197 protein-coding genes, 4 tRNA genes and 2 pseudogenes (2 of these 203 only partly in view) are annotated in these 230,686 nt (G+C 61.7%); 117 read left to right on the forward strand and 86 right to left on the reverse strand.

Annotation, left to right across the window (positions count from 1 at the left end; genetic code table 11):
• From nuoH to BT204_RS06645, 9 genes are all read left to right on the forward strand, one after another.
• On the forward strand, positions 1-299 hold the final stretch of the coding sequence (gene nuoH, locus BT204_RS06605; RefSeq protein WP_003174724.1) for an NADH-quinone oxidoreductase subunit NuoH. It extends 709 nt beyond the left edge of the window; only the last 299 of its 1,008 coding nucleotides appear in the window; its start codon lies off the left edge, out of view; it ends in the stop codon at positions 297-299.
• Between the two features lie 11 nt (positions 300-310).
• Entirely contained in the window at positions 311-859 is a 549-nt protein-coding gene (gene nuoI, locus BT204_RS06610; RefSeq protein WP_003174725.1) for an NADH-quinone oxidoreductase subunit NuoI, read from the forward strand.
• 9 nt (positions 860-868) lie between these two features.
• Positions 869-1,372, forward strand: a complete 504-nt coding sequence (nuoJ, locus tag BT204_RS06615) for an NADH-quinone oxidoreductase subunit J (RefSeq protein ID WP_003174726.1) — start codon at positions 869-871, stop codon at positions 1,370-1,372.
• A 2-nt stretch (positions 1,373-1,374) separates the two neighbouring features.
• Positions 1,375-1,683 (forward strand): NADH-quinone oxidoreductase subunit NuoK, encoded by a 309-nt coding sequence (gene nuoK, locus BT204_RS06620; protein ID WP_003174727.1) that lies wholly within the window; start codon positions 1,375-1,377, stop codon positions 1,681-1,683.
• Positions 1,680-3,533: an NADH-quinone oxidoreductase subunit L gene (gene nuoL / locus BT204_RS06625; protein WP_014718912.1), complete on the forward strand. Its 1,854-nt coding sequence runs from the start codon at positions 1,680-1,682 to the stop codon at positions 3,531-3,533. Before nuoK ends, nuoL begins: the two co-directional genes overlap by 4 nt.
• 55 nt (positions 3,534-3,588) lie before the next feature.
• Complete coding sequence (nuoM, locus tag BT204_RS06630) at positions 3,589-5,121, forward strand: NADH-quinone oxidoreductase subunit M (protein ID WP_014718913.1); 1,533 nt, start codon at positions 3,589-3,591, stop codon at positions 5,119-5,121.
• 7 nt (positions 5,122-5,128) lie between these two features.
• On the forward strand, positions 5,129-6,592 hold the full coding sequence (gene nuoN, locus BT204_RS06635) for an NADH-quinone oxidoreductase subunit NuoN (RefSeq protein WP_072446042.1): 1,464 nt from the start codon (positions 5,129-5,131) through the stop codon (positions 6,590-6,592).
• Between the two features lie 238 nt (positions 6,593-6,830).
• A complete protein-coding gene (locus BT204_RS06640) occupies positions 6,831-7,181 on the forward strand; it encodes a type II toxin-antitoxin system RelE/ParE family toxin (protein ID WP_003192123.1) in 351 nt (116 codons plus the stop codon).
• On the forward strand, positions 7,171-7,485 hold the full coding sequence (locus BT204_RS06645; RefSeq protein WP_003192124.1) for a helix-turn-helix domain-containing protein: 315 nt from the start codon (positions 7,171-7,173) through the stop codon (positions 7,483-7,485). Before BT204_RS06640 ends, BT204_RS06645 begins: the two co-directional genes overlap by 11 nt.
• Before the next feature lie 62 nt (positions 7,486-7,547).
• Here the strand turns inward: BT204_RS06645 and BT204_RS06650 are convergent, their stop codons facing one another.
• On the reverse strand, positions 7,548-8,300 hold the full coding sequence (locus BT204_RS06650) for an outer membrane beta-barrel protein (RefSeq protein WP_072446044.1): 753 nt from the start codon (positions 8,298-8,300) through the stop codon (positions 7,548-7,550).
• Between the two features lie 125 nt (positions 8,301-8,425).
• Positions 8,426-9,259 carry an arylamine N-acetyltransferase family protein gene (locus tag BT204_RS06655; protein WP_072446046.1) on the reverse strand — a complete coding sequence of 278 codons (834 nt, stop codon included), beginning with the start codon at positions 9,257-9,259 and terminating at the stop codon, positions 8,426-8,428.
• A gap of 120 nt (positions 9,260-9,379) precedes the next feature.
• On the opposite strand from BT204_RS06655, the gene BT204_RS06660 reads away from it, so the two are divergent.
• On the forward strand, positions 9,380-9,616 hold the full coding sequence (locus tag BT204_RS06660) for a DUF6555 family protein (RefSeq protein WP_003192128.1): 237 nt from the start codon (positions 9,380-9,382) through the stop codon (positions 9,614-9,616).
• 30 nt (positions 9,617-9,646) lie between these two features.
• Here the strand turns inward: BT204_RS06660 and BT204_RS06665 are convergent, their stop codons facing one another.
• Entirely contained in the window at positions 9,647-9,847 is a 201-nt protein-coding gene (locus tag BT204_RS06665; RefSeq protein WP_032902837.1) for a DUF6021 family protein, read from the reverse strand.
• Between the two features lie 12 nt (positions 9,848-9,859).
• Positions 9,860-10,039 carry a hypothetical protein gene (locus BT204_RS06670; protein WP_057974912.1) on the reverse strand — a complete coding sequence of 60 codons (180 nt, stop codon included), beginning with the start codon at positions 10,037-10,039 and terminating at the stop codon, positions 9,860-9,862.
• A gap of 113 nt (positions 10,040-10,152) precedes the next feature.
• Between BT204_RS06670 and BT204_RS06675 the strand changes: the two genes are divergently transcribed.
• A complete protein-coding gene (locus BT204_RS06675) occupies positions 10,153-10,674 on the forward strand; it encodes a DUF3087 family protein (protein ID WP_072446048.1) in 522 nt (173 codons plus the stop codon).
• 20 nt (positions 10,675-10,694) lie between these two features.
• Here BT204_RS06675 and BT204_RS06680 read toward each other — a convergent pair whose 3' ends face one another.
• Positions 10,695-11,555, reverse strand: coding sequence for a Dyp-type peroxidase (locus BT204_RS06680; RefSeq protein ID WP_054898718.1), 861 nt, complete (start codon positions 11,553-11,555; stop codon positions 10,695-10,697).
• Positions 11,556-11,693: 138 nt separating this feature from the next.
• On the opposite strand from BT204_RS06680, the gene BT204_RS06685 reads away from it, so the two are divergent.
• Both BT204_RS06685 and BT204_RS06690 read left to right on the forward strand, forming a co-directional pair.
• Complete coding sequence (locus BT204_RS06685) at positions 11,694-13,310, forward strand: NADP-dependent glyceraldehyde-3-phosphate dehydrogenase (RefSeq protein ID WP_034127893.1); 1,617 nt, start codon at positions 11,694-11,696, stop codon at positions 13,308-13,310.
• Positions 13,311-13,473: 163 nt separating this feature from the next.
• Positions 13,474-14,535: an FUSC family protein gene (locus tag BT204_RS06690; protein WP_034127894.1), complete on the forward strand. Its 1,062-nt coding sequence runs from the start codon at positions 13,474-13,476 to the stop codon at positions 14,533-14,535.
• 105 nt (positions 14,536-14,640) lie between these two features.
• Here BT204_RS06690 and BT204_RS28075 read toward each other — a convergent pair whose 3' ends face one another.
• Positions 14,641-14,808 carry a hypothetical protein gene (locus BT204_RS28075; protein ID WP_175550959.1) on the reverse strand — a complete coding sequence of 56 codons (168 nt, stop codon included), beginning with the start codon at positions 14,806-14,808 and terminating at the stop codon, positions 14,641-14,643.
• Between the two features lie 8 nt (positions 14,809-14,816).
• Positions 14,817-15,548, reverse strand: coding sequence for a TetR/AcrR family transcriptional regulator (locus tag BT204_RS06695; protein WP_034127895.1), 732 nt, complete (start codon positions 15,546-15,548; stop codon positions 14,817-14,819).
• A 355-nt stretch (positions 15,549-15,903) separates the two neighbouring features.
• Here BT204_RS06695 and BT204_RS06700 point away from each other — a divergent pair, with 355 nt between their 5' ends.
• The 4 genes from BT204_RS06700 to BT204_RS06715 are packed head-to-tail and all read left to right on the forward strand — an operon-like array spanning position 15,904 to position 20,530.
• Positions 15,904-16,611 (forward strand): ABC transporter ATP-binding protein, encoded by a 708-nt coding sequence (locus BT204_RS06700; protein ID WP_072446050.1) that lies wholly within the window; start codon positions 15,904-15,906, stop codon positions 16,609-16,611.
• On the forward strand, positions 16,608-17,807 hold the full coding sequence (locus tag BT204_RS06705) for an ABC transporter permease (RefSeq protein WP_072446052.1): 1,200 nt from the start codon (positions 16,608-16,610) through the stop codon (positions 17,805-17,807). The genes BT204_RS06700 and BT204_RS06705 overlap by 4 nt, the downstream gene beginning before the upstream one ends.
• Positions 17,800-19,278: a TolC family protein gene (locus BT204_RS06710; RefSeq protein ID WP_072446054.1), complete on the forward strand. Its 1,479-nt coding sequence runs from the start codon at positions 17,800-17,802 to the stop codon at positions 19,276-19,278. Before BT204_RS06705 ends, BT204_RS06710 begins: the two co-directional genes overlap by 8 nt.
• Positions 19,268-20,530 carry an efflux RND transporter periplasmic adaptor subunit gene (locus BT204_RS06715; protein WP_072446056.1) on the forward strand — a complete coding sequence of 421 codons (1,263 nt, stop codon included), beginning with the start codon at positions 19,268-19,270 and terminating at the stop codon, positions 20,528-20,530. The genes BT204_RS06710 and BT204_RS06715 overlap by 11 nt, the downstream gene beginning before the upstream one ends.
• Positions 20,531-20,700: 170 nt before the next feature.
• Here BT204_RS06715 and BT204_RS06720 read toward each other — a convergent pair whose 3' ends face one another.
• Complete coding sequence (locus BT204_RS06720) at positions 20,701-22,095, reverse strand: FAD/NAD(P)-binding protein (protein WP_072446058.1); 1,395 nt, start codon at positions 22,093-22,095, stop codon at positions 20,701-20,703.
• A 22-nt stretch (positions 22,096-22,117) separates the two neighbouring features.
• Entirely contained in the window at positions 22,118-22,681 is a 564-nt protein-coding gene (locus BT204_RS06725; protein WP_057974919.1) for a helix-turn-helix domain-containing protein, read from the reverse strand.
• A gap of 92 nt (positions 22,682-22,773) precedes the next feature.
• Here BT204_RS06725 and BT204_RS06730 point away from each other — a divergent pair, with 92 nt between their 5' ends.
• From BT204_RS06730 to BT204_RS06765, 7 genes are all read left to right on the forward strand, one after another.
• The gene (locus tag BT204_RS06730) at positions 22,774-23,703 is read left to right on the forward strand and encodes a DMT family transporter (RefSeq protein ID WP_072446060.1); all 930 of its coding nucleotides are present in this window, start codon (positions 22,774-22,776) and stop codon (positions 23,701-23,703) included.
• A gap of 719 nt (positions 23,704-24,422) precedes the next feature.
• On the forward strand, positions 24,423-27,344 hold the full coding sequence (locus BT204_RS06740) for a monovalent cation/H+ antiporter subunit A (protein ID WP_072446062.1): 2,922 nt from the start codon (positions 24,423-24,425) through the stop codon (positions 27,342-27,344).
• Positions 27,344-27,688, forward strand: coding sequence for a Na+/H+ antiporter subunit C (locus BT204_RS06745; protein ID WP_003192163.1), 345 nt, complete (start codon positions 27,344-27,346; stop codon positions 27,686-27,688). Before BT204_RS06740 ends, BT204_RS06745 begins: the two co-directional genes overlap by 1 nt.
• On the forward strand, positions 27,685-29,367 hold the full coding sequence (locus BT204_RS06750) for a monovalent cation/H+ antiporter subunit D (protein WP_072446064.1): 1,683 nt from the start codon (positions 27,685-27,687) through the stop codon (positions 29,365-29,367). Before BT204_RS06745 ends, BT204_RS06750 begins: the two co-directional genes overlap by 4 nt.
• Positions 29,364-29,852, forward strand: coding sequence for a Na+/H+ antiporter subunit E (locus tag BT204_RS06755; RefSeq protein ID WP_014718934.1), 489 nt, complete (start codon positions 29,364-29,366; stop codon positions 29,850-29,852). Before BT204_RS06750 ends, BT204_RS06755 begins: the two co-directional genes overlap by 4 nt.
• Positions 29,849-30,127 carry a K+/H+ antiporter subunit F gene (locus BT204_RS06760; protein WP_003192168.1) on the forward strand — a complete coding sequence of 93 codons (279 nt, stop codon included), beginning with the start codon at positions 29,849-29,851 and terminating at the stop codon, positions 30,125-30,127. Before BT204_RS06755 ends, BT204_RS06760 begins: the two co-directional genes overlap by 4 nt.
• Positions 30,124-30,462 (forward strand): Na+/H+ antiporter subunit G, encoded by a 339-nt coding sequence (locus BT204_RS06765; protein ID WP_034127905.1) that lies wholly within the window; start codon positions 30,124-30,126, stop codon positions 30,460-30,462. The genes BT204_RS06760 and BT204_RS06765 overlap by 4 nt, the downstream gene beginning before the upstream one ends.
• A 200-nt stretch (positions 30,463-30,662) precedes the next feature.
• On the opposite strand, the gene cysS is transcribed toward BT204_RS06765, so the two are convergent.
• A complete protein-coding gene (gene cysS, locus BT204_RS06770; RefSeq protein WP_034127906.1) occupies positions 30,663-32,045 on the reverse strand; it encodes a cysteine--tRNA ligase in 1,383 nt (460 codons plus the stop codon).
• A gap of 15 nt (positions 32,046-32,060) precedes the next feature.
• Entirely contained in the window at positions 32,061-33,761 is a 1,701-nt protein-coding gene (locus tag BT204_RS06775; protein WP_003192174.1) for a glutamine--tRNA ligase/YqeY domain fusion protein, read from the reverse strand.
• A 237-nt stretch (positions 33,762-33,998) separates the two neighbouring features.
• Between BT204_RS06775 and BT204_RS06780 the strand changes: the two genes are divergently transcribed.
• A complete protein-coding gene (locus BT204_RS06780) occupies positions 33,999-34,502 on the forward strand; it encodes a peptidylprolyl isomerase (RefSeq protein WP_003174772.1) in 504 nt (167 codons plus the stop codon).
• Positions 34,499-35,248, forward strand: coding sequence for a UDP-2,3-diacylglucosamine diphosphatase (lpxH, locus tag BT204_RS06785; protein ID WP_014718941.1), 750 nt, complete (start codon positions 34,499-34,501; stop codon positions 35,246-35,248). The genes BT204_RS06780 and lpxH overlap by 4 nt, the downstream gene beginning before the upstream one ends.
• 652 nt (positions 35,249-35,900) lie before the next feature.
• Here lpxH and BT204_RS06790 read toward each other — a convergent pair.
• The 7 genes from BT204_RS06790 to BT204_RS06820 all read right to left on the reverse strand — a co-directional run bounded on the left by BT204_RS06790 (position 35,901) and on the right by BT204_RS06820 (position 46,971).
• Complete coding sequence (locus BT204_RS06790) at positions 35,901-37,430, reverse strand: DHA2 family efflux MFS transporter permease subunit (protein WP_054917320.1); 1,530 nt, start codon at positions 37,428-37,430, stop codon at positions 35,901-35,903.
• Positions 37,430-38,629: an HlyD/EmrA/EmrK family protein gene (locus BT204_RS06795; protein WP_034127907.1), complete on the reverse strand. Its 1,200-nt coding sequence runs from the start codon at positions 38,627-38,629 to the stop codon at positions 37,430-37,432. Before BT204_RS06795 ends, BT204_RS06790 begins: the two co-directional genes overlap by 1 nt.
• 15 nt (positions 38,630-38,644) lie before the next feature.
• Positions 38,645-40,096 (reverse strand): efflux transporter outer membrane subunit, encoded by a 1,452-nt coding sequence (locus BT204_RS06800; RefSeq protein WP_072446066.1) that lies wholly within the window; start codon positions 40,094-40,096, stop codon positions 38,645-38,647.
• Entirely contained in the window at positions 40,093-40,566 is a 474-nt protein-coding gene (locus BT204_RS06805; RefSeq protein ID WP_014718945.1) for a MarR family winged helix-turn-helix transcriptional regulator, read from the reverse strand. The genes BT204_RS06800 and BT204_RS06805 overlap by 4 nt, the downstream gene beginning before the upstream one ends.
• Positions 40,567-40,842: 276 nt before the next feature.
• Positions 40,843-44,529 carry a translocation/assembly module TamB domain-containing protein gene (locus BT204_RS06810; protein WP_083544053.1) on the reverse strand — a complete coding sequence of 1,229 codons (3,687 nt, stop codon included), beginning with the start codon at positions 44,527-44,529 and terminating at the stop codon, positions 40,843-40,845.
• Complete coding sequence (locus tag BT204_RS06815; protein WP_072446070.1) at positions 44,529-46,256, reverse strand: autotransporter assembly complex protein TamA; 1,728 nt, start codon at positions 46,254-46,256, stop codon at positions 44,529-44,531. Before BT204_RS06815 ends, BT204_RS06810 begins: the two co-directional genes overlap by 1 nt.
• 64 nt (positions 46,257-46,320) lie before the next feature.
• Entirely contained in the window at positions 46,321-46,971 is a 651-nt protein-coding gene (locus BT204_RS06820) for a GNAT family N-acetyltransferase (RefSeq protein WP_034127911.1), read from the reverse strand.
• A gap of 168 nt (positions 46,972-47,139) precedes the next feature.
• On the opposite strand from BT204_RS06820, the gene xthA reads away from it, so the two are divergent.
• On the forward strand, positions 47,140-47,952 hold the full coding sequence (xthA, locus tag BT204_RS06825; RefSeq protein WP_057974927.1) for an exodeoxyribonuclease III: 813 nt from the start codon (positions 47,140-47,142) through the stop codon (positions 47,950-47,952).
• 194 nt (positions 47,953-48,146) lie between these two features.
• Complete coding sequence (locus BT204_RS06830) at positions 48,147-49,478, forward strand: substrate-binding domain-containing protein (RefSeq protein WP_057974928.1); 1,332 nt, start codon at positions 48,147-48,149, stop codon at positions 49,476-49,478.
• 134 nt (positions 49,479-49,612) lie between these two features.
• Here the strand turns inward: BT204_RS06830 and BT204_RS06835 are convergent, their stop codons facing one another.
• Positions 49,613-50,842 carry an acyl-CoA dehydrogenase gene (locus tag BT204_RS06835; RefSeq protein ID WP_034127914.1) on the reverse strand — a complete coding sequence of 410 codons (1,230 nt, stop codon included), beginning with the start codon at positions 50,840-50,842 and terminating at the stop codon, positions 49,613-49,615.
• Between the two features lie 151 nt (positions 50,843-50,993).
• Between BT204_RS06835 and BT204_RS06840 the strand changes: the two genes are divergently transcribed.
• From BT204_RS06840 to BT204_RS06850, 3 genes are read left to right on the forward strand one after another with little or no spacing between them, the layout of a single operon-like run.
• The gene (locus tag BT204_RS06840; RefSeq protein WP_034127915.1) at positions 50,994-51,923 is read left to right on the forward strand and encodes a LysR family transcriptional regulator; all 930 of its coding nucleotides are present in this window, start codon (positions 50,994-50,996) and stop codon (positions 51,921-51,923) included.
• Positions 51,924-51,976: 53 nt separating this feature from the next.
• Positions 51,977-52,369, forward strand: a complete 393-nt coding sequence (locus BT204_RS06845) for a MerR family transcriptional regulator (RefSeq protein WP_003192195.1) — start codon at positions 51,977-51,979, stop codon at positions 52,367-52,369.
• A gap of 16 nt (positions 52,370-52,385) precedes the next feature.
• Positions 52,386-53,288 carry a hydroxymethylglutaryl-CoA lyase gene (locus BT204_RS06850; RefSeq protein WP_034127916.1) on the forward strand — a complete coding sequence of 301 codons (903 nt, stop codon included), beginning with the start codon at positions 52,386-52,388 and terminating at the stop codon, positions 53,286-53,288.
• A gap of 641 nt (positions 53,289-53,929) precedes the next feature.
• On the opposite strand, the gene BT204_RS06855 is transcribed toward BT204_RS06850, so the two are convergent.
• Positions 53,930-55,561: an AMP-binding protein gene (locus BT204_RS06855; protein ID WP_072446072.1), complete on the reverse strand. Its 1,632-nt coding sequence runs from the start codon at positions 55,559-55,561 to the stop codon at positions 53,930-53,932.
• Between the two features lie 150 nt (positions 55,562-55,711).
• On the opposite strand from BT204_RS06855, the gene BT204_RS06860 reads away from it, so the two are divergent.
• The 4 genes from BT204_RS06860 to BT204_RS06875 all read left to right on the forward strand — a co-directional run bounded on the left by BT204_RS06860 (position 55,712) and on the right by BT204_RS06875 (position 61,385).
• Positions 55,712-56,875 carry an isovaleryl-CoA dehydrogenase gene (locus BT204_RS06860; RefSeq protein ID WP_032896578.1) on the forward strand — a complete coding sequence of 388 codons (1,164 nt, stop codon included), beginning with the start codon at positions 55,712-55,714 and terminating at the stop codon, positions 56,873-56,875.
• Positions 56,876-56,887: 12 nt separating this feature from the next.
• Entirely contained in the window at positions 56,888-58,495 is a 1,608-nt protein-coding gene (locus BT204_RS06865) for a carboxyl transferase domain-containing protein (RefSeq protein ID WP_072446074.1), read from the forward strand.
• Positions 58,496-58,656: 161 nt separating this feature from the next.
• Positions 58,657-59,463, forward strand: a complete 807-nt coding sequence (locus BT204_RS06870; protein WP_034127920.1) for a gamma-carboxygeranoyl-CoA hydratase — start codon at positions 58,657-58,659, stop codon at positions 59,461-59,463.
• Entirely contained in the window at positions 59,460-61,385 is a 1,926-nt protein-coding gene (locus BT204_RS06875; protein ID WP_057974932.1) for an acetyl/propionyl/methylcrotonyl-CoA carboxylase subunit alpha, read from the forward strand. The genes BT204_RS06870 and BT204_RS06875 overlap by 4 nt, the downstream gene beginning before the upstream one ends.
• Here the strand turns inward: BT204_RS06875 and BT204_RS06880 are convergent.
• A complete protein-coding gene (locus BT204_RS06880; protein WP_072446076.1) occupies positions 61,382-62,017 on the reverse strand; it encodes a LexA family protein in 636 nt (211 codons plus the stop codon). The two genes, BT204_RS06875 and BT204_RS06880, sit on opposite strands and share 4 nt — an antisense overlap.
• Positions 62,018-62,147: 130 nt before the next feature.
• Here BT204_RS06880 and BT204_RS06885 point away from each other — a divergent pair, with 130 nt between their 5' ends.
• A complete protein-coding gene (locus BT204_RS06885; protein ID WP_232458762.1) occupies positions 62,148-62,489 on the forward strand; it encodes a DUF6124 family protein in 342 nt (113 codons plus the stop codon).
• A 464-nt stretch (positions 62,490-62,953) separates the two neighbouring features.
• A complete protein-coding gene (locus tag BT204_RS06890; protein WP_034127923.1) occupies positions 62,954-64,105 on the forward strand; it encodes a M14 family metallopeptidase in 1,152 nt (383 codons plus the stop codon).
• Positions 64,106-64,262: 157 nt separating this feature from the next.
• Here BT204_RS06890 and BT204_RS06895 read toward each other — a convergent pair whose 3' ends face one another.
• Together BT204_RS06895 and BT204_RS06900 are read right to left on the reverse strand one after the other, a co-directional pair.
• Entirely contained in the window at positions 64,263-64,802 is a 540-nt protein-coding gene (locus BT204_RS06895; protein ID WP_032896571.1) for a cytochrome b, read from the reverse strand.
• Positions 64,799-65,881, reverse strand: coding sequence for a catalase family peroxidase (locus BT204_RS06900; RefSeq protein WP_054917334.1), 1,083 nt, complete (start codon positions 65,879-65,881; stop codon positions 64,799-64,801). Before BT204_RS06900 ends, BT204_RS06895 begins: the two co-directional genes overlap by 4 nt.
• A gap of 167 nt (positions 65,882-66,048) precedes the next feature.
• Here BT204_RS06900 and BT204_RS06905 point away from each other — a divergent pair, with 167 nt between their 5' ends.
• Positions 66,049-66,555 (forward strand): sigma-70 family RNA polymerase sigma factor, encoded by a 507-nt coding sequence (locus BT204_RS06905; protein WP_054897273.1) that lies wholly within the window; start codon positions 66,049-66,051, stop codon positions 66,553-66,555.
• Complete coding sequence (locus tag BT204_RS06910; protein WP_072446078.1) at positions 66,552-67,289, forward strand: anti-sigma factor family protein; 738 nt, start codon at positions 66,552-66,554, stop codon at positions 67,287-67,289. The genes BT204_RS06905 and BT204_RS06910 overlap by 4 nt, the downstream gene beginning before the upstream one ends.
• On the opposite strand, the gene BT204_RS06915 is transcribed toward BT204_RS06910, so the two are convergent.
• From BT204_RS06915 to BT204_RS06945, 7 genes are all read right to left on the reverse strand, one after another.
• Positions 67,286-68,287 carry a Csu type fimbrial protein gene (locus BT204_RS06915; RefSeq protein ID WP_175550960.1) on the reverse strand — a complete coding sequence of 334 codons (1,002 nt, stop codon included), beginning with the start codon at positions 68,285-68,287 and terminating at the stop codon, positions 67,286-67,288. The two genes, BT204_RS06910 and BT204_RS06915, sit on opposite strands and share 4 nt — an antisense overlap.
• Positions 68,284-70,632 carry a fimbria/pilus outer membrane usher protein gene (locus tag BT204_RS06920; protein WP_057975024.1) on the reverse strand — a complete coding sequence of 783 codons (2,349 nt, stop codon included), beginning with the start codon at positions 70,630-70,632 and terminating at the stop codon, positions 68,284-68,286. The genes BT204_RS06915 and BT204_RS06920 overlap by 4 nt, the downstream gene beginning before the upstream one ends.
• Positions 70,633-70,704: 72 nt before the next feature.
• The gene (locus BT204_RS06925) at positions 70,705-71,493 is read right to left on the reverse strand and encodes a fimbrial biogenesis chaperone (protein WP_054897270.1); all 789 of its coding nucleotides are present in this window, start codon (positions 71,491-71,493) and stop codon (positions 70,705-70,707) included.
• Between the two features lie 26 nt (positions 71,494-71,519).
• Positions 71,520-72,008: a Csu type fimbrial protein gene (locus tag BT204_RS06930; RefSeq protein ID WP_054897269.1), complete on the reverse strand. Its 489-nt coding sequence runs from the start codon at positions 72,006-72,008 to the stop codon at positions 71,520-71,522.
• Between the two features lie 2 nt (positions 72,009-72,010).
• Positions 72,011-72,553, reverse strand: a complete 543-nt coding sequence (locus BT204_RS06935) for a Csu type fimbrial protein (protein WP_003192220.1) — start codon at positions 72,551-72,553, stop codon at positions 72,011-72,013.
• 18 nt (positions 72,554-72,571) lie between these two features.
• Entirely contained in the window at positions 72,572-73,117 is a 546-nt protein-coding gene (locus tag BT204_RS06940; protein WP_072446082.1) for a spore coat protein U domain-containing protein, read from the reverse strand.
• Positions 73,111-73,602: a Csu type fimbrial protein gene (locus BT204_RS06945; RefSeq protein WP_087149522.1), complete on the reverse strand. Its 492-nt coding sequence runs from the start codon at positions 73,600-73,602 to the stop codon at positions 73,111-73,113. Before BT204_RS06945 ends, BT204_RS06940 begins: the two co-directional genes overlap by 7 nt.
• A gap of 190 nt (positions 73,603-73,792) precedes the next feature.
• Here BT204_RS06945 and zapE point away from each other — a divergent pair, with 190 nt between their 5' ends.
• Both zapE and BT204_RS06955 read left to right on the forward strand, forming a co-directional pair.
• The gene (zapE, locus tag BT204_RS06950; RefSeq protein WP_072446084.1) at positions 73,793-74,887 is read left to right on the forward strand and encodes a cell division protein ZapE; all 1,095 of its coding nucleotides are present in this window, start codon (positions 73,793-73,795) and stop codon (positions 74,885-74,887) included.
• 37 nt (positions 74,888-74,924) lie between these two features.
• On the forward strand, positions 74,925-76,223 hold the full coding sequence (locus BT204_RS06955; protein WP_072446086.1) for a protein kinase: 1,299 nt from the start codon (positions 74,925-74,927) through the stop codon (positions 76,221-76,223).
• A 120-nt stretch (positions 76,224-76,343) separates the two neighbouring features.
• On the opposite strand, the gene BT204_RS06960 is transcribed toward BT204_RS06955, so the two are convergent.
• Positions 76,344-77,048, reverse strand: a complete 705-nt coding sequence (locus tag BT204_RS06960; protein ID WP_003192227.1) for a YebC/PmpR family DNA-binding transcriptional regulator — start codon at positions 77,046-77,048, stop codon at positions 76,344-76,346.
• A 109-nt stretch (positions 77,049-77,157) separates the two neighbouring features.
• Positions 77,158-78,483 carry an MFS transporter gene (locus tag BT204_RS06965; protein ID WP_072446088.1) on the reverse strand — a complete coding sequence of 442 codons (1,326 nt, stop codon included), beginning with the start codon at positions 78,481-78,483 and terminating at the stop codon, positions 77,158-77,160.
• Positions 78,484-78,741: 258 nt separating this feature from the next.
• Between BT204_RS06965 and BT204_RS06970 the strand changes: the two genes are divergently transcribed.
• Positions 78,742-79,632, forward strand: coding sequence for a LysR substrate-binding domain-containing protein (locus BT204_RS06970; protein ID WP_034127935.1), 891 nt, complete (start codon positions 78,742-78,744; stop codon positions 79,630-79,632).
• Here the strand turns inward: BT204_RS06970 and BT204_RS06975 are convergent.
• The gene (locus BT204_RS06975) at positions 79,608-80,462 is read right to left on the reverse strand and encodes a LysR substrate-binding domain-containing protein (RefSeq protein ID WP_072446090.1); all 855 of its coding nucleotides are present in this window, start codon (positions 80,460-80,462) and stop codon (positions 79,608-79,610) included. The genes BT204_RS06970 and BT204_RS06975 overlap by 25 nt on opposite strands.
• 112 nt (positions 80,463-80,574) lie before the next feature.
• Between BT204_RS06975 and BT204_RS06980 the strand changes: the two genes are divergently transcribed.
• The 3 genes from BT204_RS06980 to BT204_RS06990 all read left to right on the forward strand — a co-directional run bounded on the left by BT204_RS06980 (position 80,575) and on the right by BT204_RS06990 (position 83,293).
• Positions 80,575-81,699 (forward strand): 2-aminoethylphosphonate--pyruvate transaminase, encoded by a 1,125-nt coding sequence (locus BT204_RS06980; protein WP_072446092.1) that lies wholly within the window; start codon positions 80,575-80,577, stop codon positions 81,697-81,699.
• A 97-nt stretch (positions 81,700-81,796) separates the two neighbouring features.
• Positions 81,797-82,624, forward strand: a complete 828-nt coding sequence (gene phnX, locus BT204_RS06985) for a phosphonoacetaldehyde hydrolase (protein ID WP_054917363.1) — start codon at positions 81,797-81,799, stop codon at positions 82,622-82,624.
• A gap of 114 nt (positions 82,625-82,738) precedes the next feature.
• Positions 82,739-83,293, forward strand: a complete 555-nt coding sequence (locus BT204_RS06990; protein WP_072446094.1) for a cytochrome b — start codon at positions 82,739-82,741, stop codon at positions 83,291-83,293.
• A 68-nt stretch (positions 83,294-83,361) separates the two neighbouring features.
• Here the strand turns inward: BT204_RS06990 and BT204_RS06995 are convergent, their stop codons facing one another.
• Both BT204_RS06995 and BT204_RS07000 read right to left on the reverse strand, forming a co-directional pair.
• Positions 83,362-84,303 carry a 1-aminocyclopropane-1-carboxylate deaminase/D-cysteine desulfhydrase gene (locus tag BT204_RS06995; protein WP_072446098.1) on the reverse strand — a complete coding sequence of 314 codons (942 nt, stop codon included), beginning with the start codon at positions 84,301-84,303 and terminating at the stop codon, positions 83,362-83,364.
• A 56-nt stretch (positions 84,304-84,359) separates the two neighbouring features.
• Positions 84,360-86,399 (reverse strand): NADPH-dependent 2,4-dienoyl-CoA reductase, encoded by a 2,040-nt coding sequence (locus tag BT204_RS07000; RefSeq protein ID WP_054917366.1) that lies wholly within the window; start codon positions 86,397-86,399, stop codon positions 84,360-84,362.
• A gap of 211 nt (positions 86,400-86,610) precedes the next feature.
• Between BT204_RS07000 and BT204_RS07005 the strand changes: the two genes are divergently transcribed.
• Both BT204_RS07005 and BT204_RS07010 read left to right on the forward strand, forming a co-directional pair.
• Positions 86,611-87,741 (forward strand): carbon-nitrogen hydrolase family protein, encoded by a 1,131-nt coding sequence (locus tag BT204_RS07005; RefSeq protein ID WP_034127941.1) that lies wholly within the window; start codon positions 86,611-86,613, stop codon positions 87,739-87,741.
• A gap of 4 nt (positions 87,742-87,745) precedes the next feature.
• On the forward strand, positions 87,746-88,780 hold the full coding sequence (locus BT204_RS07010; RefSeq protein WP_054897260.1) for an AraC family transcriptional regulator: 1,035 nt from the start codon (positions 87,746-87,748) through the stop codon (positions 88,778-88,780).
• A gap of 366 nt (positions 88,781-89,146) precedes the next feature.
• Here BT204_RS07010 and BT204_RS07015 read toward each other — a convergent pair whose 3' ends face one another.
• A complete protein-coding gene (locus BT204_RS07015; protein ID WP_034127943.1) occupies positions 89,147-89,938 on the reverse strand; it encodes a DUF2242 domain-containing protein in 792 nt (263 codons plus the stop codon).
• An 88-nt stretch (positions 89,939-90,026) separates the two neighbouring features.
• Positions 90,027-90,926 carry a LysR family transcriptional regulator gene (locus BT204_RS07020; protein WP_173647455.1) on the reverse strand — a complete coding sequence of 300 codons (900 nt, stop codon included), beginning with the start codon at positions 90,924-90,926 and terminating at the stop codon, positions 90,027-90,029.
• Between the two features lie 118 nt (positions 90,927-91,044).
• Between BT204_RS07020 and BT204_RS07025 the strand changes: the two genes are divergently transcribed.
• Positions 91,045-92,226 carry an MFS transporter gene (locus tag BT204_RS07025; RefSeq protein ID WP_054917370.1) on the forward strand — a complete coding sequence of 394 codons (1,182 nt, stop codon included), beginning with the start codon at positions 91,045-91,047 and terminating at the stop codon, positions 92,224-92,226.
• Positions 92,227-92,344: 118 nt separating this feature from the next.
• Positions 92,345-93,688 carry a Na+/H+ antiporter NhaA gene (gene nhaA, locus BT204_RS07030; RefSeq protein WP_034127946.1) on the forward strand — a complete coding sequence of 448 codons (1,344 nt, stop codon included), beginning with the start codon at positions 92,345-92,347 and terminating at the stop codon, positions 93,686-93,688.
• Positions 93,689-93,888: 200 nt separating this feature from the next.
• Here the strand turns inward: nhaA and BT204_RS07035 are convergent, their stop codons facing one another.
• From BT204_RS07035 to BT204_RS07080, 10 genes are all read right to left on the reverse strand, one after another.
• The gene (locus tag BT204_RS07035; RefSeq protein WP_034127947.1) at positions 93,889-95,763 is read right to left on the reverse strand and encodes a SurA N-terminal domain-containing protein; all 1,875 of its coding nucleotides are present in this window, start codon (positions 95,761-95,763) and stop codon (positions 93,889-93,891) included.
• A 228-nt stretch (positions 95,764-95,991) separates the two neighbouring features.
• Entirely contained in the window at positions 95,992-96,264 is a 273-nt protein-coding gene (locus tag BT204_RS07040; RefSeq protein WP_003174819.1) for an HU family DNA-binding protein, read from the reverse strand.
• A gap of 149 nt (positions 96,265-96,413) precedes the next feature.
• Positions 96,414-98,810, reverse strand: a complete 2,397-nt coding sequence (gene lon, locus BT204_RS07045) for an endopeptidase La (protein ID WP_034127948.1) — start codon at positions 98,808-98,810, stop codon at positions 96,414-96,416.
• Positions 98,811-98,998: 188 nt separating this feature from the next.
• Positions 98,999-100,282: an ATP-dependent Clp protease ATP-binding subunit ClpX gene (clpX, locus tag BT204_RS07050; protein ID WP_003192254.1), complete on the reverse strand. Its 1,284-nt coding sequence runs from the start codon at positions 100,280-100,282 to the stop codon at positions 98,999-99,001.
• A 112-nt stretch (positions 100,283-100,394) separates the two neighbouring features.
• Positions 100,395-101,030, reverse strand: a complete 636-nt coding sequence (clpP, locus tag BT204_RS07055; RefSeq protein ID WP_003192255.1) for an ATP-dependent Clp endopeptidase proteolytic subunit ClpP — start codon at positions 101,028-101,030, stop codon at positions 100,395-100,397.
• Positions 101,031-101,121: 91 nt separating this feature from the next.
• Complete coding sequence (gene tig / locus BT204_RS07060; RefSeq protein ID WP_054917375.1) at positions 101,122-102,432, reverse strand: trigger factor; 1,311 nt, start codon at positions 102,430-102,432, stop codon at positions 101,122-101,124.
• Between the two features lie 401 nt (positions 102,433-102,833).
• Positions 102,834-102,909: transfer RNA gene (locus BT204_RS07065), tRNA-His, on the reverse strand.
• Between the two features lie 77 nt (positions 102,910-102,986).
• Positions 102,987-103,071 (reverse strand) — tRNA-Leu (locus BT204_RS07070).
• Between the two features lie 57 nt (positions 103,072-103,128).
• Positions 103,129-103,204, reverse strand: a tRNA-His gene (locus BT204_RS07075).
• Positions 103,205-103,236: 32 nt separating this feature from the next.
• Positions 103,237-103,313, reverse strand: a tRNA-Arg gene (locus tag BT204_RS07080).
• 275 nt (positions 103,314-103,588) lie between these two features.
• Here BT204_RS07080 and folD point away from each other — a divergent pair.
• A complete protein-coding gene (gene folD, locus BT204_RS07085; protein WP_003192259.1) occupies positions 103,589-104,443 on the forward strand; it encodes a bifunctional methylenetetrahydrofolate dehydrogenase/methenyltetrahydrofolate cyclohydrolase FolD in 855 nt (284 codons plus the stop codon).
• A gap of 207 nt (positions 104,444-104,650) precedes the next feature.
• Positions 104,651-105,574 (forward strand): D-alanyl-D-alanine endopeptidase, encoded by a 924-nt coding sequence (gene pbpG, locus BT204_RS07090; protein WP_072446101.1) that lies wholly within the window; start codon positions 104,651-104,653, stop codon positions 105,572-105,574.
• A 52-nt stretch (positions 105,575-105,626) separates the two neighbouring features.
• Here pbpG and BT204_RS07095 read toward each other — a convergent pair whose 3' ends face one another.
• Positions 105,627-106,292: a peptidase C39 family protein gene (locus BT204_RS07095; RefSeq protein WP_072446285.1), complete on the reverse strand. Its 666-nt coding sequence runs from the start codon at positions 106,290-106,292 to the stop codon at positions 105,627-105,629.
• Positions 106,293-106,504: 212 nt separating this feature from the next.
• Here BT204_RS07095 and BT204_RS27840 point away from each other — a divergent pair, with 212 nt between their 5' ends.
• A complete protein-coding gene (locus tag BT204_RS27840) occupies positions 106,505-106,666 on the forward strand; it encodes a hypothetical protein (RefSeq protein ID WP_164919344.1) in 162 nt (53 codons plus the stop codon).
• On the opposite strand, the gene BT204_RS07100 is transcribed toward BT204_RS27840, so the two are convergent.
• Positions 106,663-107,073: a PA0061/PA0062 family lipoprotein gene (locus BT204_RS07100; protein ID WP_034127951.1), complete on the reverse strand. Its 411-nt coding sequence runs from the start codon at positions 107,071-107,073 to the stop codon at positions 106,663-106,665. The genes BT204_RS27840 and BT204_RS07100 overlap by 4 nt on opposite strands.
• 206 nt (positions 107,074-107,279) lie before the next feature.
• Between BT204_RS07100 and BT204_RS07105 the strand changes: the two genes are divergently transcribed.
• The 3 genes from BT204_RS07105 to BT204_RS07115 are packed head-to-tail and all read left to right on the forward strand — an operon-like array spanning position 107,280 to position 113,059.
• A complete protein-coding gene (locus BT204_RS07105; protein ID WP_072446103.1) occupies positions 107,280-110,501 on the forward strand; it encodes an efflux RND transporter permease subunit in 3,222 nt (1,073 codons plus the stop codon).
• A complete protein-coding gene (locus BT204_RS07110) occupies positions 110,491-111,660 on the forward strand; it encodes an efflux RND transporter periplasmic adaptor subunit (RefSeq protein WP_072446106.1) in 1,170 nt (389 codons plus the stop codon). The genes BT204_RS07105 and BT204_RS07110 overlap by 11 nt, the downstream gene beginning before the upstream one ends.
• Positions 111,644-113,059, forward strand: coding sequence for an efflux transporter outer membrane subunit (locus tag BT204_RS07115; RefSeq protein WP_072446110.1), 1,416 nt, complete (start codon positions 111,644-111,646; stop codon positions 113,057-113,059). Before BT204_RS07110 ends, BT204_RS07115 begins: the two co-directional genes overlap by 17 nt.
• Before the next feature lie 123 nt (positions 113,060-113,182).
• Here the strand turns inward: BT204_RS07115 and BT204_RS07120 are convergent, their stop codons facing one another.
• Both BT204_RS07120 and BT204_RS07125 read right to left on the reverse strand, forming a co-directional pair.
• Positions 113,183-114,466, reverse strand: coding sequence for a Zn-dependent hydrolase (locus tag BT204_RS07120; protein WP_072446112.1), 1,284 nt, complete (start codon positions 114,464-114,466; stop codon positions 113,183-113,185).
• A 146-nt stretch (positions 114,467-114,612) separates the two neighbouring features.
• Positions 114,613-116,100 carry an NCS1 family nucleobase:cation symporter-1 gene (locus BT204_RS07125; RefSeq protein ID WP_072446115.1) on the reverse strand — a complete coding sequence of 496 codons (1,488 nt, stop codon included), beginning with the start codon at positions 116,098-116,100 and terminating at the stop codon, positions 114,613-114,615.
• Between the two features lie 594 nt (positions 116,101-116,694).
• Here BT204_RS07125 and hydA point away from each other — a divergent pair.
• The 3 genes from hydA (at position 116,695) to preA (ending at position 120,881) form a co-directional block, all read left to right on the forward strand.
• Positions 116,695-118,134, forward strand: coding sequence for a dihydropyrimidinase (gene hydA, locus BT204_RS07130; protein WP_072446118.1), 1,440 nt, complete (start codon positions 116,695-116,697; stop codon positions 118,132-118,134).
• A 105-nt stretch (positions 118,135-118,239) separates the two neighbouring features.
• Entirely contained in the window at positions 118,240-119,607 is a 1,368-nt protein-coding gene (locus BT204_RS07135; protein ID WP_072446287.1) for an NAD(P)-dependent oxidoreductase, read from the forward strand.
• Positions 119,607-120,881 (forward strand): NAD-dependent dihydropyrimidine dehydrogenase subunit PreA, encoded by a 1,275-nt coding sequence (preA, locus tag BT204_RS07140; protein WP_034127958.1) that lies wholly within the window; start codon positions 119,607-119,609, stop codon positions 120,879-120,881. The genes BT204_RS07135 and preA overlap by 1 nt, the downstream gene beginning before the upstream one ends.
• Before the next feature lie 124 nt (positions 120,882-121,005).
• Here preA and BT204_RS07150 read toward each other — a convergent pair whose 3' ends face one another.
• Positions 121,006-121,626 carry a TetR/AcrR family transcriptional regulator gene (locus BT204_RS07150; protein WP_003192282.1) on the reverse strand — a complete coding sequence of 207 codons (621 nt, stop codon included), beginning with the start codon at positions 121,624-121,626 and terminating at the stop codon, positions 121,006-121,008.
• Between the two features lie 116 nt (positions 121,627-121,742).
• Between BT204_RS07150 and copC the strand changes: the two genes are divergently transcribed.
• The 9 genes from copC to BT204_RS07195 all read left to right on the forward strand — a co-directional run bounded on the left by copC (position 121,743) and on the right by BT204_RS07195 (position 130,347).
• Positions 121,743-122,108 carry a copper homeostasis periplasmic binding protein CopC gene (copC, locus tag BT204_RS07155; protein WP_034127959.1) on the forward strand — a complete coding sequence of 122 codons (366 nt, stop codon included), beginning with the start codon at positions 121,743-121,745 and terminating at the stop codon, positions 122,106-122,108.
• A gap of 3 nt (positions 122,109-122,111) precedes the next feature.
• Positions 122,112-122,969: a copper homeostasis membrane protein CopD gene (copD, locus tag BT204_RS07160; RefSeq protein ID WP_054917390.1), complete on the forward strand. Its 858-nt coding sequence runs from the start codon at positions 122,112-122,114 to the stop codon at positions 122,967-122,969.
• Between the two features lie 275 nt (positions 122,970-123,244).
• On the forward strand, positions 123,245-124,507 hold the full coding sequence (locus BT204_RS07165) for an OprD family porin (protein WP_034127961.1): 1,263 nt from the start codon (positions 123,245-123,247) through the stop codon (positions 124,505-124,507).
• 230 nt (positions 124,508-124,737) lie between these two features.
• Entirely contained in the window at positions 124,738-125,556 is an 819-nt protein-coding gene (locus tag BT204_RS07170) for an NAD-dependent epimerase/dehydratase family protein (protein WP_072446124.1), read from the forward strand.
• Positions 125,557-125,582: 26 nt separating this feature from the next.
• Positions 125,583-126,458: an SMP-30/gluconolactonase/LRE family protein gene (locus tag BT204_RS07175; protein ID WP_054917394.1), complete on the forward strand. Its 876-nt coding sequence runs from the start codon at positions 125,583-125,585 to the stop codon at positions 126,456-126,458.
• A gap of 45 nt (positions 126,459-126,503) precedes the next feature.
• The gene (locus BT204_RS07180) at positions 126,504-127,466 is read left to right on the forward strand and encodes a TRAP transporter substrate-binding protein (protein WP_003192291.1); all 963 of its coding nucleotides are present in this window, start codon (positions 126,504-126,506) and stop codon (positions 127,464-127,466) included.
• A gap of 65 nt (positions 127,467-127,531) precedes the next feature.
• On the forward strand, positions 127,532-128,059 hold the full coding sequence (locus tag BT204_RS07185; protein WP_054898249.1) for a TRAP transporter small permease: 528 nt from the start codon (positions 127,532-127,534) through the stop codon (positions 128,057-128,059).
• A gap of 1 nt (position 128,060) precedes the next feature.
• Positions 128,061-129,341 (forward strand): TRAP transporter large permease, encoded by a 1,281-nt coding sequence (locus BT204_RS07190; protein WP_032903436.1) that lies wholly within the window; start codon positions 128,061-128,063, stop codon positions 129,339-129,341.
• 145 nt (positions 129,342-129,486) lie between these two features.
• Entirely contained in the window at positions 129,487-130,347 is an 861-nt protein-coding gene (locus tag BT204_RS07195) for an aldose 1-epimerase (protein WP_072446126.1), read from the forward strand.
• A gap of 121 nt (positions 130,348-130,468) precedes the next feature.
• On the opposite strand, the gene BT204_RS07205 is transcribed toward BT204_RS07195, so the two are convergent.
• The 6 genes from BT204_RS07205 to BT204_RS07230 form a co-directional block, all read right to left on the reverse strand.
• Complete coding sequence (locus tag BT204_RS07205; RefSeq protein WP_072446131.1) at positions 130,469-131,614, reverse strand: HlyD family secretion protein; 1,146 nt, start codon at positions 131,612-131,614, stop codon at positions 130,469-130,471.
• Positions 131,611-133,254 (reverse strand): MFS transporter, encoded by a 1,644-nt coding sequence (locus tag BT204_RS07210; protein ID WP_072446134.1) that lies wholly within the window; start codon positions 133,252-133,254, stop codon positions 131,611-131,613. Before BT204_RS07210 ends, BT204_RS07205 begins: the two co-directional genes overlap by 4 nt.
• Before the next feature lie 177 nt (positions 133,255-133,431).
• Positions 133,432-138,705, reverse strand: a complete 5,274-nt coding sequence (locus tag BT204_RS07215; RefSeq protein ID WP_072446290.1) for an SET domain-containing protein-lysine N-methyltransferase — start codon at positions 138,703-138,705, stop codon at positions 133,432-133,434.
• A gap of 137 nt (positions 138,706-138,842) precedes the next feature.
• Complete coding sequence (locus BT204_RS07220) at positions 138,843-139,649, reverse strand: sulfite exporter TauE/SafE family protein (RefSeq protein WP_034127968.1); 807 nt, start codon at positions 139,647-139,649, stop codon at positions 138,843-138,845.
• A complete protein-coding gene (locus tag BT204_RS07225) occupies positions 139,650-140,894 on the reverse strand; it encodes an NAD(P)/FAD-dependent oxidoreductase (RefSeq protein WP_057974961.1) in 1,245 nt (414 codons plus the stop codon).
• 51 nt (positions 140,895-140,945) lie between these two features.
• A complete protein-coding gene (locus BT204_RS07230; RefSeq protein ID WP_057974962.1) occupies positions 140,946-141,281 on the reverse strand; it encodes an ArsR/SmtB family transcription factor in 336 nt (111 codons plus the stop codon).
• Between the two features lie 94 nt (positions 141,282-141,375).
• On the opposite strand from BT204_RS07230, the gene BT204_RS07235 reads away from it, so the two are divergent.
• A complete protein-coding gene (locus BT204_RS07235) occupies positions 141,376-142,239 on the forward strand; it encodes an MBL fold metallo-hydrolase (RefSeq protein ID WP_072446136.1) in 864 nt (287 codons plus the stop codon).
• Positions 142,240-142,815: 576 nt separating this feature from the next.
• Here BT204_RS07235 and bkdR read toward each other — a convergent pair.
• Complete coding sequence (gene bkdR / locus BT204_RS07245; RefSeq protein WP_072446142.1) at positions 142,816-143,304, reverse strand: Bkd operon transcriptional regulator BkdR; 489 nt, start codon at positions 143,302-143,304, stop codon at positions 142,816-142,818.
• A 195-nt stretch (positions 143,305-143,499) separates the two neighbouring features.
• On the opposite strand from bkdR, the gene BT204_RS07250 reads away from it, so the two are divergent.
• The 6 genes and pseudogenes from BT204_RS07250 to BT204_RS07270 all read left to right on the forward strand — a co-directional run bounded on the left by BT204_RS07250 (position 143,500) and on the right by BT204_RS07270 (position 149,658).
• Positions 143,500-144,735 (forward strand): 3-methyl-2-oxobutanoate dehydrogenase (2-methylpropanoyl-transferring) subunit alpha, encoded by a 1,236-nt coding sequence (locus BT204_RS07250; RefSeq protein ID WP_054898243.1) that lies wholly within the window; start codon positions 143,500-143,502, stop codon positions 144,733-144,735.
• A gap of 1 nt (position 144,736) precedes the next feature.
• Positions 144,737-145,795 (forward strand): alpha-ketoacid dehydrogenase subunit beta, encoded by a 1,059-nt coding sequence (locus tag BT204_RS07255; RefSeq protein ID WP_005789444.1) that lies wholly within the window; start codon positions 144,737-144,739, stop codon positions 145,793-145,795.
• The gene (locus tag BT204_RS07260) at positions 145,796-147,061 is read left to right on the forward strand and encodes a dihydrolipoamide acetyltransferase family protein (protein WP_072446145.1); all 1,266 of its coding nucleotides are present in this window, start codon (positions 145,796-145,798) and stop codon (positions 147,059-147,061) included.
• Between the two features lie 4 nt (positions 147,062-147,065).
• Complete coding sequence (lpdA, locus tag BT204_RS07265) at positions 147,066-148,445, forward strand: dihydrolipoyl dehydrogenase (protein WP_072446147.1); 1,380 nt, start codon at positions 147,066-147,068, stop codon at positions 148,443-148,445.
• A 25-nt stretch (positions 148,446-148,470) separates the two neighbouring features.
• Positions 148,471-148,557: pseudogene (locus BT204_RS28080) on the forward strand (outer membrane lipoprotein carrier protein LolA); the annotation flags it as partial.
• A gap of 81 nt (positions 148,558-148,638) precedes the next feature.
• Complete coding sequence (locus BT204_RS07270; RefSeq protein WP_003192309.1) at positions 148,639-149,658, forward strand: branched-chain amino acid aminotransferase; 1,020 nt, start codon at positions 148,639-148,641, stop codon at positions 149,656-149,658.
• 168 nt (positions 149,659-149,826) lie between these two features.
• Here BT204_RS07270 and BT204_RS07275 read toward each other — a convergent pair whose 3' ends face one another.
• Positions 149,827-150,720 carry a GNAT family acetyltransferase gene (locus BT204_RS07275; RefSeq protein ID WP_072446150.1) on the reverse strand — a complete coding sequence of 298 codons (894 nt, stop codon included), beginning with the start codon at positions 150,718-150,720 and terminating at the stop codon, positions 149,827-149,829.
• Positions 150,721-150,943: 223 nt separating this feature from the next.
• On the opposite strand from BT204_RS07275, the gene BT204_RS07280 reads away from it, so the two are divergent.
• The 7 genes from BT204_RS07280 to BT204_RS07310 all read left to right on the forward strand — a co-directional run bounded on the left by BT204_RS07280 (position 150,944) and on the right by BT204_RS07310 (position 156,859).
• On the forward strand, positions 150,944-151,870 hold the full coding sequence (locus BT204_RS07280) for a citrulline utilization hydrolase CtlX (RefSeq protein WP_057974965.1): 927 nt from the start codon (positions 150,944-150,946) through the stop codon (positions 151,868-151,870).
• 11 nt (positions 151,871-151,881) lie between these two features.
• Positions 151,882-152,928: an ornithine cyclodeaminase gene (locus tag BT204_RS07285; protein WP_072446153.1), complete on the forward strand. Its 1,047-nt coding sequence runs from the start codon at positions 151,882-151,884 to the stop codon at positions 152,926-152,928.
• A 227-nt stretch (positions 152,929-153,155) separates the two neighbouring features.
• Positions 153,156-153,935 (forward strand): ABC transporter substrate-binding protein, encoded by a 780-nt coding sequence (locus BT204_RS07290; RefSeq protein WP_032896457.1) that lies wholly within the window; start codon positions 153,156-153,158, stop codon positions 153,933-153,935.
• A 176-nt stretch (positions 153,936-154,111) separates the two neighbouring features.
• Positions 154,112-154,813 (forward strand): ABC transporter permease, encoded by a 702-nt coding sequence (locus BT204_RS07295; RefSeq protein ID WP_072446155.1) that lies wholly within the window; start codon positions 154,112-154,114, stop codon positions 154,811-154,813.
• Positions 154,810-155,523, forward strand: a complete 714-nt coding sequence (locus BT204_RS07300; RefSeq protein WP_054897441.1) for an ABC transporter permease — start codon at positions 154,810-154,812, stop codon at positions 155,521-155,523. Before BT204_RS07295 ends, BT204_RS07300 begins: the two co-directional genes overlap by 4 nt.
• Positions 155,524-155,526: 3 nt before the next feature.
• A complete protein-coding gene (locus BT204_RS07305; protein ID WP_003192318.1) occupies positions 155,527-156,357 on the forward strand; it encodes an ABC transporter ATP-binding protein in 831 nt (276 codons plus the stop codon).
• Between the two features lie 4 nt (positions 156,358-156,361).
• Positions 156,362-156,859: an Lrp/AsnC family transcriptional regulator gene (locus BT204_RS07310; protein WP_003192319.1), complete on the forward strand. Its 498-nt coding sequence runs from the start codon at positions 156,362-156,364 to the stop codon at positions 156,857-156,859.
• Positions 156,860-156,986: 127 nt separating this feature from the next.
• On the opposite strand, the gene BT204_RS07315 is transcribed toward BT204_RS07310, so the two are convergent.
• From BT204_RS07315 to BT204_RS07330, 4 genes are all read right to left on the reverse strand, one after another.
• Complete coding sequence (locus BT204_RS07315) at positions 156,987-157,868, reverse strand: TIGR03915 family putative DNA repair protein (protein WP_072446157.1); 882 nt, start codon at positions 157,866-157,868, stop codon at positions 156,987-156,989.
• Entirely contained in the window at positions 157,865-159,085 is a 1,221-nt protein-coding gene (locus tag BT204_RS07320; RefSeq protein ID WP_014719028.1) for a putative DNA modification/repair radical SAM protein, read from the reverse strand. Before BT204_RS07320 ends, BT204_RS07315 begins: the two co-directional genes overlap by 4 nt.
• Before the next feature lie 187 nt (positions 159,086-159,272).
• Complete coding sequence (locus tag BT204_RS07325) at positions 159,273-160,610, reverse strand: lysine N(6)-hydroxylase/L-ornithine N(5)-oxygenase family protein (RefSeq protein WP_072446159.1); 1,338 nt, start codon at positions 160,608-160,610, stop codon at positions 159,273-159,275.
• 119 nt (positions 160,611-160,729) lie between these two features.
• Entirely contained in the window at positions 160,730-161,212 is a 483-nt protein-coding gene (locus BT204_RS07330) for a sigma-70 family RNA polymerase sigma factor (protein WP_057974968.1), read from the reverse strand.
• Positions 161,213-161,538: 326 nt separating this feature from the next.
• Between BT204_RS07330 and BT204_RS07335 the strand changes: the two genes are divergently transcribed.
• From BT204_RS07335 to BT204_RS07405, 14 genes are all read left to right on the forward strand, one after another.
• Positions 161,539-162,708 (forward strand): efflux RND transporter periplasmic adaptor subunit, encoded by a 1,170-nt coding sequence (locus BT204_RS07335; protein ID WP_057974969.1) that lies wholly within the window; start codon positions 161,539-161,541, stop codon positions 162,706-162,708.
• Between the two features lies 1 nt (position 162,709).
• The gene (locus BT204_RS07340) at positions 162,710-164,680 is read left to right on the forward strand and encodes a MacB family efflux pump subunit (RefSeq protein WP_057974970.1); all 1,971 of its coding nucleotides are present in this window, start codon (positions 162,710-162,712) and stop codon (positions 164,678-164,680) included.
• Positions 164,673-166,085 (forward strand): efflux transporter outer membrane subunit, encoded by a 1,413-nt coding sequence (locus BT204_RS07345; RefSeq protein ID WP_072446161.1) that lies wholly within the window; start codon positions 164,673-164,675, stop codon positions 166,083-166,085. Before BT204_RS07340 ends, BT204_RS07345 begins: the two co-directional genes overlap by 8 nt.
• A 107-nt stretch (positions 166,086-166,192) precedes the next feature.
• Positions 166,193-166,948, forward strand: coding sequence for a hypothetical protein (locus BT204_RS07350; RefSeq protein WP_057975027.1), 756 nt, complete (start codon positions 166,193-166,195; stop codon positions 166,946-166,948).
• A gap of 112 nt (positions 166,949-167,060) precedes the next feature.
• Positions 167,061-167,828 carry a FadR/GntR family transcriptional regulator gene (locus BT204_RS07355; protein ID WP_034127984.1) on the forward strand — a complete coding sequence of 256 codons (768 nt, stop codon included), beginning with the start codon at positions 167,061-167,063 and terminating at the stop codon, positions 167,826-167,828.
• Positions 167,829-168,063: 235 nt separating this feature from the next.
• Positions 168,064-169,266: an ABC transporter substrate-binding protein gene (locus tag BT204_RS07360; protein WP_057974972.1), complete on the forward strand. Its 1,203-nt coding sequence runs from the start codon at positions 168,064-168,066 to the stop codon at positions 169,264-169,266.
• A gap of 57 nt (positions 169,267-169,323) precedes the next feature.
• Positions 169,324-170,184 (forward strand): branched-chain amino acid ABC transporter permease, encoded by an 861-nt coding sequence (locus tag BT204_RS07365; RefSeq protein WP_003192337.1) that lies wholly within the window; start codon positions 169,324-169,326, stop codon positions 170,182-170,184.
• A 1-nt stretch (position 170,185) separates the two neighbouring features.
• The gene (locus BT204_RS07370; RefSeq protein ID WP_072446163.1) at positions 170,186-171,196 is read left to right on the forward strand and encodes a branched-chain amino acid ABC transporter permease; all 1,011 of its coding nucleotides are present in this window, start codon (positions 170,186-170,188) and stop codon (positions 171,194-171,196) included.
• Positions 171,193-171,942, forward strand: coding sequence for an ABC transporter ATP-binding protein (locus BT204_RS07375; protein ID WP_014719039.1), 750 nt, complete (start codon positions 171,193-171,195; stop codon positions 171,940-171,942). Before BT204_RS07370 ends, BT204_RS07375 begins: the two co-directional genes overlap by 4 nt.
• Complete coding sequence (locus tag BT204_RS07380) at positions 171,942-172,637, forward strand: ABC transporter ATP-binding protein (protein ID WP_003192343.1); 696 nt, start codon at positions 171,942-171,944, stop codon at positions 172,635-172,637. The genes BT204_RS07375 and BT204_RS07380 overlap by 1 nt, the downstream gene beginning before the upstream one ends.
• Before the next feature lie 13 nt (positions 172,638-172,650).
• Positions 172,651-173,919, forward strand: coding sequence for a Zn-dependent hydrolase (locus BT204_RS07385; RefSeq protein WP_072446166.1), 1,269 nt, complete (start codon positions 172,651-172,653; stop codon positions 173,917-173,919).
• Positions 173,916-175,319, forward strand: coding sequence for an amidase (locus BT204_RS07390; RefSeq protein WP_072446168.1), 1,404 nt, complete (start codon positions 173,916-173,918; stop codon positions 175,317-175,319). Before BT204_RS07385 ends, BT204_RS07390 begins: the two co-directional genes overlap by 4 nt.
• A 734-nt stretch (positions 175,320-176,053) precedes the next feature.
• Entirely contained in the window at positions 176,054-176,917 is an 864-nt protein-coding gene (locus tag BT204_RS07400; protein ID WP_072446292.1) for a LysR family transcriptional regulator, read from the forward strand.
• Positions 176,918-176,975: 58 nt separating this feature from the next.
• Positions 176,976-177,980, forward strand: a complete 1,005-nt coding sequence (locus BT204_RS07405; RefSeq protein WP_034128167.1) for a LacI family DNA-binding transcriptional regulator — start codon at positions 176,976-176,978, stop codon at positions 177,978-177,980.
• On the opposite strand, the gene BT204_RS07410 is transcribed toward BT204_RS07405, so the two are convergent.
• The 6 genes from BT204_RS07410 to BT204_RS07435 form a co-directional block, all read right to left on the reverse strand.
• Complete coding sequence (locus tag BT204_RS07410) at positions 177,977-178,702, reverse strand: SDR family oxidoreductase (RefSeq protein WP_072446171.1); 726 nt, start codon at positions 178,700-178,702, stop codon at positions 177,977-177,979. The genes BT204_RS07405 and BT204_RS07410 overlap by 4 nt on opposite strands.
• Before the next feature lie 139 nt (positions 178,703-178,841).
• Positions 178,842-180,374: an FGGY-family carbohydrate kinase gene (locus BT204_RS07415; RefSeq protein ID WP_072446174.1), complete on the reverse strand. Its 1,533-nt coding sequence runs from the start codon at positions 180,372-180,374 to the stop codon at positions 178,842-178,844.
• Position 180,375: 1 nt separating this feature from the next.
• Positions 180,376-181,455 (reverse strand): alcohol dehydrogenase catalytic domain-containing protein, encoded by a 1,080-nt coding sequence (locus BT204_RS07420; RefSeq protein ID WP_034128169.1) that lies wholly within the window; start codon positions 181,453-181,455, stop codon positions 180,376-180,378.
• A 25-nt stretch (positions 181,456-181,480) separates the two neighbouring features.
• A complete protein-coding gene (locus BT204_RS07425; protein WP_072446176.1) occupies positions 181,481-182,473 on the reverse strand; it encodes an ABC transporter permease in 993 nt (330 codons plus the stop codon).
• On the reverse strand, positions 182,439-183,947 hold the full coding sequence (locus BT204_RS07430; protein ID WP_072446179.1) for a sugar ABC transporter ATP-binding protein: 1,509 nt from the start codon (positions 183,945-183,947) through the stop codon (positions 182,439-182,441). The genes BT204_RS07425 and BT204_RS07430 overlap by 35 nt, the downstream gene beginning before the upstream one ends.
• A 62-nt stretch (positions 183,948-184,009) precedes the next feature.
• Complete coding sequence (locus BT204_RS07435; RefSeq protein ID WP_014719049.1) at positions 184,010-184,933, reverse strand: substrate-binding domain-containing protein; 924 nt, start codon at positions 184,931-184,933, stop codon at positions 184,010-184,012.
• A gap of 330 nt (positions 184,934-185,263) precedes the next feature.
• Here BT204_RS07435 and BT204_RS07440 point away from each other — a divergent pair, with 330 nt between their 5' ends.
• Positions 185,264-185,935: a sterol desaturase family protein gene (locus tag BT204_RS07440; RefSeq protein ID WP_054897426.1), complete on the forward strand. Its 672-nt coding sequence runs from the start codon at positions 185,264-185,266 to the stop codon at positions 185,933-185,935.
• Between the two features lie 65 nt (positions 185,936-186,000).
• Here the strand turns inward: BT204_RS07440 and BT204_RS07445 are convergent, their stop codons facing one another.
• The 4 genes from BT204_RS07445 to BT204_RS07460 all read right to left on the reverse strand — a co-directional run bounded on the left by BT204_RS07445 (position 186,001) and on the right by BT204_RS07460 (position 191,791).
• Positions 186,001-187,437: a pre-peptidase C-terminal domain-containing protein gene (locus BT204_RS07445; protein WP_054897425.1), complete on the reverse strand. Its 1,437-nt coding sequence runs from the start codon at positions 187,435-187,437 to the stop codon at positions 186,001-186,003.
• A 167-nt stretch (positions 187,438-187,604) separates the two neighbouring features.
• Positions 187,605-188,669, reverse strand: a complete 1,065-nt coding sequence (locus BT204_RS07450; RefSeq protein ID WP_054897424.1) for a lipocalin-like domain-containing protein — start codon at positions 188,667-188,669, stop codon at positions 187,605-187,607.
• Positions 188,659-191,121 carry an ABC transporter permease gene (locus BT204_RS07455; RefSeq protein ID WP_072446182.1) on the reverse strand — a complete coding sequence of 821 codons (2,463 nt, stop codon included), beginning with the start codon at positions 191,119-191,121 and terminating at the stop codon, positions 188,659-188,661. Before BT204_RS07455 ends, BT204_RS07450 begins: the two co-directional genes overlap by 11 nt.
• 1 nt (position 191,122) lies before the next feature.
• Positions 191,123-191,791, reverse strand: coding sequence for an ABC transporter ATP-binding protein (locus BT204_RS07460; RefSeq protein WP_020301318.1), 669 nt, complete (start codon positions 191,789-191,791; stop codon positions 191,123-191,125).
• Between the two features lie 274 nt (positions 191,792-192,065).
• On the opposite strand from BT204_RS07460, the gene BT204_RS07465 reads away from it, so the two are divergent.
• The 4 genes from BT204_RS07465 to BT204_RS28265 all read left to right on the forward strand — a co-directional run bounded on the left by BT204_RS07465 (position 192,066) and on the right by BT204_RS28265 (position 196,285).
• Complete coding sequence (locus tag BT204_RS07465; RefSeq protein WP_034128177.1) at positions 192,066-192,746, forward strand: lipopolysaccharide core heptose(II)-phosphate phosphatase PmrG; 681 nt, start codon at positions 192,066-192,068, stop codon at positions 192,744-192,746.
• A 181-nt stretch (positions 192,747-192,927) separates the two neighbouring features.
• The gene (gene arnT / locus BT204_RS07470; protein WP_072446185.1) at positions 192,928-194,583 is read left to right on the forward strand and encodes a lipid IV(A) 4-amino-4-deoxy-L-arabinosyltransferase; all 1,656 of its coding nucleotides are present in this window, start codon (positions 192,928-192,930) and stop codon (positions 194,581-194,583) included.
• 28 nt (positions 194,584-194,611) lie between these two features.
• The gene (locus BT204_RS07475; RefSeq protein WP_057974984.1) at positions 194,612-196,129 is read left to right on the forward strand and encodes an ArnT family glycosyltransferase; all 1,518 of its coding nucleotides are present in this window, start codon (positions 194,612-194,614) and stop codon (positions 196,127-196,129) included.
• A 27-nt stretch (positions 196,130-196,156) separates the two neighbouring features.
• Positions 196,157-196,285, forward strand: coding sequence for a hypothetical protein (locus tag BT204_RS28265; protein WP_275655144.1), 129 nt, complete (start codon positions 196,157-196,159; stop codon positions 196,283-196,285).
• 562 nt (positions 196,286-196,847) lie between these two features.
• Here BT204_RS28265 and BT204_RS07480 read toward each other — a convergent pair.
• Positions 196,848-203,117: a non-ribosomal peptide synthetase gene (locus tag BT204_RS07480; protein WP_072446188.1), complete on the reverse strand. Its 6,270-nt coding sequence runs from the start codon at positions 203,115-203,117 to the stop codon at positions 196,848-196,850.
• A 490-nt stretch (positions 203,118-203,607) separates the two neighbouring features.
• Between BT204_RS07480 and BT204_RS07485 the strand changes: the two genes are divergently transcribed.
• Positions 203,608-204,402 carry a helix-turn-helix transcriptional regulator gene (locus BT204_RS07485; RefSeq protein ID WP_054897417.1) on the forward strand — a complete coding sequence of 265 codons (795 nt, stop codon included), beginning with the start codon at positions 203,608-203,610 and terminating at the stop codon, positions 204,400-204,402.
• Positions 204,402-205,871, forward strand: a complete 1,470-nt coding sequence (locus BT204_RS07490) for an efflux transporter outer membrane subunit (protein ID WP_139271478.1) — start codon at positions 204,402-204,404, stop codon at positions 205,869-205,871. The genes BT204_RS07485 and BT204_RS07490 overlap by 1 nt, the downstream gene beginning before the upstream one ends.
• Here the strand turns inward: BT204_RS07490 and hpaA are convergent.
• Positions 205,798-206,658 carry a 4-hydroxyphenylacetate catabolism regulatory protein HpaA gene (gene hpaA, locus BT204_RS07495; protein ID WP_054917478.1) on the reverse strand — a complete coding sequence of 287 codons (861 nt, stop codon included), beginning with the start codon at positions 206,656-206,658 and terminating at the stop codon, positions 205,798-205,800. The two genes, BT204_RS07490 and hpaA, sit on opposite strands and share 74 nt — an antisense overlap.
• A 128-nt stretch (positions 206,659-206,786) precedes the next feature.
• Here hpaA and BT204_RS07500 point away from each other — a divergent pair, with 128 nt between their 5' ends.
• The 8 genes from BT204_RS07500 to hpaI all read left to right on the forward strand — a co-directional run bounded on the left by BT204_RS07500 (position 206,787) and on the right by hpaI (position 214,162).
• Positions 206,787-207,452: a fumarylacetoacetate hydrolase family protein gene (locus BT204_RS07500; protein WP_054917480.1), complete on the forward strand. Its 666-nt coding sequence runs from the start codon at positions 206,787-206,789 to the stop codon at positions 207,450-207,452.
• The gene (locus tag BT204_RS07505) at positions 207,449-208,219 is read left to right on the forward strand and encodes a fumarylacetoacetate hydrolase family protein (protein WP_072446193.1); all 771 of its coding nucleotides are present in this window, start codon (positions 207,449-207,451) and stop codon (positions 208,217-208,219) included. Before BT204_RS07500 ends, BT204_RS07505 begins: the two co-directional genes overlap by 4 nt.
• Before the next feature lie 5 nt (positions 208,220-208,224).
• A complete protein-coding gene (gene hpaE / locus BT204_RS07510) occupies positions 208,225-209,685 on the forward strand; it encodes a 5-carboxymethyl-2-hydroxymuconate semialdehyde dehydrogenase (protein ID WP_072446196.1) in 1,461 nt (486 codons plus the stop codon).
• Positions 209,686-209,825: 140 nt separating this feature from the next.
• Positions 209,826-210,683, forward strand: a complete 858-nt coding sequence (gene hpaD, locus BT204_RS07515) for a 3,4-dihydroxyphenylacetate 2,3-dioxygenase (protein WP_072446199.1) — start codon at positions 209,826-209,828, stop codon at positions 210,681-210,683.
• Between the two features lie 15 nt (positions 210,684-210,698).
• A complete protein-coding gene (locus BT204_RS07520; RefSeq protein WP_034128187.1) occupies positions 210,699-211,091 on the forward strand; it encodes a tautomerase family protein in 393 nt (130 codons plus the stop codon).
• Positions 211,092-211,225: 134 nt separating this feature from the next.
• The gene (locus BT204_RS07525; protein WP_072446202.1) at positions 211,226-212,530 is read left to right on the forward strand and encodes an MFS transporter; all 1,305 of its coding nucleotides are present in this window, start codon (positions 211,226-211,228) and stop codon (positions 212,528-212,530) included.
• A gap of 11 nt (positions 212,531-212,541) precedes the next feature.
• The gene (gene hpaH, locus BT204_RS07530) at positions 212,542-213,345 is read left to right on the forward strand and encodes a 2-oxo-hept-4-ene-1,7-dioate hydratase (protein ID WP_057974991.1); all 804 of its coding nucleotides are present in this window, start codon (positions 212,542-212,544) and stop codon (positions 213,343-213,345) included.
• A 16-nt stretch (positions 213,346-213,361) separates the two neighbouring features.
• The gene (gene hpaI, locus BT204_RS07535; RefSeq protein WP_072446203.1) at positions 213,362-214,162 is read left to right on the forward strand and encodes a 4-hydroxy-2-oxoheptanedioate aldolase; all 801 of its coding nucleotides are present in this window, start codon (positions 213,362-213,364) and stop codon (positions 214,160-214,162) included.
• A gap of 123 nt (positions 214,163-214,285) precedes the next feature.
• Here the strand turns inward: hpaI and hpaR are convergent, their stop codons facing one another.
• On the reverse strand, positions 214,286-214,708 hold the full coding sequence (gene hpaR / locus BT204_RS07540) for a homoprotocatechuate degradation operon regulator HpaR (protein WP_032896376.1): 423 nt from the start codon (positions 214,706-214,708) through the stop codon (positions 214,286-214,288).
• 207 nt (positions 214,709-214,915) lie between these two features.
• On the opposite strand from hpaR, the gene BT204_RS07545 reads away from it, so the two are divergent.
• The 5 genes from BT204_RS07545 to BT204_RS07565 all read left to right on the forward strand — a co-directional run bounded on the left by BT204_RS07545 (position 214,916) and on the right by BT204_RS07565 (position 219,090).
• Complete coding sequence (locus BT204_RS07545; RefSeq protein ID WP_072446204.1) at positions 214,916-216,214, forward strand: NAD(P)/FAD-dependent oxidoreductase; 1,299 nt, start codon at positions 214,916-214,918, stop codon at positions 216,212-216,214.
• A 134-nt stretch (positions 216,215-216,348) separates the two neighbouring features.
• Positions 216,349-216,714, forward strand: coding sequence for a cupin domain-containing protein (locus BT204_RS07550; RefSeq protein WP_034128191.1), 366 nt, complete (start codon positions 216,349-216,351; stop codon positions 216,712-216,714).
• Between the two features lie 13 nt (positions 216,715-216,727).
• The gene (locus tag BT204_RS07555; RefSeq protein ID WP_054917502.1) at positions 216,728-217,549 is read left to right on the forward strand and encodes a molybdenum cofactor biosynthesis F family protein; all 822 of its coding nucleotides are present in this window, start codon (positions 216,728-216,730) and stop codon (positions 217,547-217,549) included.
• Positions 217,542-218,345, forward strand: a complete 804-nt coding sequence (locus BT204_RS07560) for an SDR family NAD(P)-dependent oxidoreductase (RefSeq protein WP_054917504.1) — start codon at positions 217,542-217,544, stop codon at positions 218,343-218,345. Before BT204_RS07555 ends, BT204_RS07560 begins: the two co-directional genes overlap by 8 nt.
• On the forward strand, positions 218,335-219,090 hold the full coding sequence (locus BT204_RS07565) for an SDR family oxidoreductase (protein WP_034128194.1): 756 nt from the start codon (positions 218,335-218,337) through the stop codon (positions 219,088-219,090). Before BT204_RS07560 ends, BT204_RS07565 begins: the two co-directional genes overlap by 11 nt.
• A gap of 539 nt (positions 219,091-219,629) precedes the next feature.
• On the opposite strand, the gene feaR is transcribed toward BT204_RS07565, so the two are convergent.
• From feaR to BT204_RS07585, 3 genes are all read right to left on the reverse strand, one after another.
• On the reverse strand, positions 219,630-220,571 hold the full coding sequence (gene feaR / locus BT204_RS07575) for a transcriptional regulator FeaR (protein ID WP_072446205.1): 942 nt from the start codon (positions 220,569-220,571) through the stop codon (positions 219,630-219,632).
• Positions 220,572-220,685: 114 nt separating this feature from the next.
• Complete coding sequence (locus BT204_RS07580; protein WP_057974996.1) at positions 220,686-221,252, reverse strand: DUF3156 family protein; 567 nt, start codon at positions 221,250-221,252, stop codon at positions 220,686-220,688.
• Positions 221,215-222,714, reverse strand: a complete 1,500-nt coding sequence (locus tag BT204_RS07585) for an APC family permease (protein WP_060763686.1) — start codon at positions 222,712-222,714, stop codon at positions 221,215-221,217. Before BT204_RS07585 ends, BT204_RS07580 begins: the two co-directional genes overlap by 38 nt.
• Positions 222,715-222,931: 217 nt before the next feature.
• On the opposite strand from BT204_RS07585, the gene BT204_RS07590 reads away from it, so the two are divergent.
• Positions 222,932-224,254, forward strand: a complete 1,323-nt coding sequence (locus BT204_RS07590) for an alginate export family protein (RefSeq protein ID WP_072446208.1) — start codon at positions 222,932-222,934, stop codon at positions 224,252-224,254.
• Between the two features lie 38 nt (positions 224,255-224,292).
• On the opposite strand, the pseudogene BT204_RS07595 reads toward BT204_RS07590, so the two are convergent.
• Positions 224,293-224,760 (reverse strand): annotated as a pseudogene (locus BT204_RS07595) (flavin reductase family protein); the annotation flags it as partial.
• Positions 224,761-224,816: 56 nt separating this feature from the next.
• Entirely contained in the window at positions 224,817-225,986 is a 1,170-nt protein-coding gene (locus tag BT204_RS07600; protein WP_034128200.1) for a p-hydroxyphenylacetate 3-hydroxylase oxygenase component, read from the reverse strand.
• Positions 225,987-226,222: 236 nt separating this feature from the next.
• Between BT204_RS07600 and BT204_RS07605 the strand changes: the two genes are divergently transcribed.
• Complete coding sequence (locus BT204_RS07605) at positions 226,223-227,710, forward strand: aldehyde dehydrogenase family protein (protein ID WP_072446210.1); 1,488 nt, start codon at positions 226,223-226,225, stop codon at positions 227,708-227,710.
• A 111-nt stretch (positions 227,711-227,821) separates the two neighbouring features.
• Here BT204_RS07605 and BT204_RS07610 read toward each other — a convergent pair whose 3' ends face one another.
• From BT204_RS07610 to BT204_RS07625, 4 genes are all read right to left on the reverse strand, one after another.
• Complete coding sequence (locus tag BT204_RS07610; protein WP_060763682.1) at positions 227,822-228,226, reverse strand: RidA family protein; 405 nt, start codon at positions 228,224-228,226, stop codon at positions 227,822-227,824.
• Positions 228,227-228,529: 303 nt separating this feature from the next.
• Complete coding sequence (locus BT204_RS07615) at positions 228,530-229,462, reverse strand: pyridoxamine 5'-phosphate oxidase family protein (RefSeq protein ID WP_054917510.1); 933 nt, start codon at positions 229,460-229,462, stop codon at positions 228,530-228,532.
• 80 nt (positions 229,463-229,542) lie between these two features.
• Positions 229,543-230,427 (reverse strand): LysR family transcriptional regulator, encoded by an 885-nt coding sequence (locus BT204_RS07620; RefSeq protein ID WP_072446213.1) that lies wholly within the window; start codon positions 230,425-230,427, stop codon positions 229,543-229,545.
• Positions 230,427-230,686: the end of a LysR family transcriptional regulator gene (locus BT204_RS07625; RefSeq protein WP_072446215.1), read on the reverse strand. It continues 661 nt past the right edge of the window; the window shows 260 of its 921 coding nt (coding positions 662-921); its start codon lies beyond the right edge, outside the window; it ends in the stop codon at positions 230,427-230,429. Before BT204_RS07625 ends, BT204_RS07620 begins: the two co-directional genes overlap by 1 nt.

The raw sequence follows: 230,686 nt of genomic DNA on the forward strand, positions 1-230,686 counted from the left end.
TGTTCTTCGTCGGTGAGTACATCGGCATCATCTTGATCTCGGCCCTGCTGGTCACGCTGTTCTTCGGCGGCTGGCACGGTCCGTTCGGCATCCTGCCGCAGTTGGCCTTCTTCTGGTTCTTCCTGAAGACCGCGTTCTTCATCATGCTGTTCATCCTGCTGCGCGCCTCGATTCCGCGCCCGCGCTATGACCAGGTGATGGATTTCAGCTGGAGATTCTGCCTGCCGCTGACCCTGATCAATTTGCTGGTGACGGCTGCCGTCGTGTTGTTGAACACGCCCGCTGCCGCGGTTCAGTGAGGATTTGACCCATGTTCAAATATATTGGCGACATCGTTAAGGGTACCGGTACCCAGTTGCGAAGCCTGGTGATGGTGTTCGGTCACGGCTTTCGCAAACGCGACACCCTGCAATACCCCGAAGAAGCGGTGTACCTGCCGCCGCGCTATCGCGGCCGCATCGTACTGACCCGCGACCCCGACGGCGAAGAGCGTTGCGTAGCCTGCAACCTGTGCGCCGTGGCGTGCCCGGTGGGTTGCATTTCCCTGCAGAAAGCTGAAACCGAAGATGGTCGCTGGTACCCGGACTTCTTCCGCATCAACTTCTCGCGCTGCATTTTCTGCGGCCTCTGCGAGGAAGCTTGCCCGACCACCGCGATCCAGCTGACGCCGGATTTCGAGATGGCCGAGTTCAAACGTCAGGACCTGGTGTACGAGAAAGAAGATCTTTTGATCTCTGGTCCCGGTAAAAACCCTGATTACAACTTCTATCGTGTTGCAGGTATGGCCGTTGCCGGTAAGCCAAAAGGCGCCGCACAAAACGAAGCCGAGCCGATCAACGTGAAGAGCTTGCTGCCTTAAGGAAGAAAGATGGAATTCGCTTTCTATTTCGCATCGGGTATTGCAGTGGTGTCCACGCTTCGCGTGATCACCAACACTAACCCCGTGCACGCCCTGCTCTACCTGATCATTTCGCTGATCGCCGTGGCCATGACCTTTTTCAGCCTCGGCGCACCGTTCGCCGGTGTGCTGGAAGTGATCGCCTACGCCGGCGCCATCATGGTGCTGTTCGTGTTTGTGGTGATGATGCTCAACCTGGGGCCGGCTTCGGTCGCCCAGGAGCGCGTCTGGCTCAAGCCCGGCATCTGGCTCGGCCCGGTTGTCCTCGCAGCCCTGCTGCTGGGTGAACTGCTGTATGTGCTGTTCGCTCACCAGAGCGGCCAGGCCATCGGCCACACCACCGTAGACGCGAAAGCCGTGGGCATCAGCCTGTTCGGCCCGTACCTGCTGGTGGTCGAACTGGCTTCGATGCTGCTGCTCGCCGCAGCCATCACTGCCTTCCACTTGGGCCGCAACGAAGCCAAGGAGCAATGACGATGCCTGCTATCCCTTTGGAGCATGGTCTGGCGGTCGCCGGCATCCTGTTCTGCCTTGGCCTGGTCGGCCTGATGGTTCGCCGTAACATTCTGTTCGTGTTGATGAGCCTGGAAATCATGATGAACGCTGCGGCACTGGCGTTCATCGTGGCAGGCGCACGTTGGGGCCAGCCGGATGGGCAAGTGATGTTCATCCTGGTGATCAGCCTGGCAGCCGCCGAAGCCAGTATTGGCCTGGCGATCCTGCTGCAGCTGTATCGTCGCTTCCACACGCTTGATATCGACGCTGCCAGTGAGATGCGCGGATGAACATGATCTTTCTGACTTTCGTATTCCCCCTGATCGGTTTCCTGCTGCTGTCGTTCTCTCGCGGGCGCTGGTCGGAGAACCTCTCGGCCCTGATCGGCGTGGGCTCCATCGGCCTGTCGGCCATCGTGGCCGCCTACGTCATCTGGCAATTCAACGTGGCGCCGCCCGAAGGTGGTCACTACACCCTGGTGCTGTGGCAGTGGATGGCGGTCGAGGGCTTCAAGCCCAACTTCGCCCTCTACATCGACGGCCTGTCGATCACCATGCTCGGCGTGGTGGTGGGTGTGGGCTTCCTGATCCACCTGTTCGCGTCCTGGTACATGCGCGGTGAAGCGGGCTACTCGCGCTTCTTCTCGTACACCAACCTGTTTATCGCCAGCATGCTGTTCCTGGTGCTGGGCGATAACCTGTTGTTCCTGTACTTCGGCTGGGAAGGCGTGGGCCTGTGCTCGTACCTGTTGATCGGTTTCTACTACAGCAATCGCAACAACGGTAACGCAGCACTCAAGGCGTTTATCGTCACCCGCATCGGCGACGTGTTCATGGCCATCGGCCTGTTCATCCTGTTCCAACAGGTGGGCACGCTGAACATCCAGGAACTGCTGGTGCTGGCACCGCAGAAATTCCAGGTCGGCGACTTCTGGATCACCCTGGCTACCCTGATGCTGCTGGGTGGCGCCGTGGGTAAATCTGCGCAACTGCCGCTGCAAACCTGGCTGGCGGATGCAATGGCCGGTCCTACCCCGGTATCGGCACTGATCCACGCCGCCACCATGGTAACCGCCGGTGTCTACCTGATCGCCCGTACCCACGGCCTGTTCACCCTGGCGCCGGACATCCTGCACCTGGTGGGTATCGTCGGCGGCGTGACCCTGGTACTGGCCGGCTTCGCCGCGCTGGTGCAGACCGACATCAAGCGTATCCTCGCCTACTCGACCATGAGCCAGATCGGCTACATGTTCCTGGCCCTGGGCGTCGGCGCCTGGGACGCGGCGATCTTCCACCTGATGACCCACGCGTTCTTCAAGGCCCTGCTGTTCCTCGCCTCCGGTGCGGTGATCGTGGCCTGCCACCACGAGCAGAACATCTTCAAGATGGGCGGCCTGTGGAAGAAACTGCCACTGGCCTACGCCAGCTTCATCGTCGGTGGTGCCGCCCTGGCCGCCCTGCCGCTGGTAACCGCAGGCTTCTACTCCAAGGACGAAATCCTCTGGGAAGCTTTCGCCAGCGGTAACCAGAACCTGCTGTACGCAGGCCTGGTAGGTGCGTTCATGACCTCGCTGTACACCTTCCGCCTGATCTTCATCACCTTCCACGGTGAAGCCAAGACCGAAGCGCACGCAGGCCACGGCATCTCCCATTGGTTGCCACTGTCGGTGCTGATCATCCTGTCGACCTTCGTCGGTGCGATGATCACCCCGCCACTGCACGGTGTATTGCCACAAAGCGTCGGCCATGCCGGCGGCGAAGCCCAGCACAGCCTGGAAATCGCCTCGGGCGCCATCGCCATCGCCGGTATCCTGCTGGCGGCTCTGCTGTTCCTCGGCAAGCGTCGCTTCGTGACTGCCGTGGCCAACAGTGGCATTGGTCGCTTCCTGTCGGCCTGGTGGTTCGCTGCCTGGGGCTTCGATTGGATCTACGACAAACTGTTCGTCAAACCTTACCTTGCGATCAGCCACGTGCTGCGCAAAGACCCGCTCGACCAGACCATCGGTTTGATCCCGCGTGCCGCCAAGGCCGGTCACACCGCCCTGAGCCGCAGCGAGACCGGCCAATTGCGTTGGTATGCAGCGTCCATGGCGGCGGGTGCCGTTCTGGTGATCGGCGCCATCGTCGTGGTAGCGGTCTGACTATGTTTAAGTGCACTGCGTACTTTGCGAACTTGCGAAAGGAAACGAGCCCGTCATGATTCTGCCCTGGCTAATCCTGATCCCCTTTATCGGCGGCCTGCTCTGCTGGATGGGTGAACGCTTCGGCGCCACCCTCCCCCGCTGGATTGCGTTGCTGACCATGTCCCTGGAACTCGCGCTCGGCCTCTGGCTGTGGGCCCATGGTGACTATTCATTCGCTCCGGCACCGGGCGTCGATCCCACCTTCGCGCTTGAATTCAAGCACGTGTGGATCCAGCGCTTCGGCATCAATGTGCACCTGGCCCTCGACGGCCTGTCGCTGTTGATGATCCTGCTGACCGGCCTGCTGGGTATCCTCTCGGTACTCTGCTCCTGGAAAGAGATCCAGCGTCACGTGGGCTTCTTCCACCTGAACCTGATGTGGATCCTGGGCGGCGTTGTCGGCGTGTTCCTGGCGCTGGACCTGTTCATGTTCTTCTTCTTCTGGGAAATGATGCTGGTGCCGATGTACTTCCTCATCGCGCTCTGGGGTCACAGTTCTTCGGACGGCAAGAAAACCCGGATCTACGCGGCGACCAAGTTCTTCATCTTCACTCAGGCTTCCGGCCTGATCATGTTGGTGGCGATCCTGGGCTTGGTACTGGTGAACTTCAACAACACCGGCGTGATTACCTTCAACTACGCCGATCTGTTGAAGACCAAGATGTCGTTGACCACCGAGTACGTGCTGATGCTGGGCTTCTTCATCGCCTTCGCGGTGAAGCTGCCGGTGGTGCCGTTCCACTCCTGGTTGCCTGACGCTCACGCCCAGGCGCCGACTGCCGGTTCCGTGGACCTGGCCGGTATCCTGTTGAAGACCGCTGCCTACGGCCTGCTGCGTTTCGCCCTGCCGCTGTTCCCGAATGCTTCGGCCGAATTCGCGCCGATTGCCATGACCCTGGGTCTGATCGGGATCTTCTACGGTGCGTTCCTGGCTTTCGCGCAAACCGACATCAAGCGTCTGATTGCCTTCTCGTCCGTTTCCCACATGGGTTTCGTACTGATCGGTATCTACTCCGGCAGCCAACTGGCGCTGCAGGGTGCGGTGATCCAGATGTTGGCCCACGGTGTTTCGGCCGCTGCCCTCTTTATCCTCAGTGGTCAGCTGTACGAGCGCCTGCACACCCGTGACATGCGTGAAATGGGTGGCGTGTGGTCGCGCATCGCTTACCTGCCGGCGATCAGCCTGTTCTTTGCCGCCGCGTCGCTGGGCTTGCCGGGTACCGGTAACTTCATCGGCGAGTTCCTGATCCTGATGGGTGCCTTTGTGCAGACGCCGTGGATCAGCGCCATCGCCACCTCCGGCCTGGTGTTCGGTTCGGTCTACTCGCTGATCATGATCCACCGCGCCTATTTCGGCCCGGCCAAGTCCGACACCGTCCTGCAAGGGATGGATGCGCGCGAACTGATCATGGTGCTCGGCCTTGCGGTGTTGCTGATCTTCATCGGCGTGTACCCGCAACCGTTCCTGGACACCTCTGCCGCAACGATGCATGGCGTGCAGCAGTGGTTCGGCACCGCCTTCTCTCAACTCGCTTCGGCCCGGTAAGAGCGCTATGGAATTCACGATCCAACACTTTATCGCGCTTGCGCCGCTGCTGATTACCAGCCTCACCATCGTGGTGGTGATGCTGGCAATCGCCTGGCGCCGCAATCACTCGCAAACGTTCCTGCTGTCCTGCGCCGGGTTGAACCTGGCCCTGCTGTCGATCATCCCGGCCCTCAAGGTCGCGCCACTGGCAGTCACGCCATTGATGATGGTCGATGACTTCGCGCTGCTGTACATCGCCCTGATCCTGGTGGCGACCCTGGCCTGCGTCACCCTCGCCCACGCCTACCTCGGCGAAGGCGGCACCGGCTACCCGGGCAACCGCGAAGAGCTGTACCTGCTGATCCTGCTGGCTGCGGCCGGCGGTATCGTGCTGGTCAGCGCGCAGCACCTGGCGGGCCTGTTCATCGGCCTGGAACTGCTGTCGATCCCGACCTACGGCCTGGTGGCCTACGCCTTCTTCAACAAGCGCTCCCTGGAAGCCGGCATCAAGTACATGGTGCTGTCGGCCGCCGGTTCCGCGTTCCTGTTGTTCGGTATGGCCCTGCTCTACGCCGAAGCCGGCAGCCTGAGCTTCACCGGTATCGGCCACGCGCTGGCCGCCACCAACAGCCCGGCGCCGATTGCCCAGTTGGGCCTGGCGATGATGCTGATCGGCCTGGCGTTCAAGCTGTCGCTGGTGCCGTTCCACCTGTGGACCCCGGACGTGTACGAAGGCGCCCCGGCGCCGGTGGCCGCGTTCCTGGCGACTGCGTCGAAAGTGGCCGTGTTTGCAGTGATGGTGCGTCTGTTCCAGATCTCCCCTGCCGCCAACACCGGCGTGCTGAGCAACGTGCTGATGGTGATCGCCATTGCGTCGATCCTGTTCGGTAACCTGCTGGCCCTGACCCAGAACAACCTCAAGCGTCTGCTGGGTTACTCGTCTATCGCCCACTTCGGCTACCTGCTGATCGCCCTGGTGGCGAGCAAAGGCCTGGCCGTGGAAGCCATTGGCGTGTACCTGGTCACCTACGTGATCACCAGCCTGGGTGCGTTCGGCGTCATCACCTTGATGTCGTCGCCGTATAAAGGCCGTGACGCCGACGCCCTGTACGAATACCGCGGCCTGTTCTGGCGCCGTCCGTACCTGACCGCCGTGCTCACCGTGATGATGCTGTCGTTGGCCGGTATTCCGCTGACGGCGGGCTTTATCGGCAAGTTCTACATCGTCGCGACCGGTGTCGAAGCCCACGAATGGTGGCTGGTTGCCTCGCTGGTACTGGGCAGCGCCATCGGCGTGTTCTACTACCTGCGCGTGATGGTCACCCTGTACCTGATCGAGCCAAACCTGCGCCGTGTGGATGCCGAGCTGCATTGGGAACAGAAGGCAGGCGGCGTCATGCTGCTGGCTATCGCCCTGCTCGCGTTCTTCCTGGGCGTGTACCCACAACCGTTGCTCACCCTGGTGCAGCACGCGGTGCTGGGCGTTTGATCGCTTAGGTTGATGCACTAAACAGAACGGCGCCTTTGGGCGCCGTTTTGCGTTTCTGTAGCTTGGCTTTTTCCCTTCCCTACTCGCTGAAATTTCTTCTTCAATCTGCCTCCTCATCCGGCATCTACCCCGCTGGATGCGGCCTTAAGGTGTTTGCGTTTTAAGAAAGTTCCCACAGCTTGGGCGCTTGACCCATAGAGAGTGGGCCACCAAACTATACGCAGGCTACGTACAGAACATGGATGCTCTATTTATCGAACTGCCGGCATTCGAACGGCATCGCAGGGACTATCTGAGCGATGAGCTTTTTCACGGTTTTCAGCAGGAGTTGATGAAAAACCCAGAAGCGGGAGACGTGATCGAGGGAACGGGCGGGTTGAGAAAGGTTCGCTTCGTCGATGAGCGACGAAACAAAGGCAAGCGCGGTGGCCTGCGGGTCATTTACTACTGGTGGTCAGGCGGTACGCAATTCTGGTTATTCACTTTGTACGGCAAACACGAACAGAACGACCTGACGCCACAACATAAAAAAGCCCTTAAACACATGCTAGACAGGGAAATCAAAGCGAGAACACACCATGAAACGTGAAATCTTTTCCGAACTGGTCGAAGGCTTCGACGCCCTGGCTGATGAACGCCAGGGAAAAATCACCCTGCGCACCCACAAAGCGCACCTCAACAAGCTGGCGCCACTTAGCGCTGACGAGGTAATCGCCGTACGCCAGCAACTCAACCTGTCCCGCTCGGTATTCGCCATGTACCTGCGCACCAACACCCGCACCCTGGAGAACTGGGAGCAAGGCCGGGCCAAGCCGAATGCGCAGGCTGTCACGTTGATACGACTAGTGGCGCGCTTTCCGGAAACCGTGGCGCAACTTGCCGCATTGGGCTGACCGGCAATAGCCGCAAAAAAAACGCCCCGAGCATTCGGGGCGTTTTTGCAGCGCAAACAGCGTCAGAACGCGATACCCACCTTGAAACCATACTCATCACGCTTGAGCTTGGTGTTGTCGGCCACATAGGAGTCGTTATCGAGCTTGTACTCGGTGCGGGTGTAGTAAAGGCCCGCCATCACTGGCAGGTCGCCCTTCTGGTTCATCAGCAGGCTGACTTCGGCGTAAGGGTTGGTGCGGTCCTTGAGGTCCACGCTATCGCTGCCAACGCCGTCCACCTTGAGCTTGGCGCGACCGTCGATGGTGCGACGGGCGCCGGCTTCAACGCGCAGGGTCATGTCATCGAACTGGTGGTTGTAGCCCAGGGCTGCCTTGGCAAACGGCGACTTATTGGTGAGCTTCATGTCGTAGCCATTGGTGTCCGGCTCGTAGCGGGTCCAGGTGTAGCCACCGCCCACGATCACATCGACGAAGTTGCGCGCGTCCAGCGCGGCGCGCCAGCCGAGGTCGAGGTCGGCCTGGCCTTCCTTGAGTTTGTTATCGCTTTTTTCGCCGTACTTGGCTTCGATACCGGCCTGGTAGATAAAGCCCGACTCGGCGGTGAGCTTGTTGCCGAAGTTGTAGAACAGGCCGGCTTCGGGCATGTGGTCCTTGTCGCTTTCGCTACCGCCTTCAAGTTTGAAGTCGTTGTAGCTGCCCATGATCCCGAACGTGGAAATCGGGTCGGTGGAAGGTGCTGCGAACACCACGCCAGGCGCAGCCACCAGGGCCAGCAACGAGGTGTTCTTGATGAATTTTCCGAATAGTTTGGACATCGTTTTACATCTCCATTTTAAGGTGGGCAAAGTATTCAGGAATCGGTTCGAACCTTGGCGTTTGCAAAAAGTTCGAACTGATTTGCACCAAAACGGAGAAAAAACGGTTCAGCGAAGGCTCTATCTCAATACTCTTCGAGATCGGCCCTGATCAGGTGCTCAACCGCTTCGCGAAGTTGCGGCTGAGCCGGCAAACAAATGCCGAAGGTGTCGCGCAATAACGTCAGCAACTCATCAGCACTCTCCAGCTTGCGCTTCTCGCTGGGCCGATCCAGGTAATGAACCGCATAGCGGGCGTTTGCCAACGTATGGCGCCTGCCAGGCGCAAGCAACGCGGCTTTCAACTGCCCTACAAACGGGGAGCCTGGGTGCGTGGAGACATACCAGTTGCCGATTTCATAGTCGATGTCGGCCTGGGTTTGCAGATCGAACACGTACAGGCCACGCCACTCCTCGCCCACCTGCGCCCACAGCGTGTAGCTGCCGTGTTTGAGCGTCAGGCGATAAGGCTCATGAGCGGTGGCCTGGGGTGCGTCGTTGTCCAGTTGCAACGGGCTGCTGGGCACCATGCCGCCAAAACCGACATCGGTGATATAGCGCACGCCGTCGAGGGTCACCAAGCTCAAGCGATGGGTTCGCCCAGTGTGGGCGTCTGGTGGGCCGCCGATCACCACACGCCCGGTGATGCCACGGGCCTCGAAGCCCAGTTCCTGCAAGAGTGCCAGGAACAGCTGGTTCAACTCGTAGCAATAGCCGCCGCGCCCCTCGTGCAGCACCTTGCGCTCAACGCTGGGCAGGTCGATGGGTACCGGTGCATGCATCAAGGTCGACAGGCTTTCAAAGGCAAAGCTGCACACATGGCGCAGTTGCAAGTCTCGCAGGGTTTGCAGGGTGGGCGGCGGTGGCGATGCATAGCCCAGGCGTTGCAGGTACAGGCGGCTATCGGTGAGTGTGTGCATGGCGCGATCCTTGGGCGCAGGGCAAGAGCGTCACTATGCCGCGCCTCTGCCTGCGTTGTCATTTTGAATGAACCTTTTGGAGCGCCGGCCTATCCATCTATAACAAGATTGGGAGGCAGCATGAGTACCGCAAAAATCTACACCGTCCACTATCAGCTACACGGTAAACCCAAGTCTTTCGTGGTGCGCGCCGAAGTGATGAACAACGCCGAGGCCTGGCATTGGGCGGCCGTCGATGCCGACATTGCCCATGTCAGCCGCATCGGCCGCGTAGGTCACGAACAGGTGAAAAAGACCACCCGGCCCTGGGCGGAAAAATACGGTATCAGCGACGTCAGCTGGTCGCCGCCCAGGTAAACAAAGCCCCGCATAACGGCGGGGCTCGGTTCATTGCTTCAAGTCGCCCAACGGATCGTAGGGCGGCTTTTTTTTCGCTGTCTCGTCGTCCTTTTTGTCCAACGGCGCAATAGCCGGGCCGATGGGATCGACCTGTGGGTCGGCTACATCCGGCGAATCCGGGTCGAAGCCCAGTTCATCCTTGCCACTGGCGTGTTCGTTGGAAGAGGGACCATCGGTAGGTTTGTTCATCATATTCTCCTGCTAAAGCGGGCGGGCTCTGTCGTGGAGGTTTTCCAGGTCTTCTTCGACGCGCTCGACATCGTTGTCCGGACTGCGCTCTTTGGGATCGTTGGGGCGCAACGCATCGTTATCACGCTCCTCCTCACCCGGCGTACGGTTCGGATCCGGTGTACCTGGGGGTGGCTGCTTGTGTTCAGACATGATGACTGACCTCATGAGGGGTTCACCATTTTAGAGAAACCGCCCCGCGCCATCGTTCAACTTCATTACGCCAGGCGTGAGAAGATGACCGCCCTTTTTGGAGACCTGCCCGGATGTTCGAACTCAAACCCTGCGACCCCACTGCCTATCGCCAACAGACCCGCCGTAGCACGTTGATCGTCGCGGCGCTGTTCCTGGCCTTGGCCATGCTGCTGTCGAGCCTGGCGGTGATGCTGTTCGGTGAGCCTGGCGGTGACAATTTTCGCTTCAACGTCGGCGGCGTCTTCGCCGGCGTGTTGATCACGGTCGCGCTGGTGCGTGGCCCGTTCTGGAGCCAGGCCTGGTTGGCGCCAGCGGTGTATGGCTGGCAACTCAAGCGCAGCCTGATGAGCGTGACCAATGTCATGCACAAGGTCACCGAGCGGGTGCAGGCCAACGACCCGGCAGCCATCAAGCTGTTGCGCTTCTATCACTTGGGGCTGACGCAGATGCACGAGCTGGACGCCAACTCCAGCGCCCAGGCGCAACTGGTCGGCGAAATCGAAGCACACAAGGCGAAGATGCACGCACTGGGGATCGACACCGAACAAACCCGGCTCGATCCCGCGTGGCTGGAAGCGCTCAAAAGCGCTTGAGGGAGCAGGCAAAAAGGCGGTTAAAAAACCAGACTCAGGTCCAGGCGCCCTTCCCTCACCGGCGGGCACCAGTAATAGCCTCCGGTCAGCGGCTTGCTGATGCGATACAGGCCATCGACAATCCCATCTTCCAACCCACTCATGCGTCGTAACTGCGCTTCAAACGCATCGAATGAATGACCAAACGCGAGGAACATCAACCCCGCCTGACCATTCTCGGCCCAGGGCATCGAACGACGTACCACGAAGGCTTCCGGGGTAAAGCTTTCCTGGGCAGTGCGCTTGGTATGGGCCGATTCCGGGGCGTCGTCGAGTTCTTCGTTGTCGCCATGGCGGCGGCCAATGATGTGGTCACGCTCCTGGGCAGGCAATGCGGCGAAACCGTCAAGGTCGTGCTGCCATTGCTGGATCGCGGCGAAGCTGGCGCCGGTGTCGGTCAGCGCGGCTTGCACGGCGGCATCGTCGTGGGGGTTTTCGGTGCCGTCTTCGTAGTCGGTCAGGTCAAAGCCGGTCTTGTAGCGGAAACCTTCAGTCGATTGCACCAGTCGAAACGCCGGAGCCAGCGCTTTTTCCACGGCACGGCTGCGCAGCAACAACTCACCGCGATCCACCCCATGCAACCATACCCACAGCGCCTGCTGAGTCGACGGGTTGTGCGCGCCAGGGCCGCTAACGGCCGGGAATGAGCGCAGCCCTGGGATCGGGGCACCCAGCGCTTTTACCAGCGGCTCACCGAACCCCACCACGGCCGCCGCATCCGTCAACTGCACCAGCGCGTCCAGCGCAGCGGGCACGGCTTGCAACGAATCCAGGGCAAAAAACAGATGGCGGGCCTGCAAAGGCACCGGTGCGGCAAGAATGCCCGGCTGGTACTGACTCATGTGAACTCCTTCTGAAAAGCCGCGCAGTTTACCCGGCGTACACCACCCTGCGAACAAGAATGCGCGCAAGCCTTGCGTTAGAGCCGCTTGTTGGGTGACTCTCTAGTCATGTTTTGCAACTATTCCAGGGGTAGCGACATGACCACCAGCAACCTGCTCGCCCAGCTGTTTCCCACCTCCACCGCGCAGATTCCCGAGCAATTTCGCCTGGCGGCGCCCATTGAACAACGTGAATACCTGGTCGACGGCCAGTTGCAGGTGTGGAACGGCCCGCTCGCCCGCGTGCAAAGCCCCGTGCAACTGGGTGATGAGCGTGTACACATCGGCAGCACGCCGTTGCTGGATGCCGACACCGCCCTCACCGCCCTGGATGCTGCCGTGCGCGCCTACGACCGTGGCCAGGGTGCATGGCCGACGATGCGCGTGGTCGAGCGTATCCAGCACGTCGAAGCGTTTTTGAGGCGCATGCGCGAACAGCGCGATGCGGTGGTCAAGCTGCTGATGTGGGAGATCGGCAAGAACCTCAAGGACTCGCAGAAAGAATTCGACCGTACCTGCGACTACATCACCGACACCATCAATGCCCTCAAGGAACTCGACCGCCGCAGCAGTCGTTTTGAACTGGAGCAGGACACCCTCGGCCAGATCCGCCGCGTGCCCCTGGGCGTGGCGTTGTGCATGGGGCCTTACAACTACCCGTTGAACGAGACCTTCACCACGCTGATCCCGGCCTTGATCATGGGCAATACCGTGGTGTTCAAGCCGGCCAAGCTGGGTGTGCTGTTGATCCGCCCTTTGCTGGAAGCCTTCCGCGACAGCTTCCCGGCCGGGGTGATCAACGTGATCTACGGCAGCGGCCGCGAGACCGTGAGCGCGCTGATGGCCAGCGGCAAGATCGACATCTTTGCGTTTATCGGCACCAACAAGGCCGCCAGTGATCTGAAAAAGCTGCACCCCAAGCCGCACCGTTTGCGTGCTGCGCTGGGCCTGGATGCCAAAAACCCGGGGATCGTGCTGCCCGAAGTGGACCTGGACAATGCGGTGAACGAAGCCGTCACCGGTTCGCTGTCGTTCAACGGCCAGCGTTGCACCGCGTTGAAGATCCTGTTCGTGCATGAAGACGTGGTCGAGCGCTTTATCGAGAAATTCAACGCCAAGCTGGCGACGCTCAAGCCCGGCATGCCGTGGGAGGATGGCGTGGCGCTGACGCCACTGCCAGAAGTGGGCAAGGTCGATTACCTCAGCGAACTGGTGGCCGATGCGGCGCGCCATGGCGCCAAGGTCATGAACCCCGAGGGCGGCAGCAGCCGTGGTTCGTTCTTCTACCCGGCGGTGCTGTACCCGGTAAACCCGCAGATGCGCGTCTACCACGAAGAGCAATTCGGCCCGGTGGTGCCGATCGTGCCCTATCGTGACCTGGAGACCGTGATCGACTACGTGCTGGACTCGGATTTCGGCCAGCAGTTGAGCCTCTTCGGCACCGACCCCGTGGCAGTCGGACGCCTGGTGGACACCTTCGCCAACCAGGTGGGCCGTATCAATATCAATGCCCAATGCCAGCGCGGTCCGGACACATTCCCCTTCAACGGGCGCAAGAACTCGGCCGAGGGCACGTTGTCGGTGCATGACGCCTTGCGCGTGTTCTCGATCCGAACTTTGGTGGCGACCAAGTTCCAGGAGAGTAACAAGGCGTTGGTCAGCGATATTTTGCGCAACCGCGATTCGAGCTTCCTGACCACCGACTACATCTTCTGAAGCCAACTCCGTTCCAATGTGCAGACAGGTCAGTGTGGGAGCTGGCTTGCCTGCGATGCCAGCTCCTCGGTCTTTCAGTCAGGTCGCGGTGATGCTATCGCAGGCAAGCCAGCTCCCACATTTGATCGAGCACATTCATACATTTGAGGCCATTTTAAGACTGATGAACCTGCCCTTCTTTGCCCGGCGCCTGCTGCGCCCTTTGCTCGACCCCTACCGCCGCTTTCGCCATGCCAAGCTGATCCACGCCGCGCGCGTATCGGTGGGTTTGCTGGCAACCATCCTGCTGACCACCGGCCTCAACCTGCCTCACGGGGAATGGGCGTCGGTGACCATGCTGATCGTCATCGGCGGGTTGCAGCACCACGGCAATATCGGCAAAAAAGCCGTCGAACGCGCCTACGGCACCTTGATCGGCGCCAGCGTCGGCTTGCTGCTGGTGGTACAACAGGCTTACTTCGGCCTGCCGTTGCTCACCTATCTGTTGATGTCCGTGGTGTGCGGATTCTTTTCCTATCACGCCATCGGTAAGGGCGGTTATATCGCGCTGCTGTCGGCGATCACGGTGTTTATCGTCGCCGGCCATGGCGACAACCCGATCTCCGATGGCCTGTGGCGCACCGTCGATATCCTCATCGGCATTGTGCTGGCCCTGGCGTTTTCCTTTGCCTTGCCGTTGTACGCCGTGTATTCGTGGCGCTACAACCTGGCCAGCGCCCTGCGTGACTGCGCGCAGATTTATAGCCGGATCATCAATGGCCAGTCCGTGACTGACGATGAACACCTCAAGCTGCTCAACCGTTTGAACGGGGCGATGGTGCAACTGCGTTCGTTGATGCCGTCGGTGTCCAAGGAAGTGCGGATTTCCATGACTGAACTGGACGCGATCCAACGTCACCTGCGCCTGTGCATCAGCACCCTGGAGATTCTGGGCAATACCCGGCCAGACCCGCGTGATGAGCAGGCCACGGCGCGAATGCAAGTCATGTTGAAGGCCGAGCATCGGCAAATCCGGGTGCAGTTGGTGGGTATGGCGCGCGCGTTGAAATCGGGGGTGACGGAGCGGTTGGAGCGTACCGGTCACGCCCATGCCAGCGAGCCTGCGCTTGATGCACCGGTGTACAGCGCGCTGGATGGGTATCGCCTGTTGACCCTGCAACTGGCGGCGAACGTCGATCAGATGCGTCAACGGCTTGGCAAAAGTGCCGCACGCTGGAAGATTTAGCGACAGCTGGAGAGCAGCTTTACGTACATCGACACATTCACACTTTCTCTTACATATTTTTCACGTTTTATTCACAAGCCGAGACGTAGTGTGAAGCCTCATCCGTTACAAACGTTGCATATCAAGCCCGCCGCCCCAGCGGGCTTTTTTTTGCCTGTTTTTTGGCTCCGAAAAAGGGCCAACCTCTGTAGGAGCGAGCTTGCTCGCGAACAACGCAATGACGCCGCGGTTAGCCAGAATGCTCGCGTTATCGTTGACGTTTTTCGCGAGCAAGCTCGCTCCTACAGGGCGTGGTGTTCGCGTAGGGCGCGCTGGGTTTCCAGCACCTTGGCCAGTGCCGTTTCGGCTTCCTGGCTTTGCTGCGGCACCCGAATCGCCGCCGACACCAGCGTGATCAGCTTGGCCATCACCTCGGCATCCGTGGCCGGGCGGCCCAGGCTCATGGAGTTCATCAGCAGGCGCAGTTCGGTGCCTGCCATGACCCCGGAAATGGCCTTGAGGGCAAATTGCAGGCGCACCCCCAGTTCATTACGTGGCAAATCCGGCAGGGCCAGGGCGAAGGCTTCGAAGAAGCGCTGGAACACCGGCTGGTAATGGACCTTGAGGTATTCCTGGATAAACGGCGAGGTGTCGCTGTAGACCCGGCCCAGGAAGCGAATGAACGAACGCCCTTCCCCGCTGGCCGGGTCGCTGCGCTCCAGGCCCATGGCCGGGGCAAACAGCACGCCCAGGAGTGTGTCGCAATCGAGCGGGCCATCGGATTCGGCTTCACAGCGCGCCAGCAGTTCCAGGCGTTGCTCGTTGAGGGGCTCCAGGCGCTGCATCAGCAAGGTTTTCATCAGGGAGTCCTTGTCCCCGAAGTGGTAGTTCACCGCCGCCAGGTTGACCTGGGCACGCTCGGTTATCTGCCGTAGCAACACGGCGTCATAGCCGTACTTGATGAAAAGAGCCTCTGTCGCATCCAGCAATCGAGTCTTGGTAACGTTTGGAGCGCTGAGTTTCTTCGCGACCATATGGGTTCCACGGCGGAAATATTGTTTTAAAAAATAATTTGATTTTTTATACCGGGGCGGCCCGTCGAAAGCAAGTAGTGACACTCCGCCATATCATGCAAAGCCCTTATATCCGGGCTTTTGAGGCAAATCGTAGGGGTTTTACCCACCTCTGATACCCGCTGAGAAAATCGTTTCAACCGGTAAAACCGCTCTACCTCGACGGCTGGCGAAGCGTCAGGAAGGCAGTTACTATTCAAACAATATTTTAAAAACAAGAAATAAAACCAGTCCGTGACGGCTACAGGCAGCTTCTGAACTTGTTACAAGGAGTTTCGGGGAGCAAGGCGGTACCGTCGAGACTGCAGGCGTAGTCATGATGACACAGACCCCCGCGCAACCCGGTTTGATTTCCCTGCAAGGCATCGGTAAGCGCTATCAGCTCGCCGGGCAAGAATTGAGCATTCTCAATGACGTGTGCCTGTCCATCGCCAGCGGTGACAGCTGCGGCATTCTCGGTGCCTCTGGCTCCGGCAAAAGCACCCTGCTCAATATCCTCGGCCTGCTGGACCTGCCCAACTGCGGCCAGTACCACTTTGCCGGCCACGATATTTTCAACGCCACTCCCGATGAGCTGGCGGCGATCCGCAACCAGCAGATCGGTTTCGTGTTCCAGAGCTTCAACCTGCTGCCACGCCTCAGTGCCCTGGACAACGTCGCGCTGCCCTTGAGTTATCGCGGCGTGTCGCGGCATGAATCGGTGGAACACGCCCAGCGCATGCTCGCACAAGTCGGCCTCGCCGAACGCGCCCACCATCGCCCCGCAGACCTCTCCGGTGGGCAGCGTCAACGTGTGGCCATTGCCCGCGCCTTGGTCGGCAAGCCCTCGGTGATCCTGGCCGACGAACCCACCGGCAACCTCGACGGCACTACCGCCCAAGAGATCATGGACCTGCTGTTGAACCTCAACCGCGAGCAACAGGTGACGCTGATCATCGTCACCCACGACCCCCACATTGCCGAGCGCCTGGAGCGCAAGATCCTGGTGCGCAACGGCGTGGTGCATGAGGCTGGGCGCCCATGAGCCTGCGGGTCGAGCAGAGCCTCAGCCAACTGCTGCATGAAGCCTTTATCAGCCTGCGTACCCTGGGCAAGCGTTCGATCCTGGCGCTCTTGGGGATCGTCATCGGCAGTTCCTCGGTGGTGGCGCTGATCAATATCGGCCACAACGCGGCGGTGGATGCGGCGATGATTTTCAAGGACATGGGTACCGATACCCTCATCGCCCAGTTCCCGCCCAAGGGCAGCATCAACGTACCGATGCGCACCCAGCTCGACCTGGATGCGGTACGCCGGGCAGTGCCGGGCATTGCCCATATCGGCGCGCTCAGCCTGTTCAGCGGGCCCATTGTGTTTCATGGGCGGACCGCCAATGCCAACTTTGTCGGCAGTACTGCGGGTATCCAGGACGCCATGCGCCTGGCGCTGCGTGAGGGGCGCTTCTTGTCACCCTTCGACGCCAACGAAACCTACGGAGTGATCGGCGACCAACTCGCCCAGGCCCTTGGCGCGCCAGGTGACCCGCTGCAGCTGGGCGACCGTGTGCGTATCAACGATTACCTGTTTCTGGTGGTGGGTATCCTGCACAACCAGCCCAGGGCCATGCTGATGCCGGTGCAAGCCAACGAATCGTTGTTTATTCCCGCCGAGGGCATGCGCCGCATCTACGCCAACCCGCAGATCAACAACCTGATCATTCGCGCAGCGCCGGGACAGGACATGGAACGTATCGCCAGGGACGCCGCCGCCGCGCTGCAACCCCAGCTCAGCGACCATAGCGTCGACATCACGGTGCCCCAGCAAATGATCGATGGCATGACCCGCCAAAGCCGCACCTTCGCCTATCTACTCCTGGCCCTCGGCGCGATCTCCCTGGTAGGCGGCGGTGTGGGGGTGATGAACGTGATGCTGATGAACGTCTCGGAACGCCGCCGTGAGATCGGCATCCGCATGGCCCTGGGCGCGCGCCAGCGGGATATCCGCAACCTGTTTTTGCTCGAAGCGGTCACTCTCACCGCCGTGGGTGCGCTGTGCGGCGCAGTCCTGGGCATGACCGCTGCCTGGCTGTATGCGTGGCTGTCGGGCTGGGCCTTTGCGTTGGCAGTGGCTGCCCTGCCCCTGGGCGTGGGCAGCACGTTGCTGGTGGGTTTGTTCTTTGGCATTTACCCGGCGGTGTCGGCCTCACGCTTGCAGCCGGTCGAGGCCCTGCGCGATGAATAAGTACCTGGCACTGCTCATGCTGACCAGCCTGCCGGGCATGGCCGCCGACGTAGTGATCAACCCTCAGGCACCCAGCACTACCCGCAGCGGCTACGAGCGTAGCGTCTCGCTGAATGCCCAGGCCACCACCATGACCCTGGGGGACGCGGTGTACCTGGGCCTGCGTAATAACCCGGCGATCCGCAGCGCCTACCTGCAACGGGTGGCGCAGAAGTTCGACCTGCGCGTGGCCGAAGACGTGTTCAACCCCAAACTCACCCTCAACAGCTATTACCGCAGCACCCGCGGCTCCCAAGACAATGCGCGCAACGCCAACGTCGCGCCCACCAGCAGCCTGCTCGGCGAATACGGCACGCGCTTGAGCATGGCCTGGACCCAGCAGTTGAACAACGCCAACCGCGCCGGCCGCTACCGCAGCGACGGCCTGGACCTTGCGATTATCCAACCGCTGATGCGCGGGGCCGGCTGGGATGCCACCACCGCACCGCTGCGCCTGTCGCGCCTGGCCGAGCAGGCCAACCGCCTGAACCTCAAGGCCACCGTGGCGCAGACCATCAGCCAGATCATCGCCACCTACCGCGAATTGTTGCGCGCCCAGGAACAGTTGGTGATCGTCCAGGAAGCGCTCAAACGCTCCAATACTTTACTGGAGGTGAACAAAGCGCTGATCAGCGCCGGGCGCATGGCCGAATTCGAGATCGTGCAGACCGAAGCCGATATCGCCACCCAGCAATTAGGCGTGGAGGAAGCGCGCAACCAACTCGACACCAGCCGCCTGGCGTTGCTGCGCCTGCTGGCCCTGGACCTGTCGACACCGGTGCGTGCCACCGAGGCACTGGAAGCCACCCCCATGGAGATCGATAAGCGGCAGGCCTTCAACCTCGCGCAAAACCAGCAACCGGAATACCTCGCTGCCCTGCTCGGTAGCCAACAGGCCGACCTCGACCTGGTGATCGCCAAGGATTCCGGGCGCTGGCAAGTGGACCTGGTCGCCGGCGCCAACCAGATACGCGCCGCCACCGATAACGACAACGGCCATAACAATAACCGCACCTGGGACAGTTACGCCGGGGTGCAAGTGCAAATCCCTATTGGCGATATCAGCACGCGCCAGGCCGAAGTGCGAGCACGGGTAAATGTAGAAGACCAGGAAATCCGCATTACCGACGCCCGCCAGGAGCTGGAGCGCAACGTCAACAATGTGGTACGTGACCTTGGCACCCGCTGGCGCCAATATGAAATATCCAAGCGCGCCGTGGAGTTGTCGCGGCGCAAGATCGAGATCGAGCGGGAAAAGCTCAGCGCCGGGCGCTCCACCAACTTTCAGGTGCTGAGCTTCGAGACCGACCTGCGCAACGCCGAAAACGCCCAGCTCAATGCGCTGATCGCTTATTTGAACGCCCAGACCCAGCTTGATCTGACCCTGGGCATGACGCTGGAAAGTTGGGAAATTGCCCTTAATGACTACTAATAAAAAATCCCTGCTGGCCGTTGCCTTGTTCCTGCTGTTGGCCGGCGCGGCCGCCGCCCTGCTCAGTCAACGCAGCGGGGCTGAGCAGGCGGGTACAGGCGAACAGTGGCTGGCCGTAAAGCCCGACCCGTTGGTGCACCAGATCGGGCTGGTGGGCAAGATCGAGCCTGACACCACCGTCGTCCTGACGGCGCCGTTCGACGGCAATGTGCTGGCCAACCTGGTCGAACAAGGCCAGCGTGTTGAGGCCGGCCAAGTCCTGTTGCGCATGGACCCGGCGACGCTTGAAGTACAGCTGCGCGACGCCCTCTCCGCGCAACTCAAGGCCCGACGCACCGTGCAGGAAATGCAGGACTGGGGCAGCAGCCCCACCGTCAGCCGCGCCCGTCGCAGTTTACGCACCGCTGAAATGACCGCGGGCAACACCCAACGCAAACTCACCGAGAGCGAAAACCTGTTCAAGCGCGGCATCATCCCGCGCAACGAACTGGATGACCTCAAACAGCAAACCCAACAACAGCAATTGGACTTGGCGGCGGCGCGTAGTGAGCTGCAACAAGCCCTGGACCAAGGCCAGGGCGAATATCGGCAGATCGCCGAAATGGAGCTGACCAATGCCACGGTGAAGTACGAAGCCTTGCAAACACTGCTCGAAGGCAAGGAGGTCAAGGCGCCCTTCTCCGGCATCGTGGTACCGGCGCCCGGCAGCACCAGTACCGCTCAAGGTGGCGGCAATAACAACGCGCCGGTGCAGGCCGGCAGCAAGGTCAGCCAGGGCCAGGTGCTGTTCGGGCTGGCCAATATCGAACGCTTGAAAATCGTGGCCAAGGTCTCAGAGCTGGATATCAACCAGCTGCGTCAGGGCCAGACCGTTGAAGTCATGGGCGATGGCTTTGATGGCGAGCGGCTGACAGGTTCAGTCAGCGTGGTCAGCGGCCTGGCCATCGCCAGCGACAGCCAGGGCAGTGCGCAGTTTCCGGTGACCTTGTCGATCCCCACCCTGACGCCCCAGCAGTTGCAGCGGGTGCGCCTGGGCATGAGTGCGAGGTTGACGATTGTCACTTATAACAATGACCAGGCGATCGTGATTCCCAGCCAGGCGATCCAGGCGGACATGACGGTGGAGTATCGGACGGCGATGGATAAACCGGTGCAGCGGGTAAAAGTCACCACCGGGCAATCGACGCCGCAGGGGGTTGAGGTGTTTGGGCTTGAAGCGGGGTTGGTGAGGGTCGGGGGAATCAATCACTGATCCTCGATCCAGATGTGGGAACGCTGCACTGTGGCGAGGGAGCTTGCTCCCGCTGGGCTGCGCAGCGGCCCCAAGATCCTGGGAGCGCTTCGCACTCCAGCGGGAGCAAGCTCCCTCGCCACAAGATTACCGGTTACTTGCATTGGGGCAATCAATGCCAGCTCTAACATTCAGCGCTGTGTCAGCCTGGCGGCCAGTGCCTTGGCCTGCAGCGCCACATCGGTCACCGCCGTACTCTCCCACCACATGCCCCGCAACGGCGGCCCCATGGCGAACAGTCGCTGGCTGACCTCGCCGCGAGCATCCAGCACCGCCCCCGTTGAATCCGCCGCAATCCCCAGCGCCAGCGGCCCAGGTTGGATCAACCCGCGCTTGAGCAGTTGCCGCGGTAAAGGACGGGCCACCCGGCGCCAGTCGTATTCGATGCCGCTGGAGTTGATCAGCGCAGCGCCCAACATCTTGGTGTTCACATCCTCGCCACGGTAGCGCACCGCAATGGCAACCCCCTTCTGCGAAGGCATCACGCCCTTGAACGACGCCGCCTGAATCCGCAACCGCCCTTGCCCCTGCAACCGCGCTACCAACTGCGCACTCAAGGGCGGCGAACGGTGGTGATGGCTTTCCCACCAAGGCCGTACATGCCGAACGAACTGGCGCTTCTGGGCCTCACTGGCCTGGCTCCACAGCCGCGCGATATGCCCGCGCACCGTGTCCAGCGGCGCCTGCCAGTCTGTGCCTTGCGCCAGCGCGAGCTGGCATTGGCGTCGCACCTCACGCAGCAATTGTCGGGGGCTGCTCAGGCTGTGGTCGGCGGCGAGGAAGTCGTCCCAGTTCGGCGGTTGCCGGCGTACATGGGGCAACAGGCCGTGCCGCGAAAAAACCTCGATAGGTCCGCGATGCCCGGCCTGCTCCAGGGAGACCACGGCATCGACCATGGTCAGGCCCGAGCCGATGATCAGCACGGTCGATTGTGGGTCGAGCCGGGTCATCGCGGGTACATCCCAAGGGTCCAACGCGGCGGCATTCAATCCTGTGGACTCGGTCTGCGGAGTGCGCGCAGCAGGGAACATGCCGGTGGCCAATACCGCACAGGCGCCGCGCAGTTGCTCGCCAGTATCGAGGGTCAACAACACCGAGGTGGCATCGACTTGCAGGTCTACCCCTTCGGCGCGGATGTGCTCGACGCTCGATGTAGAAAGCGCCTTGGCTTGTGCCAGACGCTGCTGCGCGTACAAGCCGAATAGCCCCCGTGGCGGGAACAGCTCGCTGATAGGCACATGCTGTTGGTTCGACTCGGGCCATCCGCCGGCGCTGATGTAGTCGGTGAGCCATTGGGTCAGGTCGTCGGCATTGTCCGGGTCAACGCTCATACGCGCCGCATTGCCGTTCAGCGTATGGCCCAGTTCGACCGCGCTGTAGGCTTCGCCGCGCCCCAACTCAGCACGGGGTTCGACTATCAGGATACGCCGCGTGCCCGGCAGGCGAAGCAGTTGCACGGCCAGCATCGTGCCGCTCAGGCCACCGCCGATGATCAGTACATCTGCAACGCGGGTGGATTCACTCATGCCAGTTCGCCCTTATTGTTGCTCAAATCACCACATTTCGAACAAACCGTACCGCCGCATTCCCATCATTGCGATAAGCATGGGGCTGGTGGCTGGCGAACATAAAGAACTCTCCAGCCTCGATGAGATTTTCCTGATCACCTATCACCAGCGTCAGGCTGCCCTCGAACACAAACAGTTGTTCGCTCCACCCTTCCAAGTCAGGGTCCGGGCAATAACGGTCACCGGGCTCCAGCCGCCACTCCCATAATTCGACCTCACGCCGTGCCGTAGCCTTGGCCAGCAACACCGCCTTACTGCCGACAATCTCGCCCGCCCAGGCCAGCTCATTGATACGGCTGTGGTCGCGCACATCCGGCGCCTGAATCAGATCACTGAACGCCACGCCCAACGCTTCGGCGACACGGTCCAGGGTCGACAGGCTGACGTTCTTCTCTCCCGCTTCTATCGCCACCAGCATGCGCCGGCTGACACCGGATTTTTCCGAGAGCGCGGTCTGGCTCAAGTCGGCGGCATGGCGCAGGCGACGAACGTTCTGGCTGACGTGCTGCAGGACCGAAGCCCGTTGCGGATTTTCTTTGTGCACTATATTGCTCAATAGGTGGGTGTGCGCAGTATACTGCCCAGCGTGCGGCGCATTGTGCGGTCCGTGCTTTCCCCTTGCAAGACCGAGCCGCCATGACCGCCCCGAACTCCCCTTCGCGTTTCAACCGTTTCAGTAAAGCCGAATGCATCCTGGTGGTGATCACCATGATCTGGGGCGGCACCTTTTTGCTGGTGCAGCACGCCATGGCGGTCAGCGGGCCGATGTTTTTTGTGGGGCTGCGCTTCGCGGCAGCGACGATTGTGGTGGGGTTCTTTTCCTTGCGTACCCTGCGCGACCTGACCCTGTTCGAATTGAAGGCCGGGGTGTTTATCGGGGTGGCGATCATGTTCGGCTACGGTTTGCAGACCATTGGCCTGCAAACCATCTTGAGCAGCCAATCGGCGTTTATCACCGCCTTGTATGTGCCGTTCGTACCGCTGTTGCAGTGGCTGGTGCTTGGCCGTCGCCCCGGCTTGATGCCCAGCATGGGCATCATGTTGGCGTTTGCGGGGTTGATGCTGTTGACCGGCCCGGCGGGGGCCTCGCTGAATTTCAGCGCGGGTGAAATCGCCACCTTGATCGGTGCAGTGGCCATAGCGGCCGAGATCATCTTGATCAGCGCATTTGCCGGCCAGGTGGATATTCGTCGGGTGACCGTGGTGCAACTGGCCACCGCTTCGGTGCTGTCGTTCATGATGGTGGTGCCCATGGGCGAGGCGTTGCCGGGTTTTTCCTGGCTGTTGCTGTTCAGTGCCGTGGGCCTGGGCTTGACCAGTGCGGTGATCCAGGTGGCGATGAACTGGGCACAGCAGAGTGTCTCGCCAACGCGGGCGACGTTGATTTATGCCGGTGAGCCGGTGTGGGCAGGCGTTGTGGGGCGAATCGCCGGGGAGCGGTTCCCACCGATCGCGATGCTGGGCGCGGTGCTGATTGTGGTGGCGGTGATTGTGAGTGAATTGAAGACGAAGGGGCAGAAGGCCGTTGAGTTGGCAGAGGCGTTGGAGGAGGAGCGGCAGGGGTAGTTTGCGATCAACGGTAACCACGATGCGAAGCGAGCCGCTCTTGATCTTGCTCTTGATCTGCTTGTGATCTTGATCTCAGGCGCTCCGTTAAACCACGCTGGCCGAGCGCAGGCTTGAATCCGTGGGTAACCCGGCAGGACGCCGGGTTAGCCGCCCCGCGCCATGGATGGCGCGTGGCGGCGGCCCACGGATTCAAGACTGGGTTCGGGCACACCGAGCCTAAGCGAGGTGCCGAGTGGTGGGGCAAGAGCCCTTTGGTTACTCTGGGGCTCTTTTCCAAAGTGACCCGCCGTCAGGCGGAACCCTAAGTAGCCGTTACCGCAGCAATGGATATGTACACAATCCAACCTTCTAGACTGCCAGACCGCCTTCACGAGCAAGCCCTCTCCCACAGTTTGATCGCGGGGTGTCAGGGAGATAGGTGTCGGCTGTCAGGCCGTCTTCGCAGGCAAGCCAGCTCCCACAATTGGATCGTGGGGTGTCAGGGAGATAAGCGTCGACTGTCAGCCCGTCACGGGAGCAAGCTCCCTCGCCACAGGTACGGCGTCGCTGCAGATAACGGCTCCCACAGAGGTCTGCATTTTAATTCAAGGGCAGGTTGAAACAGTGCCAAATGGGAGGTTTCAGCCTACCTTGTAGGATCCTGCCACATCTTGCCGTTTGGTGATCGTGAAAGCGGCACGTATGATGCATCCCAAACTCCCGCAGATTAGAAGCCTATGTCCCTGATAGTTCTACTGCTTCTGCCTTTTATCGGCAGCTGTCTGGCGGCCTTGCTGCCGCATAACGCACGTAACACCGAATCCCTGTTGGCCGGCCTTGTGGCACTGGTCGGTACTATTCAAGTCGCCCTGCTCTACCCTCAGATCGCCCACGGTGGCGTGATCCGCGAAGAATTCATGTGGTTGCCCAGCCTGGGGCTGAACTTCGTGTTGCGCATGGATGGGTTTGCCTGGCTGTTCTCGATGCTGGTGCTGGGCATCGGCACGCTGGTGTCGCTGTATGCGCGCTACTACATGTCGCCGGACGACCCGGTGCCGCGTTTCTTTGCGTTTTTCCTGGCGTTCATGGGCGCCATGCTGGGTTTGGTGATCTCCGGCAACCTGATCCAGATCGTATTCTTCTGGGAACTGACCAGCCTGTTCTCGTTCCTGCTGATCGGCTATTGGCACCACCGTGCCGATGCGCGACGCGGGGCGTATATGGCGCTGATGGTCACCGGCGCCGGCGGGCTGTGCCTGTTGGCGGGGGTGATGCTGCTGGGGCATATCGTCGGCAGCTATGACCTGGACCAGGTGCTGGCGGCGGGCGATCAGATTCGCGCGCATTCGCTGTACCCGGTCATGCTCGCCCTGGTGCTGATCGGCGCCTTGAGCAAAAGCGCGCAGTTCCCCTTCCATTTCTGGCTGCCCCATGCCATGGCGGCGCCCACCCCGGTTTCGGCTTACCTGCACTCGGCGACGATGGTGAAGGCCGGCGTGTTCCTGCTGGCCCGCCTGTGGCCGTCGCTGTCCGGCAGCGAAGAATGGTTCTGGATCGTCGGCGGTGCCGGCGCCCTCACTCTCCTCCTCGGCGCTTACTGCGCCATGTTTCAAAACGATCTCAAGGGCCTGCTGGCCTATTCCACCATCAGCCACCTCGGGCTGATCACCCTGCTGCTGGGCCTCAACAGCCCACTGGCCGCAGTTGCCGCGGTATTCCACATTCTCAACCACGCCACCTTCAAGGCTTCGCTGTTCATGGCGGCGGGCATCATCGACCACGAAAGCGGCACGCGGGATATCCGCAAGCTCAGTGGGCTGGTGCGCCTGATCCCGTTTACCGCGACCCTGGCGATGGTCGCCAGCGCGTCCATGGCCGGGGTGCCGTTGCTCAATGGCTTCCTGTCCAAAGAGATGTTCTTTGCCGAAACCGTATTTATCTCGTCGACCCAATGGGTGGAAATCGCCCTGCCGGTGATCGCGACCATTGCCGGTACATTCAGCGTGGCCTATGCCCTGCGTTTTACCGTGGACGTGTTCTTCGGCCCGCCCGCCACCGACTTGCCGCACACGCCCCACGAGCCGCCGCGCTGGATGCGCGCGCCCGTCGAGCTGTTGGTGTTCACCTGTCTGCTGGTGGGGATTTTCCCGGCCCAGGTGGTCGGCTCGATCCTCGCCGCTGCCGCCCTGCCAGTGGTGGGCGGTACGCTACCGGAATATAGCCTGGCGATCTGGCACGGCTGGAACGCGCCGATGATCATGAGCTTGGTGGCAATGACCGGCGGCGTGGCGCTGTACCTGATGCTGCGCAAGCAACTCAAGCGTGGCCGCTTCGAATACCCACCGCTGATCGGCTACTTCAACGGCAAGCGCGGTTTCGAGCGCTGCCTGGTGGTGATGATGCGCGGCGTGCGCCGCATCGAGAAACGCATCAGCACCAAGCGCCTGCAAACCCAGTTGTTCCTGTTGGTGCTGCTGGCAGTGATCGGCGCGATGATCCCGATGATCAACAGTGGCCTCAGCTGGGGCGACCGCCCGAAAATCCCGGGTTCCATCGTCTTCGTCACCCTGTGGTTGCTGGCGATTGCCTGCGCCCTCGGCGCCGCCTGGCAAGCCAAGTACCACCGGCTGGCGGCCCTGACCATGGTCAGCGTGTGCGGCCTGATGACCTGCGTCACCTTCGTGTGGTTCTCGGCGCCGGACCTGGCCCTCACCCAATTGGTGGTGGAAGTGGTCACCACCGTGCTGATCCTGCTCGGCCTGCGCTGGCTGCCAAGGCGGATCGAAGAGGTCTCACCCCTGCCCAGCTCGCTGCGCAAGGCGCGTATCCGCCGCCTGCGTGACTTGCTGCTCTCCACTGTGGTGGGCGGCGGCATGGCGCTGTTGTCCTACGCGATGCTGACCCGCCAGACGCCCAACGATATCTCCTCGTTCTACTTAAGCCGTGCCTTGCCCGAAGGCGGTGGCAGCAATGTGGTGAACGTGATGCTGGTGGACTTCCGTGGCTTCGACACCCTGGGCGAAATCACCGTACTCGGCGCCGTGGCCTTGACCGTGTACGCCTTACTGCGCCGCTTCCGCCCGTCCAAGGAAAGCATGGAGTTGCCACCCCAACAGCGCCAACTGGCACCGGACGTGGCCACCGACCTGGTCAACCCGCGCCAGGCCAGCGACACCGCCCTGGGCTTTATGATGGTGCCGGCGGTGCTGGTGCGCCTGCTGCTGCCGATTGCGCTGGTGGTGTCGTTTTATCTGTTCATGCGTGGCCACAACCAACCTGGGGGTGGTTTCGTCGCCGGGCTGGTGATGTCGGTGGCGTTTATCCTGCAATACATGGTCGCCGGCACCCAGTGGGTCGAGGCGCAGATGAGCCTGCGGCCGATGCGCTGGATGGGCTTCGGCCTGCTGTCAGCCACCTTGACCGGGCTGGGTGCGCTGTTCGCCGGGTACCCGTTCCTCACTACGCATACCTGGCATTTCAGCCTGCCGCTACTGGGCGATATTCATATTGCCAGTGCGCTGTTCTTTGACGTCGGCGTGTACGCCATGGTCGTGGGCTCGACCCTGTTGATGCTCACCGCCCTCGGCCACCAGTCGGTGCGCGCGCATAAACCGAGCAACCAGCCCAAAGTGGTTGCTGCAACCGAAGGAGCCGCCTGATGGAAGAAGTCATCGCAATAGCCATTGGGGTCCTGGCGGCCTCCGGCGTCTGGTTGATCCTGCGGCCACGGACGTTCCAGGTGGTCATGGGTTTGTGCCTGCTGTCCTACGGCGTCAACCTGTTCATCTTCAGCATGGGCAGCCTGTTTATCGGCAAGGAGCCGATCATCAAGGACGGCGTGCCCCAAGACCTGCTCAACTACACCGACCCACTGCCTCAGGCCCTGGTGCTCACGGCCATCGTGATCAGCTTCGCCATGACCGCGTTGTTCCTGGTGGTGCTGCTGGCATCCCGGGGCCTCACCGGCACTGACCATGTAGACGGCCGGGAGCCCAAGGAATGACGTGGATGAATCAACTGATCGTCGCGCCGATCCTGCTGCCGCTGCTCACCGCCGGGCTGATGCTGATGCTGGGCGAGAAACGCCGCCCACTCAAAGCCCAGATCAATCTGTGCTCCAGCATCGCCGGACTGGGCGTTGCCGTGCTGCTGTTGTACTGGACGCAACAAGGCGGCCCCGGCTCGATTGGTGTGTATCTGCCGGGCAACTGGCAGGTGCCGTTCGGCATCGTCCTGGTGGTGGACCAACTGTCGGCGATGATGCTGGTGCTGACCGGGGTTATCGGCGTCAGCGCGCTGCTGTTCGCCATGGCCCGCTGGGACCGTGCGGGCACCAGCTTCCATGCCCTGTTCCAGATCCAACTGATGGGGCTGTATGGCGCCTTCCTCACCGCCGACCTGTTCAACCTGTTCGTGTTCTTCGAAGTGCTGCTGGCCGCCTCCTACGGCCTGATGCTGCACGGTTCCGGCCGTGCGCGGGTGTCGTCGGGGCTGCATTACATTGCGATCAACCTGCTGGCGTCGTCGCTGTTCCTGATCGGCGCGGCGATGATCTACGGCGTCACCGGCACGCTGAACTTCGCCGACCTGGCGTTGAAAATCCCGCTGGTGCCGGAGGCCGATCGCGGCCTGTTGCATGCCGGTGCAGCGATCCTGGCTACGGCGTTCCTGGCCAAGGCCGGCATGTGGCCGCTGAACTTCTGGCTGGCACCCGCCTATTCCTCGGCCAGCGCGCCGGTGGCGGCAATGTTCGCGATCATGACCAAGGTCGGCGTGTACACCGTGCTGCGCCTGTGGACCCTGCTGTTCTCCGGCCAGGCCGGGGCTTCGGCACTGTTTGGCGGCGATTGGCTGGTGTATGGCGGCATGGCGACCATCATTTGCGCGGCACTGGCGATGGTGGCGGCGCAGCGTCTGGAACGCATGGCCAGCCTGAGTATCCTGGTGTCGGCCGGAATTCTGCTGTCAGCGGTAGGGTTTGCCCAGCCGAGCCTGACCGCTGGGGCGCTGTTCTATCTGGTCAGCTCCACCCTGGCACTGAGTGCATTATTTTTGCTGGCGGAATTGATCGAGCGTTCGCGTTCGGCCAACGACCTGCCGCTGGATGAGGAGATTGATGCGCTGCCCAAAGCCATGGAATCGCTGCATCCGCGCCCGGGCGTGAACCTGGACGATGAGCAAAAAGCAGTGATCGGCCAGGTCATCCCTTGGACCATGGCCTTCCTGGGCTTGAGCTTTATCGCCTGCGCGCTGCTGATTATCGGCATGCCACCGCTGTCCGGGTTTATCGGCAAGCTCAGCCTGTTGAGCGCGCTGATCAACCCACTGGGCCTGGGCAACGCCGTGGACGAATCGATCCGCCCGGCGGCCTGGGGCCTGGTCGCGCTGCTGATTCTCTCTGGCCTCGCCTCGCTCATCGCTTTCGCCCGCCTCGGCATCCAGCGCTTCTGGACCCCGGAAGAACGCCCATCACCGCTGCTGCGCCGCTACGAGTGTGTACCGATCTTCCTGCTGCTGGGGTTGAGCATCGCGCTGACCTTCAAGGCCGAGGCGCTGATGCGCTACACCCAGGCCACCGCCCAAAGCCTGAACAACCCGGAACACTACGTGATGGCAGTGCTCGCGACCCGGCCAGTGCCCAGCCCTGAAGCCAAGGCCGCCGCCCTGGAGGTACAGCCATGAAACGTCTGTTCCCGGCTCCCTGGCTGTCGTTGGCGTTATGGGTGTTGTGGCTGGTGCTGAACTTGTCGATCAGCCCCGGCAACCTGCTGCTGGGCGCACTGTTGGGCTTTCTTGCGCCGCTGATGATGGCGCCGCTGCGCCCGCTGCCGATCCGCATCCGCCGCCCTGGGGTGATCATCCGCCTGTTTTTCCGGGTCGGCCTCGATGTGATCATCTCCAACCTGCACGTGGCATGGGGCGTACTCACCTGCGGCTCCCGCCCACCGCGCTCGCGCTTTATCAAGATCCCCCTGGACCTGCGCGACGCCAACGGCCTGGCTGTGCTGGCGATGATCACCAGCGTGACCCCCGGCACCGTCTGGTCGGAACTGGCCCTGGACCGCAGCATCCTGCTGCTGCACGTTTTCGACCTGGATGACGAAGCCTCGTTTATCCAGCAATTCAAGCACGCCTACGAACGGCCCCTGATGGAGATCTTCGAATGAGCGCCCTGCTCGCCAATGCGATCCTGTTCAGCCTGTTCCTGTTCTCCCTGGCCATGGTGCTGACCCTGGTGCGGCTGTTCAAAGGCCCCTCGGCCCAGGACCGGGTACTGGCGCTGGACTACTTGTACATCCTGGCGATGCTGATGATGCTGACCCTGGGTATTCGCTATGCCAGCGACACTTACTTTGAAGCGGCGCTATTGATCGCGCTGTTCGGCTTCGTCGGCTCGTTCGCCCTGGCCAAATTCCTGCTGCGTGGCGAGGTGATTGAATGATGCCGTTATGGGTTGAAATTATCGTGGCGGCGTTGCTGTTGCTCAGCGGCCTGTTTGCCTTGATTGGCGCGATTGGCTTGCTGCGAATGAAAGAATTTTTCCAACGCATGCACCCGCCAGCACTAGCCTCGACGTTGGGGGCGTGGAGCGTGGCGTTGGCGTCGATCATCTACTTTTCGGTGCTCAAGTCCGGGCCGGTGTTGCATGGCTGGTTGATTCCGATTTTGCTCGCGATCACCGTGCCGGTCACCACACTGCTGCTGGCGCGAACCGCGCTGTTCCGCAAACGCATGGCCGGTGATGACGTCCCCGCCGAAGTCAGCAGCCGCCGCTGATGTTTTTGTAGGAGCGCAGATCGTTCCCACGCTCTGCGTGGTAACGCCGCCCAGGACGCTCCGCGTCCGCCCCACTCGGGCGAGCGGGCGAGGCGGAGCGTCTCGGTATGCATTCCCACGCAGAGCGTGGGAACGAGAGTGCAAAAAAATGCCCCGAACCAGTCGGGGCGTTTTTTTATTCAGCGTGCAGCTATCAACGGTCAGTCAGCCAACCGCCACGTCGTCCCACCCTTGCCGTCTTCCAACACCACACCCATCGCGGTCAGTTGGTCGCGGATACGGTCGGATTCCGCCCAGTCTTTATTGGTGCGAGCCGCCAGACGCGCCTGGATCAGTGCATCTACCTCAGCGGCATCCACACGCCCTTCAGCGCCGGCTTGCAGGAAGTCATCGGCCTCCATTTGCAACACGCCCAGCACGCTGGCCAGTTCTTTCAGACGCGCCGCCAGGCCCGCCGCTGCGTCGATATCGGTCTCGCGCAAGCGGTTGATCTCGCGCACCATCTCGAACAGCACGGCGCAGGCTTCCGGGGTACCGAAGTCGTCGTTCATCACTTCGGTGAAGCGTGCCACGAAGGCTTCGCCGCCTGCCGGCGCCACCGCAGGCAAACCTTTCAACGCGTGGTAGAAACGCTCCAGGGCGCCCTTGGCGTCCTTGAGGTTGTCTTCCGAGTAGTTGATGGCGCTGCGGTAGTGGCTGGACACCAGCAGGTAGCGCACCACTTCCGGGTGGTACTTTTCCAGCACGTCGCGGATGGTGAAGAAGTTGTTCAAGGACTTGGACATCTTCTCGCCATTGATGCGGATCATGCCGCAGTGCATCCAGGCGTTGGCGTAAGTCTTGCCGGTGGCGGCTTCGCTCTGGGCGATTTCGTTTTCGTGGTGCGGGAACTCAAGGTCGCTGCCGCCGCCATGAATGTCGAAGGTCTCGCCCAGGCAGCAGGTGGACATCACCGAGCATTCGATGTGCCAGCCCGGACGCCCGGCGCCCCAGGGCGACTCCCAGCTCGGCTCGCCCGGCTTGGTGGCTTTCCACAGTACGAAGTCGAGCGGGTCCTGCTTGGCTTCGTCGACTTCGATACGCGCGCCGATGCGCAGGTCTTCGATCTTTTTACGCGACAGCTTGCCGTAGCCCATGAACTTGGCGACGCGGTAGTACACGTCGCCGTTGCCTGGGGCGTAGGCGTAGCCCTTGTCGATCAAGGTCTGGATCATCGCGTGCATGCCCGGGATGTGGTCCGTGGCACGCGGCTCCATGTCCGGCTTGAGAATGTTGAGGCGTGCCTCGTCCTCGTGCATGGCGGCGATCATGCGCTCGGTCAGCGCGTCGAACGACTCGCCGTTTTCGTTGGCACGGTTGATGATCTTGTCGTCGATGTCGGTGATGTTGCGCACGTACGTCAAGTCATAGCCGCTGAAACGCAACCAGCGGGTCACCAGGTCGAAGGCAACCATGCTGCGGCCGTGGCCGATGTGGCAGTAGTCGTACACGGTCATGCCGCACACGTACATGCGCACCTTGTTGCCGTCCAGCGGCTTGAAGACTTCTTTGGTCTTGCTGAGCGTGTTGTAGATCGTTAGCACGATGTTTCCCTTAAATCACTGGCCCCACGAATCTCGCAAGGTCACGGTACGGTTGAATACCGGAGCACCAGGTTTCGAGTCCTTGATATCCGCGCAGAAGTAGCCTTCGCGCTCGAACTGGAAACGGTCTTCCGGCTGTGCGTCGCCAAGCGATGGCTCGGCACGACAACCAGTGAGTACTTGCAGGGAATCAGGGTTGATGTTGTCGAGGAAACTCGCGCTGTCTTCAGCCTTCTCAGGGTTTGGCGAGCGGAACAGACGATCGTACAGGCGCACTTCGCATTCGATGCTGGCAGCGGCCGGCACCCAGTGGACCACACCCTTGACCTTGCGGCCTTCAGGGTTCTTGCCCAGGGTGTCCGGATCGTACGAGCAACGCAGTTCGACGATGTTGCCGTCGGCGTCCTTGATCGCTTCGTCCGCACGGATCACGTAGCTGCCGCGCAGGCGCACTTCGCCGTTCGGCTCCAGGCGCTTGTAGCCTTTTGGCGGCTCTTCCATGAAGTCGTCACGGTCGATGTAGATCTCGCGGGCGAACGGCAATTTGCGCACGCCCAGCTCTTCTTTCTGCGGGTGACGCGGCAGTTCGAGGTTCTCGACCTGGCCTTCCGGGTAGTTGGTGATCACGACTTTCAACGGGCGCAGCACGCACATGGCGCGCGGTGCATTGGCATCCAGGTCCTGACGGATGCTGAATTCCAGCATACCGAAATCGACGACGCCGTCGGAACGGTTGGTGCCGACCATGTCGCAGAAGTTGCGGATCGACGCCGGGGTGTAGCCACGGCGACGGAAGCCCGACAGAGTCGACATGCGCGGGTCATCCCAGCCATGCACGTGCTTTTCATCGACCAGTTGCTTGAGCTTGCGCTTGCTGGTGATGGTGTAGTTCAGGTTCAGGCGGCTGAACTCGTACTGACGTGGGTGCGCCGGGACCGGCAGGCTGTCCAGGAACCATTCATACAGTGGGCGATGGCTTTCGAACTCCAGGGTGCAGATGGAGTGGGTGATGCCTTCGATGGCGTCCGACTGACCGTGGGTGAAGTCGTAGTTGGGGTAGATGCACCACTTGTCACCGGTCTGGTGGTGATGGGCGTGGCGGATGCGGTACATGATCGGGTCGCGCAGGTTCATGTTCGGCGAGGCCATGTCGATCTTGGCGCGCAGCACGCGGGCGCCGTCCGGGAACTCGCCGGCGCGCATACGGTTGAACCAGTCCAGGTTCTCTTCCACCGAACGGTCGCGGAACGGGCTGTTCTTACCCGGCTCGGTCAGCGTGCCACGGTACTCCTTGGCCTGCTCGGGGGTCAGGTCGTCCACATAAGCCTTGCCAGCCTTGATCAACTCGACGGCCCAGTCGAACAACTGGTCGAAATACTTGGAGGCATAGCGCACTTCACCGGACCATTCGAAGCCCAGCCACTTGATGTCGCTTTCGATGGCGTCGATGTATTCCTGGTCTTCCTTGGCCGGGTTGGTGTCGTCGAAACGCAGGTGCGTGACGCCACCGAACTCCTGGGCCAGGCCGAAGTTCACACAGATCGACTTGGCGTGGCCGATGTGCAGGTAGCCGTTGGGCTCAGGTGGGAAACGGGTGACGATCTGCGTGTGCTTGCCCGAATCCAGGTCCGCCTGGATGATCGGGCGAAGGAAATTGACCGGGACGGCAGGTCCGGCCTTGGTATTCGAGGTAGGGTCGACAGTGGGCTTGCTCATAGGATCCTTGAACAGACAGGTGCGTGGCCAGGTGGGGCCAGATAAAACAAAGGGCTCATAATAGCCGAAGCAGTCAAGACACATACAGAGCGCGGCCAATTAATTGCCCGGGCGGTAAAAAACCACCTCGAAATTCCCGCAGGGCACGCTAAACTGCGCGCCTTGGCCGTCGTTTAGCCAGACAGGTAAGGTGCCCAGGCGCCCACACCCACGAATTCCCTGAAAAGAGTAGCGAACATGACTCAAGTCAAACTGACCACCAACCACGGTGACATCGTTATCGAGCTGAACGCCGAGAAAGCGCCGATCACCGTCGCCAACTTCATCGAATACGTCAAAGCCGGCCACTACGAAAACACTGTTTTCCACCGTGTCATCGGTAACTTCATGATCCAGGGCGGCGGTTTCGAGCCGGGCATGAAAGAGAAGAAAGACAAGCGTCCAAGCATCCAGAACGAAGCGGACAACGGCCTTTCCAACGACAAGTACACCGTCGCCATGGCCCGTACCATGGAGCCGCATTCGGCCTCCGCGCAGTTCTTCATCAACGTCGCCGACAACGCCTTCCTGAACCACAGCGGCAAGAACGTGCAGGGTTGGGGCTACGCGGTGTTCGGTAAAGTCACCGAAGGCACTGACGTTGTCGACAAGATCAAAGGCGTATCGACCACCTCCAAGGCCGGTCACCAGGACGTTCCAGCCGAAGACGTGATCGTCGAGAAAGCCGAGATCGTTGGGTGATATTGCTGATTTCAGATTTGCATCTGGAAGAGGAGCGCCCGGACATCACCCGGGCGTTTCTGGATCTGCTCCACGGCCGCGCCCGTGGCGCCCAGGCGTTGTACATTCTGGGGGACTTCTTCGAAGCCTGGATTGGCGACGATGGCATGACCCCCTTCCAGCGTTCCATCTGCGCGGCTCTGCGTGAGCTGAGCGACAGCGGCACCCCGATTTTCATCATGCACGGCAACCGTGACTTCCTGATCGGTAAGGCGTTCTGCAAAGCGGCAGGCGCTACCTTGCTCAAGGACCCGACGGTCGTGCAGTTGTATGGCGAGCCAGTGCTGTTGATGCACGGCGACAGCCTCTGCACCCGCGACCTCGGCTATATGAAGCTGCGGCGCATCCTGCGTAACCCGGTTGTACTGTTTATCCTGCGCCACCTGCCCTTGGGCACCCGCCACAAACTGGCGCGCAAGTTGCGCAGTGAGAGCAGCGCTCAAGTGCGCATGAAGGCCAACGACATTGTCGATGTCACCCCTGAAGAAGTGCCACGGGTGATGCAGCAGTTCGGCGTGCGCACCCTGGTCCACGGCCATACCCACCGCCCCGCCATCCATAAGTTGCAGATCGGCGACCAGGCGGCCAAGCGCATTGTGCTGGGGGACTGGGACAAGCAAGGGTGGGCGCTGCAGGTGGATGAGCAAGGGTTTCAGCTGGCGGCGTTTGACTTCGTCAACCCGCAGTTGGCGTTGCCTGGCGCCTGAACCTCTGACACAACACCGTTCAACCTGTGGGAGCTGGCTTGCCTGCGATAGCCATAGGTGTCTACACAACTTCGGTACGGCGCTGACCCTGTGGCGAGGGAGCTTGCTCCCGTGACGGACTGACAACCGACGCTGATCTAGCTGACGCACGCGATCCAAATGTGGGAGCTGGCTTGCCTGCGATAGCGGCCTGACAGCCAACACAGCTGGATTGTGTACATATCCATTCCTACGGTAACGGCTACTTAGGGTTCCGCCCTGACGGCGGGTCACTTTCGAAAAGCGCGAAAGTAACCAAAGCGCTCTTGCCCCACCACTCGGCACCTCGCTTAGGCTCGGTGTGCCCGAACACAGGCTTGAATCCGTGGGTCGCCGTAATGGGTCATCCTTGGCCCAGGACGGCTAACCCGGCGTCCTGCCGGGTTACCCACGAATTCAAGCCTGCGTTCGGCCAGCGTGGTTTAACGGGGCGCCTGAGATCAAGATCAAAAACAGATCAAGAGCGACTCGCTTCGCATCGTGGTTACCGTCCACCGTTACAGCGTTATGTAGATACCTATGCTGCGATAGGATCACCTCGGTGCATCTGATACACCGAGGTGTCTGCATCGCAGGCAAGCCAGCTCCCACAGGGACCGCGCTGACCTTACAATCAGTGCCCCGAAGCCGCAGGCCCGGCCTTCGCCGTGAACGGTGGCTTGGCCAGCCACACCAGCAACATCAAGCCCATGAACATCCACCCCAGCAACGTGAAGTAATCCACGGTGGACATCATGTACGCCTGGCTGGTGAGAATCTGGTCCAGTTGGGTATAGGCCTTCTGCCCTGCCCCGCCCAGCGCCTGCAACGCATCGCGGGTGGTCGAGTCGTAGACGGTCATGTTCTCGCTCATGTAGGCATGGTGCTGGTCGGCCCGGCGAATCCAGATCCAGGTGGTCAGCGAGGCCGCGAAGCTGCCGCCCAAGGTGCGCAGGAAGGTCGCAAGCCCCGCGCCGTCGGCAATCTGGTGCGGCGGCAGGTCGGACATCAGGATGCTCAAGGTCGGCATGAAGAACAGCGCCACGCCGATGCCCATGAACAGCTGCACCATGGCGATGTGGGTGAAGTCCACTTCGTTGGTGAAGCCGGCGCGCATGAAGCAGCTCAAGCCAATCGCCAGGAACGCCAGGCCCGCCAGCAGGCGCAGGTCGAACTTGTGCGCGTACTTGCCCACGAACGGCGACATCAGCACCGGCAAAATGCCGATCGGCGCCACCGCCAGCCCGGCCCAGGTGGCGGTGTAGCCCATCTGGGTTTGCAGCCACTGCGGCAGGATCAGGTTGATGCCGAAAAAGCCCGCATAACCCAGGATCAACACGATGGTGCCGATCCGGAAGTTACGGTGCGCGAACAGTCGCAGGTTGACCACCGGGTGCTTGTCGGTCATCTCCCAGATCACGAACACCGCCAGGGCAATCACCGAAATGGCCGCACCAATGATGATGAAGTTGGACTCGAACCAGTCCAGGTCATTGCCCTTGTCGAGGATGATCTGCAAGGCGCCCACACCGACGATCAGGCTCAGCAGCCCAACGTAATCCATCGGCTGATAACTGGTGACCACCGGACGCTTCTTCAACTGCGAACGCACCACCATCACCGCAAAGACACCGATGGGCACGTTGATGAAAAAGATCCACGGCCAACTGTAGCTATCGGTGATCCAGCCGCCGAGGATGGGCCCGGCAATCGGCGCGACCACCGTGACCATCGCCAATAACGCCAGGGCCATGCCGCGCTTGGCCGGCGGGTAGACTGCAATCAACAAGGTCTGGGTCATCGGATACAACGGCCCGGCGACCAAGCCTTGCAGCACCCGAAAGCCGATCAGCTCAGGCATCGAGGTAGAGATACCGCACAGGAATGACGCCAGCACAAACAGCAGGGTCGCCCACAAAAACAGCTTCACCTCGCCAAAGCGCCGGCTCAGCCAACCGGTGAGCGGCAAGGCGATGGCGTTGCTCACCGCAAACGAGGTGATCACCCAGGTGCCCTGCTCCGAACTCACCCCCAGGTTGCCGGAGATCGTCGGCAACGCCACGTTGGCGATGGTGGTGTCGAGCACCTGCATGAAGGTCGCCAGCGACAGGCCAATGGTGGCCATCAACAGGCTGGGTGGCGTGAACGAGGCGTTATTGCTCATCAGCGTTGCGCAGCCTTGGGAGCGGCGACGCTGTTGTCATGGATCAACTGGTTGATCATGGCATCGGCCTCGGCCAATTGGCGGTCATACACGTTGGTGGTGAACGAGGCTTTTTGCGGCGCCTGTTGCGCCAGCACCGGGCCGCTCTGGTCGTGCAGGTCTACGTTGACCACGGTGCTCAAGCCCACTCGCAGCGGGTGTTTGGCCAGCTCTTCGGCGTTGATATGGATGCGCACCGGTACCCGCTGCACGATCTTGATCCAGTTGCCGGTGGCGTTCTGCGCGGGCAGCAAGGCGAACGCGCTGCCCGTGCCGGCGCCAAGGCTGTCGACGGTGCCGCTGTACTTGACGTCGCTGCCGTAGATGTCCGACTCGATATCCACCGGCTGGCCGATGCGCATATCCCGCAGTTGGGTTTCCTTGAAATTGGCGTCGATCCACAGCTGGTCCAGCGGGATCACCGCCATCAGCGCGGTGCCCGGTTGGACGCGCTGGCCCAGTTGCACGGTGCGCTTGGCCACATAGCCGGTGACCGGCGCGATCAAGGTGCTGCGCGCATTGGTCAGGTACGCCTGGCGCAGTTGCGCGGCGGCCGCTTGCACATCGGGGTGGGACGAAATCACAGTGTCATCCACCAGGGCATTGGTGGTTTTCAGTTGTTGCTCAAGGTTGGTCAAGGCGTTCTTGGCGGCGGTCAGGCTGTCGCGAGCGTGAGACAGTTCTTCCTGGGAAATCGCGCCGCCCTGGGCCAGGGTCTTGCGGCGGTTGTAGTTGTCCTGGGCCGTCTGTACATCGGCCTTCTGCGCATTGACCTGGGCTTTCATGCCATCGACGTTGCTGTACAGGCCGCGTACTTGGCGCACGGTGCGGGCCAGGTTGGCCTGGGCACTCTGCAGGCCGACGGCGGCGTCGTTGGGGTCGAAGTTGATCAGCACCTGGCCTTCATGGACCAGGTCACCATCGTCGGCGCCAATGCTGACCACGGTGCCGGTGACCAGCGGGGTGATTTCCACCACGTTGCCGTTCACATAGGCGTCGTCGGTGCTTTCATTGAAGCGCCCGTAGAACTCATACCAGGCCCACACGCCCACCACACTCAGGATGACGATGAGCGCCAGGCCGATCAGCATCACTTTGCGTTTGCGGGGGTTGGTGTCTTTGGGTTGTTCGGTTGCGTTGTTGCTGTCGGCAGTGGCCATGACAAATACCTCAAATTATTCCGTGCGTGTAGCTGGGGTGGTCGCGGCCACGCTGTTGGCGTGGTACCCGCCACCCAGGGCCTGCATCAATTGAATCGACAGGTCGATCTGCGCCGCATTCAAGGTCGCCAGCTGACGCTGGGCCTGTAGCAATTGCTGTTCGATGCTGAGCACATCCAGGTAGTTACCGATGCCTGAGCTGTAGCGTTGCACCCCGGTGTCGTAGGACTGCTGCGCGATGTCAGCGGCATGTTGCTGGGCCTGGATCTGCCGCCCGGTGTCGCGCAGTTGAGACAGGCTGTTGCCGATATCGCCCAAGGCTTGCACCAGGGTTTTGTTGTACTGGGCCACGGCCAGGTCGTAGTCGGCGTCGCGGGCATCGAGGTCGGCGCGCAGGCGACCGCCGTCAAAAATCGGCAGCGAAATGGTCGGCGCAATGTTGAAGAAGCGGCTGGCCGAACCGAACATCGCATCGCCCAGCAACGACTCGGCACCTGCGCTCGCGCTCAGGTTGAGGTTGGGGTAGAAGCGGGTCTTGCTGGCGTCGATGTTCTTGCTCGCGGCCTCTACGCGCCAGCGTGCGGCGACCAGGTCCGGGCGACGGCCAAGCAACTCGGCAGGCAACACCGCCGGCACGGCCACGGCGCTGGGTTTGAGCACCGCTGGGCGCGCCAACTCGTCACCGCGGTCCGGGCCTTTGCCGAGCAACACAGCCAACGCGATCTTGGCGCTTTGCAGTTGTTTTTCCGCGTCAATCAGTTGCGACTGAGAGCTGGCTTCCAGGCTCTCGGTCTGCTGGAACTGGTACTCGCTGTCGATACCGGAACTCAGGCGGCGCTTGCTCAGGTCGAGCATCTGGCGGGTACGCTTGAGGTCATCGACGGCCAGGTCACGCACGATATGGGCCTGGCCCAGGTCGCTGTAGGCCTTGGCCACGTTCGCGGCCAGTGTCAGGCGCGCGGCCTGCTGGTCGACTTCGGCAGCACGGGCCTCGCCCAACGCCGCTTCCCAGGCGGCGCGCTGGCCGCCCCACAGGTCGAAGTTGTAATTGAAGCTGGCGCCGATGTTGCGCACCGTCGAATAGGCATCGCCCTGCCCGCGTGGGTCCTGGTCCTTGGCCAGGCGCGAACGGCTCACGCCGGCGCTGGCATCCAGGGTCGGCATACGGGCGGCGTTGGCGGCATAGGCGGCGGCTTCGGCCTGATGGGCGCGGGCATCGGCCACTTGCATGTCGGGGCTGTTTTGCAGGGCCTCCTGGATCAGGCCATCGAGCTGTGGGTCGCCCAGGCTTTTCCACCAGTCAGCGGCCGGCCAGGCGGCGCTCGACAGCGTCACGCCGCTGAGGGATTTACCGGTGTGCAAGGTATTGGCGTCGAGGCGCTGGCCCTGGGTGTCGAGGCCGCTGTAATTGGCGCAACCGGCCAACGTCATCGCCGCCAGCACCAGGCTGAATGCGCGTGTGTTCATGATCTACCTACCCGCTGGATCGTGATGGGGTCACCCGCAGCGATCAGCATTTTCTTCAGGATCCGCTCCAGGGTTTCCAGCTCGCCCGGCTCAAGCACACCGGCCAACTGGTTGAGAGCCTTGGCGCCGATGTGCGGCAGCATGTCCGCCAGGCGCTGGCCCTCGGCGGTCAGCACCAACTGCACCTGGCGCCGGTCCAGCTCGGAACGCTTGCGGCTGAGCAGGTCTTTTTGCTCCAGTCGGTCGAGCATGCGCGTCATCGAACCGCTGTCCAGGGACAGGTTGCGGCACAACTCCGCCGGGGTATCGACGCCGAACTGGGCCATGATGATCAACACCTTGAACTGCGCGGCGGTGATGCCGTGGGGTTCCATATGGGTGTCGATGATGCGGTCCTTGAGGATCGCGGCGCGGCCCAGCAACAGCCCGAGGTGGCAGTTGTGAAAGTTGTCAGGGGTGAAGTGAGGCATTGAAAGTCACCTTATTACTGCCTAGGCAGTGAATGTGTGACGAGATGTTACTGCTTAGGCAGCGAATGTCAAATGGAATAATTAGGTTGCTTGGTAGTTGAGTAACTTAGAGCCTTGGACAGCAATCAAATCAGCGAGAGTCCAGTTAAGGCTTTTTGTAGGAGCGAGCTTGCTCGCGAAAAAACTCACGGGCACCGCGTGCATTCAGGATGCACGCGTTATCGTTGACGTTTTTCGCGAGCAAGCTCGCTCCTACATTTTTTGATCGGGCAAGGTTTAGAAATCGCGCTTGTAGAAGATATCCAGGGAACTCGCTACGCCCGTGGCCACTTCCAAGTACACCTTCTTGCTCAGCAGGTAGCGCAAGGCAATGGTGTTAGCCGGCTCGAACACCCCTACCCCATAACGCAAGCTGAGCTTCTCGTTGATCTTGCCGCTGGCCACCACCGCCGTACTGTTGCCAGTGCCCTGGGTGTCCAGATCAAAATCCTGGATGCCCAGCTTGTTGGCGATATCTGAAGTCACGCCAGCGCTGCCCATCAAGCCCAGGCCCAGGGCGGCTTCGGCGAGCATGTTGTTGTCTTCGCCGGTGTTGGTGCGCGAACGGCCCAGCACCAGGTACGACAGCGCGTCTTCCTGGGCCATGGCCGGCTCGGAAAAGATCTGCGTGGTGGGTTGTTCGGCGCTGCCGCTCAGGCGGATACCTGCGGTGACCGTGCGGCTGGATTCGGTAACGATGCGCACCGCTTCGATATCCAGGAACGGCTGGTCCAAGGGCCCCGCGAACAACAGGCGTGCGCGGCGCACATTGAGGCGCTGGCCGTAGGCACGGTAGCGGCCGTCGTTGAGCCACAGCTCACCACGGGTGTCCATGTTGTCGCCGATATGCACATGGCCCTGAACCTTGGCGGTGAGGCCGAAGCCGGCGAAGTTGAGCTGGTCCTCACCCACTTCCACGTCGATATCCATGGCCATGGCCATCGGCGCTTTGCCCTCTTCGGTCTGGCTGCCGATGATCACGGTGTCGTCGGACACCTTGACCGTCGAAGGCGGCAGTTCGCGCACGGTGATGTCGCCACGGGGGATGTGGACTTTACCGGCAATCGCCAGTTTGTCGTCCTTGAGGCTGATCTTCAGGTCGGGGGCCACTTCCAGCTTGGCGTAGGGCTCCACGGTGACCGGCAGTTGCGAGCCTTTGAGGCTGAGGTCGACCACCAGGGCACGGCCCCAGTCGATCTGCCCCGTGAGGCTGCCCTGCCCGGCCTTGCCGCTGCGCCAGCCACCGTTGAGCTGCACGCTTTCACCGGCGATCTGCGCCTGCAGGTTCAGGCCCTCGAGGCTGATGGGCAACTCCGGCCCGGAGACTTCACCGTCCACCAGGTTCAGGTTGCCGTTGACCTGCGGCGTGAGCAACCCGCCGGAGATACGGCCATTGCCGTTGAGTTTGCCGTTGAGCGTTTCCACCATCGGCACAAAGGGCCGCGCGACGGCGAGGTCCAGGCCGGTGAGGCTGAACGTGCCAGTGATCGGCTTGTTGTTCGGCAACGGGTTGATCTGCGCCTGCAACAACAACTCGCCGAGCTTGCCGCCACGGAAATTGAGCTGGGTGTCGATGCGCTTGGGGTTGAGGGTGGTTTCCAGTTTCAGGGTGTCGTAGGGGAAATCCAGCCACTGGCCTTTGTCGCGCACGCGCAGGGTGCCGCCACTGGCGTCCACCGCGACCACACCTTTTGGGCCGCTCTGGGGCAGGTCCAGTTGCACATCGGCGTTGAGCCTGCCCTGCCAGGCGAAGTCTTTGGGCAAGAACCCCGCGAGGCTGTCGAGAGGGAATTGCTTGAGGTGGTAACGCAACTTCGGCTCGGGCATCAGGCGCTGGTCTTCACCACACAGGCTGGCGCCGCCGGAGACCCAGCAGTGCGCGCCAAAGGTCAGCTTGCCATCGGCCAGGCGTTCGATCTTCGCCGGGGCTTGCAGCCGCCAGTCTTGGCCACCGGCTTGCACGTCGCCACTGGCCAGGCGCCCGCGCCAGTTGTCTTTGTCAAGGTTGCCGTCCAAGGCCAGGGCCAGTTTGACCAGCGGGCCAGTCAGCGCCAGCTGGACTTTCTGGTTCTTGATATCGCCCTGGGCGCTGGCGGTGAGGTTGCCGACTTGCGTCTCGCCGCTTTGAATGCCGTTGGCCTTGAGGTCGAGCTTGGCGCGCTGGGCGCTATCGAGGTTGGCGTCCAGGTTGAGGCTTTGCAGACGGTTGTCGGCAAAGGCCAGTTGCTGACCCTTGAGGTCAAGCTTGCCTTGAGGGGCTTTCAAGGTGCCGGCCACCTCGACACGCCCGTTGACTTGCCCACGCAGTTGCGGCCAGAGCTGGGCCAGGCGCGCCAGCTTGATGTCGATCTGCCCGGCCAGACGCTGTTGCAGGCTGCCGCTGCCGTTGATGCGGTTGTCGCCCAGGCGGATGTCCAGGTTGGCGAGGGTCCATTGTTCGCCGGCGCCTTCGGCCTTGGCGGCGAGCACGGCGGTTTGGCCGCGCAGGCGACCCTTGAGGTCCAGGTCGGCGTTGAGCTTGAGCTGTTCGTTCTTGAACTCGCCTTTGCTGCGCAGCGGCCCGGCCAGGGTGCCGGGCAACTCTGCGACCCAGTAGGCGGGGTTCAGCGCCGACAGATCCAGGGCGGTGTCCCAGGCAATGCCGTCGGCAAATTGCAGGTTCAGGTGGCCTTCGGCCTTGCCTTGGCCGGCACTCAGTTTCAGCTCAGGCAGGAAGACCTGCTTGAGGTCGCCACTGAAGGGGGTGACCACATTGAACTTGCCCGCCGGGCCGTCGAGGTCAGCCTTGAGATTGCCCAGGTAGTTGCCGTCTTTATAGGAGATTTCACCGTTGAAGGTGCGCAAGGCCACTTGCGGTTCGTCGATGACCGGATAGAGGCGATGCCAGGGGAAGTCCAGCCAGTCGATCTTGGCGTCCGCGCTGAAGCCTTGTTGCCAGTCCAGGTTGGCACTGAGCTTGAGGCTTTGCTTGTCGCCGGCCGCCAGGTCCAGGCCGGCAATCTGTGCGCCCTTGGCGTCAACCTTGCCCTTGAGCAGTAAATCCACCGGGCCGTTTTCGGCCGGTAGCACGGCCTTGCCCAGCAACTGGTAGCCATTGCTCAGGTCGCCTTTAGCGTTCAAGTCCAGTTGGTTGAGTTGCAGGGTATCAGGCAGGTCTGCGCTGGGTTTGAACGATTCGGAGGTGATGTGCATCTGCGCCGGCAGGTTTTCCACCAGGGGTTGCAGCTCGCCAGTGAGCTTGGCGGGCAGGTAGCCGCTGCTGTCGGCGTCGAGCTTGAGGGTCTTGAGCAAGTCGCCGTCGAGCTTGAGAGCAACGCTCCAGGGCGCGCCGCCCGGCGCATAGGGCAAGCTCAGGTTACCGGTGGCATTCAACGGCCAATCGCCGCTGGGTTGCAGCAGACCGGCGAGGTCCAGTACCAGATCGTCGCGCTGCAGATGCACCGAGTCGATCTGCAGGCCGGCGGTAGTCCAGTGCGCCACCAGTTGCAGGCCCTTGAGTTCTTCATTGCCGTTGAACAGCAGGCTGCCAATGCGAACATCGCCCAACTGGAGCGAAACCGGCAGCTTCAGGTCGGGCAGTTGAATCGGCCCGCTGTCGCTCTCTTCGGCACTGGGGGCGAATTCCAGGCTGACCTGTTCCACATCCAGTCGGTTGATGCACAGGGTCATGCGCAGCAGGCAGCCGGGTGACCAGTCAAACGTCGGTGCATTCAGCTCGACGCGGCTGCCATCCTGCTGCCACAGCAAATGATCGGCACTCCACTGCCCGCCCAGGCGCCCCTGGAAATTTTCCACGCTCAAACCTGGCACCTGGGCCAAGGCCCAACGACTGCCCGCCTGGGTGCCAAGCACTGACCACAGCGCCAACAACAGCAAGACGAGGATGGCAACCAACGCCAGCCCCGCTATTTTCAAACCACGCATCACAGCTCAGGCCCCATGGAAAAGTGCAAGCGAACGCCGCCCGGATCTTCGAGGGCATGGGCCAGGTCGAGGCGAATCGGCCCCACCGGCGACACCCAGCGCACGCCGACGCCCACGCCGGTTTTCAGGCTGGGCAAGTCCAGGTTGTTGAAGGAGTTGCCCTGGTCGACAAAGGTCGCGATACGCCATTTATCGGTGATGGAATATTGATACTCAGCGCTCAGGGCCACCATGTAGCGACCACCGATGCGATCGCCGCGATCGTTCTCTGGCGACAGGGTCTGGTACTCGTAGCCGCGCACGCTCTGGTCACCACCGGCGAAGAAGCGCAAGGAAGGAGGCACGGATTTGTAGCCATTGGTGGCACTGCCGCCAAATTGCGCACGGCCCAGGAAGCGGTGGTTGTCCCACAAGGTGGTCAAGCCCTTGACCGTCGCTGTGCCGTAAAGCAAGTTGGTGTCGGACCCAAGGCCCTCTTTGGCGACCTTGGTGTCGAACATCAGGCGGTAGCCATGGTGCGGGTCGATGCGGTTGTCACTGCGCAGGTAGGAATAACTCACGCCAGGCATCAGCAGGTTACTCAGGCCCGAGTCATTGCCCAGGCGATATTCTTCGCGCTGGTACTTGAGGGAGATCACCCGCGTCCAGCCACTGGGCAACTTGCTGTGCCATTCGGGGCCGATGGTGAGCAGCTTGCTCAGGGTGTCAGTGTTAGCGATCTCTTCATTCTGGTAGCCGCCAGCAAAGCGCAATTTGTCAGTGAGCGGCGGGTCGAGCGGGATGTCGTACCACAACCCGACGTTCTGCCGTGGCGCCGACAGTTCAGCTTCCCAGCCATAACTGTGGCCCTGTGGGTTGACCCAATGGCGCGTCCAGTTGGCTTTGCCCCGTGGGCCGACGTCAGTGGAATAACCCAGGCCCAGGCCCATGGTGCGCGGCTTGCGGGTGTCCAGTTGCACCGCCACCGGGATCACATCATCGGTGGCGGCGGTGGGGCTGGCGTCGACGCGCACGCCTTCGAAGAAGCCACTGGCTTGCAGGTTCTGGTTGAGTTCGGCGACCAGTTCGGAGTCATAGGGTGTGCCGGGCCTGAACGGCACCATGCGCTGCAACAGCTCTTCATCAAAGGGCGTGTCGCCGGTGAAGCTGACCTTGCCCATGCTGTAGCGTGGGCCGCTGTCGTAAATGAGTTCGATGTCGGCCACGCCCGCTTGAGGGTCTATGGCAAGTTTCTGGCTGGTGAAGCGCCCGCTGAAAAACCCGTAGCGCGAGGCCTGGTTCTGGATCAGGCGCTTGGCGTCTTCGTAATGGCCGTGATTGAGCACGGCGCCGGGCCTGAGGTCGTCGCTGGCGGGCACGCGAAACGCCTTGAGGCTCGCAGCCTGGCCATCGACCCTTATGGTGACGTCGCGCAAGTGCACCGGTTCGCCGGGGTCGATGGTGAGGGTCAGGCGCGGGTTCTTGCCGCCCTTCACCTCGCTGTTGATTTGTGGCTGATAGTAGCCCAGGGCCTGCGCGGCTTTGCGCGCCTGCTCCTCGGCGCCACGGCTGAACCGCAGCAAGGCTTCTTCATCACGATCGCCCACACCGCCGATGTAGCCTTCGATGTTGGCTTTCAGCGCGTCGTTCGAGGGTTTGATCCGCACGTCCAGTTCGCTTTGCGCCAATGCGCCGCAGCTCGTGAACAGCAGAATCAAGCCGCTGGTAAATCTTCCTGGAAACTTCATAGGCGCGGATGCTACACGAGCGAGAGAGGAACTATGAACCCGGATTCTTCTGAATAATTCTGTCTCAAGCCGTTGCAGGATGTAACGCCTGGGGATTGGGATGGAAAAACACATGCTCGCGCACCGGCCCTACGGCGACTTCGCCGATTTCCTCATAGCCCTGTCGCTTGTAGAAATCCAAATAACGGGAGTTACCGGTGTCGAGCACCACGCCGGATGAATGCGGGTCGTCGGCACACCAATTGTGTACCGCTTCCAGCAACTGCTCACCATGGTGCTTGCCCTGGAACTGCGGGTGAATGCCCAGCAGCGGCAGCACATGCACAGACGTGTTGGGCAGGCACGCCATGACGGCATGATGGTATTCCAGGTAACGCCGCGTACCGCGCACGCCGGTGCTCAGCCACATGCGGATTTGCCAGGCCCAGCTTTCGGTGATGCCCAGGCGCCGCTGGGGCGGTGCAATCAGGGCAATGCCGATCAGCCGGTCGTTGACGAACAGGCCGATGGCCGGGAGTTTCTGGAAAAAATGCTGCTTGACCAGTTCGCGCACAGTGGCACGTACTCGCTGCTCATAGCCCGCCCGCTCGGCTTCGAAGATATAGGCAAAGGTCGGCTCATGGCGATACGCCTGGTACAGCAGGGATCGCGCTTCGCGGGAGTAACCGCTATTGAGCAGGCGGATTTCGGCAGTGGCCGTCGAAGTGTCTGGCATAACAGTCAATCTCCCTGGGCGCCACTCAAACATGGCGTTCTTATGGGTACGAACCTGCACAGCTCCAGTCGTTCCCAGACATTAGCAGCGCATTCATCCGGCCGCCACGCTGGCCCCCATCCGACTTGTCGGCTAGCATCGCCCTTTTGCCAGACTGGACTGCCGACCATGAAAATCGTCTCCTTCAATATCAACGGGCTGCGTGCTCGCCCTCATCAGTTGGCGGCGCTGATTGAAAAGCATCAACCGGACGTGATCGGTTTGCAGGAAACCAAGGTCCACGATGATCAGTTCCCGTTGGCCGAAGTGCAGGCCCTGGGTTATCACGTGTACTACCACGGGCAGAAAGGCCACTACGGCGTGGCCCTGCTTTCGCGCAAAGAAGCGTTGAGCGTGCACAAAGGCTTTGCCAGCGATGAAGAAGACGCCCAGCGCCGGTTTATCTGGGGCACCTTCGCCGACGAAAACGGCCACCCAGTGACCATCATGAACGGCTACTTCCCCCAGGGCGAAAGCCGCGACCACCCAACCAAGTTCCCGGCCAAGCAGCGCTTCTATGAAGACTTGCAGCAATTGCTGGAAAGCCAGTTCAGCAATGACCAGGCGCTGGTGGTGATGGGCGACGTGAACATTTCCCCAGAGGACTGCGACATCGGCATCGGCGCCGACAACGCCAAGCGCTGGCTGAAAACCGGCAAGTGCAGCTTCCTGCCGGAAGAACGCGAGTGGATGGCACGCTTGAAGAACTGGGGCCTGGTGGACAGCTTCCGCCACCTCAACCCGGACGTGACCGACCGCTTCAGCTGGTTCGATTACCGCAGCCGTGGCTTTGAGGACGAGCCCAAGCGCGGGCTGCGCATCGACGTAATCATGGCGTCCACCGGGTTGGTGCCTCGGGTGAAGGACGCGGGGGTGGATTATGATTTGCGTGGGCTGGAGAAACCGTCGGACCATGCGCCGATCTGGTTGGAACTGAGCTGATTGTAGGAGCGAGCTTGCTCGCGAAGAACTTGAGGGCGCCGCGTTTTATTCAGGAAGCCCGCGTTATCGTTGACGTTTTTCGCGAGCAAGCTCGCTCCTACAGGAGATCAGGGGTGCCAGCCCCGTGTCGGTCATATGACTGCAATCCGACTGACTTAATCTCCCGGCACTCCCTTGGCTGAGAAGGTGCCGGCATGATGCTGCGCGTTCTGTTCCTGTGTTTTGCAATCGCACTCCCCGCCGTGGCGGCCCCTCTGTCCATTCCCGACCAAGGCCCGGCCCTGCGCATCCAGGGCTCCAACACCATCGGCGCGGCACTCGGCCCGGCGCTGGTCAAAGGCTTGATGGAGTATCAGGGCTTGCAGGATGTGCGTGCTGAACCGGGTGCCGGGGTGAATGAGCAGCGCGTGGTTGGCAAGACACGCCAAGGCCAGACGGTCACCATCGAGGTGGCGGCCCACGGTTCCAGCACCGGCTTTGCGGCGCTGAAAAACAACCGCGCCGACCTCGCCGCAGCGTCCCGCCCGATCAAAGACAGCGAGTTGGTGGACCTCGATATCCTGGGGGACTTGAAAACCCCAGGCGCCGAGCATGTGATCGCCATTGATGGCCTGGCAATCATCGTCAACCCGCGCAACCCGCTCAATAGCCTCAACACCGAGCAATTGGCGCAAATCTTCAACGGCGAGGTCAGCACCTGGGAGGCACTGGGAGGTACAGGCGGGACCATTCATTTATATGCCCGGGATGATCAATCCGGCACCTTCGACACTTTCCGGGAACTGGTGCTGAGCCGCCGCGGCCAACCGCTCGCGCCGTTGGCCAAGCGCTTTGAATCCAGCGAACAGCTTTCCGATGCGGTGAGCCAGGACCCCCAGGGCATCGGTTTTATCGGCCTGCCCTCTGTGCGCCAGGCCAAGGCGGTGGCGATTGTCGACGGCGACTCGCAACCGATGTTGCCGCTGACCAGCCTGATCGCCACCGAGGATTACCCGCTGTCACGTCGGCTGTTCTTCTACTTGCCGCCCTCTTCCCGCAACCCATGGGCCAAGGCGATGGTGGAGTTTTCCCAAGGCAGCAAGGGCCAGGCGATTGTGGCTGCCAATGGCTTCATCGCCCAGCAGGTGCAAGCGATCGGTGTGGCGCCGCGCCCGTCGATGCCCGACGATTACCAGGCCATCGCCCGAGACGCTCAGCGCCTGACGGTGAATTTTCGCTTCGACGAGGGCAGCGCCAGCCTCGACAATAAGGCGCGCCAGGATGTGCAGCGGGTGGTCGCCTATATCAGAAGCCACGGCAAGCTGAATAAACAGGTGACGCTGGTGGGGTTTGGCGACACCAAGAATGATCCGCAACGTGCGGCGCTGCTATCGAAGTTGCGGGCGATGGCAGTGCGCCGAGAGCTGGTCAAGAGCGGCGTGGTGCTCAAGGATATTCGCGGGTTTGGCGCGCAGATGCCGGTGGCGGCCAATACTGCGGATGAAGGCCGGATCAAGAATCGGCGAGTGGAGGTTTGGGTGTACTGAAGATCGTTGAAGATCGTTCCCACGCTCCGCGTGGGAATGCCGCTCTGGACGCTCCGCGTCCGCTCTTGAGAGGGTGACGCAGAGCGTCACGGGAGGCGTTCCCACGCAGAGCGTGGGAACGATCATCATCAGTGTTACTGCCCGCCGCGCATCAATTCCCGAGGCACATATTTGCCAATCTCGAACTTGCCAATCGCCGCACGGTGCACTTCGTCCGGGCCGTCGGCCAGGCGCAGGGTGCGTTGCATGGCGTACATATAGGCCAGCGGGAAGTCGTTGGACACCCCGGCACCGCCGTGCATCTGGATCGCGCGGTCGATGACTTTCAAGGCCACATTCGGTGCCACCACCTTGATCTGGGCGATTTCGCTTTTCGCCACTTTGTTACCCACGGTGTCCATCATGTACGCCGCTTTCAAGGTCAGCAGGCGGGCCATGTCAATTTCCATGCGTGAGTCGGCGATCTTGTCGATATTGCCGCCCAACCGCGCCAAAGGCTTGCCGAAGGCAGTGCGGCTGACCGAGCGTTTGCACATCAACTCCAATGCGCGTTCGGCCATGCCGACCGAACGCATGCAGTGGTGAATGCGGCCAGGGCCAAGGCGGCCCTGGGCGATCTCGAAGCCACGGCCTTCGCCCAGCAACACGTTTTCATAAGGCACACGCACATTGTCGAACAGCACTTCGGCATGGCCGTGGGGCGCATCGTCGTAGCCGAATACCGGCAGCGGCCGCAGGATTTTCACGCCTGGGGTATCGACCGGCACCAGGATCATCGAGTGCTGCTGGTGACGCGGCGCATCGGGGTTGCTCAGGCCCATGAAGATCAGGATCTTGCAGCGCGGGTCGCAGGCGCCGGAGGTCCACCACTTCTTGCCGTTGATCACCCACTCGTCGCCCTGGCGTTCGGCGCGGGCGGCCATGTTGGTGGCGTCCGAGGACGCCACATCCGGTTCGGTCATGGCAAAGGCGGAACGAATCTCGCCGCGCAGCAAGGGTTCGAGCCAGCGCTGTTTCTGTTCTTCGTTGGCGTAGCGCACCAGCACTTCCATATTGCCGGTGTCGGGAGCGGAGCAGTTGAATGGCTCCGGGCCGAGCAACGAGCGGCCCATGATTTCCGCCAAGGGTGCGTATTCAAGGTTGGTCAGGCCAGCGCCCAGTTCGGATTCCGGCAGAAACAGGTTCCACAAGCCCTCGGCCTTCGCCTTGGCCTTGAGTTCTTCCATGATCGCCGTGGGCTGCCAGCGATCACCTTCGCTGACTTGGCGTTCGAACACCGGTTCGGCCGGGTAGACATAAGCGTCCATGAACGCAGTGACGCGTTCACGCAGTTCCTGAACCTTGGGCGAATAGGCGAAATCCATGAGCAGCTCCCTTCTTTGAGAGGTTGTTTAGGTCATGCATTCGATGCTAGAACAGCGCTGATAATTTACCTAGCCTATTCTCGCCGTGTATTAACATTCATCACCGATATATGATCGGTGTATGAGCACCTCACAATAAGAGCGCAACGAAATGAATCTGAGCAAGGTCGACCTCAACCTCTTTATTGTCTTCGACGCGATTTACACCGAAGCCAACCTGACCCGCGCCGGCCAGATCGTGGGTATCACCCAGCCGGCGGTGTCCAACGCCCTGGCGCGGTTGCGCGAGACCTTCAACGACCCGCTGTTCGTGCGTACCGCCCAAGGCATGGTGCCCACGCCCATGGCGCAGAACATCATCGGCCCGGTGCGCAATGCGTTGTCGTTGCTGCGCGTGTCCGTGCAGGAAAGCCGCATCTTCAACCCGCAGCAGGCGGCCAAGACCTACCGTATCAGCATGACCGACCTGACCGAGGCCGTGATCCTGCCGCTGCTGTTCCAGCGCCTGCGTCGCCTGGCGCCTACCGTGATGATCGAGAGTTTCCTGTCCAAACGTCGCGAAACCACCAAGGAACTGGCCGCCGGGCGCCTGGATTTTGCCGTGGATGCGCCGCTCAATACCGACCCGCAGGTGCGTCACGTCAAGCTGATGGAAGACCGCTACGTGTGCGCCATGCGCAAGGGCCACCCGATGGCGGGCAAGGATAAATTCACCCTGGATGATTACCTGTCGCTGACCCATATCCATATCTCCAGCCGCCGCAACGGTTTGGGCTATGTGGACCTGGCCTTGGGCAAGATGGGCATTCAACGCAAGATCGCCCTGCGTTCCCAGCACTACCTGATGGCCTATCAGGTGTTGCAACAGACCGACATGGTGATGACCGTGCCCGAGCGTTTCGCCCGTCGTCATGAACTGCACTGGTTCCAACTGCCAGTCAACAGCGTGCCGCCGCTGGAAACCCATTTGTACTGGCACGAAAGCACCGATCAGGACCCGGCGAACCGCTGGATGCGTGAACAGATGATCGAGTTGTGCCAGCAGGTGACGGCCCAGGAAAAGAAAGCCCAGCAGCCTTGACGTTTACGTCAACCTGCAATTAGCTTAGCGCCAAGACTTCCTTGAGCACCGCCATGAGCACCACCTACAGCATCTCCGACCTCGCCCGCGAGCTCGACATCACCACCCGCGCCATTCGTTTCTATGAAGAACAAGGCCTGCTGGCCCCCGAACGTCGGGGCCAGGAGCGCATTTACTCGGCGCGGGACAAGGTCAGCCTCAAGCTGATCCTGCGTGGCAAGCGCATCGGCTTCTCCCTGGCCGAATGCCGCGAACTGATCGAACTCTACGACCCCACCGGCGGCAACCAGATCCAACTCAACAGCATGCTGGCCAAGATCGCCGAACGCCGTGAACAGTTGGAACAGCAACTGCTGGATATCGAACAGATGAAGCTGGAACTGGACACCGCTGAAGAGCGTTGCACCCAGGCCCTGGCGCAGACCATCAGCCAAGCCGGCCATTGACCAGAAGGTAACTGCCATGTCCCTCCCCTCCCACGTACGCCTGGTTGAAGTCGGCCCGCGCGACGGTTTGCAGAACGAAGCCCAGCCCATCAGCGTGGCGGATAAAGTCCGATTGGTAGACGCCTTGAGCGCCGCTGGCTTGAGCTATATCGAAGTCGGTAGTTTTGTCTCGCCCAAATGGGTGCCGCAAATGGCAGGTTCAGCCGAAGTGTTTGCGCAGATCCAGCGCAAGCCCGGCGTGACCTATGGCGCACTGGCACCGAACCTGCGCGGGTTCGAGGATGCGCTGGCGGCCGGGGTCAAGGAAGTCGCGGTGTTCGCGGCGGCGTCCGAGGCGTTCTCCCAGCGCAATATCAATTGTTCCATCAGCGAGAGCCTGGAGCGCTTCGCACCGATCATGGCCGCCGCCAAGCAGCACGGCGTCAGCGTGCGCGGCTATGTGTCCTGTGTACTGGGTTGCCCCTATGAAGGCGATATCGCCCCGGAGCAAGTGGCGGCCGTCGCCCGCGAGCTGTATGCCATGGGCTGCTATGAAGTGTCCTTGGGCGACACGATCGGTACCGGCACGGCGGGCGCTACCCGGCGCCTGTTCGAAGTGGTCGGCGCGCAAGTGCCACGGGACAAGCTGGCCGGGCACTTCCACGACACCTACGGGCAGGCCATCGCCAACATCTATGCCAGCCTGCTGGAGGGCATCACGGTGTTCGACAGCTCTATCGCAGGCCTGGGCGGCTGCCCCTACGCCAAGGGCGCCAGCGGTAACGTCGCCACCGAGGATGTGCTGTACCTGCTCAACGGCCTGGGTATCGACACGGGTATCGACCTGGAACGCTTGATTGGCGCCGGCCAGCAGATCAGCCAGGTGCTGGGACGGCCTACGGGTTCCCGCGTGGCGAAGGTGCGTAACGCAGGTGAGTAGCACAGCTGTGACAATGTGTTACCGCACACCGGCATAACGGGTAACGCGGGAACAAAATCCGCCGCACCGACTGAAAGAAAATATTGACCAAAAATACAACTAATTGATTTTAAAGACTTTTAAAAAGTTGGCACGCCTTCTGCTATCTCTATGGCATAACAAGAATAAAAAGCGCCAAACCTAATAAAAATAAGACGAAACGACTCTGACATAACAAAAACAACACGGCAGAGACGCAGCTAACAGATTTTTTTGGAGAAGATGTGCTTCCCAGGGTACGGCATGCCGCAACCCGCAACCGGATAGAGAAAAATAAAACTACCTCAGGTAGCTACCCACTGGTTGGATCGTTTACGAAGAAGCAGGTCAGCGTTCAAAAAAATACGTTTGCTCTTGACCCCGGATGGGGGTCGCCAAAAAAGCGGTACGGGCCACGGCTACCAAAAACAACAACAGGCCGCCCCTCAATAATAAGAAAAGAGCACGCAACGACAAATTAAAGGGGACCTTCGGGTCCCCTTTGTGCTTTCTGGGTTTAACTATTTTGGTGGCGCAGCAGGTTCGCGGGGTATCAGGTAGATGTGGGCCGGCAGTCAGGCCGCCATCGCAGGCAAGCCAGCTCCCACAGGGGGTTGACGTTGTCAGCGCGCTTGCAGCTCCTGGATGGAAATCTCGCGCATGCGAAACTTCTGGATCTTGCCCGTGACTGTCATCGGAAACTCATCCACGAATTTGAAATGCCTGGGCGTCTTGAAATGGGCGATGCGGTCCTTGCACCAGCTCAACAACTCCAGCTCGTTGGCCACTTGACCGGGATGAAACTTGATCCAGGCAACAATCTCTTCGCCATAACGTTCATCCGGGATGCCAACGATCTGCACGTCCGCCACGGCCGGATGAGTAAAGAAAAACTCTTCCAGCTCCCGCGGGTAAACGTTCTCGCCACCGCGAATGATCATGTCCTTGTTACGCCCGGCGATGCACACGTAACCCTGCTCATCCATGGTCGCCAGGTCGCCGGTGTGCATCCAGCCGGCATCGTCGATGGCCTCACGGGTGCCTTCAGGGTTGTTCCAGTAACCCAGCATCACGCTGTAGCCCCGGGTGCACAGTTCACCGATCACGCCACGGGCCACGGTGTTACCGGCCTCGTCGACAATCTTGGTTTCCAGTTGCGGTTGGGTGCGGCCCACCGTGGTGACACGCCGTTCGATATCGTCATCTGCGCCGGTCTGCAGCGACACCGGGCTGGTTTCAGTCATGCCATAGGCAATCTGCACCTCTGCCATGTGCAGCTCATGGATGACCCGACGCATCACCTCGATCGGGCATGTCGCCCCGGCCATGATCCCGGTGCGCAGGCTGGACACCTCGAACTCGGCCCGGCGTGGGTGATCGAGCAGCGCGATAAACATGGTCGGCACGCCATATAAGCCGGTGGCTTGTTCTTCGGCGACGGCGCTCAGCGTCAGCAACGGGTCGAAGCCGTCATTGGGGTAGATCATGGTGGTGCCGTGAGTGATACAACCGAGGTTGCCCATGACCATGCCGAAGCAGTGGTACAGCGGCACTGGGATCACCAGGCGGTCCCCTGCCGTCAGGCCCAGGCTTTCACCGACCATGTAACCGTTATTGAGGATGTTGTGGTGACTGAGGGTGGCGCCCTTGGGGAAGCCGGTGGTGCCGGAGGTGTACTGGATATTCACGGGTTGATCGAAATGCAGGCTGGCCTGGCGGCTGTGCAGGTGCTCGGGCGGCACGCCTGCGCCAAGCGCCGCCAACTGCGACCAGGGCATGAATGCCGGCGGCGGGCTGGGGTCTAGGCTGATGAGGCCGCGCAGCTCGGGTTTCAACGCCTGGAGCATGGCGTGGTAATCGGAGCTTTTGAACGAACCGGCGCATACCAGCCATTGGCAGCCGGATTGTTTGAGCACGTAGTCCAACTCGCTGCTGCGATAGGCCGGGTTGATATTGACCAGGATCACCCCGAGCTTGGCGCTCGCCACCTGGCAGATCAGCCACTCGGCACAGTTAGGCGCCCAGATACCCAGGCGGTCGCCGGTTTGCATGCCTAGGGCGATGAATGCGCGGGCGTGCAGCTCAACTGTCTCGGCCAGCTGCCGCCAGGTGTAGCGCTGCTGCTGGTGACGCACCACCAAGGCTTCGCCATCTGGATGCTGAGCGACGGTGCGATCGAATGCCTGGCCAATGGTCATGGCCAGCAAGGCCTTGTCCTGGGAGCCACGGCTGTAACTCTGGTTCGGTTGATCCATAACGACCCCTGTTATCTTTTTTGTAGGTTGACGTATACGTAAACTACGATTGACAGCGCCGCAACGCAAGCTTACGTTAACGTAAAGGTGAGCGCCCTCCTCCCGCGCCCTGCCCACACAACAACAAAGCTCACATTAAGGTGCCTGTCCATGAGTTACCCGTCCCTGAACTTCGCCCTCGGCGAGACCATCGACATGCTGCGCGACCAGGTGCAGTCCTTCGTGGCCAAGGAGATCGCACCGCGCGCGGCCCAGATCGACATCGACAACCTGTTCCCCGCCGACCTGTGGCGCAAGTTCGGCGACATGGGCCTGCTGGGCATCACCGTGCCCGAGGAATACGGCGGTGCCGGCCTCGGTTACCTGGCCCATGTGGTGAGCATGGAAGAAATCAGCCGTGGCTCGGCCTCGGTTGCGTTGTCCTACGGGGCGCACTCCAACCTGTGCGTCAACCAGATCAACCGCAACGGGAACCACGCACAAAAACTCAAGTACCTGCCCAAGCTGATCAGCGGCGAGCACATCGGCGCCCTGGCCATGAGCGAGCCGAATGCCGGTTCCGACGTGGTGTCGATGAAACTGCGCGCCGACAAGCGCGGCGACCATTACGTACTCAATGGCAGCAAGACCTGGATCACCAACGGCCCGGACGCCAACACCTATGTGATCTACGCCAAGACCGACCTGGAAAAAGGCCCCCACGGCATCACCGCTTTCATCGTCGAGCGCGACTGGAAAGGCTTCAGCCGCAGCAACAAATTCGACAAACTGGGCATGCGCGGCTCCAACACCTGCGAGCTGTTTTTCGACGACGTCGAGGTACCCGAAGAAAACATCCTCGGCGTGCTCAATGGCGGCGTGAAAGTGTTGATGAGCGGCCTGGACTACGAGCGCGTGGTGCTTTCCGGTGGCCCTACCGGGATCATGCAGGCATGCATGGACTTGATCGTGCCCTACATCCACGACCGCAAGCAGTTCGGCCAGAGCATCGGCGAATTCCAGTTGATCCAGGGCAAGGTCGCCGATATGTACACCCAGCTCAACGCCAGCCGCGCTTACCTCTACGCGGTGGCGCAGGCGTGTGAACGCGGCGAGACCACGCGCAAGGACGCTGCGGGCGTGATCCTCTACAGCGCCGAGCGCGCCACGCAAATGGCCCTGGATGCAATCCAGATTCTGGGCGGCAATGGCTATATCAATGAATTCCCCGCCGGGCGCCTGCTGCGTGACGCCAAGCTCTACGAAATTGGTGCGGGCACCAGTGAGATTCGGCGGATGTTGATCGGTCGCGAACTGTTCAACGAAACCCGCTGAAGGAGCACGCCCATGGCCACCTTGCACACCCAGCTCAACCCGCGCTCGGCGGAATTCGCCGCCAACCACGCGGCGATGCTTGAACAGGTCGACGCCCTGCACAGCCTGCTCGCCCACGTCCATCAAGGTGGCGGCGCCAAGGCCCAGGAACGCCACACGTCACGCGGCAAGCTGTTGCCCCGCGAGCGTATCAACCGTCTGCTCGATCCGGGTTCGCCGTTTCTCGAGCTGAGCCAACTGGCCGCCCACCAGGTGTATGGCGAAGACGTCCCGGCTGCCGGGGTGATTGCCGGCATCGGCCGGGTGGAAGGCGTCGAATGCATGATTGTGGCCAACGATGCCACGGTCAAAGGCGGCTCCTATTACCCGCTGACCGTTAAAAAACACCTGCGCGCCCAGACCATCGCCGAGCAGAACCGCCTGCCGTGTATCTACCTGGTGGACTCCGGCGGCGCCAACCTGCCGCGCCAGGACGAGGTGTTCCCCGACCGTGAGCATTTCGGGCGGATCTTCTTCAACCAGGCCAATATGAGCGCCCAGGGCATTCCCCAGATTGCCGTGGTGATGGGCTCGTGCACCGCCGGCGGCGCCTACGTGCCGGCCATGGCCGACGAAGCGATCATGGTGCGCCAGCAAGCCACCATCTTCCTCGCCGGCCCGCCGTTGGTGAAGGCCGCCACCGGTGAAGTGGTGAGCGCCGAAGACTTGGGCGGTGCCGATGTGCACTGCAAGGTCTCGGGCGTGGCCGACCACTATGCCGACAGCGATGAGCACGCCCTGGCGCTGGCGCGGCGCAGCGTGGCCAACCTCAATTGGCGCAAGCAGGGTGAGCTGCTGCAACGCTCGCCGGTGGCGCCGCTGTACAGCAGCGAAGAGTTGTACGGCGTGATCCCGGCGGATGCCAAGCAACCCTTTGATGTGCGCGAAGTCATCGCACGGCTGGTGGACGGCTCGGTGTTCGATGAGTTCAAGGCCCTGTTCGGCACGACCCTGGTGTGCGGCTTTGCGCACTTGCATGGCTACCCGATAGCGATCCTGGCCAACAACGGCATCCTCTTCGCCGAAGCCGCGCAAAAAGGCGCGCACTTTATCGAACTGGCCTGCCAGCGCGGGATTCCGCTGCTGTTCCTGCAAAACATCACCGGCTTCATGGTCGGCCAGAAGTACGAAGCCGGCGGCATTGCCAAGCACGGCGCCAAGCTGGTCACCGCCGTGGCGTGCGCCAAGGTGCCGAAATTCACCGTGATCATCGGTGGCAGCTTTGGTGCGGGTAACTATGGGATGTGTGGCCGCGCTTACGACCCGCGCTTTTTGTGGATGTGGCCCAACGCACGCATTGGCGTGATGGGGGCCGAACAGGCCGCCGGGGTGTTGGCGCAGGTCAAGCGCGAACAGGCTGAGCGCGCCGGCAACGGTTTCAGTGCCGAGGAGGAAGCCGCGATCAAGCAGCCGATCCTCGACCAGTATGAAACCCAGGGCCATCCCTACTACTCCAGCGCGCGCTTGTGGGATGACGGCGTGATCGACCCGCTGCAGACCCGTGACGTGCTGGCCCTGGCCTTGTCCGCCGCACTGAACGCCCCCATCGAGCCGAGCCGCTTCGGCGTGTTCCGCATGTAACCTGTAGGAGCGCGCCTGTTGTGGCGAGGGAGCTTGCTCCCGCTGACTGCGCAGCAGTCCCGGCTTTTTTGGGGGCGCTGCGCACCCCAGCGCAAGCAAACTTGCTCGCCACAACAAGCTCGCTCCTACAGGAGGCCTCTCATTATCATGGAGCTCCTTGCATGAGCGACTTCAACACCCTCGAACTGATCACCGACCGCCGTGGCTTTGCCACGCTGTGGCTCAGCCGCGAAGCCAAGAACAACGCGTTCAACGCCGAGATGATCCGCGAGCTGATCCTGGCCCTTGACCGCGTACAAGGCGACCCGTCCCTGCGCTTCCTGGTACTGCGCGGGCGTGGCAAGCACTTCAGCGCCGGTGCCGACCTGGCCTGGATGCAGCAATCGGCCGAGCTGGACTACCACACCAACCTGGACGACGCCCGGGAACTGGCAGAGCTGATGTACAACCTGTCCAAACTGAAAATCCCCACGCTGGCGGTGGTGCAAGGTGCGGCCTACGGGGGCGCGCTGGGCCTGATCAGTTGCTGTGACATGGCCATCGGTGCCGACGACGCGCAGTTCTGCCTGTCGGAAGTGCGTATCGGCCTGGCGCCGGCGGTGATCAGCCCGTTCGTGGTGCAGGCCATCGGCGAACGCGCTGCCCGTCGTTATGCACTCACAGCCGAGCGGTTCGGCGGCCAACGCGCACGGGAGATCGGCTTGCTGGCGGAAAGTTATCCTGCCGAGAGCCTGGATCAACAGGTGGACCAGTGGGTCACCAACCTGCTGCAAAACAGCCCGGCGGCCATGCGTGCCAGTAAGGATTTGCTGCGCGAAGTGGGCAACGGTGCCCTCACCCCCGCGCTGCGCCGCTATTGCGAAAACGCCATTGCGCGCATCCGGGTGAGCGCCGAGGGCCAGGAAGGTTTGCGTGCATTTCTGCAAAAACGTGCGCCAAGTTGGCAAACCCAGGAGCCGCGTTCATGAGCACACTCAACACCGTTCTGGTGGCCAACCGTGGCGAAATCGCCTGCCGGGTCATGCGTACCGCCAAGGCCATGGGGTTGACCACCGTGGCTGTGCACAGCGCCATCGACCGCGATGCCCGCCATAGCCGTGAAGCCGATATCCGCGTCGACCTGGGCGGCAGCAAGGCCACCGATAGTTACCTGCAAATCGACAAGCTGATTGCCGCCGCCCACGCCAGCGGCGCCCAGGCGATTCACCCCGGCTACGGCTTCCTCTCGGAAAACGCCGGCTTCGCCCGGGCCATCGAGGCGGCAGGCTTGATCTTCCTCGGCCCGCCCGCCTCGGCAATCGACGCCATGGGCAGCAAATCCGCGGCCAAGGCCTTGATGGAAACGGCTGGCGTACCCCTTGTGCCGGGTTATCACGGCGAGGCCCAGGACCTGGAGACCTTCCGCGCCGCCTGTGAGCGTATCGGCTACCCGGTGCTGCTCAAGGCCACGGCGGGTGGCGGTGGCAAGGGCATGAAAGTGGTCGAGGACGTCAGCCAACTGGCCGAAGCCCTGGCTTCCGCCCAGCGTGAGGCGCTGTCGTCGTTCGGCAACGGGCAGATGCTGGTGGAGAAATACCTGCTCAAGCCGCGGCATGTCGAGATCCAAGTGTTTGCCGACCAGCAGGGTCATTGCTTGTACCTCAATGAACGCGACTGCTCGATCCAGCGTCGTCATCAAAAGGTCGTGGAAGAAGCCCCGGCACCCGGCTTGAGTGTCGAGCAGCGCCGGGCCATGGGCGAAGCGGCCGTGCGCGCTGCCCAGGCCATCGGGTATGTCGGCGCAGGTACGGTGGAGTTTTTGCTGGATGCCCGTGGCGAGTTTTTCTTCATGGAGATGAACACGCGGCTGCAGGTGGAGCATCCGGTGACCGAAGCGATTACCGGCCTCGACCTGGTGGCCTGGCAGATCCGGGTTGCCCAGGGCGAGGCGCTGCCGATCACGCAAGAGCAGGTCGCGTTGAACGGTCATGCAATTGAAGTGCGGCTGTATGCCGAAGACCCGGCCAATGACTTTCTGCCGGCCACCGGGCACCTGGCGCTGTACCGCGAGTCCAGCCCGGGCCCTGGACGCCGGGTGGATAGCGGCGTCGAGCAAGGCGACAGCGTGTCGCCCTTCTACGACCCGATGCTCGGCAAGTTGATTGCCTGGGGTGAAGACCGCGAACAGGCGCGCCTGCGCTTATTAAGCATGCTGGATGAGTTTGCGGTCGGCGGGCTCAAGACCAACCTGGGCTTTTTGCGGCGCATCATCGGGCACCCTGCGTTTGCCGCGGCCGAGTTGGATACCGGGTTTATCCCGCGCTATCAGGGTGAGCTGTTGCCGACGCCAGGAGCCTTGAGCGATGAGTTCTGGCAAGCGGCGGGCTCGGCGTTTATGCAGAGCTTGCCGGTGGGTGACGGGCCTTGGGCAAGTCACCAGGGCTTTCGCGCGGGCCTGCCTGCCGAGGTGTCGCTGCACCTGAGCTGCAATGGGCAGGATCGGTTGGTGACACTGACCGGGCAACCGTCTCAGTTATGCGGCGAACAGTTGCTGACTGAACATCAGGGCGTGCGCCGTGCTCATCTGGCGGTGCGCAGTGAAGGCAGCCTGTACCTGCGTTGGGACGGCGAGATGCATGCCGTCAGCCTGTTCGACCCGATTGCGGCGGTCGAGGCCAATCAATCCCATCAGGGCGGCCTCACCGCCCCCATGAACGGCAGCATCGTGCGGGTGCTCGTGGAGGTGGGCCAAACCGTTGAGGCTGGTACTCAACTGGTGGTGCTCGAAGCCATGAAGATGGAACACAGCATCCGTGCGCCCCACGCCGGGGTGGTCAAGGCGCTGTTCTGCCAGGAAGGTGAAATGGTAGCCGAAGGCAGCGCGCTGGTGGAGCTGGAAACGGCCGACTAGAACTTCGCCGTGGCTTGCACCACCACACCCAGGAGGCGGCAGCCGTCGGTGAGCAGCACCTTGGGGTAAGTGGGGTTGAGCGGCACCAGGTAGTGCTGGCCGCTTTCTTCCTGCAATTGGCGAAAGGTGGCCTGGGGGTTACCGGCCCATTGGGCCACCACCAGCCTGCCGGGCTCGGGTGCGATGGCCGGGTCAACCAGGATCATCATGCCAGCCGCAATACTCATACCCGTGGGGGCGGTCATGGCGTCTCCCGTCACCGGCAACCAGAATGCCTCGCCTCGGGCGTGGTAATCGGTCAATTCGTAGCGCTCGGTTCTATAAGGCGCACGCTCCTCACGCAGCTCGCAGGCCTGCTTCCAGTCGCTGACCGGGTAGCGGAAATACGGATTGTAGTGGGGGTCCAGTTCCGGCACTTGCGCGGCCCGTTCACGAATCTCCAGCGCCACCTCCAAATACCCCAACCCCAGTTCGGCGAGCACACGGTTCATGTCCGCCAGGCTCGGCACACGGCGTTTATTGAGCCAATGGCCGACGCCGCCCTGGGACATGCCCAGGCGCCGCGCCAGTTCATCCTGCGTGACCTTGCGGTCTTTCATGTTGGCCTTGACCAACGCTATCCAGTTATCCATGGCGCATCACAATACGGCGCCCGTTTTTGCGGGCAATAAACAGTTTGTAGTAATCCATAAAACGACAGGAATACGATACGTACTATCATCAAGCCCAAGGATTTCGACACCCACCGGAGTATTGCCGCTTATGACGACCCGCACGCACCCAACGCCCGAACTGACTGAAGTAAACGACATGTGCAACAGTGGCGCGGCCCAGCGCGCACTGGACTACTACTTGAAAGAAAATCGGTCGACGCCGGATTCGGACGGGGCCATGTTCGCGATCAAACCCGAAGTCAGCCAGGAGGAGGCCCTGATACACGCCTCGGACCTGTTGCGCAGTGCAGCGGCAACCGCCTACGAGTCGGCGTGCAGCCATCAGGGCAACCAGCGCGACCTGGCGTTTTCGGTGGTGTATTTGATCGATATGGCGAAGGCGATGGTGGAGCGGTCGTTGCAAGCACCAGGAGCGGCGGCAAACGCTTAGTAGGTATGAAAGAAAAATATTTCTATCCCACGGATAAAAACATTTGACTTGCAAATGATAATGATTATTATTGGGCTCAGCTGATCGCGAGATCAGTCGATAGACCAAGAGACCTTAGGTCGGACTCTTGGAATATCTCCTCATCAGGCTAATCACGGTTTTTGACCCGGCTCTTTGGCCGGGTCTTTTTTTTGCCAGTTTTCCTGGCATGGCTTCAGGCTAATGAAGACTGTGTGTTGCTTGATGGCGCGCATGGTAGCAAAAGACTATCGCCCAAAGAAAGTCGTCCGAGTGCTCTAGCGCGTATCTCTGCGAATTAGCGCTTGAGAATCAATCTCATAGACTCTAAGCTGCGGCGGCGTCACGGATGACGCCCCCTCCCCTGCAACAATTTTTGCATCCTGGTTTTACCGAACGCCTGTGTAAGATAGCCGCCACATCACTCATATTCAGGCAACCAGACTATGACCGTGGCCTTGACCTCCATCAAGATCAGCACCGACTTCGACAGCGGCAATATCCAGGTCCTGGATGCCAGCGACGCTTATCAGTTGTTGCTGGCAATCAAACCCGATACCCGCAGCGATCACTACCAATGGTTCCACTTCAAGGCCGAAGGCATGCACGTGGGACACACCCATACCTTTCGCTTGAGCAACGCAGGGCGCTCGTCCTACAAGCATGCCTGGAGCGGCTACAACGCCGTGGCGTCCTACGACCATATCAACTGGTTCCGGGTACCGACGCGCTTTGATGGCGAGATCCTGCACATCAACCTCCAGACCCGGGAAAAGCACGCCTGGTTTGCCTACTTCGAGCCCTACAGCCGTGAGCGCCATGACTGGCTGATCGAGCAAGCCCTGAAGTACGCCGGGGTCACCCTGCTGGCCACCGGCAAGAGCGCTGAAGGCCGCGATATTCAACTGCTGCGCCGAGGCAAAGGAATCGAGGGCCGGCGCAAGGTGTGGATCATCGCCCAGCAGCACCCCGGGGAACACATGGCCGAATGGTTTATGGAGGGCGTGATTGAGCGCCTGCAAAAGGACGGCGACGACGAACTGAAAAAACTGCTGGCCGTCGCCGATCTGTACCTGGTACCGAACATGAACCCGGATGGCGCCTTCCACGGCCACCTGCGCACCAACGCCATGGGCCAGGACCTGAACCGCGCTTGGCAGAGCGCCAGCCACGAACTCAGCCCCGAAGTCCTGTTCGTCCAGCAACAGATGGAAAAGTACGGCGTGGATATGTTCCTCGACATCCACGGCGATGAAGAAATCCCCTACGTGTTCACCGCCGGCTGCGAAGGCAACCCTGGCTACACCCCGCGTATCGAAGCCCTGGAAAAACACTTCCGCAGCCATTTGAGCCACCTGACACGAGACTTCCAGACCACCCACGGCTACACCCGCGACCTGCCCGGCCAAGCCAACATGACCCTGGCCTGCAACGCGGTAGGAGAAAAATACGACTGCCTGTCCCTGACCCTGGAAATGCCCTTCAAGGACAACGACGACGCGCCCAACCTGCGAACTGGCTGGTCAGGCGATCGTTCAAAACAGTTGGGCAAGGACGTGTTGAGCAGCGTCGCTGATATCGTTGGGCGTTTGCGCTAACCCCCGAGGCGAGCTCTTTGTGGCGAGCGAGCTTGCTCGCGCTGGGCCGCATAGCGGCCCCATGAAAATCACTGCCGGATCACCTGACACACCGAGCAGGCTGTTTTGGGGCTGCTTCGCAGCCCAGCGCGAGCAAGCTCGCTCGCCACAAGAGCGGTCAATCCTTGCTGCCGGTCATGCTTTGCAAGACACCATCGCGGCGGATCAAACCGTGGAACAACGCGGCCGCCAGATGCACCAGCACGGTGAGAAACAGCAGATAGGCCAGGTAGCCGTGGGCCTTGCGCAACAGCGCGAACAACGGCGCATTCGCCCCCACCAGTGCGGGCAGTTGCAGGTTACTGCTGAGCATCACCGGGTCGCCAGCCGCTGAAATCATCGCCCAACCCAGCAGCGGCAACACCAGCATCAACGCGTACAACAGCACATGGGAAGCCTTGGCTGCGAGCCTTTGCCACACCGGTAAATCCGCTGGCAACGGCGGTTGGCGCGTCGAGAAACGCACCGCCAGGCGCACGATCACCAGCGCCAGAATCGCAATGCCCAGCGGCTTGTGCAGGTGGATCAGCCACTCATGGCGCTCCGACACCGACGCCGCCAGACCCGCGCCGATAAACAGCATGGCGATGATCATCAACGCCATCAGCCAGTGCAGCACGCGCGCCAGGGGCGCAAAGAACCGTGGTTGAGCATTCATGGCTTCGACTCCTGAGGGGCGCTGTGCAACGGGCTGACTTCCCCGGCGCGGCGCAGGTACGAACTGGCATACGCGGCCGAACGGGCGGCCAGCAAGGGGTCGTTGGAGGCTTGGATACCACTGGGCAGAATCAGCGGGTCAAAGTTGATATCGCGGCAATCACCGTCTGCCTGGGGCTGGCTGCTTTGCAGCACCAACGTGCCGGCGTTGAGGACCTTGTGCGCGCCGGTCCAGGTCTTGCTTGCGTCGTCCAGCGGGTCGCCGGGGTTGGCCAGGGTCATGTTCAACTGCCAACGCAATGGCCCGGCGGCCAGGCGTCGCACCAAGTCCTGCTCGAGGAAGTCACTGCCAGCAGGTGCGGTATCACCCGCCGCGTCCTGGCTCTGGGGCACCACCTCCCAACGCACGGCCTGGCGCGTACCATCGGCAGCCACCAGGTAAAACGCGTTGATGCCGTTATAGGTTTCAGTCGCATAACTGGCCGATGGCTTGGCGGTCTTGACCCAGGCCAGGAATGGCGCTGTCTCGGGGTGTGCGGCAAAAAACGCCGGCATGCTTGACGGGTTCGGCTTGCCGGTGGCCGGATCTGGCGCGCCGGCCTTGAGCAACTGGTAAAACGCCTCGGGCGTGCCCACTGGGAACACCGGCATGCTGTTCATCCCCGTCCGCCATTGCTGGCCGTTGGCCTGGCTGAACTGCACGGCGAAACTGCGAATCGGCACACTGCTGTCCGGCGCGTACGGGTTGCCGCTGGGCAAGGCAAAGCGGCCGATGATCGGAGTCTTGGCCTCGCTGAACACCTGGGCGTTGGAATAGGCACGGGCCTCGGTACTGCTCTCGAAATAACCCGCCACGCATACGCCCTTGGCATGGTTACGGCGAAAGCCCGGATGCACGCCGTTATTGGTTTCCAGGGCATTGACCAAGGTTTTTGGCCGCAGGCGTTGTGGGTCGAGCGTGCCATTGACGTAGGCAAATGCCCCGGCAACAACCGCAACCACGGCACCGATGCCGGCAAGTCGTGCGATCAGGCTCGCAGTGCTCAATGGAGGACGGGGGGGTGATGAGTGATCTACCATGCAGGAACTCCAGGGCCAGAGGCCTCAGGCTGAAACATAAGGTCGGAGCATTAAGACGAACGCCGATTGGCTCTATTCCCAGGCCCTGGATTTATTTTGCGGGACGGGGAATAACCTTCAACGCCGGACGTCTCTCTAGTCCCAGCGTAGTGACCAGCCAGACGCCCATGCATGAACTCGACGAACAGTTACGTGAACTCATTCCCAGGTTGCGGCGTTTTGCCCTGTCCCTGACGCGCAACAGCAGCAGCGCCGATGACCTGGTGCAATCGACCCTGGAGCGCGCCATCGTCGCCTGGGCCGATAAACGTATCGAGGGCGATTTGCGCGCCTGGCTGTTTTCGATCCTCTACCGCCAGTTCCTCGACGCCCACCGCCGCAACCGCCGCTATGCACGCATGCTCGAATTCTTCACCGGCCGCGATGACGTGCAACCTTCGGTGGAACGCACGGTGCTGGCCCAATCCACTCTGCAAGCCTTCGACCAACTGAACACCGAACAGCGCGCCCTGTTGCTGTGGGTGTCCGTCGAGGGCTTGAGCTACAAGGAAGTGGCCGAGATCCTCAAGGTGCCCATCGGCACCGTGATGTCACGCCTGTCCCGCGCACGCCAAGCGCTGCGTCAACTCAGCGATGGCGAAATGACCGGCCCTGCCCTGCGGAGACTCAAATGATCAGCCTGCCCCCCAGCGAACGCGATTTACATGCCTACGTCGATCACCAATTGCCGGACACTGATCGCCGTGTGCTTGAAACCTGGCTGGCCAGCCACCCCGAAGTGGCGGCCCAGGTACAGGCCTGGCAACAGGATGCGCAGCTGCTGCGTGCGTCATTGAGCGGCGCCCTGCAACAGCCGCACAACCCGGCACTGGACCCGGCGCTGATTCGCCAGCGCATCAAGAAACAGTCCCGTCGGCACCTGGCCACGGCGGCGTTGTTGCTGATCGCCGTGAGCCTCGGCGGGGTTGGCGGTTGGCACGCCCGTGAAGCCACCCAGCCGCCGCTGTTGCCGATGACCGACGCCATGCAGGCCTATCGCCTGTTTGCCCAGGACGGCATCATGCCCGCCGACTACAACGCCCAGGACCGCGGCACCATGCAGGCCTGGCTCGACCGTTATTTCAACCAGGCCCATCGCCTGCCCGACCTGAGCCAAGCCGGTTTCAAGCCGGTCAGCGGGCGCCTGCTCACCACCGACCAAGGCGCGGCAGCCATGGTGCTGTACCAGGACGCCCAAGGCCGGCGCATCAGCTTCTACATCCGCCCGCCGGGCCCGAACAACGGTTTCCTGCCTCGCGGCAGCCGCAGTGCCGATGGCTTGCAGGCCGACTACTGGTCGGGCGGCGGCTACAACTATGCGATGGTCAGCCCGGTGGATCAGGCCGCCGCGTTGCAGACGCCATTCTAGAAACCGACGTCCAGCACCACATTATCCAGATAGGTGCCAGCCGGTGGTGTGGGCTGGTCGGTGTAGACCTTGGCGTTGTAGTTGTACACCTGGCTGCCATTGCCCAAGCCGTTTCCGGGGTTGACCTCGGCCGTGGAGCTGGCCCGCCGCGCCGCGCCGACACTGCCCCAGCGCGTGGTGCCGGCACTTTTGAAAATGTCATAGGCCAGGTAATTGCCGCCGGAAACCATACGTCGCCGGCCGCCGACACTCACCGGGTTCTGGCCATCGCTCAAGCCGACGGTATAGGCGCTGCCCTTGGTGCAGGCGATGTTGATGGTCTGCCCGCTCACCGCGGTAAACCCACTGACCACCGGCGCGCTGCCGAAGCTGATATTCGGGGCGGTGATCTGGCAGTCGTTGGTCACGGTCATGCTGACGGTCAGGGACGCCGTGCCACTGCCAGTGTCACGTCCCAGGCAAATGCCGCCAAGGCCGATCCCCGAGCAATAGTTCCACACCCAGGCGATGCTCAATGTCTCGGTGTACACCCCGGCGGCGACGTTGCTGCCGGTGATGCTGCTCAGGTACAGCGGTACGGTTTTCGCGCCGGGCCCTGCGATCAGGCCAATGCTCTGGGCGATGCCGCCAGCGCCGCCGAAATCGAATTGGCTGCCACGGGTGATGGGATAGCTGGTGCTGTTGTTGCCATAAATCGTATAGCTGATCACATCACCGGTCGGCCCGACCATGCCACTTTGCGACGATGTGATCGTGGCGTAAAAGTGGTCGGTGGACACCAGCAGCGATATCAACGCCGAGGTGCAACTCAACCCCGAATTAGTCGTAGAGCTGGTTTGCGCGGCGGTGCGCACCGTCATTGAGCTGATTGAGCCGAAACTGGCCGGCACGGTGGACGCCACCGAACACGCCGCCATCGCCTGCCCGCAAAACAACAAACCTACGCCATATAACCCTACGCTGCCCCTCACCTGAACACTCCCTGTTCGATGCCTCATTGGCACACTAATGGCCCGATCAAGGGCACGTCCTGTTGCTGCTCATCAATATCGAATGTCGCCTGGCAGGTGCGGCCCTCACCGAGGGTGACCTGCAAGGTGTTGTGCGCGCTGAGGTTTTCCAGATACACCAGGCCATCCCAGCCGACCACTGCTTGGGTGTTGCTTTGCTCGTGCACTACCAGGCTGCCCAGCGGCAACTCCTGATGCTGGCGGTCCACCAGAGTGATGCTTGCAGCGAGCACCCGGCGCAGGGGGAATTCCAGCAAGTAACCGCTGCCACGGCGTACCGATACGCGCTGCTCAACATTGGGGCTTTGCACATTCGCCGGCAGGTTCAAGGGGTCGATCTCGTATTTGCCGCGGTAATAGGCACTGCTCCACGGCACCAGCAAATGGCCGTTGCGGTCGGTCTGGCCCACCAGCTGGTTTTCGTAGCGCACCGGAATCCCGGCAAAGCCTTGGGTGCTCACTACCACAAAGGCGTCATTGATGCGGTTGGCGGCAAAGGTTTCGCCGCCCATCCACACCAGCGAGCCGCTGGCATCGGCCCAGCGCGTCATGGCCTCACTGCTGCCGTACACGCCGGCCTGCAACTGCACCGACTGCAAGCGCCAGGTCAGGTCGGCCTGTCGATAGCTGGGGGCATCGCCCTGGGCATAGCCGAGGTTGTAGCCCACCCCGCCTTCGCTGGGCACCGCGCGGCTGTAGTTGATGCGCTGGCGACTGGCGCCGTCCTTGCTGCGCTCGGTGCTCAAGGCCAAGCTGCCGTTGAGGTCGAACGGGATGACCAGTTGCGCCTGCATGGCCCAGTTGCTGTCACCGATTTCGCGGTTGGCTGACAGATAAAAGCTGGTGTTGCGCCACAACGGCTTGCTCCAGCTCAGGTTGAGCAGGCGCGTGCGCGAGTCGTCCGCCGCCTGCACGTCGAAATAGCCCAGGCCCAGGCTGCCGAAACGTTGGAGGTTGAGGCTCAGGGTCACCTGCTCGCTGCGCTTGCTGAGACTGGCGTATGGGGTATCGACCAGAGTCAGGTCGGCGTAGTCGTCGCGACGTTCCACCCGTTGGTACATAAAGCTGTAGCGCGTGCTGTTGTACTGGTAACCGAGGCTCAGTTGCTGGCCCGTGCGGCTGTCGAACTGGCTCTGGCTGAGGGCGGTATTGAGCACGCCGAAGTTGCCCAGGCGCAGGTTGCCACCGAGCCCGCCGAGGGTCAGGTCGCTGGAGGCTTCAGCGTGGCTCTCCAGAGTCAGGTTATCGGAATAGCCATAGCGGAACGTGCCACTGGCCACGCCCGGTCCGTAGCCGAAGTCCCGTAGGGTGTAGTCACGGCGCAAGGTACCGGCGGCCAGCGAAAAGTCCGTCAAGCCTTGTTGCAGCAAGGTGCTGGTGACGTAGAACGGTACCGTGGTCGACACTTGGCGGCCCAGGGCATCGGTGGTGACCACCACGGCCTCGCCGGCACCGTTGATGAATGGGATGTTGGTCAGGGTGTAGGGGCCGGGTTGCAGTCGCGCGCTGTCGGATTTGTAGCCGTTGATAAACAGGTCCACCGACGAGGGCACCGCCGCCTCACCGGCAAACTGCGGCAAGGGGTACGTGACCAGGTCGGGGCGCACGGCAAAATCCCGGGAAAGTTGCACCCCGCCCAGGCGCACCGAGCTACTCCAGGGCAGCGCGCCACTGATCACGTCGCCGGCCTCGTAGGTCAGCAGGCGCTCATCGTCGGAAAAACGCCAGGTGGTGTCGTAACGGCGGTAACCATTGTTGAGGGTGCCGCCGCTGATTCCATCGGACAGGGTCTGGCGCAGTTGCCCGGTGTTGGACAAGGTGCCCCAGGTGTCGAACAGCCGTACTTCGTTCCAGGCCGCGAGGTAACTGCCGCCATCGTCGGTGTCATTGAAATACACGTCATAGTTGAGCAAGGCGCCGAAGCTGCTCATGGCCTGGGTACGCGGATAGGTATTGCGGTTGCCGATGAACTGTTCCTGCAGCCAGGAGGGCGGCACATCCAGCAGCAGGCGCTGGCCGTTGCTGTCGTAGTCGCTGTGCAGGCCCGGCACCTGGTCCAGGGCCACACTGCCGACGGGCTCACCGGGCAGTTTCATGCCCACGTCCTGCAACGCGCTGGCCGGCACAAACAGCTGGCCGGCGCGCTGCTCGACCGCGATGACGCGGCCGGTGTCCATCTGGTTGACCACCAGTTCCAGAAACAGCTGTGCATCGGCAACTGCCTCCATGCTGCCGGGCGGCGGCGGCAGGTCGCCCGCCATCGCTGCGCCCCACAGCCCGCTTGCCACTGCCACCGACGGCCATAAAACCCGAGCCCAACCACGACTCACCATGGCGTTGTGTCCTTCAATGGACATCTCCATCCTGTTAAAACCCGGGCGTGTGCCCGTTGCGCTACATCACGGCTATCGCGTGGGCGCCAGGCTCTCCAGTTGCGGCGCGCCGTTGACGCGTACCTGCAACGGCTGGTCGGCCGATACGGCATCCGGCACCGGCCAGCGCATGCTCGCGCCCGGCAGCACATAGCCGAGCAAACCGTCCACCAACGGCCGGGTCTGCCCGCCCTGTTTGAATGACGCATCGGTAAGCCGCGCATGCACGGCGCCCTGGTTGCGCACCTCGATGTAGTTGCGCCCTGCCACGTTGACCTTCTGCCAACTCAACTGCGGCTTGCCCGCGCCCTTGGGGTCGCGCTGGCGGGTAGCGTCGTCCTTGCTCCACAGGCCGGCGCCATAGGCAAACAGCGGCACCGAATAACGCATCTGGAAGCGAATCGCCGCTGCCGTGTTCTTGCCCTCCGGCGGTGCTGGCACCTGCAGCGCCGAGGGGATTTCGTCAATGATGATGCGATAGGCCAACTCCTGCCCCGGCGGTACCTCCCGGGTGCGGGTCAGGCGCACCAGTTGCTTCTGGCCCGGCTCGATCTTGGCCACCGGCGGGCTGCCGATCACATCGCGCTGGTTCTGGTACTGCTCGTCGAAACCGTTCTGGCTCCAGGCAAACACGCGGATCTGCAGGTTGGCGGTCTCGGTGCCACGGTTCTCCAGCCACAGCGCGCTGGCCTGTTGGTCAGCCTCCAGCACCGGGTCGATGGGCCAGATCAGCACCGAACTGGCCGCCTGTACAAACCCCGCCGAGCACAACGCCCCCAAGGCGAAACCCGCGGTCCATAACCGTCGCAAAGCACAACCCATGACACCCCTCCTTAAAACCGTTAGCCCTACCACGTCAGCTGCACCTGCAGCGTGTCGCTGTACGTCCCCCCAGGCTGATTGCCCGGTAAAACCACCCGCCCGTAAATCGGCAGGCTGATGTTGCTCGCATCGCTGTAGGTCACGCTGACGCTCTGGTTGATCCCCAGGCTCTGGCTGAACGCCGCATCGCGAAACAATTGGTAAGCCACCCGCGCGCTACCACTGTTGAGCTGCAAGTTACGCCCGGTGCTGCTGTACAGGCCGCCATCCACGCTCATGCTCAGGGCCACGCCCGGCGTGCATTGCAGGGTTACGCCGCCAGTGAGAGCCGCTGTGACCGTGCTGGTGGCCAGGGCCGAATAACTGCCGTAGGCCAAGGTGCCGTAGTTGGCGCCGCCGCCCACGATCAGACAGCCCGGCGTGATGGTCGCACTCACCTGAAAGCTCTGGTTGACCACCGCCGACAGCGGCAACGGCATCGCCAGGCCGATGGCGAGCAACACCCTGGGCCACATCGTTAGAACGTCAGTTCCACGGCCACGGTGTCGGTGTAGGTGCCCGCCGGCAGACCCGCCTTGCCCACCGCCCGGCCGTAAAGGTTGACGGTCTGCGCCACGCCGGTACTGGTGGCGAGTGTCACCACGCCGTCAATCGCCAACAGCGCTGAACGCCCGCTATCAGTGTAGAAATCGTAGGGCACGAAGTTACCCACGCCATCGGCCAGCGCACGGGTGCCACCGGGGGAAGCACCGTCGTGGGCGCCGGCACGCACCTTGATCGTTGGCGCGGTGCCAGCCGAACACAGGATCGACAACGCGCCGCCGGTACCGGTGCCGCCGAGCAACTGGGCGTCGGCATTGGTAAACAGGCTGTTGGTGGTGCCGAAGTTCAAGCTACCGAAATTCAACCCGGTGGCCGCCCCGGAGCCGTTGACCTGGCAACTGGCGATCAAGGTCAGGCTGGAACTGATCTGCCCGGTCACCGTGGTCGCCGCGTTCAGGCTGGACGCCAGCCCCAGGCCCAGGGCACAGAGGCCGATTCGCGATACAAGTACATGCATGATATCCATCCTCATGGTTTACCAATCCAGAGTCACCGTCAGGGTGTCTGTGTAGATGCCGGCCGGTAGGGCCCTGGTATTCGCCACCACGGAACCGAATACCGGGATCGGTACCTGGGCGCCCTGGGTCACGACGAAATTGCGTTGCTGGCCGATCCTGTAGGCACTGCGCCCCTGGGGATCAGCCGACAGTCGATAAGGAATGGTCTGGCGGCCATTGCTCAGGCGCCGCGTGGTGCCGTCGCCATTAGCGCCGCCGTCGATGGTCACCGTGAAACTGCTGACCACCGAGGGGTTGCAGGACACCGACAGCGGCGCCTTGTCGGCATCGGAAATCGACGCGCCCAGCGTGTTGCTCCAGGTCGGCCCCTGGCTGCCGAAATCCATTAGCGCCGTGCCGCCCTCAGGCGTGACCGGCGCGGTTTCCACGTCTTTGCTCACTTCGCAACTGGCGGTGATCACCAAACGCGCGTGGACCTGGCCGTTGACCACCGCCGCCTGCGCGTCATCCGCCAGCAACAGCAGGCCACCCAGGGCCGTCACAGCCAGGTAGCGGCTTACCATGTGACCGTGACCTTGAGCAGGTCGGAATAACGGCCGACAGCGGGAATGCCTTTGAGCGGTTCGATGCGGCCATACAGCGGCAGGTCGACAGAGCCGGTGTCCGGCACGCGGCCGCTGATCGGCACGTCCACCGGCAAGGGGATCAGCCGCGCGGCGTCGGCATAGATTCGATAGGGGATGGGCCGACTGGAGGGCGCCGGATTGGCGAGATAACGTACTTCGCCGACGCCGCCATGCAGGCCGCCGTCAACGCGCACTTGGTAAGGCGTGTCGGGGTTACATTCCAGGCGCGGCTGGCGTTGGCTGATCAGGGCCGCACTCAGGGGGCCGGCCGGGTCATCCAGACGCGGGCCGCTGCCGAAATCCAATACGCCAAGTTGCTCGATGCCCGCATTGCGGGTGGTGCCCACCAACTGGCAACCCCGCTGCACGTCGATGCGCACCTCCACCTGGAGTTGCGCAGCAAACACCGTGTTGCAGAGCATCGTGCCCATGACAGCCAATACCGCCGGTCCCTTCACAGCCCCAATTCCTTATACAGGGGTGACAACTGTGTATGAGGTTAGCCAGTTAACGCGAAAGTGCCAGTTTGCATGGCTTGGGGTCCTTTCCTATTGGTCAAACGGCATCGGGCGTCCTACAGTGAGCGACCACCGTAATACAGAGTGTTTATTCTTGGCCGTGCTTGCCCTGCTCCAGCGCCTGCTGGGTAAAAAAACCGACGCCTCGGACGCCTCGCCTATCCCGGCGTATTTTCAAAAAAAGGCCGAACAACAGGGCTATACCCTCAGTGACGGGCAAATCCGGGCGATTACCGCCCTGAATCGCGAGGCACAACACCTGCTCAACGGCCAGGCCACGCGCAGCCTGTACCTGCACGGCCCGGTGGGGCGCGGCAAAAGCTGGCTGCTGGACGGATTTTTCCAGGCACTGCCCATCGCCGAGAAGCAGCGCGTGCATTTCCACACCTTCTTCGCCCGGCTGCACCAAGGCATGTTCCTGCACCGCGAGCGTGACGATGCCTTGGGCGCCACTCTGGACGAGTTGCTGACCGGCTGCCGCGTGCTGTGTTTCGACGAATTCCATGTGCACGATATCGGCGATGCGATGCTCATCAGCCGCCTGTTCAAGGCCCTGTTCCAACGCGGCGTGCTGGTGCTGGTGACCTCCAACTACCCACCCGAAGGCTTGCTGCCCAACCCGCTGTACCACGAACGCTTCAAGCCGGTGATCGAGCTGATCGCCGCGCGCATGGAGGTGCTGGAAGTCAGTGCGCCTCAGGACTTTCGCAGCCTGGCCCAGGCCCACGCGCAACAACGCTTCACGGGCGGCCAGTACGTCTGGCCAGGTACGGCTGGCCAGCGTGAAAGCCTGGGCCTGCCTGCCAAAGATTGCCCGGCGCAACCCCTGAAGGTCGGCACTCGGCAGTTACAGTGCCGAGGCCACCAGGCACGAACCATCGCGTTCACCTTCAACGACCTGTGCGAACAGCTCACGGCGGTCATGGATTATCTATTGTTGTGCCAGGACTTCGACCACTGGATCATCGACGGCCTGCCGCATCTGGCCGAATGCCCCATCGCCGTGCAACAGCGCTTTATCAACCTGGTAGACGTGCTCTACGACCAGGACAAGCAACTGACACTTATCGGTCACCAGCCCCTGGATAAATGCCTGGAAGGCCAGGCCATCGACCTCGCCCGCACCGCCAGCCGCCTGCGCCAATTGCACACGCTGTGCCCGCAACCCGCGCCCGAGCCGCTATCATGAGCGCCTTTTACGCCTCCTTCCGAGCACTGCGCCCTGCATGAATACCCTCGCCCAACTCAAGGCTGGCCAATTGGCTGGCGTTACGCGCCTGGACCTGGCCTGCGGGCTGACCGAGTTCCCCCGGGAAATCTTCGAACTGGCCGACTCGCTGGAAATCCTCAACCTCACCGGCAACGCCCTGAGCAGCCTGCCCGACGACCTGCACCGCCTGACGAACCTGCGTGTGCTGTTCTGTTCGGACAACGCCTTTACCGAACTGCCGCAATGCCTGGGCCAGTGCGCCAAGCTGAGCATGATCGGCTTCAAGGCCAACCAGATCAGCCAGGTAGCCGCCGCCGCCCTGCCGCCGCTGTTGCGCTGGCTAATCCTCACCGACAACTGCATCAGCCAATTGCCCGATGAACTGGGCGAACGCCCCTTGCTGCAAAAGCTGATGCTGGCCGGTAACCAGTTGACCGACCTGCCGCCAAGCCTGGCCCAGTGCCAAAACCTGGAGTTGATCCGCATAGCCTCCAACCGCCTCACCCAACTGCCGCAGTGGCTGCTGACCCTGCCGAGCCTGACCTGGCTGGCCTATGCCGGCAATCCGGTGGAAATGGCCGTGCAGGTAAGCGCTGACGAGGCGACGCCGAACATCGCCTGGCAGGAACTGGAAATGGGCGACGTCCTGGGCGAAGGCGCTTCGGGGATTATTCGCAAGGCGCTGTGGAAACCCCATGCGTTGCCAGTCGCGGTCAAGCTGTACAAGGGCACCATCACCAGCGACGGTTCACCGCTGCATGAAATGCAAGCCTGCATCGCTGCCGGCCTGCATCCCAGCCTGATCAAGGTTGAAGGACGCGTCGTCGGCCATCCCGATAACCAGGCCGCGCTGGTGATGGAGCTGATCGACCCGAGTTACCGCAACCTCGCAGCCCTGCCGAGCCTGGCGTCGTGCACGCGGGATGTCTACGCACCCACCACCCGTTTCAGCCTGGACGTAGCACTGCGCATGGCGCGGGGCATTGCTTCGGTGGCGGCGCACCTGCATCGGCACGGCATTACCCATGGTGACCTGTATGGTCACAATATTTTGTGGAACGCAGAAGGTGATTGCTTGCTGGGAGACTTTGGCGCGGCCTCCTTCCATGCCACGGCGGACACGTTGGAGACCCGTGCGCTGCAGCGTATTGAAGTGCGCGCGTTCGGAGTGTTGCTGGGGGAATTGTTGGAGCGGGTTGAGGCCAGTGACGAAGGCTTGCAGGCACTGCAACAACGCTGCTGCCAGCCGGAGGTGCTGGCGCGACCGAGCTTCGAAGAGATCGAAGCCTTGCTGAAGTCTATTCAGCGCCACTAAACCAGTGTGGGAGCGGGCTTGCTCGCGAATGCGGGGTATCAGCCGATAATACTTGGCTGAAGGGCCGCATTCGCGAGCAAGCCCGCTCCCACAGGTTGACCGCGTGTACTCAGATAGAAATCAGCCCGCCAGGCCGACAAACATATCCTGCACATCATCATGGTTGTCCAGGCCTTCCAGGAACGCCTCGACTTCAGCCATCTGCTCATCGGTCAAACCGCTGACCGGGTTCTTGGAGATATAGCCCAGCTTGGCCGACAGCACGGTAAAGCCCTGCTCCGGCAAGGCTTTCTGCACGGCATCCAGGTCGGTGGTTTCGGTAATGAACAAGGTGGCGCCTTCTTCACCCTCTTCAAAGTCCTGGGCGCCGGCTTCGATGGCGGCCATTTCTGGATCGGCGTCTGGCGTGTCCGGTGATGCTTCGATCAGGCCCACATGGTTGAAATCCCAGGCCACCGAACCGGAAGCGCCCAGTTGGCCCTTGCGGAAGGCCACGCGGATTTCCGCCACGGTGCGGTTGATATTGTCGGTCACGCACTCGACGATCAAAGGCACCTGGTGCGGCGCAAAACCTTCGTAGGTCACGCGGTGGTATTGCACGGTCTCACCGAGCAGACCGGCGCCCTTTTTGATCGCGCGGTCCAGGGTTTCCTTGGGCATCGAGGCCTTTTTGGCCTGCTCCACCACCAGGCGCAGGTGCGCGTTGGTTGCGGTATCGGCGCCGTTGCGGGCGGCGATGGTGATTTCTTTCACCAGCTTGCCGAAAATCTTGCCCTTGGCATTGGCTGCCGCTTCTTTATGTTTGACTTTCCACTGTGCGCCCATGACTCACTCTCTTATTTCCATCGCGCCGAAACGTCTACTGGCCGGCGCTTTGGGGGCAGAGTTTATAGCGCGAGAACGCTTCGTTCCACCAAAAAACCGGCCAGGGTACTCAGGTGCGCAAGGGTTTGATCACCGCATTGCGGTCCGGCACAAAATCCCCGGCCTGGGCCAGTACGGCGGGCCTGGCATTCCAGTAGGGCATCAGCACCAGCGACGAAAACAGTGCCGCACCGGCAAACACAATAAATACCGTAACGGTATCGAAATAGCCTGGCAGCAAACCACCCAGGATCGCTCCCACCGAACCGCAGCCGTTGACAAAGCCCGCAGCGGTAGCGCCGGCCTTGGCGGTGCCGAAGTCGATGGCCGCCGTGCTGCTGATCATCGAGTCCGGCCCATACAGCGTCAGCCCCATGACAAACAGCAACGTCATCACCAGCACCACACTGCCGGTGTGCAGCGCGCCCATAAACAACGCCAGGGCAACCGTCAGCGCCAACAGGCTGAGCACGCAGGCGGGCATGCGCCGAGCACCGAACAGTTTGTCGGAGGCCAGGCCGATCAACACCGGCCCCAATAAACCGGCCAGCTCAAACGCGGTGGGCACGATGGCGGCACCGACCTTGCCCACCGACGGCATCTGCTCGTAGACGATCACCGGCCCCCACAACAGAATCGCGTAGCGCGCCGGCTTGAGCAGGAAGTAAGCCAGCCCCAGGGTCAACACCGTACGGTTGCGCAGGATCGCGCGCAGGGGCTCGAGTACGCTCACGCGCTGTTCGGCGGCCAACTGCTCGGCGCTCAGCACCGGCTCGGGCTCGACTGTCGGCAAGCCCACATCCTGCGGGGTATTGCGCTGGAACATAAAGAAGAGCACGGCCACCACCGCGACCACTGCGGCGCTGGAAATAAACGCCGCATGCCAGCTGCCGATCAGCGTATAAGCCCACCAACCGGCAAACGGTGACGCGACCAACCCGCCAAATGCATAACACGAACTCCACAGCCCCAGCACCCGCCCCCGCTGCTGGGCCGGGAAGAAACTACCGAGGTTCTTGCACAACCCCGACCAGCCAGTGGACTGGGCCAAGCCCTGTACCAACATGCAGGTGACAAAAATCGGCAAAGTGGCACAGGTGCCCATCACCAGCGCCGCGCCTGCGGAAATCAACAAGCCACCGAGCACCACTACCCGTGGCCCGAAGCGGTCTGCAAGCATGCCCCAGGTGAACTGGCCCACCGCATACGCTGCGAGATAGAGGCCATCCAGGTTAGCCATCGTCATTTTGTCGAGGGGGAAACTCGGGTCGTCGCCAATCCCCAGCTTTGCCACCGAAAAGGCTTTGCGGGTGAAATAGAACGCGGCGTACGCCAGCCAGGTAATGGCGAAAATCTGCACGCGCCAACGCTTGATACTACCCATAGGGATATTCATGGTGGTTCTGACCTCAGGTGTGAGTGTGCCGGCAGAATCGAAAGAAAACGCCTGTTGTTCTTATGGTTGAGCACTGCAATGCCGGGCCTTGGATAGCGCGGTATTGGTCAGATGGGTGCGATGTGCCTGCGCCCATGGCCGCCGTGGTTGTAGGACTCAACCTACGGCGGCTGAGGTGCATCAAAACAATGGCTGACTCATAGGTAAAATCGATTTATCGTATTTCAAATATAAGCTCAGGTTTTAAGAGGACGTACCATGTCGGTTTCCCATGCCCAGCTCAAAGCCTTCCATGCGGTGGCCATTCACGGCAGTTTTACCGGGGCTGCAGAACGGCTGTTCCTGACCCAGCCTGCGATTTCCGACCAGGTGCGCAAACTTGAAGAGCGCTTCGGCGTATTGCTGTTTCACCGCAACAAGCGTTCGGTGCGCCTGACCGATCTGGGTGAACGCCTGCTGGGTATCACCCAGCGCCTGTTTGTGATCGAGGCCGAAGCCGAAGAATTGCTGCAGGATTCGCGTGCCCTGCTCACCGGCACCCTTACCCTGGCGGTGGATGCGCCCGTGCACGTCCTGCCGCAGATTGCACGCTTCTGCCAGCGCTACCCTGGGATCAGCGTGAAGATCGAAACGGGCAATACCGATGAGTCACTGTCGCGCCTCTACAACTACCAGGCCGATCTGGCGCTGTTGGGGCGCGATGTCGATGATGTGCGCCTGTTGTCAGTGCCGCTGCCCGACGACCAACTGCTGGCTTTTGTCGCACGGGACCATGCCTGGGCCGGGCGCGAGTCGATCTGCCTGGCCGACCTCGATGACACCCCGCTGGTACTGCGGGAAACCGGCTCGGTCACCCGTCAGACCCTGGAGCAGGAAATGCGCCAGGCCGGCCTGCGCATTCGTCCGGCGATCCAGGTGGAAGGCCGCGAGGCCGCCCGTGAAGCCGTGGTGGTAGGGATTGGCGTGGGCGTGGTGTCGGCGGCAGAGTTCGGTGCCGATGCACGGGTGTACGCCATGCCGATCCGCGATTGCACCCAACGCATGAAAGAAACCCTGGTGTGCCTGAAAGAGCAAAGTTCACGCCGTGTGGTCGCGACCTTTCTGGAGATTGTGCGTGAGAGCCTTCACGCCAACTCGAAAAACGCCTGAATCAAGCGCAGCGAGCGACGGCGCTCCATGCAGCCGAGCATATGCCGATTCAGCAGGCCATCGCCGAGGATCGGCACTGGCTGCACACGCGGGTCCGGGCTGACCTCCATCGACGACACCACGCCCACGCCCAACTCTGCCGCCACCGCCTCGGCCACAGCTTCCCGACTGTCCAGTTCCAGCAGCACTTTGGGCTGCACATTCGCCGCCAGGCAGGCGTCGTCAAAGGTGCGGCGGGTGGTGGAACTGGGCTCGCGCAGCACCATGATCACCTCATGCAACTGCGCCAGTTCAATACCGTCGGGTTGCTTGGCCCACGGGTGTGCGGCCGGCACCAAGGCGCAAATCCGTGACTGGTCCAGGGGTTGCAAGTGCAGGCCATTGCGCGGTTCCACCTCGGTGAGCACCGCCACATCCGCATGTTCGGACAGCAACGCCGCCAGGGTTTCCTGGGCATTGCCCAAACGCAGGTTCACGGTAATGCCGGGGTAGCGCGCACGCAGGCTGGCGATCATCGGCATCACCAGGTGGGGGCCATCCGCCGCCACTTCCAGGCGCCCGGTGAGCAACTGGCGGTTGGCCTCCAGCAGGGTTTGCGCCTCGTCGACCAACCCGAAGATAGCCCGCGTGATGGCCGCCAGGCGTGCGCCCTCCTCGGTCAATTCCACCCGACGTGCGGTGCGGCGCAACAGCGGGATCTGGTAGTGCTCCTCAAGCGCCTTGATATGCCCGGTCACCGCCGGCTGGCTGATAAACAGCCGAGCCGCCGCGCGGGTAAAACTGCCCTCACGGGCCACGGCATCGAATGCACGCAGTTGGAACAGATTCATAGCTATCGGCCTCACTGATAGCTCGCATAACAACAAACAATTTGATTGATGACAAGCCAAACTGCAATTTAGGCGCCGTAGCTTGAACCCCAACACCTTGCGAGGATTTGACATGCCCACTGCCGCGCCGATCCTGTTGACCCCCGGCCCCCTGACCACCTCGAACCGCACCCGCCAGGCGATGATGACGGACTGGGGCTCGTGGGACGACCGCTTCAACCAGCTCACAGCCAGTGTGTGCAGCCAGTTGCTGGCGATCCTCAACGGCGCCGACAGCCACCACTGCGTGCCGTTGCAAGGCAGCGGCACCTTCGCCGTCGAAGCCGCGATCGGCACCCTGGTCCCCCGCAATGGCAAGGTGCTGGTGCTCATCAACGGCGCCTACGGCAAACGCCTGGCGAAAATCTGCGAGGTGCTTGGCCGCGCATTCAGCACCTTTGAAACCGCCGAAGACGAGCCCACCACTGCGGCCGATGTGGATCGTCTGTTGCACGCCGACAGCGCCATCACCCATGTCGCACTGATCCATTGCGAAACCAGTACCGGCATTCTCAACCCGTTGCCGCAGATCGCCGAGGTGGTCAAACGCCACGGCAAGCGCCTGATCATCGACGCCATGAGTTCCTTCGGCGCGCTACCGATTGATGCCCGCGAAATCCCCTTCGACGCGCTGATCGCCGCCTCGGGCAAATGCCTGGAAGGCGTACCGGGCATGGGCTTTGTCTTTGCGGAAAAACACGCACTGGCCGCGGCACAGGGCAACTGCCATTCCCTGGCGATGGACCTGTTCGACCAGCACAGCTACATGACCAAAACCGGCCAGTGGCGCTTCACCCCGCCGACCCACGTGGTCGCCGCCCTGCATGAAGCGCTGTTGCAGTACGCCGAGGAAGGCGGCCTGCCCGCCCGTCACCAGCGCTATGCAAATAACTGCCAGGCCTTGCTGGACGGCATGGCCGAACTGGGCGTGCGCAGTTTTCTACCGGCGGCTATCCAGGCGCCGATCATTGCCACCTTCCACGCCCCCGACGATCCTCGCTATCAGTTCAAAGCGTTCTACGAACGGGTCAAGGCCAAGGGTTTCATTCTGTACCCGGGCAAATTGACCCAGGTGGAAACCTTTCGCGTGGGCTGCATCGGTCATGTCGACGCGGCCGACATGCGCGCAGCCGTCAAGGCCATCGCCGAGGTGCTGCAAGAAATGTGCAGGAGCGAGCTTGCTCGCGAAGAGTGTTAACGAAAACGCGGGCATCCTGAGTTAACGCGGCGCCTGGATGTTTTTCGCGAGCAAGCTCCTACATAGATGAATGTTATTACCCCACAGGATCTGAACCATGAACTATCAAAACCCCAACACCCTCCAGGCCGTTATCCTCGACTGGGCTGGCACCGTGGTCGATTTCGGCTCCTTCGCCCCCACGCAGATTTTTGTCGAGGCCTTCGCCGAGTTCGACGTGCAGGTGTCGATCGAGGAAGCCCGTGGCCCGATGGGCATGGGCAAGTGGGACCATATCCGTACGCTCTGCGACCAGCCGCAGGTTGCCGAACGCTACCGCAAGGCGTTCGGCCGCACGCCCACCGACGACGACGTGACCGCCATCTACCAGCGCTTCATGCCGCTGCAGATCGAGAAGATCGCCGAACACTCGGCCCTGATCCCCGGCGCCCTCGACACCATTGCAGCGCTGCGCGGCCAAGGCATCAAGATCGGCTCCTGCTCTGGCTACCCCAAGCAGGTGATGGACAAGGTCGTGGCCCTGGCCGCCACCAACGGCTACGTCGCCGACCACGTCGTGGCCACTGACGAAGTGCCCAACGGCCGACCATGGCCGGCCCAGGCGTTGGCCAACGTGATCGCCCTGGGCATTGATGATGTGGCGGCCTGCGTGAAGGTCGACGACACCGTGCCGGGCATTCTCGAAGGTCGCCGTGCCGGCATGTGGACCGTGGCCCTGACCTGCTCGGGCAACGCGCTGGGCCTGACCTACGAGCAGTTCCGCGCCCTGGACACCGACACACTGGCCAGCGAACGCCAGCGCATCGAAGCGATGTTCGAAGCTTCACGCCCACACTACCTGATTGACACCATCACCGATCTGCCACAGGTCATCAGTGACATCAACCAGCGCCTGGCCCGCGGGGAAATGCCGCAGGCCTACTGACCGAGGTCAAGACAACGGCATTGGCAACAAGCGCAGCGCTCAAAACAGGCATAGAGTTAATGCACTCCATCGCTAAAGAATGGAGGTATGCCCTGATGAGTGAGGAACACAGCGATGCCGTGGAAAAATTCCGATACACGCTACAGCACCATGTCGATTGCGTTGCACTGGTTGATGGTGGTGCTGCTGGCGGTGGTCTACGCCTGCATTGAACTGCGCGGCCAATTCCCCAAAGGCAGCGGCGCACGCACGCTGATTGTGGAAATGCACTTTATGCTCGGCCTTACCGTGTTTGTGCTGGTATGGCTGCGCCTGTTCGCACGCAGCCTGGGGGTGGCGCCGAAGATCGTGCCGGCACCGCCGCAATGGCAAAGCCTGCTGGCGACACTGATGCACGCTGCGTTGTACGCGTTGATGATCGGCATGCCGATTGCCGGCTGGTTGATCGTCAGCGCCGAAGGGCACTCGGTGATGTTCTATGGGATGGAGTTGCCGCCGTTGATTGGGGAAAACAAGGCACTGGCCAAGGAGATTGAAGGCTGGCATGTGCTGTTTGGCCAGATCGGGTACTGGCTGATCGGGCTGCACGCGGTGGCGGGGATCTTTCATCATTACGTGATGCGCGATAACACGGCGCTGCGCATGATGCCGGGTGGGAGGAGGCTTTAACCCAGCCAATTAGCTCCCCTGTGGGAGCGGGCTTGCCCGCGAAGGCGGTGTGTCAGTCACAGTGCCTCTTACTGCAAGACCGCTTTCGCAGGCAAGCCAGCTCCCACAAGGGGTTTGCGCCAGTCGCTGAAGCCTCGGCGGCCTTGCAGGCCGCCGGTATGGATGAAGATCAGGCGCATGCCGGGGGCAAAGCGTCCGGCCTCGATCTGCTGTTTCAACGCCAGCAGCGCCTTGCCGGTGTAAAGCGGTTCCAGCGGTAGACCGCACGCTTGTTCGGTGCGCTGAATGAAGTCGAGCAACAGTGGATCGGCTTTGGCAAAGCCGCCGCGACTGGCGTCCAGCAATGTATAACCGTCCTGCACGATGGCACTCACGTTCTGCGCCACACCGTGGTCATCCGGCACCGCCATGGCGCCATATACCGGATGCGCGCCCGCCTCCGCCAGTGCCAGCCCGGCCAGTGTCGTGCCGGTACCCGCCGCCAACCACCAGGCGTCGTAATCGCTCCAACCGAGGCTGTCCAGTTGCGCCCGCGCCTGCTCGACCAACACGCCACAGCCCTGCGCACCGGCCAGCCCACCGCCGCCTTCGGGTATCGGATGAAAGCCAGGATACTGCTCGCGCCAAGGCAACCAGAAACCCGCTTCATGCCGCGCCCTATAACCGCCATAACCGAGCCAATGCAGCTGCATGCCAAACGCTTTGAGGTCGAGAACCGTGGGGGTGTCTTGAGGATGGCCCCGCAGCAGGCCGACCGTGGAAAAACCAAAGCGCTTGCCCGCCGCCGCCAGCGCATGCAAATGGTTGGAGTACGCACCGCCGAGACTCATCACCCCGGTGGCTCCAGCGTGTCGGGCCTGGGCCAGGTGCTCGGTGAGCTTGAACCACTTGTTGCCGCTGATAAGCGGATCGATACGGTCCAGGCGCAGCACGGCCAGCTCGACACCGTTCAGCCAATCCAGCTGCAAAGGTTCAAGGGGCGCATAAGGCAGCCAATCGAAAGGGCCCATTGGCAGGTATCTGAATGAAAAAGGGGCGGTAGTCTAACACCGCCCCTCTCGTCGTCTTACAGCTCTGCAGCCAGGCGCGAGCCCTGGTTGATGGCGCGCTTGGCGTCCAGTTCGGCCGCCACATCGGCGCCGCCGATCAGGTGCACGTTCTGGCCGGCGGCGACCAGGCCGTCGTGCAATTCGCGCAGCGGGTCCTGACCGGCACAGATGACGATATTGTCCACCGCCAGGACTTGCGGCTCGCCCTCGGCGCCGATGCGGATATGCAAGCCTTCATCGTCGATCTTCAAGTATTCGACGCTGTTGAACATCTGCACCTGCTTGTTCTTCAAACCGGTGCGGTGGATCCAGCCGGTGGTCTTGCCCAGGCCATCGCCCACTTTGGAAGCCTTGCGTTGCAGCAGGAACACTTCACGGGCCGGCGCGTGGCGCTCGGGTTTGATCCCGGCCACGCCACCACGGGCTTGCAGTTGAGTGTCGATGCCCCATTCTTTCCAGAACGCCTCACGATCCAGGCTGGTGGATACGCCTTGGTGGACGAGAAATTCAGACACGTCAAAACCGATGCCGCCGGCGCCGATCACCGCCACGCGCTTGCCCACCGGCTTGCGCTCGAGGATCACGTCCAGGTAACTCAGGACCTTGGCGTTGTCGACACCGGGAATCGCCGGGGTACGCGGTGCGATGCCGGTGGCCAGGATCACTTCGTCATAACCGCCCGCTACCAGTTGCGCAACGTCGACACGGGTGTTGAGGCACAGCTCGACGTGGGTGGTCTGCAATTTGCGTTTGAAATAACGCAGGGTCTCGAAGAACTCTTCCTTGCCCGGCACGCGCTTGGCGATATTGAACTGGCCGCCGATCTCGCTGGCGGAGTCGAACAAGGTCACCTGATGCCCGCGCTCGGCGGCCACGGTAGCCGCGGCCAAACCCGCAGGGCCTGCGCCGACGACCGCGACCTTTTTGATCTGCTTGACCGGCAAGTAATTGAGCTCGGTTTCGTAGCACGCCCGCGGGTTGACCAGGCAGGTGGTGAGCTTGCCGCCAAAGGTATGGTCCAGGCATGCCTGGTTGCAGCCGATACAGGTATTGATCTCATCGGCGCGCCCGGCGGCGGCCTTGTTGACGAACTCGGGGTCGGCGAGAAACGGCCGCGCCATCGAGACCATATCGGCGTCGCCTTCGGCCAGGATCTGCTCAGCAATTTCCGGGGTGTTGATGCGGTTGGTGGTGATCAGCGGAATCTGTACCGAACCGCGCAATTTGGCCGTGACTTTACTGAACGCACCACGGGGTACCTTGGTGGCGATGGTCGGGATACGTGCTTCGTGCCAGCCGATACCGGTGTTGATGATCGTCGCGCCGGCCTGTTCGATGGCCTTGGCCAACTGCACGATCTCTTCCCAGACACTGCCGCCTTCCACCAGGTCGAGCATCGACAGGCGGAAGATGATAATGAAGTTCGGGCCTACGGCTTCGCGTACGCGGCGCACGATTTCCACCGCCAGACGCATGCGATTTTCAAAGCTGCCGCCCCAACGGTCGGTGCGATGGTTGGTATGGGCAGCGAGGAACTGGTTAATGAAGTAGCCTTCGGAGCCCATGATTTCGACGCCGTCATACTCGGCGACCTGGGCCAGCAGCGAGCAGGTGACAAAATCCTGGATCTGCTTTTCGATGCCCTCTTCATCCAGTTCCTTGGGTTTGAACGGGTTGATCGGCGCCTGGATAGCGCTCGGAGCCACCTGCTTGGGGCTGTAGGCGTAACGCCCGGCGTGGAGGATCTGCATGCAGATCTTGCCACCCGCGTCGTGCACGGCTTGGGTAACGATCTTGTGCTTGCTCGCCTCTTCTTCGGTGGTCAGCTTGGCTGCACCGGCGTACACGCCGCCTTCATCATTGGGGCCAATGCCGCCAGTGACCATCAGGCCTACGCCGCCACGGGCGCGCTCGGCAAAATAGGCCGCCATACGCTCGAAACCGCCGGGCTTTTCTTCCAGGCCGGTGTGCATCGAACCCATCAGGGTACGGTTGCGCAAGGTGGTGAAACCCAGGTCCAACGGGGCCAGCAGGTGCGGGTAGGCAGCAGCGGTCATGGTACAGCTCCACAACGGATCATCACGGGACGTGGCGCACTCGAACGGCGTGCCATCGGTTTATGTCCCACAGACTAAGAGGCGGTGGACCACGGCTCAATGACTGAAACTGACAAGTTATTGATCCAAATGCACAGCGCCCCTTGGCAAGCCACGCCATGGGCCCTACCCTAGTCGCGAACCCTGCACCTGGTCTGTTGTCTGTTGCCCCATGCGTAAACTTCTAGCGTTCACCGTCATCATGGCCCTGGTTGCCTCACTCGCCGCGTATCTGGTCTGGACCCAGGAGCGCCCCGTGGCGCATTACCTGTCCGACCTGCGCATCACCCTCGCCGTCAACGAGGGCGAACCAGCCGACCGGGGCAACCTGCTGGGTATCCAGCCGGAACTGTTCCCTGCCGATTACCAGAGCCTGGAACGCCTGCATCTGAAGCTGTCCGCCTACCTGCAAAATGCCCGGGACCTTGGGCTGATCAATGCCAAGACCGTTGTGGTGCTGCCGGAACATATCGGCACTTGGCTGATGCTCGGCGGAGAAAAGAATGAGCTGTACCAGGCCGCTCACCTCAAGGACGCCATGAACTGGCTGTCGATCAGCAACCCGCTGCAATTTGCCAAAGCCTGGATCAGCGCCACTGGCGACAACCGCATGGACGATGCGTACCTGCGCATGAAAGCCCCGGCAATGGCCCGCGACTATCAAGTGTTGTTTGGCGGCCTCGCCAAAGAATTTGGCGTGACCCTGGTGGCCGGTTCCATCGCCCTGCCCAACCCGAGCGTGATCCAGGGGCAACTGGAGATCGGCCACGGCGCGCTGTACAACGCCAGCGTGGTGTTCGCCGCCGACGGCTTGCCGCTGGGCCAGCCGCAGCGCCAGCTTTACCCGATCTACGATGAACGTGGCTTTATAGAACCTGGCGATGAGCATGTCGTCAACGTTGTCGATACCCCCGCCGGGCGCCTGGGCATTCTGGTCGGCAGCGACAGCTGGTACCCGGACAACTACCGCAAGCTCAACGAGCAAGGCGCGCAATTGATCGCGGTACCCGCTTTTGTCACCGGCCGCGATACCTGGGACCGTCCGTGGCGCGGTTTCAAGAGTGTGTCTACGCCCTCAGAAGTGAGCCTCAAGCCTGAAGAAACCAGTGAGGGCGCGGCCTGGCGTCGCCTTACCCTGATCAGCCAGCCGCCTGTCAGCGAAGCCACCGCGGGAATGAGCGTCTTTCTGCGCGGACAATTCTGGGACCTGGGCAGCGCCGGCCAAAGTTTTCTCAGTCGCAATGGGCAAGTCTTCGCCGATGGCGACGCCCATGGTGCGCGCCTGCTGAATATCTGGCTGTAGCGCCGTGAAGCCGGTGCGCCTGGGGGATCTGTCGGTGGGCTTCGTGCACACCCTGGCCGACGCCATCCACAGCCACGGCCTGGACCCACAGCCCCTGCTGCTGCAATACGGCCTCGATCCAGCTCGCCTGGCTGAGGCCGGCGCACGCTTGTCGATCCCGCGCTACATGCGCCTGGGCCACGCGGCCATCCAACTGACCGGCAACCCCGGCCTGGGTCTGCGTATGGGCCAGCTCAGCCGCTTGAGCCAGGCTGGTCTTGCCGGCGTTACTGCCGCCCAAGCGCCCACCGTGCGCGAAGCGGCACGCACGCTCACACGCTTTGAAGCACTGTACGGCTCCAACTATCGCGGGCAATCAAGCTTTCATGAAGACGCCGAAGGCGCGTGGCTGAGGTTTTATTCCATCAGCCCCTACAACACCTATAACCGCTTTGTGGTGGATTCGATCATCGCCGGCTGGCTGCAGCAATTGTCTGGCCTGGCCCAACAGCCGGTGCAGGCCCAGCGCATTGAAATCGAATTCGACGCGCCGGACTACCACGACCACTACAGGGTGCTGGGAGAGGGCGTGGTCCACTTCGGCGCCGAGGTCAATCAACTGCGCCTCAGCCAACCCACCCTGGCGCTGCGCAACCCGCAGCATTGCCCAAGCACCTGGCACCTGTTGCTACAGCTGTGTGAAAGGGAATTTGAGCAGTTGACCCGCACCCGCAGCCTGCGCGAGCGCATTACCCGGTTGCTCGGGCCGATGCTCAATGGCGGCCGGGAACCCGACCTGGAGGAAGTGGCGGCACGCTTGAAGCTGCCAACCTGGACATTGCGGCGCAAACTGGCCGAGGAAGGCACGCAGTTTCGCGCGATCCTCAATGACACCCGTCGCGACCTGGCCATGACCTACATTCGCGATACGGAACTGGCGTTCGGCGAGATCGCCTACTTGCTCGGTTTTGCTTCGGCCCAAGCCTTCCAAAGGGCCTTCAGACGCTGGAACAACCAGACCCCAGGGGAATTTCGCCGCAGTCAGCGCCACTCCGCCTGAAGTCGGTGTTACAGCTCGGTGGCATCGTCGGCAGGATCCAGTGGGTCTAGCTCGAATGCCTGATACTCCAGCAGCTCTTCCTGGTAATCGTCCATGGTGGACTCCTTTTCGTGTTGAAAGCGGTTGCAGATTAATGACCTGCGAACCCAGCCTAAAGTGCCGTCATGACGAAAAAATGTCGACGTCGTGACATTCCTGCTCTTCAGGATTAAACGTAGCGGCGATCACTGGATTTAACTCAACCGCAACCTCGATCAAAATGTGGGAGCGGGTTTGCTCGCGAAAGCGGTGGGTCATTGAACACACTTGGCGACTGTTACACCGTATTCGCGAGCAAGCCCGCTCCCACATCAGAACAGCATTGCGTTACTGCGCAGGCATCGGAAGCGGTGGAATCGCTTCCGTCGGCGCCGGCAAGGACGGATCAGTCGGCGCCGGTGCAACCGGAGCAGGCTCTGTCACCGGTGCAATCGGTGCAGCCTCAGGTGGCGGCGCAAGCGGCTCTGCAGCGGCAGGCGCTACCGGCACATCCTTCGGCGCTTCGACCTTCTCGGCTGCCGGAGCGGTCTTGGGCTCGGGCACGCCGAGGTCGGCCTTGGGCTGCTCGGGGATATGCTCGGCCTGCTTTACTTCCTGCGGCAGGAACACGTCCACCAACGCGAAGTAACGCTCGTAGAACTTCGGTGCAGAGACGGTCTCGCTCGCCACCTTCACCATCGAGTCGTCGGTGGAGCCAATCGGCATCGACACCGAGCCCAGCACGCCCACACCGAGGCTCGCGGAGTTGTTGACCTTCTTCAGCGCATAGCGGTCCTGCAAGGCGTTGGCAAACATCGTCGAGTGATTGCTGCCCTTGCCATCAGCAGCGCACACCACATTGAAACTGATCTGCAGGTGGGTCTCGCCGGTCTGCTGGAAGCTCTTGTTGCCGGCCACCAACTTCGGATCGCTGCTGGTGATGATGTAGCCCTGGCTCAGCAGGGCACGGCGCGCAGCTTCACAGGCCGCCACATCGCTGACCGGGTAATCGCGGGAAAACGTACCGGAATCGTCGAAATTCTCATGTTCATAGATAGCGGTCTTGGGTGACGAGCAGCCCGCGGCGCCCGCCAGCACCAGCGCCAACCCGAGATTGCGCAAGTGAAATGATGTCGACATTGAAAATCCTGAAGAAAACGGTCCGGACGGTATTGTGCAACAGAACGCGACATTGAAGCGCGATTCCTGTCGGTAAAACATCTCAAGCTCAGACAGCGGCGTCAGTAGGAAAAAGCCCGGCGCACATATGATCGATAAAGGCCCGCAGCTTGGCCGAAGCATGGCGACTGGCCGGCCACAGCAACCAGAAACTGCCGCGATGTTCGAGGTGCTCATCCAGCACCCGTCGCAAACGCCCATGCTGTACGGCCTGGTTGACCATGTAGTCCGGCAGGCACGCAATGCCCAGTCCTTCTTGCACCACATGATTGAGGGACTCGATGGTGGTGCTGACCAGCGGTGCGCGCAGGTTCAGTTCGGAAGCCCCCGGGACATGACGCAGCGGCCAAGGCTCCAGCTTGCCGGTGGCGCAGAATTTGTGCCGCAGGCAGGCGTGATGATTCAGGTCCTGTGGCCGATGGGGGGTGCCGTGCTGGTCGAAGTAGCCGGGCGTACCGACGAGGACCAACTGGTAATGCCCTAGATGGCGCATCATCAAGCGCGAATCTTCTGGCTTACCGGTGCGAATCACCGCGTCGAAGCCCTCCTCTATCACATCCACCATGCGATCGGAAAAATCCACATCCAACTCGATGTCCGGGTAGGCACGCATAAAATCGCTGATCACCGGCATCAACAAACCACGCACTTGGGGCACACTGATCCGCAGCTTGCCGCGAGGCTTGGCAGTGACCTCAGTCAATTCCTGTTCGGCCGCTTCCAGCTCCGCCAGGATGCGCCGCGAACGTTCCAGGAACAGCGCGCCCTCGCTGGTCAGAGTGATGCTGCGGGTGCTGCGATGAAACAACCTGACGCCCAGGCGCTCTTCCATCCGCGCAATGCTTTTACCCACCGCCGACGATGACACGCCCAGTGCGCGGCCCGCAGCGGTGAAGCTAAGCGTTTGCGCGACCTGCACAAAAACCGAGAGGCTGCCCAGATTGTCCATGGTGATGCCTTTGCCGATTGGGGACATCAACGTCCGATAAGTTCGGAACCTTAGCCTGTTTTTCCGCGCCTCGCAGCCCCCTACCCTTGGCTCCTTGACCCTTTCAAGGAGAGCCCCGATGAACGACAGCCCCCAATTGATCGATACAGCCCCCCACGCTGAACCGCTGCCACTGGCCGGTTTGCTGGCGTTGGCCTGCGCCGGCTTTATCACCATCCTCACCGAGGCAATGCCCGCCGGTTTGTTACCGCAAATCGGTGCTGGGCTCGGGGTCTCCCAGGCTCTGGTCGGGCAACTGGTAACGCTCTATGCGCTCGGCTCGTTGCTCGCCGCTATCCCGCTGACATTGCTGACCCGGGGTTGGCGCCGGCGGCCGTTGCTGTTGATCGCCATCGGCGGCTTTGCAGTGGTTAACAGTGTCACCGCCTTTTCCAGCCACTATGGCTTGACCTTGGCTGCACGATTTTTCGCCGGTGTGTTCGCGGGCTTGCTGTGGGCCTTGCTGGCGGGTTACGCCAGCCGTATGGTCGCACCTCATCTGCAGGGCCGGGCGATTGCCGTGGCCATGCTGGGTGCGCCGCTGGCCTTGTCCCTCGGCGTGCCCGCCGGCACCCTGCTGGGTACGCTGGTCGGATGGCGCGCCAGTTTTGCCATCATGACTGGCCTGACCCTGTTACTGCTGGTATGGGCGCGTTGGCAACTGCCGGATTTTGCCGGTGAACCGCCAAGCAAACGCCTCGGCTTACGTCAGGTACTGGCGTTGCCAGGCATACGGCCGGTGCTCTGGGTGACCTTTACCTACGTGCTCGCACATAACATTCTCTATACCTACATCGCCCCTTTGCTGGTGCCCGCCGGTATCGGCCGCGAGATTGATCGCGTGCTGCTGGTGTTCGGCCTGATGGCCCTGCTGAGTATCTGGCTGGTAGGCGTCTGGATTGACCGGCACCTGAGGCTACTGACCCTCATCAGTTGCGCGATGTTCGCCGTTGCGGCCCTGCTGCTCGGATTATGGTTCAACTGCGTAGTCGCCATTTACGTCAGCGTGGCGTTGTGGGGGCTCGCCTTCGGTGGGCTGCCCGCGCTCTTGCAAACCGCGCTGGCCAAGTCGGCTGGCAACTCGGCCGATGCCGCCCAATCGATGTTGGTCACGGTATGGAACCTGGGCATCGCCGGAGGTGGATTAGTGGGCGGGCTCTTGCTCGAACGTTGGGGCGTCGTGGCATTTCCATGGGCAGTTCTAGGATTGATCGTGTTGGCGCTGGGCGCAATCCGGGGTAAAGCGCTGCCCGCGCGATGACAAGTTTGTTTACAACTTATTCCTCACCTTCCTATCATCGCCCCTGGGTGCGTTGTTGCATAAAGCACGGCGCAGGTTAAAAGCCAAGCATTGGTCGGGCCGCCAATGGAGATTTGTCGTGCCTGATAAACACCCCGCCATCCCCCGCCCCCAGCGCTTGACTGAGGGCGCGCTGTCCGCCCTTGAGCGCTTTTCACACATCGAAGCCGTCAGCGGGATCGTGCTGCTGCTGGCCGCCATCGTCGCGCTGGTGTGGGCCAACAGCCCCGCCGCCGCGACCTACGAGCATTTCTGGAACACGCCCATCACCCTCGGGCTGGGTGATTACAGCGTGTCGCGCTCCCTGCATTTTCTGGTAAATGACGGGCTGATGACCATTTTCTTTCTGGTGGTCGGTGCCGAGATCCGCCAGGAAATCAAAGACGGCGCCCTCGCCAACCTTAAGCTGGCCACGCTGCCCTTGGGCGCGGCGTTGGGCGGTGTGCTGATGCCCGCACTCATCTACACCCTGCTCAACCACGACACCGCCGCCGCGAGTGGCTGGGCAGTCCCCACCGCGACCGACATCGCCTTTGCCGTGGGTGTGCTTGCGCTGCTGGGCAAATCGATTCCCAGTGGCGTACGCATCCTGCTGTTGGCCTTGGCGATCATCGATGACATCGTGGCGATCCTGATCATCGCGATCTTTTTCACCGCCAGCCTCGACTACATGGGCTTGGTGATTGCTGCCGGCGGGCTGGCCCTGGTGTTGGTGTTCCAACGCATGGGCATCAGCAAGGCGGCGATCTACCTGCTGCCAGGCGCTATCGTGTGGTTTGGCCTGCTCAAGACCGGCGTGCACCCAACGCTCGCCGGGGTGATCCTTGGCTTGATGACCCCCGTCAATTCCAAGCCCACGCGGGAACGCCCGCTGGAAACCATCGAACGCACCTTCAACGAGCTGATGGACCGGTTCTCGCAGCCAGCCGAAGGGACCCAGCAAGTCGCCACGCCCCTCAAGCAATTGCGCGAAGCTCAACGGGAAATACTGCCGCCGGTGCAGCGTGTTCAATCGGCGCTGCACCCCTGGGTAGCGTTCGGCGTGATGCCGCTGTTTGCATTGGCCAACGCCGGTGTGAGCCTGGACGGTTTCAATCTGGATGACCCGCTGGCCCACGGTGTGTTCATGGGCGTCATCTTCGCCCTGGTGCTCGGCAAGCCTCTGGGCGTGATGCTGGCGAGCCTGGCGCTGGTCAAGCTCAACATCTGCAAGCTGCCGGACGGTGTGACCTGGACGGGCGTTGGCCTCGTCGGCCTGCTGGCGGGGATCGGTTTCACCATGTCGATCTTTATCTCTTCCCTGGCATTTTCCGACCCGGCCCTGCTGTCGGCTGCGAAGCTGAGCGTATTGGCGGCTTCAACCCTGGCGGCGGTGATCGGGTTGACATGGGGCAAGCTCAAGTTTGCTGCCAAGCCTATCTGAGGCAGAGCACCAACCTGTGGCGAGGGAGCTTGCTCCCGCTGGGTCGCGAAGCGGCCCTAAAAAGCCGGGACTGCTGCGCAGTCAACGGGAGCAAGCTCCCTCGCCACAGTGACAGTCCCATTTAACTGAGTAGCCGCTTTATCAAGGGCAAAAAAAGACCCCGGCCTTTTCAGGTCGGGGTCTTTTTATTCAGGCCGGCATCAATACTTCTTGATGTCTGCCTGGGTTTCCAGCTGCTTGCGGTAGGCCGCGAAGTCCTGCTGGCCAATACGGGAAGCGAGGAAGCGGCGGTATTGCGCTTTTTCTTCGTCCGTAGGGGCCGCTGCTTCGTTCACGCCGTTCAAGCGCACGATCACCAGGCTGCCATCGCGCAGGGTCACGGTGGTGAAGGTCGGCTTGTCCTTGGCCGCAGGCTTGGGCATGCGGAACAAGGCTTGCAGCACGGCCGGGTCGATGGAGTCCTGACCACGGGTAGCTGCCTCAGTCACCTTCCAGGCCTGGCCGTCAACCGGCTGGTCCAGCGCGGTCTTGCCATCACGCAGGCTGGCGATCAACTCGTCGGCATGGGCTTTGGCGGCAGCGCTCGCGCGCTCCTTGGTCATCTGGGTGCGAATGGCCGCAGCGACGTTCTCCAGCGGCAACTGGGCCGGCTTGAGATGCTCTTTGGCACGCAGCACGATGATGGTTTCCGGGTCCAGCTCGATAGCGCTGCTGTTTGCACCTTCATCCAGCACTTCCGGGCTGAAGGCTGCAGTGACCACGGCACGGTTGGCCGCAACACCTTCGCCACCTTCACGGCCAAACGGCGCGGAAGTGTGGACGGTCAGCTTCAGGTCAGACGCCGGCTGGGCCAGGTCAGAGGCTTCGAATGCCGCATCTTCCAATTGCTTGGTCGCTTCGACAAAACGCTGTTCAACCTGCTGTGCCTTGAGCTCGCGGGTCAGCTTGTCTTTCAGGCTGGCGAACGATGGCACCTCAGGCGCTTCAACGCCCAGCAACTTGATCAGATGCCAACCGAAGGTAGTGCGCACTGGCGCCGACACCTGGTCTTGCTTCAAGCCGTACAGCGCGGTTTCGAAGTCCGGGTCATAAACGCCAGGGCCGGCAAAGCCGAGGTCACCGCCATTGTTGGCCGAACCTGGGTCCTGGGAGAACTCCTTGGCCAGGGCTTCGAACTTCTCACCCTTGGCCAGGCGCGCCTGGATGTCTTCGATCTTGGCCTTGGCTTGCGCCTCGGTGACCTTGTCGTTGACTTCAATCAGGATATGCGCGGCACGACGCTGTTCAGCGAGGTTGGCGGTTTCCTTCTCGTAGGCAGCCTGCAGCTCATCGTCCTTGACGCTGACCTGGTCGAAGAAGGAAGACTTCTTCAACTCCAGATAGTCGATGACCACCTGGTCCGGGGTCATGAACTCTTTGGCGTGCTGGTCGTAGTAGGCCTTGACCTCGTCGTCGGTGAGTTTCACCGCCGCAGGGTCAGCCTTGATGTTGACGGTAGCGAAGTCGCGGGTCTGTTTTTCCAGACGGGCAAATGCCAGCACCTCGGCGTCGGTCACAAAACCGCTGCCGGCGATGCCTGCGCGAACCTGGCCGATCAGCATTTCCTGGGTCAGCATTTGACGGAATTGCATGCGGCTATAGCCCAGCTGACGGATCACCTGGTCAAAGCGTTCGGCGTTGAACTTGCCGTCCACCTGGAATTCCGGCGTCTGCAGGATCACCTGGTCCAGCGCCGCTTCCGAGAAGCCGAACTTGGAATCGGCAGCACCTTGCAGCAGCAGCTTGCGGTCGATCAGGCCCTTGAGGGCAGCATCGCGCAGCAGTTTTTCGTCCAGCAGGGAAGCATCGAAATCCTTGCCCAACTGTTGCATCAGCTGGCGCCGTTGCATATCGACGGCCTGGCTCAGTTCGGTCTGGGTGATTTCTTCACCATTGACCTTGGCCACGTCCTGCTTGTTATTACCCGAAGCCTGGAAAATGGCTTCGATACCGGTGAACGCCATCAAAGCGACGATGATCCCGATAATGGTCTTGGCAATCCAGCCTTGTGAATTGTCCCTGATATTTTGCAGCATGCGTCCCCCAGAAACGGTTGAACTTCAAAAATTAGGCAACCGTGGAGCGTGGGTAGAGTCCGGATAGAAGAAAGGCGCATCCGAGGATGCGCCTTCTCGTAACTGGCGGAGCGGACGGGGGTTCGAATCTGCACCCCCGGCGTGGCGACCCGATACGTGGGTCAGCTACCGCTCCGCTGCCAGGCCAGACCTGCGTCCGACCCGGGTAAGCAAAGGCTTGAACGAAGCTTAGTTAACGGCTTCTTTCAGGGCTTTACCGGCTTTGAAACCTGGTTTCTTGGCAGCAGCGATTTGCAGTGCTTTGCCGGTCTGTGGGTTACGGCCAGTGCGAGCTGGGCGGTCAGTCACAGAGAAAGTACCGAAGCCTACCAGTACCACGGAGTCGCCGGCCTTCAGAGCGCCAGTGACGGATTCGATTACTGCGTCCAGCGCACGGCCAGCAGCAGCTTTCGGGATATCAGCGGATGCAGCGATAGCATCAATCAGTTCCGACTTGTTCACTCTAAGTCCCCTTATATATCTATTGAGTATGATTCTAAGTTTTTTGGTAAAAAGCAAAACCAGTGCTGAATGGCCTACAGACACTTAAGAGCCGCTTTATAACAAGGGCTCTAAAAAGCTGTCAAGGAAGCCCCCCAGGCTCCAACACATTAATGCGTGCTAATTCTTTCCTTGGAATCGGACTCGCGTTTTTCGTCCTTCGCGACTATCTCCGGGACCACATCCGGCAAGGGCTCCGGCGCGTATTGCAGCGCAATTTGCAGGACCTCGTCAATCCATTTAACCGGTTTAATCTGAAGATCCTGCTTGATATTGTCAGGAATTTCCTTCAAGTCGCGAACATTCTCTTCAGGAATGATCACGGTCTTGATTCCACCCCGGTGCGCAGCGAGTAATTTCTCTTTCAGACCACCGATCGCCAATACCTGACCACGCAGGGTAATTTCCCCGGTCATCGCCACATCGGCGCGTACAGGAATGCCGGTCAACGCTGATACCAGCGCCGTGCACATGCCTACGCCAGCGCTAGGGCCGTCTTTAGGGGTCGCCCCTTCCGGCATGTGGATATGGGTGTCGTGCTTCTCGTGGAAGTCCAGCGGGATGCCCAGGCTGCGGGCGCGGCTGCGCACCACGGTCTGCGCGGCGGTAATGGATTCGACCATCACGTCCCCCAGGGAACCGGTCTTGATCAATTGGCCTTTGCCCGGAATCACCGCAGCTTCGATGGTGAGCAATTCGCCACCCACCTGAGTCCACGCCAAACCAGTCACCTGGCCGACCTGATCCTGTTGCTCGGCTAGGCCGTAGCGGAATTTCTTCACGCCCAGGAAGTGTTCCAGGGAATCGGCAACTACCTTCACAGAGAAGCGTTTTTCCAGCGCGTGCTCCTTCACCGCCTTGCGGCAGATCTTCGCGATCTGGCGCTCAAGGCCCCGTACACCGGCCTCGCGGGTGTAGTAGCGCACGATGTCACGGATCGCCTCGACCTCGAATTCGATCTCGCCCTTCTTCAGGCCGTTCGCCGAAATCTGCTTGGGCGCCAGGTACTTGACTGCGATGTTGATCTTCTCGTCTTCGGTGTAGCCCGGCAGACGAATCACCTCCATCCGATCCAGCAAGGCTGGCGGAATGTTCATGGAGTTGGAGGTGCACAAGAACATTACGTCAGACAAGTCGTAGTCGACTTCCAGGTAATGGTCGTTGAAATTATGGTTTTGCTCGGGATCAAGCACTTCGAGCAAGGCCGACGCCGGATCGCCACGCATATCGCTGCCCATTTTGTCGATTTCATCGAGCAGGAACAGCGGGTTGCGTACACCCACCTTTGTCATCTTCTGAATCAATCTTCCTGGCATCGAACCGATGTAGGTACGGCGATGACCACGGATTTCCGCTTCGTCACGCACGCCACCCAAGGCCATGCGCACGAACTTGCGGTTAGTCGCGCTGGCAATCGATTCCGCCAGGGATGTTTTACCCACACCTGGAGGCCCGACCAGGCACAGCACCGGCCCGCGGATTTTTTTCACACGCTTTTGCACGGCGAGGTACTCAAGGATGCGCTCCTTGACCTCTTCCAGGCCGTAATGGTCAGCGTCGAGGATCTCTTCAGCACGGGCCAGGTCCAGGCGCACCTTGGTCTGGGCTTTCCACGGCACTTGCACCAACCAGTCGATATACGAGCGCACCACGGTGGCTTCGGCCGACATCGGCGACATCTGCTTGAGCTTGTTCAGCTCCGCGGTGGCCTTGGTCAGGGCGTCTTTGGGCAGGCCAGCGGCATCGATACGCTTCTTCAGCTCTTCGATTTCGTTGTGGCCCTCCTCGCCGTCACCGAGTTCTTTCTGAATGGCCTTCATCTGCTCATTCAGATAGTACTCGCGCTGGCTACGCTCCATCTGCTTCTTCACACGGCCACGGATGCGTTTCTCAACCTGCAGCAGGTCGATTTCGCCATCCAGCAACGCCAGCACGTGTTCGACACGGGCCGACAGGTCGATGATTTCGAGGATGTCTTGCTTCTGCTCGATCTTCAGCGCCATGTGGGCGGCCATGGTGTCGACCAGGCGGCTTGGCTCATCAATGCTGTTGAGGGACGACAGGACTTCAGCCGGAACTTTTTTGCCCAGTTGCACATACTGCTCGAACTGCGAGAGCAGGCTGCGCACGAACACCTCGGACTCACGCTCCGGGGCTTCGACTTCGTCGATCAGCGCCACTTCTGCACGCAGGTGGCCATCCACCTCCATGAAACGCTCTACGGCGCCGCGCTGCTCACCTTCGACTAACACCTTGACGGTGCCATCGGGCAGTTTGAGCAATTGCAGGACAGTGGCAATGGTGCCGACGCGATACAGGGCATCTTCACCTGGATCATCATCAGCAGGATTCTTCTGGGCCAACAGCAGGATTTGCTTGTCGCCCGTCATCGCGGCCTCGAGGGCTTCGATAGACTTCTCGCGCCCCACGAACAGCGGGATAACCATGTGCGGATAGACGACGACATCACGCAACGGCAGGAGAGGCAATTCGATGGTTGTCTTCATGATTTCGCCTCTATGACAGTTCAAAAATAAGCTTGAAACCAAGATGGGGGTTACATGCAAAAAAAACAAGCTCAATGCCAGTAGTTAAACGCATGAATACACGCGAATTTAACCACCGCTCCGAGAAAAGCCCCCAAAAAACAAGGGGCCCCTAGAGGCCCCTTGCTTGTACCGCAACTGCTGAACGCTTACGCGTCGGGTGCAGCCTTGGCAGCCGGCTCACTGTTTTCGTAGATATACAGTGGCTTGGATTTGCCTTCGATCACGCTTTCGTCGATCACCACTTTACTCACCTCGGACTGCGAGGGGATTTCGTACATGGTGTCGAGCAACACGCCTTCGAGAATAGAACGCAGGCCACGTGCACCGGTCTTGCGCTCCAGTGCCCGCTTGGCCACCGATTTCAGCGCATCGGTACGGAACTCGAGGTCTACACCTTCCATCTCGAACAATTTGCCGTATTGCTTGGTCAGGGCGTTTTTCGGCTCGGTGAGGATCTGGATCAAAGCCGCCTCATCCAACTCGTCCAACGTCGCCAGGACCGGCAGACGGCCAACGAATTCCGGGATCAGACCGAACTTGACCAGATCGTCAGGCTCGACTTCACGCAGGGACTCGCCCACCTTCTTGCCTTCTTCCTTGCTACGCACTTCCGCACTGAAACCAATGCCGCCACGGGTGGAACGCTGCTGAATCACCTTCTCCAGACCGGAGAACGCACCGCCACAAATGAACAGGATGTTGCGCGTATCAACCTGAAGGAATTCCTGCTGCGGGTGCTTGCGGCCGCCTTGTGGCGGAACGGAAGCAACCGTGCCTTCGATCAGTTTCAACAGGGCCTGCTGCACGCCTTCACCGGAAACGTCCCGGGTGATCGACGGGTTGTCCGACTTGCGCGAGATCTTGTCGATCTCGTCGATGTAGACAATACCCATCTGGGCCTTCTCTACGTCGTAGTCGCACTTCTGCAGCAGTTTCTGAATGATGTTCTCGACATCTTCACCCACGTAGCCAGCCTCGGTGAGGGTGGTGGCGTCGGCGATGGTGAACGGAACGTTCAACAGGCGAGCGAGGGTTTCTGCAAGCAGGGTTTTACCCGAGCCTGTAGGACCGATCAGCAAGATGTTGCTCTTGCCAAGTTCAACCTCGTCACCTTTCTTGTCACGCTGGTTCAAGCGCTTGTAGTGGTTGTACACCGCTACGGCCAGAACCTTCTTTGCACGCTCTTGACCAATGACGTACTGGTCAAGGATGCCGCTGATTTCTTTAGGCGAAGGTAATTTATGCGCACTGCTCTCGGCCTGGGCTTCCTGCACCTCCTCACGGATGATGTCATTGCACAGGTCGACGCATTCGTCGCAGATAAACACCGAGGGGCCGGCAATCAATTTGCGTACTTCATGCTGGCTTTTGCCACAGAAGGAGCAATAGAGCAGCTTGCCGTTGTCCTCGCCGTTGCGGGTGTCAGTCATTCGTTCGATCCAAATCCGATAGGCTTGCAACACAAGATGAAGGCTTATGCGGGCTTTTTCAAGCCCGCCAGTGGTCGGACATGCCGACCAGCCCTATTTTGAGCGGCTTATATTAAGCGGGGCGCTTGTCGATCACTGCGTCGATCAACCCGTATTCCTTGGCGGCTTCAGCGCTCATGAAATTGTCACGGTTGGTATCGCGCTCGATTTCTTCCAGGGTGCGCCCGCTGTGCTTGGCCATCAGCGTGTTGAGACGCTCACGAATGAAGAGGATTTCCTTGGCGTGGATTTCGATGTCCGACGCCTGGCCCTGGAAACCGCCCAGTGGCTGGTGAATCATCACACGCGAGTTCGGCAGGCAGAAACGCTTGCCTTCGGCACCCGCGGTCAGCAGGAAGGCGCCCATGCTGCACGCCTGGCCAATACAGGTGGTCGACACGTTTGGCTTGATGAACTGCATGGTGTCGTAGATCGACATGCCCGCAGTCACCGAACCGCCCGGTGAGTTGATGTAGAGATGGATGTCCTTGTCCGGGTTTTCCGCTTCAAGGAACAGCAATTGCGCACAAATCAGGTTGGCCATGTAGTCCTCTACCGGGCCAACCAGAAAGATCACTCGCTCCTTGAGCAGGCGCGAGTAGATGTCGTAGGCGCGTTCGCCACGAGCGGACTGCTCGACAACCATCGGGACCAGGCCGCCTGCGGCCTGGATATCAGAGTTCTGCTGAATATAGGAATTACGGAACATGCTCTGCAGTTACTCCCAAATAGTCATGTCTTGAAAACGCATAAGCCAGCGCGAGGCTGGCTTATGGTTGAATTTCCAACGAGTTGGACAATCAGTCGGCTTGTGCTGCTTCCGCCGGTTTGACTGCTTCTTCGTAAGAGACCGCTTTATCGGTCACCTTAGCCTTCTGCAGAACAGTATCCACAACTTGTTCTTCCAGCACAACCGAACGTACTTCGTTCATCTGCTGCTCGTTCTTGTAGTACCAAGCCACGACCTGCTCAGGCTCCTGGTAGGCCGAAGCCATTTCCTGGATCATTTCGCGAACGCGGTCTTCATCTGGCTTGAGGTCAAACTGCTTGACCACTTCGGCCACGATCAGGCCCAGCACAACGCGGCGCTTGGCTTGCTCTTCGAACAGCTCGGCCGGCAGTTGGTCAGGCTTGATGTTGCCACCAAACTGCTGAACCGCTTGAACGCGCAGGCGATCCACTTCGTTGGACAGCAGGGCCTTAGGCACTTCGATCGGGTTGGCGGCCAGCAGACCGTCCATGACCTGGTTCTTGACCTTGGACTTGATAGCCTGGCGCAGCTCACGCTCCATGTTCTTGCGAACTTCGGTGCGGAAGCCTTCGATGCCGGTTTCCTTGATGCCGAACTGGGCGAAGAACTCTTCGTTCAGCTCTGGCAGCTTAGGCTCGGAAACGCTGTTGACGGTAACGGTGAACTCGGCGGCTTTGCCAGCCAGGTCCAGGTTCTGGTAGTCAGCAGGGAAAGTCAGGTTCAGAACGCGCTCTTCGCCGGCTTTGGCGCCAACCAGGCCGTCTTCGAAACCAGGAATCATGCGGTTGGAACCCAGCACCAGCTGAGTACCCTTGGAGGAGCCGCCAGCGAAGACTTCGCCGTCAACCTTGCCAACGAAATCGATGTTCAGTTGGTCTTCGTTCTGGGCGGCACGGTCGGCCACTTCGAAACGAGTGTTCTGCTTGCGCAGGATTTCCAGCATGTTGTCCAGGTCCGAATCAGCCACTTCGGCGCTCAGACGCTCGATTTCGATACCGTCGAAACCGGCCACTTCAAATTCCGGGAACACTTCGAATACGGCAACGTATTCCAGGTCCTTGCCCGCTTCCAGGGACTTGGGCTCGATCGAAGGCGAGCCTGCCGGGTTCAGCTTTTGCTCGACAACGGCTTCGTAGAAGGAAGCCTGGATCACGTCACCTACAGCTTCCTGGCGCGCATCGGCACCAAAACGACGCTTGATTTCGCTCATAGGCACTTTGCCTGGACGGAAACCAGCGATCTTGGCCTTTTGGGCAGTCTGCTGCAGACGCTTGTTGACCGCAGTCTCGATACGCTCTGCCGGCACGGTGATGCTCAGGCGGCGCTCGAGAGCAGTAGTATTTTCAACAGAAACTTGCATGGATATTCCTCGTTGCACAGACATTAGCCGGCCATTTCCGACCCCAATCAAGGGCATGCATTCTAGTGGGTCAAACTCAAGAAGTCACCCTACTGAAAACACCGCGAAAAACAGCCGGCAATTTATCGGTACGAAAGCACTGAAGTACCTCGCCCCGGTGACAAATACAGCCAAATTGCGCCAGGGCTCTGCGCCGCCCCTCTCTATATATAGAAGGAACAACCATTCATCTCCCTGACGGCCCGCCCTGCGAACAAGGCGAGCAAGCAACGCGGCATCATCGAGATACATAAATACGACGACACGCCCTGCCGGGGCAGCCCAGCACCTGCAACCACCCAATCTCAAACCGCCAAAACCAAAAAAGGCGCCAGACTGTTAAATCTGGCGCCTTTCGAATATGGGGTGGACGAAGGGGATCGAACCCTCGACAACGGGAGTCACAATCCCGTGCTCTACCAACTGAGCTACGCCCACCATATTGCGTTAACAAAGAAACCAAACCACTTCTTTGTTGAGCCCTGCCCCGCCTGACGACCGGGAAAAGCTTTAATTGGTGCGGATGAAGAGACTCGAACTCTTACGCCTCGCGGCGCTGGAACCTAAATCCAGTGTGTCTACCAATTCCACCACATCCGCGCTTGAAGCTCTTAAAGCAAAGGCGCCAGACTGTTAAATCTGGCGCCTTTCAGAATATGGGGTGGACGAAGGGGATCGAACCCTCGACAACGGGAGTCACAATCCCGTGCTCTACCAACTGAGCTACGCCCACCATATAGCGCTACTTGTGCCAAAGCTGCCTAATGGCGCACCCGGCAGGACTCGAACCTGCGACCATCCGCTTAGAAGGCGGATGCTCTATCCAGCTGAGCTACGGGCGCCTTATTAATCTGTACTCTTGGAGGATTACAAACTAAGTGCTTCCAGCCTTGCAGTACAACTATTCTGCTCGACCTTCTTAACCAGTGCTAGGCTGTGCCCGACAAGTGCGACGAATAGTATAGATGCCCTGGAAACCCGTCAAATCTTTTTTGAAAAAAACTGATTTTATTTAAGGGGTTAGGGCAATTTGCAGACCAAGCGCCTTTGCCCTCGCGCCTTGGCATGCGAGAATGCGCGCACTTTTCTTCCCCCTCTCGATGGTTAATCACGCGTAATGACTGCACAACTTATCGACGGCAAATCAATCGCCGCCAGCCTGCGCCAGCAGATCGCCAAACGAGTCACCGAGCGCAGCCAGCAAGGCCTGCGCACGCCTGGCCTCGCGGTGATCCTGGTCGGCAGCGATCCTGCCTCTCAGGTTTATGTCTCGCACAAGCGTAAAGACTGTGAAGAGGTCGGCTTTATTTCCAAGGCCTACGACTTGCCTTCGGACACCACTCAACAGGCCCTGACCGACCTGATTGACAGCCTCAACGATGACCCGGGCATGGACGGCATCCTCCTGCAACTGCCGCTGCCTGAGCACCTGGACGCCTCCAAGCTGCTGGAGCGCATCCGCCCGGACAAAGACGTCGACGGTTTCCACCCTTATAACGTCGGCCGCCTGGCCCAACGCATTCCCCTGCTGCGCCCATGCACGCCTAAAGGCATCATGACGCTGCTGGAAAGCACCGGTGTCGACCTGTACGGCCTTGACGCTGTGGTGGTGGGCGCATCGAACATCGTCGGTCGCCCGATGGCCATGGAGCTGCTGCTGGCCGGCTGCACCGTGACCGTCACCCATCGCTTCACCAAGGACCTCGCCGGCCACGTCGGCCGTGCCGACCTGGTGGTAGTCGCCGCCGGCAAGCCGGGCCTGGTCAAGGGTGAGTGGATCAAGGAGGGTGCCATCGTCATTGACGTGGGTATCAACCGCCAGGAAGACGGCAAGTTGGTGGGCGACGTGGTGTATGAAACCGCCCTGCCCCGAGCAGGCTGGATCACGCCGGTCCCTGGCGGTGTCGGGCCGATGACCCGGGCCTGCCTGCTGGAAAACACCTTATATGCAGCGGAAACCCTGCACGGTTAATAACCAGACGTAATGAAAAAGCCCTGCCTTAGCGCAGGGCTTTTTATTACGCGTAAAAAAACCGTTTTTTCTTAGTTTTTAAGTACTTTCGTCTGGTTCTAGAAGAACATTCGACAGTTCTTCATCCATACTCCTAAAATGTAACGTCATTTTTCATAAGACCCGTTCTACAACGGCATTTCCTTACTTTTTAGCGAGTTCATCCGCGTGAAAATTCGTCTTTCTATCGTTAGCCTGTTTTTTGCGTTAACAGGCACCTTCGCCCACGCCGCCGAATCCACCCTGGCCCCGCGTGACGCCTCCAAGCTGCAGATCGCCTCCGGCAGCGCCATGCTGGTCGACTTGCAGACCAATAAAGTCATTTATTCCAGCAACCCTGACGTGGTGGTACCTATCGCCTCGGTGAGCAAGCTGATGACTGGCCTGATCGTCCTCGAAGCCAAGCAGAATATGGACGAGTACATCGACATCAACATCACCGATACGCCCGAGATGAAAGGCGTGTTCTCCCGGGTGAAGATCGGTAGCCAGATGCCACGCAAGGAAATGCTCCTGATCGCGCTGATGTCTTCGGAAAACCGCGCCGCCGCCAGCCTCGCCCACCACTATCCAGGTGGCTACGCGGCCTTCATTGCCGCGATGAACGCCAAGGCAAAATCCCTGGGCATGACCAGCACCCACTACGTAGAGCCCACCGGACTGTCGATTAATAACGTGTCGACCGCCCGCGACCTGAGCAAGCTGCTGGCCTATGCGCGCAAGTTTCCGATGCTGAGCCAGTTGAGCACCACCAAGGAAAAGACCGTGTCGTTCCGCAAGCCTAATTACACCTTGGGCTTCTCCAACACCGATCACCTGATCAACCGCGCCAACTGGGATATCAAGCTGACCAAGACCGGTTTCACCAACCAGGCCGGCCATTGCCTGGTGTTGGTGACGAGCATGGGCAATCGCCCGGTGTCGCTGGTGATTCTGGATGCCTTTGGCAAGTTCACCCATTTTGCCGATGCCAGCCGTATTCGTAGCTGGGTCGAGACCGGCAAAGGCGGCGCAGTGCCTGATGTAGCGCTGCGTTACAAGGCCGATAAAAACCTCAAGAACCGAGCGACCGCTACGGAAGTACGTCGATAAGCAACGGTTTTAGTGTGGGGGCGGGCTTGCCCGCTCCCACATTATTTGAGCTTCACTTCTTCTCTGCCAACACCTTGAGCGCTTGGGCCGCCGCTTGCTCCTGCCCCGCCTGCGCCGTGGCATTGGCCGCTTCGCGCCAGCGCTGCACGTCCACATTGGCCGGCAACTGGCTCGGGCGCTGGGTCAGAATGGCCCAATGGCCCGCGCTCGCCCACGCCGACTCGAAGTCGCTGAAGCGCATGATCAGCCGGCGCTCGTTGCCAGAGCGCAACAGCACCGTACTCTTCTGTTGGTTGAACCCCACCACCACGACATAGCGCGCCCCGGACCAATAACTGGCGTTGATCCGCGCCATCACTGGGTAACCCGCCGCCACCTGCGCCAGCACGGCGGTCAGCTTGGCCTCCAGTGGATACACCATCAGCCCGTATTCACGTGCCAGCACTTGCATGTTGCGCTCAAGGTCCGCCTCGGCGCCGGGCAGGTGCAGCGGTTTATCAAGCAAACCCGGTGTCATGACAATGCCTTGTTGCGACAGCATGCTGGCAAGTGCCGTAGGGCCGCTCTGATAAGCCTCGCTGCGAAAGGTCGGCACGCCAGTGAGTTCAACGCGCTCCGGCAAGCCTGGCAATTTCGATGGTGTGCTGCTGGCACAGGACGCCAGCCCAAGGGCAGCGGCGAGCAGCAAGGAGGTTTTAAGGTTCGACCGTAAGCGCAATTTTTTCACTCTCTTGATCAACTGCCGGTAAAGGCCTCCGATCATAGGGCGCCCCGCCCCGCCGGTATAGCCCACTGGCTCAGTAAAGCGGCGCTGATAGAGCAAAGAAGTTGGACCGACTCGACCATTGGTCAATAGCAGGCAACCGCCAGCTGACTAGACTGTCCATTGAGAAGACTGTGTGTGCCCCAAGTGGGCGAAAGGAGGCCCGAATGAGCCTTGCGACAACGATTTTCCTGTTGATCTGTGGTTGGCTGGCCGTAGCCGCCGCCATGCTGTGGGGGGTCATGCGCGTGACGCGCCGGCATCATCACCCCCACGTCAAACCTGCTGCACCCGCCGAACCGCACAAGGCGACGGCGCATCACGCCTAGCCAGGCATGCAATTGAAGTCCTGGGTCGCGGCAATTTCCTTGCCGTGGCCGTCCTCAAGAGACGCGCGCACCGTGGTGCCCAGGCTCGACTCCACCAGGGTGTAGTGCTCACCTGCCTTGAAATGCTTGTACTCGATGCGGCCCTGGCAGTCCTGCTGGTTGTCATCACCCGGCTCGTCTTCAAATAAAGTCACGTCCAGGCGATGGTCACCCGGGGTCACCTCAAAATAGCGCCCATCGTCCACCCGCTTGCCATCGACACGCTCGGCCATCAGGTCATTCGGCGCTTCTTCCTGCAAGCCGATCCAGGCTTCGCTGGGGTCCGCCTTGGGGATCGGGCCGGCGCAGGCCGACAGTAAACAGACAAAGCCAAGGACGGGAACTAACAACAGTGGTTTGAGTGACATGACAGGGCTCCAAAGGGCATGAATGAAAAGCTCGTATCCGATGGCTGACAAGCTTGATGAGCCGCCCTTCCTGGAACAAATGAATCCCTATGAAAGTATCTTCAGCCCTTGACTAAAACTTCCTTCACCTGGCTGAAAGGTGCGTGTTAGGTGGGTCGGTCAAGACTGCCGGGGTTTGCAATCCTGCTCTTCTCGGAGACTCACGCATGCTCGGGCTGGTAAAGACCGCACTGCACAAGCCGTACACCTTCATCGTGCTGGCTATATTCATCTGCATCATCGGGCCGATGGCGGCCCTGCGTACGCCCACGGATGTTTTTCCCGATATCGGCATTCCCGTGGTCGCCGTGGTGTGGCAGTACAACGGCCTGTCTCCGGACGCCATGGCCGGCCGGGTGATCTACACCTACGAACGCTCCCTGAGCACCACCGTCAACGACATCGAGCATATCGAGTCGCAATCGTTGCCCGGCATGGGCATCGTCAAGATCTTCTTCCAGCCTGGCGTCGATATCCGTACCGCCAATGCCCAGGTCACGGCGGTGTCACAAACCGTGCTCAAGCAAATGCCACCGGGCATCACCCCGCCGCTGATCCTCAACTACAGCGCCTCCACGGTGCCGATCCTGCAAATGGCGTTCTCCAGCCCCAGCCTTTCGGAAGCCAAAATTCGCGACCTGGTGCAGAACAATATCCGCCTGCCCTTGAGCGCCCTGCCCGGCCTGGCCATGCCCACCCCAATGGGTGGCAAGCAACGGCAGATCACCCTCGACCTCGACCCTCAAGCCCTGGCCGCCAAAGGCTTGTCGGCCCAAGACGTGGGCAACGCCCTGGCGCTGCAGAACCAGATCATCCCGGTGGGCACCGCCAAGCTCGGCCCCAACGAATACACGATCCTGCTCAACAACAGCCCCAAGGCGATTGATGAGCTCAACGACTTGCCGATCAAGACCGTCGACGGTGCGCTGATCACCATCGGCCAAGTGGCCCATGTGCGCGACGGTTCACCACCGCAAACCAATATCGTGCGGGTCGACGGCCATCGCGCCGTGCTGATGCCGGCGCTGAAAAACGGCAGCATCTCCACGCTGTCGATCATCGACGGTATCCGGCAGATGCTGCCGCGCATCAACGAAACCTTGCCACCGTCGCTGAAAACCTCGCTGCTGGGCGATGCCTCGGTGTTCGTCAAGCAGTCGGTGAGCAGCGTGGCCCAGGAAGGCATCATTGCCGCACTGCTCACCAGTGCGATGATCCTGCTGTTTCTCGGCAGTTGGCGCTCGACCTTGATCATCGCCGCGTCGATTCCCCTGGCAGTGCTGTCGGCCATCGCGCTGTTGGCCGCCAGTGGGCAAACCCTCAACGTGATGACATTGGGCGGGCTGGCGTTGGCGGTGGGCATCCTGGTGGACGACGCCACGGTGACCATCGAAAACATCAACTGGCACCTGGAGCAAGGCAAGGCGGTGAAGGCCGCGATTCTCGACGGCGCCGCGCAAATCGTCGGCCCGGCTTTCGTCTCGCTGTTGTGCATCTGCATCGTGTTCGTGCCGATGTTTTTGCTGCAAGGCATCGCCGGTTACCTGTTCCGGCCAATGGCGCTGGCGGTGATCTTTGCCATGGCCAGTTCGTTCATTCTCTCGCGTACCCTGGTGCCGACGCTGACGATGTATTTGCTCAAACCACATAGGCCGGAGGCAGGCGCGGGGCATCATCCGGAAGATGCATTCATCAATCACCACGAGGGTGAACAGCACTTGAGGCCGCGCAATGCGTTGCTGCAATCGGTGCTGAATTTTCAACAGGGATTCGAACGGCACTTTTCCAATATCCGCGACACCTACCATGGCCTGCTGACGCTGGCGCTGGGCGCACGCAAGCGCTTCATTGTCGGGTTCCTGGCCTGCGTACTCGCGTCGTTCCTGCTGTTGCCGAGCCTGGGCCAGGACTTTTTCCCGGCCACCGATGCGGGTGCCTTGGCCCTGCATGTGCGCTTGCCACTGGGCACGCGCATCGAAGAAAGCGCCGCGGCGTTCGATCGCATCGAAGCACGGATTCGCGAGGTTATCCCGGCCGAAGAACTGGACACCATCGTCGACAATATTGGCATTCCGCTCAGCGGCATCGACATGGCCTACAGCAGCAGCGGCACCATCGGCCCGCAGGACGGTGACATCCAGGTCAGCTTGAAAACGCACCACGCGCCCACCGCCGACTATGTGAAAAAACTGCGTGAAGCCCTGCCGCAAAGTTTCCCCGGCAGCCACTTTGCGTTCCTCCCCGCCGACATCAGCAGCCAGATCCTCAACTTCGGCGCTCCCGCCCCTCTGGACGTCAAAATCTCCGGGCGCAATGACGCGGAAAACCGCGCCTATGCCGTCGAGCTTGAACGGCGCTTGCAACATGTACCGGGGATTGCCGACCTGCGGATCCAGCAGTCCACCGGCTACCCCTCGCTGCAAGTAAACGTGGACCGTATGCGCGCCAATGGCCTGGGCATCACCGAACGTGACGTCACCAACAGCATGGTTGCCTCCCTCGCCGGCAGCTCGCAAACCGCGCCGACCTTCTGGCTCAACCCGGCCAACGGCGTGTCTTATTCCATCGTCGCGGCCACCCCGCAGTACCGCCTCGACAGCCTGCCGTCCCTGGAGGCGTTGCCGGTGACCGGTGCCGATGGGCAGGCGCAAATTCTCGGCGGCGTGGCAACCATCTCCCGGGTACAGAGCCCTGCCGTGGTGACCCACTACAACATCGAGCCTACCTTGGACCTGTACGCCAACGTGCAAGGCCGCGACCTCGGCGGTGTGGCCCGCGATGTGCAAAAGGTGCTGGATGACACTGCGTCCATGCGCCCCAAAGGCGCGACCATCAGCCTGCACGGGCAGATCGATGCGCTGCATGAGGCGTTCAGTGGTTTGAGCTTCGGACTGCTCGGCGCGGTGGTGCTGATCTACTTGCTGATCGTGGTCAACTTCCAATCATGGGCCGACCCTTTTGTGATCATCACGGCGTTGCCGGCAGCATTGGCGGGCATCGTGTGGATGCTGTTTCTCAGTGGCACCTCGTTGTCGGTGCCAGCACTCACCGGCGCCATCTTGTGCATGGGCGTGGCCACCGCCAACTCGATCCTGGTGGTGAGCTTCTGCCGTGAGCGCCTGGCCGAACATGGCGATGCGTTGGAAGCCGCGCTAGAAGCCGGCTATACGCGCTTTCGCCCGGTGTGCATGACTGCCCTGGCAATGATCATCGGCATGTTGCCCCTGGCCATTTCCGAGGAGCAGAACGCCCCGCTCGGCCGGGCGGTCATCGGTGGCCTGGTCTTCGCCACCATCGCCACTTTGTTGTTTGTTCCCGTGGTCTTCAGCCTGGTCCACGGTCGTCATCCTACTCGCGCAACTGCTGGAGAAACGCCCCATGTCGCCTGATCAAAAACCCTCGCGCAAGCGTCTGATGCTCCTGGGTGTCGGTGGCCTGACGTTGGCTGCCCTGTTAGTCGCCAGCGGCCTGCACGCGCGTACGCTGCACGAGCAGTCGGTCACCGCCTGGACCGAAGCCGCCGCCGTCCCCCAGGTAATGGTGTTCCAACCCAAGCCAAACGCCGGCGGTGAAACCCTGCGCCTGCCCGCCCACCTGGAGGCATGGAGCAAAGCGGCGATCAATGCGCGGGTCAGCGGCTACTTGAAGGACTGGAAAGTCGACATCGGTGCCCAGGTCAAGGCCGGGCAAATCCTCGCCGAAATCGACAGCCCAGACCTCGACCAACAACTGGCCCAAGCCCATGCCCGCCTGATCCAGCAACAAGCCAATGCACGCCTGGCAGCCACCACGGCGACCCGCTGGCAAAACCTGCTGGCCAGCCATTCGGTATCGCGCCAGGACGCCGATGAGAAAACCTCCAACGCCGCAGCCGCCAAGGCCAACACCGAAGCCGCGGCAGCGGACTACGCACGGCTGTGCGCCCTGGAAAGCTACAAGACCCTTCGAGCGCCATTCGCTGGCACCATCACTGCCCGCAACACGGACATCGGCCAGTTGATCAAGGCCGATAACGCCAGCGATCCGGAACTGTTCAACATTGCCGACACCCACCAATTGCGCTTGTACGTGCCGGTGCCGCAGAACTATGCAGCGGTCATTCATACGGGCCTTGAGGCCGAACTGACCGTCCCCGAGCACCCCGGCGAGCACTTCAAGGCACGCCTGATCGGTGACTCCACTGCCATCGACCGCCGCTCTGGCACCCTGCTCGCCCAGTTCGTTGCCGACAACCCCAACGGCGAACTGCTGCCAGGCGATTACGCCGAAGTCACCCTGCCGATTCCGGCCGATACCCATGGCGTGAGCATCCCGGCCAGCGCCTTGATCTTCCGCGCCCAGGGCACCCAGGTTGCGGTACTGGACGGTCGCAACCATGTGCACCTGCAAGACATTCATATTGGCCTGGACCTCGGCGAGCGCCTGGTGATCGACCAAGGCCTGAAGCCCGCTGACCGCATCATCGACAACCCGCCCGACGCCCTGCGCGAAGGCGACCCGGTGCAACTGGCCGACGCCTCGGGAGGTGCGCATGCGCCCAAGGCTTAATCCGCTGGCGGCACTGATGGTACTGGCGTTGCAGGGTTGCTCGATGGCGCCCACCTATACGGTGCCGTCGATTGACCTGCCCGCCCACTACCGCGAACAAACCAGCGATGGCCCCTGGCACAGCGCGCAACCGTCGGATCAACTGGCGCCCCAGTGGTGGCAGCTTTACAACGATTCGCGCCTGAACGCGCTGCAACAGCAACTGCTCAAGGCCAACCCGGACCTGGCCGCGGCGCTGGCGCATTTCGATGCGTCCCAGGCCTACGCCAGTCAACTGCACGCGGGCCTTTTCCCGCAAATCACCGCCAGCGCGCAACCGCTGCGCCAACGTCAATCGGATTCACGACCGCTACGCGGCACTGCACAGCCGTCGGTGTACAACAGCAATACCGTTGGGTTCTCCCTGGGTTACGACCTCGACCTGTGGGGCAGAATCCGCAACCAGGTCGCTGCGGGCGATGCCCAGGCGCAAGCGTCCTTTGATGATCTGGCGGTGGTGCGCCTGAGCCTGCAACAACAGTTGGCGAGCCTGTATGTGCAGCTCAATGGGCTGGATGCACAGGGCCGAATCCTCAACACGTCGTTGCAGGACTTCAGCCAAGCGTTGCAACTGACACGCAGCCGTTATGAAGGCCAGATTGCGTCGGAACTGGACCTGACCCGCGCGCAAAACCAACTGGCCGAAGCCAAGGCGCAGCTGGACGAAGTGCGTGGCCAGCGCAACCTCGCCGAGCACGCCATCGGCGAATTGGTGGGCGTGACGGCCAGTGATTTTTCATTGCCGCCCAGCCCGCAGTTAATGGCGTTGCCAAGCATTCCGGCGCAGTTGCCCAGCCACTTGCTGCAGCGTCGTCCAGACATTGCCGCAGCTGAACGTCGTGTGTTTGCGGCCAACGCAACGATCGGCGTGGCCAAGGCGGCGTGGTTCCCGGATTTCAGTTTGACCGGTGTGCTGGGCGGGCAGACCCAAGGCGTTGGCAACCTGCTGTCCGCCGGCAACCGGTATTGGGCACTGGGGCCGCTGATGAACCTGCCGATCTTCGATGGCGGACGCTTGAGCGCCGACGAGCGCCAGGCCAAGGCCGAATTCGAGGAAGCCTCGGCACAGTACCGTAGCCACGTACTGAAAGCCGTGCGTGAGGTGGAAGATAACCTCGCGCAACTGCGGGATTTGCAGCAGCAAGCCGAGGACGAGCAAGCGGCCGCAGAGGCGGCGCAACATACCCAGGCCTTGGCGATGAACAGCTATCAGGCCGGGGCGGTGAGTTACCTGGACGTGGTCACCGCCCAAACCGCCGCGTTGCAGGCACAGAGAACGTTGCAGGCGGTGCAGACCCGGCAGTTGCAGGCGAGCGTGGGACTTTTGACCGCACTCGGCGGCGGCTGGCAGCCGGGTTAATACCCACTGATCGTTCCCACGCTCTGCGTGGGAATGCACCCTGTGACGCTCCGCGTCACGATTTCAAGGGCGGACGCAGAGCGTCCTGAGCGGCGTTCCCACGCGGAGCGTGGGAACGATCATTCAGGCGGCTAACTTGCCGCTGGCAATGGCCGCTGAAGCGGCCACCATCGCGCGCAACAACACCGCACACCCTGCCGCCAGGTCATCCGGCGCGGCATTTTCGATTTCGTTGTGGCTGATGCCGCCTTCACACGGTACAAAGATCATCCCCGCCGGGCCCAGCTCAGCGACGAAAATCGCGTCGTGCCCTGCCCCGCTGACGATGTCCATGTTCGACAAGCCCAAGCCATTGGCGGCATCGCGCACCGCCTCCACGCAGCCTTTGTCGAAGTACAGCGGCGGGAAGTCCGCCGTGGGCTGCATGTCGAAACTCAAGCCATGTTTGGCGCAGGTGTCCTCGATCACCTGACGCACCTGGGCAATCATCGAGTCCAGCCGTGCCGGTTCCAAGTGACGAAAATCCAGGGTCATGCGCACCTCACCGGGAATCACGTTGCGCGATCCCGGATACGCTTGCAGGCACCCCACCGTGCCGCATGCATGCGGCTGGTGCGCCAACGCCGCCGCGTTCACGGCGGCCACCACCGCTGCCGCGCCTACCAGGGCATCCTTGCGCAAGTGCATGGGTGTAGGGCCGGCATGGGCTTCAACACCGCGCAGCTTCAGGTCAAACCACTTTTGCCCGAGGGCGCCGAGCACCACGCCGATGGTTTTGTGTTCATCCTCCAGAATCGGCCCTTGTTCGATATGGGCCTCGAAATACGCGCCGACCTTATGCCCGCTGACCGGCCGTGTTCCGGCATAACCAATCGCGTTCAACGCATCCCCCACGCTGACGCCGTCCGTATCGACCTTGGCCAGGGTATCGGCGAGGCTGAACTTCTCGGCAAACACCCCTGAGCCCATCATGCACGGCGGGAAACGCGAGCCTTCTTCGTTGGTCCATACCACCACTTCCAGCGGCGCCTCGGTTTCCACATTCAGGTCGTTAAGGGTGCGCAGCACTTCCACACCGGCCAGCACGCCGAAGCAACCGTCGAACTTGCCGCCGGTGGGCTGGGTGTCGATATGGCTGCCGGTCATCACCGGTGGCAGGTCGGGATTGCGGCCGGGACGGCGCGCAAAGATATTGCCGATGCCGTCGATGGTCACGGTGCAACCCGCCGCTTCACACCACTGCACGAAGAGATCGCGAGCCTTGCGGTCGAGGTCGGTAAGGGCCAGGCGACACACTCCGCCTTTGGGGGTGGCGCCGAGTTTGGCCAGGTCCATCAGCGACTGCCACAGACGGTCGCGGTTGATGTGCTGATGGGTCGATTGCAGAACGTCGAGGGCAGCGTTCATGGGGGTCTCCTCAGGCTACAGGTTCTTATGAATTAACGCGGTCAACTGTGGGAGCTGGCTTGCCTGCGATAGCGGTGTGTCAGGCGACACGGCTTTAACTGATAGTCCGCTATCGCAGGCAAGCCAGCTCCCACCTCGACCGTGGTTTACAACGGCGCCTTGGCGGTGATCGGGCTCGCCCCGCGCTTGGCGTTCAAGCCGTAATACAACACCCCGCCCAACGCCGAGCCGGTGAACCAGCCGTAGCTGTAGAACCAGCTGAACGCATCGCTGCCCAGCGACAGCAGCGTCAGCACCACCGGTACGCCAAAGGCGATAAAGCCGCTCCAGTTCCAGGCCGGGTACACGTCGTCGCGGTACAGGCCGGCCAGGTCCAACTGTTGTCTGCGGGTGATGAAATAGTCCACCACCATGATCCCGGCAATCGGCCCCAGCAGGCTTGAATAGCCCAGTAGCCAATTGGAATACACGGTTTCCAGGCTGACGTCCGAGACAATCAGCCCGAGTTTTTTCAGCAGTTCATGGGCCATCAACGCCAGCCCTACCAGGCCGGTGAGAATCACCGCCGTGGTGCGGTTGATCAGCTTGGGCGCGATGTTCTGGAAGTCGTTGGTGGGCGAGACGATGTTCGCCGCAGTGTTGGTGGACAAGGTGGCGACGATGATCAGCGCCATGGCGATGGCCACCCACACCGGGCTCTGGATATGACCAATCAGGCTCACCGGATCGGAGACGCTCACCCCCACCAGTTTCACCGAGGCGGCGGTCATGACCACGCCGAGGGCGGCGAACAGGAACATGGTCAGCGGCAAGCCGAAGATCTGCCCCAGAATCTGGTCTTTCTGGCTGTTGGCGTAGCGGCTGAAGTCGGGAATGTTCAGTGACAAGGTGGCCCAGAAGCCCACCATCGCCGTAAGCCCCGCCATGAAGTAACCGGTGAGGCTGGCGCCTTCGGGGCGCTTGGGTGGAATAGCCATCAGCTCGCTGAGGGACACGTTCGGCATCGCCCATACCAGCAACCCAACCCCCACAGCGACCAACAACGGCGCCGACAAGGTTTCCAGGCGCTTGATCGACTCGGCGCCACGCAGCACCACCCACAGGTTCAAGCACCAGAACAGCATGAAACCGATCACCTCCCCGGTCCCGCCGAGGGCTTTCCAGCCGTCGAAAATCGAGCCCAGGAACAGGTGGATCGCCAGACCGCCAAACATCGTCTGGATACCAAACCAGCCGCAGGCCACCAGCGCGCGGATCAGGCACGGTACGTTGGAACCGAGGATGCCAAAGGACGAACGCAACAGCACCGGAAACGGAATGCCGTACTTGGTGCCGGGAAACGCGTTGAGGGTCAGCGGGATCAACACCACGATATTGGCCAGCAGGATCGCCATCAGCGCCTCCCCCACCGACAGCCCGAAATACGCCGTGAGCACTCCACCCAGCGTGTAGGTGGGCACGCAGATCGACATGCCGACCCACAGCGCAGTGATGTGCCATTTGTTCCAGGTGCGCTCGTGCACTTTGGTAGGTGCCATATCGTGGTTGTAGCGAGGGCTGTCGAGGACGTCGGGGCCGGCGTCGAGTTCGTACAGGCCGTTGCGCTCGATGACTTGCGATCTGTTCTGTTGCATGGCCGCTCCACGGTTTTTTTAAAATTATTGTTGCTCACCTGCACGCTAGGTTCAGGTGGCCGGAGTACCGCATCAACAACATGACATCCAGGGTTCCGGCCAACTGCCCGTGCACTCAATAACCGTGCCGACAACCGCCTCTGAACCCGCACCGCTTGTATAACTTGCTGATGTTTATCAGCTTTCCAATTGAGCCTGCGCTACTTGCCGCACGCGTCAGGCTAAACAATACGCAAGTTGCCAGAACCTGCAGGTCTCAAACTGGTGCATCACAATTATTTTTATTTCTCGACGCCGTCAAGCGGCATATCTCAAGCGCCTGATTTGCAATAAGAAATATTGAACAGATCAAGAACCTGTCAAGTGCGTCAAAACAGGATGGGCGTGCTTCATTTTGGTGAAAATAGTATTTTTACCTTATAAATCAATTAGATAAAAAACATTAAAGGCTTGATAAAAATCTTCTTGCTCATTCGAAAAACTCGGGCTAGTTTCTATTCCTGTCACCGATGACAGGAATTAACCGACCCTCGGTACGCAGCATTACAACACTTAGAACTGGCACAAGCCGGTCAAGCCTGTGAGGAACTCGACATGTCGCTGTTGATCCGTGGCGCCACCGTTATTACCCATGATGAAAGTTACCGCGCCGATGTGTTATGCGCAGAGGGTCTAATTCGCGCCATTGGCACGAATCTGGATATTCCCGCAGGCTGCGAAATACTCGATGGCAGCGGCCAATACTTGATGCCAGGCGGCATTGACCCCCATACCCATATGCAACTGCCCTTCATGGGCACCGTGGCCAGTGAAGACTTTTTCAGTGGCACGGCGGCAGGCTTGGCCGGTGGTACCACGTCGATCATCGACTTCGTGATTCCCAACCCACAGCAATCGCTGATGGAAGCTTTCCACCAGTGGCGCGGCTGGGCCGAAAAGTCTGCCGCCGACTACGGGTTTCATGTAGCGATCACTTGGTGGAGCGAGCAGGTACGCGAGGAAATGGCCGAGCTGGTCAGCCATCACGGCATCAACAGCTTCAAGCATTTCATGGCCTACAAGAACGCGATCATGGCTGCCGATGACACCTTGGTCGCCAGTTTCGAACGCTGCCTGGAACTCGGCGCGGTGCCCACGGTGCATGCCGAAAATGGCGAGCTGGTGTACCACCTGCAACGCAAGCTGATGGCTCAGGGCATCACCGGGCCGGAAGCCCATCCGCTGTCGCGCCCGTCCCAGGTGGAAGGCGAAGCGGCCAGCCGTGCCATCCGGATTGCAGAGACCATCGGCACGCCGCTGTACCTGGTGCATGTGTCGACGAAGGAAGCCCTGGATGAAATCACTTATGCCCGTGGCAAGGGCCAGGCGGTGTACGGTGAAGTGCTCGCCGGCCACCTGTTGCTCGATGACAGCGTGTACCAACACCCCGACTGGCAGACCGCCGCCGGCTATGTGATGAGCCCGCCATTCCGCCCACGCGGGCACCAAGAGGCGCTGTGGCACGGCCTGCAAGCGGGCAACCTGCACACCACCGCCACCGACCACTGCTGTTTCTGCGCCGAGCAAAAAGCCGCCGGGCGTGACGACTTCAGCAAGATCCCCAACGGTACCGCCGGCATTGAAGACCGCATGGCGCTGCTGTGGCACGAAGGCGTCAATACCGGGCGTTTGTCGATGCAGGAATTTGTCGCCCTGACCTCCACCAACACCGCGAAGATCTTCAACCTCTACCCACGCAAAGGCGCGATACGCGTAGGCGCCGATGCCGACCTGGTGCTATGGGACCCCGAGGGCACGCGGACCATTTCCGCCAAGACCCACCATCAGCAGGTGGACTTCAACATCTTCGAAGGCAAGACCGTGCGCGGCGTGCCCAGCCACACCATCAGCCAGGGCAAGCTGGTGTGGGCCGATGGTGACCTGCGCGCGCAGCGAGGGGCCGGGCGGTATGTGCAGCGGCCGGCGTATCCCTCGGTGTTCGAGCAGTTGAGCAAGCGGGCAGCGCTTTGCAAGCCAGTGGCCGTGAAGCGCTGAGTCCAAAAAAAGCGGACGCGGAGCGTCCACTGAGGCTTTCCCACGCAGAGCGTGGGAACGATCGCCCATCAGAGGCAGCACCTCAATAACCGTGAGGCCAACACCGTGATCCAGACCCTGACCCATCTCCCCCACCCCCGCGAAGACGGGGCCACCCTCGCCAGCCAGTTCACCGACCTGGCACCGCCCCTCAACGCCCGCCAGGCCCAACTGGAAGCCTCGCGCTGCCTGTACTGCTACGACGCGCCTTGTGTGAATGCGTGCCCCAGCGAGATCGACATCCCTTCATTCATCCGCAATATCCACACCGAGAACGTGCAAGGGGCCGCGCAGAAAATCCTCTCGGCCAACATCCTCGGTGGCAGTTGCGCACGGGTGTGCCCGACGGAAATCCTCTGCCAGCAAGCCTGCGTACGCAATAACGCCGAAGAATGCGCCCCCGTGCTGATCGGCCTGTTGCAACGCTATGCCATCGACAACGCGCACTTCAGCGAACACCCGTTCCAACGCGCCGCGCCCACTGGCAAGCGCATCGCCGTGGTCGGTGCCGGGCCTGCCGGTTTGGCCTGCGCTCACCGCGCCGCCTTGCACGGTCATGACGTGGTGATTTTCGAAGCGCGGGAAAAAGCCGGCGGCCTGAATGAATACGGAATCGCCAAATACAAACTGGTGGACGACTTCGCCCAGAAGGAACTGGATTTCCTCCTGCAGATTGGCGGCATCGAGGTTCGCCACGGCCAGCGCCTGGGCGACAACCTGACCTTGAGCGAACTGCACCAGCAATTCGATTCGGTGTTCCTCGGCCTGGGTCTCGCTGCCAGCAAACAGCTGGGCCTGCCCTTTGAGGATGCCCCCGGCCTGCTCGCCGCCACCGACTATATCCGCGAACTGCGCCAGGCCGATGACCTCAGCCAACTGCCCCTGGCCGACCGCTGCATCGTGCTCGGCGCCGGCAACACCGCCATCGACATGGCCGTGCAGATGGCCCGCCTCGGTGCCCGCGATGTCAACCTGGTATACCGCCGTGGCCTGGTCGACATGGGCGCAACCCACCACGAACAGGACATCGCCAAGGCCAATCAAGTACGGCTGTTGACCTGGGCCCAACCCGACGAGGTCCTGCTCGATGACCAAGGCCGCGTACGCGGCATGCGCTTTGCCCGCACCCGCCTGGAAAACGGTCACCTGCTGCCTACCGGGGAAACCTTCGAACTGGCCGCCGACGCGATCTTCAAGGCGATCGGGCAAGGCTTCGACAACGACGCCCTGCACGATCCGCTGGCCCAGCAACTGCATCGCGTCGGCGAGCGCATCTTCGTCGATGAGCAACTGCGCACCAGCATCCCAGGGGTGTATGCCGGCGGTGATTGCGTCAGCCTCGGCCAGGACCTCACCGTTCAGGCGGTACAACATGGCAAGCGGGCCGCCGAAGCCATGCATGCCCAACTCATGCTGACTGTGGAGGCTGCGTAATGGCCGATCTCTCGATTGTATTCGCCGGTATCAAAGCGCCCAATCCGTTCTGGCTGGCCTCCGCGCCGCCCACCGACAAAGCCTACAACGTGGTGCGCGCCTTCGAGGCCGGCTGGGGTGGCGTCGTGTGGAAAACCCTGGGGGAAGACCCGGCGGCGGTGAACGTGTCGTCGCGTTACTCCGCGCACTATGGCGCCAACCGCGAAGTGCTGGGCATCAACAATATCGAACTGATCACCGACCGTTCCCTGGAGATCAACCTGCGGGAAATCACCCAGGTGAAAAAGGACTGGCCGGACCGCGCACTGATCGTCTCGCTCATGGTGCCTTGTGTCGAAGCGTCCTGGAAAAACATCCTGCCCTTGGTGGAGGCGACCGGCTGCGACGGCATCGAGCTGAACTTCGGCTGCCCTCACGGCATGCCCGAACGGGGCATGGGCGCTGCCGTCGGCCAGGTGCCGGAGTACGTGGAGCAAGTGACGCGCTGGTGCAAGACGTATTGTTCGCTGCCGGTGATCGTCAAGCTCACGCCGAACATCACCGACATCCGCGTGGCGGCGCGGGCGGCCTATCGCGGCGGCGCCGATGCGGTGTCGCTGATCAACACCATCAACTCCATCACCAGCGTGGACCTGGAGCGCATGGTCGCGCTGCCGGTGGTCGGTACCCAGAGCACCCATGGCGGTTACTGCGGCTCGGCGGTCAAGCCGATTGCGTTGAACATGGTCGCCGAAATCGCCCGTGACCCACAGACCAACGGCCTGCCGATCTGCGGCATCGGCGGTATCGGCACCTGGCGCGACGCCGCGGAATTCGTCGCCCTGGGCTGCGGCGCGGTGCAGGTGTGCACGGCGGCGATGCTGCATGGGTTTCGCATCGTTGAAGAAATGAAGGATGGCTTGTCGCGCTGGATGGACAGCCAAGGCCATGCCAACCTGCAGGCGTTTTCCGGGCGGGCGGTGGGCAACACCACGGATTGGAAGTACCTGGACATCAACTATCAGGTCATCGCCAAGATAGACCAAGAGGCGTGCATTGGCTGTGGTCGTTGCCATATTGCCTGCGAGGACACCTCGCACCAGGCCATTGCCAGCTTGAAGCAGGCCGATGGCACGCATCTGTATGAGGTGATCGACGATGAGTGCGTGGGCTGCAACCTGTGCCAGATCACCTGCCCGGTGGCCGACTGCATCGAGATGGTGCCGATCGATACCGGCAAGCCGTTTTTGAACTGGACGCAGGACCCGCGCAATCCTTACCGGGAAGCGGTGTAACCCTAGCCCCTCGTTCCCACGCTCCGCGTGGGAACGCATCCTGTGACGCTCCGCGTCACGCTGGCAAGAGCGGACGCGGAGCGTCCAGGGTGGCATTCCCACGCGGAGCGTGGGAACGATCAGCTCAAGGCTCCAAACCAATCCCGCGCAAAATCACACTGGTCACTGTCTGAATGGCCTTCTCGAACTGCCTGTCCGACAACGGCTGGTGATCATTCAGAATCTTCACCTGGTGGTCGAAGTCGGCATAGTGCTGGGTCGAGGCCCAGATCATGTACAGCAAGCTCGAGGGCTCCACCGGCAGGATGCGTTTGTCTTGCACCCATTGGCGAATCTTCGCTTCCTTCATCTTGGCCCAGTCGTACAGGCTTTCATCCAGGGCCTCGCCGAGTGTGGGCGCGCCGTGGATGATTTCATTGGCCCAGACCTTGGAGCCATACGGGCGCGTGCGCGATCGCTGCATCTTGGCGCGGATGTAGCTGCTGAGCACCACCCGAGGGTCGTCGAAGGTTTCAAAGCTCAGGGCGTCCTGCTTCCACAACTCCAGCAGGTCGAACAGCACCGCGCTGTACAGCTCGCTTTTGGTGGTGAAGTAGTAATGCAGGTTGGAGCGCGGCAGTTGCGCTTCTTCGGCGATGTCTGCCATGGCGGTGCTGCCATAGCCTTTGTTGGCGAAGACCTTCTCCGCCGCCAGCAGGATTTTCTCGACGTTGACCCGACGAATTCCGATCTTGTGATTGCCCATAAGGGCTCCCTGACAACAACACGGCCTAAAGACTACCACCGGCTCTAGATCGGGGCGACAGGCCAAGCCGAAACTTCGTACACTGCCGGCTCCTATCCTCTGATCGGTATTGAACAATGTTGCTCAAGAAGTCCCTGACCGCTGCTGTCCTGTTCACTGCCCTGCTGGGCGCCTCCACGGCGTTTGCCCACGCCCACCTCAAGAGCGCGGAGCCTGCGGCTGACAGCAAAGTCGCCGCACCCAAAGACCTGCGCCTGACCTTCAGCGAAGGCGTCGAAGCCACCTTCACCAAGGTCTCCCTGAGCAAGGACGGCACCGAAATCGCCATCAAGGGCCTGGAAACTCCGGACGCCGACAAGAAGACACTGGTGGTCACGCCTGCCGCTGCGCTGGCAAACGGCACCTATAAAGTCGAATGGCATGCAGTGTCCGTCGACACTCACAAAAGCGAAGGCACTTACAGCTTCAAGGTCGGCCAATAACCCATGGCAACCCTGCTGGTGCTGTGCCGCTTCCTGCACTTTTGCGTCGTGTTGCTAATGTTCGGGGCCTGGGTATTCAGGCCCTGGCTGCTCGGCGCTCATGTGCAGCCGACACTGGACCGGCAATTGCTACGCATCACCCGTGGCCTGGCCGGCTTGGGGCTGTTCACCGGGGTTGTGTGGTTGCTGTTGATCACCGCCAGCATGGCCGGCAGTTGGGATTCGGCGCTGCAACCGGCCACGGTGCAGTTGGTGCTGGGCAAGACCTTTTTTGGCCAGGTATGGGCCTGGCATCTGCTGCTGAACCTGCTGCTGGTGATCGTGCTGATCAAGCCCTGGCCGGCCTTGCGCTTGCCGCTGCTCGCCCTGCTGCTGGCGACCCTGGCCCCCGTAGGCCATGGCGCCATGCTCGACGGGCTGAGTGGGCGGTTGCTGATCCTTAACCAGGTAGTGCACCTGCTGTGCGTTGGGGCCTGGCTCGGTGGGTTGCTGGTGTTGGTGCTGATCCTCCGGCAGGCGCAAGACCACCACCTGGAGCCGATTCTGCGTCGCTTCAGTGGTGTGGGATATGGCTTGGTCGGCGGCCTGCTGGTAACCGGTCTGATCAACGTGCGCGTGCTCACCGGGCAACTGTGGCCCACGCCGCTGTTCGAGGGCTTCGCCTTGATCCTGCTGATCAAGGTGGGGCTGGTGCTGGGCATGCTGGGGTTGGCGCTGTTGAACCGGTTGCGTATCAAGCGCTGCGAACAACGCCTGGGCAGTTTGAGAGCCAGTGTGATGATGGAGTGGCTGTTGGGCGTTGCAGCAGTGGCTGCGGTTTCCCTGCTTGGCACCCTGCCGCCGATGGTCATGGCTGGCTGAAACCTGCGTTGCAATGCAATCCATGTAGGAGCGAGCTTGCTCGCGAAAAACTCACAGACGCCGCGTTCATTCAGGAAGCACGCGTTATCGTTGACGTTTTCGCGAGCAAGCTCGCTCCTACAGGGGGCGACCGTGCCGCTGCGTTGAATCGTTTCACCCAAGTCATCGTATAACTTCTGCTTGACATGCCCTCAAAACCTCGCAAATATCGCGCTCAATGTTGTACGACAACGTATGACAAATAATAAAAACAACAAAACAAAGGGAGCCTCACTGTGAGTCAATCCGCCCGTCATTCCTGCACTCGCCTGGGCCTTCTCGGTCTCGGCAGCCTGGCCGTCACTCTGCCGCTGGGTGCCAACGCCGAAGGCTTTATCGACGACGCCAAGGCCACGCTCAACCTGCGTAATGCCTACTTCAATCGCAACTTCACCAACCCGACCAACCCCCAGGGCAAGGCCGAAGAGTGGACGCAGAATTTTATCCTTGATGCCAAGTCCGGCTTTACCCAGGGCACGGTCGGTTTCGGGATTGACGTGCTGGGCCTGTATTCGCAAAAGCTTGATGGCGGCAAAGGCACCGCCGGTACCCAACTGTTGCCGGTGCATGACGATGGCCGCCCCGCCGACAATTTCGGGCGTCTGGGTGTCGCGCTGAAAACCAGGCTGTCGAAGACCGAGTTGAAGGTTGGCGAATGGATGCCGGTGCTGCCGATCTTGCGTTCCGATGATGGCCGCTCCCTGCCCCAGACCTTTCGTGGCGGCCAGGTCACCTCCAATGAAATCGCCGGCCTGACGCTCTACGGTGGCCAGTTTCGGGGCAACAGCCCACGCAACGACGCGAGCATGGAAGACATGTTCATGAACGGTAAAGCCGCGTTCACTTCGGACCGTTTCAACTTCGGCGGCGGCGAATACACTTTCAACGACAAACGTACCCAGGTCGGCCTGTGGTACGCCGAACTGACTGATATCTACCAACAGCAGTACCTCAACCTCACCCACAGCCAGCCGCTGGGAGACTGGACCCTGGGCGCCAACCTCGGGTTCTTCAACGGCAAGGAAGACGGCAGCGCCCTGGCCGGCGACCTCGATAACAAGACCCTGTTCGCCCTGCTCTCGGCCAGATACAACGGCCATACCTTCTATGTTGGCCTGCAAAAACTCAGCGGCGACAGCGCCTGGATGCGCATCAACGGCACCAGCGGCGGCACTCTGGCCAACGACAGCTACAACGCCAGCTACGACAACGCCAAGGAAAAGTCCTGGCAGGTGCGCCACGACTTCAACTTTGTGGTGCTCGGCGTTCCGGGGCTGACCCTGATGAACCGCTATATCAGCGGCAGCAATGTACACACCGGGGCGATCACCGACGGCAAGGAGTGGGGGCGTGAGTCGGAGTTGGCCTACACGGTGCAGAGCGGTGCGCTGAAGAACCTCAATGTGAAGTGGCGCAACTCGACCATGCGTCGGGATTTCAGCAATAACGAGTTCGATGAGAACCGGATTTTTATCAGCTATCCGATTTCGTTGTTGTAGTTCCAAAGGCAAATCCGATCTCTAAGGTGCCACCTATCCATGTGGGAGCTGGCTTGCCTGCGATAGCGGTGGGTCAGTTACCACATCCTTTTCAGACTCACCGCTATCGCAGGCAAGCCAGCTCCCACCTTTGATCTCATGTGCCTGGAAGGACGTTGACAACACCAGGAATCCCTAACACTATTTCCCCATAGTCATACGACAACCTACAACAAAAATCTGGAAGGCCCATGACCACCACCACCCCCGCTCCCTTCAACCGTCTGTTGCTCACTGGTGCCGCCGGCGGCCTGGGCAAGGTCCTGCGTGAACGCATGCGTCCTTATGCCCAGGTGCTGCGCCTTTCGGATATCACTGAAATGGCCCCCGCCACTGACGCTCGCGAAGAGGTACACATCTGCGACCTGGCCGACAAACACGCCGTGCATCAGTTGGTAGAGGGCGTCGACGCCATCCTGCACTTTGGCGGCGTTTCGGTGGAGCGCTCGTTCGAAGAGGTGCTGGGCGCGAACATCAGCGGCATTTTCCATATCTACGAAGCGGCCCGCCGCCACGGGGTCAAGCGGGTGATCTTCGCCAGCTCCAATCACGTGATCGGTTTCTACAAACAGGGCGAGCAACTCGACGCCCATTCCCCGCGCCGCCCGGACAGTTACTACGGCCTGTCCAAGTCTTACGGCGAAGACATGGCCAGTTTCTACTTCGACCGTTATGGCATCGAGACCGTGAGCATCCGTATCGGCTCCTCGTTCCCGCAACCGCAGAACCGCCGGATGATGCACACCTGGCTGAGTTTCGACGACCTGACACAACTGCTCGAACGCGCGCTGTACACGCCCAACGTCGGCCATACCGTGGTGTACGGCATGTCGGCCAACCTCGACACCTGGTGGGACAACCGCTACGCCGCGCACCTGGGCTTTGCCCCCAAAGACAGCTCCGAAGTGTTCCGCGCCCAGGTCGAAGCCCAACCGCCCGTGGCCGCCGATGACCCGGCCAAGGTCTACCAGGGCGGTGCGTTCTGCGCGGCGGGGCCGTTCGGTGACTGAGTGCCCCGCAACCCAAGGGAATGACCATGACTGCTGAACTGATTGTCGATGCCCGCAATGCGGTGGGCGAATGCCCGGTGTGGGTGCCCGAAGAAAACGCCCTGTATTGGGTAGATATCCCCAACGGCGGCCTGCAACGCTGGAACGCCGCCACCGGCCATCTGGCGGCGTGGAAAGCCCCAGAGATGCTCGCCTGTATTGCGCGCACCCAGGCAGGCAATTGGGTCGCTGGCATGCAAACCGGCTTCTTCCAACTCACGCCCCACAACGACGGCAGCCTCGACACCGTGCCGCTGGCCAGCATCGAGCATTCGCGCAAGGACATGCGTTTGAACGATGGCCGCTGCGATCGCCAGGGCCGTTTCTGGGCCGGCAGCATGGTGCTGGACATGGGCTTGAATGCCGCCGAAGGCGTCCTTTATCGCTATGGGTCCGGGGCTGCGCCCCACGCGCTACTGGAGGGGTTCATCACCCTCAACGGCCTGGCCTTCAGCCCCGATGGTCGCACGATGTACGCTTCCGATTCGCACCCGAAGGTACAAAAGGTCTGGGCGTTCGACTACGACATCGAGACCGGCACGCCGTCCAATCGCCGCCTGTTCATTGATATGAACGACTTCCCCGGGCGTCCCGACGGTGCAGCCGTGGACGCCGAGGGCGGATACTGGATATGCGCCAACGACGCCGGGTTGGTTCACCGTTTCACCCCGGACGGTCGCCTGGACCGCTCCCTGAGCGTGCCCGTGAAAAAACCCACCATGTGCGCCTTCGGTGGCAGCCGCCTGGACACTCTGTACGTCACCTCCATCCGCGACGACCCGAGTGAACAGTCGCTGTCTGGTGGCGTGTTCGCCCTCAACCCCGGCGTCCAAGGACTGCCCGAACCCCGCTTCATCGTTTAATCGCTGTGCCTTGAATACAACAATAACAAGACAGGAGTGACTTCCATGGACTTCAAACGCACCTTGCTCGCCGCTGCAATCTTCACCCTCAGCAGCGCAGCCCACGCGCTGGAAATCAAGTTCGCCGACATCCACCCCGCTGGCTACCCCACCGTTGTCGCAGAAGAAAACATGGGCAAGGCCCTGACCAAGGCGAGCAACGGCGAGCTGACCTTCAAGTATTTCCCCGGCGGTGTGCTGGGCTCCGAGAAGGAAGTGGTCGAACAGGCCCAGGTCGGCGCCGTGCAAATGACCCGCGTCAGCCTCGGCATCGTCGGCCCGGTGGTGCCGGACGTGAACGTGTTCAACCTGCCGTTCGTATTCCGCGACCAGGCGCATATGCGCAAGGTCATCGATGGCGAGATTGGCGACGAGATCCTCGCCAAGATCACCAACTCCGAGTTCGGCCTGGTGGCCCTGGCCTGGATGGATGGCGGCACGCGCAATCTCTATACCAAGAAACCGGTGCGCAAGATCGAAGACCTCAAGGGCATGAAGATCCGCGTGCAAGGCAACCCGATTTTCATCGAAGCCTTCAACGCCATGGGCGCCAACGGCATTGCCATGGACACCGGCGAGATCTTCAGCGCCCTGCAGACCGGGGTCATCGACGGCGCGGAAAACAACCCGCCGACCTTGCTGGAACACAACCACTTCCAGAACGCCAAGTACTACACGCTCACCGAACACCTGATCCTGCCTGAACCCATCGTGATGTCGAAAATCACCTGGAACAAGCTCGACCCCGCCCAGCAGGACATGGTCAAGGCCGCCGCCAAGGCCGCCCAGGCTGATGAGCGCGTGCTCTGGGACGCCAAGTCCGCCAGCAGTGAAGAGAAACTCAAGAAGGCCGGCGTGGAGTTCATCACTGTCGACAAAAAGCCCTTCTATGAGGCCACTGCGGCGGTGCGTGCCAAATACGGTGCGCCGTATGCGGACATGATCAAGCGCATCGACGCGGTTCAATAACCTCCCCTGCCCCTGCATAAGGCCCGGCGCGGTCGGCATCGACGCGCCCGGTCACGGTGAACGCCATGAAGACTTTACTGCTGCGCTTCAATGACCGCCTTTACATGACCTGCATCTGGGTAGCCGGTCTTTCCGTCCTGGGGGTCGCCTTGATCATTCCCTGGGGTATCTTCACCCGCTACGCCCTCGGCACCGGTTCCAGCTGGCCGGAGCCCACCGCCATCCTGCTGATGCTGGTGTTCACCTTTATCGGCGCCGCTGCCAGTTATCGTGCCGGTGCGCACATGTCGGTAGCGATGATCACTGACCGCTTGCCGCCTGTCCAACGCCGCCTCGTCGGCATCCTCTCGCAACTGCTGATGGGCACCATCTGCGTGTTCATGACGATTTGGGGCACCAAGCTGTGCCTGTCCACCTGGAACCAATTCATGAGCGCCATCCCTACCCTGCGCGTAGGCATCACCTATATGCCGATCCCGATTGGCGGCGTGCTGACCCTGGTGTTCGTGGTCGAAAAGCTGCTGCTCGGTGATCAGAGCAACCGCAAGGTGGTGCGTTTCGATCTGGTTGAAGAAAACGAAGGGGCCGCCTGATATGGACGCATTGATTCTGTTGGGCAGCTTTGTTGTATTGATTCTGATCGGCATGCCGGTGGCCTATGCATTGGGGCTGTCGGCGCTGATTGGCGCGTGGTGGATCGACATCCCGTTCCAGGCCCTGATGATTCAGATTGCCGGTGGGGTGAACAAGTTTTCGCTGATGGCGATTCCGTTCTTCGTGCTGGCCGGGGCGATCATGGCCGAGGGCGGTATGTCGCGGCGCCTGGTGGCCTTTGCCGGGGTGCTGGTGGGCTTTGTGCGTGGCGGGCTGTCCCTGGTCAACATCATGGCTTCGACGTTTTTTGGCGCGATTTCCGGCTCATCCGTGGCCGATACCGCCTCGGTCGGCTCGGTGCTGATTCCGGAAATGGAACGGCGGGGTTATCCGCGCGAATTCGCCACCGCCGTGACCGTCAGCGGTTCGGTGCAGGCGCTGCTGACGCCGCCCAGCCATAACTCGGTGCTGTACTCCCTGGCGGCAGGCGGCACCGTCTCCATCGCCTCGCTGTTCATGGCCGGTGTGGTGCCGGGCCTGTTAATGAGCGCGTGCCTGATGGTGCTCTGCCTGATCTTCGCGAAAAAGCGCGACTACCCCAAAGGCGAAGTCATCCCCTTGAAGCAGGCGCTGAAGATCGCCGCCGATGCGCTCTGGGGCTTGATGGCCATGGTGATCATCCTGGGCGGCATCCTCTCGGGCATCTTCACCGCCACCGAGTCGGCGGCGATTGCGGTGTTGTGGGCATTCTTCGTGACCATGTTCATCTACCGCGACTACAAATGGCGCGAGCTGCCCAAGCTGATGCATCGCACGGTGCGCACCATTTCCATCGTGATGATCCTGATCGCTTTCGCCGCCAGCTTCGGCTACATCATGACCCTGATGCAGATCCCGGCGAAGATCACCACGCTGTTCCTGACCCTGTCGGACAACCGCTACGTGATCCTGATGTGCATCAACGTCATGCTGTTGTTGCTCGGCACGGTGATGGACATGGCGCCGCTGATTCTGATCCTCACGCCTATCCTGATGCCGGTGATCCTGGGCATCGGCGTCGACCCGGTCCACTTCGGCATGATCATGCTGGTGAACCTGGGTATCGGCCTGATTACCCCGCCGGTGGGCGCGGTGCTGTTCGTCGGCGCGGCGGTGGGCAAGACCAGTATCGAGAAAACCGTAAAGGCCCTGCTGCCGTTTTATGCGGTGTTGTTCTTGGTGCTGATTGCGGTGACCTACGTTCCGGCGTTGTCGCTGTGGTTGCCCCACTTGGTGCTGTAAAGGCAAACCAATGTGGGAGCTGGCTTGCCTGCGATAGCGATCTGTCAGTCAACGCATTCGTGACTGATACACCGCTATCGCAGGCAAGCCAGCTCCCACAGTTGAATCCTCAGTGTTTGTTTTGACTTCACTAGGCAGGTCAATCGTGATTGAGCTTTCGGATCAATTCACCCATCTGGTGCTCGCCCCCGCCATCGGCGGCAGCCTCGTCAACTGGACGGTACGCGACACCGGGCAACCGCTGTTGCGGCACAGCGACAAGCACGCGATCAATACCGGGCTGCCGGGCAAGCTAGGCTGCTATCCATTAGCGCCCTGGTCCAACCGCATCGCCCACGGCGGCTTCGACAACCCCGATGGCTGGCTGGCACTGGCACCCAATAGCCTCACTGACCCTTTTCCGATTCACGGTTCGGCCTGGCAGCAGGCATGGCAGGTGACAAGCCAGTCAGAACATGAAGTGGTGTTGGAGCTGCGCTGCGAAACGCCCTTCGCCTATCACGCCCGCCAGCGGTTTCGCTTGAACAGCGGTGAGTTGAATATCCAATTGTGTGTAACTCACTTGGCCGAGCAACCCGCCTGGCATGGGCTGGGCTTGCATCCGTACTTGCCGCGCCGGCCGGGTACGCGGCTGCAGGCCAAGGCTAGGCAAGTGTGGATGAGTGATGCAGCCAAGCTGCCCACAAGGCTGGAACCTGTTACCGAAGCCTGGGATTTCCGGCAACTCAAAGGATTGCCAGAGGGGCTGGTGGACAACGGCTTTTGCGGCTGGGATGGGCACTGCGTGATCGAACAACCGGAGCTTGGCTACCGCCTCGAATGCCAGGCCAGCGGCGCCGATTACTTCCTGCTGTACTGCCCGCCGGGGTTGGAGTTTTTCTGCATCGAGCCGGTGAGCCATCCGGTGAATGCCCATCACCTGGCGGGCAAGCCTGGCCTGAAGCTGCTGGAGCAAGGCCAGTCAACCCACCTGGCATTCAACCTGAAATACACTCCAAATGCCTGAACTGTAGGAGCGAGCTTGCTCGCGAAAAACTCACAGGCGCCGCGTTCATTCAGAAAACACGCGTTATCGTTGACGTTTTTCGCGAGCAAGCTCGCTCCTACAGTCAGAGGATGCGTCAACGTCAGGGTGGGCTGTTTTTCAGGCGCCCTGCCGTATCGATACTCACCACCACCGACAACCCCGGCCGCAAGCGCTCACTCTCGGCTTGATCCGGATCCACGGTGATGCGCACGGGCACCCGCTGGGCGATCTTGACGAAGTTGCCGGTGGCGTTGTCCGCCTGCAACAGGCTGAACTCGGAACCGGTGGCCGGGGAAATATGCTGCACCGTGCCATGGAATTTGCGGTGGTTCAGCGCATCCACGGTGAACGTCACCGGCTGGCCGACCTGCACATTGTCCATCTGGGTTTCTTTCATATTGGCAATCACCCACAACTGCTTGGGCACCAGCGCCATCAGTTGCGCGCCGGAATTGACGTAGGCGCCGAGGCGCACGCCGATCTGCCCGAGCTGACCATCCCGTGGCGCCGTGATGCGTGTATTGGACAGGTCAATGCGCGCCAACTCCACCGCCGCCTCGGCACTCGCGACAGCTGCCTCCAGGGAGCCGCGGTTGACGATTACCGTCTGCAAATCCTGGCGGGCGATTTCCAGGCTGGCCTGGGCCTGGGCCACGGCAGCGATGGTCTGTGCGTTGGCCGCACGGGTCACGTCCAGTTCGCGTTTGGACACCGAACCGTCACTGATCAACTCTTCATTGCGGCGCAAATCCGCAGTGCTCTTGCGTGCCTGGGCCTGGCTGTCGACCAATGCGGCCTGGCGCAGCTTGATGGTCGCTTCGGCGCTGTTGCGTTGCTGCACCACGTTGGCCAACGAGGCCTTCTGCACCGCCAGTTGCGCCAGGGCCTGGTCGAGGCGTTGCTTGTAGATACGGTCATCCAGGCGCACCAGCAAGTCTCCGGTCTTGACGTACTGGAAGTCCTGCACCGGCACTTCGAACACATAGCCGCTGAGCTGCGGGCCGATAATCGTCACCTGCCCACGCACCAAAGCGTTCTCGGTGGTTTCCACCGCACTGCTGAACGGCGGCAGTTGCCAGGCGTACAGCACGATCAGCACACCGATGATGGCGATGGCGGCAAAGCCCAGGGACGAGACGATACGCACGCGCAAGGGCCGCAATTGGGTAGGCACCGCGCCCGGGGGCGTGCTGCCTTCCGGCGTGGCGGCGATGGCGGTCGTGGTGGTGGTTGAAGGTTCAGTCATGAAGTTGCGCCGCTGGGTTGAACAGGAGGAATTGCCTTGGTGGTGCTCATCAACCACAGGCTACGGGTGAAGATCCACAGCATGGTCAGGATCGCGATAATCGCGATCAGCATGAAGACATCGTTGTAAGCCATGACGTTCGCCTCGCGGGTGGCCGCCGTGGCCAGGCTGCGGATGCCCATGAGGTTGCGCAGTTCCGGGTCAGCGACGATCTTGCCATAGGCCGCCCCACCACTCTGCACACGCGCCGCCACAAGCGGGTCAATCAGGGTCAGGTGCTCGACGATCATGCTCGAATGGTACTTCTCGCGCACGATCTGGAAGGTGCCTAGCAACGCCGCACCGATCAGGCCGCCGAGGTTCTGGCAGATCCCGAACATCACCGAGAAGCTCACCAGGTTGCGCGGGTTGGTGAGTACGTTTTTGGTGCCCAGCACCATGGTCGGCCCCAGGAAGAACGTACCGCCGAAGCCTAGCAGGAACTGGCTGATATAGAGGTTCTGCGGACGGGTGAGGTTGCTGGAAAAACTGTCCATCACCGAACCGGTCGCCATCAGCGCCAGGGAAATGATCAGCGGCATCAGCAAATGCGCCGGGTTGATCGTCAGCGCGCTGACCACCAGCCCGGCAATCGCCCCGGCCAGCATCACCACGTACAGGGTGTGCATCTGCTGGTAGCTCATGTTCAACATCTGCATGAACCCCACCGCACCGGTGGATTGCTCGGACAGCACCATGCGAATCAGCACCACCGCCAACGCCAGGCGGATCATCACGCCGCTGCCCAGCCAGCGCGTCATCAGCATCGGGTTGCTGCGGTTATGCTCGATGGCGAGCCCCGCCATGATCAGCACCAGGGAACAGGCCGAGGCTACGCCGATCCACGGCGCTTCCAGCCACCAGTCGATGCGCCCAAGGGACAGCACCGCACAGAGCAAGGCCACGCCGCTGGCGAGGATGGCGAAGGTGAGAAAATCGAGTTTTTCAAAGGTCTTGAAGCGATCGCCCGGCGGCAGCTTGAGCAGGAACACGCAGCCCAGGCAGATCAGCGCCAGGCCCAGTTCGAACAAATACAGCCCGCGCCATTCGGCAATTTGCAGCAAGTCTTCGGAAAACAGCCGCGCGAGGGGCAGCGCCAACTGCGCGGTACCCAGCCCCAACACCAAAGCTTTCAAACGCCACTTGGCCGGGAATGCCTGGATCATGTAGTACAAGCCCAACGAACTCAGCGCCGCACCCACCATGCCATGGGCGGCCCGTACCGCAATCGCCGAACTGAGGTCATTGACGAACAAGTGGCCGAAGGTCACCAGCGCGTAAAGCACCAGGAACACCTCGGTAAACGCGCGCAGGCCGAACTGTTGGCGAAACTTTACCAGCAGCAGGTTCATGCACACGTTAGTCATTACATAGGCGGCGGGCAGCCAGGCCATTTCCGCGGTGGTCGCGCCCAGGGCGCCTTGCAGGTATTGCAGGTTGGCGATGACCAGGGCGTTACCCAAGCCGCCGGTGATTGCCACCAGCACGCCGACCAGCGCGAAAAGCCAGCGCTTATGCGTAGGATGCAGCGGCGTCGACGGCGAGCCAGGCAGGCTCGGCCGCTCGTGGGGTTGCCAGGTGTGGGGGGTGTATTTATCCATTCGGTGACCTTGGTAAGCCGGGGTGCAAGGCCGGTGAATCCGTTATACAGAGGAACAGTAACCTGAGAGGCGTTCATGTTGCCATCTTGAGGACGCAATTGATCGTCAATGGGGCACAGTCAAATGGCGCCCACTGCCCGGCATCATTTGTCTTGCCCCTTCGCCCAGCGCTTGAACTCAGCGATCAGGGTCCGGCTTGATCGCTATATCAGGCACCGGCTTATAGAACGGTCCATAGTCCAGCAGTAGCTCCTCGCCTCTCTTGATGTCCTTGAGCGCCACATAGAACGTCAGGTTTTTCCCGACCGCGATGGACACGACATTGTTGGACATCCACGCAGGCCCCTCGCCCAGTTGCGAGGTATTGATCAGGCTCAGGGTGTTGCCAGTGTGCAGGCCGCTCACCGTCCGGGTACCCGAGCGCGTACCGAACAGGTAAGTCATTACAGCTCGCGAACCTTGCTTGCGCTGCTCCTCGAACAGTGACGCTTCGTCTGCATGGTATTTGCCTGCATAAGGGCCAAGCACTTCAAATTGGGGGATATCGCGCCGCGCCCATACCGAAGCGCCGCGAGCCGGCCCCCCATCGTCCAACGGCGTGACCACCTCCAGGGCATCGTCAAATCGGGTCTGATGCTGGCCTTCGGTGCGCAGCCAGTCTTTGATCGACGCCTTGATCTGTGCTGAAACCCTCGCCTTAGTCGGGCTATCAAGCCCATCGAGCACGCCATTCCAGTGGGAGATGCGGATGTCATCGATCGGGCCTTCGAGTGATTGGGTCAAGCTGATTCTGGGGTTCACCGGGTCCTGCAGAATCGGCAGCGTGTTGTCGATCTGATGACGAGGCAATGTTGGGAAATCGCTGGGTTCAACCTTGATCACCACGGGCGGGACTGTCGAAGCGGGGGCTGGGGCCTCCAGGCCTTGCGTTGTGCCGGCGCCGACCTTTGATGGTGGCGGGTCCAAGGGCTCTGATGCGGGGCGTTTTCGTGGGGTATCCGTAACCGATTGCCCAGGAACGGGGCGCGGCCCAGTGCCTTGCTGTAACCGTCCCAGACGTTGCGAGGCGTTCGCTGTAAACGAGCCGTCCGCTCTCACGTACTTACTCCAGAGGTCTGGACTAAGCCTGTGCTGTTGCACAAACTGCGCCTGCGTGACGGAGTTGTCTGCGCTCTCGGCAAGCGCTTGCCACTGGCGCAAAAGGTCACCGGTAATCCTGCGATAGGCGCCATCGGTTACATTCTTCATCAGGGCTTCGCCGGCCGCCGACAGGCCACCATCAGGACGGACATACGCTCTGAACGAATGCACACTCAGGTTATGCTGAACGGCGAACCCCTCCATGGTCATGGTCTCACGCGCCTGCTGAGTCAGCTTTTGCCACCTATCGATATGCGTTTCGGTCACCCTGCCCGCCGCCATGTTGGCAGAGCGGTCGCGCACCGTCACACCGGCAGGGCTCAGTTTGCCGTCAGGCTGCACGTAATACTCAAAGGTTCTCGGGGATAGATGTTTCTGGCGAGCAAAGCCCCTGCGTGTAAGGCTTCGTTGCTGCGCGGGCGGCAACGCCTCCCACTCGCGCAAATGCCCAGCCGTGATCAACTCCATGCGCGCCCTGGGAACATGGGTGATCGGGCCCAGTGCGGCGCGCTCAAGGCGTTCGCTGGCGGTCTTTTTCAAGGAACCATCAGCGTTGACCCAGTCTCTCCAAGTGGCTGGATGGAGCCCGTTCTCGCTTGTGAACTGCGCTTGCGTGATCGCATTATTCGGGTCCTCGAAATAGGCTTTCCACTGGCGAAGGTGGTCGTCGGTAATCTTGTTAGGGGCAATACCGACCACCCTGTCCATCAGTTCTCTACCGACCGGCCCCAATGTACCGTCTCGCCGCACATGGGTTTTGAACGAGCCTGGATTAACGTGATAAAGCTCGGCAAACCCCTCGAGCGTCATTTCGTCACGCTCCGTCTGTGGCATGTCTTGCCAATCACGGATATGGGTTTCAGTCACGGTATAAAATGGCGTATTGGGTGCACGGTCGCGCACCGCCACGCCGATAGCGGTCAACTGACCATCTGGTTTTACATAGCGATTGAACACTTTCGGGTGCAGATGTTGCTGCCGGGCGAAGCCTGCGGGGGTAAGGCTTTGCTGCTGCTCCAATGATAACGCCTGCCAAGCGCGCAAATGATCGGCCATGGGGGTCTGGGCCTGAACAGCGGACGCCCGTGCGGCGCTTTGCAGTGCGCGTTCCAGACGCTGCGCGCCCGCCCCCTTCAACGAGCCGTCCGCGTTGACGTACTGCGCCCAGCTACGTTGGCTGAGCCCGTGCTGGCTCACGAACTGCGCTGACGTCAATGAGTTGCCTGGTTGCCTGAAAAGCTCATCCCACTGGCGTAAATGATCATCGGTAATCTGGTTACTTTTGGTGGGAACAGAGGAGTTGATCAGCGTTTCCCCGCGGGTCATCAGGGTACCGTCCTTGCGCGCATACGTTTTGAACGTACCCGGCCGAAGGTTATGAAGAACAGCAAACCCCTCCTGGGTCATTTCGTCACGCTGCGCCTGGGTCATGTTTTTCCACTCACGCACATGCGTTTCGGTCACCTTTGCGGTGAATGCGTTGGCAGGGCGATCACGCACGAGCACGCCGCTATCGGTTAACTGACCGTCTGGCTTTACGAAAAACTCAAAGGTTTTCTGTGTGAGTTTATTCTGCTTGGCAAAGCCCTTTCGGGTCAGCCTTATCTGCTCCTGCGGCGACAAGGCCTCCCAGGCCTTCAAGTGCTCAGCAGTGATCTGCCCGCCGCCGGGTGCCCCCAGGCGTTGCCATTCGTCGCCCTGTACATGCTGGACCAACAACTCGGTTTGCCGGTTGTTGTGATAAACCCGGGCCTGCACGGTGCCGTCTTCCGTGCGCGACACCTGGCGCACCTCATACACCGCTGTGTCACCGTTGCTGTCGGTATGGCGTATGTGCGAGGAGTGCCCATCGGCTGCCACATATACGCCCTGGCTGTTGCGTGTGAGCCCTGCGATTTTGGATTCAGGCACTTTGAAGTGCCCGAACAGCTCATGGCTCAGCTCACTTGGCCCATCGAAGCTCGCAGTGTCCACCTCACCGTCGACAGCCTGGGTTGCGGCCTTGAACTCATCGAGCGGGCCGCCATAAGGCCGCATCGCGTCGGCATCGAATGCATACCACTTGCCACCCTTGAGCACCGCGGCCCCCTCCACCGTCTGGCCTGCCACCTTCACGGTGCCGGTTGCGGCGGCCTCGTACTGTTTGCTGATCGCCTTCAACACGTCATAACTGCCGGTGGCGCCCCTGAGCTTGTTGACGGCCTTGACGCCTTTGGACAATACATAGAGACCAGCGCTACCCACCAACCTGGGCAAATCGCCCACCCCGCCGACGGGGTTGAGTACGTCAATGGCCGCCACGCCGATGACCTTGACCGCCCGCAATGCCTTGGCCCCGGCAGACAACGCAGAACGGCCGACCTTGAGCAACTTTCCTGCGGTGGCGGTGCCGGCGGTAAGAAAACCGAATACATCCAGCAAGAGGTCAAAAGCACCCGCGCCATACTGCCCGTTCTGAAAATTGACAATGGCGGACCTGAACGGGATCAGGTTCAACAAAAACTCGCTCAGCTGTGCGTTCGCCTTGTCCAAGGCGGTTTGCCCACGGGCCTGCTGTTTGATAGCGGGATCGTCGAGGTCCAAGTGTTCGACAAACGCCGTGGCAATCCCATGGGATCGAGCGCTGGTAAAGCTATCCCAAGGCGCGTTATTCAGCGGTCGCTCACGTCCCAGATCATCGGCTTTATGGCTGGGCGTGAATACTTTGGTCGTCGAAACCTTGTTGCCATCCCTGTCTTCCTTAACCTTTGTACTGTAAAGGCTCGTCTTTTCAATCGTGCCTTTGTTGAAGTCGATGACGTAGGCGTGCGACGTGCCTTGCAGCTCGGTTTTGACCAGCAGCCCCGGTTCATTTTGAGCATACGTATTATTGAAATGCCCATCCATGACGTATGAGCCTTCCTGGAAAAAACTGACCTTTCCAAACTCGAAATGCTTGCGATCCTGTAAGGGCAGTTGCGAGATCATGTGCCTGACCGTTGTATTGACGGCGACCTTTTTTTCCTCCATTGCACGGCTGAACTGCCGTTCGAATTCTGCCGGCACGCCAAATTGCCGATTGGCGTTCAAACTCGTTAGTGCCCTTTGCAGGTCGTTGCCCTTGAGTGAGCTGCTGGGTTCGTGCGCCTTGAAAGGCCGGGACTCCAGCCAGTCGTCCATGGCGACATCCAAGAGCGAAATACCTCCCCCTTCAATCTTCACGTAGTGCTGATCGACAGCAAATACTTTCTCCTCGAAAAACGCGCCAAGGTCGCCAAATCGCTCCTTGAGCTTGGTCAGGGCGATCTCTTTTCGCGTGGGCAATGCCTTATCCAGTGCATGGGAGGCAGTGAGCCGGGTGTCCAGCTGGGCGTTGAATGCGGCCCTTGCCGATTCAAGTTGCGCGGGTGGATAGTCGCCATTCTGTCTTTTTGTAAGAACGCCACTGGCCACGGCCCAGTCCAGCAATGCCACCGTCTCTGCCGCTTGGGTAACTCCTGGGTCAACCCGCCGTGCTTCTTGCGCCTCGCTCATGACCTGGGCAAACGTCATGCCGGGGACTTTGCCCGGCGTCTGCGCCTCAATCGTCATCGCAGCAATCGCCAGGCTGGCCCATGCCTGGCTGCCGACTTTCACCGTCGCAGGAATGTCTTTGATCAGAAACTGCGGCGCCGACTTGGCCAGCAACAGGTACGCGCCGACACTTGCCAGTGCAGCGCTGGTTTTGCCAGTACGACTCAAATGTTCGGCCAAGCCAGCCATCACCGTGGCTGCGTGGTGTCCCCCATGCGTGTCACCGCCCAGATCAAACCCGGCGACGCTGTTGCAATCGGGTGCGGTGATCGACTCAGGGTCCATCTGCAGTGCGATAGCGGCCAGTAGGTAATCGCTCGCGCTGCTTTCGCTGTCAATGCCCTGCATTGTTTGCTGCAGCGCGTTGCCCATCCGTTGCCCTTGCGGGGAATTGACCAGCGCTTCGAGTATTTTGGCCGGGTCGCTCCCCACTTCTGCCGGCAGCGGCTGGCGATACCGCAGAAACTCCAGTACGCCACCCTTGGTTTGCATCACCAGCGGCTGGTCGCCCAAAGGGTGTGCGTAATTCATCGTCGCAAGGCGCAAGCGCCGCTGCTCGTCTGCACTCAAGGGATTTGGCCAGGATAATGCCCCGCCCAAATGGCCCAGTGAGAAGACAGGACTGTTGGGTAATGGCAAATTCTGGCTGGGACGCTGGGGCGTCAACGACGGTTCAAGGTCATCGGCCACAAGCGGTGGCCGTTTTTCAGCTGCTGCCAAGGGAAGCGAAAAATGCGTATGTGCTGCGGTAATTGTCATAAAGCGCCTGTGCATAGTCGAAGAATCATCCAGGCAAAAGCGCGTTTCGGCGCTTGCGGCCGTTCACTGAGTGTCAGCGCTCAATGAGGAGGTTCCTGACCAAGTACAAGATTTCGTGACAGCGCACAGGTACAGCGTCAGAGCAACGCGCTGGCTAGCATCCCAATCGCCACCACTCCACACAGGCTGGCGAACCCCACTTGCAACACCCGCGCGGGGATCACCGAACACAACCGCCTTCCCGCCAACATGCCGACGACGCTCGCACCAATAAACACCCAGCCCACCGGCTCGATGCTCACGCCCGCATGAAACGCACCGGCCACGCCGATCAGCGACAGCAGGCTGACCACCATTAACGACGTGGCGACGATCCCGCGCATCTGCACGTCGGTCAGTTGCTTGAACGCCGGCACGATCAGGAAGCCGCCGCCCACGCCCAGCAAACCTGAAACGGCGCCGGTCACCGCTCCCAACGCCGCCAGGGTGGCGCTGCATTTGGCGGTCCAGGCCAGGCGACCGGTCTGCTGGTTGAGCATGCAGTTTTTCTGGCCCCACGACGCCGCACCATGGTCACTCGGCCCGGCCTCGCGCTTTTCCCGTTGCAGCATGCGCCAGGCCACCAGCACCATCAGCGCACTGAACAGCCCCATTAGCACCGGTTCCGACAGTTGGTGGGCGACAAACACGCCCAACGGCGAAAACAGCGCGCCGAGCAAGGCGATCAGTAACGCCGCACGGTAACGCACCAAGCCATGACGCAAGCCATCAATGGCACCAACCGCTGCCGCTGCGCCCACCGCCAGCAACGACACCGGCGCGGCCTGGGTCATGGTCAAGCCCAGCCCCAGCACCAGCGCCGGCACCCCAAGGATGCCGCCGCCCGCGCCAGTCAGGCCCATGACCAGGCCCATCAATACACCCAACACACTGGCCAGCAGCATTCAGTCCACCTTGCTCAGACGGGTCAGCCACTCGCGGCCCTTGAGCATGCCGTTCCAGTAGAACCACGGCAGCAGCGTGGCCTTGAGGAACCACATCGAACGGCGTGCTTGCGTGGGATCGAGGGGAAAGGTCGGCAGCAACGTGCCGCCGTAGCCAAACTCGGCAAGCACCACCTTGCCCTTCTCCACCGTCAGAGGGCAGGAACCATAGCCGTCATATTTGAGCGGCAAAGGTGCCTGCTTGCGCAGGGCCAGCAGGTTTTCGGCCACCACCACAATTTGCTTGCGCACCGCTGCCGCCGTCTTGGCGTTGGTGGTGCCGCACACATCGCCCAGGCCGAAGATATGCGGGTAGCGCAGGTGTTGCAGGCTATGGGGGTTCACTTCGCACCAGCCGGCGGCGTCGGCCAGTGAGCTCTGGCGGATAAAGTCCGGGGACAACTGCGGCGGTACGACGTGGAGCATGTCGAAGGTTTTCTCTTCGACCGTCGCGTTGCCTTCGGCGTCTTTGACTTCAAACCAGGCTTTGCGCGCCGGGCCGTCGACTTTCACCAGGTTGGAGTTGAACGCCAGGCGAGCGTTGTATTTTTCGACGTACTTCATCAGCGGCGGCACAAAGGTTGGCACACCGAACAACGCCGCACCGGCCAGGTTGAACTCGACGTCGATGTGTTTGAGGTCGCCCTGCTTGAGCCAGTGGTCGCAGGACAGGTACAGGGCTTTTTGCGGCGCGCCGGCACATTTGATCGGCATCGCCGGCTGGGTGAACAACGCCTTGCCACCCTTGAGCTGCTGCACCAACTGCCAGGTGTACGCGGCATGCTCGTAGCTGTAGTTGGACGTGACACCGTGCTGGCCGAGGGTGTCCTGCAGGCCTTCGATTTTTTCCCAGGCCAGGCGCAGGCCAGGGCAGACGATAAGGTTCTTCCAGGTGACGCGCTGGCCGCTGTCGAGCACCAGGGTTTGCTCGTCGGGCAGCACTTCGCTGACGGCGGCCTGTACCCAGCTCACACCGTTGGGCAGCACCTCGGCCAGAGGCCTACGGGTCTTTTGCAGGTCGTAGGCACCGCCGCCGACGAGGGTCCAGGCCGGTTGGTAGCAGTGGTAGTCGTTAGGTTCGATGAGGGTGATGTTCAGCTGCGGGTCGCGCTTGAGCAGGCTGGCCAGCAGGCCGATGCCTGCCGAGCCGCCGCCGATGACTACGATATCGCCACTGATGGTGGGTCCCCAGTGTTGTTCGGTCATTGTCTACTGCCTTTTTGAGTCAATGCACACAAGGGTCGCTGCCGGATGGCGTCACGCCCAGCTTTTTATGACCGCGCCGCAATACAGCCCGGACAGGGTTTTCATCACTTGAATCACTTCGTGGCTGGCCAACCCGTAGAAAATGTATTTGCCTTCCCGACGGGTGGCGACCAGCCCTTCATCGCGCAGGATGCCCAACTGTTGTGACAGGGTGGGCTGGCGTACGCCGGTCAGGGCTTCCAGCTCGCCGACGTTGCGCTCGCCCTGGGTCAACTGGCACAGGATCAACAAACGGTCTTCGTTGGCCAGGGCCTTGAGCAAGGCACAGGCCTTGGACGCCGATTCACGCAACTGGGCGACTTCGCCCTCACTCAACGTAGATTCCATTTGCCTCGGGTCCTTTATGTCACTTAAGCTCAAAACATTATGTGTAAACGTAAACTGATTGTAACCACTTTTTTCTTCAGCAGAGACAGCCGCCATGCCAGCGTTGATTCAAGCCTTTCTGGATGACGCATCGTCGACCTACACCTATATCGTCTATGAGGCCGATGGCGGCCCCTGCGCCATCGTCGACTCGGTGCTCAATTACGACCCGGCTTCGGGGCGCACCGATACGGCACAAGCCGACAAGGTGATTGCCTTTGTGCGCGAGCATGGCCTGCACGTGCAGTGGCTGCTGGAAACCCACGCCCATGCCGACCACCTGTCCGCCGCGCCCTACCTGCGTCGCACCTTGGGCGGCAAGATCGCGATAGGCGAATCGATCAGCAAGGTGCAGGGCGTGTTCAAGAACCTGTTCAACCTCGAGCCGGAATTTCGCGTGGACGGCTCGCAGTTCGATCACCTGTTTGCGCCGGATGAAATCTTTCATATCGGCAACTTGAAGGCCCAGGCGTTGCACGTGCCTGGACACACCCCCGCCGACATGGCCTATTTGATCGACGGCCGCTTGATCCTGGTGGGCGACACCCTGTTCATGCCCGACGTCGGCACCGCGCGCTGCGACTTCCCCGGCGGCGATGCGCGGCAGTTGTATGCGTCGATGCGCAAGCTGTTGGCGTTCCCTTCGGACACCAAGTTGTACGTGTGTCATGACTACCCGCCCGAGGGTCGAGAGGCCAAGTGCCAGACCACCGTGGCGGAACAACGAGCGGGGAATATTCATGTGCATGATGGCGTGGATGAAGCGGCGTTTGTACAGATGCGCACCCAGCGTGATGCTGGATTGGGCATGCCAACGTTGTTGCTGCCGGCGATCCAGGTGAATGTGCGGGCTGGAAATATGCCGCCGGCAGAAGAGAACGGCGTGACGTACCTGAAAATCCCCCTCAACCAACTTTAGAAGCACCGATCCCCTGTGGGAGCTGGCTTGCCTGCGATAGCCATAGGCATCTACACAACTTTTTAGGCTGTCGCAGCAAACGGTAACCACGATGCGAAGCGAGCCGCTCTTGATCTGCTTTTGATCTTAGGCGCCCCGTTAAACCACGCTGGCCGGAATTCGACAGGGATTTGGGGGGTAAACCGGCAGGGATGCCGGTTTAGCCGCCCCGCGCCATGGATGGCGCGTGGCGGCGGCCCCCCAAATCACTGGCGGATTACGGGCACACCGAGCCTAAGCGAGGTGCCGAGTGGTGGGGCAAGAGCGCTTTGCTTACTTTCGCGCTTTTCGAAAGTGAGCCGCCGTCAGGGCGGAACCCTAAGTGGCCGTTACCGCAGGAATGGATATGTACACAATCCAGCTGCATTGACTGTGAGGCCGTCTTCGCAGGCAAGCCAGCTCCCACAGTTGGATCGTTAGGGTGTCAGGTAGGTAGTCGTCGGCTGTCAGGCCGCCATCGCAGGCAAGCCAGCTCCCACAGTTGGATCGCGGGGTGCCGTCATCACAGGCAAGCCCCACATTTTGTCCCGTGTTGAATCAGGAACCGAGGCTGATGCCGTTGGCCGGCAACGGCAGTGCGGTTTTGTAGCGCACTTGCTTCAAGGCAAAGCTGGAGCGAATGTTCGCCACCCCAGGCACCTTGGTCAAAAAGTCCATCATAAAGCGCTCCAGCGACTGGATCGTGGGCACCAACACGCGGATCAAATAGTCCGGGTCACCGGCCATCAGGTAGCACTCCATCACCTCAGGCCGATCCGAGATCGCCCCTTCGAATTGCTGCAGCGCCAGCTCGTTCTGTTTTTCCAGGCTCACGTGGATGAACACATTGACGTGCAGCCCCAGCAGATCAGCATCCAGCAGCGTAACCTGCTCACGAATCAACCCCAGTTCTTCCATCGACTTGACCCGGTTGAAACACGGCGTAGGCGACAGGTTGACCGAGCGAGCCAGGTCGGCATTGGTGATGCGGGCATTCTCTTGCAGGGCGTTGAGAATGCCGATATCGGTACGGTCCAGTTTGCGCATGAGACAAAATCACCTGTTTATTATGTTTATGCAGTTTTTTTATCCGCAAATGGCCGGCGACGCAATGAAACAGAGATAAATATTCTTCTACGCCACGCCTATGATTGTTGTAGGACAAGATTTCTTCTACCCGAAGACTGACTGTCAGCTAGCGCGCCCACTACAAGAAATTCACAAGATAGAGCGTAGAAAGCCATGACCCAGCCGTATGCACCGCTGCGCCTGCACGTTCCCGAACCCTCGGGCCGCCCAGGCTGCAAGACCGACTTCACCTACCTGCGTTTGACCGACGCCGGCCTGGTACGCAAACCCGCCATCGACGTAGAACCGGCCGACACCGCCGACCTGGCCAAGGGCCTGATCCGCGTGCTCGACGATCAGGGCCAGGCCCTGGGCCCGTGGGCCGAAGGCGTCTCCACCGAGATCATGCGCAAAGGCATGCGCGCCATGCTCAAGACGCGCATTTTCGACAACCGTATGGTGGTCGCCCAGCGTCAGAAAAAAATGTCGTTCTACATGCAAAGCCTTGGCGAAGAAGCCATCGGCAGCGCCCAGGCCCTGGCCTTGAACATCGACGACATGTGCTTCCCCACCTATCGCCAGCAAAGCATCCTGATGGCCCGCGAGGTGCCGCTGGTGGACCTGATCTGCCAACTGCTGTCCAACGAGCGCGACCCGCTCAAGGGCCGCCAATTGCCGATCATGTATTCGGTCAAGGAGGCGGGCTTCTTCACTATTTCCGGCAACCTTGCCACCCAATTCGTCCAGGGCGTGGGCTGGGGCATGGCCTCGGCGATCAAGGGCGATACCAAGATCGCCTCGGCCTGGATCGGCGACGGCGCCACCGCTGAATCGGACTTCCACACCGCCCTCACCTTCGCCCACGTGTACCGCGCGCCGGTGATCCTCAACGTGGTCAACAACCAGTGGGCGATCTCCACCTTCCAGGCCATCGCTGGCGGTGAAGCCACCACCTTCGCCGGACGCGGTGTGGGTTGCGGCATCGCTTCCCTACGCGTGGACGGCAACGACTTTATCGCCGTGTACGCCGCCTCGGCCTGGGCTGCCGAGCGTGCGCGCCGCAACCTGGGGCCCACCCTGATCGAGTGGGTCACCTACCGCGCCGGCCCGCATTCCACCTCCGATGACCCATCCAAATATCGCCCCGCCGATGACTGGAGCCACTTCCCCCTGGGCGACCCGATTGCCCGCCTCAAGCAGCACCTGATCAAGATTGGCCAATGGTCCGAAGAGGAACATGCGGCGGTCAGTGCCGAACTTGAAGCCGAAGTGGTCAAGGCGCAGAAGGAAGCCGAACAGTACGGCACCCTGGCCGGTGGCCAGATTCCAAGCGCCGCGACCATGTTCGAGGATGTCTATAAAGAGATGCCGGAGCACTTGAAGCGCCAGCGTCAAGAGCTGGGGGTGTGACATGAACGACCACAACAACAGTATCGAACTGGAAACCGCCATGACCACCACCACCATGACCATGATCCAGGCCCTGCGCTCGGCCATGGATGTGATGCTTGAGCGTGACGACAACGTGGTGGTGTTCGGCCAGGACGTCGGTTACTTCGGCGGCGTGTTCCGTTGCACCGAAGGCTTGCAGACCAAGTACGGCAGCTCGCGGGTGTTTGACGCCCCGATCTCGGAAAGCGGCATCGTCGGCGTGGCCGTGGGCATGGGCGCCTATGGCTTGCGCCCAGTGGCGGAAATCCAGTTCGCCGACTACGTCTACCCCGCCACCGACCAGATCATTTCCGAAGCGGCGCGCCTGCGTTATCGCTCGGCCGGCCAGTTCACCGCGCCCTTGACCATGCGTATGCCTTGCGGCGGCGGCATCTATGGCGGCCAGACCCACAGCCAGAGTATCGAAGCGGTGTTCACCCAGGTCTGCGGCCTGCGCACGGTGATGCCGTCCAACCCCTACGACGCCAAGGGCCTGCTGATCGCCTCCATTGAGAACGATGACCCGGTGATCTTCCTGGAGCCCAAGCGCCTGTACAACGGCCCGTTCGACGGCCACCACGACCGCCCGGTGACGCCGTGGTCCAAACACCCCCAAGCCCAGGTGCCGGACGGTTACTACACCGTGCCCCTGGACGTAGCCGCCATCGTGCGCCCAGGCTCGGCCGTGACCGTGCTGACCTATGGCACCACCGTGTATGTGTCGCAAGTCGCCGCTGAAGAAACCGGCATCGACGCCGAGGTCATCGACCTGCGCAGCCTGTGGCCGCTGGACCTGGAGACCATCGTCAAGTCGGTGAAAAAGACCGGCCGTTGCGTGGTGGTGCATGAGGCCACGCGCACCTGCGGCTTTGGTGCCGAGTTGGTCTCGCTGGTGCAAGAGCATTGCTTCCACCACCTGGAAGCGCCGATCGAACGCGTCACTGGTTGGGACACTCCCTACCCGCACGCGCAGGAGTGGGCGTATTTCCCAGGGCCGTCCCGAGTGGGCGCGGCGTTGAAACGGGTCATGGAGGTCTGAATGGGCACGCACGTTATCAAGATGCCGGACATTGGCGAAGGCATCGCGGAAGTTGAATTATCGGTATGGCATGTAAAGGTCGGCGACCTGGTGGTTGAAGACCAGGTGCTGGCGGATGTGATGACCGACAAGGCGATGGTGGATATTCCCTCGCCGGTCCACGGCAAGGTGATTTCCCTCGGCGGCGAGCCGGGTGAGGTCATGGCAGTGGGCAGCATTTTGATCAGCATTGAAGTGGAAGGCGCAGGCAATACCAAGGATATGCCGGAGGTTGCCGAGCCGGCGAAGGCCGCGCCACCTGTGGCCGAAGCCAAACCGGTACAGGCGCCGGTAGAAAGCAAGCCCGCTGCAGTAGTGAAAGCGCCGCAAGCGCCCGTGGCCCGTGAAGCCAGCGAACGCCCATTGGCCTCGCCGGCCGTGCGCAAACACGCGCTGGATGCCGGGATTCAACTGCGCCTGGTCCAGGGCACAGGGCCTGCGGGCCGGATTCTGCATGAAGACCTGGAGGCTTACTTGCGCCAGGGCCCGACAACGGGCGCCAGCGCCGCCAACCCGTATGCCGAGCGCACTGACGAACACCAGATCCCGGTGATCGGCATGCGCCGCAAGATCGCCCAGCGCATGCAGGACGCCACCCGGCGCGCCGCGCATTTCAGCTACGTGGAAGAAATCGACGTCACCGCCCTCGACGAGTTGCGCGTGCATCTCAACGAGAAGCACGGTGCGACACGCGGCAAGCTGACCTTGCTGCCGTTTATCGTGCGGGCCATGGTGGTAGCCTTGCGCGACTTCCCGCAGATCAATGCGCGTTACGACGACGAAGCCCAGGTCATCACTCGCCTTGGTGCCGTGCACGTGGGCGTCGCCACCCAGAGCGACGTGGGCCTGATGGTGCCGGTGGTGCGCCACGCCGAAGCCCGCAGCCTGTGGGGCACTGCCGAAGAAATTGTGCGTTTGGCCAATGCCGCACGCACAGGCAAGGCCAGCCGTGAAGAGCTGTCCGGTTCGACCATTACCCTGACCAGCCTTGGCGCCCTGGGCGGCATCGTCAGTACGCCAGTGCTGAACCTGCCGGAAGTGGCCATCGTCGGCGTCAACCGTATCGTTGAGCGGCCGATGGTGATCAAGGGCCAGATCGTGGTGCGCAAGATGATGAACCTCTCCAGCTCTTTCGATCACCGCGTGGTCGATGGCATGGACGCGGCGCAATTCATCCAGGCCATTCGCGGCCTGCTCGAACAACCCGCCAGCCTGTTCCTGGAGTAAGGGCATGACTCAGACATTGCACACCACGCTGCTGATTATCGGCGGCGGCCCCGGCGGTTATGTCGCGGCGATTCGCGCAGGCCAACTGGGCATCCCCACCATTCTGGTGGAAGGCCAGGCGCTGGGCGGCACCTGCCTGAACATTGGCTGCATTCCCTCCAAGGCGCTGATCCATGTGGCCGAGCAGTTCCAGCAAACCGTGCACCATAGCCAGGGCTCGCAGTTGGGCATTGAGGTGGATGTACCGACTTTGGACATCCGCAAGAGCGTGGAATGGAAAGACGGCATCGTTGACCGCCTGACCACCGGCGTCGCCGCACTGCTGAAAAAACACAAGGTGCAGGTGATCCATGGCTGGGCCAAAGTCATCGACGGCAAGACCGTCGAGGTGGGCGAGCAACGCATCCAGTGCGAACACCTGCTGCTGGCCACCGGCTCGACAAGCGTCAACCTGCCGATGCTGCCGATTGGCGGGCCGATTATCTCCTCCACCGAAGCCCTGGCACCGACCCATGTACCCAAACGTTTGATCGTGGTGGGCGGTGGTTATATCGGCCTGGAACTGGGGATTGCCTACCGCAAGCTGGGTGCCGACGTCAGCGTGGTCGAGGCCCAGGCGCACATCCTGCCGGCCTACGACGCCGAGCTGACCCTGCCGGTGGCTGAATCCCTGAAGAAACTCGGCATGAAGCTGTACCTGGAACACAGCGTCACCGGCTTTGCCGACAACAAGCTGCAAGTACGTGCACCCAATGGCGACACCCTGGCGCTGGACACCGACCAGGTGCTGGTCGCCGTGGGGCGCAAACCCAACACCCAGGGTTGGAACCTCGAAGCGCTGAACCTGGACATGAACGGCGCGGCGATCAAGATCGACAGCCGCTGCCAGACCAGCATGCGCAACGTGTATGCCATCGGCGACCTCAGTGGCGAGCCGATGCTGGCGCACCGGGCCATGGCCCAGGGCGAAATGGTTGCCGAACTGATCAGCGGCAAGGCCCGCGAATTCAACCCGGCGGCAATTCCGGCGGTGTGCTTTACCGACCCGGAACTGGTGGTGGTCGGCAAGACCCCGGACGAGGCCAAGGCTGCTGGCCTGGATTGCATTGTGTCGAGCTTCCCGTTCGCCGCCAATGGCCGGGCCATGACGCTGGAGTCCAAAGCCGGCTTCGTGCGGGTGGTGGCGCGGCGTGACAATCACTTGATTGTTGGCTGGCAAGCGGTGGGGGCTGGGGTTTCGGAACTCTCCACTGCGTTTGGCCTGAGCCTGGAAATGGGCGCGCGTCTGGAGGATGTGGCCGGCACCATTCATGCCCATCCGACCCTGGGTGAAGCGGTGCAGGAAGCGGCGTTGCGGGCATTGGGGCACGCGTTGCACCTGTAAAAACACAACCCCTGTAGGAGCGAGCTTGCTCGCGAAAATCGCCAACGATAACGCGGGCCACCCAGTTAAACGCGGCGTCCTTGCGTTCTTCGCGAGCAAGCTCGCTCCTACAGGGGATGCGAACAGCCCTGTGAATGCAGTATTGTTCGCCCATCCAGAAAAAAATCCGACTTGACCAGAGATAGAGGGTGTCATGGGTAACGAGAGCATCAATTGGGACAAGCTGGGTTTTGACTACATCAAGACCGACAAGCGGTTTCTCCAGGTCTGGAAGAACGGCGAATGGCAAGCTGGCACCCTGACCGACGACAATGTGCTGCACATCAGCGAGGGCTCCACTGCCCTGCATTATGGCCAGCAATGCTTCGAGGGTCTGAAGGCCTACCGTTGCAAGGACGGTTCGATCAACCTGTTCCGCCCGGACCAGAACGCCGCCCGCATGCAGCGCAGCTGTGGCCGCCTGCTGATGCCACAAGTGCCGACCGACGCGTTCATCGACGCCTGCAAACAAGTGGTCAAGGCCAACGAGCGCTTCATCCCGCCGTACGGCAGTGGCGGCGCGCTGTACCTGCGCCCGTTCGTGATCGGCACCGGTGACAACATCGGCGTGCGTACCGCGCCGGAATTCATCTTCTCGGTGTTCTGCATCCCGGTCGGTGCCTACTTCAAGGGCGGCCTGGTGCCGCACAACTTCCAGATCTCCGGCTACGACCGCGCCGCGCCGCAAGGCACCGGTGCCGCCAAGGTCGGTGGCAACTACGCCGCCAGCCTGATGCCGGGTTCGGAAGCGAAGAAATCCGGCTTCGCCGACGCGATCTACCTGGACCCGATGACCCACTCGAAAATCGAAGAAGTCGGCTCGGCCAACTTCTTCGGCATCACCCACGACAACCAGTTCATCACGCCGAAGTCGCCTTCGGTATTGCCGGGCATCACCCGCCTGTCGCTGATCGAACTGGCCCAGACCCGCCTGGGCCTGGAAGTGGTAGAAGGCGAAGTGTTCATCGACAAGCTGGACCAATTCAAGGAAGCCGGCGCCTGCGGTACCGCTGCCGTGATCTCGCCTATTGGCGGCATCCAGTACAACGGCAAGCTGCACGTGTTCCACAGCGAGACCGAAGTCGGCCCGATCACCCAGAAGCTCTACAAAGAGCTGACCGGTGTGCAGACCGGTGACGTGGAAGCGCCAGCGGGTTGGATCGTCAAGGTCTGACAGCCACAAAAGCCAGCGACACCACAAAACCCTGTGGGAGCTGGCTGGTTGATCGTTCCCACGCTCCGCTTGATCGTTCCCAGGCGGCATTCCCACGCAGAGCGTGGGAACGATCAAAGGCCTATCGCTATCGCAGGCAAGCCAGCTCCCACACTGGTTTCTGCACCTTCATGAGCGTGGCGTAATATTCTCGGCAATCTTCTTGCCCATACTGATCCTCGGCTCCACCCCATACCCCAACGCCTCATAAAACCCCACCACCACGTCATTGCCGCCGGTGATCTGCAGGTTGATTTTCATGCAACCCAGCGCTGTCAACGCCTGTTCGGCATAGCGCACCAGCGACGACCCCAGGCCATGGCGCCGATAGTCGGTATGCACCGCCACCGAATACAACCAGCCACGATGCCCGTCATAGCCGGCGAGGATGGTACCGATCACGGCTTTGTTGTCGGTGGCAACGAAGAACAACCCGTCATTGACCGCCAGTTTCTTATCAATCGCCAGGCTCGGCAGGTTATGCGCGGTGTCATAGCCAAACGCCTGCTGCCATAACTCAATCACCTGGGCACGGTGTTGACGGTCGCGATACGGCCCGATGGGGTGGCGGGACAACAGCGCCTTTTCCATCACCAACGTGCGCTCGTTGCCGTGGTACACGTCACGCACGTTGTGAAAACCCAGCTTGGCGTAGAAGGCTTGCGCCGTCAGCGAGGACGGCACGCTCAGCACCGTCACGCCGGCTTCACGGGCGCGCAGCTCGATCTCGATCATCAACAATCGGCCAATGCCCTGCCCTTGCAGCGCCGGGTTGACGAACACCGAGCGCACCACGTTGCCGTCCAGTGCGGCCGTAGCAACGATCAGTTGATCCTGAGTCGCCACCAACACCACACGCCGCTGGAGTAACGCCATTACCGCGTCGGGGGTGAAGTTGCTGGCAACCCGCGCAATCACATCTGCTGGGTAATCACGTGCGTTGCTGCTGTGCAGCGCAGCCAGGATGACCTGGCTGATGCCCTCGGCATCTGAAGGTTGGGCAAGGCGAACAGCGGTAGACATGGTTCCTCCTGGCTGACACAACGATAACAATCACCACAATACCAATGTGGGAGCTGGCTTGCCTGCTCCCACAGGTTGATCGTATTTCAATCTGACAGCCGATTCGGCTGCGCCACCCCCGTTTTCAGCTTTCTTGGCTGAGCCACCCCGCTGTTTCAGCCGGGATCCTTTCCCCGCAACGCACACAATAGCGGCACAAGATCCCCAACGGACCCGTGCCCCCATGCAAACCACCAACACCGTCCTGATGATCCGCCCGGCGCGCTTTGCCTTCAACCCGGATACCGCGATCAACAACCGTTTCCAACGCCCGCCGCTGGACCCGCTCAGTGCACAGCACAAAGCGCTGGAGGAGTTCGACGGTTATGTCGACACCCTGCGCCAGCATGGCGTGGAGGTGCTGGTGGTGCAGGACACGCCGGCGCCTCATACGCCCGACTCGATCTTCCCCAACAACTGGTGGAGCAGCCATGCCGACGGCAGCCTGGTGCTCTACCCCATGGAAGGCCAGAACCGCCGACTGGAGCGCAACAAGGGCGTGCTGCAAGTACTGGAGCAACGCTTTGCGATCAACACCACCATCGACCTCAGCCACCTGGAACAACAGAACATCTTCCTGGAAGGCACCGGCAGCATGGTGCTCGACCGCCAGCACCGCATCAGCTACGCGTGCCATTCGGGGCGCACCCACCACGCGGCCCTGCGCCAGTTTGCCGAACGCCTCGACTACCAACTCTGTGTGTTCCACGCCCTGGACCGTCACCAGGCCCCCATCTACCACAGCAACGTGATGATGAGCGTTGGCCGCGACCTCGCGGTGGTGTGCCTGCAGGCCCTGCCCGACGACAGCGAGCGCCTGGCCCTGGAACGCTCCCTGCGTGACACCGGCAAGGACATCCTCAGCCTGGACTTCGACCAGTTGGAAGCCTTCGCCGGCAACATGCTGGAGGTCCACGACCGGGACGGCCAGCCATTGCTGGTGATGTCCGCCAGTGCCTGGGGCGCCCTGCATCCGGCGCAGCGTCAGCATGTGGAACGCCATACGCGGCCGGTGGTGGTGAATATCGACAACATCGAACGCATCGGCGGCGGCAGTGCCCGCTGCATGCTGGCCGAAGTGCATCTGCCGGCCCGTCCCTCATTTCAATAAGGAGTCCTGCCATGACCCGTTATATCGACGTCAACGACCTCAGCTACCTGGTATCGCAAAAAGGCCTGCAAACCTGTATCACCGAGATGGCCGACTACATTCGCGCCGACTACCTGCGCTGGCAGGATTTCGAAAAGTGCGCGCGCCTGGCCAACCACTCACCGGATGGCGTGATCGAGCTGATGCCGGTGTCCGACGCTTCGCTGTACGCCTTCAAGTACGTCAACGGCCACCCGAAAAACACCCTGGCCGGCATGCTCACCGTGATGGCGTTCGGCGCCTTGGGCGACGTCGACACCGGCAAACCGGTGCTGCTGGCGGAGATGACCCTGACCACTGCGATCCGCACCGCTGCCACCTCGGCCCTGGTCGCCCGCTCCCTGGCCCGCGCCAACAGCCGCAGCATGGCGCTGATCGGCAACGGCTGCCAAAGCGAATTCCAGGCTCTGGCCTTCCACGCCATGCTTGGCATTACTGAAATCCGCCTGTTCGACATCGACCCCCAGGCCACCGCCAAGCTCGCCGCCAACCTCAAGGCGTTCCCGGCGATCAAGGTGATCCTGGCCGCCAGCGTCGCCGAGGCAGTCAAAGGCGCGGACATTGTCACCACCGTGACTGCAGACAAGGCCTACGCCACCATCCTGACTGACGAGATGATCGAGCCAGGCATGCACCTCAATGCCGTGGGCGGTGACTGCCCGGGCAAGACCGAGCTGGACCGCCGTATCGTCGAGCGCGCCAGGGTGATCGTCGAGTACGAACCGCAAAGCCGCATCGAAGGCGAAATCCAGCACATGCCGGAAGATTCGCCGGTCACCGAGCTGTGGCAAGTGATCAACGGCCAACAGCCGGGCCGCGAGAATGAACGCCAGATCACCCTGTTCGACTCGGTGGGTTTTGCTATCGAAGACTACTCGGCCCTGCGCTATGTACTGGACGTGGCCAAGGCCCTGGATGTGGGCAGCGAGCTGGAGCTGGTGCCAGACCTGGCCGACCCGAAAGACCTGTTTGCACGCCTGGCCCAGCAACCTGTGGTACAGCATAAAAAGCGCGCCTGAAACCGCTCTGGCTTGCCGCTTTGCGCCCAGGGCAGGCCAGATTCGGGTGGGTTGAAAGCCGATTTTGCCGGTGTCACAGCCGATTCCGCTGCATTGCCTGTTTTAACAGCGCAATTTGCGCTTTGCGCAGGGGGTAAACGACACAAAAAACGCACCATCATGAAGCATTCTCTGCTCCCAGTTATTCACTGCCCCTGACATCAATTACAAAATATAGGGACCAACACATGACTCCTCTGCGATCACTCTTCGCTGCGTTGCTGTTGCCACTGTGCGCCACTGCTGCCCACGCCCAGGACTGGAAAGAAATCCGGTTTGGCGTGTTCCCCGAATACCCGCCCTTCGAATCCGTCGCCGCCGACGGCAGCCTGCAAGGTTTCGATATCGAACTGGGCAACGCCATCTGCGCCAAGCTCGAAGTGAAATGCACCTGGGTGCACAACGAATTCGACGGCATGATCCCGGCCCTGCGTGCGCGCAAGTTCGACGCGATCATGTCCTCCATGGCCGTGACCCCGGCCCGCGAGAAAGTCATCGACTTCACCGACCGCCTGTTCCTCAGCCCCACCTCGGTGATCACCCGCAAAAACGCCACCTTCGGTGACACCCCCGAGTCGCTGAACGGCAAGCAGGTTGGCGTGCTGCAAGGCTCGTTGCAGGAAGCCTATGCCCGCGCGCACCTGGCCAAGCTCGGTGCACAGATCAAGGCGTACCAGTCCCAGGAACAGAACTACGCCGACCTGCAAAACGGCCGCCTCGACGCCACCCTGACGGACAAACTCGAAGCCCAGCTCAACTTCCTGTCCAAGCCCGAAGGCGCCGACTTCAAGACCGGCCCGGCCTTCAAGGACCCGACCCTGCCTCTGGACATCGCCATGGGCCTGCGCAAGAACGACCAGGCGTTGCGTGAGCTGATCAACAAGGGCATCGCCGCCGTCCAGGCCGATGGCACCTACGCCCAGATCCAGAAGAAATACTTCGGCGATCAGGACATCTACAACGAGTAACCGGCAACCGTGCCCCTGTGGGAGCGGGCGTGTTGTGGCGAGGGAGCTTGCTCCCGCTGGGGTGCGAAGCGCCCCCAAAAAGCCGGCTCCAGCTGCGCTGTCGAACGGGAGCAAGCTCCCTCGCCACAACAAGCAGTTCCCACAGTAAATCCGTGCACTCCTTCGAGATCTTCCCCATGAACGACCTCCTCAACCTGCAAGGCTACGGCCCCATGCTGGCCCAGGGTGCCTGGATGACGCTCAAGCTGGCGCTCCTCGCCCTGGCCCTGAGCCTTACCCTTGGCCTGGTCGCCGCGGGCGCCAAACTCTCCAGCGCCAAATGGCTGCGCGTGCCGGCCACGCTCTACACCACGTTGATCCGCAGCGTGCCGGACTTGGTGCTGATCCTGCTGATCTTCTACAGCCTGCAACTGTGGCTCAACGACCTGACCGAAGCGTTCGGCTGGGACTACGTTGAAATCGACCCGTTTACCGCCGGGGTGATCACCCTGGGGTTTATCTACGGCGCGTATTTCACCGAGAACTTCCGGGGTGCGATCCTCAGCGTGCCGGCCGGCCAACTGGAAGCCGCCACCGCCTACGGCCTGAGCCGCTGGCAGCGCTTTCACCTGGTGCTGTTCCCGCAACTGATGCGCTTTGCCCTGCCGGGCCTGGGCAATAACTGGCTGGTGCTGCTCAAGTCCACGGCGCTGGTGTCGATCATCGGCCTGTCAGACCTGGTCAAGGCCGCGCAGAACGCCGGCAAGTCCACCAGCGAGCCGCTGTACTTCCTGATCCTCGCGGGCCTGGTGTACCTGGTGATTACCACCCTCTCCAACCGCATCTTCAAGCGCCTGGAACGGCGCTATAACCTGGGCATCAAGGGGATGGCGCGATGATCGAATTGTTCCAGCAATACGGCCTGGCCTACCTGTTCAGCGATGGCAGCGGCCTGTCCGGTGTCGCCATGACCTTGTGGCTGTTCATTATCTCGGTGGTACTGGGCTTCGCCCTGTCGATCCCCCTGGCGCTGGCACGCGTCTCAGAGCATTTCTGGCTGCGCTGGCCGGTGGAGGTCTACACCTACCTGTTCCGCGGCACGCCGCTGTATATCCAACTGCTGATTTGCTACACCGGGCTGTACAGCCTGGAAGTGGTGCAGGACAACGCCCTGCTCAACCAGTTTTTCCGCAATGCGCTGAACTGCACGCTGTTGGCGTTTGTGCTCAACACCTGCGCCTACACCGTGGAAATCTTCGCCGGGGCAATCCGCAACATTCCCCATGGCGAGATCGAAGCGGCACGCGCCTATGGCCTGCACGGCTGGCGGCTGAACCTGTTTGTGATCGTGCCCGCAGCATTGCGTCGCGCCCTGCCGGCCTACAGCAATGAAATGATCCTGATGCTGCACGCCACGTCGCTGGCGTTCACCGCCACCGTCGCCGACATCCTCAAGGTCGCCCGCGATGCGAATGCCGAGACGTTCCTGACCTTCCAGGCTTTCGGCATCGCCGCCCTGCTTTACATGCTGCTGTCCTTTGCACTGGTGGGCCTGTTCAGGCTGGCCGAACGTCGCTGGATGCGCTTTCTTGTTCCTACCCGAGGCTAACCCATGAATCAGTCCGCGCAGGCCCTGGCCGCTTATCCAATGGATGTACCCGTCGGCAACACCGCCACGGCGGCCATCAAGCTGCAAGTCGAAGGTATCCATAAACGCTACGGCGAACACGAAGTGCTCAAGGGCGTGTCCCTCAACGCACGCCAGGGCGATGTGATCAGCTTGATCGGCGCCAGCGGTTCGGGCAAAAGCACGATGCTGCGGTGCATCAATTTTCTGGAACAGCCTGACGCCGGGGTGATCACCCTGGACGGCATCAGCATCGAAATGCAACCAGGCCGCGCCGGCACCCGCGCGCCGCACCAGGCGCAACTGCAAAACCTGCGCACGCGCCTGGCCATGGTGTTCCAGCACTTCAACCTGTGGAGCCACATGACCGTGCTGGAAAACATCACCATGGCCCCGCGCCGGGTGCTGAACGTGAGCGCCGCCGAAGCCGAGAAACGTGCGCGGCTGTACCTGGACAAGGTCGGCCTGCCGAGCCGCGTGGCGGACCAATATCCGGCGTTCCTGTCCGGTGGCCAGCAGCAGCGGGTGGCGATTGCGCGAGCGCTGGCGATGGAGCCGGAGATCATCCTGTTTGATGAACCCACCTCGGCCCTGGACCCGGAGCTTGTAGGAGAAGTGCTTAAAGTCATACAGACGTTGGCCGAGGAAGGTCGTACCATGCTGATGGTCACCCACGAAATGGGCTTTGCCCGCCAGGTGTCCAGCCAAGTACTGTTCCTGCACCAGGGCCGAGTCGAAGAACACGGCGGCGCCGAGATCCTCGACCATCCCACCAGCGAACGCTTGCAGCAATTTCTTTCCAACCGTTTGAAGTGAACTCATGGATACCAAGGCCAACGGACCCCATTCTTCCCCTACGCTGGATCGCATCGACGAAGCGATCATCGACGTACTCAGGCATCAGGGGCGTATCACCTACGAAAAGCTCTCGTCATTGGTGCACCTCACCCCCAGGCCCTGCCTGGAGCGGGTGCGCAAGCTGGAGCGACGCGGGGTGATCCGTGGGTATGGGGCGATCATCGATGTGCAGATGGTCTCACCGGGGCTGTCGCTGCTGGTGCTGGTGGCCCTGTCCAACCAAAGCGGGCGCTCGGCGCAAAAGGCCTTCGAAGCCTGCGTGAAAGCCTGCCCGCAGGTATTCGAATGCCAGTTGATCAGCGGGCCGTTCGACTACAGCCTGCGCATGCGCTGCCGGGATATGGAGCATTACCGGGTGCTGACCGAGACCTGGTTGAACAATGATGAGTTGCACATTGATAAGCTGGTGGCGCATCCGGAGTTGGCGGTGGTCAAGAACACCGCGACCGAACTGGCCTGAACCAGCTAGCTCGTTCCCACACTCTGCGTGGGAATGCATCCAATGACGCTCCGCGTCACAACTTCAAGAGCAGACGCGGAGCGTCCAGGGTGGCGTTCCCACGCAGAGCGTGGGAACGATCAATCAGTCACCCCACATCTGACGGGTCGACCGCTATCGCAGGCAAGCCAGCTCCCACATTGACCGGGTTTGCAATTCTTTTGCCTGGCTTGGCACCCACCAGCTTCGCCTGCCCATCCTTCTGCTTGCCCGTACGCGCCTCGCTGATCAGCCCCGGGATCAACTTGCCCTCCGGCAAATTCTTCCAGAAGCGGCTGGGTAAATGCCCTTCCATCACCTTGGGGTTCAGCCGCGCCGGGTTGAAGATGTGGCTGTAGTAGGTCAACCACATCGCACTGTGGGGATCTTCAACATTCTGCGCCAGTTGCTGCCAGGCCTCGGGGCACTGGCGCTGATGAATCAATTGCTCGCCGTTGTAATACACCCCGTCCAGGGGCGTGGCGATCATCCAGCGATGGCGGCCCATGCGCCCGATAAAATGCTCGCTGGCGCTCTTGAGAATGTCATGGGCCGGCTCATGCCAGGCCACGTACTCCGGCAGTTCCGGCCCGGCCCCGTCCGGCAGCGCGATGAAGCGCACAAACGCATGCAAGTGGTGGGCTTCCCGGCTGACTTGCTTGATGCGCCGCTGCAATTCGCTGCCCAGCTTGTCACCCGCGAGCATGGCCGTGCGATCACCATGGCTGACCCGCCACAGCACTTCATACAACAGGCTCCAGCGCTGATCACCGTGATAACAGGCAGCGGACTCCAGCAATTGCAACAACGCCTTGGGTATGCGCGCCTGAAACGGCCCCAACCCTGGTGGGATAGGTTCATCGGTAGCAAACAGGTCCGCCGCCTGCACCTCGCCCCAACTGACCTGGCTGGGGTCGACCTGATGGCTGAGCAACCAGCGGGCCTGTTCGCGCCAGGTGCTGAACAGGTTGTCGCACTCCAGGCTGATCATCCCCACAGCCCCATCTGTTGCGGCTGCGGACGGTCACGCAATTGTTCGCGCAACAACACACTGGTGCTGTCGGCCTGCTGCGGGTGGTAGTCGCTGGTGATGAAAAACGGCTTGGCCTTGGCCAGCACGCAGCGCATGCGCGCCAGGTCTTCGAAGCGGATCTTGCGTTCACGGCGCAGGTCGACCAGGCGCTGGGTGGTGCGCAGGCCGATGCCGGGGATACGTGCGATCAGGGTCGGCTCGGCGCGGTTCAGGTCCAGGGGGAACACCTCGCGATGCTCCAGGGCCCAGGCCAGCTTGGGGTCGATATCCAGTGCCAGGTCACCGGGGCCGGCGAACAGCTCATTGGCGCTGAAACCGTAGCTGCGCAGCAGGAAATCAGCCTGGTACAAGCGGTGCTCGCGCATCAAGGGCGGCGCGGCCAGGGGTACGCTTTTCGGGCTGTTGGGGATGGGGCTGAACGCCGAGTAATACACGCGGCGCAGCTTGAAATTACCGTACAACGCCTCGGCACCGTGCAGGATGGTGCTGTCGTCGGTGTCGTCGGCACCGACGATCATCTGCGTGCTCTGCCCGGCCGGAGCGAAACGTGGCGCGCGGGGTTCGTTGAGCACCGTCTGTTCGCCGGTGTAGATGGTCTGCATGGCCTGCTTGATCGAGCCGATCTGCTTCTCGGGCGCCAGGGTCTGCAGGCTGGCGTCGGTGGGCAGTTCGATATTCACGCTGAGGCGATCGGCATAACGGCCAGCCTCGGCGATCAGGGCCGGGTCGGCATCGGGGATGGTCTTGAGGTGGATATAACCGCGAAAGTCATGCTCTTCGCGCAGCAGTTTGGCGACCCGCACCAGTTGCTCCATGGTGTAGTCCGACGAACGGATGATGCCGGAACTGAGGAACAGCCCACTGACGCAATTGCGCTTGTAGAAATCCAGGGTCAGGGTGACCACCTCCTCCGGGCTGAAGCGCGCACGGGGCACGTCGCTGGAGCGGCGGTTGACGCAGTATTGGCAGTCGTAGAGGCAGAAGTTGGTGAGCAACACCTTGAGCAACGACACGCAACGGCCATCGGGCGTGTAGCTGTGGCAGATGCCCATGCCATTGGTGGAACCCAGCCCCGCCTTGCCCTCGGAACTGCGCTTGGGCGCGCCACTGCTGGCGCAGGACGCGTCGTACTTGGCGGCGTCGGCGAGGATGCTGAGTTTTTCGATCAACTGCATGGAGGGCTACCGATACTGGTTTTTTGTACAGTACCAATAGCCACACTTTGTCACAAGTGCCGTCTGTAGGAGCGAGCTCTTGTGGCGAGGGAGCTTGCTCCCGCTGGGCTGCGAAGCGGCCCCAAAAGCTTGCGGGCGCTGCGCCCCCGAACGGGAGCAAGCTCCCTCGCCACAATAAGGGGATCGGTCAGCTGGCGGTTGCCAGCAGCAAGTCCTGCACCGAACGCGCCTTGCCACGGTGATGGTCCAGCGCATACAACGACGCCGCAATCTCATCCGCCCGAATCGGCAGCACCGACAGCAAGGTATCGCTCAAGCCATGGCTGGCCTGGCTGAAGCCCTGGATGTAGATGCCAGCCTTGCAGCGCTCGTCGGTGACGATGCGGTAGTCGCGGGCCACTTCAAAGTCGCCCATGTAGGCTTGCAGCGGCGCCAGCAGTTCACGGTGCATCTGGCGCTCGTAGCCGGTGGCCAGGATTACCGCGTCGTAATGGTTGAGGCTGTTTTCGCCGGTGGCGCTATTGCGCAGGGCCAGTTCGATACCCAGCGGGCCTGGGGTGGCCTTCTCCACTACGGTCAGGGTGCGGAACGCCTGGCGGGCGATGCCGGAGACTTTCTGGCGGTAGAAAATCCCGTAGATTCGCTCGATCAGGTCCAGGTCCACTACCGAGTAGTTGGTGTTCTGGTATTCGGCGACCAAACGCTCACGCTCGGCACCGACTTGCTGGAACACCAGGTCAGTAAAGGCCGGCGAGAACACTTCGTTGACGAACGGGCTGTCGTCGGCCGGTTTGAGCGCCGAACCGCGCAGGATCATGTCGACCTGCACCGACGGGAAGCTGTCATTGAGGTCGATAAAAGCTTCTGCCGCGCTCTGGCCGCCGCCGATCACGGCGATGCGCATCGGCTTGCCGTCTACGCACGGCTGGCTGGCCATGCGCTCCAGGTACTGGGAATGGTGAAACACCCGGCTATCGCCCTTGAGCGCCTTGAATGCCTCGGGGATGCGCGGTGTGCCGCCGGCGCTGACCACCACCGAACGGGTGGTGCGCACATGCTGCTCGCCTTGGGCATCACGGGAGATCACGCGCAACGCCTCGACCTGTTGCTGATGCAGGATCGGCTCGATGGCCAGCACTTCCTCGCCGTAGTTGGCCTGGGCCTGGAACTGCCCCGCCACCCAGCGCAGGTAGTCGTTGTACTCCATGCGGCAAGGGTAAAAGGTGCCCAGGTTGATGAAGTCCACCAGGCGGTCGTGGGCCTTGAGGTAGTTGACGAAGGAGTACGGGCTGGTGGGGTTGCGCAGGGTCACCAGGTCCTTGAGGAACGAAATCTGCAGTTCACTCTGGGTCACCAGGGTATTGCCGTGCCAGCGGTAGTCGGCTTGTTTGTCGAGAAACAGCACGTCCAGCTTGCCCTGGGCCTTTTCACGCTCCTGCAGGGCGATGGCCAGCGCCAGGTTCGAAGGGCCGAAACCGATCCCGATCAGGTCATGAACCGCGGGCGAAGCAATTGCCTGTGTCATTCCAGTGTCCTCTGGATAAGCCCCATGGCGGTGGGGCGGGAATACCTTCATGGCCTGAACAACAGGCCGTGTGTTGATAGGAAACGAGGACAGTGAAATAAAATTTAACTAACAGCCGATCAGTGCGCTTCCCACTCGCGCATGCGCACCCGGCAGTGCTTCATCGCATTGACGATGTGTTTTTCCACCAGACTGCGGGAAATGTTCAGGCGTTCAGCGATTTGCACATGGGACAGGCCTTCGAGCTTGCGCAATAGGAAACTATCGCGACAGGCCACCGGCAGCTCGGCCAAGGCGCGCTCGAGCATCTCCAGGCGCTGGCCCTGATCGTGGCTGGCGTGGGGGGAACAGGCGGCGAAGCGCTCTTCGCTGTCCAGCACCTCCAGGGGCTCGGTTTGGCGCACGGCGTTGCGCCGATGGCCGTCGATCACCAGGTTCAAGGCGGTGCGGTACAGGAAGGCGCGGGGCTGTTCGATCGGGGTGTCGCTTGCGCGCTCGAGCACCCGCACATAAGCGTCATGCACCACATCTTCGGCCACCTGACGGTTGCCCAGCTTGGCGTTGAGGAAACACACCAGCTCGCGATAGTAGTTTTCCAACATGACTCCTGACCCCACGGCCTTGGTACAAACGACACCCGGCCCCTGTAGGAGCGAGCTTGCTCGCGAAAAACCCAAGAGCGCATCCCCTTACCTGGATGCGCCCGCAATCATTGGCGGTTTTGCCATCACCGATGATGGCAGTTTGAGTGTGTGCAATTTATAGTAATTCTCATCTACTTTTAAAGAACTCTCTCATCAGCGGTCGGTTTTTTTCGCAATTGGCGCTGTAACTACTTATGTAACAGCCTAAATTCCGGGGCATTTTCCTCGTTTACCTGTCAGCTCTGCGCGACTGCGCCCCGAACTTTCCTGGCTGGAAGCTACCCATGAAACGCCCTCGACCTGCCCGACGCGCCCTGCTTGTGGTGGCGTGCCTGATTCCCATCGTTGCGTTTGCCACCTGGCAGGGCCTGACGCCGGGCCGCGACGCCCTGGCCACCGTCACCGTGACCCGCGCCGACATCGAAAACAGCGTCACCGCCCTGGGCACCCTGCAACCGCGACGTTACGTAGACGTCGGCGCCCAAGCCTCCGGGCAGATCCGCAAGATCCACGTCGAGGCCGGTGACCAGGTCCAAGAGGGCCAATTGCTGGTGGAGATCGACCCCGCCACGCAAAAAGCCAAGCTCGACGCCAGCCGCTATGCCATCGAAAACCTGCAGGCTCAGTTGCAGGAGCAGAAAGCCCAGCACCAACTGGCCCATCAGAAGTACCAGCGTCAGCAGCGCCTGAGTGCCGGCAACGCCACCCGCGAGGAAGACGTGCAGACCGCCAAGGCGGAACTCAGCGCGACCCAGGCGCGGGTGCAGATGTTCCAGGCACAGATCCGCCAGGCCCAGGCCAGCCTGCGCAGCGATGAAGCCGAGTTGGGCTACACGCGCATCTACGCGCCAATGACCGGTACCGTGGTGGCCGTGGATGCACGCGTCGGCCAGACCCTCAACGCGCAACAGCAAACGCCGCTGATCCTGCGCATCGCCAAGCTGTCGCCCATGACGGTGTGGGCGGAAGTCTCCGAAGCCGACATCGGCCATGTCAAACCCGGCATGAGCGCGTATTTCACCACTCTGAGCGGTGGCAGCCGGCGCTGGACCAGCACCGTGCGCCAGATCCTGCCGATCCCGCCCAAACCCTTGAACGAAACCCAGGGCAGCGGCAGCCCGAGCAGCACCAGCAAGAGCGGCACTGGCCGAGTGGTGCTGTACACGGTGCTGCTGGACGTGGACAACGCCGACAACGCGCTGATGGCCGAGATGACCACCCAGGTCTTTTTCGTCGCCAGCCAAGTCAAGGACGCCCTCTCCGTACCCGTCGCCGCCTTGCAAAGCGTGCCCGGCTCCGCAGCGCAAATCGCCCGGGTGGTCGCCAAAAACGGAGCCATCGAAGACCGTGAAGTGCGCCTGGGCATCAGCGACCGCCTGCGGGTGGAAGTGCTCGAGGGGTTGAGCGAGGGCGACCACCTGTTGATCGGCCCGGTTGATAGCCATGGGGGCTGAAATGACCACGCCCCTGATTGAACTCAAAGGCATCCGCAAATCCTACGGCGGCGGCGACAGCCCGCAGGTCGATGTGTTGCGCGGCATCGACCTGTCGATCCATGCCGGCGAGTTCGTCGCCATTGTCGGCGCGTCGGGCTCGGGTAAATCGACGCTGATGAACATCCTCGGCTGCCTCGACCGCCCCACCGAGGGCGACTACCTGTTCGCCGGGGAAAACGTCGCCCACCTGGGCAGCGACGAACTGGCCTGGCTACGCCGCGAAGCCTTCGGTTTTGTGTTTCAGGGCTACCACTTGATTCCCTCAGGCTCCGCCCAGGAAAACGTCGAGATGCCGGCGATCTATGCCGGCATCAGCGCCGCCGAACGCCATGCCCGCGCCAGCGCCCTGCTCACCCGCCTGGGCCTGGCCGAGCGCACCGGCAATCGGCCGCACCAGCTGTCGGGTGGGCAACAGCAACGGGTGTCCATCGCCCGCGCCCTGATGAACGGCGGCCATATCATCCTCGCCGACGAACCCACCGGCGCCCTCGACAGCCATAGCGGCGCCGAGGTCATGGCCTTGCTCGACGAACTGGCGAGCCAGGGCCATGTGGTCATTCTGATTACCCACGACCGTGAAGTGGCGGCGCGAGCCAACCGCATCATCGAGATTCGCGACGGCCAGATCATCAGCGATTCGGCTGACACCCGCGCGGCCACACCCAGCGTGGCGGCCGGCGCCTTGCACGCCGTGGACCTGCGCCAACGCCTGGTCGACGGCGCCGAGCACAATGGTGCCTGGAAAGCCGAATTGCTGGATGCCGTGCAGGCCGCCTGGCGGGTGATGTGGATCAACCGTTTTCGCACGGCGCTGACGCTGTTGGGCATCATCATCGGCGTCGCGTCGGTGGTGGTGATGCTGGCAGTGGGCGAAGGCAGCAAGCGCCAGGTCATGGCGCAGATGGGCGCGTTCGGCTCCAATATCATCTACCTCAGCGGGTCTTCGCCCAACCCGCGTACGCCGCTGGGTATCGTGTCCCTCAACGATGTCGCGGCCCTGGCGACGCTGCCTCAGGTCAAGCGCATCATGCCGGTCAACGGCACCGACGCGGGAGTGCGCTTCGGCAACGTCGACTACATGGCTTACGTGGGGGGCAACGACACCAACTTCCCGGAGATCTTCAACTGGCCGGTGGTCGAGGGCAGCTACTTCACCGAGGCCGACGAACGCGCCGCCGCCACGGTCGCCGTGATCGGCGCGCGCATCCGCCAAAAATTGTTCAAGGACGTGGCCAACCCTATCGGCCAGTACATCCTGATCGAGAACGTACCCTTCCAGGTGGTCGGCGTGCTCGCGGAAAAAGGCTCAAGCTCCGGCAACAAGGACAGTGACGACCGTGTCGCCATTCCCTACAGCGCCGCCAGTGTCCGCCTGTTCGGCAGCTACAACCCCGAATACGTGGCGATTGCCACCACCGATGCACGCAAGGTGCATGAAGCCGAACGCGCCATCGACCAGTTGATGCTGAAGCTGCACAACGGCAAGCGCGACTACGAGCTGACCAACAATGCCGCGATGATTCAGGCCGAAGCCCGCACCCAGAACACCCTGTCGCTGATGCTCGGCTCGATTGCGGCGATCTCGCTGCTGGTGGGCGGCATCGGCGTGATGAATATCATGTTGATGACCGTGCGCGAACGCACCCGTGAAATCGGCATCCGTATGGCCACCGGGGCGCGCCAGCGCGACATCCTGCGCCAGTTCCTCACCGAGGCGGTGATGCTCTCGGTGGTCGGCGGCCTGTTCGGTATTGCCCTGGCATTGCTGGTGGGCGGCGTGCTGGTGCTGGCTGAAGTGGCGGTGCAGTTTTCCCTGGTGGCGGTGCTCGGCGCGTTTGGCTGTGCGCTGGTCACCGGCGTCGTATTCGGCTTCATGCCGGCCCGTAAAGCTGCCCGGCTCGATCCGGTTAAGGCGTTGACCAGTGAATAAACGATCTCTCACTCCACAACTGTCAGCGTTCAGTGTGTGCCTGTTGCTCACGGCCTGTGGCGCTAACCCGCCGGCCATCGACAGCGGCCTCGCCACGCCCGCCACCTGGCACTATGCAGAACGCGAAGCGACCCAAGCCATCAACCAGCGCTGGTGGACGCAGTTTGGCAGCCCGGCGTTGAACCGCCTGATCGACCAGGCCCGTCGTGACAGTTTCGACGTAGCAGCCGCCATGGCGCGGGTCCGTCAGGCCCAGGCCACGGCGGTGATTGCCGGCGCACCGCTGCTGCCGGAACTGAAGTTCAACCTCACCGCCAGCCGGCAAAGGCTGTTGCGCGGCAGCGGCAACTCGGACCTGGACGCCACCGAAAGCAATCGGACCGTCAACAGCTATGACGCCAGCCTCACCGCCAGCTATGAAATCGACTTCTGGGGGGGCCGCGCCGCTGCGCGCGACAGCGCCGTGCAGAGCCTGCACGCCAGTGAGTTCGATCAGGCCAACGTGGAGCTGACCCTGCTCAGCAATGTCGCCGACCGCTACGCGCAAACCCTGGCCGCACGCCAGCGCCTGCAGATTGCCGAGCTCAACCTGGCGAATGCGCGCAATGTGCTGAACCTGGTACAGACCCGCCACGACGCCGGTTCCGCCACGGCCCTGGAACTGGCTCAACAGAAGAGCCTGGTGGCCAGCCAGCAACGGCAGTTGCCGCTGATCCAGCAATCGGTCGAAGAGTCGCAAATCACTTTGGCCGCCTTGCTCGGCCAACCCGTACAGGCCCTGGACCTGGGCGCTGAACCCTTCCAGGCATTGACCTGGCCGAGTATCGGGCCCGGTGTACCGAGCCAGTTATTGAGCCGGCGCCCCGACCTCGCCCAGGCCGAAGCCCAGTTGGCAGCGGCCCGTGCCGATGTCACGGTGGCCCGTGCAGCGATGCTGCCTTCAGTGACATTGGGCGCGACCCTCGGCTCTGGCGCATACAAGGCCCAAGAGGTCTTGCGCAGCCCCTTCTACACCCTGACCTCGGGCCTGATGGCGCCAATCTTCAACAATGGCCGGCTGAGCGCCGAGCGCGACAAGGCTCGGGCACGCCAGGATGAACTGCTGCAAAGCTACCGCGGGGCGATCATCAATGGCTTTGCCGATGTGGAAAAAGCCCTCAGCAGCATCACCCGCCTTGACCAGCAACGCCAGTGGCAAAGCGAGGAGCTGCAACAGGCGCAGACCGCGTTTCAGATTGCCCAGAGCCGCTACGAAGCCGGTGCCGAAGACCTGCTCACGGTGCTGGAAACCCAGCGCACTTTGTACGGCGCCCAGGACCAGAACGTGCTACTGCGCCTGTCGCGCCTACAAGCCAGCATCGCCCTGTACAAGGCATTAGGCGGTGGCTGGAAAACCAACATCTGATAAACGAAACTCATATTTCATACACGAGTTGTTTCTTCACCCTACATTCTCCACCTCAAGGTCCTTGGTAAAAAAGCCGTTATCACACGGAAGCCCGGGACCTCATGATGAAACCCAGCGTTGTTGTAAAAGGCCTGGCCTGCATTGGCTGCTGGTTGATACCGAACCTGGCGCTGGCCAAGCCCTTGATCGCCCCCACCGCAATCGACTGGCTGCTGGACTGCCCCCTCACCACGACGGCGCACTTGAACCCGCAAGTGGTTGGCCGCACCCAATGCGGCCTGGTCAACGTCCCCCGCGACCATGCCGCCCCCCAGCGCGGCCGCCTAAGCTTGAGCGTGACACGGGTAGGCGCACGGCAACCGCTCAACCGTGAAGGTGTCGTGTTCATCCAGGCCGGCGAACCCCTCCAGGCCAAGGACGCGCCTTTCGTTCTTCACCTCGCCAGCCGCTGGGAGTCGCTTGCCACCCAGGCCTATCGCACCCTGGTCGACCGTTATGACGTCATCGAGCTGAGCGCCCGCGACCTGCGCGAGGGCAATGCCGTGGAACAGGCCGCGCGGGACATGGAGTTCGTGCGCGGGCAACTTGACGAGGCGCGCCTCAACTACCTGGGCAACGCCGCTGCCACCCGCCTCGGCAGCCGCTACGGCACGCTGTTTCCCGAGCGTGTCGGGCGCATGGTGCTGATCAATGCCGAGCCTGGCGAAGCAGTCGCCACCGGTGTCGAGCAACTCTTGCTCAAGGAGTCGGCGCGCGCAGGCGCCGACGGCTGCGTCAACCGCTGGCTGGGGGATTTTCTCGCTTATGGTAGACAACCGCCGGCGTCCACGCGCTGTCTCGACCTCAGCGCCTGGGAGTAAGTAGCCCACGCATTTACGACCTCTTGCCACCAAAAACGACAGCCTGCGTTGACGCACTTCCCCAATCGTTATTAAGTGCTATTTATCCGCATTAATACGATAAATCACCGCCATGTTGACTCGCCCGCTACGCCGCAAACGCCAGAAGCTGTCCGATGTGATTGTCGAGTCGGTCAAGCGCTCGATCGTCACCGACGCCTTGAAGCCCGGCGACCGCCTGCCCACCGAACGCGAGCTGATGGAAAGCTTCCAGTGTTCCAAGGGTTCGGCACGCGAAGCGCTCAAGGCGTTGGAAGTGGAGGGCCTGGTGAGCACGCGCACCGGCCCCAGCGGCGGGGCTTACTTGAACCAGGCCGGCACCGAGCCGGCCAGCCGCGCCTTGCGCAATTACTTGCACTTCCAGCACCTTGACGGCGAGCAGGTCTACCAACTGCGCAAGGTCATCGAAGTGGAATTGGCGGTGTCGGTGCTCGGGCGTTTGAGCGAAAACGATTACACCGCCCTGCAAGCCAATGTGGATTTTTGCAGCGCCCCCGAAGACAGCGAAGCCGGCCAGCGCGAACAGCGCCTGGCGGAACTGGAGTTCCACAACCTGCTGGCCCGGGCCTGCCCCAACCCGCTGCTGAGCTTCATGGCGCAGTTTCTCAATGACTTGCTGCGCGACCTGGTGGTGCTGAAAAAAGCCTACAAGCCCAAACGCAAGCAGTTCGACGCGGCCAACCTCGACTATCACAAGCAACTGCTGATCGCCTTTCGCGCCGGGGACGAAAGCGCGGTGCGCAGCTTGATGCATGAACACATGTGCGATGCCGAACACCATATGACCGCGCTGGAAGGCCAGGTGAGCCCGCATTTCCTACTGGAGTTCGACCACCCTTAAACACGCCAACAATCCAATGTGGGAACCCGATCAATGTGGGAGCTGGCTTGCCTGCGATGCGGGCGCCTCGGTGTTACAGGGGACCGAGTCGATGCCATCGCAGGCAAGCCAGCTCCCACAGTTGACCCGTTCACCCGCGAAATCGAGTTATCCAATAACAAGCCTGCCCACAGGCCCTTGCTCCACCGTATCGCCCTTGCCGCTCCTGCCAATAACTAAACCAGGGAGTCACCCCATGCAGCGTCGTACGTTATTGAAAGCCAGCCTCACCGCGGCCGCCGCCCTCAGCCTTCCGCTGAGCGTGCGTTCGGCATTCGCCGCCGAGCCCTTTACCTTTTACGGCCTCAAGTCCATGTCTGGCGCCTTTGCCAGCTATGGCAAATTTGCCGACATGGGTTCGCGCCTGGCGGTGCAGCAACACCCCGAATTGCTCGGCCGCCCACTGAACTACAAGGTCATCGACACCGAAGGCAACGCCGGCAAGGCAGTGCGCAAGGTGCAGGAGGCCATCGCGCAGGACGGCGCACGGTTCTTCCAGGGATGCACGCTGTCGTCTTCCGCGCTGGCAGTGGCCAAGGAAGTGGACAAGGTCGGCGGCGTGTTCATGACCCCGGTGGGCGCCGATGAAGTGACAGGCAAGGACTGCAACAAGGCGACCTTCCGCTGGTCGGTGCCCACCTACGGCGCGATACGCGAAACCATGGTGCCGCTGATCAAGCTGCTGCCGGACGCCAAGCGCTGGTACACCATCACCCCGCAATACGTGTTCGGCGAAGCCTTGCTCGAAGGCGCCAGAAACGTGCTCAAGGAGCATGGCCTGGAACACGTGGGCAACAGCTACCACTCGTTGCAGGAACAGGAATTCTCCGGCTACCTGACCAACGCCATTTCCACCAAGCCCGATGTGCTGGTGCTGCTCAACTTTGGCAGCCAATCGTCCAACACCCTGCGCCAGGCCGTGAACTTCGGCATCAAGGAGCGCATGAAGGTGCTGCTGGTGTGGTCTGCCGGCCTGGATCAGTTCCAGGAACTGGGCAGCGATGTGCTCGAGGGCGTGTACCTCGGCGCACAGTACTGGCACCAGGTCGACACCCCGCTCAACCGTGAACTGGTCAAGCTGACCCAGGCCCAGTACGGCATCAACCCCACCTACCCGCTGGCCGCCGACTACATCAGCACCAAAGTCATGCTCGACACCATCATTGCCACCGGCAGCTTCGACGGCCCGACCGTGGCCAAGGCCCTGCAAGGCTTGAGCTACGAAGGCCCGACCGGCAAGGAGTCAATCCGCGCCGGCGACCACCAGGTGATCAAGGATTACTACCTACTGATCGGCAAGGCCAGCGGCGACATGGCCGACAAGGACGACCTGGCCAAAGTGCTCAGCGCTGGCCAATCGTTCCCCGCAGTCGAGGCGACGGGCTGCGCGCTCGGCTGACCGCTTAACTTTTGTCGCGCAGGGCCGTGCAAGCGGCCGTCTGCGGAGGGTGCCTGCATGCTTAATTTGTACCTGTTCCAGATTCTCAACGGCCTTGGGCTGGGGATGATCTACTTCCTGATCGCGGTAGGGCTGACGATCATTTTCGGCCTGCTCAACTTCGTCAACTTCGCCCACGGCGCGTTCTTCCTGCTCGGCGCCTACATCTGCTACACCGCGGTGAGCCTCACCGGCAACTTCTGGCTGGCGCTGCTGATCGCGCCGCTGGTGGTGGCCGCGCTGGCCTGGGTGATCGAGCGCTTGCTCATCCAGCGCATCTACCACTTGCCACACATGTTCCAGATTCTGGTGACCCTGGGGATCGCCCTGATCATCCAGGAAGCCAGCGTGATGATCTGGGGGCCGGTGGGCAAAAGCGTCGCCGTGCCGGAACTGTTGCGCGGCGTGCTGGTGGTAGGTGATTTCGTCTACCCCTACTACCGCCTGTTCCTTATCGTGTTTTCCGGGCTGGTGGGCCTGGGCCTGTGGCTGCTGCTGGAGCGTACGCGCTTCGGTGCTCTGGTGCGCGCTGGCAGTGAAAGCACCGAAACCGTGTCACTACTGGGCACCAATATTTTCCGCCTGTTCTCCATGACCTTCGCCCTCGGCGTCGCCCTGGCCGGTGTCGCTGGGGTGTTGTTTGCGCCCTTGCGCGGCGCCCAGCCCTTTGTCGGCCCGGAGATTCTGGGCATCGCCTTCGTGGTGGTGGTGATCGGCGGCATGGGCTCGTTCAGCGGTGCGCTGGTCGGCGGTTTGCTGGTGGGCGTGGTGCAAAGCCTGATGACCACACTCTGGCCCCAGGGTGCGAGCCTGATGATCTACGGCGCCATGGCCGTGGTGATTCTGGTACGCCCTTATGGCCTGTTCGGGAGAGCCTGACATGAGCGATAAAAACCCGCTGCCGTTTGCCAAGACCCAATCCAGAGCCATGTTGCTGTGGGTGTTGGCCGTGCTGATCGGCCTGCCGTTGGTGTTGCCCTCGGCGACCCTGGCCACCGAGATCCTCATCTTTGCCATGGCCGCCCTCGCCTGCAACCTGCTGCTGGGCTATACCGGGCTGCTGTCCTTCGGCCAAGGCATCTTCTTTGGTGCCGGTGCTTATTGTGCGGCGCTGTTGATGATCCACCTGCAACTGGGCCTGTTCACCGCGTTGCTCGGCGCGGCGATTGCCGGTGGTTTCCTGGCGCTGCTGGTGGGCGCCCTGGCGATTCGGCGCACGGGCATTTACTTCGTGATGCTCACGTTGGCGTTCAGCCAGATGGCGTACTTCGTCGCCTACACCCTGAGCGACTGGACCGGCGGCGACAACGGCCTGCTCAGCGTGCCGCGCCCGGAGATTCGTGTGGGCGACACCGTGCTGCTGTCCCTGGCCGATGCCCGTGCCTTCTATGGTTTTGTCGCGGTGCTGTTCCTGCTGATCTTCATCGGCGCACGCCGGGTCATCGCTTCGCCGTTTGGCAGTACGCTGATGGCGATCCGCGAGAACGAAACCCGCGCCTCGGCCATCGGCTACGACACGCGCCACTTCAAGATCCTGGTGTTCGTGCTGTCCGGTGCGGTCACCGGGATTGCCGGGGCGCTGTACGCCATGCTGCTGCACTTTGTGCCGCTGTCGAATATCGACCTGGCAATGTCCGAGAACATCCTGATCATGACCATCGTCGGCGGCACCGGCTCGCTGTTCGGCTCGCTGCTGGGCGCCGGCTCCATCGTGCTGCTGGGCGACTTTCTCTCCGACCTGTGGCCGCGCTGGCTGATGCTGCTGGGGGCAATCCTGATCCTGGTGGTGATCTTCATGCGCGGCGGTTTGTGGGGCGGCCTCGCGTCGCTATTCGAGAAGGTGCGCGGCGCGCGCAAACCCGCGGTCGTCGCCAAGGAGGACGGGCTATGAGTATCTTGCTGGAAACCCAGAACCTGGAGCTGGCTTACGGCGCGTTCCATGCGGTCAATGGCGTCAACCTCAAGGTCGAAGCCGGCACCATCCACACCATCATCGGCCCCAACGGCGCGGGCAAGACCAGCCTGTTCCACTGCCTGACGGGTGAACGCCAGGCCACCGCCGGGGCGATCCATTTCGACGGCAAGAACCTGATGCGCAAGCCCGCCCACGGCCGCGTCGGCCTGGGCATGGCGCGCTCGTTCCAACTCACCAGCCTGTTCCAGAACCTCAGCGTGCGCGAAAACCTGCGCCTGGCCGCCCAAGGCCGCGATGGCTCGCGTGCCTTGAACTTCTGGCGTCGGGTGGACAGCCAGCGCGAACACCTGGAGATGGCCGACCAGGTGCTGGAACGCCTGCAACTCACGGCACGCGCCGACACCCTGGCCGGTGAGTTGTCCCACGGCCAGCAACGGGTGCTGGAGGTGGGCATGTCGATCTGCTCCAAACCCAAACTGTTGATGCTCGACGAGCCCACCTCGGGCATGGGCATCGACGATATTCCGATCATGACCCAACTGATCAGCGACCTTGGGCGCGACCATACGGTGCTGTTGATCGAACACAACATGAGCATCGTCATGTCCATCAGCCAGCGCATCACGGTGATGAGCCATGGGCAGATCCTGGTGGAAGGCACGCCGGAGTTCGTGCGCGCCGATGAACGTGTGCGTACTGCCTATCTTGGGGAGGCTGCCTGATGCTGATCGTCGAGAATATCCATTCCTACTACGACAAAAGCCATGTGCTTGAAGGCGTGTCGCTGAGCGTCAACCCCGGCGAACTGGTGACCCTGCTCGGCCGTAACGGTGCCGGCAAGACCACCACCCTGCGCAGCATCCTCGGCATCATCTGCCCGCGCCAGGGTCAGATCCACTTCAACGGCCAGGCGTTGGTGGGGCAAAAGATCTTTGAAATTGCGCGCCAGGGCTTGGCGCTGGTGCCGGAAAACCGCGGGATTTTCCGCCTGCTGACGGTGGAGGAAAACCTGCGCATCGCGGCCCGCAAGCACAGCCGCTGGCAACTGGAAGACGTGTACGCCATGTTCCCGCGCCTCAAGGAGCGGCGCAAAAACGCCGGCCATGCGTTGTCCGGCGGCGAACAGCAGATGCTCGCCATCGCCCGCGCCCTGCTGAACGACCCCAAGCTGCTGATCCTCGACGAACCCACTGAAGGCCTGGCCCCGGTGATCGTTGACGAGTTGGTGAAGATCCTGCGCAAGGTCAAGGACGAGGGCCTGCCGGTGTTGCTGGTGGAACAGAACCTGATGGTCTGCGACAAGCTCGCCGACCGCCATTATGTGCTCGAACAGGGCCGCGTGGTGTACGAGGGCAGCGCCGCTGACTTCCGCGCCGACCCGACGATCAAAAACCGTTACCTGGCCTTGAGTGCCTGAGTGGAGATTCCTGATGAACAGTCTTGCGCAACCGCTCCAGAGCAATGCCCCGCTGATCAACCGCGACCGCTTGTGGCAGTCACTGATGGACCTGGCCCGGCTCGGCGCCACGGCCAAGGGCGGCGTGTGTCGCCTGGCCCTCACCGACCTGGACCGCCAGGCCCGCGACCTGTTCGTGCAGTGGTGCGAAGCCGCCGGGTGCAGCGTCAGTGTGGATGCCATCGGCAATATTTTCGCGCGGCGCCCTGGACGCAACCCCGCCCTGCCCCCAGTCATGACCGGCAGCCATATCGACACCCAGCCCACCGGCGGCAAGTTCGACGGTTGCTACGGGGTAATGGCCGGGCTGGAAGTGATCCGCACGCTCAATGACTTGCAGATCGAAACCCAGGCGCCCATCGAAGTGGTGGTGTGGACCAACGAAGAAGGCTCGCGCTTCCCGCCGTGCATGATGGGCTCCGGGGTATTTGCCGGGAAGTTCGACCTGCAGGACACCCTCGACAAGCGCGACGACCAGGGCCTGTCGGTAGGCAGCGAATTGCAGCGCATCGGCTATGCCGGTTCGCGTGTGGTGCTGGGCCATCCGGTGGGCGCTTATTTCGAGGCGCATATCGAGCAAGGCCCGGTGTTGGAGGACCAGGCGATTACCCTGGGGGTTGTGATGGGCTGCCTGGGCCAGAAGTGGTTCGACCTGACCCTCACCGGCGTCGAGGCGCATGCAGGCCCTACGCCCATGCACCTGCGCAAGGATGCCCTGGTGGGCGCTGCCGAGGTGGTGAGCGCGGTCAACCGTATCGCCCATCAGCATCAGCCTCACGCCTGCGGCACCGTCGGCTGCCTTAACCTGCACCCTGGCTCGCGCAACGTGATCCCCGGCCAGGTGCACATGACCATCGACCTGCGTCACCTGCACGCCGACAAGCTGCAAGCCATGGTCGATGAAGTGCGCGCAGTGATCGAAGACGCGGCCGCCCGCCACGGCTTGACGTTTGAACTGACGCCCACCGCCGACTTCCCGCCGCTGGACTTTCACCCGACCTGCGTCAACGCCGTGCGCGAGGCTGCCCAGGCATTGGGCTTGAGCCATATGGACATTGTCAGCGGCGCCGGGCATGACGCGATTTTCGTCGCTGAACTGGGCCCGGCCGGGATGATCTTTGTGCCGTGCGAAGGCGGCATCAGCCATAACGAAATCGAAAACGCCGCGCCGGATGATCTGGCCGCAGGCTGCGCGGTGTTGCTGCGCGCCATGGTCAACGCGGCGCAGGGAGTTCAAGCATGAGTGAGATCGGCCAATTGACGGCGGTGCAACTGCTGCAACACTTTCGTGACAAGACCTTGTCGCCCGTGGAGGTCACCGAAGACGCGTTGCTGCGCATCGAGCGCTACAACCCGGTGGTGAATGCTTACTGCCATGTCGACCCGCAAGGCGCCCTGGACGCTGCGCGGGCGTCGGAACAACGCTGGTTCAAGGGCGAACCTTGCGGCGCCCTGGATGGCGTGCCGGCGTCGATCAAGGACCTCACGCTGACAGTCGGTATGCCCACGCGCAAAGGCTCACGCACCTCCAGTGCCGAGGGCCCGTGGGACGTGGACGCGCCCTTCTCGGCCTTCATGCGCAAGGCTGGCGCGGTGCTGCTGGGCAAGACCACCACCCCGGAATTCGGCTGGAAAGGCGTGACCGACAACCCGCTGTACGGCATCACCCGCAACCCGTGGGACACGCGCACCACCGCCGGTGGCTCGTCCGGGGGCGCCGCTGCGGCGGCGGCATTGAACCTCGGCGTGCTGCACCAGGGCAGCGACGCCGGCGGCTCGATCCGTATTCCCTGTGCGTTTACCGGCACCTTCGGGATCAAGCCGACCTTCGGCTATGTGCCGCAATGGCCGGCCAGCTCCATGACGATCCTGTCGCACCTGGGGCCGATGACGCGCACCGTGGAAGACAGTGTGCTGATGCTGCAAGCCGTGGCGCGACCGGATGCACGGGACGGCTTGATCGGCGCGCCGCGAACCAGGCCCTGGCTCGTTCCAGGGACGGACTTGAAAGGGCTGCGTGTCGCTTACAGCCCCACGTTCGGCTATGCGAAAGTCGACCCGCAGGTCGCCCAGGTAGTGGATCAGGCTGTGCAGGGCCTGGTGCAACTGGGCGCCCATGTCGAGCAGATCGACCCTGGTTTCAGCGACCCGCTGGAGGTGTTCGACACCCTATGGGCTGCCGGCGCAGCACGCCTGATCGGCACGATGAGCGAGGCGCAAAGGCAACTGCTGGATCCAGGGCTGCTACGCATTGCACAACGGGGCGAGCGCTTGAACCTGAACGATTTCAACGCAGCCCTGGAAGCCCGAGCGGCGCTAGTCGCACGGATGGCGGCTTTCCATGAGCATTACGATGTGCTGGTGTCACCGATGATGCCGATCACCGCGTTCGAAGCCGGGCACAACGTACCGCCAGGTTCGGGGATGACTGAGTGGATGCAATGGACGCCATTCACCTACCCGTTCAACCTCACCCAACAACCGGCGGCGTCAGTGCCCTGTGGGTTGGCGGCGAATGGCCTGCCGGTGGGCTTGCATGTGGTGGGCGCGCGGTTTGCCGATGAGCAGGTACTTAGGGTGTGTCACGCGTATGCACAGGCATTCCCCACAGCGCACTTGCACACACCGAAAATCCCGACCTGAATACCTACAACTGTGGGAGCTGGCTTGCCTGCGATAGCGCTGTTTCAGTCAGCACATTGGCCTCTGACACACCGCCGTCGCAGCTTCTACACAATTTTGTAGGTTGTAGCAGCCAACGGTAACCACGATGCGAAGCGAGCCGCTCTTGATCTGCTTGTGATCTTGATCTCAGGCGCCCCGTTAAACCACGCTGGCCGGAATTCGACAGTGATTTGAGGGGTAAACCGGCAGGGATGCCGGTTTAGCCGCCCCGCGCCATGGATGGCGCGTGGCGGCGGCCCCCCAAATCACTGGCGGATTACGGGCACACCGAGCCTAAGCGAGGTGCCGAGTGGTGGGGCAAGAGCGTTTTGCTTACTTTGCCGCTTTTGCAAAGTGAGCCGCCGTCAGGGCGGAACCCTAAGTGGCCGTTACCTAAATAACGGATATGTACGCGCTCTGATCCAACATCCCAGTTGACTGTCAGGCCGTCTTCGCAGGCAAGCCAGCTCCCACATAGAACTGCGGCGCGTCAGGTGGATAAGCGTCGCTGTCAGGCCGCCACGGGAGCAAGCTCCCTCGCCACAGATACAGCGTCGTACCAAAGTTATGTAGATACCTATGCTGCGATAGCGGTGTGTCAGAGGCCAATGGGCTAACTGAACCAGCGATTTCGCAGGCAAGCCAGCTCCCACATGGATCGCATTCCAATCCTGCATCGCTCTACAATGCCCCTATTCATCCCCGGGGGCTTCATGGACATCGAACTGGCACGCACCTTCCTCGAGATCACCCGCTGCGGCAGCCTGGCCGCGGCGGCCGAGAAACTGCACGTCACCCAGACCGCTATCACCGCTCGTGTCAAAAACCTCGAGAACCAGCTCGGCTGCACGCTGTTCGTGCGCAACCGTGCCGGTGCGCGGCTGACCGCCGACGGCGAGGCCTTCGTGGTGTACGCCAACCAGTTGCTGCAAACCTGGGAAGCCGCCCGCCGTGACCTGCCATTGCCGGACGGCTATCGCAATGTGCTGCATATCGGCGGGGAGGTCAGCCTGTGCAACCCGTTGATGCTCGGCTGGGCCAAGGCGCTGCGCGAGCAGATACCGGGGCACGCCTTGCGCACCGAAGTGCGTGAAGGCGAATACCTGCTGCGCCAACTGGAGCTGGGTGTGCTAGATGCCGCCTTGGTGTTCCAGCCGCAATACTGGCCGGGCTTGCAGGTGGAGCAGGTGCTGGAAGAAAAACTGATTCTGGTGCAACTGGCGAGCAAACCCTCGCCTTACGTGTATATCGACTGGGGCCAGGGTTTTCGCCAGCAACACGACGCCGCCCTGCCCGACCGTGCGCGTGCCGCACTGAGTTTCAACCTGGGGCCGCTGGCGTTGCAGTACATCCTGGAGAATGGCGGGGCTGGCTACTTCCGCACGCGGGTGGTGCAGAGCTACCTGAACAGCGGCGTCATGCAGCGCGTGCCCAAGGCGCCGGAATTCAGCTTTCCGACCTACCTTGTGTATTCGCGGGCGCGAGATTCAGCGGTGTTGCAGCAGGCTTTGGAACTGCTGCGCGAAGTGGTGAAGGCCGAAGGCGACTGGTCGCAACGCTGGGATCCGCTGATTTGAATCACTCTACGCTTGCGCACATGCTAGCCTGCTGGTGTTTACTCTCGCAGTCTTACCGATGAACAAGAAAAAGTCCGTCACCATCAGCGACATTGCCAAACGGGTCGGCATGACCACCATTACGGTGTCCCGCGCTTTGAGCAAACCCGACCTGGTCAAACCCGCCACCCTGGCGCGCATCCTGGAAGTGGCACGCGAGCTGGACTACGTGCCCAACGCCTTCGCCCGCGGGCTCAAGCGCAGTGAAAGCCTGATCATCGGGGTCATCACCGCATCGGTAGACAACCCGTTCTACAGCGAGATGATCAAGGCGATTTCCCGCGAGGCGAAAAAGCACGGCTACACCATCATGCTGGTGGACACCGATGAGCTGGAAGAACTCGAAAGCAAGGCGGTCGATACCCTGCTGGGCTATCGCGTGGCGGGGATCATCCTGTCGCCGGTCTCCGACGAGCCGAGCTACCAGCCCGACTATCTGGAGCGCCTGGGCAACGGCAAGACCCCGGTGGTGCTGCTCGATCGCACGATCCACGACAGCCCGTTCAGCCGCGTGGTGCTCGACAACTACCACAGCGGCCTGCAAGCCGCGCACTACCTGTTACGCCAAACCCCGAACCTCAAGCGCCTGCTGGTGCTGACCGGCCCCGAGCACTCGCGTATCAGCGTGGAACGCCTCAAAGGCCTGCGGGAAGTGCTGGCCGCACACCCCGACATTCAGGTCGAGGTGCAAGCGGGCGACTACACGCTGATGCCGGCTTACCTGCATACCCTCGATTACCTGGCCGCACACTCGGCACCGGACGCGATCATGGGTTTCAACCAGTTGATCACCCTGGGCGCCCTGCGTGCGTTGCGTATGCATAACATCGCCCATGACAGCCTGACCATCTGCGGCATCGACCGCCTGCCCTTCGCCGATATCTTTGGCGTGCCGATTGCCTGCGTGGCCCACGACGCGTCCCTGGCCGGCAGCAGTGCGGTGCGCCTGCTGCTTGATCGCCTGCAAGACCCGCACAAGCCACGGGACAAAGTGGTCATCGCCGGGCAGTTGGAAAACGGCTAGCGGCTGGTGTAGCCGCCATCCACAGGCAGGCTCACGCCACTGATCATGCTCGCCGCGTCGCTAAGCAAAAACAGCACCGGCAGCGCCACTTCCGCCGGTTGCGCAAAACGCCCCAAAGGAATCGCTGCCAGCGCCGGGTCGCGCTTGGCCGGGTCGGACCAGGCCATGGCCGCCATCGGCGTCAAGGTCACGGTGGGGTTGACGCTGTTGACGCGTATGCCAAAACGGCCCCACTCGGCGCATTGCACGCGGGTGATCGCGTCCAGTGCAGCCTTGGAGGCGCAGTAGCTCAGGTGATCATCCAGCGCCACCAACGACGCCTGGCTGGAGACGTTGACGATGCTGCCGGCCATGTTCGCCTCGATCATCTTTGCCGCGACCCGGCTGGCCACTTGCGCGCCGGCGCGGGCGTTGACGCTCATCACCTGGTCGAAGGCGTTGGCGCTGATGGCAGCGGCGGGCTCCAGGCGTGAGATACCGGCGCAGTTGACCAGGCCGTGCAGAGGCGGCAAATCTTGCAGGGTTTTATCGAGGGCGATGCTGTCAGCGATATCCACGCACAAGGTGCGGCACCCCAATGCCGCCAACGCCTGGGCATCGCGACCGAGAGCGAAGACTTCGGCGCCGCTGGCGATCAGTTGCTGGGCAATTTCGCGACCGATGCCGCTGCTGGCACCGGTGACGAGGATGCGCTGGTACGAAAAGTCGAAGGTGGTAGACATAAATAAAGATCTCAAAACCAATGAAGACCCACTGTGGGAGCTGGCTTGCCTGCGATAGCGCAGTGTCAGTCTCCTTATCGGGTGCTGATACACCGCTATCGCAGGCAAGCCAGCTCCCACAGTTTTGGACGGTGTTGAATCAGGTGGCTTGCAGGTTGTGCATGACCAGTTTCAGGGCCGGATACAGCTTCAGGTACTCGGCAAACGTCCGGTCATAGGTCATGACATTCTCCCGCTTGGGCTGCGCCCGCAATTGCAACTGCACCCAACCCGTGTCCATCTGCCCATCACTCACCAACCCCATCGTATGCGCCGCCAACAACGCCGCGCCCAGGGCTGCTTCTACCTCCTGCACGATCGTGTACACCGGGTAGCGTGTGACGTCGGCGATGATCTGCATCCACAGGTCCGAATGGCTCGCCCCGCCCACCACAATCAAGCGCGGGTCCAGGGAATGCGCGCCCTGGCTGCCCGCTTCGATATTGTGGCGCAGGGCAAAACTCACGCCCTCCAGCACCGCGCGGTACAGGTGAAAGCGGCTGTGGTAGAGGTTGAGCCCGACAAAACTGCCGCTGGCGCGGTCATCCCACACCGGGCTGCGCTCGCCCATCAAGTAAGGCAAAAACACCACGCCTTCGCTGCCTGCCGGAATCTTCATCGCGCTCTGCTCCAGCAGCGCCAGGCTGTCTTGCCCCGTGGCCTGGGCCTGCTGTTCTTCGGCCTGGCAGAACTGCTCGCGAAACCAGCTGACCGAGGCCCCGGCGGTGATCGCACCGCCGAAGATGTACAGGTCGCGGTGGCCGTTGTAGACATGGGGCATGCTCACCAAACCGTGGCGCGCATCCACCTGCTGGTTCAGGTAGCCCCAGCACATGCTGGTGCCGATCATCGCCACATGATTGCCTGGCTGAGTGACACCCGCCGCCAGGGTCGCCATGGCCGCGTCCACGCCCCCAGCGAGGATCGGCGTGCCCGCCTGCAAGCCCAGGCGTGCGGCCCAGTCTGCAAGCAAACCACCCACCACCTCGCCGGAATACAGCAACCGCTCGGGCATCATCGACTGCGCGATACCCAACGCCTCCAGCATCTCGCCTGACCAGTTGCGCGCCGCCACGTCGTAGACACCGCCGATATTCCCGGCGCTGCTGTGGTCCACCGCCAACTCGCCGGTCAGGCACCAATTGATGTAGCTGTTGGGCGGCAACAGGTAACGGGTATTCGCCCACACCTGAGGCTGGTGCTGCTTGAGCCAGAGCATCTTGGTGAAGCCGTAGTAGCTGTCCACCGAATTGCCGGTGATGGCGAACAAGCGCTCCAGGTCCACATGCTCACGCACCCAGGCCACCTGCTCGCCGGCGCGGCGGTCCATCCAGATCAGGCACGGGTGCAGCGGCGTCATCTGCGCATCCACGGCAATGCCCGAACCACCGTACAAACTGCTGATGCACAGCGCCTTGACCTGCGGCGCCGGTACCCCGGCCTTGGCCATGCACTGGGCCACGCACGTTTCGACAGCATCCAGCCACACCTGCGGCCACTGCTCGGCCCAGCGCACTTTCGGGGTGTCCACCCGGTAGCCTTGGCTATGCTGGGCGATGATCGTGCCTTGGGCATCCACCAGCAGCGCCTTGGTGCTCTGGGTGCCAATGTCTACACCGATGACGTAGTCCATCTCAGAGCACCGGCTTCAACAGCACCTTGATCGACTTGGTCGAATTGGCCAGTTCAAACGCCTCGGCCCAGTCGTCCAGCGGGAAATCATGGGTGACAATGCCTTGGGAGGTGACCAGGCCACGCTCGAACAGGTCGATGGCGATCGGGTAGCAATACGGGCCCAGGTGCGCGCCGCGCACGTCGAGCTCCTTGCGGTCGCCGATGATCGACCAGTCCACGCTGGTCTCGGCGCCAAACACGCTGAACTCGACAAAGCGCCCGAGCTTGCGGATCAGGTCCAGGCCCTGGGTGACGCCGGCCGGTACGCCCGTGGTTTCGATATAGACGTCGCAGCCGTAGTTGTCCGTCAGCCCGTTGATGATCTCGCGAGCGTTGTCACGGGCGGGGTTGATCACCACATCGGCGCCGAATTTTTTCGCCAGCTCCAGGCGTTCATCGACCATGTCGATCACCACCAGCTTCTTCGGGGTCTTCAGCGCGGCGACCTGGACCATGCACAGGCCCAGGGTGCCCGCGCCGGCAATCACCACCACGTCGTCGAGCTGGATATCGCCACGGTTGACGGTATGGATCGAGCAGGCCATCGGCTCCACCAGCGCCGAGTCTTCCAGGGACACCGACTCAGGGATCTTGTGCACGATGGCGGTCTTGGGAATGCGCATGTATTGGGCCATGCCGCCTTCGGCCACTTCGCGCTGGAAGCCGAAGATGTTGTGCACTTCGCACATCCAGTATTTGCCTGATTTGCAGAAGCGGCACTTGCCACACGGCACGATCTGTTCGGCGATGACCTTGTCACCGACCTTGACCTCAAAGTGCTCCTCGGCGCCCTCGCCGGCTTCGACCACGTAGCCGAAAAATTCGTGGCCCGGTACTACCGGCGCCTTGACCCAGGGGTTGTCGCCGCCCCAGAACATCGCCGCGCCCGAGTGGCACTTGCAGTCACTGGCGCAGATGCCGCAGGCGGCGATACGGATCACCAGCTCATTGGCACGCGCCTGGGGTTTGCCGATGCGCTCCAGGCGGTAGTCTTTCGGGCCGTGGCAGACGACGGCTTGCATGTGAGTGTGCTTGTCCATGTGTTCGGTCCTGTGTAGTGAGGTATTAACGATGGCGCTGACGGCTGATGAAAATCGCCAGCAAGATGATCCCGCCCTTGATCACGCTCTGGACGTAGGGCGACACGCCAAGCATGTTCAAACCGTTGTTCAACACGCCCAGCAGCATGGCGCCGAGCAAGGTGCCGATGATCACTCCGCGGCCGCCGGCAATCGACGCACCACCCAGTACCACGGCGGCAATCGCATCCAGCTCGAACGACACGCCGGCATTCGGCTGGCCGCTCATCAAGCGCGAGGTGAGCACCAGCCCGGCAATCGCGGCGGTGAAGCCGCTGATGCCGTACACCAGCAGCTTGAAACGCGCCGCTCGCACCCCTGACAAGCGCACCGCTTCTTCATTGCCGCCGATGGCGTAGATGTAGCGGCCGATGCGGGTGTGTTGCAGCAGCACATAGGCCGCCAGGTAGGTGATCAGCATGATCAGGATCGGCACCTGCAGGCCAAACACACTGGCGCGACCGAAGAACGCGAACCACTCTGGCAAGCCGGAAATCGGGTAGCCGTCGGTGTACATCAGCCCGAACCCGCGGGCGATGCCCATGGTCGCCAGGGTGACGATGATCGGCGGCATATGCAGGTACGCCACGAACAGCCCGTTGCCGATGCCGAAGGTCACGCCCACCAGCAGCCCGGCGCCAATCGCCAGGCCCGGCGGCAACCCGGCGACCATCAGCCCGGCGGTCAAGGTGCCGGACAACGCCATCACCGGCCCCACCGACAAGTCGATGCCACCGGTGAGAATCACGCAGGTCATGCCCACTGCGATGATCGCGTTGATCGACACCTGGCGGGCGATGTTGGAGAGGTTGCTGGCGGTGAGGAAGGTGTCACTGGCGAGGATCATCACCAGGGTCACCACCACCAGCCCGACAAAGGGATAAAACGCCGGCGAACGCAGCAGCCGCGCCAGGTTCAGGCGCAAGCGGCCGGTGCCGGCGGTGTTAATGGACGTATTCACTTGAGCCCCCTGTTGCATGGCGCATGACCTCTTGAGGATTGACGGCGGACGCTTCCAGTACCTTGACGATGGCGCCCTTGTGGAACACGGCGACGCGGTCGCACATGCCGATGACTTCGGGCAGCTCGGAAGAAATCATGATGATCGCGTAGCCCTGTTCGGTGAGGCTGCGCATCAACGCGTAGATCTGCGCCTTGGCACCCACGTCGATGCCGCGTGTGGGTTCGTCGAACACCAGCACGTCGCAGTGGTGGTTGATCCAGCGGGCGATCACGACTTTTTGCTGGTTGCCGCCGCTGAGGTTCACCACAAGGCTTTCGCCACTGGGTGCCTTGATCGACAGCTGGCGCATCAGCGCTTCGACGCTGGCGCACTCGCGGGCCTTGTCGATCAGGCCCGAGGCGTGCTGATACTTGGGCAAATTGTTCAGCGAGATATTTTCGCGAATGCTGAAGGCGGTGATCAGCCCTTCGCTCTTGCGGCTTTCGGGGAGCAGGCCGATGCCGCAGGCCAGGGCTTGGGCCGGGTCATCGAGGCTGACTTTTTCTCCGCGCAGCCACACGTCTTTGCTCACCGTGGGCAGCGCGCCCATCATGCCCAGGGCCAGTTCGGTGCGGCCCGAGCCCGCCAGGCCGGCGAAGCCCAGGATCTCGCCTTTATGCAAATTGAAACGGTTGTGGGGACCGTTGCGCACCAGTTGGATATCCTTGACCTCCAGCAGCAAGGGGCCGCGTTCGCTGCTGGGTTTGGGCGGGAAACTGCATTCCAGTCGGCGGCCGACCATCATCTCGACCAAGTGATCGATATCGCTGTCGGCCACTTCGGTAACGCCTGCATTGCTGCCGTCGCGCAGGACGCTGATGCGGTCGCAGACCTGGAAAATCTCTTCCAGGTGGTGCGAGATAAAAATCACCGCCACGCCCTGGCGCTTGAGTTCGCGCATGATCTCGAACAGCAACTCGGCTTCACTGGGGGTCAGCGTCGCGGTCGGCTCATCGAGCACCAGCAGGCGCGCATCCAGGGCCAGGGCCTTGGCGATTTCGACAAACTGCTGCTCGGCCACGCTCAGGTGCTTGACGGCGCAGTGCAGATCGATGCTGACCCCGAGGCGCTGGAACAACGCCTGCGCAGCCTCGGCCATTTCGCGTTTGCGCAACAGGCCGAAGCGGTTGCTCAGCTCATGGCCGAGGAAGATATTTTCTACCGCCGTGAGGTAGGGAATCAGGCTGAACTCCTGGAACACAATGCCAATCCCGGCGGCAATCGCATCCCGATAGGTCGCAAATTGTCGGGCCTGCCCGTCGATAAGGATCTGCCCTTCGTCCTGGTGCTCGACCCCGCCCAGAATCTTCATCAGGGTGGATTTGCCCGCGCCATTTTCCCCGAGCAAGGCGTGGATTTCGCCGCGCTCCACTTGCAGGTTGATGGCCTTGAGGGCCTGCACCCCAGGGTAACGCTTACAGATGTTTTCCAGCTTCAGAAGACTGCTCATACCGCCGACCTCGCACTCAGAAGGAAGACCTGGGCCCCACGAACTACGCGGGGCCTGGGGGTTTACCAGCTGAAGTCCTTGGCCTTGGCCTGGTCGATCAGGGTGATGTCCACCGGCACGCTGGCCGGTACTTGGGCGCCCCACTTCTTGGCCAGGGCGATGCCCAGTGCTAGGCGGATCTGGTCGCGGGGGTATTGGGCCGAGGTGGCGATGAAATGGCTGCCGGGTTTCTGGATCGCCTTGATCGCTTCCGGCGCACCGTCGACGCTGACCAGCTTCACGTCCATACCGCTGGCTTCGATGGCCGACAGCGCGCCGAGAGAGCCATTGTCATTCACGCTGAAAATGCCCTTGAGGGTAGGCTGGGCCTGCAACATGTTTTCGGTGACGGTGAGGGCCTGATCGCGTTCCTGTTTGCCGTTCTGGATGCTGACGATCTTGATGTCCGGGTGCTTGGCCACCGCCTCTTTGCAGCCGCGCACACGTTCGAGGATCGGCACCACGGCGATGCCGTCAAGGATAGCGATATTGCCTTTGTCACCGATGGTTTTAGCCAGGTACTCACAGGCCTGGAAACCGGCGTCGAAGTTCTTCGAGCCCACGAATGAATCCAACGGGCCATCTGCCTGGGCATCCACCGCCACCACTACGACACCGGCAGCATGGGCCGACTTGACAGCCGATTGCACACCGACGGAATCAGTGGGGTTGATCAGCAGGATGTCGATGCCCTTTTGCAGCATGTCTTCGACATCACTGACCTGCTTGGACACGTCGTGGCGGGCGTCGGTGATGATCAACTTGGCACCGATGGTCGCGCCGGCTTCTTCCAGGGCGTTTTTCATGGTGACGAAATAGGGGTTGTTGATTTCCTGGAACGAGGCGCCGATGCGGATGGGCTTGGCAGCGTCGGCAAACGCGGGGGTCGCGCTGCCCAGGGTGATGCTGGCAGCCAGTAAACACAGGGTTTTCGGGAGCATTTTCATGGCGTGGGTCTCTGTTTTGTTTTTATTTTTAGAGCAAATGTTATCGTTAACATTTTGCCAGAAACTAACAAGTAATTCAGACCTGTGCAAGCCTCCACTGGTCGGTCTCGGGCAAAAACGTGGGAGCTGGCTTGCTCTCCGGTTGTAGGAGCGAGCTTGCTCGCGAAAAACTCACAGGCGCCGCGTTTATTCAGAAGCCCGCGTTATCGTTGACATTTTTCGCGAGCAAGCTCGCTCCTACAGGAGGGATGAGGTGGTCAGTAAAAACTCGCACATCCGCTTACGCCAACTAAGCTCAGCCTCAAATAAAAACACAGCGAGCAGCCGGCCATGCCCCACCCGACCGAGACTTTCCGCGACCGTTACCGCGCAAGCGTCAACCCGCGTTACAACCCCTGGCTGCACGCCGCATTCGTGCTTGGCTACGGCATCGCCTGCATCACGCTGGCCTGGTCCTCCACCGCCGATATCACCGCCCTGCAGTGGCTGACCGTGCCCCTGACCCTGCTGTTCTTCAACCTGTGCATCTACCTCGTGCACCGCCACCTGGGCCATCACAAACATGCATTCGCCCGGCTGTTCTACGCACGCCACACCGGCGATCATCACAGCTTCTTCACCCCCGGCCACATGACCTACGACAGCCCTCGGGACTGGCGCGTCATCCTGTTTCCAGCCTGGCTGATCATGCTGCACAGCCTGGCCATCACCCTTCCCGCCTGGTGGCTGCTCAGCCAACTGAGCCCCAACGTTGCCGGGTTGTTTGCAGGCTGCATGATCCTTGGCTACCTGCTCTACGAAGTGTTCCATGCCTGCGAACACCTGCCTGCCGAACACCCGGTGGCACGCCTGCCATGGATTCGCCAGATGCACCGCCTGCATGCCCTGCATCACCGTCGTGAGCTGATGCAGGGGCGTAACTTCAATATCGTGCTGCCGTTGATGGACTATTTGTTTGGCACTTTGTATTGGGAGCCGCGTTCTCACGATAGCCAGAAATGATCAGGAAAAAGCCACAAAAAAGGGGCAGCCTCTAGAGGCCGCCCCTTCTGCTTCACATCACGCTGTCAGTGGATGATGTCCTGAGTGCAGATATGCCCCAGGCTGACGTATTGCACGTTCTCACCGCCAACGCCCACACCAGGGAACTCAGCCAGCTCAATACGCCAGCCACCCTCGTTGTAGGTGGTACGCCACTTGTAAGGCACACCAGTGCTGCTGTCGTTGATCACCGTTGTGTAGTCACCGAAGCACGTACCGATATTAGCCGTGGCCTCTGATACACCCGCGCTGTTGGTAGTCGCTTTGTAGTCAACCCAACGGTAGTTCAAGTCGACGAAGTGGTTATCGACGCGCAATACCGGCGTGACCCCCAGCAACGGCGCACCGGTGGAGTCCGACCATTGGGTCGACCAGTTCAACAGCCGAGCGGTTTGCGTGGCCAGCCACACTTCCGTCACCCGCACGATGTTGTCACCTTTGACACTGCTGGTGTTCAAGCGCGGTGTGGAACCCAGGCTCAGTTGGTAATACTTGCTCGGGTCCTGCGCCACAGCCGGGTTGGCCCGTACACGCACCTTCACCGTGGTGCCCGGCGCGACGCTCGGGTAGGTCGAGGTAGAACCGGCCGGCACGGTGACCCAGTTGGCGCCATCAAAGCGGTCGAAGATCCACTGGTTTCGGCTGCCGTTCTCGTCGCCCGCCAGGTACATGCTCACGCTTTGGCCACGGACCGCCGTGAAGTCGAAGTAATCGACATCGTTGGCGCTGTCGAGATTGCCGCTGACCTTGTTCATCGAATCGGGCAATACGAACGCGGTTTGCGCGCTGTCGTTGGGCTCGAACGCGTCGATGTTGCTGTCCACCGCCACGCCGAAACTGAACTGCGCGTTATCGGCGACCTTGGCCACCATGTACCAGTAGTAGTCGCCGGCCGGCAGCACGCCGTTGAGGTATTCATCGGCATTGCCTGCAGCATCCGACGAACCGACCACACTCAGGTTGCCCTGGCCGTCATCCTGAAACAGGGTCAGCGACATATCCGCGCCTGCGCTCTGGTTGACCAGTTGCACCTGCACCCGCGCGTTCTGCGGCAGGTTGAAGTGGTAGGCAAACTCGTTACCGGCTTGCACCGCATCGACGGTGTAAAGCGTGTTGATATCCAGGGTTGGAAACAGCGGTTCAAACGCCGCGATAGCCGCACCTTTCAACGCGCCTTGCGCCGGCTTTTTCAACTCACTCACCACGCTGTCGAACGGCTCGGACTTGAGGGATCGGGTCACGGCCTTGGACTGACCAGACTTGGCCACCAGCAGTTTTTTCTTGAGTTCGGTCGAAACCTTCGAGGCGTCCAGCTTGCCGCCGGACTTGAGCGCTTTGTTCACGGCCTGCTTGACCGCTTCGGCACTGAGTTTCGCAGGCGCTTGATCAGCCAGGGCAAAGGCCGAAACGAAGCAGGAGGCCATCATGGCCGCGCCTAGCATAAAGGCTTTTTTCGATTTCATTTTTTATCCATCCATAGTTAAAAAATTGAAGCTCAGGTAACCGGTGACATCCGGTCACCTGGGATGGACTGTAGGATAAGACTGTATGCATGTACAGTATTTTTTTTGAAAAGCCTGTACGAGTATTACCCGTCGAGTCGTAGGGCAAAACTACCCTGCTATACCCCCTAATACCCCGTCATCTCCAAATACCCCACCCCACCCTCAAACCGCACCGGCCCTTCCCAGTACGGTATACCCAGGTCCATCCACGCCTTCGGGTTGACGGCCTCGGTGGTGATGTCCAGCTGTTTGCCGGGAATTTTCAGCGACCAGCGTGTGGGAATGTTGCGCCCGTCGATGGCCGTGGTGGTCAGCGGTGTGAGTTGGATATCGCTGTTGTGCAAGGTCTCGGTGTGGCCCTGGGCGTCGATCCAGGTGCCGGTGAGGTAACCGTCGCTGTCTTTCTGCCGCACGCGAAACAGCATCAGCTGCGCGCCGCGGTCCAGATGCAGGGAGAACCAGTCCCAGCCGGTCTGGCTGGCGGCAAGGGGTTGGCTGCTCCATTCGCGGTCGAGCCAGGCTGGGCCGCTGACCTGGTAGGTGTGGCCGTCGAGGTTGACGCTGCCGCTGGCGGTGAAAAACGGCTGGCTGTAGTAGTACGACGCCTGGCCCTGGTCGGATTTGCGGCTGTAGCCATGGTCGCCTTGCAGCACCAGCGGGCGGCTGGAAGTCAGGTGCAGGTCGTAGGCAAATTGCGCGCCACTGGCCTTGAGTTGCATGTCAGCCAGGGGGCTGGCGGCGCCGGGGCGGGTGGCGAAGTTCCAGTCGTCGATCCAGGCGTTGAACGGCTCTGCCTGAGCCCCCGCCTGGCCGACGCCACCCCGGGCCAGGCGTTCGGCGGCGTAGTGGCGGGTGGCGGAGGTGACGGCGGCGTGGCCGAGCCACACGGTTGAATCGCGCCAGCCCGGTTGGACGGGGCCGGCCTTCAATGCGTTGCGAAACAGCGTCCATTGCACGCCGAAGACATTGCCCTGGGCATCCTTGAGGTTGGCCGTGACGTACCACCATTCGATACGAAAGCCGTCGTGGGGCCCGTGGTCCTCGGGAAAACTGAAGACTTTGCCGGGCACCACCTGGGCAAAGTCCGCCGCATCGCTGCCCAGCCCGGCGAAACTGTCCTCGGGTGCGGGCGCCTGGTCGCAGCCGCTCAGCAGTAACCAGGCGATGCACGCCAATGCCTTAATCTTCATGGGCGAACGTCCTCAACAAATCCGCCGGACGGCTGCGGTACAACTGCCATAAGGGCCAGGCCGACGCGAGCAAGGTGGCAAGCATCGCCAGCCCCAGCAATTGCGCAAGCTGCCCGGGGAATACCTGCAGCGGCAGGCGCCAGCCGAAGGCCTGCACGTTGATCACCGCATCCAGGCACCACGCCAGCAACAGCCCCAGCGGCAACGCCAGGATCAACGTGAGTACCGCCAGCAGCCAGGTCTGGCCGAGGTTGAGCAGCATCAATTGTCGGCGAGTCACGCCCAGCGCCCACAACGGCGCGAGTTGGCCGAGTCGGCTTTGGCTCTGGGTCAGCAGGCTGATGAACAGCGCCACGCCAGCGACGCCAAGGGTCAGGCTGTTCAACGCGGCGGTGGCAGCGAAGGTGCGTTCGAAGACCTGGCTGGACCACCCCTTGAGTTGCTGTTGGTCGACGATGCGGCTGTCTTCCAGGGCGAACTCACGCTGCACTTCACGGATCAGCGACGGCACGTCGGCAGGCGCTACCCGCAGGTTGAAGCGTGCCGGTGAGAGCGTCGGCCAATGCGCCAACAGGTGCCGGGCATTGACCAGCAGATGGCCCTTGGGGTTGCCGTAGTCGGCGTAGATGCCGACGATCTTCGGCGCCCAGGTGCCCTGCGGGGTGGGGATGGAAACCGTGTCGCCCAGTTGCACCTTCAGGCGTCGCGCCAGTTGTTCGCTGAGCATCAGGCTGTCGTCTTGCAGCAAGCGGTCCCAGGGCGCGTCCACTGCCTCCAGCAACGGCCAGTGTTGACGATAAGTGGGGTTGTCGACCACGCCGAACACCTCGGCGGGCCAGCCTTGCAGTTGCACCGCCACCTGCCAGGCGGGCAATACGGCCTGCACCAGGGGCTGACGGGTCAACCACGTCTTCAGTTGCTCGGCCTGCTGCGGATTTTGCGGGTTGAGGTACAGCTCGGCGGTGAGGCGTTGCTCCAGCCAATGGGTGAAGGTCTGGCGAAAGCCCGAGGTCATGGAGCCGGCGCCGATATTCGCCGCCAGGGCCAACAGCAACGCCATCAGCGCCAGGCTCAAGGCCGGCAGTTGCTGGCGGCAATCGGCCAGGAACCACTGGCCCAGTACCGAGCGACTACGCCCCAGCACGGCTTTCAATAACCCATTGAGCAGCACCGGTAGTGCCAATGCCGCGCCCAACAGCAAGGCCGCCATCAGCACAAACCCGGCGGCCAGGCTATCGCCCAGCCACAGCGCCAATAACGCGATCGCCAGGGCCGCGGACGCCACCCACCCCTGGCGCCGCAGCCAGCGCCCATGGGCTTGATGCCAGGCTTGGGCGTTGGCCAGCGCCAGTAACGGCAAACGCGCTGCGCGCCACAGGCTGCTGGCTCCGGCGAGCAACGCGCCGAGCAGGCTCACGCCCAGGCCGGCCAGCCACCACCAGGGGCTCAAGTTCAATTGGCCGGCGACTTCGGCGCCGTACAGGCCGCGCAAACTGGCGGCGACATCCGGCAGCAACAGGCTGGCCAGCAGGTAGCCGCTGGCGATACCGAGCACACCGCTCAACACCGCCAAAGCGCCCAATTCGACGCCCAGGCTCAGGATCAGCATGCGTGCGCTGACTCCACAAGCGCGCAAGGTTCGCAGCAGACCACGGCGCTGTTCCAGGGCCAGGCCGATGGCCGCATGCACGATAAACAGCCCCACCACAAAGGATAAAAAACCCACCGCATCCAGGTTCAGGTGAAAGCTTTCGGTGAGGCGTGACAGGTTGCTGTCCTCGCCCTGCTTGAGTTGCAACGCGGCGGGTGGCGTGGGGTGGTGGGCGGCGAAGGTGTTGTCCAACAGTAGGCGCGACAGGCGCCCAGGCATGTTGAGCAGGGGTTGGGCAAAGCCGATATCGGTCAGCAGCAGGCCGGGCGCCATATCGGCCTGTACCTGCAACGGTGGCAGGCGTTGCCCGGTGGACGTCAGCGGCTGCTCGCCCGCCTGCAACCCCAGCGCCTCTAACGTTTGCGCAGCGACCCAGGTACGCCCCGGCGGCTCGAAAAACGCCAGCATCTGCGCCTGGCTCAAGCGTTGCCCCGCCACGCTGCCGCTGCCGGGTAACGACACCGGGTCGATGCCCATCAGTTGCAGACGCTGCTGCTCACGCCCCTGGAGCACCACCCGCCCCTGCACCACCGGGGATACCGGCCAGCCGGCGCGGCGCAGCTCGGCAAACAGTGCCTGGGGGAAACTGGCGGCGTCCGGCGCAACCAGGCTGGCTTGGGGTTCTCCACCGATCAATTGGCTGGCACGTGCGTAGCTGTCCCGCGCCTGGCTGTTGAGGGCCTGCACGCCGGTCAGTAGCGCGGTGGCCAGCCACAGGCCGGTGAGCACGCTGGAAAATTGCACCGGATGACGCCGCCAGTGGCTCAGCAACGCGCGCAGCGTCCAGTAAAACAGCGCCATCTCAGCGAGCGTCCATCGGCACGACACGCCCACGGTGCAGCACCACTTGCCGGTCAAGCCGTGCGGCTAGGCGCGGGCTGTGGGTGACCATCAGCAGGCTGGTGGGGCTGTCCCGCAGCAGGTCCAACAGCAGTTGCAGCACTTCATCGCTGGTAGCTTCGTCGAGGTTGCCGGTGGGTTCGTCAGCCAGCAACAAACCCGGCCGCGAGGCCAGCGCCCGCCCGACGGCAACCCGTTGCTGCTGGCCACCGGAGAGTTGCTCGGGGTAACGCCGGAGCAAGTCGCCCAGCCCCAGGCGCTCCACCAATTGCGCTTGCCAGTGCGGGTCGAAACGCCCCGCCAGCCGCGCCTGGAACGCCAGGTTGTCTTCCACGCGCAAGCTGCCGATCAGGTTGAACTGCTGGAAGACCAGGCCGATTTGCGTGCGGCGCCAATGGGCCAGTTGCCCTTCGTTGAGTTGGTCAAGGCGCTGCTCGCCGATGCGGATGCTGCCGGCGTCCACTCGGTCCAACCCAGCCACCAGGTGCAGCAAGGTGCTTTTGCCACTGCCCGATTCGCCCATCAGCGCCAGGCTGCTGCGTTCACCCAGGTGCAGGTCGACGCCAGCCAGAACAGTCAGCGGGCCTTGCGGGGTCGCGTAGTTTTTAACAACACCTTGCACCTGCAACATAAGAACGCTCATCTGAAGGACCAGCAATGAGAATAACGGCTGACGCTCGTGCCTACGCAAATTTTTCACATGGATTTCACCGTCTGCCCATCCACCGAACTTTAAAGTGCCCGCCAACTCGTGGTGACTCACAACTTATTAGTTAATCCAAGTGACACTCTTAACATGCAAGTGTTCAGCAAAAAGACAGCGGTGCTGTGACAGTCTCCTGCCTCACCAAGGGCAACTGCCCAATCGTGCAGCCTTTTTATAAACACAATAAACAGTGCCGAGGATGAACCGCGTGGCAGACATGATCCTGGCCAATCCCCAACCCAAAAGGTCAAGGTTAAAACGCCTGAGAAAATACCGCCTGCACCTGCTTGGCATCAGCGTTACCGCCTTGTTGTTGACGGGTTTTTTATTCTGGCCCAGCTCGCCCCTGGACCTGGGCGTGGGCAATCGCCTGGTGACCTCCGGGGTGCTCGCCAGTTGGCGTGAGGGTGAGCTGGTGGTGCTGGTGCGCCATGAGGAGCGCTGCGACCGCTCGGCCAACCCCTGCTTCGGCCCTGCCGATGGCCTGACCATCAACGGCACTGAACGCGCTGTCGAACTGGGCAAAGCCTTTGATTCATTGGGCATGGCTCTGACCGACGTGCTCAGCAGCCCCACCACGCGAACCGCCCAGACGTCACTGTTCATGTTCGGCAAGACCGAGCTGTCCCCCGGCCCGCTGGCCATCTGCGGCGACGCCATGGGCGGTGAAATCCTCGGCCACAAACAGCCGGGACGCAACCTGATGCTGATCACCCACAGCGCCTGCATGAGCGACTTCCAGACCAGCCTCGGCTTCCCTCACGCAGCCGCTGCAGAGTACGGCAGCGCACTGTTCGTCAAGGTGCTGCCCAACGGCACCTTCAAGGCCATGGGCACCATGAACAGCGAAGAGTGGACCGCCGCACTTAAACAACTTTAATTACACTTGTTTACATATTAAGCCTTGAGACGTTCAGCAAAACGACAGCCCCACTCTGGCATGTTTAGCCGCGCCTGTTAGTTATGCTCTCCAACAACAACTTAGTGACCCTTACGATGCTTCGCCCTATTAAGTTAATACCGCCATTGCCCGTACTTGAACGTTATGGAGCGATGTGCGCATGCCCCGCATAAACCCTGTGTCCTGGCTATTGCTGGGCGTTGCCGTGTTCTTCCTGTTGCCCCTGGGCTTTCACGGTTTATGGACGCCGGACGAAACCCGCTACGCCCAGGTCAGCCAGGAAATGCTGATGAGCGGTAACTGGGTGGCGCCGCACTTCATGGGCGTGCGTTATTTCGAGAAGCCCGCCGCCGGCTATTGGCTGATCGCCCTTGGCCAGGCGGTGTTCGGTGAAAACCTCTTCGGCGTGCGTATCGCCTCAGTGCTGAGCACGGGCTTGAGTGTGGTGCTGGCCTACCTGCTCGCCCGTCGCGTGTGGAACGAGCCGCGCAAGAGCTTTGCCTGCGCCCTGCTCTACCTGAGTTTTGGCCTGGTGGCCGGGCAAGCCGGGTATGCCAACCTCGACCCGCAATTCACCCTGTGGGTGAACCTGAGCCTGGTGGCGTTGTGGTTTGCCTTGGACTGCCGCACGCCATGGGAACGCCTGGGTGCCTGGGCGGTGTTGGGCGTGGCCTGCGCCATGGGGTTCATGACCAAAGGGTTCCTGGCCTGGCTGTTGCCGGTGTTGATCGCCGTGCCCTATCTGGTCTGGCAGCGGCGCGTCGGTGAGTTGATGCGCTACGGGCCGCTGGCGGTGCTGGTTGCCGTGCTGGTGTGCCTGCCATGGGCCCTGGCGATCCACCTGCGGGAACCAGATTACTGGCATTTCTTTTTCTGGCATGAGCACATCCGCCGCTTTGCCGCCGACAACGCACAGCATGCGCGGCCGCTGTGGTTCTTCCTGCCAATCATGGTGGTGGCGTGCCTGCCGTGGGCTGCCTTGCTACCCGGCACCCTGCTAAAAACCTGGCAGGAAAAGCGCCAGCCGGCGATTGCCTTTCTCGCCCTGTGGCTGCTGCTTCCCCTGGGCTTTTTCAGCCTGAGCAAAGGCAAATTGCCGACCTACATCATGCCGTGCCTGTTGCCCCTGGCCTTGTTAATGGGCCACGGTCTGATCGACCTGATCAAGCAAGGCAAGGCGCGCACCCTAGTCATCAACGGCGCGCTCAATTTCGTGCTTGGCATGACGGCCATGGTGGCGCTGATCTACCTGCAAATCACCCGCCCGCTGTACAGCAATAGCCATGCGGAGATGTTCAACCTGTCCCTGACGTTTATCGTGCTGCTGGGCTGGATCCTCGCCAACCTGTTGCAAGCGGTGCGCCCGCTGACGTTGTGGGCGATGCCTGCCCTGGGCATTGGTTTGCTGGTGGCATTGCTACCGGCGGGCATGCCGGCTCTGATCGAAGATAACGAGATGCCCGACCAGTTCGTGCTGGAACATCTGGACGAACTGCAACCTACCCGTGCTTTGCTGAGCAATGACCTGGGCCTGGCATCGGCATTAACCTGGCGCCTGCGCCGGCCCGACGTGGCGTTTTATAACACCCAGGGTGAGCTGCGCTACGGCTTGAACTACGAAGACGCGGCACAGCGCAAGGTCACGCCGGACAGTGTCCAGGCCTGGTTGGCCGAGGCCCGCCAACACGGGTCGGTCGGCGTGCTGATGCAGGTCAAGAGCACCAGCGAACACCGCGAAGAAGGGCAATTGCCTCCCGGCGGAAAACGTTATCGCAAGGGCGACCTGGTGCTGACGATTTACCCCCAACTACCTTGAATGCAGCGCCTGCCACGGGGAACATCCCATGAGTTTCTGGAAAACCGAACGCGGCGCCCTGGTGTTACTGCTGGGCACCTCGGCCTTGCTGCTCTTGCTGGGCCTGGGCAGCCGCGAACTGTGGGGGCCGGAAACGCGCTGGGCGAATATCGCCTTGCAGATGCTGCAAAGCGGTGACTATTTCGACCCATACCTCAAAGGCACGCCGTATTACGACAAACCCCTGCCCTCCTACTGGCTGATCACCGGGTTTGCCCATCTGCTCGGCGGCCTCGGCCCGTGGTCGCTGCGCCTGTCATCGGTGATTGCCGCGTGGTTGAGCATCTGGCTGGTGTACCTGATCGGTGAACGCCTGTTTCGCAAAGGCACCGGGCTGATTGCCGGGTGGATGCTCGCCACCACCTTCTACTTCCTGTTCTGGGCCCGCGTGGCCACCGCCGATGTCCTCACCGTGTGCGGCGTGCTGGCAGCGGTGTGGTGGTATTGGCGTGGGCCGGATGACACGCGGTTGGGGCGCTATACGGTGTTTTTCCTGTTGCTGGCCGCCACCTCACTGTTCAAGGGCTTGATCGGTGTGGTGCTGCCGGGCCTGGTGCTGTTGCCACACTTGCTCAGCGAACACCGCTACAAACGCCACCTCAACCTGCGCTTGGTGCTGGCCCTGCTCATCGCAGGCATCGTGTACGCGATTCCCTTTGTACTGTCCCACCGCTACGGCGCCCCCACTTACGGCGAGAGCGGCCTGGAGCTGGTGTTCCGCGAAAACGTGGTGCGCTTCTTCGACCCCTTCGACCATATGGGGCCGATCTACACCTACCTGATCTACTTGCCGGTCTACACCCTACCCTGGGCACCCTGCTGGTTACTTGGCCTGTGGCTGGCCGTGCGCAACTGGCGCAGGGCGCCGCCCAACGTACGCTGGCTAGTGTGGGGCCTGGGCCTGTTGTTTGTATTCTTCACCGCCAGCGGCAGCCGCCGCAGCTACTACGTGTTGCCGCTGGTGCCCTTCGCCCAACTGCTCGCCGCCTGGTGGCTGAGTGAACGCCTGCACAAAAAACCTTCGAGCTGGCCGCGCTGGCAAACAGGCATTGGCCTCAGCGCAGGCCTGCTCTTGCTGGTGCTGGGCGTGATCTACCCCTGGACCAACGGCAACGGCGGCGTCACCCGCTTCGCCGCCGACCTGCAAGCCCAGGCAGAAAAAAGCGCACCCTGGAACCAATGGCAACTGGTGCTGGTAGAGGTCGACAACAAACTGCCCATGTACCTGCAAAACCACGGCAAACCTTTCTACTACGTCAGCGAAAGCCAGGACTTCCCGCGCCAGGGCGACAGCGCCGCATTCATGGCCTGGCTGGAGAAAACCAGCGGCCAGGGGTTTGATCCGCAACGCACGATAATCGTCGCGCAGTATTCCAAGGACGAGCCCGCGCCGTTGGCGTTCCTGGGGGTGGATCATCAAGTGGTGACGACGCAACCGGATAATGGGGAGCGGTTGTTCAAGGCGCGTGAGGGAGGGAGTGTGGCGTTTGTTCCGGGGATACGCTGAGGTACTGTTGCTTGCTGGCCTTTTTTCATGGCGAAGATTCTGGCGGTGTGGCATTTGTTGGAGATTGCCAAGACTACGGTGAATCGCTCCTACCTTGGTATTGATGCAAATACCTTGGTAGTTCAGGCGAACCGGGTCGATGCCATCGCAGCATAGATATCTACACAACTTTAATGCGACGCAGGACCTGTGGCGAGGGAGCTTGCTCCCGCGACGGCCTGACAGCCGACGCTGATATAACTGATGCCCCGCGATCCCATGTGGGAGCTGGCTTGCCTGCGAAGGCGGTCTTAAAGCCGACCAGTATCTCGGGTCAGACCGCGTACATATCGGTTCCTGCGGCAATGGCTGCTATTGGTTCCGCTTTTACAGCGGGTCACTGTTGAAAAGAGCCGGAATGCCGGCCCAGCCAAAAGTAACCAAAAGGCTCTTGCCCCACCACTCGGCACCTCGCGTAGTCTCGGTGTGCCCGTAATCCGACAGCGTGGTTTAACGGGGCGCCTAAGATCAAAAGCAGATCAAGATCAAGAGCGGCTCGCTTCGCATCGTGGTTACCGTCGGCGGCTACAGGCTACAAAGTTGTGTAGATACCTATGGCCATCGCAGGCAAGCCAGCTCCCACATGGGTTCGCAGGGCATCAGTTGGATCAATGCCGGCTGTCAGGCCGCTTACGCGAGCAAGCCGCTTCCACCGCAAGCTCCCCTCACCACAAGTCAGCTAAATCCGTCGACGGCGGTTGAGTTGGGGGATGGCGGCTTGGGGAGCTTCCACGCGGGGGGCCTGCGCCGCCGTTTTCGCGGCCAGTTGTGCCAGCGTGGGCTGGCTGAACAAGGTGCGTGCGTCCACGTCCAGCCCGGCCTTGCGCAGGCGGGCTACCAGGTTCACTGCCAACAGGGAGTGCCCGCCCAGTTCAAAGAAGTGGTCATGGCGCCCTACCCGTTCGAGCTTCAACACGTCGGCCCAGATCCCGGCCATCAGGGTTTCCACCTCGCCCACTGGCGCTTCGTAGGCTCGGCTAAGCACGGCCTCCAACCCTGGCGCCGGCAGGGCCTTGCGGTCGAGTTTGCCGGCGGGGTTGAGGGGTAGTGCGTCGAGTTGCACGAAGGCGGCCGGCACCATGTATTCCGGCAGGTGCTCCAGCACATGGTCACGCAAGGCTTGCAGGCTCGGCGCCTGGCCGCGCAAGGTAAAGTAGGCCACCAGGCGCTCATCGCGAATCAATACCGCCACCTCGTGCAGCGCCGGGTGGGCGGCCAGGTGTGCTTCGATCTCTCCCAGCTCCAGGCGCACACCGCGCAGCTTGACTTGGAAGTCGTTACGCCCAAGGAATTCAAGATTGCCGTCTGGCAGGTAGCGCACCAGGTCGCCGGTGCGATACAGGCGGTCGCCGGGCACGAAGGGGCTGTCGATGAAACGTTCGGCGGTCAGCTGTTCCAAGCCCAGGTAACCACGGGCAACGCCGACGCCGCCGATGTGCAGTTGGCCGCTGATACCCATGGGTACCGGCGCATCATGAGCGTCCAGGACATACAGGCGGGTGTTGTTGATGGCGCGGCCAATCGGCAGTTGCAAGGCGGGCACCGGCGCGTCGGGTTCGAGGGTCCAGGCGCAGCTGTCTACCGTGGCTTCGGTGGGGCCGTACACGTTATGCAAGCGCACCGTGGGCAAGCGCGCCTGCACGCCACGGGCCAAGGCGGCGGTGAGTTCGCCGCCGCCGCACACTATATCAGTGAGGCTGGTGCACAGGGCCGATTCGTCCAGGTCCAGAAACTGCTGCAACATGGCGGGCACGAACTGGATCACCCTGATCTGCTGCTCACGAATCACCTGGGCCAGGTACGCCGGTTCACGGTGCCCATCGGGCCGCGCCAACACCAGGCGCATGCCGTTGCTCAACGGCCAGAACAGCTCCCACACAGAACCATCGAAGCTGAACGGCGCGCGCTGCAACAAGGCGCCGCCTTCGGCGTTCGGGCACAGTTGCGAGCCCCAATGCAACAGGTTGCCCAGGCCACGGTGCTCGATCATCACACCCTTGGGCGTGCCGGTGGAGCCCGAGGTGTACATCACGTAGGCGAGATTGGCGACGCTCAAGCCTGGCACGCTTGGATTGTCGATTGGCGCCTGATTCCAGGTGCAGTGGTCGAAGTCGATCAGCGGGATCGAGACATCGCCCACCCCTTCGCGAGTGGCAGCTTGTACCAACAGCGCCACTGGCTGGCTGTCTGTGAGCATGTAGGCCAGGCGCTCGCGTGGGTAACCTGGGTCGAGCGGCACGTAGGCGCCGCCCGCCTTGAGAATTCCCAATAAGCCCACCACCAAGTCCAACCCACGCTCCACGCACAACGCCACCCGCGAGTCCGGTTGTACGCCGTGCTCACGCAAGTGAAAAGCCAGTTGGTTGGCACGTTCGTTGAGTTGGCGGTAGGTCAATGCGTGCTGACCCGCCTGCACCGCAATGGCATCGGGGGTTCGCCGCGCATGGGCTTCAAACAGCGCTTGCACGGTCAGCGTTTGTGGGTAGTCGGTGGAGGTTGCGTTGAAGTCCACCAATAGAGTTTGCAACTGGCTCGCGGGCAGCACCTGCACACCGCGCAGCGGCATATCCGGCGTGCTTTCCAATGCGTCCAGCAGGCCGTTCAGCGCGGTGTCGAAGTAGCTCAAGACAGGTTCAGCGCCCACTGTGTCCGGGGCCATGACCTTGAGCCGGAAGCCGCTGGCCGTGTCGTCCACCGTGAGCATCAACGGGTAACTGAGGATGTCTTCACTGCTAAGCAAGGCAATGCCCGGCACAAGGTTCAGGCCAGGGTCCGCCGAGGTGTGACGATAGTTGAGCAGACTGTTGAACAGTTCCGGCACACCGCTACGACGCTGGGCCAACGCCAGGGACGCCTGTTCATGGGCGAGCAAAGCGCTCAGTTGCGCGTGAGTGTCGTGCAGCGCATCCGCCACGTTTTTCCCGGCCAGGCGCAGGCGCAGCGGCAAGGTGTTGATAAACATGCCCAAGGCCCGCTCGGCCCCCTCGCCGGCTTGCAAGCGGCCGAGCAGCACGGTACCGAACACCACATCTTCGCGGCCGGCGACACGGCTGAGCACCTGAGCCCAGGCCAGGTGGAAAAGGCTCGCGGCACTGACCCCCAGGGCTCGTGCCTGGCTGCGCAGGCGCAGATTGAGCGCGTCGCTGAGCGAGCGCTGCGCCTCTTCGGTCTCGGCACGCAGGGCCTGACGCTTCTGTAGGCCGAACGCCAAGGTCGGCTCATCGACATCCGCCAGACGCTCTCGAAAGAACGCCTCGTGCGCCGCCTGGCGAGCCGTTGAGCGGGCCTGCGCGACCATGTTGCGATAAGGCACGGGCACAGGCAGCTGCGCCTGTTGACCCAGCAGATGGGCACGAATCTCGTCCACCAGCAGCGTGGTCGACGTGGCATCGTTGACCAGATGATGAAAGCGCAGCCTGGCGACCCAGCGCTGGTGCTGGGGCTCCTCGGCGTAATCCAGGGCCATCAGCGGCGCCTGGCGCAAGTCCAGGGGTTGCGCCGGTTCGCGCAGCACTTCAACTCGCAGCTGCGCCTGGCGCCACACCACCTGCATCGGTTGTTCCAGGGCATCCCACACCAGGCTGGTGCGCAAAATATCGTGGCGATCGATCACCTGTTGCAGGGCACTGGCGAAGGCATCCAGCTGCTCGCGGCGCGCGAAGCTGAACAGCGCTTGTTGCTGGTACGGGTCGTGCGCATCGGTGAGGTGGTGGTAGAGCAACCCTTCCTGCAACGGCGCCAGCGGATAGATATCCTGCACGTTGGCGGCGCCGCCAGGGATGCCGGCGACGATGCGGTCAAGGCTGGTTTGGTCAAGTTCGGCAAGAACGAGCAAATCCTTGGTGATATGGGTGCAACCGGCCGGGATTCGATTGGCCGGCACCGCCTGTTCGTGACCGACACACGCCGCCGCCAGCGCCGCCAGGGTGGGCTGGCCGAACAGCACTTGCACATCGGCGCGCAGGCCGGCCTCGCGCATGCGCTGCACCAGTTGCACCGCCAACAGCGAATGCCCGCCCAGCTCGAAGAAATGGTCATGGCGGCCCACTGGCTGCACATTCAGCAACTCGGCCCAGATCTGCGCCAGTGTGGTCTCCACGCCCTCTTGTGGCGCTTCGAAGCGGCGGGTGATAAAGGCTTCCTGGGTCGGTGACGGCAAGGCTCGGCGGTCGAGCTTGCCGTTGGCGGTGAGGGGCAACGCGTCGAGGCACACGTAAGCCGCCGGCAGCATGTAGTCCGGCAGCGAGGCTTGCAGGTGAGTGCGCAGCACTTCGATTTCCACAGGCTGACGGGGCACAAACCACGCCCATAATTGCCCGTCGCGAAACTGCACCACCGCGTCCTGAAGCGCCGGATGGCTGGCCAGGGCCGACTCGATTTCCCCCAGTTCGATGCGCACGCCACGGATTTTTACCTGGTCGTCATTGCGCCCCAGGTAGTCGAGATTGCCGTCTGGCAGCCAGCGCGCCAGGTCGCCGGTGCGGTACATGCGACCGCCGCTGAAAGGGTCGTCGATAAACCGTTCGGCACTCAACTCGGCACGGTTCAGGTACCCCCGCGCCACGCCCTTGCCGCCGACATACAACTCCCCCGCCACGCCAATCGGCACCGGGCGTTGCTGCGCGTCCAGCAGGTAGACGCGGGCATTGGCGACCGGCGCGCCGATATGCAACGGCTGGCCCACCTCAACGCGCCCCGAGGTCGTCACAACGGTGGCTTCGGTGGGGCCATAGTTGTTCACCACCGCGAACGTCTGTGCCTGGGGGAAGGTGCGCAGGCGGTCGCCGCCGATCAGCAAGGTGCGCAAGGTAGGATGCCCCAGCCCCTGGCTGAACGCATATTCGGCCACAGGCGTGGGCAGGAAACACACATCCAATGGTTGCGAGCGCCACCAGCCGAGCAACGCGTCGATATCTTCCGCGCCTTCATGGGCCGGTGGCAGGTGCAAGGTCGCCCCCACGCACAACGCCGGCCAGACTTCCCAGGCCATGGCATCAAAACCGAAGCCGGCGACGCTGGCAGTGTGGCTGCCCGCATGCAGGTCGAACGCTTGGCAATGCCAGTCCACCAGGTTCGACACGCTGTGATGTTCGACCATCACACCCTTGGGCAACCCGGTGGAACCCGAGGTGTAAATCACGTAAGCCAGGTTCGACGGCGTGACGGCAACCTGAGGGTTACTGTCGATGGATGCGCTACCAGGCTCCAGCGCGATCACCGGTACCGTCGAGACGGGCAGACGCTGGCGTAAATCGCGCTGAGTCAGGATGGCCGCGGGCGCGCTGTCGTGCAGCAGGTACTCCAGGCGTTCGCCGGGATGGGCCGGGTCAAGCGGCACGTAGCAGGCGCCGGCCTTGAGGATCGCCAACAGCCCCGCCAGGGTGTCAAGGCCACGCCGGGCCAGGATTGCGACACGGTCATCGGGCTGTACGCCGAGCGCCACTAGTTGATGGGCGAGTGCATTGGCCTGGCGGTTGAGTTGGGTGTAGCTCAGTGAACGGTCCTGAAACACCGCCGCAATCGCGTGGGGCGTGCGTGCGGCCTGGGCCTCGATACGCTGGTGCAGGGTTTGCGGCGTGGCGTTGGGCTGCGCGGTGGCGTTCCAGTGCAGCAGTCGGGCCTGCTCCTCGGGCAGCAGCATGCAAAACTCGCCGATGGGCAGCGCAGTGTCCTCCAACCCCTGCTCCAGCAGCCCGATGAAACGCTGGGCCAACGCCTGCACATCGTGCGCCTGGAAATACGCCTCGTTGTAGACGCAATGCAGCCACGCATTGTCCTGGTAACGGTTGCTGCGCAGATGAAGGGCGAGCGGTAGCGCTTCATGGTGATTGGAGACCTTGATCGCGCGGGCCTGGACCTGACCGAAGCGCAGGTCGTGGTCGTCCTGCTCGAACGATACCGACACGTCGAAGAGTTGCCCGCGATCTGTTCGGCGCAAGCCCAGCTCGCGGTTCATCTCACTCAACGGGAAGCGCTGATGACGAAAATCCTGCTTGAGCTGATCACGGATGCCCCGTACCAGAGCACCGAAAGACACGCCCTCGTTGAACGCAAAACGTACCGCGCTGACCTGGGTGAAGAGGCCCACAGTGGCGCGAAAACGCGCGTTGGAGCGGTTGAGAATCGGCAGGCCTACTCCCCATTCCTGCCGTTGGCTGGTGCGGGTGAAATACACATACATCGCCGCCAGCAACACATGAAAGGCCGACGCCTGGTAGTGGTTGGCAACCTGCTCCATGCGGTTGAGCAACTGCACCGGAAAGCCCTGCACCCAGGTGTTGCTCGACGTCTTGGTGTTGTGCCTGGGGGTGAGCAGCGGCTCGGGCAGCACCTGGTATTTGCCCAGCCAATAATCACGGTCGCGGGCGTAGCGGGCCGATTGCAGGTAGCGTTGGTCGGTGTCGATAAAGTCGATGTAGGAAGGCGCCAGTGGCTCGGTGGCGTGCCCCTGCTCCAGGGCGCTGTAGAGCTGCGCGAGGGATTGCAGCATCTGGCCGAAGCCCCAGCCGTCGAGGATCAGGTGATGAGCCTGGGTACCGAGGCGGTAGTGATCATCATCAAGTTTGACCAGGAAAAAACGGCACAGTGGCTCGCCGCTCAGGGCGTAGGGCCGAGCCATTTGCGCCTGCATCAAGGTTTGGCTTGCCGCGGATGGGTCGGGCAGCGCGGAGAAATCATGCAGCGCCATTTCCACCTTCAGCTCCGGGGCGAATGTTTGCCCAGGCAGGCCATTGGCGTCGGTGTGCAGTTGGGTGCGTAGTGCATCGTGACGGGCCACCAGCAGTGCGACAGCATGCTGCATGCGTTCGGGCTCGACGGTGCCGGCAAAATCCAGATAGCCGCCAATGTTGTACAGCGGCGAATCGCCCACGCGCAGTTGGTCGAGCCAAATGTCTTGTTGGGCGCCAGTGAGGGGGAAGCGGGCCGGCTGGCTGGAGGAATACTGCATAAGATCCTTCTCATGGGGGTCAGGCACTGGCCGCGCAGAGGTGGCCCATTACGCCGAAGTTGCCGGATTGGAGCATGGCCGCCGAGGGGTGTCTGACACCCGAAACCCGGACATTCAAATGGATGGATAGGCCTTGATCGAAGGTTCATGGCTGAAACGATTAAAGCGTTGTAGGAGATTGGCTACAGCTCATCCATGCCGAGCCTCTGGATAACCCCTTTATTTTAATAATTCATCATTTACATCAATAACTTAACTAAAACTAAAAATAACTTACACCTGTACGTAGCCGGCTTAATTCACGAGAAACGTCGGATTAATGGCGCAGCTTTTATGGCAGCTTGTGTCCCTCGTTTCCGCTACATACGTAGGACAAATCCCTATGGCTAAATAAAATTTCGAACGCCGAGTTACGTTCAAGCAGTACGGAGCGCCCTGCACAGGCCCTGGGCAACCGTTGACGGTTTTCGACATCAAGGATGAGATGGCTATGAGTCTGACCCCGAGTATTGGCGACACCTGCGGCCCGCATTTTTATGCCGAAATGGGCGAGTTGATTTCAAACAGCGGCGACGAACATTTCGCCGCCACGATGTTGCAGCTGGTGGGCAAGTGGGTACCGATTCACCTGGTAGACCTCAGCGAATGGACCCTGGATGAACTGCGCGACCGCGTGCTGGACATCAAGTTACTGGGCAGCGCCGGGGTGAAAAAGGATTTGTCGGTGCCCCAGACCTTGCATGCGCTGAACGACCACCCGCTGTTGCGGCAGATGCTGCACATGCAAGACCCGCTGCTGATCCAGATGAACGCCAAGGCCAACAGCGCGCATCCGCGCGGTACTTCGCACCAGTGCAATCTGGTATCGCGCCAGGGCAATCGACGCTGTGTGATTTCGTTCTACCGCCCGCCGACGCAGCAGGGGTTCTCCCTGGCTGAGTTGTCGTTTCTCAAGTGCTTGTCGGACACGCTGTTGCCGTTGATGGAACGGCACGCCCAGAGCCTGCGCCAGGCGCCGCACGCCGAGACTGAGCCGGCCCATACCCTGTTGGAACAATCGCAGTTGCAGCGTGAGTTCTACAAACGCTTGTCTTTGAGCGACATCACCCTTTCGGCGCGGGAACAGGAGGTGTGCCTGGGCCTGCTGACCGGCGGTACCGTGCCGCAAATCGCGGAGAAACTCAGTGTCAAAAACAGCTCGATCGAGACCTACCTCAAGCGCGCCGCCGCCAAGCTGGGCGTGAGCGGCCGGCATGGCCTGGCCAAATGGATGGTGGGCGCCTGATGAACACACGAGCACTGTGCACCGTCGGCATGGCCTGGATGCTCGGCGGTTGCTCGCTGATTCCCGAGTACCAGCGACCAGCCGCGCCGACGCCTGCGCAGTACCCCCAAGACGGCGTATACCGCCTGGCGCAGGCCGGCACCCAGGCGCAAAACCCGGACTGGCAGCAGCTGTTCCGCGACCCGGCGCTGCAACAGCTGATTAATGATGCACTGCTCAACAACCGCGACCTGCGAGTGGCGGCCCTGAATGTGCAAGCGTTCCAGGCCCAGTACCGAATCCAGCGCGCGGATCTGTTCCCGGCGATCTCTGCCACAGGCGCCGGCAAGCGCCAGAAGCTGCCGGGGAGCGTGACCGGCACCGGCAAGTCAGCGATAACCTCCAATTACTCCGCCACCTTGGGCCTGAGCGCTTACGAACTGGATCTGTTCGGCCGCGTGCGCAGCCTCAGCGAACAGGCGCTGCTCACTTACCTGGGCACCGAACAAGCGCGGCGCAGTACGCAATTGAGCCTGGTGGCCAACGTCGCCAATGCCTACCTGACCTGGCGCGCCGATCAGGAACTGCTGGCCCTGGCCGAGCAGACCCTGGTCGCCAACGACCACAGCTGGCAATTGACCAGCCGCAGTAAAAGCGCAGGCAAAGCCTCGGCGCTGGACGTAGTGCAAGCGCGCACAGCAGTGGAAAGTACCCGCGCCAGCGTAGCCCGCTATGAACGCCAGGTGGCCCAGGACCTCAACAACCTCACGCTGCTGGTGGGTGGCCCGGTGGATGAACACCTGCCTGCGCGCCCATTGGCCGACGATCTGGTCGCCCGCGTGCCCGCCGGCTTGCCCTCGGACCTGCTGCAACGCCGCCCGGATATCCTCCAGGCCGAATACCAGTTGCAGGCGGCCAACGCCAATATCGGTGCGGCCCGTGCTGCGTTCTTTCCTTCCGTGACCCTGACGGCAAACGCCGGCAGCACCAGCAAGGAGCTGTCGGGGCTGTTCAAGGGCGGCTCGGGTAGCTGGACCTTCCAGCCGCAGATCAACCTGCCGATCTTCAACGCCGGCAGCCTGCGCGCCAGCCTCGATTACGCCAGGCTGCAGAAGGACATCACGGTGGCCCAGTACGAAAAATCCATCCAGGGCGCCTTCCAGGAAGTTGCCGACGGCCTCGCCGCACGCCAGACCTTCAACGACCAACTGGCGGCGCAACGGGATTTCGTCGCCGCCAACCAGAACTACTATGACCTGGCCGAGCACCGTTACCGCAGCGGCGTGGACAGCAACCTGACGTTCCTCGATGCGCAGCGTTCGCTGTTCAGCGCGCAACAGGCGCTGATTGTGGACCGGCTGGCGCAGTTGGTCGCCGAGGTGAATTTGTATACCGCACTGGGTGGCGCCTGGGATATCAGCGCAACCCCGACTGCCGCAGCCGGTACTCCCCCGGTGTCATCTGTGCATAGCGCAAAAAAAACCGGCTGAAATACGCAGGGTCCTTGAACCCCAGCTGGTAGCAGATTTCATTCGCGGAACTGCCGGTAAACAACAGCAGGCGCTTGGCCTCTTGCATCAGCCGTTCAAGGATCAGGCGCTTGGACGGCAGGTCGGCAATGCGTCGGCACACTTCATTGAGCCGCGCCTGGGTCACGCCAATACTCTCGGCATAACGCGCCAACGGCCAATGTTCCAGGTAGTGGGCTTCGATCAGCTCGTTGAAACGATGGAAGATGCGCAGGTCTTCGTGGGCTGTCGGGCGTGCCGGCTGGGCGTGGGCGCACAGGCGCAGCAGGCGGATCATGATCAACCGCGTCAGGCTGTCGAGGGCGGCGGCGCGCCCTGCCCGTTCGGCGTTGATCTCACTGCACAGCGCCTCGAAGAGTTGTTCCAAGCCCTCAGCGTCGCCAGTCAAGGCCACACATGCGGCGCCGGAGGCGAGGCTGGGGTCGGCGTCGATCAATCCCCATACAAGCTGCTGGCGCACCGTCAACACATGCCCGTCGGCATCGGCTTCGGTGACAAAAGCATGGGCCACCGTGGGCGGCGTGAGAAAAAACATCGGTCCCGATTCAACGTACTGGCGGTCATCCAGATACACCCGCACTGCACCACTCTTGACGTAATGCACCTGGAAAAACCGGTCATGGCGATGCACCGCCATATTGCGCCCGAAAAACCCCGCCAGGTTGCCGAGCTTGTCGTAATGCACCTCGGCGTCGCTGTAGCGCTGGTCGTAGACCTGCCCGATGTTGATGTTGGGAATCGGCTTCACGGGGCTCTCTTCTTGTTGTTGTGAGGCCAGCGCAGTGTGCCACGCTTGACGGTAGTTAACATATTAATTATAACGTTAACAACTTAACGAACGGCCTGTGCAGCCGTCGTCACCGCCAGGAGAAACGCATGAGCCGAACCCTGCATGATGTTGCCAGCGGCACCCTGTTCGGCGTTGCGCTGAACTACCAGGGCCTGCTGGACCAGCATCTCGCCGCCTTCCAACAGCCGCCCTACCAGCAGCCGCCGACCAAGCCGGTGCTGTTTATCAAAACCCCCAACACCCGCAATGCCCATGGCGGCGTAGTGCTGCAGCCTGCGGGCGAGCGCCTGCAGCCGGGCCCGGCGCTGGGTGTGGTGATCGGCCAGCGCGCCAGCCGTGTCAGCCTGGAGAACGCCATGGCGCATGTGGCCGGGTATGTGGTGGTGAATGAATTCAGCCTGCCGGAAGACAGCTACTACCGCCCCGCCGTCAAAGCCAAATGCCGCGATGGGTTTTGCGCCCTGGGCCCGCAGTTGGTGGCGCGGGATCAAGTGGCCAACCCCAATCAATTGAGCCTCAAGCTGTTCGTCAATGGCGAGCTGCGCCAGGAAAGCTCTACCGCCGATTGGGTACGCGACATCCCGCAATTGATCGCCGAGATCAGCGAGTTCATGACCCTGTACCCCGGCGATGTGCTGATCACCGGCACCCCGCAAGGCCGCGTGGATGTGCAGCCAGGCGACCAGGTTGAGGTCGATATCACCGGCATTGGCCGCCTGAGCAACACCATTGCAGCGGAGGCATCGGCATGAAACGCGCACGTATCCACTTTGAAGGTGCAACCCACAACGTATTGGTGCAAGCCGACTGCAGCGTGCGCCTGAAGGATGGGCGGTTGCTGGCCGAAGACCAGGTGCAATGGCTGCCACCCGCCACCGGCAACATGTTCGCCCTGGGTTTGAACTACGCCGACCACGCCGCCGAACTGGCCTTTACGCCGCCGACCGAACCGCTGGCATTCATCAAATCGGTGGGCACTTACACCGGTCACCGCCAAGTCAGTTGGCGCCCCGACAACGTCGCCTACATGCACTACGAGTGCGAGCTGGTGGCAGTGATCGGCAAGACCGCGCGCAACGTCAAGCGCGCCGACGCCCTGGACTACCTGGCCGGTTACACGGTGTGCAACGACTACGCGATCCGCGACTACCTGGAAAACTACTACCGCCCCAACCTGCGCGTGAAAAACCGCGACGCCACCACCCCGGTCGGCCCATGGATTGTCGACGTGGCCGATGTGCCCGACGCAGGCAACCTGAAATTGCGTACCTGGATCAACGGCGAACTGCGCCAGGAAGGCAGCACGAAAGACATGATTTTCGATATCCCTTACCTCATCGAATACCTGTCCAGCTTCATGACCCTGCAACCGGGCGACATGATCGCCACCGGCACGCCCGAGGGCCTGGCCGATGTGGTGCCGGGGGATGAGGTAGTGGTGGAAGTCGAAGGCGTGGGCCGCCTGGTCAACCGTATCGTCAGTGAAACGGAGTTTTTCTCCGAGCGCAAAGAGGCTTGAGCACCATGATCAAACACTGGATCAACGGCCGTGAGGTCGAAAGCAAAGACACCTTTATCAACTACAACCCGGCCACCGGCGAGGCCATCGGTGAAGTGGCCAGCGGCGGTGCCGAAGAAGTCGCGCAGGCCGTGGCGGCGGCCAAGGCCGCGTTCCCCAAGTGGGCCAATACGCCGGCCAAGGAGCGCGCGCGCTTGATGCGCAAACTGGGCGAGCTGATCGAACAGAACGTGCCACACCTGGCCGAGCTGGAAACCCTGGACACCGGCCTGCCGATCCACCAGACCAAGAACGTGTTGATCCCGCGTGCCTCGCACAACTTCGATTTCTTCGCTGAGGTCTGCACCCGCATGGACGGCCACACCTACCCGGTGGATGACCAGATGCTCAACTACACCCTGTACCAGCCGGTGGGCGTGTGCGGGCTGGTATCGCCGTGGAACGTGCCGTTCATGACCGCCACCTGGAAGACCGCGCCGTGCCTGGCGCTGGGCAATACGGCGGTGTTGAAGATGTCGGAGCTGTCGCCGCTGACCGCCAATGAACTGGGGCGCCTGGCGGTGGAAGCCGGGATTCCCGACGGCGTGCTCAATGTGATCCAGGGCTACGGCGCCACCGCCGGTGATGCACTGGTGCGCCACCCGGATGTACGGGCGATTTCCTTTACCGGCGGCACCGCCACGGGTAAGAAAATCATGCAGAGCGCCGGCCTGAAAAAGTACTCCATGGAACTGGGCGGCAAGTCGCCGGTGCTGATTTTTGAAGACGCCGACCTGGAACGCGCCCTCGACGCCGCGTTGTTCACGATCTTTTCCCTCAACGGCGAGCGCTGCACCGCTGGCAGCCGGATCTTTATCCAGGAAAGCGTCTACCCGCAATTTGTCGCCGAGTTCGCGGCGCGAGCCAAGCGCTTGATCGTCGGCGACCCCCAGGACCCGAACACCCAGGTCGGCTCGATGATCACCCAGGCCCATTACGACAAGGTCACCGGCTACATCAAGATCGGCCTGGACGAGGGCGCCACGCTGCTGGCTGGCGGCCTGGAACGCCCGGCCAACCTGCCGGCGCACCTCAGCCGCGGCCAGTTTATCCAGCCGACGGTGTTTGCCGACGTGAACAACCGGATGCGCATCGCCCAGGAAGAAATCTTCGGCCCGGTGGTGTGCCTGATCCCGTTCAAAGACGAAGCTGAAGCGCTGCAATTGGCCAACGACACCGAATACGGGCTGGCCTCCTACATCTGGACCCAGGACATCGGCAAGGCCCACCGCCTGGCGCGCGGTATCGAAGCGGGCATGGTATTTATCAACAGCCAGAACGTACGGGATTTGCGCCAGCCGTTTGGCGGAGTCAAAGGCTCGGGCACCGGGCGTGAAGGCGGCCAGTACAGCTTCGAAGTGTTTGCCGAGATCAAGAACGTGTGTATTTCCATGGGCAGTCATCACATTCCGCGTTGGGGCGTCTGAAGCCCGCATTGCTTGTAGGAGCGAGCTTGCTCGCGAAGCACCCACAGGCACCGCTGGCTACCTGAAGCGCTGCGTTATCGTTGACGTTTTTCGCGAGCGAGCTCGCTCCTACAAAAGAATAATTATTCAGGAGAGTCATCATGGGCGAAGTGGTTCTGGCAGCGAAGATCTGCCACGTACCGTCTATGTACCTGTCGGAACTGCCCGGCAAACATCACGGCTGTCGCGAAGCGGCGATTGCCGGGCACAAGGAGATCGGCCGGCGTGCCCGCGAACTGGGGGCCGACACTGCGGTGGTGTTCGACGTGCACTGGCTGGTCAACAGCGGCTACCACGTCAATTGCGGCGAGCAGTTCCAGGGCACCTACACCAGCAACGAACTGCCGCATTTCATCAAGAACATGGACTACGCCTACCCCGGTTGCCCAGAGCTGGGCGAGCTGATCGCCGCCGAAGCCAACCTGGCTGGCGTGCGCAGCATGGCCCACAACATCCCGAGCCTGGAGCTGGAATACGGCACCCTGGTGCCCATGCGCTACATGCATATGGGCGTGCCCGACGCAGAGAAATTCAAGGTCATTTCCATCGCTGCCTGGTGCGCCTGGCATCGCCTGGAAGACAGCTTTGCCTTCGGCGCCGCCGTGCGCCGGGCGATCGAAAAGAGCGACCGCAAGGTGCTGGTGCTGGCGTCCGGCTCGCTGTCCCATCGGTTCTCGGACGACCGCCAGGCTGAGGCGAATATCCACAACTGGACCCGCGAATTCGACAAGCAGGTGGACCTGCATGTCGTGGAAATGTGGAAGCAAGGTCGCTTCAAGGAGTTCTGCGCCATGTTGCCCGACTACGCCGAACATTGTTTTGGCGAAGGCAAGATGCACGACACCGCCATGCTCCTGGGCCTGCTGGGTGGGCCGGACTATGCCAAGCCGACCGAGATCATCACGCCGCCGTTCGGCAGTTCGGGCACCGGCCAGATCAACGCGATTTTCCCGCTTTAACCCTGGGAGAACACCATGCCGCACTTTATCGCTGAGTACACCGACAACCTCGAACAGCAGGCCGATTTGCCCGGCCTGTTTGAAAAAGTCCACCGCGTGCTGGGTGACAGCGGTGTGTTTCCATTGGGCGGCATTCGCAGTCGCGGCGTGCGCCTGGACACCTGGCGCATGGCCGACGGCAAGCACGATTATGCCTTTGTACACATGACCCTCAAGGTCGGCCATGGCCGCGACCTGGCGACGCGCGAAGCAGTCGCCCAAGCGGTGTTCGCGGTGATCACCGCACACTTCGCCGAGCTGCAGGCGCAACGGTTGTTGGCGCTGTCGTTCGAGATGATCGAGCTGCACCCGCAGCTCAACTTCAAGCAGAACAATGTGCATGCGTTCCTGAACAACCCGGCAAGCTGAAACGGCCCCGCCCCCCCTGTAGGAGCGAGCTCGCTCGCGAAAAACCCACAGGCACCGCGGATCACCGGCAGCGCTGCGTTTTCGTTAACGTTTTTCGCGAGCAAGCTCGCTCCTACAACAAAAAGAACAACGCCATGAGCACAGCCCATTCCACTGCAAGCCTGCGGCTTGCCGAGCACGACCGTACCCATCGTTTGGTGACCTGGCGCCTGATGCCCTTGTTGCTGGTGTGTTACCTGTTCGCCCATCTGGACCGCATCAACATCGGCTTTGCCAAGATGCAGATGAGCAGCGACCTGCACTTCAGCGACACCGTGTATGGCTTCGGCGCCGGCCTGTTCTTCATTGCCTACGCACTGTTCGGCGTGCCCAGCAACATTGCCCTGGACCGCGTCGGACCACGGCGCTGGATCGCCTGCCTGATGATGGTGTGGGGTCTACTCTCCACCGGCATGTTGTGGGTGGAGAGCGCACGCGGGTTCTACGTGCTGCGCTTTCTGCTGGGTGTGGCCGAGGCCGGTTTTTTCCCGGGGATCCTGGTATTCCTCAACCGTTGGTACCCGGCACGCCGTCGCGCCCAGGTCACTGCCTTGTTTGCCATTGCGGTGCCCATGGCCGGAGTGCTGGGCGGGCCGATTTCCGGGGCGATCCTGGAGAACTTCCACGACGTCGGCAGCCTGCGCGGCTGGCAATGGATGTTCCTGATCGAAGGCGCGCCCGTGGTGCTGCTGGGGCTGGTGGTACTCAAGTGGCTGCCGGACAGTTTCGAGTCGGTGCACTGGCTGACTGCCGAGCAAAAACAGCAATTGCACACCCAACTGAGCAACGAGGAACAGCGCAAGACCATCACCTCGTTCGGCGGCATCCTGCGTGACCCGCAGGTGTGGCTGCTGGTGGCCGTGTACTTTGCGGTGATGCTGGCGGTCAACACCCTGGCGTTCTGGATGCCCACCCTGATCCACGGCGCCGGCATCGGCCGTGACAGCCAGGTCGGCTTGCTCAGCGCCGTGCCGTACCTGGCCGGCTGCTTCTTCATGCTCGGCTGCGGGCGCTCGTCCGACCGCCACCGCGAACGCCGCTGGCACCTGTGCGTGCCGTTGCTGATGGCGGCACTCGGTATCGCCGTCGCGGGCCTGGCGCCCGGCAATGCGCTGCTGGTGATGGGCGGGCTGGTGGTCGCCGGCATGGGCGCCAGTGCCGCGCTGCCGATGTTCTGGCAACTGCCACCGGCGTTTCTCTCCCACACCACCCAGGCGGCGGGCATCGCCATGATCAGCTCGTTCGGCAGCATCGCGGCGTTCCTCGCGCCCTACCTGATCGGCTGGATGCGCGACGCCACCCAGAGCGCCAGCCTGGCCCTGTACGTACTCGCCCTGTTTATCGCCCTCGGCGGCTTGCTGGTGCTGCGCACCCAGGCCGCCATCGTCAACCCACACTAGAGACCGTTGCCATGCTCGACTCCCAGCAAATCCTCACAGCAGCCGCCCACCTGGACCATGCCGAACGCAGCCGCGAACAGGTGCGCCAGTTTTCCCTCGACTACCCCGATATGACGATCGAGGACGCCTACGCCATCCAGCGTGAATGGGTCGCGCAGAAGATCAAGCACGGGCGCACGCTCAAGGGCCACAAGATCGGCCTGACGTCACGGGCCATGCAGGTGTCGTCGAATATCACCGAACCCGATTACGGCGCTCTGCTCGACGACATGTTTTTCGACGAAGGCAGCGACATTCCCTTCGAGCGTTTCATCGTGCCACGGGTGGAGGTGGAACTGGCTTTCATCCTCGGCAAGCCGCTCAAAGGGCCCAACTGCACGGTGTTCGATGTGCTCGACGCCACCGAGTGGGTGATCCCGGCGCTGGAAATCATCGACGCCCGCATCCAGCAGGTCGACCCGCATACCAACGCCACCCGCAAGGTGTTCGACACCATCTCCGACAACGCCGCCAACGCCGGTGTGGTCCTCGGCGGCCGCGCCGTGCGCCCCACCGAGATCGACCTGCGCAAGGTGCCGGCGGTGTTGTATCGCAATGGCGTGATCGAAGAGTCCGGGGTGTCGGCGGCGGTGCTCAACCACCCGGCCAAAGGCGTGGCGTGGCTGGCCAACAAGCTGGCGCCCTATGACGTCACCCTGCTGCCCGGCCAAGTGATTCTCGGCGGCTCGTTTACCCGCCCCGTGGCAGCCCGCCCTGGCGATACCTTCCACGTCGACTACGACCTGCTCGGCTCGATTGCCTGCCGCTTCGTCTGAACCCAGGAGTGCTTTCATGGATATGCCTGTCAACCGATTCAAGCAACGCCTGCACAACCGCGAGGTACAGATCGGCCTGTGGCTCGGCCTTGCCAACGCCTACTGCGCGGAACTGGCCGCCAACGCCGCTTTCGACTGGCTGCTGATCGACGGCGAACATGCGCCCAACCAGCTGGGGGACATGCTCGCGCAATTACAGGCCATCGCGCCCTACCCCAGCCAGGCATTGATTCGCCCGGTGATCGGCGACACGGCGCTGATCAAACAACTGCTGGATATCGGCGCCCAGACGCTGCTGGTGCCCATGGTCGAAAACGCCGCCCAGGCCCGGGAACTGGTGCGCGCCCTGCGCTACCCGCCCCAGGGTATTCGCGGGGTCGGCAGCGCCCTGGCCCGCGCCTCGCGCTGGAACAGCATCGCCGATTACCTCGACCAGGCCGACGCGCAGATGTGCCTGCTGGTGCAGATTGAGAATGCCGAAGGCCTGGCCAATCTGGACGCCATCGCCGCCGTCGAAGGCGTGGACGGGGTGTTTATCGGCCCGGCAGATTTGAGCGCGTCCATGGGCCATCGGGGTAACCCGGGGCATCCGCAGGTACAGGCGGCGATTGAGGACGCCATCGTGCGTATCGTCAAGGTGGGTAAGGCGGCAGGGATTCTCAGTGCGGATGAAAATCTCGCACGACGCTATATCGAGTTGGGAGCGACGTTCGTGGCGGTGGGGGTGGATACCACGGTGTTGATGCGGGGGCTGCAAAGCCTGGCCGGGAAGTTCAAAGACGTACCGGTGGCTGCCAACACCGGTGGTGTCTACTGAAATCCATGTGGGAGCTGGCTTGCCTGCGATGGCGGTGCATCAGCGACAGATAAGCCAGCTGACCCGGCGCTATCGCAGGCAAGCCAGCTCCCACAGTTGACCGGTGGTGGTTCAGTCATTAGTTCAGCGCTTGATGTTCTTCAAGTCATCCAGCAACCCCAACAGCATCTGGAATTTCTCTTCGCCAAACTGATCCTGCAAACGCTGGTAGTTGGCCTCCATGCACTGGCTCATGGACTCGAAACTTGCCTTGCCCTTGTCCGCCAGGGTAATCAGCACCCGACGCTGGTCCTGTTCGGCCTTGCGCCGGTGCACCATGCCGGCCGCTTCCATGCGCACCAGTACGCCGGTCATGCTCGGCTTGAGGATGCAGGCCAGCTCCGCCAGTTGGTAGATCTCCAACTCACCGTGCTGTTCAAGGATGCGGATGATGCGCCATTGCTGTTCGGTCAGGCCGTGTTCATTCAGGGAAGGACGGAAAAAACTCATCGCGGCCTCGCGTGCTTGCAGCAAGGCCAGGGTCAAGGATTGTCGAGGTGTGGACATAGGGCTCAGGGTCACGAAGTATTTAGTTAATAGTTTAACGAAACTCTAACATTCCCGGCCGGCGAGCGCGCTATAACTTGTAGGTGCCCTCGCCCGTGGCGCGCTGAATCAAAAACCCGGGCACGCAGGATCAAGACTTCCCGCCCGCCAGGGGCCCTAATGGAGGCATCCGCTTTAGCGCCTTCCTTCACTTTTTCAGGCTGCGCCATGATCAACATCGAAACCCCCACGTACTACACCGCCACCAAGAAATACAACCTCAGCTTCCCCACCCTGGAACAGGATATCGAGGCAGACGTCGTGGTCATCGGCGGCGGCTTTTCCGGGATCAACACGGCCCTTGAGCTGGCGGAAAAAGGCATCACCAACATTGTGGTGCTTGAAGCGCGCTACCTGGGCTTTGGCGGCACGGGCCGCAACGGTGGGCAGATCATGGCAGGCATCGGCCATGACCTGGAGAAGATCAAGAAGGACGTGGGCGAAGACGGCCTGCGCCAAGTGTTCGAGATCAGCGACCTGGGCGCCGACATCATCAAGAACCGCATCGCCAAGTACAACATCGACGCGGACTTTTGCCACGGCTACGGCTATATGGGCTTCAACGCCCGCCAGGAAAAAACCCTGCGCGCCTGGGAGAAGGACTTCAAGTCGATCAACAGCCAGCACGAAATCCGCTTTCTCGGCGGCTCCGATGTGCAGCAGATCATCGGCTCCACCGCCTACACCAGCGCCCTGTTGCACATGGGTGGCGGGCATGTGCATTCGCTGAACCTGCTGCTGGGCGAAGCCACCGCACTGGCCAGCCATGGCGTGAAGATCTTCGAGAACAGCCCGGCCCTGGACGTCAGCTATGGCGAGCGCATCACCGTGCGCACCGGTCGTGGTTCGGTACGCGCCAGCAAGTTGCTGTGGGCCTGTGACAGCTTTCTCAACAAGCTGGAGCCGGAACTGCACCGCTCGACCATCAACACCTACGCGTTCCAGATGATGACCGAGCCGTTGTCCGAGGAGTTGATCCAGCGTATCAGCCCGATCCGTGGGGCCTACAGCGACATCCGCCCGGTGATCGACTACTACCGCGTGACCAATGAAAACCGCCTGCTGTTCGGCGCCGCCACGCCTTTGGTGGAGCACATTCCCGGCGACCTCAAAGCCTGGAACCGCAACCTCATGCTGAAGATTTTCCCCTACCTCAAGGACGTGAAAATCGACCTGGCCTGGGGCGGCCCAATGGCGTGCAGCCCGAACCTGTTCCCGCAGGTGGGCACCTTGCCGGGGCGCAGCAACGCGTTTTTCGTGCAGGGCTATTCCGGCTTTGGCGTCACCCCCAGCCACATCATCTGCAAGGTGCTGGCCGAAGGCATGAGCGAAGGCTCGGCGCGCTATGACCTGGTCAGCTCGATTCACCGCCCCACCATCATCGGCAAGGACGCGATTCGCCCGCTGCTGCTGACGGCGGGCAAATCCTGGCACCAACTTTCCGGCTACTGGAACGGTCGCCGCTAACCCCCTGTAGGAGCGGGCTTGCCCGCGAAAAACTTCAACGATAACGCGTGCTTCCTGAATGAACGCGGCGCCTGTGAGTTTTTCGCGAGCAAGCTCGTTCCTACAAAAATCTCGTACTTATCGGAGCATCTGCCATGACACTTACCACCCTCAAACACAACGTCCAGCTGTCGGAACTCGACGCCTGGGGCACCGTGGCCGACCTCGGCTCGCAAATCCTCGAAGGCGAAGTACGCGCCTTCGGCAAGATGACCTTTGGCGCGCCCACCGATGCGGTCAGCAGTGCGTACTTCGGCACGACCCAGGGCAAGTTCCGCATGGTCTACCCCTTCGCCGAGCAAGCCACGGTAGTGACCGGCGAAGTGGTGCTGACCGACGAGTCCACCGGCCAAACCACCCGCTACAAGGCCGGTGACAGCTGGTTCGTGACCAAGGGCACGCCGGTGCTGTGGGAAGTGGTCAGCGAGAGTTTCGTCAAACACTACTTCGCCGTCGTGTAAGGGAGGCGTTGCCATGTCGAATTCATCTGACTGGATCACCGTGGGCGCCCTGGCTGAGGGGTTTGCACCCGAGGCGTTCATCCTGCCGAACCTGGCCGACCTGGCCGGCCAGACCTTCACCCTGCACTTTGCCAATGGCTGGCAGATCGAACACCGCTTCGAGCAGGAGCGCCTGGCCTGGCACGCCGCCGATGGCCACTCCAGCGGCAGCGCCGCCTACCGCGCCAGCTCCATTCGCCCGGGCCTGTACCTGGTGGACTTTATCAAGCACGAGGCGGGGCAAAGCTGGTCGATCAGCCTGGTGCTGGACACGCCAAATGCCTCTTTTACCGCGGTGATTGGCCGTATGCCGGAACCGGCAGAGACCCACGAAGGCCTTTACCACCGCGCCCTGGCCGGCAAACCGCTGACCTCGGTACAGGTTGACTTCCTCCACGGCAGCCTCGACCGGCCGTGGCAGGACGGCCACTGCCTGCACGCCCCCACCAATGAGTTGGTCGGCCTGCGCAACCACTACCGCTACAGCCCCAGCGAGGTCTACGAGCACATCTACCTCAACCCGCAATTCTACGCCTGGCAATGCCTTGAGGGCGTGGAGAAAGGCCTGTGCGACACCGACCGCTGCCATTACTACAAGATCGCCGAACAGCTGTACCTGTTCGTCTGGCAGGAGAAGATCGTACCGACCCTCGGCCTGGTGCTGATCGACCTGCAACAGCATCGCAGCGACGGCAAGATCTTCGGCTATGCCGGGGCGTCCTTCGACGAGCTGTCGAACTTCCCGATCAGTTCCTATTGCCAGGTGCTCAACCGCACGGAGTACCCCCGTGACTGAGCCGCGCACGGTGGTGATCACCGGGGCCGGCACCGGCATCGGCGCTGCCTGCGCACGCTTGTACGCACAGGAAGGCGCGCATCTGGTGCTGATCGGTCGGCGTCGTGAGCCACTGGAACAGGTGGCGCTGGACACCGGCGGGCTGATCCTGGTGGGCGATGCCGCCTGCCCGGACACCTGGGACGGCTTCATCCAACAAATCCGCAGCCACTTCGGGCGCCTCGATGTGCTGCTGGCCTGTGCCGGTGGCCACGGGCTGGGCAGTGCGACCCAGACCAGTCAGGCCACCTGGGAAGGCGCGCTGCGCAGCAACCTCGACAGTGCGTTTTACAGCGCCCGCGCCTGCCTGCCGCTGTTGCAGGAAAGCGCCGGGAACATCGTGCTGATTGGCTCCATCGCCTCATTGGCGGCAGGCCCCGAGGTGTGTGGCTACACCACCGCCAAGCATGCGCTGCTCGGGCTCAACCGCTCGCTGGCCCGTGATTATGGGCCCCATGGCGTGCGGGTGAACGCGGTGTGCCCAGGCTGGGTGCACACGCCGATGGCCGACGCGGAGATGCAGCCGTTGATGGAGGCGTACGGCGAAACCTTGCAGCAGGCCTATGCGCGTGTGTGTGCCGATGTCCCGCTGCGGCGCGCCGCCCGTGCCGACGAGATCGCCAAGGTGTGCCGCTTCCTGGCCAGCGACGACGCCTCGATCATTACCGGCGCCACGTTGGTGGCGGACGGTGGCTCCAGCATCGTCGACGTGCCGACGCTGGCGTTTACGCACCTGGAGCCTGCCCATGACGAATGACCTGGATTTCAGCGGCCAGGTCGTGCTGGTCACCGGCGGCGCCCAGGGCATTGGCCTGGGCATCGTCCAGGCCTTTGCCCAACGCGGTGCGCGAGTGGTGATTGCCGACCGTAGGGTTGAACAGGCTGAAGCCCTGGCTGCCGGGTTATGCGCGCAGGGGTATCACGTTGACGCCGTTGGCGTTGACCTGGCGGATGCCGAAGCGGTGTTCGCCTGCGTCCAAGGCTTGGCGCAACTGGATGTGCTGGTGCACAACGCCGGGTACTTTCCGCTGACCGCCTTTGCCGACATTACCCCAACGATCCTGGAGCGCACCCTGGCGGTGAACCTGTCGGCGCTGTTCTGGCTGACCCAGGCGGCGTTGCCGATGTTTCGCGAACAAGGCCGGGGCTGCGTGCTGGTGACGTCTTCGGTCACCGGCAACCGGGTCGGTTATCCGGGGCTGAGCCACTATGCGGCGTCCAAAGCTGGGGTGAATGGGTTTATCCGCAATGCAGCGCTGGAGCTGGCGCCGTTGAATGTGCGGGTCAACGGCGTGGAGCCCGGCATGATCGCCACGCCGGCGATGGGCAACCTGGGCGATGCGGCCGTGAATGACAGCATCGCCCGCCGTGTGCCGCTGGGGCGCCTGGGCGCTGCGGCGGATATTGCCGGGGCGATGGTGTTTCTGGCCTCTGACCTGGCGGGCTATATCACCGGGCAGACGCTGGTGGTGGATGGTGGCGCGACGCTGCCCGAAATATGAAACCCGATCGTTCCCACGCTCTGCGTGGGAATGCATCCTGTGACGCTCCGCGTCACGACTTCTGGCGCGGGACGCGGAGCGTCCGGGGCGGCGTTCCCACGCGGAGCGTAGGAACGATCAACAGCTGTCCTATCGGCAGACGGCGGCCTTGTTCGACATCCGTAAGTTCGACATCATCGGTCTCTGGGAACGCCGCTTTGATGAGGGCGGTTTGCCGATCGTTCCCACGCTCTGCGTGGGAATGCATCCTGTGACGCTCCGCGTCACGACTTCTGGCGCGGGACGCGGAGCGTCCGGGGCGGCGTTCCCACGCGGAGCGTAGGAACGATCAACAGCTGTCCTATCGGCAGACGGCGGCCTTGTTCGACATCCGTAAGTTCGACATCATCGGTCTCTGGGAACGCCGCTTTGATGAGGGCGGTTTGCCGATCGTTCCCACGCTCTGCGTGGGAATGCATCCTGTGACGCTCCGCGTCACGACTTCTGGAGCGGGACGCGGAGCGTCCGGGGCGGCGTTCCCACGCGGAGCGTGGGAACGATCACGCTTGCACCGCCTGCAACCGGCTGGAACGAAAATCCTTGGGCGATACTTCGAACTGCTTCTTGAACGAGCGGCTGAAATGCGCCGAGTCGGTAAAACCCCACTTGTAGGCAATCGAGGTGATCGACTCGCTGCGCAGGAAGGGGTTGGTCAAGTCGTCCGCACTGCGCTTGAGCCGTGCGCGCTGGATGTAGCGGCAGACGCTATCGTCCTGTTCCTCGAACAAGCGGTACAGGTGCCGTACCGAGATATTCAGGCGGTTGGCCAGGCCGATCGGGCTCAGGCCTGGCTGGCTCAGCGACTCATCGATGACTTTTTGTACATAGCTGCGCAGGTTATTGCCGTGCAACGCAGCAACGCCCTCGCGGCACTCGTCGCCCTGCTCCAACGCCGACCCCAACAGCGAGACGAAGGCCGCTTGCAGCGCTTCCACTTGCGTGGCGTCTTCGTCGGTATCGTCCTTGCACAGTTGGTCCATCAGCACATGCAGCATGCGCCCGCAGGCTTTGGTCGAGGAGATCTTGCCGAAGGCCCGTGCCTGGCCACCCAGGTGCTTGCACACCGCACTGCGCGACAGGGACAACGAGGCGTGTTCGATCAGGCCGAAAGGGGAAATTTCAATGGAGCCTACCGAGTCCATCAACAGCATTTCGCCGGGGGCCAGTTGTACGGTCTGGTCGTTCTGAGTGATTTGCGAATAGCCGCTGCGCTGGCTGACCAGAAAACATTCCTGGTCGTTGTCATGGTCGGCGTGGTGCGTCGGGCGCTTGATCAGCCCGGCATTGGTGCGCAGGATGGCCAGGCCACGCGGCAGGTTATGGATCTCGCCGATAAACAGCGAACGGTTGAAAGCCAGTTCGGTATCGAAGTGGCCGCACGCGTCGCGCAGTTCGCGGTTCCAGCTGTCGAGCCCGTCGGGTGCATGCTGTGGGATGCTCATGGGGTGTCTCCGCAGTGGCGTTATTCTTGTTGTTCTGGCGCAATAGTTAACATGTTATCTATATGCACGCAACAACAACCTGTTTGCCCTTTGCAGAAGCATTAATGGTGCCAATCAGAGGTCCGACAATACCCGCCGCAATCCGGCCAGTACGACCAAGAGATACCCGCGTTGCTCGGTGCTCAACGCAATGTAGCGCCGGAACGCCGGCATGCGGTTGACCACCTCACTGCCGCCCATATGCTCCAGGCGCACGCACCATTGCTGGTCTTGCAGCTCGATGCGCAGGCGCTTGAAATCCAGCGGCATCAACGCCTGGAACAACGCGCTGTCAGCCTGCAAACGCGCCTGCAACTCACGGCCCAGTGCCTGGTTGCCAGCGCGGCGCCGCACATGAATACCGCTGCGCCGGATCGCGCCGCCATGGTGCACCTCGAAGCTGCCAGCGCCACCCGCTGCAGCAGGAACGCGCAGGACACATTCGGTCAGCACCAGGTGCATCAACAACTGAGACTCGGTGCGCTCGACAATCTCGAAGGCCACACCGCCCACTTCAAGGCTTGCCAGGCCCAGGTCACGCCGCAGGTGGGCCAGGGTCACCCCCGGCCGATACCCGCTGGGTGCGCGGTCAGCACGAAACAGCTCAAACAGTTTTTGCCGCAAGGTCGCTATAACCCTCATGGGCGTGCCCCGGTTCGTGATTGAATTCCTTGGCCAACACCTCTTCCACGCAGGCGGGCTTGAAGGGGTTGACCTTCTGCACCACCAGGGTCCAGAACAGCGCATAGGTGGCCGTCACGCCGAGCATCACGCCAAACGGCACATAAATGTCAGCCGGGTTCATGCCTGGCGGAGTGATAAACCACATGCCCAGCAGGATGCCGATGCTGGAGACGATCTGCGGCAGCGGGAACCACGGCGAACGATAGGCCCGAGGCAAGTCCGGACGCCGAATGCGCAGGATCACCACCGACAGCGTCACCAACAGGTAAGCGAAACTCCACGCGCACACCGCCGCCAGTACCAGGTGCATGATGTTGTCGGTGTTGCCGCCCAGGTACAGCGCATGCAGGCACGGAATCAACATGGCCACCAGGATGCACAACAGCGGCGTCTTGAAACGCGGGTGCAGGTAGGTGAACACCTTTGGCAAGGCGCCATCCACCGCCATGCCGTAGAGGATGCGCGGCACGCCGGCCATCAGGGTATTGATGGTCGCAGCGCCAGCGAACAGAAAGCCGATACCCAGCCACAACGGGCCGATCTGCCCCATCACCTGTTCGGCAAATCGGGGGATGGCCATGGGTGTGTCCAGCAGGTGCACGCCGGACGCGGCGTCGAGCACGACGTTTTCCACCTGGCGCTTCATCGCCGCGCCATAGATGAACATGCACGTCGCCACGCCCATCAGCCCGAGCATCATCGCCCGTGGCATCACCTTGGCCGATTGGCGCAGGTCCGGCGCCAGCGGGGTGACGAACTCGCAACCCACGAACATGAACATCGCCATGCCCACCAGCGACAGCACGGTGACCAGGTCGGTGCCCACCAGCGACTCACCGAACCAGCCCTCCAATTGCACCGCCGGCGCGGCGACCAGGCCCAGTACGCCGAACACCATCAGGGTGGTCCACATGCCGAAGGTCAGGATGATCTCGGCGCGGCCAAATGCGCTGACGCCAAAGGCGTTCAGCACGCCGAACACCAGTACGAAACCGACGCCCAGCAACCACGAGCCGCCGGCCGACTCTGCCAGGGTGTTGAGGTGTTCGAAGTTCACCAGAGCCATGACGCCGGCGAGGATGGTTTCGGCGGTGCCGGCGAACACATGCACGATCAGGTAGGCCGACAAGGTCCCGGTGATCGCAAAGAACCGGCCCATGCCGCAGTTGATGTAGTCGTACACCGAACCGGTGGTGGGCAGCATCGAGGCGGCCTCGGCGAAAGTCGTCGCCTGGGCCAGCATCATCACCACTGCGATCAGCATCGCCAGGGCAAACGCGCTGCCACCGATGCCAAAACCCATCGTGGCGGTGAGAATCACCGGGCTGGCCATGATCAGGCCGATGGTGCTGGCCAACGCAGTGGGAAAACCTACCGTACCCCGGTTGAGGTGTGCGGTGAGTCGGTCGTTGATCGACATGGAGGGGTCCTCGAAGCGGTTTTTTTTAATGTGTCGGCACTCTGCGCCCCACTCCCGTTGATCGTCTTGCCCCTGTCTGCCGCCGGTTTTGTTGCTGCCTGCCAAGGCCTGCTGCCTGGCGGCCAGAGTCAATTGTCTGGCACGCAGGGAAAAGACTTGGCCTCACACCGCTCGCCCTAATGCGCCCTCACTCTTAACCAAGATGGGGGCAATAACAATGGAGCACACACTGAAAAACCGCTGCCTGCGCCAGACGGTCGGCCTGGGCGTGGCACTGTTGGTGGGCCAGGCGCAGGCCATCGAGTTGTATGCGGACGCCGACACCCAGGTCACCGGCAACTTCCTCGCCGTGTACGGTATGTTCAACAGCCCGAAGAACTACGATGGGCGCAGCGGCGGCTCCACTTGGCGTGAGGCGTTCATCAAGTACGGTCTGAGCGTCGAACAGCGCCTGGGCAACCTGGGCGGTGTGTATGGCACGGCCAACCTAGTGAGTTCCGGTACCTGGGGCGACGGCGATGCGGCCGGATTGACCAACGGCACCGAGCGCACCACCAAGTTTGACGAAGCCTTCGCCGGCTGGCGGTCTGGCGAGTTGTTACCGGCGCTGGGCAAGGACGGCCTGGACCTGTCGTTCGGTCGCCAGATCATCATGCTCGGCGACGGTTTTATCCTTAACGACGACGGCCCCAACCTGGGCAATGGCGTCGGCGACGGCGAGTTCAATCGCGGCGGCGCCTACTACATCGCCGCACGCCATGCCTTCGATAAGACGGCGGTGATTCGCCTGGGCGGCAAGGACGGTGTGCACGGCAGCCTGATGTGGATCAAGTCCGACAACCGCGCCCAGGCCCTCACCGAAATGGCCGCCGGCACCCTGGAATACAGTGCCGCGCCGGGCACCCTGGGGCTGACCTATATTCACGGCATCGATGTGGATGAGCGCTTCGCCACCGACCTGCAGCGCCAGCGCAAAGGCATGAACCTCTACAGCCTGCGCGGCACCGGCAATGCCGGTATCGACAACGCGCACTTCGCCTTCGAACTGGCGCGCCAAAGCCGTCGCGATGGCCAGGAAAATGCCGGTTACGCCGAAGCCGGCTACACCTTCGCCAACCTGCCGTGGTCACCGGACCTGACCTACCGCTACGCCCGTTATTCGAAGAACTGGGACGGCATGTTCTCAGGTTTCAACCGTGGCTACGGCACCTGGGTGCAGGGCGAAGTGGCGGGCAACTATTCCGGCCCCTTCAACAGTAATACCGCCGTGCAGCACGTGGCGCTCAAGGTCAAACCACTGGAGAACGTCACCCTGGGGGCGCTGTTCTTCGACTACAACACCGTCAGTACGCGCGGCCAATTGAACCTGGATGGCCGCGAACTGGACCTGTATGCCGAATGGGCCGTCAACGAGCACCTGATCATCACGCCGCTGCTGGGCCTGTACAAACCCGATAAATCAGCCGATACCGGTGGCAATCAGGTCGGCGGCAACGGCACCAATGTCTACAGCCAACTGGTGGTCGCCGTGCCGTTCTAAACTGCTTCGGGCGCGCAGGGAGGCAGCGCCCGGACCTCGGCATAGGCGCCCTGATGATAGAGCAGCGGCGCACGGCCAAAATCATCGAAGGCCACCACCTTGCCGATCATGATCCAATGGTCGCCGCCGTCCACTTGCTGGTATTTCTCGCAGTGAAAACGCGCCGAGCAATCGGCGAATACCGGCGAGCCCCCCTCCCCCGGCTCGTACTCGATCAGGGCGAAGCGGTCTTCACGGGGGCGGGCAAAATTGTTCGACAGGTGCACCTGGTCCGCCGCCAAGACATTTACGGCAAAGTGGCTGGCCTCCTCGAACACGGCATGGCTGTTGGAGCGCTTGTCAATGCTCCAGAGCACCAGCGGCGGGTCGAGGGATACCGAGTTGAAACTGTTGGCCGTCACGCCCACCTTGCGCCCGGAGGCGGTGGCGGCGGTGACCACGGTCACGCCAGTGGCAAAATTGCCCAAGGCGCGACGAAAGGCTCGTGGGTCGAATACGTCGGACATGCAAGACTCCCGGGTGGCCTCTTTGGGCCGCCCTGATTGTTGTAGGGAAAACGCAGCTACACCATGCTCGGGTCGGGTTCCAGTCCCATCAGCTCACGGCCAAGGATCTGCGCGCACACGTCATAGTCGGTGTAGGCATGCGCGCCGGTCATGTGGGCATCGCGGAACAGGCGCTGCATTTCGTTGTGTTCGAACCAGGCATTGCCACCGGCGGCGGCGAACAGCCGGTCTACCGCTTCGATGCACATCTTGGTGGCGTAGGCCTGGTTGGTGCGCCAGAACGCCAGGGTTTCTCGCGCTGGGTAGCGGTGGGCGGCGCTGTGTTCGGCGTGGTCTTGCCAGGTCTTCTCCAAAAACGCCCGAGCAGCGGCCACCTGGTGGGTGGACTCGGCCAGGCGCATCAGCGCCGGGGTCGCTGCGCCGACGGCGGCACCGGTATAGGCGCGCACACGGTTTTTGGTTTTTTCGCGGAACACCTCCAGCATGCGCTCGGCCACGCCGAGGCTGACGGTGGAAAAACCACTGGCGAAATACGGCCGGTACGGCGCGTAGAAAATCTGGCTGTCTGGGTAGAGACCAAAGCCTGCGGACTTGCCCTCCATCATGTCCTTGGCCTTCTGGATCCGGTGCTCAGGCACCCAGGCGTTGTCGATGATCAGGGTCTTGGTGCCGCTGCCTTTCATACCGGCCGCGAACCAGTCATCGCGGATCTGATAGTCACTGCGCGGCAGCACGGCAAAGCAGTAATCCTGGGTCCCTTCGGTATTCTGGCGACGGCAGCCGACAATCGCCCACTCGCCATGGTCACAACCGCTGCTCCAGCCCATCTCACCACTGAAGTACACGCCGCCCTCGCCCTCGGTCACCCGACCGAACGGCGCAATACTGCTGCTGGCCGTGGCATCCGGGTTGGCGCCCCAGATCTCCTCCTGCAACTGCGCCGAGAACAGCGCCAGTTGATGGCTATGGGTACACAACAAACTCATGGCCCAGGCGGTGCTGGCGCAACTGCCGGCGAGCAAGGCGATGCAGTCGGCGAATTCGGGCAGCGACAGTTCCAGGCCACCGAATGCCTTGGGCTGGAAGGCGCGGTGCAGGCCGATGCTTTTGAGCAGCGCGATATTCTCATCCGGCACTTGGCGCAGCTGTTCGGCACGGCTGGCGTTCGCGGCAATGGCAGGCAGAAGAGGCTTGAGGTCTTCGAGGAGCGGGTTTGGCTTTTTCATGGACGGCCCTGCTTATTATTGGAAGTCCGGCAGGCGCTCCGAATCGTGGAACGGCGCGGGATGCAGGGCCAGTATCAAACGGGTCGTGCAGGCGGGAAAATGCACGTTCGGCAGGCAAGCTTGTACTTTTCACAAGCACGGCAGGCACAGACATAAAAGCTGGCAGGCACAGTCAAGCCGCTTATCAGTGCGTTGGTTAACCTCGGGGTTTCTTTGTGAACTGCCAGGAACCTGCCATGAGCGATATCCCGTTGCTGCCTCAAGTGGAAGCCTTTTTGCGTCGCCGCCATGGGCTGTTTATCGACGGCGCCAGTGTGCACAGCCACACCGACGCACGCCTGAGCGTGACCAACCCCGCCACCGGCCAGGTGATCGCCGACGTGGCCGATGCTGACCTGGCGGATATCGACGCTGCGGTCGCTTCTGCCAACCGTGGTTTTCAGCTGTGGTCCCAGGCTGCGCCCGCCATCCGTGGCAACGTGCTGCTGAAACTGGCCGACCTGCTGGAACAGCACCGCGAAGAACTCGCGCAGATCGAAACCTGCCAGTCAGGCAAGATCATCCAGATTTCCCGCGCCTTTGAGGTCGACCAGGCCGCGCACTTCCTGCGCTACTACGCAGGCTGGGCCACCAAGCTCAGCGGCCAGACCCTCACGCCCTCCCTGCCTTCGTTCAATGGCGAGCGTTACACCGCCTTCACTTTGCGCGAACCGGTGGGCGTGGTGGTAGGCATTGTGCCGTGGAATTTCTCGACCATGATCGCCATCTGGAAGCTGGCCTCGGCGCTGGTGACCGGCTGCAGCATCATCATCAAGCCCAGCGAATTCACGCCGCTGACCCTGTTGCGCATCGCCGAACTGGCCATCGACGCCGGCTTGCCGGCGGGGGTGCTCAACGTGCTGACCGGCGGCGGCCATGTCGGCAAGGGGCTGGTGGAACACCCCGGCACGCACAAGGTGTCCTTCACCGGCTCAGTACCCACCGGTATTGCAGTAGGCCGCAGTGCCATGGGCGCCGGGCTGACCCGCGCGACCCTGGAACTGGGTGGCAAGAACGCCGCCGGCTTCCTGCGCGACATGGATGTAGACAAAGCGGTGGATGGCATTATCGAAGCGGGTTTCCTGCACTCGGGGCAAATCTGCGCAGCGGCCGAACGTTTCTTCGTGCACCGCTCGCAAATCGACGCCGTGCTGGAAAAACTCAAGGCGCGTCTCAGCCGCCTGACCATCGGCTCGCCCCTGGATGAACACACCGAATTCGGCCCGGTGACCCACCAGCAACACCAACAGAAACTGCTCGGCTACTTCAACCAGGCCCGCACCGAAAACAACACGATCATCCACGGCGGCCACCTCATCGACCGCCCCGGCTGCTACGTCGAACCCACCGTAATCCTTGCCAACCACCTGCACGACACCCTGCTCAACGAAGAAACCTTCGGCCCCATCGCCACCTTCCTGCCCTACGACGATGAAGACGAACTGCTCGCCATGATGAACCACGGCCCCTTCGGCTTGAGCGCCAGCCTGTGGACCAATGACCTGGGCAAGGCCCTGCGCATGATCCCGGCCATCAAGGCGGGGACTCTGTGGGTGAACATGCACACCTTGCTCGACCCGGCAGTGCCGTTTGGGGGCAGCCGGTCGTCGGGGTTAGGGCGGGAGTTTGGTGGTGCGTTTATTGAGGATTACACCGAGCTTAAATCGGTGATGATTCGGTATTGAATGGCTGTAGGAGCGAGCCTGCTCGCGAAAAACGTCAACGATAACGCGTGCATCCTGAATACATGCGGCGGCTATGGTTTTTTCGCAAGCAAGCTCGCTCCTGCAAAAGTTCTAACTGAACGGAACCACCGCCTCCGCCTCAACCTCGATCAACCACTCAGGCAACGACAACCCACTGACGATAATCCACGAAGACGGCGGCGGGTTGTGCGCGAAGCGCTGGCGCAGCGCCTCGGCAATCGGCTCCTGCTGATCCCGGGCAGATTCGACGATATACAGCCGCAGCATGATCACATGAGACAGATCACCGCCCACCGCGGCCAGCACCTTTTCGACATTGTCCAACGCCGTGGCCGTCTGCTCCGCAATGCCTGGGCCCACCGTACGCTCTTGAGCATCGACCCCCACCTGCCCGGACAGCATGATCCGCCGACCCTCTGGCACTTCCATGGCCTGGCTGAATCCGTATTGCAGGGAGTTGAATACCGTCGTGGGATTAATGACCTTTCGTTGCATGACCAATCCTTGTTTGTCAGTAGGAAGACAAGGCTAACCTAGAGACACTACCCACGCTGACGGTTCAACATCCAGCAACATTTCATGGGGGAAGCGCTGAACCGGGAATGCCCGGGGGCCTGATGAAAACGCGCAAACCCAGCGGACAATGACATTCCCCTGTGGGAGCCGTCGAGCTTTAGCGAGGCCGCGATAGCGGTGGGTCAGGCAATGAATATGTTGACCGTGCCGCCGCCATCGCAGCCTCGCTGGGGCTCGACAGCTCCCACACTGGATAGGCTGCGCCTGGGAGAGTGCGCCAGGCTACCAAGTACCCATCGCCAGGCTGTGCGGCGAAAACTCCGCGAATTGCCACCGCAACGCCAATGCTGCCGGGCGGCGGACCACATGTTCCACCGTTACCGTCCACAGGCGCTGCGCGCCTTCGAACTCAGCCACTTGCGGCCCGCTCAGGATCAACGAAGTACGCCCGGCCACTTGCAGCACGTCACCGGTCTCAAAATCAACAAACAACAACCCCGCCACCGGGTTGGCGTGCAGGTTGCCGAGGGTGTTGAAGAACAGGTTGCCGGCAAAATCCGGGATGGTCAGTACGTTGCCTTCCACCCGCACAAACCCCGTGTTGCCGCCGCGATGGGAAACGTCCACCGAGCGTTCGCCGTGCTGGTCGACGTAGCTGGCGACGAAGAAGGTGTCGGCTTGGCGGATCAGCGCTTGAGCCGCATCGTCCAGGCGGCGGCTGCGCTCGGCCAGGTTGCCGGGTTTGCGTGCAATGCCAGCGACGGGCCGCAGTTGGATGTATTTGGGGCAATTGCCGAAGGTGTGCACTACGTCCACCGCAAAGCCCTCATCCTCAAGCGATCCGATCCGGCCATTCATGCGATTGCGGCGGCGGGTGTTGAGGTCGATGCCCAGCAGGCCGATCGCCGCGCCATCCGCTATCCCAGCCCAGGCGGGATCGCTTTTGGCGGGCAGGCTGTCGATCTGCAGCGTGTGTGGGTCCGGTGAATGCGCAAACCCTGGAGCGCCTTCCAGCATCGTTGCCCAGGGGATGCCTTGTTCGTCCACCACACCCGCGATCAAGTACGGCAGCAGCGGATAAAAATCGCGGTGCTGCTCAGGCAAATGATCACGAATGACCTTGGGCCCGATCATGGCCATGCGTTCAGAAACGCCGGCACTTTCCTGCATGTGTCGTTCGCCGACATGCCAAGGGGATGGTTCAATCGAGTACATGGCGCTCACCTCCGGTTAGATACTGAAGATGCTGCGCCCATGCCGTGACAGAGAGAATGCCCACCCTGGGCAATCCACTATTACGCCAACTGAAACGCCGGATGCTCGCGCAACGCGGTGACGCAGTAGTCGACAAAGCTGCGCACGCGCATCGATGCATGACGGCCTTCGCGGTAGACCACATGCACCGGCTGCGGCGGCAACTCGAAGGTAGGCAACAGGCGCTGCAACTGGCCGCTCGCCAGGTGTTCGTGCAGTGGATAACTCAAGGCTCGAATCACGCCCGCCCCCTGCACCGCTGCATTGATCGCGCCTTGGACAGTGGCGCAACGCAGCCGGGCGCGAGCCTTGAGGGTGTAATGCGGGAAATCCCAGTGCACCGGGTCGGCGCTGGCAATCAGATGATGCTGCTTGAGTTCAGCCGGATGCCGGGGTTCGCCCCGGGTCGCCAAGTAAGCGGGGCTGGCACATACAACAGTGCGCACCTGCCCGACTTGCCGCGCAATGAGTGACGAGTTGGGTAATTCGCCGACCAGCACCGCCACGTCCAGCCCTTCTACGTGCAGGTTAGGGAAATAGTCGTGGTAATGCGCGATGACACGCACCGCTGGGTAGCGATCCGCATAACCGGCCAACAGCGGCGCCATGACATAGCGGCTGAACAGTAACGGCAGAAATATCCGCAGGTCGCCCTGGGCCTGCACATGCAAACCGTTGGCCGAGGCCTCGGCCGCGTCCACCGCTGCCAGCAGGCGCACGCAGTCGGCAAGGTAAGCCTGGCCTGCGTCGCTCAGGCTGACCCCACGGGTGCTGCGATGCAGCAACACCACGCGCAGGCGTGCCTCCAGGCGCGCAACTGCACGTACCAGCGTCGGCCCGGAAACCTGCGCATGACGTGCCGCCGACGCCAGGCTGGGTTGCCCGGCCAGCGCGGCAAACAGCTGCATATCGCGATAACGCTCCATCAGGCACGCTGCTTGGTCGCGGCGTTCAGGGCCGGGTCCTGCCCGAGGCGATGGCTGAGGAAATCCACAAACGTATTGACCTTGGCCGGTACTCGGCCGTTTTGCTGGAACACCACGTGGATCGGCAGCGGCGCCGGTTCGAAATCCTCCAGTACCAGTTCCAGTTCCCCCGCCGCCACCGCTGCCGCGACTTGATAAGACAGCACCCGCGTCATGCCCCACCCCAGGCGGGCCAGGTTGATCGCGGCATTGTTGGCGG

The sequence above is a fragment of the Pseudomonas sp. NFPP02 genome, assembly GCF_900119355.1.
In the GTDB taxonomy this organism is placed as follows: Bacteria; Pseudomonadota; Gammaproteobacteria; order Pseudomonadales; family Pseudomonadaceae; genus Aquipseudomonas; species Aquipseudomonas paracarnis.

Coding starts and splice junctions, on each gene's coding strand:
- nuoI (WP_003174725.1), top strand. CDS start 311: ATGTTCAAATATATTGGCGACATCGTTAAGGGTACCGGTACCCAGTTG.
- nuoJ (WP_003174726.1), top strand. CDS start 869: ATGGAATTCGCTTTCTATTTCGCATCGGGTATTGCAGTGGTGTCCACG.
- nuoK (WP_003174727.1), top strand. CDS start 1,375: ATGCCTGCTATCCCTTTGGAGCATGGTCTGGCGGTCGCCGGCATCCTG.
- nuoL (WP_014718912.1), top strand. CDS start 1,680: ATGAACATGATCTTTCTGACTTTCGTATTCCCCCTGATCGGTTTCCTG.
- nuoM (WP_014718913.1), top strand. CDS start 3,589: ATGATTCTGCCCTGGCTAATCCTGATCCCCTTTATCGGCGGCCTGCTC.
- nuoN (WP_072446042.1), top strand. CDS start 5,129: ATGGAATTCACGATCCAACACTTTATCGCGCTTGCGCCGCTGCTGATT.
- BT204_RS06640 (WP_003192123.1), top strand. CDS start 6,831: ATGGATGCTCTATTTATCGAACTGCCGGCATTCGAACGGCATCGCAGG.
- BT204_RS06645 (WP_003192124.1), top strand. CDS start 7,171: ATGAAACGTGAAATCTTTTCCGAACTGGTCGAAGGCTTCGACGCCCTG.
- BT204_RS06650 (WP_072446044.1), bottom strand. CDS start 8,300: ATGTCCAAACTATTCGGAAAATTCATCAAGAACACCTCGTTGCTGGCC.
- BT204_RS06655 (WP_072446046.1), bottom strand. CDS start 9,259: ATGCACACACTCACCGATAGCCGCCTGTACCTGCAACGCCTGGGCTAT.
- BT204_RS06660 (WP_003192128.1), top strand. CDS start 9,380: ATGAGTACCGCAAAAATCTACACCGTCCACTATCAGCTACACGGTAAA.
- BT204_RS06665 (WP_032902837.1), bottom strand. CDS start 9,847: ATGAACAAACCTACCGATGGTCCCTCTTCCAACGAACACGCCAGTGGC.
- BT204_RS06670 (WP_057974912.1), bottom strand. CDS start 10,039: ATGTCTGAACACAAGCAGCCACCCCCAGGTACACCGGATCCGAACCGT.
- BT204_RS06675 (WP_072446048.1), top strand. CDS start 10,153: ATGTTCGAACTCAAACCCTGCGACCCCACTGCCTATCGCCAACAGACC.
- BT204_RS06680 (WP_054898718.1), bottom strand. CDS start 11,555: ATGAGTCAGTACCAGCCGGGCATTCTTGCCGCACCGGTGCCTTTGCAG.
- BT204_RS06685 (WP_034127893.1), top strand. CDS start 11,694: ATGACCACCAGCAACCTGCTCGCCCAGCTGTTTCCCACCTCCACCGCG.
- BT204_RS06690 (WP_034127894.1), top strand. CDS start 13,474: ATGAACCTGCCCTTCTTTGCCCGGCGCCTGCTGCGCCCTTTGCTCGAC.
- BT204_RS06695 (WP_034127895.1), bottom strand. CDS start 15,548: ATGGTCGCGAAGAAACTCAGCGCTCCAAACGTTACCAAGACTCGATTG.
- BT204_RS06700 (WP_072446050.1), top strand. CDS start 15,904: ATGATGACACAGACCCCCGCGCAACCCGGTTTGATTTCCCTGCAAGGC.
- BT204_RS06705 (WP_072446052.1), top strand. CDS start 16,608: ATGAGCCTGCGGGTCGAGCAGAGCCTCAGCCAACTGCTGCATGAAGCC.
- BT204_RS06710 (WP_072446054.1), top strand. CDS start 17,800: ATGAATAAGTACCTGGCACTGCTCATGCTGACCAGCCTGCCGGGCATG.
- BT204_RS06715 (WP_072446056.1), top strand. CDS start 19,268: ATGACTACTAATAAAAAATCCCTGCTGGCCGTTGCCTTGTTCCTGCTG.
- BT204_RS06720 (WP_072446058.1), bottom strand. CDS start 22,095: ATGAGTGAATCCACCCGCGTTGCAGATGTACTGATCATCGGCGGTGGC.
- BT204_RS06730 (WP_072446060.1), top strand. CDS start 22,774: ATGACCGCCCCGAACTCCCCTTCGCGTTTCAACCGTTTCAGTAAAGCC.
- BT204_RS06740 (WP_072446062.1), top strand. CDS start 24,423: ATGTCCCTGATAGTTCTACTGCTTCTGCCTTTTATCGGCAGCTGTCTG.
- BT204_RS06745 (WP_003192163.1), top strand. CDS start 27,344: ATGGAAGAAGTCATCGCAATAGCCATTGGGGTCCTGGCGGCCTCCGGC.
- BT204_RS06750 (WP_072446064.1), top strand. CDS start 27,685: ATGACGTGGATGAATCAACTGATCGTCGCGCCGATCCTGCTGCCGCTG.
- BT204_RS06755 (WP_014718934.1), top strand. CDS start 29,364: ATGAAACGTCTGTTCCCGGCTCCCTGGCTGTCGTTGGCGTTATGGGTG.
- BT204_RS06760 (WP_003192168.1), top strand. CDS start 29,849: ATGAGCGCCCTGCTCGCCAATGCGATCCTGTTCAGCCTGTTCCTGTTC.
- BT204_RS06765 (WP_034127905.1), top strand. CDS start 30,124: ATGATGCCGTTATGGGTTGAAATTATCGTGGCGGCGTTGCTGTTGCTC.
- BT204_RS06775 (WP_003192174.1), bottom strand. CDS start 33,761: ATGAGCAAGCCCACTGTCGACCCTACCTCGAATACCAAGGCCGGACCT.
- BT204_RS06780 (WP_003174772.1), top strand. CDS start 33,999: ATGACTCAAGTCAAACTGACCACCAACCACGGTGACATCGTTATCGAG.
- BT204_RS06790 (WP_054917320.1), bottom strand. CDS start 37,430: ATGAGCAATAACGCCTCGTTCACGCCACCCAGCCTGTTGATGGCCACC.
- BT204_RS06795 (WP_034127907.1), bottom strand. CDS start 38,629: ATGGCCACTGCCGACAGCAACAACGCAACCGAACAACCCAAAGACACC.
- BT204_RS06800 (WP_072446066.1), bottom strand. CDS start 40,096: ATGAACACACGCGCATTCAGCCTGGTGCTGGCGGCGATGACGTTGGCC.
- BT204_RS06805 (WP_014718945.1), bottom strand. CDS start 40,566: ATGCCTCACTTCACCCCTGACAACTTTCACAACTGCCACCTCGGGCTG.
- BT204_RS06810 (WP_083544053.1), bottom strand. CDS start 44,529: ATGCGTGGTTTGAAAATAGCGGGGCTGGCGTTGGTTGCCATCCTCGTC.
- BT204_RS06815 (WP_072446070.1), bottom strand. CDS start 46,256: ATGAAGTTTCCAGGAAGATTTACCAGCGGCTTGATTCTGCTGTTCACG.
- BT204_RS06820 (WP_034127911.1), bottom strand. CDS start 46,971: ATGCCAGACACTTCGACGGCCACTGCCGAAATCCGCCTGCTCAATAGC.
- xthA (WP_057974927.1), top strand. CDS start 47,140: ATGAAAATCGTCTCCTTCAATATCAACGGGCTGCGTGCTCGCCCTCAT.
- BT204_RS06830 (WP_057974928.1), top strand. CDS start 48,147: ATGATGCTGCGCGTTCTGTTCCTGTGTTTTGCAATCGCACTCCCCGCC.
- BT204_RS06835 (WP_034127914.1), bottom strand. CDS start 50,842: ATGGATTTCGCCTATTCGCCCAAGGTTCAGGAACTGCGTGAACGCGTC.
- BT204_RS06840 (WP_034127915.1), top strand. CDS start 50,994: ATGAATCTGAGCAAGGTCGACCTCAACCTCTTTATTGTCTTCGACGCG.
- BT204_RS06845 (WP_003192195.1), top strand. CDS start 51,977: ATGAGCACCACCTACAGCATCTCCGACCTCGCCCGCGAGCTCGACATC.
- BT204_RS06850 (WP_034127916.1), top strand. CDS start 52,386: ATGTCCCTCCCCTCCCACGTACGCCTGGTTGAAGTCGGCCCGCGCGAC.
- BT204_RS06855 (WP_072446072.1), bottom strand. CDS start 55,561: ATGGATCAACCGAACCAGAGTTACAGCCGTGGCTCCCAGGACAAGGCC.
- BT204_RS06860 (WP_032896578.1), top strand. CDS start 55,712: ATGAGTTACCCGTCCCTGAACTTCGCCCTCGGCGAGACCATCGACATG.
- BT204_RS06865 (WP_072446074.1), top strand. CDS start 56,888: ATGGCCACCTTGCACACCCAGCTCAACCCGCGCTCGGCGGAATTCGCC.
- BT204_RS06870 (WP_034127920.1), top strand. CDS start 58,657: ATGAGCGACTTCAACACCCTCGAACTGATCACCGACCGCCGTGGCTTT.
- BT204_RS06875 (WP_057974932.1), top strand. CDS start 59,460: ATGAGCACACTCAACACCGTTCTGGTGGCCAACCGTGGCGAAATCGCC.
- BT204_RS06880 (WP_072446076.1), bottom strand. CDS start 62,017: ATGGATAACTGGATAGCGTTGGTCAAGGCCAACATGAAAGACCGCAAG.
- BT204_RS06885 (WP_232458762.1), top strand. CDS start 62,148: ATGACGACCCGCACGCACCCAACGCCCGAACTGACTGAAGTAAACGAC.
- BT204_RS06890 (WP_034127923.1), top strand. CDS start 62,954: ATGACCGTGGCCTTGACCTCCATCAAGATCAGCACCGACTTCGACAGC.
- BT204_RS06895 (WP_032896571.1), bottom strand. CDS start 64,802: ATGAATGCTCAACCACGGTTCTTTGCGCCCCTGGCGCGCGTGCTGCAC.
- BT204_RS06900 (WP_054917334.1), bottom strand. CDS start 65,881: ATGGTAGATCACTCATCACCCCCCCGTCCTCCATTGAGCACTGCGAGC.
- BT204_RS06905 (WP_054897273.1), top strand. CDS start 66,049: ATGCATGAACTCGACGAACAGTTACGTGAACTCATTCCCAGGTTGCGG.
- BT204_RS06910 (WP_072446078.1), top strand. CDS start 66,552: ATGATCAGCCTGCCCCCCAGCGAACGCGATTTACATGCCTACGTCGAT.
- BT204_RS06915 (WP_175550960.1), bottom strand. CDS start 68,287: ATGAGGCATCGAACAGGGAGTGTTCAGGTGAGGGGCAGCGTAGGGTTA.
- BT204_RS06920 (WP_057975024.1), bottom strand. CDS start 70,632: ATGGTGAGTCGTGGTTGGGCTCGGGTTTTATGGCCGTCGGTGGCAGTG.
- BT204_RS06925 (WP_054897270.1), bottom strand. CDS start 71,493: ATGGGTTGTGCTTTGCGACGGTTATGGACCGCGGGTTTCGCCTTGGGG.
- BT204_RS06930 (WP_054897269.1), bottom strand. CDS start 72,008: ATGTGGCCCAGGGTGTTGCTCGCCATCGGCCTGGCGATGCCGTTGCCG.
- BT204_RS06935 (WP_003192220.1), bottom strand. CDS start 72,553: ATGCATGTACTTGTATCGCGAATCGGCCTCTGTGCCCTGGGCCTGGGG.
- BT204_RS06940 (WP_072446082.1), bottom strand. CDS start 73,117: ATGGTAAGCCGCTACCTGGCTGTGACGGCCCTGGGTGGCCTGCTGTTG.
- BT204_RS06945 (WP_087149522.1), bottom strand. CDS start 73,602: ATGCTCTGCAACACGGTGTTTGCTGCGCAACTCCAGGTGGAGGTGCGC.
- BT204_RS06955 (WP_072446086.1), top strand. CDS start 74,925: ATGAATACCCTCGCCCAACTCAAGGCTGGCCAATTGGCTGGCGTTACG.
- BT204_RS06960 (WP_003192227.1), bottom strand. CDS start 77,048: ATGGGCGCACAGTGGAAAGTCAAACATAAAGAAGCGGCAGCCAATGCC.
- BT204_RS06965 (WP_072446088.1), bottom strand. CDS start 78,483: ATGAATATCCCTATGGGTAGTATCAAGCGTTGGCGCGTGCAGATTTTC.
- BT204_RS06970 (WP_034127935.1), top strand. CDS start 78,742: ATGTCGGTTTCCCATGCCCAGCTCAAAGCCTTCCATGCGGTGGCCATT.
- BT204_RS06975 (WP_072446090.1), bottom strand. CDS start 80,462: ATGAATCTGTTCCAACTGCGTGCATTCGATGCCGTGGCCCGTGAGGGC.
- BT204_RS06980 (WP_072446092.1), top strand. CDS start 80,575: ATGCCCACTGCCGCGCCGATCCTGTTGACCCCCGGCCCCCTGACCACC.
- phnX (WP_054917363.1), top strand. CDS start 81,797: ATGAACTATCAAAACCCCAACACCCTCCAGGCCGTTATCCTCGACTGG.
- BT204_RS06990 (WP_072446094.1), top strand. CDS start 82,739: ATGCCGTGGAAAAATTCCGATACACGCTACAGCACCATGTCGATTGCG.
- BT204_RS06995 (WP_072446098.1), bottom strand. CDS start 84,303: ATGGGCCCTTTCGATTGGCTGCCTTATGCGCCCCTTGAACCTTTGCAG.
- BT204_RS07000 (WP_054917366.1), bottom strand. CDS start 86,399: ATGACCGCTGCTGCCTACCCGCACCTGCTGGCCCCGTTGGACCTGGGT.
- BT204_RS07005 (WP_034127941.1), top strand. CDS start 86,611: ATGCGTAAACTTCTAGCGTTCACCGTCATCATGGCCCTGGTTGCCTCA.
- BT204_RS07015 (WP_034127943.1), bottom strand. CDS start 89,938: ATGTCGACATCATTTCACTTGCGCAATCTCGGGTTGGCGCTGGTGCTG.
- BT204_RS07020 (WP_173647455.1), bottom strand. CDS start 90,926: ATGGACAATCTGGGCAGCCTCTCGGTTTTTGTGCAGGTCGCGCAAACG.
- BT204_RS07025 (WP_054917370.1), top strand. CDS start 91,045: ATGAACGACAGCCCCCAATTGATCGATACAGCCCCCCACGCTGAACCG.
- BT204_RS07035 (WP_034127947.1), bottom strand. CDS start 95,763: ATGCTGCAAAATATCAGGGACAATTCACAAGGCTGGATTGCCAAGACC.
- lon (WP_034127948.1), bottom strand. CDS start 98,810: ATGAAGACAACCATCGAATTGCCTCTCCTGCCGTTGCGTGATGTCGTC.
- clpX (WP_003192254.1), bottom strand. CDS start 100,282: ATGACTGACACCCGCAACGGCGAGGACAACGGCAAGCTGCTCTATTGC.
- clpP (WP_003192255.1), bottom strand. CDS start 101,030: ATGTTCCGTAATTCCTATATTCAGCAGAACTCTGATATCCAGGCCGCA.
- tig (WP_054917375.1), bottom strand. CDS start 102,432: ATGCAAGTTTCTGTTGAAAATACTACTGCTCTCGAGCGCCGCCTGAGC.
- folD (WP_003192259.1), top strand. CDS start 103,589: ATGACTGCACAACTTATCGACGGCAAATCAATCGCCGCCAGCCTGCGC.
- BT204_RS27840 (WP_164919344.1), top strand. CDS start 106,505: ATGAGCCTTGCGACAACGATTTTCCTGTTGATCTGTGGTTGGCTGGCC.
- BT204_RS07100 (WP_034127951.1), bottom strand. CDS start 107,073: ATGTCACTCAAACCACTGTTGTTAGTTCCCGTCCTTGGCTTTGTCTGT.
- BT204_RS07105 (WP_072446103.1), top strand. CDS start 107,280: ATGCTCGGGCTGGTAAAGACCGCACTGCACAAGCCGTACACCTTCATC.
- BT204_RS07110 (WP_072446106.1), top strand. CDS start 110,491: ATGTCGCCTGATCAAAAACCCTCGCGCAAGCGTCTGATGCTCCTGGGT.
- BT204_RS07115 (WP_072446110.1), top strand. CDS start 111,644: ATGCGCCCAAGGCTTAATCCGCTGGCGGCACTGATGGTACTGGCGTTG.
- BT204_RS07120 (WP_072446112.1), bottom strand. CDS start 114,466: ATGAACGCTGCCCTCGACGTTCTGCAATCGACCCATCAGCACATCAAC.
- BT204_RS07125 (WP_072446115.1), bottom strand. CDS start 116,100: ATGCAACAGAACAGATCGCAAGTCATCGAGCGCAACGGCCTGTACGAA.
- hydA (WP_072446118.1), top strand. CDS start 116,695: ATGTCGCTGTTGATCCGTGGCGCCACCGTTATTACCCATGATGAAAGT.
- preA (WP_034127958.1), top strand. CDS start 119,607: ATGGCCGATCTCTCGATTGTATTCGCCGGTATCAAAGCGCCCAATCCG.
- BT204_RS07150 (WP_003192282.1), bottom strand. CDS start 121,626: ATGGGCAATCACAAGATCGGAATTCGTCGGGTCAACGTCGAGAAAATC.
- copC (WP_034127959.1), top strand. CDS start 121,743: ATGTTGCTCAAGAAGTCCCTGACCGCTGCTGTCCTGTTCACTGCCCTG.
- copD (WP_054917390.1), top strand. CDS start 122,112: ATGGCAACCCTGCTGGTGCTGTGCCGCTTCCTGCACTTTTGCGTCGTG.
- BT204_RS07170 (WP_072446124.1), top strand. CDS start 124,738: ATGACCACCACCACCCCCGCTCCCTTCAACCGTCTGTTGCTCACTGGT.
- BT204_RS07175 (WP_054917394.1), top strand. CDS start 125,583: ATGACTGCTGAACTGATTGTCGATGCCCGCAATGCGGTGGGCGAATGC.
- BT204_RS07180 (WP_003192291.1), top strand. CDS start 126,504: ATGGACTTCAAACGCACCTTGCTCGCCGCTGCAATCTTCACCCTCAGC.
- BT204_RS07185 (WP_054898249.1), top strand. CDS start 127,532: ATGAAGACTTTACTGCTGCGCTTCAATGACCGCCTTTACATGACCTGC.
- BT204_RS07190 (WP_032903436.1), top strand. CDS start 128,061: ATGGACGCATTGATTCTGTTGGGCAGCTTTGTTGTATTGATTCTGATC.
- BT204_RS07205 (WP_072446131.1), bottom strand. CDS start 131,614: ATGACTGAACCTTCAACCACCACCACGACCGCCATCGCCGCCACGCCG.
- BT204_RS07210 (WP_072446134.1), bottom strand. CDS start 133,254: ATGGATAAATACACCCCCCACACCTGGCAACCCCACGAGCGGCCGAGC.
- BT204_RS07215 (WP_072446290.1), bottom strand. CDS start 138,705: ATGACAATTACCGCAGCACATACGCATTTTTCGCTTCCCTTGGCAGCA.
- BT204_RS07220 (WP_034127968.1), bottom strand. CDS start 139,649: ATGCTGCTGGCCAGTGTGTTGGGTGTATTGATGGGCCTGGTCATGGGC.
- BT204_RS07225 (WP_057974961.1), bottom strand. CDS start 140,894: ATGACCGAACAACACTGGGGACCCACCATCAGTGGCGATATCGTAGTC.
- BT204_RS07230 (WP_057974962.1), bottom strand. CDS start 141,281: ATGGAATCTACGTTGAGTGAGGGCGAAGTCGCCCAGTTGCGTGAATCG.
- BT204_RS07235 (WP_072446136.1), top strand. CDS start 141,376: ATGCCAGCGTTGATTCAAGCCTTTCTGGATGACGCATCGTCGACCTAC.
- bkdR (WP_072446142.1), bottom strand. CDS start 143,304: ATGCGCAAACTGGACCGTACCGATATCGGCATTCTCAACGCCCTGCAA.
- BT204_RS07250 (WP_054898243.1), top strand. CDS start 143,500: ATGACCCAGCCGTATGCACCGCTGCGCCTGCACGTTCCCGAACCCTCG.
- BT204_RS07255 (WP_005789444.1), top strand. CDS start 144,737: ATGAACGACCACAACAACAGTATCGAACTGGAAACCGCCATGACCACC.
- BT204_RS07260 (WP_072446145.1), top strand. CDS start 145,796: ATGGGCACGCACGTTATCAAGATGCCGGACATTGGCGAAGGCATCGCG.
- lpdA (WP_072446147.1), top strand. CDS start 147,066: ATGACTCAGACATTGCACACCACGCTGCTGATTATCGGCGGCGGCCCC.
- BT204_RS07270 (WP_003192309.1), top strand. CDS start 148,639: ATGGGTAACGAGAGCATCAATTGGGACAAGCTGGGTTTTGACTACATC.
- BT204_RS07275 (WP_072446150.1), bottom strand. CDS start 150,720: ATGTCTACCGCTGTTCGCCTTGCCCAACCTTCAGATGCCGAGGGCATC.
- BT204_RS07280 (WP_057974965.1), top strand. CDS start 150,944: ATGCAAACCACCAACACCGTCCTGATGATCCGCCCGGCGCGCTTTGCC.
- BT204_RS07285 (WP_072446153.1), top strand. CDS start 151,882: ATGACCCGTTATATCGACGTCAACGACCTCAGCTACCTGGTATCGCAA.
- BT204_RS07290 (WP_032896457.1), top strand. CDS start 153,156: ATGACTCCTCTGCGATCACTCTTCGCTGCGTTGCTGTTGCCACTGTGC.
- BT204_RS07295 (WP_072446155.1), top strand. CDS start 154,112: ATGAACGACCTCCTCAACCTGCAAGGCTACGGCCCCATGCTGGCCCAG.
- BT204_RS07300 (WP_054897441.1), top strand. CDS start 154,810: ATGATCGAATTGTTCCAGCAATACGGCCTGGCCTACCTGTTCAGCGAT.
- BT204_RS07305 (WP_003192318.1), top strand. CDS start 155,527: ATGAATCAGTCCGCGCAGGCCCTGGCCGCTTATCCAATGGATGTACCC.
- BT204_RS07310 (WP_003192319.1), top strand. CDS start 156,362: ATGGATACCAAGGCCAACGGACCCCATTCTTCCCCTACGCTGGATCGC.
- BT204_RS07315 (WP_072446157.1), bottom strand. CDS start 157,868: ATGATCAGCCTGGAGTGCGACAACCTGTTCAGCACCTGGCGCGAACAG.
- BT204_RS07320 (WP_014719028.1), bottom strand. CDS start 159,085: ATGCAGTTGATCGAAAAACTCAGCATCCTCGCCGACGCCGCCAAGTAC.
- BT204_RS07325 (WP_072446159.1), bottom strand. CDS start 160,610: ATGACACAGGCAATTGCTTCGCCCGCGGTTCATGACCTGATCGGGATC.
- BT204_RS07330 (WP_057974968.1), bottom strand. CDS start 161,212: ATGTTGGAAAACTACTATCGCGAGCTGGTGTGTTTCCTCAACGCCAAG.
- BT204_RS07335 (WP_057974969.1), top strand. CDS start 161,539: ATGAAACGCCCTCGACCTGCCCGACGCGCCCTGCTTGTGGTGGCGTGC.
- BT204_RS07340 (WP_057974970.1), top strand. CDS start 162,710: ATGACCACGCCCCTGATTGAACTCAAAGGCATCCGCAAATCCTACGGC.
- BT204_RS07350 (WP_057975027.1), top strand. CDS start 166,193: ATGAAACCCAGCGTTGTTGTAAAAGGCCTGGCCTGCATTGGCTGCTGG.
- BT204_RS07355 (WP_034127984.1), top strand. CDS start 167,061: ATGTTGACTCGCCCGCTACGCCGCAAACGCCAGAAGCTGTCCGATGTG.
- BT204_RS07360 (WP_057974972.1), top strand. CDS start 168,064: ATGCAGCGTCGTACGTTATTGAAAGCCAGCCTCACCGCGGCCGCCGCC.
- BT204_RS07365 (WP_003192337.1), top strand. CDS start 169,324: ATGCTTAATTTGTACCTGTTCCAGATTCTCAACGGCCTTGGGCTGGGG.
- BT204_RS07370 (WP_072446163.1), top strand. CDS start 170,186: ATGAGCGATAAAAACCCGCTGCCGTTTGCCAAGACCCAATCCAGAGCC.
- BT204_RS07375 (WP_014719039.1), top strand. CDS start 171,193: ATGAGTATCTTGCTGGAAACCCAGAACCTGGAGCTGGCTTACGGCGCG.
- BT204_RS07380 (WP_003192343.1), top strand. CDS start 171,942: ATGCTGATCGTCGAGAATATCCATTCCTACTACGACAAAAGCCATGTG.
- BT204_RS07385 (WP_072446166.1), top strand. CDS start 172,651: ATGAACAGTCTTGCGCAACCGCTCCAGAGCAATGCCCCGCTGATCAAC.
- BT204_RS07390 (WP_072446168.1), top strand. CDS start 173,916: ATGAGTGAGATCGGCCAATTGACGGCGGTGCAACTGCTGCAACACTTT.
- BT204_RS07400 (WP_072446292.1), top strand. CDS start 176,054: ATGGACATCGAACTGGCACGCACCTTCCTCGAGATCACCCGCTGCGGC.
- BT204_RS07405 (WP_034128167.1), top strand. CDS start 176,976: ATGAACAAGAAAAAGTCCGTCACCATCAGCGACATTGCCAAACGGGTC.
- BT204_RS07410 (WP_072446171.1), bottom strand. CDS start 178,702: ATGTCTACCACCTTCGACTTTTCGTACCAGCGCATCCTCGTCACCGGT.
- BT204_RS07415 (WP_072446174.1), bottom strand. CDS start 180,374: ATGGACTACGTCATCGGTGTAGACATTGGCACCCAGAGCACCAAGGCG.
- BT204_RS07420 (WP_034128169.1), bottom strand. CDS start 181,455: ATGGACAAGCACACTCACATGCAAGCCGTCGTCTGCCACGGCCCGAAA.
- BT204_RS07425 (WP_072446176.1), bottom strand. CDS start 182,473: ATGCAACAGGGGGCTCAAGTGAATACGTCCATTAACACCGCCGGCACC.
- BT204_RS07430 (WP_072446179.1), bottom strand. CDS start 183,947: ATGAGCAGTCTTCTGAAGCTGGAAAACATCTGTAAGCGTTACCCTGGG.
- BT204_RS07435 (WP_014719049.1), bottom strand. CDS start 184,933: ATGAAAATGCTCCCGAAAACCCTGTGTTTACTGGCTGCCAGCATCACC.
- BT204_RS07440 (WP_054897426.1), top strand. CDS start 185,264: ATGCCCCACCCGACCGAGACTTTCCGCGACCGTTACCGCGCAAGCGTC.
- BT204_RS07445 (WP_054897425.1), bottom strand. CDS start 187,437: ATGAAATCGAAAAAAGCCTTTATGCTAGGCGCGGCCATGATGGCCTCC.
- BT204_RS07450 (WP_054897424.1), bottom strand. CDS start 188,669: ATGAAGATTAAGGCATTGGCGTGCATCGCCTGGTTACTGCTGAGCGGC.
- BT204_RS07455 (WP_072446182.1), bottom strand. CDS start 191,121: ATGGCGCTGTTTTACTGGACGCTGCGCGCGTTGCTGAGCCACTGGCGG.
- BT204_RS07460 (WP_020301318.1), bottom strand. CDS start 191,791: ATGTTGCAGGTGCAAGGTGTTGTTAAAAACTACGCGACCCCGCAAGGC.
- BT204_RS07465 (WP_034128177.1), top strand. CDS start 192,066: ATGAACCGCGTGGCAGACATGATCCTGGCCAATCCCCAACCCAAAAGG.
- arnT (WP_072446185.1), top strand. CDS start 192,928: ATGCCCCGCATAAACCCTGTGTCCTGGCTATTGCTGGGCGTTGCCGTG.
- BT204_RS07475 (WP_057974984.1), top strand. CDS start 194,612: ATGAGTTTCTGGAAAACCGAACGCGGCGCCCTGGTGTTACTGCTGGGC.
- BT204_RS28265 (WP_275655144.1), top strand. CDS start 196,157: ATGGCGAAGATTCTGGCGGTGTGGCATTTGTTGGAGATTGCCAAGACT.
- BT204_RS07480 (WP_072446188.1), bottom strand. CDS start 203,117: ATGCAGTATTCCTCCAGCCAGCCGGCCCGCTTCCCCCTCACTGGCGCC.
- BT204_RS07485 (WP_054897417.1), top strand. CDS start 203,608: ATGAGTCTGACCCCGAGTATTGGCGACACCTGCGGCCCGCATTTTTAT.
- BT204_RS07490 (WP_139271478.1), top strand. CDS start 204,402: ATGAACACACGAGCACTGTGCACCGTCGGCATGGCCTGGATGCTCGGC.
- BT204_RS07500 (WP_054917480.1), top strand. CDS start 206,787: ATGAGCCGAACCCTGCATGATGTTGCCAGCGGCACCCTGTTCGGCGTT.
- BT204_RS07505 (WP_072446193.1), top strand. CDS start 207,449: ATGAAACGCGCACGTATCCACTTTGAAGGTGCAACCCACAACGTATTG.
- hpaE (WP_072446196.1), top strand. CDS start 208,225: ATGATCAAACACTGGATCAACGGCCGTGAGGTCGAAAGCAAAGACACC.
- hpaD (WP_072446199.1), top strand. CDS start 209,826: ATGGGCGAAGTGGTTCTGGCAGCGAAGATCTGCCACGTACCGTCTATG.
- BT204_RS07520 (WP_034128187.1), top strand. CDS start 210,699: ATGCCGCACTTTATCGCTGAGTACACCGACAACCTCGAACAGCAGGCC.
- BT204_RS07525 (WP_072446202.1), top strand. CDS start 211,226: ATGAGCACAGCCCATTCCACTGCAAGCCTGCGGCTTGCCGAGCACGAC.
- hpaH (WP_057974991.1), top strand. CDS start 212,542: ATGCTCGACTCCCAGCAAATCCTCACAGCAGCCGCCCACCTGGACCAT.
- hpaI (WP_072446203.1), top strand. CDS start 213,362: ATGGATATGCCTGTCAACCGATTCAAGCAACGCCTGCACAACCGCGAG.
- hpaR (WP_032896376.1), bottom strand. CDS start 214,708: ATGTCCACACCTCGACAATCCTTGACCCTGGCCTTGCTGCAAGCACGC.
- BT204_RS07545 (WP_072446204.1), top strand. CDS start 214,916: ATGATCAACATCGAAACCCCCACGTACTACACCGCCACCAAGAAATAC.
- BT204_RS07550 (WP_034128191.1), top strand. CDS start 216,349: ATGACACTTACCACCCTCAAACACAACGTCCAGCTGTCGGAACTCGAC.
- BT204_RS07555 (WP_054917502.1), top strand. CDS start 216,728: ATGTCGAATTCATCTGACTGGATCACCGTGGGCGCCCTGGCTGAGGGG.
- BT204_RS07565 (WP_034128194.1), top strand. CDS start 218,335: ATGACGAATGACCTGGATTTCAGCGGCCAGGTCGTGCTGGTCACCGGC.
- feaR (WP_072446205.1), bottom strand. CDS start 220,571: ATGAGCATCCCACAGCATGCACCCGACGGGCTCGACAGCTGGAACCGC.
- BT204_RS07580 (WP_057974996.1), bottom strand. CDS start 221,252: ATGAGGGTTATAGCGACCTTGCGGCAAAAACTGTTTGAGCTGTTTCGT.
- BT204_RS07585 (WP_060763686.1), bottom strand. CDS start 222,714: ATGTCGATCAACGACCGACTCACCGCACACCTCAACCGGGGTACGGTA.
- BT204_RS07590 (WP_072446208.1), top strand. CDS start 222,932: ATGGAGCACACACTGAAAAACCGCTGCCTGCGCCAGACGGTCGGCCTG.
- BT204_RS07600 (WP_034128200.1), bottom strand. CDS start 225,986: ATGAAAAAGCCAAACCCGCTCCTCGAAGACCTCAAGCCTCTTCTGCCT.
- BT204_RS07605 (WP_072446210.1), top strand. CDS start 226,223: ATGAGCGATATCCCGTTGCTGCCTCAAGTGGAAGCCTTTTTGCGTCGC.
- BT204_RS07610 (WP_060763682.1), bottom strand. CDS start 228,226: ATGCAACGAAAGGTCATTAATCCCACGACGGTATTCAACTCCCTGCAA.
- BT204_RS07615 (WP_054917510.1), bottom strand. CDS start 229,462: ATGTACTCGATTGAACCATCCCCTTGGCATGTCGGCGAACGACACATG.
- BT204_RS07620 (WP_072446213.1), bottom strand. CDS start 230,427: ATGGAGCGTTATCGCGATATGCAGCTGTTTGCCGCGCTGGCCGGGCAA.